The sequence below is a fragment of the Blautia sp. HA9023 genome (assembly GCF_056504095.1).
On record NZ_JBWLUR010000006.1, the window covers coordinates 62,672 to 293,357 of the forward strand.

Consider the following 230,686-nt stretch of genomic DNA (forward strand, 5'->3'; position numbering starts at 1 on the left):
TGGGACCGATCAGAGTCAGGATCTCTCCTTTGTTCAGCTGAATATTAATCTCTTTGATCAGCGGTTTTCCGTCATAGCCTACGGTCAGCTGATCCGTATAAAAAAAATATGATTTCATCGTTTATATCCTCTGCTGTCTGCGAATCATGATATAGATAACTACCGGTGCTCCGAAAACTGCCGTCACAGAACTGATGCTCAGCTCCGTCGGTGCAAATACGGTTCTTGCGATCAGGTCACAGAACAGGCAGAACACCGCACCACCCAGGAAGCAGGCCGGAATCACAAGCAGTGGCTTTGCAGTCTTTAAGAGACTTTTTGCAATGTGAGGTACGGCAATTCCCACGAAGGAGATCGGTCCGGCAAATGCAGTGACACAGGCAGAAAGAATACTGGAAAGCAGGATCAAAAGTATGCGGAATACTTTGATATTGACGCCCATATTCTGTGCGTAAGTCTCACCCAGCTGATAGGCACTGATGGGTTTTGACATAAAAAATACGATCACCATGGTAAGTAATACCACCACAGCCATAGTCCGCACATTCCCCCAGGTCATACCGGAGAAACTTCCCAGTGACCAGTTGTGAAGATTCACAATATTGGAATCATCTGCAAAAGTTACCACAAAGTCTGTGATGGCCGAACAGATATAGCCGATCATAACTCCACTGATGACCAGCATGGACATGTTGTGGACTTTTTTTGCCACAAGAAGCACAAAGCCCATGGAGATCATGGAACCGGCAAAAGCAGCCAGGATCATGGCTCCGGAACCGATGGATACCGATCTGCTCAAAAGAAAGATCATCAGAAAAGCCACAATCAGCTTGGCTCCGGAAGAAATTCCCAACACGAAAGGTCCCGCGATAGGGTTATTAAAAAAGGTCTGCAGCAGAAATCCGGAAACAGAAAGTGCTCCGCCGAGGATGATAACTGCCAGAATTCTTGGAAGACGGATCTCCCAGACAATATTATAAGAAGTTTCATCTCCCTGATGCCGGAATATGATATTCAGGATCTCCTGCACAGAGAGGTGGATACTTCCGGAATTTACATTCCATATAAATAAAAAGATCAAAAGTACCGCAAGGATCACAAAAGAGATCCCATATCGGACCGCGCGTTTTCTGTCATTCATTTTTTCTGGTACACTCCTCTTCTGTGGTGTAATTCGTGTAAAGTCGTATTTTCGTTTATTTCAGTTTGTGCATGTAAGTCAGGTTATCTAGGGAATCATCATCCGTGGTCAGCATGGTATGGATATCCTCGATCATGGTTCCAAGTCCTGTGGTCTCCTGGAAAAGGTTTTTGCCTGTGCACCAGACATTTCCGTTCTTCACTGCCTTGAAATCCGCAAGGAGCTCGCTTTTGGAAAGAAGTTCATCGATGGTCTGAAGCTCTCCGTCAATGGTACTGTTGTAGATGATATAATCCGCATCTTTTGCCTTGGCATAGAATTCTTCCATCTGCATGTTCATGGTGGAAAGGGCATTGTCACTCTCTCCCGTATCTTCCGGAACGTAATTTCCACCTGCAAGGGAGATCATCTCTGAAACATAGTCGCCGCTTTTTCTTACATTTACCGCGCCTACAGAGTTGATATAAAAGAACGCTACGGTCTTATCTGTTTTATCTACTGTAAGCACGTTATCCAGTTTGTCTGTCTGCTCTTTGAAAACTTTTTCTGCCACATCTTCTTTTCCAAGAAGGACTGCGTAAAGTTTCATCCACTCAGTTCTTCCAAGGGGATGGCTTTCATAGCTGGAACGTTCCACCATTACAGGGATCCCGAACTGTTCCAGTTTCTCCTGGACTTCCGGATTGTGATGGATCATGGTGGATTCAATGGCAAGGTCACAGCCTTCGTTCAGAATCAGCTCATAATCCGGCGCACTGTACTTGCCGGCATAGATCATCTTTTTCTGCTCCATGGCGTCTTTCGCTTCCTGGATATACCATCCGTCTTCTTTGGTTCCGGAAAGCTTGATACTGTCGATCCCGTCAATGGCCCGGAAAAGATCCATGGCTGAGGTTGCCACCAGATAAATATTGTTTAACGGCTGTTTTAAGACCGCAATATCAGAGTCCAGCCCTTCCGGAGCTTCTTTTCCCTCGGGGACTACAAGAAACTGTCCCTCCTGATCGATGGTGATCAGCGCATAGCCATCGTTGTAATAATCCACATTGAATTCCTTCGCATAGGATAGTTCCATGCTGTGGTCGAAAGTAAGGCCCGGAATATCCGCAGGCTTATGTTCTGTCTCCGCTGCCTGCACGGCAAACGCGCAGCCCAGAACAAGCGTCAATGTCAGAAATATGTATGAAATTATTTTTTTCATTTTTCTGCCTTTTTCATGCTTGAAGAATCAAAATTTAATGTGTAGTCGATCTCATGAGGTGTACTCATGGCTACGGTATCTGCAGTCACTTCCATCTCTGCGTCAAAAACTGTCACCGGGATCTCAAATGTGGAGTTTCCGTCTTTGTTCACCGGCTCGTATTTTTCGCCGTCCACGATCATGTAATCATAATTCGGACTGCTCCAGATGATGGTTGCAGTAGCTTTTTTGTCCTTGATCTCTACTTTTGCCGGGGATTCTACCGTTGCTCTTCCGGTTCCGCCTGTGAGGGTTACATCAAATTCGTAAGTTCCGTCTTCCAGTTTCAGATCTTCCAGCTTTTTTCCCTCATATTTCTTGTCATCGGAAGTTTTCTCATCTTTGGAAGCATCTGCTTTTTCTGCAGTCTCCTTGTCGGAGGAGTCTTCTTTTTTGTCTGTATCATCAGTTGTTTCTTCCACATCACCTGTCTTTACAGGATCTTTGACGCTGACTTTATGGTCATACCATTTACCTTTTTCTCCCAGAAGTGCCACATCAAATTCCTCATCAATGGCAGGTACCGGGATATCAAACCCGTAAACTTCCTCTGTATAACCGTCGCTGTATTTTACTGTATCTGTGGTAGGTTCAATGATCTCGGCGCCATCCTTCTGTGCATCTTCTGCAGTTCCTGCAAACAGATTTACGATCTTCTTGGAAACCAGGCTTACATGGATGGTCATCTTGCCATCTTTGACCGTAAGCTCTCCTTTTTCGTCATTGGCCTCATTTACATGGAACATACTGCTGTCTGTGTCAAACTCTGCTGTATAAACACCATCTTCCAGGGTATCTGTCTTGGCTGCATCTGCCTCTTTCTCATTGGAAGCTTCCGCATCCTCTTTGGAATCGTTTTTGGCAGATTCGGTTTTTGCGGAATCTGTTGCAGCCATCGCAGGCACAGAGCCAAGGGCCATAGCTGATGCACTTACCATTGCAAGGATTAAGTTTACATAACGTTTTTTCATAATAATCTTCTCCCTTCCATAGATACAGCAATCTGCCCGGAAGACAGTCTTCCTGATCTTTCCGGGCAGTTACATGGATTTCTTATAGGTATCTGAGCTCACTCAGATCGTTTCATATTTATTATTCTGCGGAATCCTCAGCGGAATCAGCCTCTGTATCTGCTGCTGCGTCAGAATCTGCGGACTCATCTGTGCTTCCGATGGAGTCGATAGCTGCTTTTGTATGATCTACATAAAGCTGCTCAACAGCCTCGATACGTCCAAGACCTGCGATCTGTGTATCAACATTCTCGAAGTTTCCGGATGCTACAAACTGGCTCTTCCAGGAATCCTCATCATCACCGGCCATATCGTTGTTTGCATGGTCTCCGGCAACAACCATCAGCGGACGAAGAACAACGTTCTTGTATCCTGCCTCTTTTACCTTCTCGATAACCTTGTCGCAGGCTGTATCTTCCGGTTTACCCTCTACAGTACCGATGAATGCGTTCTTGAATCCAAGGTTTTCCATCTGTGTCTGCATCTGATCGTATGTAATGTTAGCTGTATGAGATGTTCCATGTCCCATGAATACGAATGCTGTGCCAGCCTCAGCTGCTGCATCCATGCTGTCAAATCCGGCTTCTTTGCAAGCCTCATCTGTGATTGCCTGAGCAACGGCTTTCTTGTCATCGTTGATCACGGTTGCATCGTCTCCAACCTCACCGAGCATTGGCTCTGCGATAGCTACAGACTCGAATTTATCTTTATAGCCATTGATCGCTTCTGTCATCTCATCGTACTCAGCACCATGCATCAGATGAGTAGGCTGTACAACCAGATTCTTAACACCATTCTCTACTGCACGGTCAAGAGCCTGCTGCATGTTATCGATCACTTCATCATCTCTTGCCTCTACATGGTTGATGATGATCTGTGCTGTAAATGCTCTTCTTACAGACCAGTCCGGATAAGCTTCTGCAAGAGCATCCTCGATTCCTTTGACATCCTCTGCACGGCTGTCATTGAAGGAAGTACCAAAGCTTACTACCAGAAGCTCGTTCTCACCGATCTCATCCTGGTTACGTGGATCGTCTTTGGAAGCGTCTCCTGTGTCACGTCCGAAGTAATCCGGATCAGCGTTCTCGCCCTCTACCAGTTCTTTCTGAGCGTCTGTCAGAGCATCCCATGCTTCTTTAGCTGCCTTGCAGTCCTCATCTGTTGTGTCAGTTCTCTCCTGAACATAGATCTTGTCGATCAGAGCTGCTACATTGTCAGCTGCTTTCTGGTCTTCATCAGAAGCCTCTGTGGTATCAGCTGCCTCAGTACTCTCATCTGCGCTCTCTTCTGTAGCGGAATCATCTGCTGCCATTGCTGTTGTAGCTGCACCCATAGAGCATGTCATGGAAACTGCGAGCATCAGAGCTAACATTGTTTTTCTTTTCATTTCTTATCGTCCTCTTTTCATGTATTTCCAGAATACTGATATGTACAAAAAAACGGCTGCTTTCTGCGGCCGCCTGCTCACACACGATTCTCTCGCAATACACATAAAAAGAAGTTCTGTATTGTTATTGAGAATACAGATTCGTAGACCGCGAATCCTGGATCTCACAATAAGGCAGTTCTCCTGACTTGGTTCCACACTGCTTTCCCTTCCCGGTTTCCCAGTGGTATTTAAAAACAGCTCCCCGTTCACAGTGACGGTATCGTTCCGGATTCTCACCGGATTCTCTTTTGCACATCCGACTGGACGCAACCTTATTGCCATAACATTTGTACATATTCGATTTTACCTGGTTACTTATTCTTTTACCACAAAATCACAAAATTGTCAAGATTGCTGTCGGACGAATCATGGTGCTTCCCCTGCATCTGTCAGTTATTTTCAACATACTCCTTTCAATATTCATGCACATTATGCATGGTTTTATATGATTTATGTTTTTTATTTATGGTACAGTGATTTCCTACAACATAAAAGCAGCCCCTTTCCGCCATCACTGTGACAGCAGAAAAGGGCCGCTCATATTATTTACTGAAGTACTCCTGCTCAAGGTATCTGGCTACATAGATACCGCTGGCGGATGCATGGGAAAGAGAATGTGTCACACCGCTGCAGTCTCCGATAACAAAGAGACCTTTGTGGCAGGTTTCCAGATTCTCATCGATCTCAACTTCCATGTTGTAGAATTTAACCTCAACACCATAAAGCAGAGTATCGTCATCTGCTGTTCCAGGTGCGATCTTATCCAGAGCATAGATCATCTCGATGATTCCATCCAGGATACGCTTCGGCATAACAAGGCTTAAGTCTCCCGGTGTTGCGGAAAGAGTCGGTGTTACGAAGCTCTCCTCAATACGTGCTTTTGTGCTTCGTCTTCCACGGATCAGATCTCCGAAACGCTGTACCATAACACCACCGCCAAGCATGTTGGAAAGTCTTGCGATGCTCTCACCATATCCGTTGCTGTCATGGAACGGCTCTGAGAAATGTTTGGATACCAGAAGCGCAAAATTTGTATTGTTGGTGTGTTTTGCAGGATCTTCATAGCTGTGGCCGTTTACTGTGATGATTCCATTGGTGTTCTCATTAACCACAACACCTCTCGGGTTCATACAGAAAGTACGGACCATATCCTCAAACTTCTCGGTTCTGTAAACGATCTTGCTCTCGTAAAGCTCATCGGTCAGACGGCTGAACACCTCTGCCGGAAGCTCCACACGGACACCGATATCCACACGGTTGGAAAGTGTGGGGATCTTAAGATCTGTACATACAGTCTCCATCCATTTACTTCCGCTTCGTCCCGCGGAGATGATGCAGTAAGTTCCCTCGTAACGCTCATCACCTACAACAACTGCATAGCCGTCTTCTGTTTTCTCCACTTTGTCAACGGACGCGTCAAAATAGAAATCTACATGGGCTTTCATCTTGTCATAGAGATTCTGAAGTACTACATAGTTGATATCCGTTCCCAGGTGGCGGACAGATGCATCCAGAAGATGCAGGCCGTTCTGAAGACAAAGCTTACGGATCTCACTGTTTGTGGTGGAATAAAGCTTGGTTCCCTCTCCACCATGCATCAGATTCAGTTTATCTACATATTCCATCAGTTCTGTGGCTGTATCCTTGCCAATATGCTGATACAGCGTTCCGCCAAACTGATTGGTGATATTATATTTTCCATCGGAGAAAGCGCCTGCACCGCCAAATCCTTTCATGATCGCACATGTTTTACAGTGGATACAAGATTTTACTTTCTTTCCGTCAATAGGACATTTTCTTTTTTCCAGAGGATGGCCGGCTTCAAAAACCGCGATCTTTTTCTCCGGATCATTATTCATCAGCTCATAGGCTGCAAAGATTCCTCCAGGACCTGCTCCTACGATCAGTACGTCATATTTCATAAATAAAAACTCCTTATCTTGTGTTGCCTGTTTTCAATGTTTCGTTTTCGCACAAACCCTGTCTATTCTACAACAAGTGTTTGTAAAAGTCACCTGTTTTTTCGGTTTTGAAAAAAATTTTTCAGTCCTTCCGGAACCTGTGGATCTTAAGCTTTTTCCCATCTGTTTCCACAGTAATGGCACCGCTTTCCATGGTATATTCCACCTGGCTTCCGGCCGCTTCCAGACGCTCTACGGTTTCCGGCGACGGATGCCCGTAAGTGTTGGTGGAAGAACAGGAAATGATCGCCAGTTCCGGCTTTATTTTTTCAAGAAACGCTTCCGTGGTAGAATAACGGGAACCATGATGTCCCACTTTCAGACAGTCCACATCCTTTAATATCCCGGACGCCAGAAGCTTTTTCTCCGTGTCTGCTCCGATATCCCCGGTAAAAAGCATCTGAAATTCTCCAAACGAGAGTTCCATCACCATTGCCTCCTCATTCACATCTTTTCCTGTGGCGTTTTTCTCCGGCCACAAGATGGAAAAAGATACCAGACCACAATGCAGCTCATCTCCCTTTTTTCCTGTCACAATTTTTATTCCGGCTTTTTGTGCCGCATCCGAGAGTTCCTCCCAGGCCTCCGGCTTTTCCGCCCATGAAGGAAGCACCAGATATCCTGCCCGGATGGTCGTGAGTCCATTTCCCATATATTCCAGAAGTTCCTTCGCCCCGCTGATATGATCCTTGTCTGTATGGGAAATAAAAAGCCCGTCCAAATAAGAAATCCCCTGACTTTTCAGAGCCGGCAGAAGGCAGTATCTTCCAAGGTCCGACTGGCTGCTGCTTCCTCCGTCAATAAGAAAATGGTGATTATCCGGAGTCTCTACAAGGATGCCATCTCCCTGCCCCACATCCAGGCAGGTCACTTTCAGGTCTCCTGCCGGATGAAACCCGAGGATCAGAATTCCTGTTATCATCAATGCGCCGGCTGCTGCCCGGACTGTCCGGAGTTTCCTTTGGATCTTTCCCGGGATTCTTTTATCCCGGCTGGATAACTCTGATTTCATACCCGCTTCCTGTTCCCGCCTCATCGGTTCTTTTATATACTGTCCCATAAACAGGATTGTAATCAAAAAAACATAATATACCAGAATCTGCCAGATTTCCGGTTCCCCTCCGATCCAGGTGCTCCACCTTAATTTTCCTGCAAGGCTACATAGATATTCATAAAAAAGCAGCAATCCTCTTGCCGGCAAAATTACCAGTTTTGCAGCAGAAATACTGAAAATTCCAAGCAACAGTGCCGCCATTCCTCCCATCAGCACAAAGCCCACACTTGGAAGCACCAGAAGATTCAGAAAAAATCCGGCAAGGGATACTTCTCCAAAAAATTTCAGCATCACAGGCAGTGTCACCAGCTGAAGGGCCATGGAACTTACCAGTGCCTTCGTCCATTTTTTCTCCGCACCTGCAAGAGCACAGATTTTTTCCGCTGCAACACCGATCCCAAGAACACAGCCAAAGGACAGAAGAAAACCGCTGTCCAGAAGATACGCCGGGGATTCCAGAAGAATCATCATAGCTGTTACCGAAAGAGCAGTCATCATGTCATAAATCCGGCCGGTGATCCTGGCGCCCATGGCAATGAGAAACATGGTCACCGCCCGCATGGTGGAAATACTCCCTCCGGTCATGATCCCGTACTGCAGCATTACCCCCAGCGAAAAAATTCCCGCAGGCCAGATTCCAAGACCGATTTTTTTCAGAAGGTTATAAAGCCCCATTCCCAGAATGCTGATATGAAGCCCGCTGATGGCAAGGATATGGACAATCCCGGCCAGCTGATAACGCATCCTCATTTCCGGCTCCAGATCCTGTTTGTCCCCAAGCACCATAGCGCAGAAAAGTGGTGCGTCTTCTCCTGCCGATGCCGTAAGAATCTGCCTGCATTTTTCTTTTACCTTAAAAAGCTGCTGTCTGTATCCGGAATAAGATTCTGTTTTTTTCCGGACCACAGCTTTCTTCATAAAATAATAGATATGACGGCAGGCATAGTAATGCTGACTGTCAAAGCCACCGGGATTTGAGGGTTCCTCCACTCTTTTTAAGGTTCCTTTTACCAGAATTTTCATTCCCGGTTTCAGGTCTTCTTCTTTTTTCAAAAATACTCTTACATTTTCAATGGAAAATTTTTTTGACTGATAAATCAGATATGTTTTTTTCAGATAAACAGACTGGGAGAATTCTGTATTTTCATACTGCTCCACCTCCCCGCAGATCACAGAGCCAGGATGTGCTTCGATCCAGTCCTGTACGGTTACAGGAAGGGGATTCCCCCCAAGAAGAGGAATCCCCGCAAAATTCATAATACCTAAACCAAGCACCATGAGAAAACACAGAAAACATAATGGCCGTTTTGTCATACATGCTTCTCCCGTTTATGTAGATATTTTATTATGATTCAGTTTTGTTCTTTTTTGGCTTTTGTGCTGGCCAGCAGACTGTCATTCCATTCATAGAACTTATAAAGCTGCATATTCTGGCCAAAAGTGACTTCTTTGTTTCCCTCAATGGAAATCTCCACTTTATCCACATCCGTTGCCGCAATCAGTGTATTTACAACAGAATAAATCGGAATCTGTTCGGAAACATTTAACGCATAGTCCTGAAATACAGAGTTGTAATCCACATAGCAGATTCCGTTGGCTTTTGTCAGAGAAAGCACTTCGGAATTTTCCGGAATGGTCGGATAATGATCTTTTTCCAGAGGTCCCCTTGCCAGCTGTTCCAGTACTACGGTTGCCTTTGGAAGATTCCGCCTGTAACGGACACTTCTCTGTTCTTCTACCAGCTTGTCACCGTTCTTATTTGTAAAATACAGGGTAAAAGTGTCATAGCTGTAGACGTCCCCGTCAGATCCGGAAAACTCCACAAAAGTATCACTGTTCATGGCTCCGACTTCTTCTCCTTTGGAATTCGTGAGAGGCTTTTTTCCCACATAGATTTCCACAGAATCAATTCCCGGGATCTGGATGAAAATCTTCACCACGCCGGTACGGACCAGAAGTTCCCTGGTGCGGGACATCTTACTGTAGGCCTCGTTAAATTCCAGACGCAGAATTCCATCCTTTATAGAATAGGAAGAAATTTTTACGCCTTCCGGAAACAGTGAAATTCCATCTTCCCTTGTCTCGCAGTTGTTCAGGCTCTCCGAAAAATCCCGGAGCATCACCTCTGCAGTTTCTTTTTCCGGTGTATACTTCTCTTCTTTCAGTTTTGTTTCTTCACTGTTGATATAGTAAAAGCTGTACTGCTGTTCTGCATTTTTCTCTTTTCTTCCCGCAAAACCGATATAGGCAATCAGCCCAAGAAAGATACAGGCAGCAGTCACGCAGATAATCTTTATCGTTTTTTTCATGCTGTACCTCCTAGGACGGAATATAGGACAGAGGAATCTTCACGGTAAATGTGGTTCCCTCTCCTTCTTTGCTGGATACTTTGATAATTCCGTGATGCATGGCTATGGAACTTCTGGTAATGGCAAGTCCGAGACCGGTTCCTCCAATTTCCCTGGAATGAGATTTGTCCACACGGTAAAAACGCTCAAAAATCCTTTCTATGGATTCTTCAGGAATTCCAAGGCCGGAATCTTCAACAGTTACAAAGAAATCTTTATGATCCGCATCCAGTGTTACACGGACCCATCCTTCATCTACATTATATTTAATTCCATTCTCTACCAGATTACTGATGGCAAGCGTAAACTTCACTTCGTCCACATCTGCATTGACTGGACGGAAAGAATCCAGGATCAGGGAAATACTTCTCTGATCTGCAATCGGCCGCAGACGTTTCAGGATATTTTCCAGCAGTTCATTGATATTCATATTGGTAATATTCATATCTGCTGCCTTTTTGTCCATTTTCACAAGGGAGAGCAGATCTGTGATAATCTTGTTCTCTCTGTCAATCTCTTCTGTAATATCCGAAAGGAATTCCTGATACAGTTCCTCCGGAACCCCCTGCTGTCCTACAAGAGAGTCTGCCAGAACTTTCATGGAAGTCATTGGTGTTTTCAGCTCATGAGACACATTGGATACAAATTCCTGTCTGGATTCATCCAGGGTTTTCATTCTGGAAAGCATCTTATTAAATGCATCCGTAATCAGCGCTGTCTCTGTATAATCCGGTACGGAGATTTCTTCGTTCTGATATCCGTCTGTCAGATCTTCGATGGCTTTTGTTACCCTGGCAAAAGGTTTTACCAGTACTGTGGAAAGAATATATCCCAGGAATATGGCCAGAACTACAATAATTCCAATAATCAGGATTCCTTTCTGCTCCAGTTCCCGGATGGTTGACGTCACTTCACTGGAAGAAGCCATAATCATCATGGCACCCTGCACCTGATTTACTTCCGGGCTTTTTACCGGAACAGCCAGGATCAGCTTCTGGCTGTCGGAATCATAACGGTAGGCATCTTCCCCTTTAAAACAGTTTACTACTTTCTGGGATACCAGAGTTTTTCCCTCATCCACGCCATAGGTATCCTTAATAATCCTGAAATCCCTGTCTACAATGAGAATTCTTCCTCCATAGATATTAGACAACAACTCCAGCTTGCTGTTTACTGTCTGCGAGCTGGAGTCATTCAGATAATTCTCTTTGATAAGCAGGTCGCACATGATGTCACAGATATTTTCCATGCTCTGCACACGGTTGGCAATGGCACGGTCTTCATAGTTGGCAATGACCATTTCCGTTACAATGACACTTGGTACGATTCCCAGTATGATCAGGATGATCAGAATACGAAAGCGGAGACTTTTAAAAAACTTGCCGCTTTTTTTGATCTTCACAGCTTATGCCTGGAAATAGTAGCCCACACCCCATTTGGTGTGTACATATTTCGGCTCACTGGGATTGGCCTCAATTTTTTCTCTTAAACGACGGATATGTACGTCTACTGTACGGACATCTCCCGGATACTCATATCCCCATACGATATTCAGAAGATTTTCTCTGCTGTATACCTTGTTCGGATTGAATACCAGAAGTTCCAGCACATCAAATTCCTTGGCTGTAAGGTTAATCTCTTTTCCGGAAATAAATACACGGCGTCCTTCGCAGTCCAGCTTCAGTTCTCCGACTTCCACGGTCTTGGCTTTCTCCTGTTTGTTCTGGTTGCTGCCTGCACGGCGGATGATCGCCTTGATACGGGCCTTGACTTCCAGAATATTAAACGGTTTGGTCACATAATCGTCTGCTCCGTATTCCAGGCCCAGAATCTTATCCATATCCTCACCTTTTGCTGTAAGCATGATAATCGGGACATTGGAAAATTCACGGATCTGCTGGCATACCTCAAGACCATCCATCTTTGGAAGCATCAGGTCCAGAAGAATTATATCGTACTCTCCTGCCTTGGCTTTTTCCAGAGCTTCCTCTCCGTCATAGGCACAGTCCACTTCCATTCCATCCTGCTCCAGACTGAAACGAAGTCCCTTGACAATCAGTTTCTCATCATCTACTACCAATACTTTCCTGCTCATTTAACGCTCCTTACTTTATTGCTATTTTATCCTTTATCTTCTCATAGGTTCCTTCCTTGATACCAGGCACGCTCATAATGTCTTCTGTGGAAGTAAAAGGGCCGTTTTCTTCCCTGTAAGCGATGATCGCCAGGGCTTTGGACTCCCCTACACCTGTGAGAGTGGTAAGCTGGGATACATCAGCGGTGTTCAGATTGATTTTCTGGTCTGTACCGGTATTTTCTCCGGCAGATTCCTCTCCGTTGTTATTTCCGGGGACGGTTTCTGATGTGGCTTCCTGTCCATTCTCAGTAACCTGGATCATCTGGCTGTCCACTTCTGCCTGGGTGGGCACATAGATCTGCTGTCCGTCGGAAAGTCCCTTCGCACGGTTGAGATAACTTGCCGCAGCTTCCGGAAGATATCCGCCGGCTTTCTCAATAGCTTGGAAAACACGGCTGCCGGATGGAAGTTCATAGACTCCGGGGCTGGTTACTGCTCCGCAGATGTCTACGTAGATCGTTTCTGGAATCTCTGAGGTCTCCGGCTGCTGTTTCGCAGCTGCCGTTTCCTGTCCTGTATCCACTTGCATCTGTGCAGACTTCTTCTCAGATACTCCATTTTCCGTGTCCGTAGGATCTTCTTGTTCCGCATCCCTCCCGGATGTCTCCACACTTTCTTCCTGCACCAGTTCTTTTTCCAGAAACTCTGCTCCATCATCCTTACAACCTGTCAGTCCTGCAAAGATCAGAAACATAAATATGGAAAAAATAAGCTGAACACTTCTGATATGTGATTTTATTTTCATGGGTCAGGGGTTCACTCCTTTTTGCCGATGTGATGGCAGGTGCCCCGTTACTCATACAAAACCATACCTTATTTTAACGAAGTATTACAAATATTACAATACTTTTATTTCTATTTCCATTTGAAAATGACCACGCCTGCAATGCAGATCAGCATTCCAAACAGCTTTCTCCACTGAAAATCCGCTCTTTCCACTCCAAAAAGTCCCATCAGTTCTATGAGATAAGCCACTGCAAGCTGGGAGATCACAATGAGCATAACTGACCGCGCTGGCCCCAAACTGCCCATACTCTGGATCACGGTAATGGTAATGAACGCACCGATCACGCCTCCAAGCAGCGTATATTTATTCTCCACCTGCCACAGTGCACCGATACTTTCCCTACCTGTAAAAAGCCATGCAGCCACACAGACCAGAAATGCGGAAAACTGCACCCATCCGGTGGAAACCCACAGACTTGTCTGTTTTGTTACATTTGTGTTAAATACTCCCTGAATGCTCATCAGTGCGCCCGAGATCAGCGCCGACAGAAATCCCCACATAAAAATCCCTCCATATAAGATCCGTTCACCAGTTTTACCGTCATAAAAAGGCGCTGCTATTTCTGCAACGCCTTTCCGGTTTCTTATAGTTTATGTGGTTTTTCTGAAATTATACAAATTTTTGAGATAGATTCTTCCGGAGAATGCAATATGCGGCATCTCATAAAAAGTGGCACTTTCCGGGCAGATCGGGCGGTAGAGAGGATCTGCCACAATGATCCTGGCAGTTTTCAGTTTTTCTTCCATGGCTTCTTCCCCGCGGATGGCTTCATCTCCCCGGCGGAGGAGTCCTTCTGTGATCTCCAGCGGGCAGAGAAGCTGAACTTTTTTTCCACACTTCTGCTCTATGGCTGCTCCCAGGGAGCCCATGGTAACCGGTTCCCCGATGAGGGTGATGTCCGGAGTGGGGATAAATCCTGACAATGGGCTGTCTTTTTTTCTCAGATAGATCACCTGGTCCGGAGTTACTTTCCACAGCTCTTCCTGTCTGCCAGAAATCTGCGTTCCATTTTTCTCCGCAGGATTTTCTTTTTTATACTCAAACGCTTCATAAAAGCTCCCCGCTTCCTTCTCAAGTGCGTCCGAAATCTCATCTTCATAGCCTTCCACCGGCGTTCCCACCAGAAATGGTGTCCCGAATTTCTCTCTCAGAACATTGGCAGCCGGGATTCCCACGGAAGATACCACAAGGTTTACCTCCGCCTCACCGGCATGGGACAGATCTTCCAGCGTATCGCCCATAGCCCAGGTGGAAAGGATCTCCCACCCATATTTTTCCAGACGTCTTTTCATGGCATCTACCATCGGCTGGGGGCCAAAATCCAGGGGTGTTACTCCAAGAAGATTTAATTTCCGTTTTCTCTTCTCTGCAGCGCCGGTAAAATGTCTGGCAATCTCAGAGAGTGCCAGCCCTGCTCCATACACATAATCATGCATACCACTGGTTGGAACCGAAAACGCCGGAATCCCTGTCTCGGCCGTAAGTGCACGGGCAAGTCCCGGGAAATCCGTTCCGTTCATAAAGGGAATCGGGGAACTTGCAAGAGCAATAAATTTCGGTTTCAGTTCCTCCACTACATCTTCGATATCCCGGAGAAATTTCTCATCATTTCCCATGATCGCATCGATATCCGTAAGGCCTGAGATAAAGATCAGGCTGTCCTGGTCATACCAACGGATCTCATCGTGGGTATTATAGGTAGAATTACAGCCAGAAGGATCATGCATCACCGTCATTCCTCCAAGCTCATACAAAGCGGAACAGACACCGGACACGTCTGCCGTGTAGATCGGTATGATTCGATATGCCTGTCTCATATGCAGCTTTCGCACCCCCATCCTTTTCGAACGATCAGATCTTCCGGATCTTTTTCTTCATTGAATGCTTCCACCATCAGCTGCGCGGTATGTCTGATTCCGTCGAATCCCCAGAGCCCGCCGCCCTGTACCATATTGACAAAATTTCGGCTTCCGGTAAACCAGGCTGCTTTCTGGCCGATGGCAAGGATTTTTTCGGACTGCTGCCGTGTCCGCACCCTCATCTCCGGACGGACAGTGGAAATCAACTTCAGCTCCGGATAATTCTCCTTCAGCCAGAAAAATACCTCTTTTTCTTCCGGGCTGATACTGTCCAGAAAAACGGACTGTACCTGAAATCCATGGGTAAGGAGAAGTTTTGTAAGTCCCAGGGGCCTTGGATAAAAAAGATAATCCACTGCTATGGGAGTGTCACCGATGATCTGGTGTGCATGAGAAAGAGCCTCCTCACATTCCCGGATCTCTTTTTCGATATCCAGGCCGTTGATTTTTCCTGTTTTCCTGTTGTTTTGCTGTCCCAGCATTCCCAGCAGCTTCTCTTCCTGTTCCTGTATCTCCCCATAATCAAAACTTCCCGGCAGATACAAAAAAGGCCTTCCCAGTCTTTCGGCCTGTTTTTCTGCCCCGAATTTTCCGGCAGGGTAACAGTTCAGAATCAGACTTCCCTCTCCCAGGTTCTGATAATCCTCCCAGGTTTCACAGGTCGGTATCTCTCGGAGCAGGATTTCGTTTTTCTTCAGGATCCGGCAGATATCCGAACCTTCATCCAGCGCAAAATCACTGCCCAGAACCGTCACGCATTTTGGATCTGCCTTTCTCTCCTGCACGGCATCATACATGGCCAGGCGAAGCTTCTGATCCGGTGTGGGGCCTGTTTTCTGCATGATGGGATCCATGAAGCATCGCATAAAAAAAATCTCCGGAAATCTTTTTTCCAGCTCTCCATAGATCCGGTCCAGATCACTGCCCAGAAAATGATGGAGACATACGGTAAAAAGCAGCACTGCCTTTGGCTTCTTATCCAGACGCTTCAGGACATCTGTCACCCCTTCAATGGTCACATCCTCCAGATTTCCACCCAGAAGATCTTTTTCCTCCACGATCACAAAGGAAAAACGGTCTGCTGCATTCATTTCCGCCGCAGTCAGCACAACGCCTCGCATACAGTTGTCTGCACAGACGTAGATCTGCTGCGCTTCCGGAACCAGCATTCCCGTATGTACGATATTCCAGTTTCCGTGGGCCGGGGAATTAAATTCCAGCCCCGGCTGAAAGGGCACCGGAAAAGAAGCTTCTTTTATAAATACTTCTGTTTTTCCCGGAAACTCCCGATCGCCAACTCTTTTTAACATGTGCCATCCTCCCTGCATGCATTCAGGATCTGTTCTGCCAGCGTCCGGTATTCTCCTGCCATCTCGCTTTCCGGATAAGCTTCCAGAAGCGTTTTTCCCTGCTCCTCTGCCGCAAGAACCAGGTCACTTCTGGAAAGAGTTCCTACTACCTGGGTGTGAAAATCCTCTGCCAGCTCCCGGACTTTTTTTTCTTCTCTTGGCACATTCCGCCGGTTCAGGATCAGCCCTCCCAGAGATGCATAGCCTCTGTTTCTGAAATTTTCCACCGCCATGGCAATATTCGCCCCTGCATGGATGGCCATGTTTTCTCCGGAGGTGATGATAAATACTTTATCTGCATACCCTTTTCGCATGGGCATGGAAAAACCGCCGCAGACAACATCTCCCAGTACATCGTAGAGAACAATGTCCGGTTTATAGGTCTCATAGGCTCCGGTTTCTTTCAGTTTTTCCAGCGCAGTGATAATACCTCTTCCCGCACATCCAAGTCCAGGTGTAGGGCCGCCGGCTTCTACACAGACTACACCCCCGTATCCGATCTGCACCATATCTGCAAGTTTCAGGTCCTGGCGCTTTTCGTTGTAAAGATCCAGCACTGTGGGGACTTTTTTCCCATGCCGGAGAAGAATGGTGGAATCCGCCTTGGGATCACAGCCGATCTGCATCACTTTCATTCCTTTTTCCGCAAGGGCGGCTGCCACATTGGAAACTGTGGTGGATTTTCCGATGCCGCCCTTTCCATATACCGCAACTCTTATCATTTCCTGTCCTCCGCTTTTGTGATCACATTGGAATATGCCGTTTTTGCGGAAACTCCCCTGAGACGGCCAATCTTTCCGGATAAAGAGCTGATCACATCCTGTGGCGCATCAATGGCAATGCTGATGATGTTGATACCTTTTTCCCGGTAGGGGATTCCCATTCTCCCGATAATATATTTTCCCGCTTCGTGAAGAAAACGGTTGATGTCATCGATCACCTCATTGTTTTCCACAATGATCGAGATCAGTGCCACTCTTGTATCCATAAGATCCGCCTCTCCTTTCCAGTGTCTGTTTTACTGTCCGTTTTATCGGACTCTGTTTTGTTACTGATAATTTTCCAGGCTGAAATCGTTTTTTCTTTCCGCTCACCTTCTGTTTCCTATGCTGTCTGTATCTGTCAGCAGATCCTCGGCAGAAGTTCCCCGCCTGGCTGCGGAAGTAATGCCTGAGTTCCGATTTCCGTAGTCATGACAACTTTTCCAGGCTGGTCCTCGGTAACCTCACCAATAATGGCAGCGTCTTTGGAATACGGACATTTACGCAGTGCTTCCACGATCTTTTCCGCCTCTTCTTTTGGCGCCATGATCACCATACGTCCCTCACATGCCAGATAAAGTGGCTCCAGGCCCAGCATACCGCAGACACCTTTTACTTCCGGAGCTACCGGAACAGACGACGCATCCAGACGGATTCCCACGTTACTCTGGCCTGCAATCTCATAGAGAACGGTTCCCACGCCGCCTCTTGTGGCATCGCGGATCACATGAAGGTTATGGGTGGCATCCATCACTTCTTTTACAGTTCCCCAAAGCGGTGCACAGTCACTTGTCACATCCGCGTCGATGCCAAAATCCTCTCTTGCCAGAAGAATGGTGCATCCATGTCTTCCCACATCACCGGTCACAATGATGGCATCTCCCGGTTTTGCCAGCTCACCGCCTACCTTCACGCCATCCTGGATCTCACCCATTCCGGTTGTTGTGATAAACACACCGTCAACCTGTCCTTTTCCTGCCACCTTGGTATCTCCGGAAACAATACGCACGCCGGCTTCTTTCGCTGTTTTTTCCATGGCTGCGGCAATTTCTTCCAGCTTCTCCATGGGAAAACCTTCCTCGATCACAAAAGCACAGGTGAGATACATCGGTTTCGCTCCCATGCAGGCAAGGTCATTAACTGTTCCACAGATGGAAAGCTTGCCGATATTTCCTCCCGGGAAAAATGCCGGAGAAACAATAAATCCATCGGTGGATACGGCCATTTTTCCTGCCGGCGGGACCAGAACTGCCGCATCATCGGCTGTAAGATCCGGGTTTGCAAAATGTGCTTTAAATACTTCATCGATCAGTTCTGAGGTCTGACGGCCTCCGGCACCGTGTGCCATGGTTACTGTTTTATTATCCATAATTTTCATCTTCTTTCTACGATCGTTCAAACGGATATCAGATCTGTATCATATAGTCCGATCTTCCAGATGTGATCCTTCGTTTGTATGACATGTATTCCTGTATTATAGTCCATTAAACCGGACAGTTGATCAATCAGTTCCCATACATAAAATATGCGGAACAGGCTCCTTCATTGGATACCATACAGGCTCCTACCGGATGCTGCGGGGTACAGACTTTTCCAAATACCCTGCAGTCCGACGGTTTGCATTTTCCCTGAAGCACATCGCCACAGCGACAGGCCGGATTTGGTTTGCCTTTGATCGGCGGCACCGCATATTTTTTTCTGGCATCAAAAGCTTCCCATTCTTTCCGGAGCACCAGGCCGGATCCCGGGATCACACCCAGTCCACGCCATTCGGAATCGCAGGGTTCCATCAGTTCCTCGATCAGTGTCTGTGCCTCCGGGCTTCCTTCGCTTTTTACCACGCGCGGATAACAGTTTACAAAGAAAGGTTTTCCCTCCTGGAAACGGACCAGTGCAACTGCCAGCGCCGTAAGCAGCTCCTTCGCTGTAAATCCTGCCACTACACCACTGACGCCTTGCTCTGCCAGACGTTCGCAGAGTGCAGTCCCTGTAATGGCGTTGACATGTCCCGGGTAAAGGAACACATCCGCACTGCCTTTTAATGCCTGATAAGCCTGTGGCATGGTCTTGTTTGCCACAAGGAGAGAGTAGTTGGAAAGGCCATCTTCTCTGGCTTTTTTCACGGAAAGACAGCCTGCAGGTGTCGTCGTCTCAAAACCAACAGAAAGAAATACCACCTGCTCCTTTGGATGTTCTTTCGCATATTTTTCCGCATCTGCCGGTGAATAGACGATACGTATCCTGGCTCCTTCTGCCCTGGCATCTGCAAGGCTTTTCTTTGTCCCCGGTACACGGACAAGGTCACCGAAGGTACAGATGGTCGCCTGTTTTTCCAGAGCCAGATAAACCGCCTCGTCAATAAAGCCTACCGGTGTTACACAGACCGGGCAGCCCGGGCCTGAAATCAGCTCCACCTGCGGTGGCAGAAGCTTGCGGATCCCCAGACGGAAAATCTCGTGAGTATGGGTTCCGCAGACTTCCATGATCCGCACCGGCGGCCCCTGATATCCTTCTATGATCTCTCTTGCTGTTTTTTTCTTCTCTTCCATCACAGCAGTTCCTCCATCAGCTGGTCTGTCTCTTCCTCGTCATCGTCAGTGATCTTTGCAATGGCAACACCAGCATGTACCATCACATAATCTCCCGGCTCCAGATCTCCCAGAAGCTGGGCGGAAACTTCTCTCTTTGCGCCGCCAGCATCTACCACTGCGGTTCCGTCACTGATCTTTACTACTTTTGCTGATAATCCTACACACATATCTATGCCTCCATCCCGCATTTCTGCTGTATACTCCATACATCGTAAAATATTTCATCAGGCGGATATCTGCGATCCGCATCTGCATGATCTATCACCTTTATACTTGTCTGTGCCGCTGCACATAAGCCATTCCATATGCTGCCTGACCCAGCGCGATCCCTCCGTCATTTGGCGGGATCAGACTATGTTTCAGAACTTCAAAGCCTTTTTCTGCAAGCCCGTCATCTACCAGTTCCAGAAGAAGCCGGTTCTGGAATACACCGCCGCTTAATGCCACTTTCCGGATACCAGTTTCCTGCTCTGCTTCCTCACAGGCTGCAAGGATCTCATCCGCCAGCGCCCGGTGGAATTCGTAAGCCAGTTTCCCGGAATCTTCTCCTTCCAGCTTTTCCCGGACCAGATGTGCAACGATGTCACCTGTATTTAAAATAATCTTCCTGTTCCCGGTTTCCGGCTTTTCATCTGCACCGGTTGTTTCTACATTTCTTTTTATATCTGTTCTTTCTCCAGAAACAGTATCCACATTTTTCTTCTGTATCTCCTGCGCTCTCCACGCTTCCGCAGCAAACTCCAGCGCCGTGGAAGCTTCCCCTTCAAAAGTAGACGCCCTTCGGATTCCCAGGATCGCACTGACTCCGTCAAAAAGCCGTCCAGCACTGGTGGAAGTCACTGCATTGAGCTTTCTCTGAGCCATGGTCACCAGCACTTTTGCTTCCTGCTCTGTGCAAAGTCCCAGTTTTTGGACAGTATCAAGAGTTTTCTCCAAATCTCCTGTATTCTGCCAGATCAGGGAAACGGCGATCCGCCAGCCTTCTTTTGCGGAAACATCTCCTCCCACCTGTACAAAAGGTTGGATACTTCCAAGCCTTGTAAATCCCTGATAATCTGCGATCAGGATCTCACCGCCCCAGATCGTCCCGTCTGTTCCATATCCGGTTCCGTCAAAGGAAACACCGATCACTTTTTCCTCGCAGTCATTTTCTGCCATGCAGGATAAAATATGTGCGTAATGATGCTGCACTTTCAGAACGGGAAGCCCCAGTTCCTGGGCCACCACTGTGGAATTATATTTTGGATGAAGGTCACAGACCACCACTTCCGGCTGTACTTCCAGAAGTGTTTCCAGCCGGCCTATGGTTTCCTTCAGGGCTTTTACCGTTCGAAGATCCTCCAGATCACCCACATAAGGGGACGGATAAAAACGGTTATCCACACCAATGCAGAATGTATTCTTAAGCTCTCCACCTGCCGCGATCACCTGTCCCTTCCAGGGTGTGGAAACCATAAACGGAAGAGGTGCATATCCACGGGAGCGCCGGATCATATATGGCTCTCCCTTATAAAAATCCATCACCGAATCATCGGCCCGGATGCGGATCTTCCTGTCATGGGAAAGAATGCAGTCACATAAATAAGAAAGTTCTTCCACAGCTTCATGATCGTCTCTGCAGATCGGTGCGCCGGATGTGTTTCCACTGGTCATCACCAGAAGCTTCGGCATCTCAATTCCATCGTCATAATGAAAAAGAAGAAGCTGCACCGGTGCGTAGGGAAGCATCACACCGACTTTTGGATTCCCGGGAGCGATACTCTCACAGAGTTCCGCTGGTTTTCCGCATTCTGCCTCTGATCTGCCCTGGTCTTTCCCGATGTTCTTTCCATATTTTATGAGTTTCGCATCTGTTTTCTGTCCACAGGACATCTCAGTAAGCTTATCCAGCAGCAGGATCGGTTTCTGATGCCCGGTAAGGATCTTCTCCTGCTCCTCACTGACCTGACAGACTTCTTTCACGGTTTCCAGATCCTGTGCCATCACCGCAAAAGGCTTCACCGGACGCCGTTTCAGTTTCCGGAGCCGCTGTACGGCCTCCTCACTGGTGGCATTACAACAGAGATGAAAACCACCGATTCCCTTGATGGCCACTATCCCGCCGGAAACAATGGTCTTCCTCGTATAAGTGATCGCCTCCCGGCCACGTTCCTCTCTTCCAATGAGATAGACCTCCGGCCCGCAGTCATTGCAGCACACCGGCTGGGCGTCATAACGTCTGGTGTCCGGATTATGGTACTCATCCGCACAGGACGGACACATGGGAAATTCTTTCATGCTGGTACGCTCCCGGTCATAGGGAAGGGAATCGAGGATCGTCAGCCTCGGGCCACAACAGGTACAGTTGATAAACGGATGCAGATACCGCCTGTTTTTTGGATCAAACATCTCTTCCTTACATTCGTCGCAGATGGCAATATCCGGAGAAACAAAGATCTCACCCTTTGTCTTCTCGCTTTCAATGATATCAAACTGCGTAAATTCCTCCGGCTCCTCCACCGGTTCCACCAGAAGCTTCAGGATGGCCGCACGCTTCGGCGGCCTGTTCTCGATATCTCCGATAAAACCGTCCACATCCTGCTGCCTGCCCTGGGCAAAAATCTCCACATAGGGTCCTTTATTGGACACACTGCCACGGATTCCCCTTGCCATGGCATGACGGCTGACCGTAGGGCGGAACCCCACCCCCTGTACGATTCCGTAAACACGGATCATTTTTGTAATTTCGCACTCCATATGTTCTCCATTCCCTGTAACCAGCTCCCCTGATCCGGTTACAGTATGTATGTAACTTTATGCCCTGCTCTTAAGTCTACCTGCACTTTCCGGATACCGCAAAATGCACCGCATCCACAAACACACCGGAAAACGTCTTTGCCATCCGCTTCATACAGGGATCTGCAAAGATCACATCATATCTGCCTTTTTCCACCAGATCCATGTAATCTTCCTCATCTTTCAATGGCACATCCCCCTCTTCCCGGAGATCTTTTTCCATGAAAAACCAGCTTGCCACTGTGATCTCTCCATCTGCGCCACGTTTCTGAAGTTCCTCTCTTATGGAACCGGCCATTACCTGCTGCTGCACGATGAGAATTTTTTTCCCTGCATACTCCATATCCGGCACCAGTTCCTCCACCAGCGGATATCCCACCTCATAAGGCGTTCCGAAAGTTTTCTCAAGATATCTGGCACATTCCAGTGCCGCTGGAGAAACCACGATATTTTTTTCCACAGAGGAGGCTTTTTTTACTTCATCAAGCCCATCTCCCATTCCGTAGCAGACTGCCTGGTGCCCCTGAGACTTAAATTTTTCCCGGAGCTTATCTGCCGCCTTCAGGTCACTGACATCCTGTGGCGTCATTCCAAGGATGCCCACCCTGCCCGTCTCCACCGGCAGTTTTTCCCGGGCAAAAACTTTAAAAAGTTCCAGATAAGCCTTCCGTTCTCCCCCGTCATAAAGCTCCATTCCATCGGTATTTACCGCAAGTACCGGAAGGTCTGTTTTTTTCTCGCACATCCGCTTCAGTGCCTGATAATCCGTTCCGATCACGGCGGGCACCGGCGTTCCGATCACTGCCGCAAAGCCTGCCTCCACCTTTTCTGCCGCATCCACAAGTTTGGCAACCAGGCGGTCATCCCGTCCCAGGATGGCATCCATGTCCCGAAGTCCCGCACTGAACACGGCACTTTTGCGCTCAAACCATCTTGGCTCATCAAAGCCGCAGACATTTCCCGTACAGCCTCCGGCATCACAGATCACGATGATCCCGCCCAGCTCATACAGAACCGACACTGCTCCTGACTGATCCGGGGCAAAGGGTGTCAGATATTTCCGAAGTCCTCTCATGCTCTCTCCCCCTTCCCCTTATCCTGCTCCGCCGCAGTCTCAAGGAGTGCCTCAAATAATCTACGTACCCCTGCATACCCATAAGGCTGACGGTCCTGATTCCAGACTACATTAGGCTGATCCGGATGATAATATCCCGCATCCTTACCAATCGTAAGATTTACGCCACTCTCTACTGGATCATAATACAGCATGGTAGGTTCCATATTGGAAAAAATCTTCGTGCCCGGGCTCAACTTAGCCAAATGTCGTATGTATACAAAATTCTCAGCTGTAATAGTTCCATAGATCTCCGGCACCTGAAATCCATAGCGCACCAGCGCAAGTGCCAGCTCAAAAGGATCTCCGTTCATGCACTCCCCTACTGCAAAGGAGGCATCCGGACAGACTTTTCGGAACTGTTCCACCGCCCTGGAAGCCTCATCCTTATACTGCTCCTGGTCAAAAGCCACCCCAAGGACCTGTCCCAGAGCCCGATACTGATTTTCGATCTTATCCATCTGATAGAGCCTTCGAAGCTCAATAAACGGGATCTTCAGCCGGTTATGAAAATCCTCTGCCGCAAACCTTGCTTCCGGATGAAGCACCAGATTGAAATTAGCCTGGGACATGGTCCGGTATTCCTCATAATCCTTACATCTGGAAATCTCATGGATGGTTTTTACACCAGCCTGATGTAGCAGATCATAAAACTCACAGTCATCCACCAGCGGCGAAAAAAATCCCAGGAGATTGACTACATTTCCTTTTTTCTTCTGTGGTTCCAGAAGAGAATATAAGGACTGGCGCACATGGACCATAGGCGGCTTCCTGCCCTCACGTGTCAGCGCATACATGTAACAGGGACGCACCGGAATATCCACTTTTTCCTCTGCTTTCCGACAGACACGTTCCATATCCGTTCCCAGAAGCGCATCCACACAGGTGATGCAGATCATCACCACCGACGGCTTCTTCTCACAGCAGTCGCAGATCTCTTTTACCGCTTTGGGGATCTTTTTCAGATGACGGCCTGTGACAATATCTGTCTCGTCCATCATCAGGTAAAAAAAACGGTCATTATACTCCGGCATGGAACTGATAAGAGAAGTATTTCTTCCACAGCATCCGGGCGCCACGATCAGCATAATGGAATCCGGCACTGCAAGCCCCGCACGTTTTACCCCGAAGCCTTCCGCTCCCGGAGAATTAAATGCCAGCGTTGCCGGAGAACTGTAGATCAGATGTTTCCCGGAGATCATCTGCGGCGGGATCGCTTCCGGTCCAAGCCGTTCCAGTTCTTCTGCTGTTGCAAAATATGCTTTCTTTTTCATACGTCCTCCTTCTCCTGCACAGTCCCTTCACTCTCCAGCAGCTTCCGCGCCAGCGCAAAAAATTTCTCACTGATCTCAGAATTCTCATCACCCTCGATCACCGTTTTTCCCTGGTCTTCCCAGCGGATGATCTCATCACTCCTGGGAATCTCACCAACAATAGGAATATTACTTTTTTCTGCAAAAGCCTGCACCTTCTCGGTCTCATTCTCCACATTCCTGTGGTTCAGCACGATTCCAAAGATCCTCGCATAGCTGCGGTCCTCAAAATTCCGAACAGCACTGGAAATATTGTTGGCTGCATAGAGCGCCATCTTCTCCCCGGATGTGACAATGAGGACTTTTTCCGCATAGCCCTCCCGGATCGGCGCCGCAAAACCACCGCACACCACATCTCCAAGCACATCGTAAAGTACTACATCCGGCTTCCAGGTCTCAAAAAGCTTCAGATCCTCCAGAAGCTGAAACGTTGCGATGATCCCTCTTCCCGCACAGCCAAGTCCCGGTGTGGGACCTCCGGTCTCAATACAGAGAACGCCGCCAAAGCCCTCCTTCGATATATCTTCCAGTTTCTCCGGCTCCTCATCTTCTTCCCGCATATAATTCATCACCGGCCGGAGGGGTTCTCCTCCAAGGAGATTGATGGTGGAATCCGCCTTTGGATCGCACCCGATCTGGATCACTCTTTTTCCCATGGCCGCAAACGCCGCCGCCAGGTTGGAAGTCACTGTGGACTTTCCGATACCGCCCTTTCCATATACTGCTACCTTCAGCATAAAATCCTCCCTTACTGAATGCGCCTGCTCCTGCAGGCATTTTACATAAAAAAAGCTCCTTCACCACACAAGGTGAAAGAGTCCCGTATTCCGCTCACAAAGCAGCTAAAGCCACGCTAAATGAACAACAATTCCCGCTCGGATCATACCTTGCTGTCAAAGTCTGTTACCTCTCTATTTGGCTTTCATGACACATCATTCGGATAGAAAGAAAATTTGTAATAATATTTTTCATTCCGTCTGATTTTTCTGTTTTTATTATACAATAGCAGCTATTAGTGAGTCAATTGCAACTCTGACTTCTTACACAAAAAAAGACTTCTTATCGAAATATTTTTAAGCATTTCGACGAGAAGTCTTTTCTCTGCTCTGCCGGATGGGAAGCTCCGGCAAACGTATTATTCTGATGGATCCTTACTGAATAGAAACTACGTGATATCCACGATCTTCAACAACTTTTTTCAGTTCTTCGTTGGAAATCTCTCTGTCATAGGAAACCACTGCCTCACCTTTTTTCAGGCTGACTTTGGCTGCCGCTCCGTCAATACGGTTGATGGCTCTAGTGACGCTGGCTACACAGTTCTCACAGTGCATTCCTGTGATCTTCATAGTTTTCTCACCAAGCTTCGTTCCGTCCAGTTTCTTCTTCGGGATTTCCGGTTTGCTGCCGCCTCCACAGCAGGCACCCTCACCTTTCAGATGTTTATATGCGCCTTTTCCGGCAAACAACATAATGATGATAACAACGATGACAACGATTGCATTTGCCATAATGATCTACCTCCTGGTTACTTCTGCATTCCGCTGCAGCCTGAGCACCCGGAGCAATGACCGGAGCATCCGCCGCCACAGCCGTTGGTACGTGTATTACCGGCACAGCCAACACAGCTGAGCCCCTGTTTCTTTCTTGAATAAAGATAACTGATCACAAATATACCATATGCGATCACAAGCGCCAGTACAATAATATCCGCTATCATACTCATATCTGTCACCCTTTCTTTTGCTGTACAGCCTATGAGACGCTGCCAGCTATTGATAAATACTACCAGGTTCATTATAACACAGAAGACCAGGTATTTACATACCCGGCCTCCTTATGTTTCTTATCATTTCCGCTGTTTTCACAGCATCATTTCAAAGTTATCATATGTACCGGATCTTAACTGTATGACCGGTTTACGATTACTCTGCTGCCTGAACAGATCTCTTTGTAACATCGTTCTGGTTCTTGTACGGATCTGGTCTGAACAGAAGGAAGAGAATGATTGCCACAAGGATCAGAGCAACGATCGTTCCAATTCCGAAGGATCCGGCACCTGTAACAACAAGACCAATCTGGTATACACAAAGTGTTACAACATAAGCAAAGATGTTCTGGAAGAGAATTGCAAACCAGAACCATTTTCTGGACTGCATCTCATGTGCCATTGTAGAAATAGCTGCAAGACACGGAGAGTCAAGCAGGTTGAAGAGCAGGAAGGAAAATGCTGCTACTGCTGACGGGAACCATGCTTTGATCGCTGCACCAACGATCATGGTATCTTCTGCATCATCACCAGCTACGTTTGCAAGAACACCCATTGTACTAACGATGGACTCTTTTGCGGAGAATCCGGAGATGGATGCTGCAACCGGCTGCCATTTACCGAATCCAAGAGGAGCAAAGATCGGAGCAAGGATACCACCAAGTATAGCCATGATACTGTCGTTGCTGTCCTCAACAAATCCGATTCCGCTTCCTGTTGTACCAATGCTGGAAAGAACCCACATGATAACAGTTGCAAGGAAAAGAATTGTACCGGCTTTGATGATGAAGCCTTTCAGTCTCTCCCAAACGTGAAGCAGAACTGTCTTTGCAGACGGAATATGGTACTGTGGAAGCTCCATTACGAACGGAGCAGGTTTACCGGAGAACGGTTTTGTTTTCTTCAGGATGATGGCAGATACAAGAACTGCTACAACACCGATGAAGTACATCAGTGGTGTGATGAAACCAGCTGCTACATAGTCACCGGTTACATATGCTGTCATGATACCACCCATAAGAGCGATAACAGGAAGCTTCGCACCACAAGGAATAAATGTTGCTGTCATGATTGTTAATCGACGGTCGTTATCAGCCTCGATTGTTTTGGAAGCCATGATTCCAGGGATTCCGCAACCAGAGGAGATAAGGAGCGGGATAAAGCTCTTTCCGGAAAGTCCGAAATGACGGAATACACGGTCCATGACGAATGCGATACGAACCATGTAACCGCAGTCCTCAAGGATGGAAAGGAACAGGAACAGGATCGCCATCTGCGGAACGAATCCAAGTACTGCACCAAGACCACCGATGATACCATCAGATACAAGGCTTACCAGCCAGTCAGCAACGCCGACACCGCTGAGTCCATCAGCTACAACACCCTGGATGGTTCCGACGAAACTGTCGTTTGTCCAGTCTGTTACCATGGTACCAACTGTTGTTACAGATACATAATAAACGATGAACATGGTAAGGATAAAGATCGGAAGACCAAGGATACGGTTTGTTACGATACGGTCGATCTTATCGGAAACAGTCATCTTATTTCCGCTTCTCTTAACGTTTGCGGAAACAACTTTCTGGATGTACTGATATCTTCCATCTGTTACGATACTCTCTGTATCATCATCTTCTGCTTTCTCAAGGTTGGAAGCGATCTCTTCGATCTTGGACTGAGCAGAAGCCGGAAGGTTAAGACCTTCTTTTACCTTGCTGTCTCTCTCGAGAAGTTTTACTGCATACCATCTCTTGTTCTCCTCAGAGATGTTTGCAGGAACAAGGCTCTCGATCTCGTTTACAGCTTTCTCAACTGCCTTCGGGAACTCCATCTGTTTGGATGGTACTCTGTGCTGGTTTGCACATTTGATTGCCTCATCAACAACCTCTTTAAGTCCTGTTCCCTTAAGGGCGGATGTCTCAACGATCGGGCATCCAAGTGCGGAGCTTAAACCTTTTACATTGATGTGGATGTTGTTCTTCTTCAGAAGATCCACCATGTTAAGAGCGATAACAACCGGGATACCGATCTCAAGAAGCTGTGTTGCAAGATACAGGTTTCTCTCGATGTTTGTTGCATCCACAAGGTCGATAATCACATCCGGTTTTTCTTTCAGAAGGTAATCACGGCTGACAACCTCCTCAAGTGTATACGGGGAAAGTGAATAGATACCTGGAAGGTCTGTTACAGTTACATCCTTCTGGTTTTTCAGTTTACCCTCTTTTTTCTCTACAGTAACACCTGGCCAGTTACCAACGTACTGGTTAGCGCCTGTAAGAGCATTGAACATTGTAGTCTTACCACAGTTCGGGTTTCCGGCAAGAGCTATTGTTACAGACATTTTTCATCCTCCTTTTTTCAGATCAGAGCATGATGCTCTGTCATTTTTCGAAGTTTATTTCTGTTTTACTTCTACACATGCTGCGTCATGCTTACGCAGGGAAAGCTCATAACCTCTGATGGTGATCTCAACCGGATCTCCAAGAGGAGCTACCTTGCGGATATAAACCTCGCTGCCTTTTGTGATTCCCATGTCCATGATACGGCGCTTGTAAGCCGGGTCGCCGGTGATCTTGGAAACAACTACTGTAGAACCTACTGCTGCATCACGTAAAGTCATTTCTCTTTTCCTCCCTGTTTATATTCCAAATCCATATGATGATCTCCGTCTGCTTTCGCTTCCAGAGACCATAAAAACTGCTCATCTCCCGGAGCAGTTACAGTAAAACAGGCCCCTCTGGTCTGTCTGCTGTTCATTTTACGGAACGTGCCGCATTCTTCTTACAGCACTTCACATCCATAATCTATCCTCAACTGTACTTCATACAGTCTTGGGCAAATCTATTACCGGGCGCTGCCGCACACAGTCCGGTTACACCATTATGTGTCTGGCCATTTCCTTATTAACCGCAACTCTGGAATCCTTGATATTTACGATCAGATTGCCGTCAAACTGGGAAATAACTGTCACTTCCGCATTCTCAACAAAACCAAGGCCTGCAAGAAATCTTCTTGTGTCTTCTGCTCCGGAAATACGCTTAATTGTGCCAGTATCACCTGACTGCAAAAATAAAATCGGCTGCATAGAAGTTCCTCCGTTTCTTCCTATTAATTAGCTTCATCTAATTAGTTAATTCTAACTCATAGGTTAGTGTATACTAAGTTTTTTCGAATGTCAACCCCCAAAATGAAAAAAGTTAATCAAGATTAAATTTTTATAAAAAAGCATAAAAAGAATTCCTGTATTTTGAGATATTTCTACCTGCCGGACAGGCACTTCTCTTTTTACAGGAATTCTTTTATAATTTTCTGATATTATCTTTTAATGGATCTGATCATCCAGCAATTTCAGAATCAGATTTTCTGTCTCATTGATTCCATAACTTGCACTGTTGATGCACAGGTCATAGTTATCCGGCTTGCCCCAGTGGGCTCCACCATAGAAGTTATAATACTTTCTGTGCTGGCTGTCCATCTTCTTCAGGAAGCGGACCGCCTGCTTCATATTCATCTTTCTTACATCCATGACATGCTGGACACGGATGGCAAAAGGCGCCGTGATAAACAGGCTGATATGTGGAATGTGATTGTTCTTCAGGATCGCATCCGCACATCGTCCCATGATGATGCAGTCCTCTTTTGATGCTAGGTCACAGATCAGGTCACTCATGTTAAAAAATACTGCGTCCTGTTTCGGAAGTCCGTGATATCTGTTAAATTCCCGGAACCATTCCCGTGGATCAAACTTATGCTTCTTCTCATATTTATTGAAATCCGCAAAATATTCCGCATCATTGACCGCACCTTTTTCCGCCTCAAGACGTCTTAATACCTGGTCAAAGATCTCCACGTCATAATAGTTGATCCGAAGTTTATCTGCCAGACCGAAACCGATATCATTGCCGGCGCTTCCCTGTGTACGGCTGATACAGATGACCAGATGATCGTCCTCGGAAATTTTTTCCCTGCGCTTGATCATATGATTCAGCGCCACACGTTCCTTATCCATGATATCCGTAGCAACAAAGGTCTCCGGCAGCGTAAGGATCTCCTGAAAGATCTCATCATATTTCTTCATCAGACGGCTTTTTTCGTCTTTATCCTTGATGGTTCTGGCCATGTTACTGATCAGGGCCATCTCGCTTCGAAGAAGATGCCCGTCCGGTTTGGTATACATCAGGGCACTTAAGTTACGGATGGTACCTTCTCTGTCACCGGTAAAGGTACGTCCAAGGGAAGATCCTACGCTTTTATAAACCTCGCCATCCAGTTCATAAAGTCTGGTAGCAAGTTCTCTGCATTTCTCTCGAATGTTATTATCCTGCATATTGATCCTCCTCCCTTATAAAAAGAATACCAGCATATCGATGATGAACACCGGTACCAGGAAACAAATGGACCATCCCATGTATCCAAAGAAGGACGGCATGTTGATACCATTTTCGTCAGAAAGTGTCTTGACCATAAAGTTCGGAGCATTGCCGATATATGTATTGGCACCCATAAATACGGCACCACAGGAAATCGCGGAAAGAAGTTTTACAGGAACCGTTCCCAGTGTGGTTGCGATTCCACTTGTAAATCCAAGGGTTCCCGCTGTAGTCAGAAATACCAGATAGGTCGGTGTATTATCCAGGAAACTGGACAGTGCTCCTGTCGCCCAGAACATCTGGTACGGCTCGGTAATTCCAAGATTCGGTCCCACTGCTTTCAGAAGCATCAGGGCAGGCTGCATGGTGATAAAGATTCCGATAAAAAGTACCGCAACTTCTTTGATCGCACCCCAGGTAAAATGGTTTCGCACACGGATCTTTTTGTCCGTTGTCTTAAAGGACAGAAATGCTGCTGCCAGGATCAGGATGATCTCAATGATTGACGGGAAGCTTAATGTAACCTCACCGAAAATATGGATTCCTCTTACATTGCCTGCTGCATCCTGAAATGCCGGCATACTCGGAAGCATACCACTTAAGATAACGCCTACAACGATCATTACAAGGAAAATGATGTTGTGAAGTCCATCGATCTTGAACTCTGTTCCCGGTTTGCTGATGTCCGGTTTACGTCCCTCTGCGATATCTCTCTTGTAAGAGCGCATGTCCAGATGATAGAACACAAACAGAAGGATCACCATATTAAAGAGCAGTACCGGAAGAAGGTGCAGGCTCCAGAAGAAAGGAACTCCCCGCATGAATCCCATCAGAAGGGGCGGGTCACCGATCGGTGTCAGGCAGCCACCCATGTTTGACACCATAAAAATGAAAAAGATCATAATGTGGCCTTTTCTCTTTCTCCAGGAATTCATTTTGATCACCGGACGCACCATCAGCATACTGGCTCCGGTGGTTCCAATACAGCTGGAAAGCAGAGTTCCCAGTGCAAGAAGTCCTACATTTACTCTTGGCGAACCCGCAAAATCGCCCTCAACCGTAATGTTACCGGATACACAGAACAATCCGAATAACAGGATGATAAATGTAAGATAGTCATTAATTACGCACTCAAGTACTGTTTCCGCAGTTTTTCCGGCGCCGTATACAAATGCGAACGGAATGACCATAAGAACGATCCAGAACGCAACCACGATCGGCTGATGTGACTCCCACCACTCACCTTTTACCAGCGGCATCACTGCAACACACAGAAGAAGGCCCGCAAACGGAATACAAAGCCACACCGGCACGCTTGATACTGTCTCACCGTTTCCAGCCGCCCATACACCCACAGGGCATGACAGGATTACTGTCAGAAAAGTACACATGACGGTTAATAATTTCTTCAAAATATTCACCCCTCACATAAATTTTTTAACCAGTGAAATTATAACATATGGCGTTTTAAAATCAACTGTGTGGATGTGCAATTTATACTCAGATCTGCTCATTTTTTTGTGCATTTTGTTGGTGTGTTGTGACGACTTTTGTTTATTTTTTAACACACAACCAGATTTTTGAATACTGTTTGATATGTCTGTTATATATTTTATATATATTGATGCTGTGATGTGTTTACGTTTCGGCAGGCATGACTCCTCATATCCGAAATCCTGTTTTTACTGCAGGACACCATTTTCTGTGGAACAAAAAAACAGCAGTATCTTTCCCTGGCCGGTTATCTGCCAACCAAAAAATACTGCTGTCCTGTATCAGGATTTCCCTGAACTATGATCTTTCGTTTTTCTGCTCCTGAAGCCTGCTTTGGGCTTCCCTCGCCAGAAGATCTCTGTTATTTATTCCATGCACTCGTCAAGGATCTCGGCCATTTTGTCAATATCCTCTTTTGTGATCACAAGGGGAGGAACAAGACGGAGAACGTCGCTTCCTGCTGAGATCACAAGGAGACCTTTTGCAAGAGCTTTTTTCACTACATCTCCTACCGGGCGTCCTTTGATCACGATACCCTGCATGAAGCCTTTGCCTCTTCTTACTTCCGCACATTCATGTTTTGCAACCAGTTCGTCCAGTTTTTCCTCCAGATACGGGGTCAGGCCCTGTACATGAGAAAGGATCTGGTCTTTTTCGAAGATATCAAATACCTTGCTGACCGCCGCGCATACAAACGGATTTCCACCGTAAGTGGTTCCATGATCGCCTGGCTTCAAGGATGCTGCCGCTGCTTTCTTATTCAGAACAAAAGCACCTACCGGAACACCGCAGCCAAGAGCTTTGGCACAGGTCATGATATCCGGCTGTACGCCGTATGCCTGCCATGCGAAATAATGTCCTGTACGTCCCATACCACACTGGATCTCGTCCAGGATCAGGATGATATCTTTCTCATCACAGAGCTTACGCAAGCCTTCCAGGAACTCTTTGGTAGCCGGGTAAATACCTCCCTCGCCCTGTACAGTCTCGGCGATGATGGCACAGGTCTTGTCTGTAACCTGAGCTTTTACGCTCTCAAGGTCATTGAAATCCGCAAATTTTACGCCACCCATCAAAGGCTCAAAAGGCTCTCTGTAGTGTGCAGTACCTGTCACGGAAAGTGCACCGATGCTGCGGCCGTGGAAAGAATGGTTCATGGCAATGATCTCATGATCTGCATGGCCATCTCTCTCGTAGGCATATTTCTTGGCAGCTTTCAGAGCACCCTCGATAGCCTCTGTACCACTGTTTGTGAAGAATGCTTTTTCCATATGGCTTGCCTGTACAAGCTTGGCACCTGCATCAATGATCGGCTCATTGTAATACAGGTTGGAAATGTGCATCAGTTTGTCGATCTGGGCTTTCAGCGCTTCGTCATAGCCCGGATAATGATAACCCAGGGCATTTACAGCGATACCTGCCGCAAAATCCAGATATTCCTTTCCTTCGGAATCATAGAGGTGACAGCCCTGGCCTTTTTCAAAAACTACCGGAAAACGGTTATATGTATGAAGAATACTGGCCTCAGATTCTTCCATCAGTTCATTCATGCTCATTGTAATATTTCTCCCCATCATCTTTTAAAATTGCGGTACCAATACCTTTGTTTGTAAAGATCTCAAGCAGTAAGCTGTGCGGGATCCTTCCATCCAGGATATGGACTCTGTTTACACCATGCTCGATGGCATCGATGCAGTTTTTCAGTTTCGGAATCATTCCGCCGCCGACAGTACCATCGGAGATCAGGTTCTCAGCCTCATCTACACGAAGTTCGGAGATCAGAGTGGACGGATCGGAAGCGTCTCTGTATACACCTTCAATATCGGAAAGGAAGGCAAGTTTCTCTGCATTGACCGCCTCTGCAATAGCGCAGGCTGCATCATCTGCGTTAATGTTGTAGGAATCAAAATTCTCGTCAAAACCGATTGGGAATACGATCGGAAGGAAGTCTCTTTCCAGAAGGTCCTGGAGGATCTTTGGATTGACTTTTGTGACTTCACCTACGTAGCCGATGTCCTCGCCTTTGGAAAGTTTCTTTTTGCACTGGAGAAGACCACCGTCTTTACCGCTGACACCTACAGCCTGAACGCCGAGAGATTCTACTAAAGTAACAAGTTCTTTGTTGACTTTTGCGAGAACCATCTCTGCGATCTCCATGGTGTCTTTGTCTGTTACACGGAGACCGTTTACGAAACGAGGCTCCATGCCAACTTTGCCCACCCAGCGGCTGATTTCCTTGCCGCCGCCATGGACGATGATCGGTTTGAAGCCAACCAGCTTCAGGAGGACTGCGTCCTTGATGACGTTGCGTTTTAATTCTTCATCAAGCATAGCGCTTCCGCCGTATTTGATGACTACAATTTTGCGGTTAAACCGCTGAATGTATGGCAGGGCTTCTATGAGAACCTCTGCTTTGTCAAGATATTTCTGATTCACCATATGGGTATCTCCTTTTTTTGAAAAATGATATGGGTTGAAAAAGGTTTTTTTGTTGTATGTTGGACGTTTTTTCTTTATAAATTATAGTTTTGTCTCAGCTGATAGCTGTGGGATTTGCGAGGAGGGGAAGCACTCGGAGTTCCGAAGGCCGTTTCCCCTCCTCGCGCTCCTCCCCTCCGGCCACGGAGAACGGGCTGTTGCCCGCATCGCGGGCAAAGCGCCTACTGCGGATAGGCTGCCGCAGGCAGCCACCTCCGACGCGCTTTCGCCGAAGGCGAACAGCCCGTCAGTCTGCCTTTGGCGACTGACGGGCAAACTGTCACGATTTTCCAAGGCTCCCGCCCTGAAGTTCCTCACGTTCGTCACTCAGTCTTCGTCAACTAACGTTCAACACACCACAACCAAGCGTGCCCAACGGAGGGGGTTCTTAGGGGGAGCGTGCGGGCTTCGCAACTCCGAGCTCGCTCCCCCTAAGGGTTTTCTCAGCTTACAAACTGAAACAAAATTACATATAAAATCCACCATAAAAAACCATTCTACAGAGCTCTTACATCAAGAACGATAATCCGCATTGATTTTTACATAATCATAAGTAAGGTCGCATCCCCATGCGGTTGCACTGGCCTCGCCCATCTTCATATCAGCAATGGCTGTCACAGCGTCTTCAGAGAGGATCTTTGTAGCTTCCTCTTCACTGTATCCTGTAGAAACTCCATTTTCAATGATCTTGATTTTCCCTGCTTTGCTCTCAAAGTAGAGATCCACTTTTTCCGGGTCGAACTGGACTCCGGAGTAGCCGAGGGCGCAGAGGATTCTTCCCCAGTTTGCGTCGTGGCCGTAGATGGCTGCTTTTGTCAGGGAAGAGGTTACTACGGATTTACTTAAGGTTACGGCTTCTGCCTTGGTGGCTGCGCCGATGACTTTAACCTCGAAGAGTGCGGTTGCGCCTTCTCCGTCGCCTGCGATCTTTTTGGCGAGGGTTGTGTTTACGTAGTTGAGGGCTTTTTTGAACTCTTCATAATCTGCATTTTTCTCTGTGATCTTTGGATTGCCGGCCTGACCGTTTGCCAGGAGGAGGACGGTGTCGTTTGTGGAGGTGTCTCCGTCAACGGATACCATGTTGTAGGTGTCCTTGATGTCCTCGCTGAGTGCTTCCTGAAGAAGTTCCTTGGAGATGTCCACATCGCTGGTGATAAATCCAAGCATTGTGCACATGTTCGGGTGGATCATTCCAGAACCTTTGCACATACCGCCTACGGTTACGGTTTTTCCGCCGATCTCGATCTCTACAGCTGCCTCTTTCTTCTCGGTGTCGGTTGTCATGATGGCTTTTGCTGCCTCAAGACCTGCTTCGCGGCTTCCATCAAGTTTCGGAGCCATGGCTTTTACTCCGTTTGCGATACGGTCGATCGGAAGCTGCATTCCGATGACACCTGTGGATGCTACCAGCACACTGTCTTCCGGGATTCCCAGGCTTTCGGATGCTGCTTTGGCTGTTTCCTTACAGTAGCCAAAACCTTCCTCACCGGTACATGCGTTGGCGATTCCGCTGTTGCAGATCACGGCTCTTGCGCCCTGATGATTGTATACAATGTCCTGATCCCATCTTACAGGAGCTGCTTTTACCACATTGGTCGTGAATGTTCCTGCAGCCACACAGGGAACTTCACTGAATACCATGGCCATATCGGTACGGCCTTTATATTTGATCTCTGCTGCAGTTGACGCTGCCTCAAAACCTTTTGCGGCTGTTACGCCGCCGTCGATGATCTTCATATTCTATGTCTCCTCTCGTCTGAAATCCTCTGTGTTTTACGGGCACATCGGGATCTGTTTCAGTCCTTCGTTCTCGTCGAATCCAAACATCAGGTTCATGTTCTGAACGGCCTGTCCTGCGGCACCTTTTACCAGGTTGTCGATGGCACCCATCATGATCACTCTCTTAGTTCTCGGATCGATCTTGAAGTTTACATCTACAAAGTTGCTGCCTTCCACGTTTCTTGTCTGCGGGCATACATCTTTATTCAGCACACGTACAAAGAACTCATCTTTATAATATTTGTCATAGGCCGCTTTTACTTCCTCATAGGTAACATCCTTTGTCAGGGAAGCATATGCAGTTACCAGGATTCCTCTGTTCATCGGAACAAGATGCGGGGTAAAATTGATCAGCACTTCCTGTCCGCATGCGTATCCAAGCTGGTCCTCGATCTCCGGTGTATGTCTGTGTGTGGCAACGCCGTAAGCTTTAATACTCTCGTTTACCTCGCAGTAAAGATTCGGGACTTTAGCTCCTCTTCCGGCTCCGGATGTTCCGGACTTGGCATCAATGATAATAGTGTTCGGATCAATGAGGCCTTCTTTTAATAGCGGATAAATGGACAGTGTGGAGCATGTCGGATAGCATCCCGGGTTGGCGATCAGTCGTGCCTTTTTGATGTCCTCACGGTTGATCTCGCAGAGACCGTAAACAGCCTCGTCGATAAACTGTGGTGCCTTGTGCTCGATTCCGTACCATTTCTCATATTTCTTCACATCTTTAATACGGAAGTCCGCGCTTAAGTCGATCACCTTACATTTGGAAAGGATTTCTTCATTAATAAGGGATGCACAAAGACCCTGCGGAGTTGCGGTAAAGATCACATCCACCTCGTCTGCAAGTGCTGCCATGTTGTCATCCATACATTTGGCATCCACCAGTTTGAAAAAGTTCTGATAAATATCTGCATACTGCTGATCTATGTAGCTTCGGGAACCGAACCATTTGATCTCAACGTCCTTGTGTCCAAGAAGAAGTCTTACGATCTCATTTCCTGCGTATCCTGTCGCACCGATAATTCCTGCTTTAATCATCTTTCACATTCCTCCTCTGCCGTATCTCTTACGGCTTAAGTAAAAAGGCGTTCCTCATATGTCCGCCTTGTCAATGGATAGATTATACATCTTCTCTGCATATTATGCAATAGTCATTTTCTTTGATTTTTCACGGTCTTTTCTGTTTTCCCTGTATTTTCTTATAATATTACCCGTTTTTTGATGCATTTTTATGCAAAAATTTTTTTATATTTTTCAAATTATCTCTTGCATATTTATAAAATCTGGTGTATATTAAGCCATGTCGACAGGACATCCAAAAATTTTGTTTTGTCACATATGAATATTTATTCACTCTGGTAAAGTTATAAAACAGCATAATTTTTCCAGATAACGTAAAAAAATTCACCGTCCCGGAAATGTCCGGAGCGATACAAAATTTCAAAAAATCCCAGGAGGACATATATTATGAAAGAAAAAGTTGTTTTAGCGTATTCCGGTGGTCTTGATACCACAGCCCTGATCCCGTGGCTGAAAGAAACATTTGATTATGACGTTGTCTGCTGCTGTGTAAACTGCGGACAGGGAAACGAGCTGGACGGTCTTGAAGAGAGAGCAAAAATGTCCGGTGCTTCCAAATTATATATTGAAGATATTGTTGATGAGTTCTGCGATGATTTCATCATGCCATGTGTAGAGGCCGGTGCTGTATATGAGCATTCCTATCTTCTCGGAACTTCCATGGCTCGTCCGGTTATCGCCAAGAAACTGGTTGAGATCGCACGTAAAGAAGGCGCTGTTGCAATCTGCCACGGTGCTACAGGTAAAGGAAATGACCAGATCCGTTTCGAACTTGGTATCAAAGCTCTTGCTCCGGACATCAAAATCATCGCTCCATGGCGTATGACAGATCTGTGGACCATGCAGTCCCGTGAAGATGAGATCGAGTTCTGTAAAGCTCACGGCATCACTCTTCCGTTCGATGCAAGCCACAGCTACAGCCGTGACAGAAACCTCTGGCACATCAGCCACGAGGGACTGGAACTTGAGGATCCTTCCCAGGCTCCGAACTACGATGACATGCTTGTATTAAGCGTAACACCGGAGAAAGCTCCTGATAAAGAAACAGAAGTTACCATGACATTTGAGCAGGGTGTTCCGAAAACTCTCAACGGAAAGGCAATGAAAGTTTCCGAGATCATCACTGAGCTGAACAAACTTGGCGGCGAGAACGGTATCGGTATCGTTGACATCGTTGAGAACCGTGTTGTTGGTATGAAATCCCGTGGTGTTTATGAGACTCCTGGCGGAACAATCCTGATGGCAGCTCATGACCAGCTTGAGGAGCTGATCCTTGACCGTGAGACAATGGAAGCCAAGAAGAAACTGGGCAGCCAGTTTGCACAGGTTGTTTACGAGGGAAAATGGTACACACCACTCCGTGAGGCTATCCAGGCATTTGTTGAATCCACTCAGAAATATGTTACCGGTGAAGTTAAATTCAAACTTTACAAAGGAAACATCATCAAGAATGGTACAACTTCTCCATACAGCCTTTACAATGAGTCCCTTGCTTCCTTCACAACCGGTGATATGTATGACCACCACGACGCTGACGGATTCATCACTCTGTTCGGTCTGCCGCTGAAAGTTCGTGCTATGAAGCTTGCAGAAGTTAAGAACAACCAGAATCAGAACTAATTTTGCCGGACACGGTTCCGACAGATCATAAAAATGCCCCGGGAAGCTATCTGAAGTTCCCCGGGGTCTTTTCTTATATATCGCTTTGACCACATAATACGCGAAAGGATTCTTTTATCATGAACACACAGAAAATGCCTCTGAAAAATTCTCTCTGCCTGCTTCTGGCCGCTACCATCTGGGGAATCGCCTTTGTCGCCCAGAGTGTAGGCATGGAATATGTAGGTCCTTTTACTTTTAACGGCGTCCGTTCCCTGATCGGTGCTGCTGTTCTGGTGCCGGTGATCTTTCTCTTAAACCGCTCCAAAGATACAGCTTCTGCCGCGGCAGATCCCTCAACATCAACAACCACATCTTCTCCATACAAAACCCGCGATCTCTGGATCGGCGGTATCGCCTGCGGCATAGCACTTTTTGCAGCCAGCAACTTCCAGCAGTTCGGCATCAAATATACAACGGTAGGAAAAGCCGGCTTCATCACAGCCTGCTATATTGTCATTGTCCCGATTATCGGACTCTTTCTGAAAAAGAAATGCAGTCCCTTTATCTGGACAGCTGTTGTCATGGCACTGATCGGACTTTATCTTCTCTGCATCACGGACGGTTTTTCCATTGGTCTCGGAGACGTCCTGGTGCTGGTGTGTGCGTTCCTGTTTTCTCTGCACATTCTGGTCATTGACTATTTTTCCCCGAAAGCAGACGGAGTAAAACTTTCCTGTATCCAGTTCCTGGTCTGCGGGATCCTGTCCATGATCCCGGCTCTTGTCCTGGAACATCCGCAGATTTCTTCTATCCTCACTGCATGGCTCCCCATCCTGTATGCCGGCATTATGTCCTGCGGCGTTGCCTACACTTTGCAGATCGTAGGCCAGAAAAATGTCAATCCAACGGTAGCTTCTCTGATTCTTTCCCTGGAATCCTGTATCTCCGTACTTGCAGGCTGGGTCATCCTTGGACAGAAGCTTTCCGCAAAAGAGCTTCTTGGATGCGTCATCATGTTCGCGGCTATCATCCTGGCACAGCTGCCGGAGAAATCTTCTGCGAAATAGGCAGATAAACAATAAAGTGCATGAAAAGTTATCACGCTTCTCATGCACTTCTTTTTTATCTTTCATTGGCTTTCACTGCCGCCCCGTGTGGATACTGGCCGGTCACTTCATTTACTCCGCTGCTGCTTCGTCTCTCTTAATAAAGTTATTATAATGCGCCTTGATCTTCTCAAAGCTCTCCTGGCTGATATCGTGCTCCATCTTGCAGGCATCCTCCAGTGCGATCTCCGCAGGAACTCCAAGTCCCTCCAGCATCTTGGCAAGTACGGTGTGTCTCTCATAGATCTGGTTGGCGATCTCTGCGCCCTTCTCCAGAAGTGTCACAGTACCGTAACGGTCCATGGCAATATATCCGTCCTCACGGAGAAGCTTCATCGCATGGCTGACACTTGGCTTAGAAACGCCAAGTCTGGTAGCAATATCAATGGAACGAACCCCTCCGCCCTTCTTCGATAAAACCAGAATTGATTCCAGGTAATCCTCTGCTGACTGTCTGATTTCCATATAAAATCCTCCCTACAAAAATTTAACTCTATATAGACCCTCTAAAGGGATCTGAATTGCATTCTCGCCCCTATTTTACAGGTGAATATTAACTTTTAATATACCGCTTAAAGGATGTTATGTCAAGTATTTCACACATATTTGTCTTGACATTAAAAATATTTTCCCTGATAATACTATCTGAACAATACATCTGTTCTGTAGCAGCCCGGAACTTTTTTCCAGGGGTGCTATCTTTTTGAACAGTAAAAAGAAAGGAGTTTTTTTATGCTCAAAACCCTGCTGGCCCAGGTCAGGGAGTTTAAAAAGGCATCGTTTCTTACGCCTTTTTTCATGATCCTGGAAGTTCTCTTTGAGACTCTGATTCCCCTGGCCATGGCTTCCATTATTGATAAGGGTGTGGAAGCCGGAAATATTGGCCATATCTACCGGATGGGTGGAGTTATGGTAGTTCTTGCCCTGTGCGGACTCTGGTCCGGCGTCATGGGCGGAAAATACGGAGCACTGGCCTCCACAGGCTTTGCCAGAAACCTCCGAAAAGCCATGTACACCAACATCCAGACCTTTTCTTTTTCCAACATCGACAAATACAGCACTGCCGGCCTGATCACCCGTCTTACCACAGATGTGACCAACCTGCAGAATGCCTATCAGATGATCCTGCGTATGTGTACCCGTGCACCGGCCAGCCTGATCTGTGCCATGGTCATGGCATTTCTCATCAACGCCAAACTTGCAAGCATTTATCTGATCGCGGTGATCTTCCTCGGTGCCTGTCTGATCTTTATCATGCGGAAAGCAACGAAATATTTCCAGACTGTGTTCCGCAAATACGATGACCTGAACGCAAGTGTCCAGGAAAATATCGGTGCCGTCCGTGTTGTCAAAGCCTATGTCCGTGAAGACTACGAGATCAGCAAATTTCAGAAAGCCTGTAACAAAGTATACGAAATGTTCTTAAGTGCCGAGAAGATCGTTGTTATGAACATGCCTCTGATGCAGTTTACCGTTTACGCCTGCATCCTTGGAATCAGCTGGCTTGGCGCAAAAATGATCGTGGGCAGCACGCTTACTACCGGTGAGCTTATGAGCCTTCTCACTTACTGCATGAACATTCTCATGAGCCTGATGATGCTCTCCATGGTTTTTGTTATGGTGACCATGAGTATTGCCAGTGCCGAGCGTGTTACGGAAGTCATCAACGATACTGCTGATATCACTGACCCGGAGAACCCGGTAACAAAAGTTCCGGACGGAAGCATCGTCTTCGACCACGTAAACTTCAGTTATAAGAAAGACAGCAAAGAACCGGTCTTAAAAGACATCAACCTTTCCATCCGCTCCGGCGAGACCATCGGAATCATCGGCGGTACCGGAAGTGCCAAATCCAGTCTTGTCAACCTGATCAGCCGTCTTTATGACGTAACGGACGGTTCTGTTCTTGTGGGAGGCATCGATGTCCGCAAATACCACCTGGAATCTCTCAGGAACCAGGTTTCCGTTGTCCTTCAGAAGAATGTCCTCTTCTCAGGAACCATTCTGGAAAATCTCCGCTGGGGTGACAAAAACGCCACGGAAGAAGAATGCCGCCGTGCATGCCAGCTTGCCTGCGCTGATGATTTCATCGAAAAAATGCCGGATAAATACAATACTTTCATTGAACAGGGCGGTTCCAACGTTTCCGGAGGTCAGAAACAGCGTCTCTGTATCGCCCGTGCTCTTCTGAAGAAACCGAAGATACTGATCCTGGACGATTCCACCAGTGCGGTAGATACTGCCACAGACGCAAAAATCCGCCGTGCTTTTGCAGAAGAGATCCCGGATACCACCAAGCTGATCATCGCCCAGCGTGTTTCCAGTATCCAGAATGCAGACCGCATCATCGTTATGGACAACGGCGAGATCAACGGATTTGGTACCCATGAGGAACTTCTTAAGACCAACGCCATTTATCAGGATGTATTCAATTCACAGACCGGCGGTGCCGGTGATTTTGACGAGGGAGGTGATCCGGCTTGAAAAAACAGAACATGAAAGGTCCGGGTGGTCCTGGACCGAAAGGCATGGGAGCGCCGGAACAGCCAGGAAAACTTCTGGGACGCCTTTCCCGTTATATTTTTAAGAACTACAGTATCCATATCGTGATCGTGGTGATCTGCATTTTTGTCAGCGTTCTTGCCAATGTACAGGGAACCATGTTCATGAAAACCCTGATTGACCAGTATATCATGCCTCTTCTTAAGGCAGATACACCGGACTTCGGGCCTTTAACTGCTGCAATCGCACGTGTGGCATGTTTTTACGCCATCGGTGTTATTGCCACCTATACTTATAACCGTATCATGATCAATGTTTCCCAGGGAACTTTACGTAACCTCCGAAACGACATGTTTGCAAAAATGGAAACACTTCCCATCAAATATTTTGATACCCACGCACACGGTGATATCATGTCCATCTACACCAACGACATTGATACCCTGCGCCAGATGATCAGCCAGAGTTTCCCGCAGCTGCTTTCCAGCGTGATCACCATTGTCAGTGTTCTTGTAAGTATGCTGATCCTCAACGTTCCGCTTACTTTCGTGACTCTGCTTATGGTTGCCATTATGCTGACTGCCAGCCGGAAACTTGCGGGCCTGAGCGGAAAATATTTCCTGGAACAGCAGACAAACCTTGGTATTGTCAACGGCTATATCGAAGAGATGATGGAAGGACAGAAAGTTGTCAAAGTCTTCTGCCATGAGGACGAAAGCATCCAGAAATTCGATGAGCTGAACGACCAGCTTTTTGCCAGCGCAGACAACGCCAACCGTTTTGCCAACATCCTGATGCCTGTAGTTGGCCAGCTTGGAAACGTCAGCTACGTGATCTGTGCCATGGTTGGCGGTATCCTTGCCATCAATGGCATCGGAAACTTCACTCTTGGCGGACTTGCCAGCTTCCTGACTTTCAACAAGAGTTTTAACATGCCCATCAACCAGGTCAGCCAGCAGTTCAACAGTATTGTTATGGCCCTTGCAGGTGCCAAACGTATCTTTGATCTTCTGGATGAGAAATCCGAAGTGGACGAAGGCTACGTTACTCTTGTCAACGCAAAAGAGGAAAACGGCGTTCTCACCGAATCCGAGAAACGTACCGGCCGCTGGGCATGGAAACATTTCCATAAAGCTGAGGGTACCACGGATTATATCGAGCTGAAAGGTGACATGGTTCTGGAGGATGTGGATTTTGGTTATAACTCCAACAAGATCGTTCTTCATGACATCAACATGTATGCACAGCCGGGCCAGAAGATCGCTTTTGTAGGATCTACCGGCGCCGGAAAAACAACCATCACCAACCTTCTGAACCGTTTTTACGACATTCAGAAAGGTAAGATCCGTTACGACGGCATCAATATCACCAAGATCAAAAAAGACGATCTTCGCCGTTCCATGGGCATCGTTCTTCAGGATACCAACCTGTTCACGGCAACCGTTATGGAAAACATCCGCTACGGAAAACTGGATGCCACAGATGAAGAGGTCATCGCCGCAGCAAAACTTGCCAACGCTGACGGTTTTATCCGCAGGCTTCCACAGGGTTATAACACCCTTCTCCGTGGAAACGGTGCAAACTTGAGCCAGGGCCAGAGACAGCTTCTCTCCATCGCCCGTGCAGCTGTTGCAGATCCGCCTGTCCTGATCCTGGACGAAGCCACCAGTTCCATTGATACCCGTACCGAAAAACTGGTACAGGATGGTATGGATAAGCTGATGGAAGGCAGGACAACCTTCGTGATCGCCCACAGACTTTCCACAGTACGTAACAGTGACTGTATCATGGTCCTGGAGCAGGGACGTATTATCGAGCGTGGTTCCCACGAGGAGCTGCTTGCTCAGAAGGGCCGGTATTATCAGCTGTATAATGGCTGATCCTGGCCTCCCGGTTATTTCCGGGCAAAAATATTTCAAGGCAGAAAAAACATGCAGGGTACATCTTTGTGGGATGGCTCTGCATGTTTTATTTTTCCGTAATCTTTCTTCCATTTTATCTCTGCACTTCTTCTGATGATTCTTTTATGATATAATTTTTTCGTTGATTTTTTAGAAAGGGGTTTCTGCTGAATTCTGAATTACAACAAAATTTCAGAACTACGGCGGATTAAATTCAAATATATGAAACAGGCTGAAGAATATTATTACGGCAGAATGCCAAAAGATAAACAGAACGTGTACCGCGCAATGCTTCACGGACTTATGGAACTTTCCGATGAGTTTCTGATCCCACAGGTTCCCACTACCGACGGAAACTGGCTCTATGATGTGTTTTTCCAGCTGAGACTGGATCATCCGGAGATCTTCTGGGCCGTGGGGTTCAAATACCGCTATTACAAAGATTCTCCAAATCTGATCCTGATCCCTGAATATATCTTTGACAAGAATAAGATCCGGGAACACCAGAAAGCTCTGGGCGCCCGCGTAGACAAGCTTGTACGCCCTGCCATGAAGCTTTCCGAGTGGGATAAGGAAAAATATGTCCATGACTTTATCTGCGAAAACATCCGCTATGACAAGCTGAAAAAGCCATACTCCCACGAGATCATCGGGCCTCTTGGACACGGCGTAGGCGTCTGCGAGGGAATCGCCAAATCTGTAAAAGTGCTCTGCGATGCCCTCGGTGTCTGGTGTATCATCGCCATCTGCGGAAACAATCCGGAAAAAGGGATCAAATACCGCCACACCTGGAATATTGTCCGGATTAACGGACAGTACTATCACCTGGATGCCACCTTCGACAATACCCTTGGCAAAAACGAGGACGGTTCTGTCAGCATCCGCTACGATTATTTTAATCTGGATGACAAAAATATCTTCCGTGACCATGAGCCGCTGATCGCTCCTGCGCCCTCCTGCCCCGACGGAAGCCACTTCTACTACCGCGAGAAAAAGCTTTCCTTTACCAAGCTGGAAGACGTCTACAAACGCGCCCTCCAGGCCGCCAAAAAAGGCCGTGAATTCACGTTCCACTGGAGAGGCGGATATCTCACCCGTGAGATCCTCGCCGACCTCGTAGACCAGATCCAGACCGCTGGAAAGACCCGGGATAAAAAAGCCATCATCACCCTCAACTGGCCCCAGGCTGTGCTCCGGTTTCACTTTGTGGAGCAGCAGGCGGAAGGAAAGGTGTTTATTGAGGAAGTGAATGAGGGGGAGAAATTGTAATTTGATTTAAAAAATTTTATAGAGCCAAATGCCACAGATCATTACCGATACATCTGTGGCATTTTATTATGAGTATTATTCTGAAAATACAAAAGACCTTCTATAAACCAAATTTACAGAAGATCTCTTAATAAGTGCGGATAACAGGACTTGAACCTGCACGATTGCTCACTGGTACCTAAAACCAGCGCGTCTGCCAATTCCGCCATATCCGCATATTCAATTGTTGCCATCACTCTGTCTGATGGTAAAAAAATAACGGAAAGCAAATGCTTTCCGCTAATGAGGCATCGGGGATTCGAACCCCGGACAACTTGATTAAAAGTCAAGTGCTCTACCGACTGAGCTAATACCCCATAAAAAAGGACTGGGCTAGCTGGATTCGAACCAGCGAATGCAGCAGTCAAAGTGCTGTGCCTTACCGCTTGGCGATAGCCCAATGGGCGAAGGGTGGATACAGGGATTCGAACCCTGGGCCTCCAGAGCCACAATCTGGCGCGCTAACCAACTGCGCTATACCCACCACAACGTGCCTGAAGGGATTCGAACCCCCGACCCACGGCTTAGAAGGCCGTTGCTCTATCCAGCTGAGCTACAGACACATGCTCTCTTTTCAGAGAAGCGGGTGATGGGAATCGAACCCACGTATCCAGCTTGGAAGGCTGGTGTTCTACCATTGAACTACACCCGCATGCTTGCGGTAATAAGTTTACAGCAGTCGGGGTGACAGGATTCGAACCTGCGGCCTCCTGGTCCCAAACCAGGCGCTCTAGCCAAACTGAGCCACACCCCGATGTACCATTTACTTATGGTCTTTATTAAGTTTTTGTCGCTGTTGCTTTTCTCTTGCCTGACGACAAGTGATATTATATTATAGTTTTTTACAAATGTCAACACCTTTTTTGAATTTTTTTAAAAAAACTTTTTTTCACGTTTTTTCCGTCTATTCAAAGGTTTTCCTGTCATTTGCGACTTGCTTATGGTATCATAATCCTGATAATAAAGTCAAGAAGAAAATCTGGAAAATTAAGGAGATGTTTTTATGGATATAAAGTTATTTCAGCAGAAGCTCAATGAAATCTGCACCATCGCAGAGGAGAACGGCAAACAGCTCTCCCAGCAGCAGATCCGTGAGCATTTCGATGAATCTGATCTGAGCACTTCACAGCTTGTAAAGATCCTGCAGTATCTCAAATTAAAAGGTATCACTATCGAAGGTGCCGAGGAAGCAGCCAGCGCTGCGGCGGCAGCAAATACCTCCTCTGAATCCGGAAGCGAGGAAGAACTTCCAGGCACCCGTGCAGCCCTTACAGCTGAGGAACAGGCTTACCTCAGTGACTATATGGAAAGTTTTTCCCCGGAAGGGCTTGATTCCGACGATCTTGCTTCCCTCTTCCAGGCCTTTGCAAAGGGTGACACCGCTGCCGAAGGTGCTCTGACCCAGTTCTACATGGCCCAGGCAGCCCAGATGGCCGCTGAACTGAACTGTGAGGAGATTTACCTGACTGACCTCATTCAGGAGGCGAATCTGGCCCTTCTGGCGGCTCTTAAGGAAACAGAACCCCAGCAGAAGAACGACGCCTGGATGCGCGGCCGTATCCGCAGCGGAATCCTCCATGCCATCGAGGAACAGACCCAGCAGAAATTCCGTGATGACTATCTGGTATCCAAGGTAGAAAATCTTGAATCCGCGGTAAAAGAGCTCACAGACGATGACGACACCACCAAATTCACCATCGATGAACTCGCCGTAATCCTGGATATGAATGTGGACGAGATCCGGGATGTGCTTCGGCTTACCGGGGATGATAAATAAGATCTTATATTATAACGAAAAAGCCTCAGTACATGCATAGCACCAACAACTTACCTGCTGCCTGTGTTATACCTGTCCTGAGGCATTATCATTCTATAGCAATTCTGAAAATTATTTTTTCTCATACTGCTCGATCATACATTGATGTTCTTTTTTATCCTTATCATAATTAATCGCTACAAGTAAAATATCTCCTGTGTACTCCAAAACAGAATCTGGATACTTCCTGTCTTTAATCTGCTGCATTGCAGTCTGAGCGTTCTGATTCCACTTCAATTCAACTACAAGCGCCGGATAATCACTTTTATATTCCGGCTTCGGAATAAATACAAAATCTGCAAATCCACGTCCTGATGGCAGTTCCCGAACCGGCTTGAAATAATACTGCATAGCGCTTAAATATGCAATCGCCAGCACACTGCTTAATGAATTTTCGTTATGATACTGAATAACGGAAACATATTCATTATGGATTTTTTCTATCTGTGCAGCTACCACCGGACAATCCATTTCCAATGTTGCATCCAACAGCTTCTCCGATTCCTGCTGAAAAAGGATCATTTCATTCCAGGCTTTACTTTCTACCGCAGTTGTCAGCTCCTGCCTGATCTCTTCATTGGGCACAAATGCCGTTTTTCTGGTCTGGTCATAACCAAGATATCCCAAATGGATCATATAGGTCAGTACATCATCTCTGCTCTTTATATTCTCTGTATCATTTTTGAATGTCGCTGTATTGACTTTCACAGATGCACCGGACAACATTTCTATGATCGATGTTTTCAATCCATCATAATTCATATTAATAAGAGGCACGATCGCTTCATAGGACGCTGTTTCCGACCAGTAACTCTTAAATTCACCTTTAAGCATCACGCTGACTACTGCTCTCGGATTATAAACCTGACAGTCCTTCAAAAGATATCCATCATACCATCGCTTCACTTCATGAAAATCCTGTTGATATTCTTCCGAAAGATTCCGCACCTCATCTTCTGTAAATCCGATATACGGTGCAAGATTGCCCGCACTTAACATTGTAAATTCATCAAAATTATTAAGCGCTGACTGTGTTGTTTCTTTTTTTACCGGGAGAATACCTGTAAGATATGCAAGTTGGATATATCTGGTTGGTTCCGTCCCTTTGAACATTCCTCTGAGAAAATTAATATACTCTTTCTGCACTTTGGAATTCGCCGCTGCATCTCGGATCAGAACATCCCACTCATCAATGATCACAACGAATTTCTGCCCTGTTTTCTCCCGGATTCTTGAAAGCGCATCTGGCAAAGATATCTCTTCTGATGGTAACACACATGGATAAATCGTTCTCAGCTCATCCAGTATACTCTCTGTGATAAATGCAACAACGTCATCTGCCTTTGCACAATTTGCCAGAAACCACTGAACATCTATATGGATTAAATCATATTTATTGAGATGTTTTCGGAAATCTGCTGCCTTACTGATCTCCAGTCCTGAAAACATTTTTTCGGAATCCGCTCCCTTGCTGTAATACGCAGTAAGCATATTCGCCGTATAGGATTTCCCGAATCTGCGCGGACGACTGTTACAGATATAGGCATCCATAGTATCCAGAACAGTATTTGTGTACTCCAACAATCCTGTTTTATCCACATATATCCTGGAATTCAGTGCTACCTGAAATGCGCTGTTATCCGGATTTACAAATCTTCCCATTTATGTCCGCCCCTTTCTGAAACTATATACTATATCCCCGTACTTCTTGCTTTACAGTATATCGTAATCTATTCTGCATCGTCAATGGCTGTTGTCACAGAGTGTGACATCCTCTCCTTCTGCCTTATAAAAAAGAGGCTTCGATCCAATGTAAACATTCAAAGTATACATTGAACCTGGCCTCTTTTGTATGATATAAATTATCTGATTGTACTTACTGGACAATGAAATAATACGGAACTTCCATAACTGTTCGCTGATCTTTTGTTACGGTGATAACAAGCCGATAGCTGCCGGAGCCTGTAATTCCTCCGAGGGAAAATTTATTCCAATAATTTTAGTTCATATGACGCCTGTAAATATTGTACAGGCGTCTTTTTGTTTGTCGCAGAGTATACAACTCTGCGGCATTTCTTTTTTTCTATATAATACTTCTTATTTATAAGTACCGGATCTCCACATCCATCCCGCCGTTTCCGTCCGTTTCCAGAACTGCATAGCTGGGTCTTCTGCCCCGTTGCCTTGGGAAGGCCAGGCTTCCGGGGTTTACAAGAAGAATTCCGTCTTCTTTTTCCAGGACCGGCACGTGAATGTGTCCGAAAAATGCCGCATTGCAGCCACGCTGTTTTGCAGCATCTGCCAGCTGGTCAAAAGCCATGGACACGCCATAATAGTGACCATGTGTCACCAGTACCTTATTTCCTTCAATGTCGATCACATCTTCTCTTGGAAGATCGGAGAAAAAATCATTATTTCCGGATACAATGCTGCAGGGACAGTCTGCGAGGGCTTCGATATAAAATTCTCTGCCTTCCACGTCTCCACAATGCACCAGCATGTCAAAAGGAGCTTCCCGGTTTACTGCGATCTCCAGGTTTTCATCTCTTCCGTGGGTATCGCTCACGATCAGCACCTTCATACAAGTTCTTCCTTTATAAGGCGAAGGGCTTTTCCGCGATGGCTGATCCTGTTTTTTTCTTCCATGGAAAGTTCTGCGGAAGTGCAGCCATATTCCGGAAGATAAAAGATCGGGTCATAGCCAAAACCGTTCTCGCCTTTTTCCTCGTATCCAATGCGCCCCTCCATGGTGGCACGGACCATCTCTCTTCTGCCATCCGGGAAAGCCGCCGCAATGGCACAGACAAAACGTGCGGTACGTTTCTCATCCGGTACACCTTCCAGACGTTCGATCAGGTTCGCGTTTTTGATGTGGTAGGAAGTGTCCTCTCCCATGTAACGTGCGGAATAGATTCCCGGCTCTTTATTCAGATAGTCGATCTCAAGGCCGGAATCATCTGCCAGAACGATCTCACCGGTCATTTTGCAGATGGCCTCAGCTTTGATCATGGCATTTTCTTCGAAGCTTTTTCCATTTTCGTCGATATCCGCATGGATTCCGGCATCTTTCAGGGAAAGGATCTCAAGCTGGGGATCCGCAAGTATCCTTCGGATCTCCTTCATTTTCCCCTCGTTTCCAGTGGCAAAAATGATCTTTTTCATTCTTTTATACTTCCTTTCTTCGGCGGACGTGGTCCAAGGAACTGGTAATAGTAGGTTTTCATCATTCCGTTATAGATCTTACGGTTCTTGTCTGCTTTTCGGCCGATATCATTCTCTGCCTTGTCATAGGCGGTGATAAGATACATGGACCAGCGATCCAGGCGCTTATAGCTCTCGCCGATCTCACGGTACAGTGCCGGAAGATTCTCTTTTTCCTCGATTCGCTCACCATAGGGCGGATTGGTCACAATAAAACCAAACGGTTTGGAGTGGCGGAGTTCGCTGACCGGTCTCTGCTGAAAATGGATCAGTTTGTCCACTCCTGCCATCTTTGCATTGGCCCGTGCTGCCTTGATAGCTGCCGCATCGATGTCAAAGCCCTGGATATCCGTCTCAATATCAAGATTTACCCGCTCTCTGGCTTCTTCTCTTGCATCTTCCCAGCATTCCTTCGGGATGAGATGTTCCCAGCTCTCAGCCAGGAAGTGGCGGTTCATTCCAGGTGCCATATCCGCTGCCATCATTGCCGCCTCAATGGGAAAGGTACCACTTCCGCAGAAAGGATCCACGAGAATACGGTCTTTTTTCCACGGGGTCAGCATCAGAAGTGCGCTGGCAAGTGTCTCTGTGATGGGTGCTTTCACGGTCATCTGGCGGTATCCTCTCTTATGAAGAGATACGCCGGAAGTATCGATCCCGATCAGGGCCACATCTTTCATAAATGCCACACGGATTGGGAACTCCGGACCGTCTTCCGGGAACCAGGAAATTCCGTAGATGCCTTTGAGACGTTCTACGATGGCTTTTTTCATGATGGACTGGATATCGGATGGGCTGAAAAGTTTACTCTTGATGGAGTTTGCCTTGGCTACCCAGAATTTACCGTTCTTCGGTATGTAATTCTCCCATGGGAGAGCCTTGGTCTTCTCAAAAAGTTCGTCGAATGTCTCGGCTTTTACTTCGCCTACTTTCAGAAGGACGCGTTCTGTGGTGCGGAGGAACAGATTGGCGTCTGCCACACCCTGGGCGTCTGCCTCAAAAGTTACTCTTCCGTCTTCCACTTTGGTCACTTCATAACCAAGGTCCAGTATTTCACGTTTCAGTACCGCCTCTGTTCCGAAATGGCAGGGCGCTGTTAATTCCCACAGATTCATAAAGTGATCTCCCGTACTGTATTTCCTTCAAAGTCTTTGATTGTAAAAATTCCGTTCTCAAGGATTGCGTAGGTTGGCGGGTTGCCTTCCTTTGGAATGGATACGGAACCTGGGTTCAGAAGGATATAATTTCCCATGTTTTCTGCTTTCAGCACATGTGTATGGCCGTGGATCAGGATGTCGCCTTCCATCATTGGCGGAAGGTTATCTTTGTTGTAGATGTGACCGTGTGTGGCGTACAGAGTTTTTCCATCGATGGCGAGAATGCAGTAGTCTGCCATCACCGGGAAGTCAAGGACCATCTGGTCTACCTCTGCCTCACAGTTTCCGCGTACTGCGTAGATCTGATTTTTTCTTTCATTTAAAAGGCGGATGACTTCCTTCGGTGCGTATTCCTTCGGAAGGTCATTTCTCGGACCGTGATAAAGCAGATCTCCCAGAAGTACCAGTCTCTCCGCCTTCTCTTCGTCATATGCTTCCAGCATTTTCCGGCAGTAGTATGCCGAACCATGTACATCGGACGCGAACATATATTTCATAATCTTTTCTCCTTGTGGTTTGTGTCATTTTTATTCCTGTTCTTTACATTATCATGATTTCCTTTAAAATACAAGCACAAGCCATTGCCAGTCATGCATTCGTAATCCCCTTCAATGCTGGTCACGGAGCGAACAGTGATTCCGTTTCGATGCCGCCCTGCGATTTCCTGGTTCCTCTGATCTATTACTCTGTTTTATCCGCTTACAAGATTCCGGCCTCTGTAGGCTGCAAATCCGCCGATCACAGACCGGGTGCGGCAGCCCGCTCTTGCCAGGCTCCGGGCGGCCTGCATGCTGGCACCACCGCGGTCACAGTAAAGGATCAGGATCTTATCTCCTGAAAACTGGTACTTCTGCTCCTGTTGTTTCTCAAGATATTCTTCCAGCTCATGGTATGGAATGTTTACTGCGTTCCGGACATGTCCCTTTTTGTAGGAGACCGGATCCCGGAGATCTATGATAACGGCGTCACTGCGCTCCACATAATAATCCAGCATTTTGGCAGAGATAGTTTCGATCTGAAACATGGAAAAATCTCTCCTCTTTTTGCTATATTATATGGAAGCTTCTGTAGGAATGTTCCCTTATATGTATGGAAGCGGGAGAAAGCCAGCTCTGACTTTTTCCCGCTTTTTTTCCGATTTTTTCTGTATGATCCGGCCAACTGACTGATGGATCCTGTACCGCATAAAAATGGTGCTTCTGCTTATTGCGTATTGATCCTCTGCCTAGTATCTTCCGGATCACTTACCCTGAATATCTAGTATCTGTCGGACTCTCTGTCTTTCTCTGAATCGTACTCGTCGGATGTTTTGTTTCCGTAACTGTTGCCGTAGCTGTTTTTGGAACTGTTTTTAGAAGAATTTCTGGAGCTGTTTCTGGAACTGTTTTTTCCGCAGTTTCTGGAATCACTTTCCCCGTAATTTTTTCCCGCATAATTGGACTCATTTCTGTCTGTTTCGTAATTTTTCGCCATTTGAATTACCTCCTGATGAAGTTGATTTTTGCGGCTTTCTGAAGCTTTCTGCCGCTTTTTATTACAGGAAATAGTATCCCAAAAAGTTTGGAGATTATTCGCCAAAATGATATTGCTTTTTTTTCCAGTTTATATTATAATCATTCTTGTAAAAAGAATTTACCCTTCAAAAATTTTTTTTACATAACCCCTTATTTAATTATTTATACTCCCCTCGAAACACCCGGTAGCTCCCCTACCGGGTGTTTCTCTATGCAAAGAACAGGCCGCCGGAACGACCTTATCATTGTCGTTCCGGCGGCCTGTTTTTTATCCATTGATGGGGTTCACATGCACCATGCAGTGCTTTACGTCTTTGAATTTATCTTCGATGGTATGATGCACATTTTCCGCAATATCATGTGCATCGTTGAGGGATATTTCTCCTGCCGCCGCGATCTCGATATCCACGTACATTTTGGATCCGAAAAGGCGGGTTCGAAGAAGATCCACTCTTCTGACGCCCGGCACCTTGAGGATCTCACGGCGCATCGATTCTTCGGTTTTTGCATCACAGGAGTGATCTACCATCTTGTCAATAGCATCCCTGAAAATATCGATCGCAGCTTTGGCGATCATAAAGCAGATCACGATACTGGCAACAGGATCCAGGATGGGGTATCCCAGTCTTGCTCCGAAGATACCCACAAAGGCTCCGATAGAGGAAAGTGCATCAGAGCGGTGATGCCATGCATCTGCCATCAGTGCTCCGGAATTGATCTTCTTCGCAGCACCTCTTGTGTACCAGAACATCCACTCTTTTGTCACGATGGATACCACTGCCGCGATCAGCGCAAGGGTTCCAGGGATGGCGATCGTTCCGCCGGATGTACTTTTTACAATATCACGGACACCGGTAATGCCGATGCCAAGACCTGTTACAAGCAGCATCCCCGCAAGAACAATGGAAGAAACGCACTCCATTCTCTCATGTCCGTACTGATGCTCCTTGTCCGATTTTTTTGCAGAAAGACGGACACCGATGATAACAATAAAAGTACTTCCCACATCGGATGCAGAATGGATCGCATCAGAAATCATCGCTCCGGAATGCGCCGCAATACCGGCGATAAGTTTAAATATGGATAACAGCAGATTTACCAGGATACTGATCCCGGACACCTTCATCGCCGTCTGCTGTTCCCATGAGCTTTCTTTATCTGTGTCGTGTATAATCGTTTCGTTTTTTGTGTGTTCCATAAACAGGACCTCCTTTTGATTAGCATATGATTCTGGTCTTTCTTATGGCACAACATTTTCCGTGAAAAAACCGGCGGTTCTTTCACTACTCGCTGAACTGCGATTTCCGCCGGTGTTCTTTCTTATCTACATAGGGATCTCCCAGTTTCTACCTTCTGTTCCATCCATATTTTTGCAGTAAAAAAGACATACCTGCGAAACATACACTGTCCCGCAGATATGTCTGAAAGTAAAGCGGATACTCATCTTCCGCTTCACTACATATTCATGAATGCAATTGTTTCACAATTTGCGTTCAAATCCATATCCGCTGCCGCTTCCTGCGGCCCGGCCCCACGCCCTCAGATAAATACTCTGTTTCTGAATGGCGTCGCCTGCTCAGTTTGTACTGTTGATCTCGCATCCTGTTCGAATGTAATGCAGTGCAAAGAGAATTTTTACAGTCTTGCGGGTCTTCCGCTTGACTTCCCAGAAAGGATACACCTTGCACCATCTGTTAGTCAAGCCAAAGATTTTTTATATTTTATAGTAGGATTTTAAGGTATTACAGATATTATAAAACCGGGAGCGGATAAATCCACTCCCGGTCAAATCTACGATCTGTATTCAGTTGGAATGATCGATTATGCCTGCGGGCCAGCAGCAACGAGTGCTTTACCAGCAGCATTTCCTTCATATTTAACAAAGTTCTTAACGAATCTTGCAGCAAGATCTTTAGCCTTTGTCTCCCACTCTGCAGCGTCTGCATATGTGTCACGTGGGTCAAGGATTGCAGGATCTACGCCTGGAAGCTCTGTCGGAACCTCGAAGTTGAAGAATGGGATCTTCTTTGTCGGAGCTTTAAGAATAGATCCGTCAAGGATAGCATCGATGATACCACGAGTATCTTTGATGGAGATACGTTTTCCAGTTCCGTTCCATCCTGTGTTAACGAGGTATGCTTTCGCACCGCTCTTCTCCATTTTCTTAACGAGCTCCTCAGCATATTTTGTCGGGTGAAGCTCAAGGAATGCCTGTCCGAAGCAAGCGGAGAATGTAGGAGTAGGCTCTGTGATTCCACGCTCTGTACCAGCAAGTTTAGCTGTGAATCCGGAAAGGAAGTAGTACTGTGTCTGCTCCGGTGTCAGGATAGATACTGGAGGAAGTACGCCGAATGCATCTGCGGACAGGAAGATAACTTCTTTAGCTGCCGGTGCAGAAGATACCGGGCGAACGATGTTCTCGATGTGGTTGATCGGGTAGGAAACACGTGTGTTCTCTGTTACGCTCTTGTCAGCGAAGTCGATCTTTCCATCTTTATCAAGTGTTACATTCTCAAGAAGAGCGTTTCTCTTGATCGCATTGTAGATGTCCGGCTCAGACTCTTTGTCAAGGTTGATAACCTTAGCGTAGCATCCACCCTCGAAGTTGAATACTCCGTTGTCATCCCAGCCGTGCTCGTCATCACCGATCAGGAGACGCTTAGGATCTGTGGAAAGTGTTGTCTTACCTGTTCCGGAAAGACCGAAGAAGATTGCTGTGTTCTCTCCGTTAAGGTCTGTGTTTGCAGAGCAGTGCATGGAAGCGATGCCCTTAAGCGGCAGATAGTAGTTCATCATGGAGAACATACCTTTCTTCATCTCTCCGCCGTACCATGTGTTAACGATAACCTGCTCACGGCTTGTAATGTTGAACATTACAGCTGTCTCAGAGTTAAGACCCAGCTCTTTGTAGTTCTCAACTTTAGCCTTGGATGCGTTGTAAACAACGAAATCTGGCTCAAAGTTCTCAAGCTCCTCAGCTGTTGGCTGAATGAACATGTTTGTTACGAAGTGTGCCTGCCAAGCAACCTCAACGATGAAACGGATAGCCATACGTGTATCTTTGTTAGCTCCGCAGAATGCATCTACTACGAAAAGTCTCTTGTTGGAAAGCTCTTTCTGCGCAAGATCTTTAACTGCAGCCCAAGCTTCCTGAGTTGCAGGATGGTTGTCATTCTTGTACTCATCGGATGTCCACCAAACTGTGTCCTTGGAATTCTCATCCATAACGATATATTTGTCTTTAGGGGAACGTCCTGTGTAGATACCCGTCATTACATTGACAGCACCAAGCTCGCTGACCTGACCTTTCTCAAATCCCTCAAGCTCTGGTTTGGTCTCTTCCTCGAATAATGTCTCGTAAGAAGGATTGTACACGATCTCAGTTGTTCCGGTAATACCATACTTTGTTAAATCGATTTTTGCCATCTTAACATTTACCTCTCTTCTTTAATAGTAATTATGATAGCCACCTACTCTTGCAGGTTCTCGTCATCCTGCCATAGGAATTGGTCATTCCAACATCCCTATCCACAATTATACATAAATTGTACGTAAAAGCAACCAAAAAAATTCATTTTCCGCAAAAAAATGATAAATCTTTAACAGTGACGTTTTAGTACTGTCAGATTTTATTTCATCTACGCTTGACTTTTTCAGAATAATAGCTACAATATATCTGATTATAGTTATTATATATATTTATAATAATAACTATACTATTTTAATATATAGAAAGAAGTGATTTCTGTGTCAGATATTCCGGTTAAACGTAATCATATGAAAATCCCCTGGCACAACTACGTAAGCGCCAGGAACAGCCAGCCCATCACCGAGGCTTCTCTTTCCGAAAAAGCTTCCCTGATCGGCCGTACAGGCATGATGCTTCTCTCCTGTGGGACCGGTGCCTGGCGGGTACGGAGTTCCATGAATACATTGTCAGAAGCACTTGGCATCACCTGCTCCGCAGATATCGGACTAATGTCTATAAGCTACACCTGCTTTGACGGTGAGAGCAGTTTTTCCCATGCACTTAGCCTGACTACCACCGGCGTAAATACTTCCAGACTGAACAGGCTGGAACATTTTGTCAGTGATTTTCCTGCGGAGGGTATCCATATGAGCGGTGAAACACTGCACAGTCAGTTAGATGAGATCGAGCGGATCCACGGGCTTTATTCCCCTGCAGCCCTGGGAATGGCTTCTGCACTGGCCTGTGGTGCATTTACTTTTCTTCTGGGCGGTGGCCCGCTGGAAATGATCCTGGCTTTTGCAGGCGCAGGCATCGGAAACGCCATCCGCTGCAAGCTTGGCAAGCATCATTTTACTCTGTTTATGTGCATTGCAGTTTCTGTTTCCTCCGCCTGTCTTGTATATGCAGGCTTCCTGAAGCTGGCAGAGCTTCTGTTCCACATTTCCGTCCAGCATGAGGCCGGGTACATCTGTTCCATGCTGTTTATCATTCCGGGCTTTCCGTTTATCACAAGCGGGATCGACCTTGCCAAGCTGGATATGCGTTCCGGTCTGGAACGACTGGCCTACGCCATTATTGTTGTAATGGTGGCTGCTGTCTCTGCCTGGCTGATGGCACTGCTTCTTCATCTGAAGCCTGTGGATTTCCTGCCTCTGGAGCTTTCAGCAGCTCAGAGGATCCTGTTCCGGCTTCTGGCAAGCTTCTGCGGGGTATTCGGCTTTTCGTTCATGTTCAACAGCCCTGTCCGTCTAGCCGCAGCTGCCGCCTTCATCGGCGCACTGTCCAACACTTTACGTCTGGAGCTTGTTGATCTTGCCGGTTTCCCACCTGCTGCCGCGGCTTTTTTCGGAGCACTGACAGCCGGACTTCTGGCCTCCCTCATCAAAACCAAAGTGGGATATCCCAGGATTTCCATTACCGTACCATCCATTGTGATCATGGTTCCCGGACTTTATCTCTACCGGGCGATCTACAATCTGGGGATCATGTCCCTGAATGTTTCCGCCTCCTGGTTTGCAGCTGCGATCTTGATCATCGTTGCTCTTCCCCTGGGCCTTATTTTCGCCAGGATCCTTACGGACAAAATGTTCCGCTACTGCACCTGATGGGCATACAAAAAGGACTGCTTTCTGTAGCTTCCGGTCATCAGCTATCCTTCTGATAACCGGAGCAATACAAAAGCAGTCCTTTTTTATACACTCTATTTCATTACGATCTCATCCGCAATCCCGATCATTTTTTCCAGGCGGTCCGCAAATTTATGGATGGGGAGAAAAACGCCCAGTCCGTCATAACGTTTTCCACCATCCTCCACAGAATCCTGCCCATAATACACAAAAGCTCTTGGAAGCTTCTTCTGAATTGCCATCATGATATCCCATACAGCCGCATAGGCCTGTGCCTCCGTTTCCTTTTCCTTTACGCTGTCCGGAATCTCATACACCAGCAGCACACCGATATGTTCGCCCATTTTGTACTCTTCTACTTCCATGGTATCTTCATCATAGGCATGTCGCTTCCGGTAGCCATACGCCAGATACATCTTTACACCAGGCTTCTCCCTGTATATCCTGCGAAATCGGTCGTAATCCCTGTCACTTACATGGATTCCCTTTTCCCGCAGAAAATTTCCTTTTTCATCTGTGAGAAACACCGGATTCTCCTGTCCATCTGCATTGAACCTGAACGGTGCCAGAAAAGAATTTCGCAGAAGATCAAACATACTGTTCTGGCAGATCGCCATAAGGAGAGCAGTCAAATCACGGTTTTTATATGCGTCCAGCAATGCATAGGCGAATTTTTCCGGAGGAAGATATCCGCATTCTATGTCTGTATCCGCATCCATGGATTCATAGAAGGTCTCCGTCAGCCGTCTGCACGCCTCCGGATCCTTCAGGATCTTTTCAAATAAAAGCTCCGCCTTTTCCTCTCTTGGGAATAATGTGCTGTTTTCCACAATTCCTCACCCTTTCTAATCTCTATGTTTACTGGAAAACATCAGAATAAAGCTGATCAGAAGCAAAACATCCGATACCCAGATTGCCGGGATCCCCAGCCTCATGGACAGATTTCCTCCGCCACCGGCTCCAATGGCAAAAAAGAAAATTATCCCGAAATAATAAAGAGCCTGCTTCAGCTGTTCCGGACGTTTTTCACGACAATACACGGACAACGCCGCCGTGCCGCTTCGTAAATTTCCGATGCACATAGTGCTTGCATAGGAATAACCGCCCACCTTCCGGAAGGTCTGTACCTGCATGGCGCAGGAAAAGGATACCAGTACGGTTGCCAGCATATCCAATTCTCCCGGCATAAATCCCACCGCAAAAAGGATCAGGATCTCGATCAGCAGGATCATCTGCCTCCAGTGAAGTTTTTTTGCATATTTAAAGGTACTCTGGATCCGCTCTGCTGCCACAACACCGATGGCAAAAGCAAGAATCGGAAACAGATATCTTAATCCTTCTCCCCACTGTCCTGTCATAAAATTCTGGCTCATCAGCACCACGTTACCGGTCTGGGCGTTGGAAAACACCTCATCTCTTGTAAAATATGTGTAGGCATCCTGAAATCCGCCGGACATTGCCAGAAATATACTTGTAATGAAAGCTTCTGACATCTGTCGGTCTGCGTTCTGCAGCTTTCTGCCTCCTGAAACCACTCCAAATCACTCCCGTCATTGATTTTTTTCCTCGGGTGTATTATAGTTTGCTCAGAAGCAAATGTAAAAAGTATTATTAATATCGTAAACATATTAAAATCATATCACAGGATGGAGACAATACATGATCACTTATGACTACTACCGGATCTTTTATTTTGTAGCCCAGTATAAAAGTTTTACCAAGGCAGCACGGGCTCTTCATAACAACCAGCCAAATATCACCCGCTGTATGAACAACCTGGAGCAGGAGCTGAAATGTACGCTCTTTCTCCGCTCCAACAAGGGAATCGCACTTACACCGGAAGGCCGCCAGCTTTATGAACACGTTGCCCTGGCTTTTGAGCAGCTGTCCATCGGCGAGGAGGAAATCCGCCAGAACGGAGAGCTGGAGCATGGTCTGGTTTCCATCGGCGCCAGTGAAAATGCCCTGCGTCTGATCCTTCTGGAAAAGCTGGAGCTGTTCCGCGAGCAATATCCCCATGTTCGCCTGCGCCTTTTCAACCATTCTACTCCCCAGGCTGTACAGGCACTGAAAAATTATGCGGTGGATTTCGCTATTGTCACCACTCCGATCTCCATCCGCAAGCCTTTACAGAAAAAAAGTCTCCTGCGTTACCGGGAGATCCTTGTATGCGGAAGCAAATATAAGGATCTGACCACTGCCCCTATCAGCATCCATGAGCTTCAGGATCTGCCCTTTGTAGGTCTTGCGGAAGGGACCAGCACCAGAGAAATGTATATGAATTACTTTATGGAAAACCGTGTTTCTTTTCATCCTGACATTGAGGCAGCAACTACAGACCAGGTCCTTCCCATGATCGTCCACAATCTGGGAATCGGCTTTTACCCCGAGCCCCTTGCCCGGGAAGTGATCAATGACGGGAAGATTTTTGCCCTTCAGCTTAAGGAGCCACTTCCCCAGCGAGAAGTCTGCCTGGTCACAAACAGCAGTACTACCATGAGTACTGCTGTCAAAAAAGCTATTGAATTTATTGTGTGAATAATTTATTGTGTGAATACCTGCGGTGGATCACGAGTTTACGTTTACTGCTCCACGGTCCGCTCGATATGCATGGCAAGATATCCGATCTCGATGGGGTCCAGTTTTTTGCCAAGACTTTTCCCCAGGCTTTCGCAGACATCTTCTGCGATCCTGTAGGATTCCGGATATTTTTCTTCTATATAATCATTCATATCCAGCTTCAGTGTCTCCCCTGTGGAGACACGGGCTACCATATATTTGATGTGATTCATCATACGATTGTAGGACAGAGAGATAACATCAATCTTTTTTCCTGTAGCCATCTCGATCATGGCGATGCATTCCCGGACTGTTCTTGCTGTCTGCATGGCAACGGACACCTTCTCATCTCCAAGTGCGGAGTGAATGTGGAGGGCCACATATCCCACCTCATGATCATCGATCTCAATATCCATCCGCTCTTTCAGGATCTTCTTCAGAACTTCCGCCACCTTGAATTCGCTGTAAAAAAGCACCTTGATATCATCCGTCAGGGGATTGCTGATCTGCTCATGGTTCCGGATACGCCCCACTGCAAAAGAAATATGGTCTGCAAGCGGAAACAGGATTCCCTTATCTATGGTATCCCCGAAAGTTTTCTCCGCTTCTCTTAAGATCTCGTCTGCGATCTCAAGGAACTCCGGCGCCACACTTTTTGCCAGCTCTTTTGCCGAACCGCGTTCTGTCTCCTGAGCCAGTCTGTAAAGGGTGCAGCCGAAAGGCATCTCAAAACGCTGGCTGACCTTTTTTCCGAATCCCACACCTTTTCCCAGAAGCACATATTCCTGGTTTTCTTCCATATTTATGGCAATGACGCCGTTATTGTTCAATACCTTGCTCACTCTGTACATCTTTTTTCCCCACCATCTTTATATATCCTGCTGCTTTTCCACATTCTACCTTATTTTTTTCACCATCTGCCCCGGATATTCTGTCAGCATTTCTGTCTGCAGCTGTCGATTTTCTTTATCGTAACAGAATCTGTCTTTCGTGTAAAGCTCTTCTGATGACCACTGAACAGGAAAAACGCGCCCGGGCATTAGGCGCGCTTTCCATAAAATGATCATCTATATTATTGCTGAAAAATTTCTTATTCTTCCACAGTCTCCACTGCAAACAACGGCTCTCCTGCCTTGATCTCTCCGTTTGCCAGAAGGCGTACTCTCTGGTTGTCCTCGATCTCTGTGCAGAGGATCGGGGAACATAAGGACGGAGCATTTTCTGTGAGATACGGGATATCGATCTTCATCAGTGGTTCGCCTTTTTTCACATGCTGTCCCTGCTCTACCAGGATCTCGAAACCTTTTCCTTCCAGTTTCACGGTGTCGATTCCGATATGGAGAAGCATCGGAAGATCTGTATCTGTCTGGAATCCGATAGCATGTTTTGTGTCAAAAATAAACTCTACCTCGCCGTCTTCCGGAGCACAGATCACCGGATCCTTCGGTGTGACTACGGCACCTTCTCCCATCATTCCTTCCGCAAAGCCTTCATCCGGCGCTGTGGAAAGATCTGCAGCGATACCGGTTACCGGGCTGTAGATGATGGCTGTTCTCAGAACTTTTTTCTCTGACTGAGCTGCGCTGGCTGTGGATGTCTGGCCTGCGTTCTGAGCAGTCTCGCCTGTACTTCCTGCCTTCTGGCTGTCACCGACTGCTGACTGCTGCATATTCTGATCATTTGCTGTACGTGCTGCAGACTGACTCTGATCTCCCGTGCTGTCTGCATCCGCATTCTCTGCACTTTCAAAATACTCATTTGGCACAGTCTCCAGATAATCCTCCAGTTTGGATTTGATCACGGTTACCTGTGGTCCGTAGATGATCTGGACACCCTGGCCTTTTTTCACGATTCCTCTGGAACCTGTGGTTTTCAGAATGTCATCGTTGACTCTTGCTGCGTCATGAACCGTGATACGAAGTCGTGTTGCACAGCAGTCCACATCGCTGATGTTTTTCTTTCCGCCAAGACCGGCTGTGATGGCTTCACTTACCGGATCTGCGGATGTGCTTCCTGCTGCTTCACCGGCTTTTCCGGCTTCTTTTCTCGCGTTTACATCTGCTTTTGTATAAAGCTTTGTTTCTGTGTCGTCATCCTCACGTCCCGGAGTCTTGAAGTTGAACTTTTTGATCAGGAAGGTGAAGATCACATAATAGAGAATAAAGTAAATGATACCTACCGGGATAATCCTGAGCCAGCTTGTCTTTGCATTTCCCTGAAGGATCCCGAACAGGAACAGATCAAGGAAACCGCCGGAAAAGGTAAGTCCTACTGCAATATTCAGCATATGTGCGATCATATAAGCCGCGCCTGCAAGAACAACCTGTACCGCAAACAATGCAGGAGCTACAAACAGGAAAGAGAACTCCAGTGGCTCTGTGATTCCTGTAAGCATACATGCAAGGGCTGCGGAAAGAAGAAGTCCGCCTGCCGCTTTTTTCTTCTCAGGCTTTGCACAGCGGTACATGGCAAGTGCTGCTCCCGGAAGACCGAAGATCATGAAAATAAATTCTCCGGAGAAATATCTTGTTGCGTCTGCGCTGAAATGGGCTACATGTGCAGAATCCGCAAGCTGGGCGAAGAAAATATTCTGTCCGCCCTGTACCATCTGGCCTGCAACCTCCATGGTTCCGCCAACAGCTGTCTGCCAGAACGGCATATAAAATACGTGGTGAAGTCCGAACGGGATCAGCGCACGTTTGATAATACCAAAGATCAGGGTTCCGATATAACCGCTGCCTGTCACAAGGCCGCCCAGCGCATAAATACCGTTCTGGACTACCGGCCATATGAAATACATCAGAATTCCCACAAACATGTATACAATGGTAGAAATGATCGGCACGAATCTGGAACCGCCGAAGAAAGAAAGTGCGTTTGGAAGCACGATCTTATGAAAACGGTTGTGGAGTGTCGCGACACCAAGACCAACGATAATACCGCCGAACACACCCATCTGTAAGGACTGGATGCCGCAGACAGAAGTTACGGTACCTTCCAGAACGCTTTTTGCGATCTGTCCGTCTGCTGTGATCTTGTCATTTACTACCAGCATACCATTGATGGCTACGTTCATAACGAAGTAAGCGATCAGTGCGGAAAGAGCTGCTACCTCTTTCTCTTTTTTTGCCATACCGATGGCAACTCCTACTGCAAAGATCAGGGGCAGGTTATCAAATACCGCACTTCCGACTTTGTTCATGATGATCAGGAGTGCATTTAAGATGGTTCCGTCTCCCAGGATCTTCTCAAGTCCGTAAGTTGCAATGGTCGTCTCATTTGTGAAAGAACTGCCGAATCCAAGAAGCAGGCCTGCCACAGGAAGGATTGCGATGGGGAGCATAAAGGAACGTCCCACACGCTGCAAAACTCCGAAAATCTTGTCTTTCATGTTTTCTCTCTCCTTTTCTTTCGACGTTCTGGAGAGGGAATCTTTTAAGTGGGCAACAAAAAAAAGACACCAACCCCCATAAACGTCAAATAAAAAATAATAACATTTATGACTGGTTAATGCCTGCTTATCAGTTACACACCAAATCTGAAATACACTATACGGTTTTTGCATTGATATGTCAAGGAGTAATTTGATTTTTTCCCCAAAATATATCTCCTCATATCACTATCCGCTCCGTTGCCAGCAATCCCTCGCGGAATATTACCTGTGAACAGCAGCCATATAGCTACTATTCTCCGAAAGTATTCAGAAACGAAACAGACCTGAAATTCACTTATCTTGACTTTATTCTTACTTATGATAAGATGAACATAGAATGTCCGGCAGCAATGTTTTTTGCTCAGACAACACTATACATTTCATAAAAACGGAGGTACTTTTCCGATGAATACCATCAAGAAATTCATCCACTACTACGGCCCGTACAAAGCGGTCTTTTTTATTGACCTGATCTGTGCAGCCGTTATCAGTCTGGTAGATCTTGCTTATCCCCAGATTCTTCGTACTATGACAAAAACACTCTTTACACAGGACAAGGATATGATTCTTCATGCCCTCCCTGTGATCGCAGTCTCTCTTTTTGTTATGTACATTGTGCAGAGTCTCTGCAAATATTATGTAACCTGTCAGGGACATATGATGGGCGCAAATATGGAGCGTGATATGCGCCGGGAGCTTTTTGACCATTATCAGGAGCTTTCTTTTTCCTATTACAGCCGGAATAATTCCGGTCAGATGATGAGCAAACTGGTCAGTGACCTTTTTGATATTTCCGAGTTTGCACACCACGGACCTGAGAATCTTTTTATCTCCCTGGTAAAAATCGTCGGCGCTTTTATCTTCCTGTTCTTTATCAACAAGAAGCTGGCACTGCCGCTGATCATCCTGGTGATCGTGATGTTTGTTTTTTCTTTCCGCCAGAATGCAAAAATGCAGGAAACCTTCATGGAAAACCGGCGTAAGATCGGTGATGTAAATGCAAGTCTTCAGGATACACTTTCCGGTATCCGTGTGGTGCAGTCTTTTGCAAATGAGGACATTGAGCGGGAGAAATTTAAAAAAAGCAATGAAGCGTTCCTTGTTTCCAAAAGGGATAATTACCACTGCATGGGCGGTTTCATGAGTTCCAACCTGTTTTTCCAGGGTATGATGTATCTGGTGACTCTGGTTTACGGTGGTTATCTGATCGCTCAGGGTGAAATGCAGACCGGAGATCTTGCCATGTATGCCCTGTATATCGGAATCTTCATCAGTCCGATCCAGATCCTGGTGGAACTTGTGGAAATGATGCAGAAAGGACTTTCCGGTTTCCGCCGTTTTCTGGATGTGATGGAAACGGAATCGGAGATCAAAGATGCCGATGATGCTGTGGAGCTTAAGGATGTTAAAGGACATGTCCGTTATGACCATGTTTCTTTCCATTACAGCGATGATGAGACTCCTGTACTTTCCGATATTTCTATCGATATCCCGGCTGGAAGATCCATTGCCCTGGTGGGGCCTTCCGGAAGTGGTAAGACTACGATCTGCTCTCTTCTGCCCAGATTTTATGATGTGACCGGCGGTTCCATCACTGTAGATGGAAAAAATATCCGCGGGCTGACTCTCAAGAGTCTTCGAAGCCAGATCGGTATGGTGCAGCAGGATGTTTATCTTTTTGATGGAACCATTAAAGATAATATTGCCTATGGAAAACCAGGTGCTACTGACGATGAGATCATCAAAGCCGCCAAATGTGCAAGTATCCATGATTTTATCATGGAGCTTCCCGATGGATACGACACTTATGTAGGAGAACGTGGTACCAGACTTTCCGGCGGACAGAAGCAGAGGATTTCCATTGCACGTGTGTTCCTTAAAAATCCTCCGATCCTGATCCTGGATGAAGCTACCAGTGCGCTGGATAACGAAAGCGAGCGGTGGATCCAGAAGAGCCTGGAGGAGCTTTCGAAAAACCGTACCACGATTACGATCGCTCACAGACTCTCTACTATTCGCGATGCGGATGAGATCATTGTGATCACGGAGGATGGTATCGCTGAAAGGGGTACTCATGCTGAGCTGCTCGCTCAGAATGGGGTGTATGCTGCATATTACAATATGTAGAAAGGTACGAGGGAGGCGCTTCGCTGTCCCACTGAAATTATTATGGGATAAAAATAAAAACTGCTGTATATCTTATCAATAATGATGTAGATATATAGCAGTTTTTTATTTGTCACTTGTTTTTTTAATTCAATCAGCTATTACAGCAGATAAACCGGAAGTTCGTCCTTAATTCCTACTGGCTGGTTGTTGTCTGGCTGTTCTTTCTTCGGGGTGAGGAATTTGGCCTGGAGTTCGTCGGCGTTTCCTCCGCTGATCACGTTCTGGGCTACGGTTCCTGTTGTTTCTGCTGCAGCTGTTTTCTTTGCTGCGGTTTTACGTGTTGTTGTTTTTCTGGTAGTGGTTTTCTTTGCGGTTGTTTTTGTTGCGGCAGCTTTCTTTGCTGTGGTTTTCTTTGCAGGAGCTTTCGCTGCTGTTTTCTTGGCAGCTGGCTTTTCTGCAGCTTTTTCAGCTGTCTCTGCTTTTACCTCTGCCGGCTTCTCTGCTACTTTAACCTCAGCCTCTTTTACCTCTGCTTTTGTTTCTGTTTTGGATGCTTTTTCTGCATTTACTGCTCTTGCGATGCTTGCTTTACCTACTGACACGATTCATTACCTCCTCTGCCAATGCTATGTATTCTTTTGCGCTGCGGCTGCTTTTTTTGAATTCCACAACCGGTTCACTGCTGTCCTGAGACCATTCGATGGAGCTGTCCACACGGATAAAAGATTCGAAAAGGTAGATTCCTTCCATCTCTTTCAGAGTCTCCATGGTCTGCTTGAAATAATTCTTTCTGGCATCCGCCTTGGTCACCACGATTCCCAGAACCTGAAGCGCCGGAGCGATCTCACGGACTTCATTGAGGAAATCAAACATATTCGCAAGACCAAACATGCCCCATGGGCTTGCCTCCACCGGAACCAGAACGTAATCCGATGCACATAAGATGTTCATCACCCAGCCACCAAGAGTCGGCGGCGCATCGATGAGAATATAATCATAAACACCGGAATCCTTCACCTTCTGCAGACACTTCCGAAGGATAAACTCCCTCTGCCACTTTGTAAAAAGCTCATACTCCACAGAACTCATCAAAGTGGAAGACGGCACCAGATCCAGATTCTCATACTTCGTATGCACGATAAAATCACTGAGATCCGACTGATGCCCGATGGCATAGTAGAGATTCTTTTCCCCAGCTGCCATCTTCAGAACTTCCTCTTCATCAAAAAAAGAAAGGGAAAGATTCAGCTGCATATCACCGTCTACCATCAGTACCTTCTTACCCATGCCGGCCAGTGCCGCTCCCACATTGGAACAGCTGGTGGACTTTCCGCTGCCGCCCTTATTATTTGCAAAACAGATCGTTACTGTATTTCCCATTACAGCCTCCCGACAACATAATTTCGTATTTTCTGTCACTTGCCCTTATTATAATATAACGTTCTCCTAAAAACAAGCACATCCCCCATAAAACCACGAAAACCGACAAAATAACCTCACATAAAACAACAGTATATACACCCAAAAACAGCAGGTTCCGGATCACTCCGAAAACCTGCTGTCCTGATTCGCTGACTATTATTATTTTACGATAAAAGATTTTCTCTTGCTGACAACATCGAAGATAACCGCTGCCAGAAGAACCATACCTTTAACAACCTTCTGGATATTCTGGTCAATACCCATGATACTCATGCCAAGATTCAGAACACCCATCAGAAGTGCACCAATGATAACACCAGGAACTGTACCGGTACCACCATAAGCAGAAGCACCACCAATAAGTCAATCACAGTCCTTCTCCTGTATGTTTTCCTTACTGCTCGAATCTGCCCTTCATCTTCACTTCCTGCTCCCACACAGCGACCTTGCCGCGGGCAAACAGGCTGTTGATGTTGAGATTCTCATCCAGTACCAGAAGGTCTGCGTCTGCGCCTTCCGCTACACAGCCCTTGATTCCTTCTTTGCCAAGGAGTACGGCCGGAGTGCTGGTCAGAAGCTGTAAGGCATCCTCCAGCGGCATGCCCTCTCTTACCAGGATCTGGATGGTACGGTGCAGATACTTCGGGGACGCGTAGGTCAGGCCAATGCACTCGCCCTCTTCGTTGAAGCGCGGCTGGCTTCCGAACGCGTCACTGGACATGGTTACATGATCCAGGCTCACATCTTCGCGGTGCAACAGCTCATAGAGCTTCAGAGCATCGGATTCGACCTCCACATCATCGGCGCCGGCGGTGCAGTCAATGTAGCCGCCACGGCGCACCAGATCCGCGCCGGCATCAATCAGTCCAGGATTGCGTAAGATGTGGGTCGGCAGCAGGTTCTTGGCTGGAACGTCGGAATGATCCAGCACATAGAAAATCGGATCCAGTCTTCCCTCTCCGTCACCCATGTGCATGGTTACCAGGCCAGGGGTATTGCTGAGTAAGCCGGCTCTGCGCGCTGCAGTAGCCAGCGCGATCAGCTCTTCTCCGCCTGGGTTGGAGCTTCTGTGGTCCGATACCGCTACCTTCACACCGATCATCGGTGGAACCAGGATGATATCGCGCTCTACACTTCCGGTCAGGGTGGTCGGCGGGTAACCATAGGAACTGGTCAGAGTGTACACGGTCATGCCCTCTTCGGTCAGGGCGCGAGCTTTTGCGACCAGATTTTCCACACTGCGGGTTACGCCATCGGTTCCCAGAAGTCCGACTACCGTGGTAATACCATTTTTGAAGAATTCACTGAGCTGGGATTCCGGTACACGGGATGCCGGCCCCTGCTCTCCGCCGCCGCCTGTGATATGCACGTGCATGTCAATGTAAGCCGGAACAACGGTCTTTCCCTCCAGATCATAGGTTTCCACTCCCGGAAGTCCCTCATATCCCTCAATAGTATCCTGCATCAGAAGGATTTTTTCCCCCTCAATAAGGATATCTTTCTTTCCCAGTTTCTCCGGTGCGTACACATTCGCGTTTTTCAGTAACTTGATCATAATGTCAATTCTCCTGTCTCTTTCTTTTCCGCTTTTCTATTTCAAAGCTTCTGTCAGTCTGTCTCAAAGGTGCCTTTTACCAGTGCTTTTCCATACTCCACCATTTTCTGTCCACGGACAAATACCGTATCTACCAGAAATTCCTCATCCAGGATCACAAGATCCGCGTCGCTGCCCGGACGGATGCAGCCCTTTTTCGGGAATAATCCGTTGGCTCTGGCCGGGTTCTCCCCGCAGATGCGGATGGCTTTTTCCACCGGAACCCCTGCCTTTACAGCATCACGCACTTCCTCATGCAGGGAAGAAAGCCGTGTAACCAGAAGCTTTGCGCCGCCCCCGCCAATCACATGAACATGCTGGTCCACATAACCAGGAATTACCATTTTTCCATCTGCAGAAACAACTTCCACCGGAGCAGAAAGTTCCGGTGGATCGATGTGTTCTGCCACAGAAAATACTTTTTCATCTACGATCAGGATATCACGGATTCCTTTTGGATCCGGATCATACAGATTCGCGTTTTTAATCAAAAGCACTCTGGACATCGTATTTAGTTCTCCTTTTTCTTCTCATCATCGAGCTTGGCAATACCAAATCCGGTAAAGCCCCAGATGATTGCAAAAATCCAGCCGGTGTAGCACAGGATTGCCCATGGAAGGTAATCCAAAGTCTCTACGCCAAGGGTGGAAGCCATGTAAGCACCTGCTGCGGACCACGGGATCAGCGGTACAACTACGGTACCGGCATCCTCAAGGGTTCTGGACAGGTTCTTTGCCGCAAGCCCGCGCTCTTTGTAAGCGTCACGGAACATCTCGCCCGGAATCAGAATGGCAAGGTAAGAGTTACCGGTGGTCAGTGCCATGGTAATGCAGGCTGCAACGGTTGCGGTGATCAGCGCACCGGTACTCTTTGCCACGCTTAAGATCTTCTGGAGTACCACATCCAGACAGCCAGCCCGGCTCATGATACCTGCGAAGCAGAATGCGCAGAATACCAGAAGTGTGGTGCTCATAATGCCGTTCATACCGCCGCGGTTTAACAGCTTGGTTACGGCCTCGGAACAGGTCTCGGTGTCAAATCCTGCACGGTGGATCATGGATACATCAAAACCGTTTACGGTTGCCTTTAACACATCTCCTAACGCTACGTGCTGAATGAAGACACTCTCCAAGCCTGCTACAAAAGTAGAAAGAAGCATAACCGGAATGGTTGGCTTCTGAAGCAGGGAGCCGCCCAGCACGATCACTACCGGAATGATGATCAGCAGGTTCCAGCTGTACATGGAAGAAAGCTGGCTTAATAAAGTAGTAACGGTGTCAGAAGTAATATCTGCGCTTACATCTGCGTTCATACCAACAATGGCATATACCACCAGGGAAACGATGGTTGCTGGGACAGTGGTGTAGAACATATGTCCGATATGCTCATACAGTGTGCTGCCTGCCGCGATCGGAGCCAGGTTTGTGGTATCGGACAGCGGAGACATCTTGTCACCAAAGTAGGAACCTGCGATGCAGGCGCCTGCAGTAGCCGGAAGGGATACGCCAAGGGCGCTTGCGATTCCCATCAGGGCAACACCCATGGTTGCAACGGAACCCCAGGAGGTACCGGTAACAACCGAAACCACTGCCTCGATCAGGAACGCGGTAACCAGCATGAATTTCGGGTTTACGATCTGGACGCCGTAATAAATCATCATCGGAATGGTACCGGATGCCATCCAGGTACCAACCATAGCGCCAACACATACAAGAATCAGGATGGCAGGCATGCCCTTTGCGATCTTGGTGCAGATCTCATCCATCATCTCATCCCAGGTAATGCCTACACGGAACGCGATAAATGCTGCGATTGCAGCTACCATGATCAGAAGCGGCTCTGTGCTGTAGCCGAATACGCCTTTTCCGATGGTAAGGATCAGGAGCATTGCGACGATCGGTGTGATCGATTCCGCAAAAGTGGGCAGACGTTTGGCCCGTTCTTTCTTTTCTTTCATTTGTAGTTTCTCCTTTTAGCCTCCTTCGTGACAGTTTCACATTTTATCACGGCAGAGTATTAAGATTTGGACTTATTATATCAGAAAAGATAACGGGCAACAACTAAAACTTTATATTTTTTTATTTTCTTGTTACACGGGAGTTTGACACATTGAAATTCAAAAAAGTACCGCAAAGCCTTGAAACAGGCTTATTTTTTTGTCAAATTTTTATTTTTATTATATAGTAATATTTAGTGATATGTACTATAACAGTGGAAGCGGTAATTATTGTGCGTATAACAACATCAAAATCAAAAAATTCCGAGTCCTTTTATATCACTCAGTCCTATACAAATCCGGTTATTAAACCGCGCTTTGAAAGGAACTTATACTACAGAACAATTGCTCCATATTTTAAAAGACATAAAATTTGCAGATGTAGAAGAACAGGGTTTCATGCCGGTATATGAACGTCAGAAAATCACTGACGATCTCCACGAAACCTGTGGATTCAGAACAGACTATCAATTCATAACAAAACGGAAAATGAAAGGAATTCAGAAAAAAAGTAAGCGGAGATAAAACATTACTATGTTTCGTGTATGCAGATAAAAGTGCCACACCCCTTGTATTTGAAGGGCACTGAAAAACTTCCATTTCTTCTTAAGTGGAAGTTTTTCTTTTATATTATTTTCAAATCTTTACTTAGGAAAATCATAAAAAGCTATGGTTTACTCCATAGCCAGCTCATCTAATCTTACTATTCGTTTTACATTTGCTGTAAATGCCGTAAAATACATTTGCAGATGCATAGCAAATAAACCTCTCGAATCTGCTTTACGCAAACCGTGAGCTTCCTTTAGTTCTCCATTCTTTTCTTCTATCCTGTGCCGAATCTTCATTCGCTCCTGAAAATATTCGCTTTCTTCAAATTTAAGCCTTTCAAGATTTTTCTCGCTTGCTTGCGTGATACTGTAGCTTCTTGTTTTAGCGTTTGATCTTCCTACACGGCATTTTTCTCTTTGGGGACATTTCCGACACGTTACTTTGCTAAATATATATCTTAAATAAGTATTCCCATTTTTTGCCGTTCTTTTTTCTACACGCGTGGAAAGCTCTCCGGCAGGACACTGCAGCATCCCAGCATCTTTATTAAAGCAGAAACCTTCCTCAAGGTTCCCGTTTGCTGCAGCAGCTACTGCTGTATTGGTTCTGGCAATCAATGTAATCTCTTTTCCGCAGACTTCCAGATTGTCATCACTGACATATGCCATATCGCCTATAACTTCTGTAACTTTTATTCCATTTTCCTTCGCGTTTTCTATCAGTTTTGGTAATTCCTGCCCATCTGGTGCTCCTCCATCTGTTACAGTGATCCCCGCAATGAGACGTTCTTCAGTCATCGCAAGATGATTCTTATATCCATAGAACGTACTGGTTGCCGTTTTATGTCCAAACCGTGCATCTTTATCATCTTTGGATCGGATCTCTTTGAGCCGCTCATCTTCTAGTAGTTCTTTCATTTCATGAGAAAGTTTCTGTATCTTTTTATTTCCACAGGATTTTATTCCTTCCTCCAGAACCTGGAGTAGTTCCCTAGTATAGGCAATTTCTTCATCCAGTCCTGCTTCCAAAGAGGGTTTCTCAGGAAATCGCTCTGATAATTCAAAAGCTGTTTTATAAACCTCTTTCCGAAGTTGTTTGCTCATATCCCGCAGAATCTGCGTTGGAGATTTTGCCCAGACAGAAGCAATTGTATGGGTGGAATCAACGATAATGGTTCCCGATTTGATCAGATTTTTATCCAAAGCCTGTTGAATGGTTTCTTTTAACATTTCTTCCAGAATATCTTCTGTAATACGAGTTTTTCTGAATTTTGTGAGAAGACTGGGATCTATCATTTTTGCTTCTGGTTCCAGGTCAAGGAAAAATTTATATGCCATGTCCGTCTGGGCGCTGCTAATCAGGGCTTCGTCAGAAAGATCGTACAGTTTTTTCAGGAAAAGCAGTTTAAACATCATTTCTGGTTCCTTTGCCAGGCGACCGAAATTTTCACAAAAAAGCCCAATTCTTTTTTAGAATCAGACTTTTTCAGTGCCCTTTTAAATATGGTTTTGATTTGGTTTTGTAGCATAAAAAAATCTCCTTGTAGTTGTATTTGCATCGTGCAGATGCTTCTTTAACTACAAGGGCCGCTCTCACTACTTCTAAAAACCAATCAGTAGTGAGAGCGGCCGCACATTTGAGTTGAAGTGTCAACCCCTATTTAGGGAAAAACTAAAAAAGAGGTTAGACCTCATGTATAAGATCTAACCTTGAAAATTAACTAAATGACATTGACCAGTGAACAGTAACAAAATAACCTTACATAAAACAACAGTATATACACCCAAAAACAGCAGGTTCCGGATCACTCCGAAAACCTGCTGTCCTGATTCGCTGACTATTATTATTTTACGATAAAAGATTTTCTCTTGCTGACAACATCGAAGATAACCGCTGCCAGAAGAACCATACCTTTAACAACCTTCTGGATATTCTGGTCAATACCCATGATACTCATACCAAGATTCAGAACACCCATCAGAAGTGCACCAATGATAACACCAGGAACTGTACCGGTACCACCATAAGCAGAAGCACCACCAATAAAACAAGCACCGATCGCATCCATCTCAAAGTTTGTACCAGCCTGCGGGTTGGAAGAATTCAATCTGGCCATTGTCACCATACCTGCGATAGCTGCCAGAAGACCCATGTTCAGGTAAGCAAGGAAATAAACTTTGTTCGTATCAATACCGGAAAGCTTCGTAGCCTTCTCATTACCACCAACTGCGTAAAAATAACGACCGGTTGTAGTCTTGGAAGCAATGTATGTATAGATCGCGATGATCACTGCAACCCAGAGAAGAGAATTCGGAATACCTTTGTACTGAGCAAGTCTGAACATAAAAGCAAGAACAACTGCACAGATCAGGACCATCTTCACCGCAGTACCACCAAAAGCCTCAACACTGTAACCTTTCTTCGCACGATCCGCACGGTTCTTCATAACCAGCGCAACATAAACGATGCAGACAATAATACCAACTACAAAACAGGTTCTGTTAAAACCTTCACCTCCGCCAAGGAAATCCGGAATATAGTTATTAAAAAGACCAAGATAAGCATCCGGCATCGGAGCAAGAGTCTGACCTTCCAGAACAACATTGGAAAGACCACGGAAAGCAAGCATACCAGCCAAAGTAACGATAAACGGAGGAATCCGGACGTAAGCGATCCAGAATCCCTGCCATGCACCAATGGCAATACCTACCAGAAGCATCACGATCATGGTAAGATACGGATTCATGCTGTTGAGAACCATCATCTTACCACCGACAGCAGCAACAAAACATACAACTGAACCAACAGAAAGGTCGATGTTACCACCGGTTAAGATACAGAACAACATACCAGTTGCAAGAATAAATACATACGCATTCTGTGCTACCAGGTTATTTACATTCTGTGGAAGAAGCATAACACCCTTCGTGTTCACCGAAAACATGATCACTACAAAAACAAGCACAATGACCATGGTATATTTCTTTAACATTTCTGAAAAACTAATCTTTTTCTCCATCTTCTTACTCTCCTTTACCTGACTTCACGATCTTGGACATGATCAGTTCAGAAGTAGCTTCCTCACCACTTACCTCACCGACAAATCTGCCCTCGTTCATGATATAGATTCTGTCTGACATTCCAAGCACTTCCGGAAGTTCAGAAGAGATCATGATCACGGATTTACCTGCTGCCACCAGGTCGTTGATGATACAGTAAATTTCGTATTTGGCACCTACGTCGATACCTCTTGTAGGTTCATCCAGGATCAGAATATCCGGTTCCGCAAACATCCACTTTGCAAGAAGGACCTTCTGCTGGTTACCACCACTTAAGTTACCAACATTCTGTTCAACAGTAGGACATTTTGTTTTCAGCTTTTTCCTGTATTCCTCAGCAACCGCATACTCTTTGTCCGTATCAATTACTTTTCCGTTGCTGACACCAGCCATATTTGCAAGAGATGTATTCATCTTGATAGATTTGGAAAGGATCAGTCCGTTTCCTTTTCGGTCCTCAGTAACATAGGCAAGCTTGTTGTCAATAGCTTCCTTGACGGTATTAAGCTTCACTTCTTTTCCGTTCATGAAGATCTGCCCGGATATCTTTGTACCATAGCTCTTGCCAAAAATACTCATGGCGAGCTCTGTACGTCCGGCTCCCATCAGTCCTGAGATACCAACAACCTCACCTTTATGTATCTTAAACGACACATCATTTACCACCTTACGCTCTGTATACAGCGGATGATAAACATTCCAGTTTTTGACCTCCATGGAAACATCGCCAATCTTTACATTTGGACGTTTCGGGAACCGGTCTGTCATCTCACGTCCAACCATTCCCTGAATGATCCTCTGCTCAGAAAAATCGTCTTTCTTTTTATCCAGTGTTTCAATGGTAGATCCATCTCGGATAACTGTGATCTTATCCGCCACATAGGAGATCTCATTTAATTTATGGGAAATGATAATGGAAGTCATTCCCTGTTTCTTAAATTTCAGAAGAAGATCCAGAAGAGCTTTGGAATCGTCTTCGTTCAGTGATGCGGTAGGCTCATCCAGAATAAGAAGTTTTGCATTTTTTGCAAGTGCCTTTGCGATCTCAACCAGCTGCTGCTTACCTACACCAATATCCTTGATCAAAGTTCTGGAGGACTCCTCCAGTCCTACTATTTTCAAATATTTATCTGCTTCTCCATAAGTTTCATTCCAGTTGATGGAAAAGCTTTTGCCTCTTTCATTACCCAGGTACATGTTTTCACCGATCGTCATATACGGGATCAGGGCAAGTTCCTGGTGGATGATTACAATTCCTTTATGTTCACTGTCTTTGATGGTGTTAAATTTACAGATCTCACCATCATAAATAATATTTCCTTCATACGAGCCGTACGGATATATACCACTTAATACATTCATCAATGTAGATTTTCCGGCACCATTCTCACCTACGAGTGCATGGATCTCGCCTTCCTCGACCTGGAGATTAACATTGTCCAGTGCCTTTACACCTGGGAAAGTTTTGGTGATATTTTTCATTTCCAGAAGTATCTTAGCCAACTCAATTTCCCTCCCTTTCCACTGTTCATGCAGGCGGTTATGATCCCCGCCTGCATGTGATAAATTTCTGTCCTTAAAAATTCACTTATTTGATCTGATCCTCTGTGTAGTATCCGGAATCGATCAGGATCTCTTTGTAGTTATCTGTTGTAACAACAACCGGGTCGCAAAGGTATGTCGGGATGACACCTGTTCCGTTATCATAGGACTCTGTATCATTAACTTCCGGCTCCTCACCTTTCATGATGGAGTCAACCATTTTTACTACTGCGGAAGCAAGAGCTCTTGTGTCTTTGAATACGGACATTGCCTGTTTTCCGGCTACAAGGTTCTTAACGTTCGGTGTATCACAGTCCTGACCGGTGATGATCGGATATTCTCCTGTGTAGGAAGCTGCCAGTGCATTCTCAACACCAAGTGCTGTGGAATCATTGGAGCAGAGAACTGCGTCAAGGTTTGTTCCGTCAGAGTAGTTACCTGCGATGATGGTGTCCATTCTGTCCTGTGCTTTTGCACTGTCCCAGTTTGCAGTAGCAACCTGCTCAAACTCGGTCTGTCCGGATTTTACTACCAGTTTGCCGTCGTCGATGTATTTCTGGAGAACATCCATCGCACCACCGAAGAAGAAGTTACAGTTGTTATCACCAGGATCTCCGGTGAACAGCTCGATGTTAAACGGTCCATCCTGATTATCAAGATCCAGTGCATCTACCAGGTACTCGCCCTGTTTCTGTCCTACTTTGTAGTTATCGAATGTTGCATAATAGGAAACTGCATCGGAATTCATAAGAAGACGGTCATAGGAAATAACCGGAATTCCTTTTTCTTTGGCCTGCTTCAGCGGCTCGCCAAGGCTGCTTCCGTCGATGGATGCCACAACCAGAAGGTCGCATCCGTTTGCTACCTGGTTCTCAAGCTGGGAAACCTGTGTGCTTACGTCGTTGGATGCATACTGAAGGTCTACTTCATATCCTGCTGCCTCCAGCTCTTTCTTCATGTTCTCGCCATCCTGGTTCCATCTCTGGAGATCCTTGGTCGGCATGGTAACACCGATCACTTTTTTGTCTGCTGCCTGTGCTGTTGCTGCCGGAACTACCACCATACCAGCTACCATTGTCGCGCAAAGAAGTGCAGATACCATTTTTCTTTTCATTGTAAAATCCTCCGTTTCATTTTTGTTTTTGGAATCACGTTTCCTTTGATGATGTTACTATAGCACAGGACAATCTGGACATAGTTGGCAATGACAGAGACATTTTTTTGCAAAAGAAAAATGCCTTGCACGAAGCAAGACATTTTTGCGCCAAAAATCTGCTATTGATTTTTGTCATAATTGTATGTTATTGCACATATGGATTCCTGTTATTCTGTATCATAATCCGTATTGAGATACACCTCATCTCTTCTGTGGAACCCTCCGTCTATGATCACCTCATCAATATTATCCCTGGTAACTGCTACCGGCTCCAGCACCTTCGCCGGGACATCATAGCTTCCATCATTTACCGTATCTGTCACATCAGAAGAAACTTTTCCCTCTTCTGCCATCTTCACTGCATACCTCGCTGCCTGGCGGGCCAGATCCTCAATGGACTTAAATGCGGTCATATACTGGGTCCCCTCCACAATACGCTGACAGGCTGCCAGATCTCCGTCCTGTCCTACCACGATCACCTGCCCCGCAAGCTGGTTCTCCGCAAGAACCTGGATCACCTGGCTGGCAATATCATCATTTCCGCACATGATCCCTTTTACATTCGGATACTCCTCCAGCGCCTCTTCCACATAATCCACGGCCAGTTCCGCTGTCCATCCTTCACAGTTGGCTTCATATACTACCTGAAGATTGCTGCCTTGTAGTGTATCCTCAAACCCTTCTTTTACCATTGCGACATTGTTATCTGTGGCGGATCCCTGGATCATAAAGATCTTTCCGCCGTCCGGAATGGCTTCCTCCATAGACTGTGCCATGATCTCTCCCACCATACGGTTGTCAAAGGAGATGTACATATCCGTATTGGCGTCATTCACCATACGGTCATAGGAGATCACCCGGATCCCCGCGCTGTGTGCACGTTCCACAGCCTCCGAAAGCGCACCGCAGTCCCTTGCGATGATCACAATCACATCCATATGTTTCTTGATAAAGTAATCGATCTGACTGATCTGCTCCTGGGCGTCGGCTCCTGCATCCTGTACATTTACCTCTGCCCCAAGATCCCTTGCTGTTGCCACAAATACATCTCTGTCGCGGATCCACCGTTCAATAACAAAAGAATCCACGGTAAGCCCGATCTGGATCTTCTTTTCTCCGTTTTCTTCCTTTCCGTCTGTCTCCTGCTGTGCCGCTTCCTCCGTTTTTGCAGAAGTGCAGCCAGTCAGCATCAATGCTGCCAGACATAGAAAAATCAAAAATTTCCTGAATATTTTTCCCCCGCTCATGATGTCTTACCTCAACCTCTCCCTGAATTCACTTGGTGTCACACCTTCATATTTTTTGAATATCCTGCTGAAATAATTTGGATCACTGTATCCGGATTCCGCGCAGATCTCCTTGATGGAAAGCCCGGAATCCTTGAGAAGCTCCCTTGCATTCCGAAGCCGGATCTCTGTAAGGTACTCAATAAAGTTTCCTCCTGTCTCCTGCTTGAAGAGCTTGCTGAAATAATAGGGACTGATATCCACTTCCCGCGATACTTCATCCAGCGAGATATCTTTTTTGTAATTGTCCCGGATATAGGACTTTGCTTTTTCGATGATGGATACTGCCTCTTTTTCCCTTGCACTTTCCATGTTGCTGCAGATCTCCGAGGTTTTGTCCAAAAACCATTTTTTCATGCCTTCCATATCTGTACACGCCTGAAGTTCATGAATATAATTTCTGCGGTAGCTGATGGCATATTTCACGGTTCCGGCAAAAAAGGCCTTTTTTTCCACTCCCATCACAAGTTCCAGCACCTTGATCTGCATATCCTCCATACTGACTCCCGGCTGGTTCTCCATCCACCGGAAAAATTCTTCCGCGCAGTTTAAGGCTCCTGCCACATCCTTGTCGATCACTCGTTTTTCATAGCGGCGTTCCAGGTCTCTTGGATACTCCCCGTCGTATTTCTGCGCTGCCGGAACATCCTCGATATGGATCACATGGCTGGTACTTTCCCGAAGTGCGATCATCGCCTCCTTGAAAGATTCTTTCATGGTGCTTCCCAGTTCCTTCACCCGGCCGATACCACAGCGGAATTTGCTGTCGATCCTGCTTTCCAGCTTATGTACCATGTTTCTGGTCCTTGTTACCACTTCCACGCGCTCCTCATAAGACTCCTTGGGATTTCGGTACGGAACAAGGATCACAATACGGTTTCCCATGATGGGGCCCACCAGACATTCAAAAAATCCCTGAGCGATCTCCCGGAATGTAGAATAAAATTTATTGGCCTTTACACTGGCTCCCACTGCATTGGTAAGCACTCCGTTTTCTGTGGAATCCCCGAATTCTGCCACGATCATATATCCGTATTCTTCCTGGATATCCAGAAGTTCCTTGTAATTATCCTGATATGTCTGAAAATCATCCTGCAGAAGGATATTATTGATATATCCGCTTTCAATCATGGGCACAACGGTTTCCAGTTTTTCACGGATCTTCAGATCATCGCTTCGTTTCTGTCTTGTGGAATCCACCTGATCCATAGCTTTTGAACAGGTTTCCAGGATTACTTTTTTGTTGACCGGCTTGGTCAGAAATTCCATAACTCCCAGGTTTACGGCTTCTTTTGCATAATTGAATTTATCGTAGGCAGTGATGATCACAAACACTACAGATCTGTTGAATTTCTGGATCTCCCGGATGGCCTGGATTCCGCTCAACCCCGGCATCTGGATATCCATAAAACAGATGTCCGGCGGATATTTTTCCGCTTCTTCCACAACTGCACGGCCGGTTTTTGCAGTATGGATCTCACATTCATTTCCATAATTGGAACTTATGATACTTTTCAGGGATTCCAGCATGATCCCTTCATCATCAGCAAGCAGGATTCTGTACATTATTTTCGCTCCTCTCCACAGGAATGTTGATCACAACCTCTGTTCCCATTCCTTCCCCTTCACTGTAAATTTCCATCAGTCCGTCCTGTTCATAGTACAGTTCCAGACGGCTGATCACGTTATTCATACCAATTCCCGTGGAATCCCCCTCACTGGAACTGTTGTGGATCTTTTTGGAAAGAACTTTCTCAATCTGTTCTTTCGTCATTCCCTGTCCGTTATCCCGGACACTGATCTCAATATGATCTTTCCAGCGTTCCACACTCAGTTCAATATGGCCTTCCCAGTCAATATTGCGGATTCCATGATTGACCGCGTTTTCCACAACCGGCTGCAGGATCATGCTGGGAACACGCACATTTTCCACATCACATTCCACCTTTTTGGAAAAATGGATATCTCCTGCAAAACGCACATTCAGTATGTAAATATAATTGTCTACTGCTTCCAGCTCTTCCTCCAGTGTAGCATCTTCCTCACCCTTCTTTACATTATAACGGAAAAAATCTGCCATCTTTTCCACAAAAATACTGGTTTTTTCCGCATCCTCCATCATGGCGAGCTGTGCTCCTGCATTCAGGGAATTAAAAAGAAAATGCGGGTTGATCTGGGACTGGAGATATTTCAGCTGTGCTTCCTTCAGATGTGTCTCCATCAGAAGTTCCCGTTCCATCATCTGCTGCTCTTTTTCCATACCTGCCTTTGTCCTTGCGATGTAAAGGCCGAGATTCTCCACCATGGTATTAAAAGCCCTTGTCACCACCCCCAGTTCATCTTTGGCATCGGTTGGCGGCATCTTCACATTAAAGTTTCCCTGACCTACCAGCTGTGCGGTTTCCGCCATGTTTGTCAGCGGCCGGAACATCCCTCTTGTAGCCATGATCAGAAGGATCATTCCGCAGACTACCCCCAGAAGCATGATCACCGTATTGCTGATCTCCAGATATTTCATAACTGCCCGGAGAGCCCCGTAGGTCTGGGAATTTTCTTTAAAAAGCTGCTTGTTCAGTTCATCCATGGAGCTTTGGATATAGCTGTAAAGTTCCAGGCTCTCGTCGTATTTCAGCTTGTACTTTTCCACATTTCTGCCTCGCTTGGCAGCTACGGTTCCTGCTGTGCAGGACAGATAGGATTCGGACATTTTCCGGATCTTTTTCTCCAGAAGTTTTACAGAATCCTCTATATTCTGATCATTGAGCTTTTCCAGTTCCTGCCTGTATTTGGCTTCGTTCTGGTAATAATCCATCAGTGCCTGGGAACTTTTTACCTTCAGATACTGATACATGCTGTCCTGTACATCCTCAAAAACCTGCCCCAGTTCTGTGATCTGGGCATTGCTGGCGTATACATCATCCATCTCCTGCATGGAATTGTTGATCCGGACATAAAACAGCATGTTGATCGTAAACATCAGCGCCGCAAGGACGCCTACCTCGATCACGATCTTGCTGACAAGAGAAAGGTCACTCCACCGAAGCTTTTTCATCTGTGTCTGCCTCCCTTCTCATTTTTTCCACCGCTGCCCGGTCAAGAAAATTAATGTCTACATTATAATAAGAATTCGTTCTTCCATCTTTGATATAATTGGTAAGCGCTTCCACACTGTACTGTCCCAGCTGTGTGGTATCCACGTCGCAGGTCACGGAAATGACACCTTTTTCCACTGCTGCCAGGATATCCTCCGATGTGTAATAACCGATAATCTTAACTTTTCCTGCAAGGTTGAAGTCCAGCACTGCCTGTCTGGCACATTCCGTGGTCTCCTCATCCATGCACACCAGAATATCCGGAATGTTCCGTTTCTGCTGAAAAATATCCGTAACTGCTTCCTCGGTTTCAAAGGTTCCTGTAGACAGAAGATTTCTTCCCCTGATCTGGATATCATTATTTCCGGCTGCCTTTTGCACAGAATTGCTGATCTGGGTATAAATCTGGCTTTCGTTCATATCATCAATGTCTCTTTTCTGAAGGATCAGGATCTTTTCCGTATCTTCGTCCACATAACTGGAAACAAATTCCCCGTAAGCCATGCCCAGCTGATAATCGCTGACACCCACAAAACTCTGCCGCCTGCTGTGCACCGCGTCACTCATGACTGTGACCACTGGTATGCCATTTTCTACTGCAGTATCAATGGCTTTCTCCAGACCGGATTCCCCGTTGTACTGCAAAATGATCCCGTCTGCCTTGGCCGCAATACTCATGTTCATGTAGTCCAGTTTATCATAGGAGGTTCCCCGATCCGGTCCCATGATTTCCAGAAGGACGTCGTTCTGTGCCGCAGTTTTCCGTGCACTTGCATATACAGCCTGCCAGAACTGGGAATCCGGACTGTCCACGATCAGGTCATACTGATACTGATATACTTTTTCTTCTTTTTTCTCAAGACCTGCTTTTTTTGTAATGCCGCTGTAATAGGATTCTCCTGTCATATAGATCAGAACTGCGATCGCTACAAATATACACAGGATATATACTGGTTTCCTCTTCATGTCATACTCTTCTCCATTTGTAATGCCGGTTTATGATAATATTTTTGCAACATTATAAATTTTTTATATAGTTTATCATCTTTTCACAGAAAAGTCACCGCCATCCATAGAATTTCTGTGCATTTTCATGTTATATTAATAACCATAAACTTGCCAAAGGAGGCCAGCAATTATGACAAACGCAACCAAACTTGCTCTGGAAGAATCCCTGAAACGTCTGCTTCTTAAGAAGCCTTTAGATAAGATCACCATCAACGACCTGACTACAGACTGCGGGATCAGCCGCATGACTTTTTATTATCATTTCAAAGATATCTACGATCTTGTGGAGTGGAGTTGTCTGGAGGATGCCAGGATCGCCCTCCAGGGCAAAAAAACTTCTTCTACCTGGCATGAGGGACTTCTTCAGATCTTTGATGCCGTAATGGAAAACAAACCGTTCATCTTAAATGTATACCGCAGCGTTGGACGGGAACAGATCGAGAATTATCTGTTTGCGCTCACCTGTGATCTGCTGATGGGTGTGGTAACTGAGAAATCAAAAGACATCCTCATTACAGAAGAGCAGAAAATTTTTATCGCAGATCTCTATAAATACAGCTTTGTAGGCATTATGCTGGACTGGATCAAAAATGGCATGCGCGAAGATTACCACGGAATCGTGGATGACACCGCAACTGCACTGTATGGATGTATCGACAATGCCATCCACAATTTTGCCGCAAAAAACAAAACTGCCGGTGTGCGTACAGAATAAAAACTTATCAAAACAGGCATAATGATAAAAAACTGAACATTTCCGGTGTTTTGTAAATAGAATCTTTTTTCCGGATGGGCTATCATAGCCTCAACAGCAACAAAGAACAGTTAATCCGATACAAACAGGTATCTCATTTACGAAAGGTGGATGTCATATGTCAGATAAAAAAGGATTCATAGGACTTGCAGCACTTGCGGCAGCCGGAGCCGGCGCAGCCATGCTGATGAAAAAAACAAAAGAGATCAATGAAGAGGAAACTTTCCATGTAAAGGAAACTACCGAGAACTACCGCAATACCGAACGTGGAAAATATGACAAAAACAGCAAGGGGATCTATTATTCCAACGGCAACTACGAAGCCTTTGCCCGCCCGGAGAAGCCGGAGGGTGTGGATGACAAGCATGCTTACATCGTAGGAAGCGGCCTTGCTTCCCTGGCAGCTGCCTGCTTCCTGGTCAGAGATGCACAGATGCCCGGGGACCATATCCACATCCTGGAAGCCATGGACATTGCCGGCGGTGCCTGCGATGGAATTTTTGATCCGTCCAGAGGTTATATCATGCGTGGCGGCCGTGAGATGGAAAATCATTTCGAATGTCTCTGGGATCTTTTCCACAGCATTCCTTCCCTCGAAAAACCAGGCGCTTCTGTTCTGGATGAATTTTACTGGCTGAATAAACATGACCCCAATTATTCTCTGTGCCGTGCAACCGTTAACCGTGGGCAGGACGCTCATACCGACGGAAAATTTAACTTAAGCCAGAAGGGCTGCATGGAGATCATGAAGCTGTTTATGACAAAGGATGAGGATCTTTACGACAAAACCATCGAGGATGTTTTCGATGATGAAGTGTTTGATTCCACCTTCTGGCTGTACTGGAGGACCATGTTCGCATTTGAGAACTGGCACAGTGCTCTGGAGATGAAGCTTTACTTCCAGCGTTTCATCCATCACATTGCAGGCCTTCCGGATTTCAGTGCCCTGAAGTTCACCAAGTACAATCAGTATGAATCCCTGATCCTTCCTATGAAAAAATATCTGGAGGATGCAGGTGTTGACTTCCAGTTTAATACCGAGGTCACAAACGTGATCTTTGATTTCAAGGATGGCAAAAAGATCGCCTCCGCCATTGAATGTAAGGTAAAAGGTGTGGAACAGGGCATTCTTCTTACTGAAAATGATTATGTTTTTGTCACAAACGGAAGCTGTACAGAAGGCACCATCTATGGCGACCAGAATCATGCTCCAAACGGTGACGCAGAAGTCCGCACCAGCGGCGTATGGTCCCTGTGGAAAAATATCGCAGCCCAGGACCCGTCCTTCGGACATCCGGAAAAATTCTGCTCTGATATTTCCAAAACAAACTGGGAATCTGCTACCATCACGACTCTGGATGACCGCATCATCCCGTATATCACCAATATCTGCCAGCGTGACCCGCGTTCCGGCAAGGTTGTTACCGGCGGTATCGTAAGCTGCCAGGATTCCAAATGGCTCTTAAGCTGGACCATCAACCGTCAGGGACAGTTCAAGGAGCAGGATCCGAAGAAAGTCTGCGTATGGGTATACGGACTGTTCACCGATGTTCCTGGTGACTATATCAAAAAACCGATGAAAGAATGTACCGGTAAGGAAATTACCGCTGAGTGGCTGTACCACCTGGGTGTTCCGGTAGATCAGATCGACGACATGGCTGAAAACAGTGCTGTCTGCGTTCCGACTATGATGCCGTATATCACTGCATTCTTTATGCCCCGCGCCAAAGGTGACCGCCCGGATGTTATCCCGGATGGATGCGTAAACTTCGCATTCCTGGGTCAGTTTGCAGAGACTCCACGTGATACCATATTCACAACAGAATATTCCGTACGTACCGCAATGGAAGCTGTATATGGACTTTTTGGTGTAGACCGTGGTGTTCCGGAAGTATGGGGAAGCGTTTATGATATCCGTGAGCTTCTTGACAGCAGCGTGAAGCTGATGGATGGAAAATCTCCTCTTGAGATCCAGCTGCCCGGACCTCTGAATGCACTGAAAAAACCACTTCTCAATGTTGTAAAGGGTACTGTGGTTGAGAAGGTACTGCGGGATCATGATGTGCTGAAGGATTATATGTAAGATATACAGCCTGCCAGACAAATATTCTCAATCCGAAAATTGAGATTTGAACACAGTAACGGAGCCTCCGGTTCTATTCGTGCAGCAATCCCCCCGAAATACTTCTCGCGCGGTATTTCCGGGGGATTATTTTATTTTCTGATACTTATTTTCCCAGTATTTCGTTCATGCTTCCGGAGCGGAATCCCTGAAGATCCAGGGTCACGTAGGAAAATCCCAAGGTGCGGAATTTCTCTGTGATCTTTGTTCTTGTTTCATTATCTGCAATTTTCAGGATATCTTCTTCCGGAACCTCGATCCTTGCCATGGTACCGTGGATACGGACACGGAACTGATGGAATCCCAGATCCATGAGAAACTGCTCGGCCTGGTCTACCATGTGAAGTTTTTCCTCGGTGATGGTCTCACCGTATACAAATCTGGAAGCAAGGCAGGCAAAGGATGGCTTGTTCCAGGTTGGAAGGTTCATGCCCTTTGACAGCTTGCGAATCTCTTCTTTATAGAGGCCGGCCTCCTGGAGAGGACTTCGGACCCCAAGCTCCTGAATGGCTCTTTTTCCAGGACGGTAATCTCCCAGGTCATCCATATTGGAGCCTTCCACGATCATGTTCATATGGTGGGATTTTGCTGCTTCCCAGAGTTTGGTGAAGATGGCTTTTTTGCAGATGTAGCAACGGTCCGGCGGGTTCTGGCGGAAGCCTGGAATGTCGAATTCGTTGATCTTACAGATCTCCTGTCGGATATGATTTTCCTGGCAAAAATCCTCTGTTTCTTTCAGCTCTCTGTCAGTAAAGGAGCAGGGACATGCGGTAATGGCCATGGCCTTGTCGCCAAGTGTTTCCTGGGCAGCTTTCAGAAGAAACGTGGAGTCTACACCGCCGGAAAAGGCTACGGCTACGCTTCCAAGGGAACGAAGGATCTCCTGGAGTTTTCTGTATTTTTCTTCAAGTGTGATATTGTCTGTTGCTGGCATATGTTCTGTCACCTCGTAATTTGTAAAATATTATTTGTGTATTATTGTAAACGATACCTTTTTGTCCTACAAGCATTTTCTTTCTGATGGATACACTATGAAATTTGTAAGTATATCCGGACGATCTATCCGGCTCATAAGCTTTTCGTAAAATTATCTTCCACAAAATTTTTATAGAACAGGAAAGACTTCTTCCTGGAGGACTCTTTTATGTCATTGGAGCATTACGAAATAATTTTCCATGATATAAAATAGGACCGGAAACGCAGCATATGCCACGCTTCCGATCCTTCCTTTTTTACAATTATCACATTTCGATCACATCAAGATCATCCGGAATAAACAGATTTCCGTGATAATACTCTCTGCCTTCTGCGCCGTAGAGTTCTTTACGTTTCTTAATGTTCTTATCCTCTGTATGATACAGTACAAGGTTTTTCACGCCAAGATTTTCAGCAAGCTCGCTGGCATCCTTGACTGTGGAGTGATGTTTCTCATAAGGATTGAAGATATCACGCTGTCCGTACAGGCAGAATGCTTCGTGGAACATCCAGTCACTGCCTTTGGCGTATTTCTCCTCGCACTCGTTGTATGGCTCATCGCCACAGCAGGTAAGTACCTTTCCACCATCGTAGATCATCTGGAATCCGAACTGTTTTGCCTTGGTGGAACCGATGTCAAAGAAGGTCACTTTCTTATTGAGGATCGTTCTCTCCTCACCGTCTTTTACTTCGATCAGGTGAAGTCTGTCACCAATGTACTGTGTCTCCTTTTTATTCAGAAGCTTAAAGGCCATGTCTTTCAGAAGTCCGATCACCTCATCATGGGCATAGATATTCGCCTCGCCCTGGTAAGTACCTTTTTTCATATTCTGGCAGATGATGCGGATCACCCAGACGATTCCCATGATATGGTCTACGTGCTTATGTGTAACAAAGATCTCATGGACATCCATCAGGTCAATACCTGCCTTCTTCAGCTGGGAAAGTACAGTATTTCCGCCGCCTCCGTCAACCAGAAAATGGCCGTACTCATCGCTGAGCACGAAACATGTATTGTAGCACTCTGTTACCAGTGCGTTACCTGTTCCAAGCATGGTTAATTTCATTGTTTTTCTCCTCCTGTATAGCCCTGGTCATCAAACATTCTGCCACCCATTGCTTTTGTTTTCTGACACTCTCACCGGCTGCTTCAGACCATATTGCAGATACCTGCATAACAGCCTTATGTTTTCTCGTTTTTTCTGTGTTTTTCGTGTCCAATGATAACATTATGGAGAAATATTTTCAATAAATTTCTATAAAAAGAGCCTCTTTCCTCCCTGCACTCTGCACATTGGACATAGAAAAGCTTTCTTTGCGCTCCATTATTTTTATGTTACAATGGTCCCATATCAATAATTATAACTGGAGGGATTTCTAATGAAGATCACAATCTTAAACGGCAGTCCGCGCCACAACGGCAACACACAGATCATGGCCGATACCTTTGCAAAAGCTGCTCAGGAAAACGGTCATACAGCAACTGTTCTGAACATTGCAAATTTACATATCCGCGGATGCATGGACTGCAAATACTGCTACTCCCATGAGGGCAAATGTGTACAGGATGATGATATGAAGAAGGTTTTTGCGGAGCTTTCTGATACCGACCTTCTGGTATTTGCATCACCAGTTTACTGGTTTGATATCACCGCACAGCTGAAAACCGTAATTGACCGTATGTATGCATGGGGAAGTATCGGATTTCCGTTCCACAAAACAGCTCTGCTCCTGGATGCAGGCGCAGATCATGTCTTTGATGCAGCCATCGCTCAGTACAAGGCCATGACCTCTTATCTGAAATGGGAAGATATGGGTATTGTCACAGTTCCCAATATGCTGGAAAAAGGCAGCATGAAAGTCTGTCCGCAGCTGGAAGAGGTTAAGAAACTGGCAGCCAGCCTGTAATTTTTGTATCACAAAGGGGAGCAGTCATATGGTTGACCATGGCTGCTCCCCCTTTTACATTTTTCTTATTACAGCATTTCTATCTCCGTCTCAAAATACTGCTCCTGAAACCGGACCTGTTCCATGATCTCCTCTGCTGTCATGGTCTTATCCTCCGGAACTGCCACCCACTTGTCTTCCACATCATTGAGGCGGTGGATGATGGCGATCACTTTTCCTGTAAATTCTTTTACCGGGTGATCGATACCCAGAACATAGACGTCCTGTTCCTCGCCGTCCGGAGCGATGATTCCTTCAATGTAGCCGTAATTTACCGGATAAAAAAGATCTTTGTGTTCCGGATGGTAACTGTTCATGGGCCGGTCGATCATGATATGTACAAGCTCACCCGGAGATGGTTTCTTCTTTTCCTGATCTGTCCGTTTCATTTTTCTTCCTTTGTCAAACGGATATTCGCAATCCGCATTTGTTACGTAGCTCATGACCAATCTCTCATTCTTTTACATTCCGTCAGAAAAACTGACCTTCTCATTTCAATCCGTTCTTCTCTTTACCAGATCTTCGCCTCTACTGCTGCACGCTCAATTCCAAGACCCTTCATATATCGGTCCATAAATGCGTTGAATCCTTTTACGCCTTCGGCTTCCGGTGCAAGTGTGCTGCCTTCGTTTCCTTTGAAGACATTTTCATCCAGGAAATCCGCAAGGTCTTCGCCGTCTTTTTTGTTGATCATATAAGAAGCCAGAAGCGCAATTCCCCAGGCTCCGCCTTCTCCTGCTGTGGACATTACGGATACCGGCGCATTTACCGCATCTGCAAGGATCTGCTGGCCAACACCCTTTGTCTTAAAGAGGCCGCCGTGTCCCAGAAGCTTATCAATCTTTACATGCTCCTGATTGAGAAGGATATCCAGACCTACACGCATGGCACCAAGGCAGGTGTAAAGATTGTTTCTCATAAAGTTTGCCAGTGTAAATTTACTCTCAGGAGAACGTACAAACAGTGGACGTCCCTCTTCAAAACCGGTCATATGCTCGCCGGAGAAATAACAGTAGGAAAGAAGTCCACCACAGTCCGGATCCCCTTCCAGGGCTTTGTTATAAAGAGTTCCGAACAGTTTGTTCATATCCACTTTCATACCCATGGCTTCCGCAAATTCCTTAAACACATTTACCCATGCGTTCAGATCCGAAGTACAGTTGTTGGAATGGGCCATGGCAACTGGATCTCCTGCCGGGGTAGTAACCATATCGATCTCCTTGTACGGTCTGGAAAGTGCTTTTTCCAGGACGATCATGGCAAATACGGAGGTTCCCGCGGAAACATTTCCTGTACGCTGACGGACACTGTTTGTGGCAACCATACCGGTTCCTGCGTCTCCCTCAGGCGGACACATCGGAATTCCGGCTTTCAGCTTTCCGCTTACATCCAGAAGTTTTGCGCCTTCCTCAGTAAGAACTCCGGCATCCTGACCTGCAACCATGACTTCCGGCATAATGTTACGGAGTTTCCATGGGAATCCATAAGATGCAACCAGCTCATCAAACTTCTGCACCATCTCTTCGTTATAGTCCTTTGTCTCGCTGTCGATCGGGAACATACCTGCCGCATCGCCGATACCAAGAACTCTTTTTCCGGTAAGTTTCCAGTGTACATAGGCTTCCAAAGTAGTAATGTAATCGATGTCTTTTACATGCTCCTCACCATTAAGGATTGCCTGATACAGGTGGGCAATGCTCCATCTCTGAGGGATATTGTAATGGAAAAGCTCTGCCAGCTTTTCAGAAGCTTCCCCTGTGATGTTGTTTCTCCAGGTACGGAACGGAACCATCAGCTCTCCCGCTTTGTTAAACGGCATATATCCATGCATCATGGCACTGACACCAAAAGCACCTACACTTGTAAGCTCCATCCCATATTTTTTCTGAACATCTTCTGCCATATCCTGGTAGCTGCCCTGGAGACCTTTCCAGATCTCCTCCAGGCTGTATGTCCAGATACCATCTACATACTGGTTTTCCCATTCATAGGCACCGGATGCGATGGGCTGATTTTTATCGTCTACCAGAACTGCCTTGATCCTTGTGGAACCAAACTCAATACCAAGAGCTGTACGGTTCTCAAGAATGGCTGTTTTTGCCTCATTAACTCCCATTGTAAAAAACCTCCCGTATTATTTGCTGAAATACATGCTGTTCCATCTCAGCTCATTCTGCAGATTCCGGATCGTTGTATCGCCATCAATATAAACCGCTTCGATACCCATAGCTGCTGCCCAGTCGCCCATCTGCTCTGCAGTAAGGTCATAGGTAAATGCAGTATGATGTGCGCCGCCTGCAAGGATCCATGCCTCTGCCGCTGTGGAAAGATCCGGCTTCGGAGTCCAGAATGCAGTACCTACCGGAAGTGCAGGCATCGGTTTCTCTGTTTTCTTACACTCAACCTCATTGATCAGCAGACGGAAACGATCTCCTAGGTCAACCAGGGATGTAGCGATTCCAGGACCTGTCTTAGAAGTAAATACCAGTCTTGCAGGATCTTCACGATCTCCCATGGAAAGCGGGCATACACGCATGCTGACCTTGCCATCAGCAACAGATGGGCAAACCTCCAGCATATGTGCCTCAAGGATTCCCTCTTTACCAGGTACCAGATTATAAGTGTAATCCTCCATAAAGGAAGTACCCTTGACGTCCTTTTTGCCTGCTGCCATGATTTTCATCAGGCGGACCATAGCTGCTGTTTTCCAGTCACCCTCGCCACCGAAGCCATAGCCTTTTTCCATCAGTCGCTGGATCGCAAGTCCCGGAAGCTGCTTCAGGGATCCCAGATCACCGAAGTGTGTTACGATAGCCTGATAGTTTTTCTCCTCAAGGAAACGCTCAAAACCGATCTCGATCCCTGCCTGGACTGCTACATGCTTCTTAAATTCCTCAGGGTCACGTCCATCCAGAATCATGTCATATTTATTATAATATTCTTCTACCAGAACATCAATATCTCCCTGGCTTACGTCCTGTACATATTCTGCGATCTCGTTAACCGGATAAGCATCGATCTCCCATCCGAATTTCATCTGAGCCTCAACCTTATCGCCCTCTGTTACAGCTACGTTTCTCATATTGTCGGCTACACGGCATACACGGATATGGCTGCTCTCCATGATACCAACTGCAGTACGCATCCAGGATGCCAGACGCTCCTGGACCTTTTTGTCTGCCCAGTGTCCTGCAATGACTTTTCTCTCGATTCCCATGCGGGTTACCATATGGCCAAACTCACGGCCGCCATGTGCGGACTGGTTCTCATTCATAAAGTCCATATCAATGGTGTCATAGGGGATTTCCACATTGAACTGTGTATGAAGATGGCACAGCGGTTTGCGATACTCTTTAAGGCCAAGGATCCAGGATTTTGCCGGGGAAAATGTGTGCATCCACGCGATCACGCCGGCACAGTTTTCATCTGCATTGGCATCATTAAAGGTTTTACGGATCAGCTCATTTGTGATCAGCGTTGGTTTCCATACAACCTCAAACGGAAGTACACCGGATTTATTCAGTTCCTCTACGATGATCTTTGAATGCTCGGCTACCTTGCGGAGACATTCATCTCCGTAAAGATCCTGTGAACCTGTGCAAAACCAGAATTTGTAATCTCTTCCTGTTTTCATGTGAAAATTCCTCCTTGAAATATAAAATTATATAATATGCATAACATTCCTGAAAATCTGTAACACATTTCTGTTTCCAACATGTGTCCAGCCTTCTGAAATGTTATAAAGTTCTCTGTAAAATATGTCATGTTTCATTATCTGATAAGTGATTATCTCTCTGCCCTCATGCATTTGTGTTCATATTCCTGTCTTCACACTGCTGCCCCGTACGATCAGCTCCGGCCGGATCAGCCGTTCCACCTTACTCTCTTCGTCCGGCACGCCACTTAATTTTTCCAGGAGAAGCTTTGCTGCCATCTCACCCAGTTTTTCCTGGGGATGGGTGATAGTAGTGATTCCCTGCCCCTGTCTTGCGTACAGCGAATTGTCATAACCGGTCACCGCAACATCCTCCGGGATCTTTTTGCCCTGACGTTCCAGTTCTTCCATGACCTGGACAGCGATCTGGTCGTTGTAGCATACGATTCCGTCCGGAAGGCAATTCTGCCGGATCATGTTCCGGACCATAAGCGCCGGTTTCCTGCGCCGGTCCTCAGTATGAAACCAGATCACTTTGTCCGGATCATAGGCAATTCCATGCTCCTGCAAAGCCTTCACATAGCCCTTATGCCGTTCGATTCCCTGACGGTCATCTGCCTTGAAAAATCCCGCGATGTTGCGCCTGCCGGAGTCCAGGAGATGTTTTGTCACAAGATAACCGCCTCCTGCGTCATCCATGAGGATGTGGGGCTTTTCCTGCATCTCCGTATACAGTCCCTGGATAAAAATATAGGGGATCCGATACTTGTCCAGTGTTTCGTACAGACTCACATGTCTGCACAACAGCTCACTTTTGCTGGGTTCGATGATCAGTCCGTCAATTCCCTTGCTGATCAGCTCTTCCAGGAATCTTGCCTCCTTCTGGCGGCTGTTTCCTGTATTTTTCAGGATGATACTGTACCCGTTATCGGACAGCACCTCATCGATTCCCTGGATCAGCCTTGGAAAAATATAATCCGAGATATATGTAGTCACCACTGCGATGTTTCCGGTCCCGTGAATCTGACGGAGCACATCCGCACAGAAGGTTCCTTTTCCCTGAAAGGATTCTATGTATCCATCTCCTGCCAGGATCCCCAGAGCCTTTCGCACCGTATGCCTGCTCAGCCCGTAGCGGACACTGAGCTGGTTTTCAGAAGGAAGCTTCTCACCCGGACGGATCTTTCCGGAAAGAATGTCTGTTTTCATTTCTTCCATCAGTGCATAATATTTTGCTTTTCCGTTTTCTGCCATAAGCTCCTCCCTTCGTTTGTATTATTCTTCCTTCAAACATCGGATGTAAAACGGACATTTATATTTTCATCTGTAATCATTTTATAACTTGTATATACATACGAACAAGTTGTTTTTTATTATTTAACAAAAGTTCCATATAAAAAAGGCCGGAACACCTTCCCCAATTTGGTGTTCCGGCCTGTATATACTGCTTTTTTATCTCAACGTTTCTGCCTTATCGTAAAGCGGGCCTTTTGCTCCGCCTTGCTGTCTTTGTTCAGAAAAAACGCCTTCTCCATATTTGTTAAAACTATTCTCCAGTCCCCTGATGTACCTTATATTTAGCGGTACATCTTCATATAATCCCCATGTGCCTCGATCAGCTCATCACACATTGCCTGGATATCTTTGATGTTCAGCTCTGCACCTGTGTGCGGGTCCATCATGGCTGCCTGATAGATTTTCTGGCGGTCTTTGGTCACTGCTGCCTCAATAGCAAGGAGCTGCGGGCTGACATTGGATGAGTTCATAGCTGCCAGCTGTGTAGGAAGCTTGCCGACTTTTACCGGATGTACACCAGTTCCGTCGATATAGCATGGAACCTCTACGCAGGCATCCGGCGGAAGGTTGTCAATGTAACCGTTGTTAAGAACGTTTCCACCGATCTTGTATGGTGTGTTTGTAACAACAGCCTCCATGATGTAGGACGCATACTCTTTGCTTCTCTCATGTCCTATCTTGCCATCTTTCAGGATATCCTCGCGCTCTTTTTCCCATCCTTCGATCTGTTTGATACATCTTCTCGGATATTCGTCAAGCGGAATATTGAACTCCTCGATCATCTCCGGATATTTGGATTTAATGAAGAACGGATTATACTCTGCATTGTGCTCACTGGACTCTGTGCAGTAGTATCCAAGATGACGGATGTACTCGTAACGTACCATATCCTCATGCTTCTCGCCGGAGGTATTCTTCTCCTCGGCGATTCTGCGGATCTCCGGGTACAGGTCGTTTCCGTCTTTGTCATGGATCTCAAGAAGCCATGCCATGTGGTTGATACCTGCGATCAGCTCGGTACGTCCCTCAAGCTTGTCTTCCATTCCCATTCCCTCAAGAAGTTTCTGGGAGCAGACCTGAACGCTGTGACAGAGGCCTACAGTACGGATCTTTGTAAAACGCTGCATATAGCCGGTAAGCATTGCCATAGGGTTGGAGTAGTTCAGGAACAGAGTGTTCGGGCAGACTTCTTCCATATCCCGGGCAAACTCTTCCAGGACCGGAATGGTACGAAGTGCACGCATGATTCCGCCGATTCCCAGGGTATCTGCGATAGTCTGTTTGATGCCGTATTTCTTCGGGATCTCAAAGTCTGTTACTGTACATGGCTCATAGCCGCCTACCTGAATGGCATTGACTACGAAGTCTGCATCACGAAGTGCATCTTTACGGTTCTCAGCACCGAGATATGTTTTGATCACTGCGCGATCCTCATTTACGTTGTGGTTGATGGCACTTAAGATAATTCTGGAATCCTCCAGCCTCTTCTCATCGATATCATAAAGTGCGATCTCGCTCTCGCGAAGTGCCGGTGTGCACATACAGTCGCCAAGTACATTTCTTGCGAAAACCGTGCTTCCAGCTCCCATGAATGTAATTTTGATCATGTTCGTTTCCTCCTGCTTTCTTTGTTGGATCTCTTATCCGGAATTGTTATATTTTTCTTTAAAATTCCTGATTTTCTGCTATTTTTGCGGTGCAGTCCCGCTTCGTTTTCTTTGTGATCTTATCATACTACCGGAAACTTGTTTAAAATATGTACTTTGATGTTAATAATTGTTGTTTTGTTGCATGAGATACCTGGAAGTAATTTTCTATAACATTTCTTATGACATAAAAAGCTCTCTGCCCGATACCAGAATTTTATATATTCCGGACCAGACAGAGAGTTCTTTTTCTTCGTGAAATATATCACAGGATCAGGCCTCAGATTCCGTATAATCGCCCTTCTTTCCATTCACTACAAGTCTTCTCTTTTCTTCCTTGTATTCTCTCGGACTTCTTCCTGTTCTTGCCTTGAATACCTTGGAAAAAGCCAGCGGATCTCCATACCCTACTCTTGCAGCTACTTCACTGACCTGAATATCTCCGTTTTTCAGAAGAGTTTTCGCCTTCTCAATGCGAAGATTCATAAGATATTCCTGCGGCGAGCATCCAAGGCTTTTTTTAAATGAACTGGTAAGATAGCTCCGGTTGACGCCAATGCGGTCTGCCAGCTCATTGATCTTCAGCCTCTTGTCAAAGTTGGCTGCAATGTAATTCACTGCATGCTCCACATAAACGGAATTTGGATATCTGTGGGATGGAAGAAGCTTGCCTTCTCTCAAACATGCATCCCGGTTATCTGTGATCAGGTCAGAAAAAAGAAGCATCAGAAGTCCGTTTCGCTTCAGCTCATTTTCAAAAACGAGCTTGTTGGTCTGGACCATTGCATCAATATATTTTGCAGCATTTTCCATGCAGTGGATCCTTCGGACCGGATTTTCCCGGCTAAAACCACTTACATGGATCACTTCCTCGGCAATCATTCCCTCAAATCCTACCCAGCGATATGTCCAGGGATTGTCCATGTCTGCCTCATACCAGGCCTCCACACTGGGTGGGATCAGAAATGCTTCTCCACCGGTCAGATGATACTGATGGCCATCCATCTCAAAAACTCCTCTTCCGGATTCCACGATATGAAGTACATGAGAGATCCTTTTATTTGGTCCAAATCGATGTCCCGGATCGCATTTTTCCCACCCACAGTAAGTAAGACAGAGATCCACCGCACCTTTCTTTAAATTCTCCAGACATTTATAGCTGTCTGAGTTTGTAAAACCAACTGTATGAAGCAACTTGTCACCTCCCTGATGTCATATATTGTGTTTCCGCCCGTGAGCTACTTCGCCACCCAATAACAGACCGCCATATCCGGCGGCCTGTTATTTTTTCTGGTCAGGCGGATGTTTTTTCGCTGACAGCTTTTATTCCATCATTTACAGAAATCAGTCCTCTGCTTCAATTGTATACAATACAGAATGGAAATCACCGTTTGTCTTATTGCAGTAGTCACGATCAACCGGGATTCCTGCATACATCAGCTCATTTCCGTAAGCTTTCAGGCACTTATCTTCCCATTTTACTCTGTAAAGCTGATCCTCGTCAAGACCTTTGAAGCGCAGACGCATCCAGGAAGCATTGACCTTGTTCAGTCTCTCATAGTATCCGGCAACTGCCTGTTTTTTGTCTCTGGAAACAACCATCCATGCAGTATCATTTCCTTCGAACGGGCTTAAGATACGGTAGAAATCACCCTCCACCTGGATCAGGTCACGATGTTCCTTCATGAATTCCACCTGTGCCTTTACCTCTTCGATCTCTTCATCACTTAAAAGGTTCAGATCCAGCTCATAGCCAAAGGTTCCGAAATATGCCACATTTGCTCTTGTGGAAAGCGGTGTGGTACGGTGCAGCTGATGATTCGGTACTGCTGATACATGAGATCCCATGCTGACGATCGGATAGACAAAGGAGGTACCGTACTGGATCTTTTCTCTCTCAGCTGCATCGGTATCATCGCTGGTCCATGTCTGCGGTGCAAAATACAGCATTCCCGGATCAAATCTTGCTCCGCCGCTTGCGCAGGATTCAAAGAGAATGTCAGGGAATCTCTCTGTCAGTCTTGTATACAGCTCATAAACACCAAGGATATATTTATGCATAGTCTTGCCCTGATCTGCTGCGGATGCGCCGCGGCTGAAAGGCTCGGACATGTAACGGTTCATATCCCATTTAATGTAGGAAATGGAAGATTCCTCGATAACCTTGGAGATGGAATCATAAATGAAATCCACAACCTCAGGTCTGGAAAAATCAAGAACGTGCTGATGTCTTGAGTGAGACTCAAAACGGTCCGGTGCTCCGATGAGCCAGTCCGGATGTGCTCTGTAGCAGTCACTGTTCTTGTTTACCATCTCAAGCTCTACCCAGAGACCGAATTTCAGGCCCATCTCCTCGATCTTATGGGAAAGTCCGGAAATTCCGTTCGGAAGCTTATTCTTATTTACGAACCAGTCGCCAAGCCCCTGGTAATCATCGTTTCTGGTTCCGAACCATCCGTCATCCAGAACGAAAAGCTCTACCCCAACCTCTTTGGCTTTTTTTGCAATATTGAGGATTTTTTCCTCATCAAAATCAAAATAGGTTGCTTCCCAGTTATTGAGGAGGATCGGGCGTGCATGATTTCTCCATTTTCCACGCATCAGACGGTCACGGTACAGTCTGTGGTAAGCCTGGCTCATTCCGTTTAAGCCCTTATCACTGTATACCATAACAACCTCCGGAGTCTGGAATTCCTCATCTCTGGAAAGCTCCCAGGAAAATCCCTGTGGATTGATTCCCATCATAACTCGTGTCATCTCGTAGGTGGAAACCTCGACCTGTGCAAGGAAGTTGCCGCTGTACACAAAGCTGAAGCCGAAAACCTCGCCTGTGTCTTCTGTTGTATGAGGACGCTTCAGTGCGATAAACGGATTCTGCTCAGAGCTGGAACCGGTTCCTGCAAGACTCTGTACAGCCTGTGTACCCATCTCAAGTTTACGTGTTTTTACATAGCGCTCACGTGCCCACGCACCGGAAAGATGGATCATCTCATAATCCATATCCGGGAACTCCACTGCTGCACTCATCACGTTCTCAAGGCGGATCTTCTGATTCCCTTTCTGAACAAGGCGTGCGCTTCTGGTGATCACCGGGTAATCCTCATATACGGAATATGTAAGAACAAGGTCTGTGTCCATCACAGGATCATGAAGTGTAATGTCCAGAGATGTCGCCTCTTCCTCGTTCTCTGTGTAGGTTGCCGGAAGTCCGGCAAGCTTCTTCTTGCCGCCATAGATCTCATGAGAAACATATTTGAAATCTACGATCTCGCTTCCGTTCTCCTGACGAACAGTAAGGGCAGGGTTTCTGTAATCACCGGTTCCGTAAACAGGATACTCCTGTTTGGTATACTGCATGGAAAGAAGTCCCGGTTCCGGAACGCATACAGCCATCAGGGAACGCATGATCTCTTCATGAAGATAACTGAAATCCTCTTTATCGCGGATAGCTTTTCCATAGTACAGATTCTCCATCTGACCATTTTCCATGATACAGGTGATGTAGCTTAAATGTTTGTTATAAATGTGGAATGTCTTTGATCCCTCGTGAAATTTGATCGGCATAATTTTCTCCTTTTTTCGTTTACTGCGGATAAAAATATCCGCCTCTTTCCTTAAGAATCATCAAATAACTGTGCATTTTGGCATTTGCTTCGATAAAAATACCGCTGACAACCTCAATAACCAAATCCTCAGTTATATACATTGTCAGCGGTCTTGTATTACCTTATGTAATATTTCTGATTACAGTTTTCCACCGCTGGTAGCAATACCTTCGATAAACTGTTTCTGGAAGATCATGTAGATCACGATCATCGGAATGCAGGCGATCAGAGATGCAGCCATCAGTTCCGGGAATTTGGATACGTACTGGCCCTGCATCTTTGCAAGTGCGGAAGAAAGTACCAGCATATCCTTATCTGTATTAACGATCATCGGCCACATCAGGTCTTTGAATGCGAATACAGCTGTGAAAATTCCAAGTGCGACCATACTGGATCTTGTAAGTGGTGCCATGATGTAAAGGAAGGTCTGACCGATGTTACATCCGTCAAGTCTGGCAGCCTCCTCCAGATCCTTCGGCAGTCCCATATATCCCTGTCTCAGAAGGAAAGTACCGAATGCAGTAACAATACCTGGGAATACAAGGGCAAAGATTGTATTCAGCATACCCATCTTGCTGACCATCAGGTACTGCGGGATGATGAAGATCTGTACCGGAACCATCATCTGGAACAGTACAAGACTGAAGCAGAGATCACGGCCCTTGAAGTTCAGTCGTCCAAATGCATAGCCTGCCATAGTTGCTGTAAGAACCGCACACACTACTCGGAAGAAGATCAGAAGCAGTGTATTCTTGTACAGAAGCAGGAAGTTCATGTTATTGATAACAGAAATAAATGCGTCTTTTCTCCATATTTTCGGGAAAATGGTGAAAGGATCTACAGATGTTGCTTCAGTTACAGATTTAAAAGCTGTCAGGATCATCCAGATAAATGGCACAAGCATCGTAATGGACACAATGATCAGTATGACATGTATTAAAATAGTGGTTAATTTCTTTTTTGTTTCCATACTATCCATGGTTAATCCCCCTTTTTAGTTGTAGAATACCCATTTCTTCTGACCGATCATCTGGAATACTGTCAGGATCATGGTGATGATAAGAAGTACTACTACGATCGTAGCGCCGTATCCCATGTTCTTATTGATAAATGCATATTTATAGAACAGGTAAACCAGTGACTGAGTCTTGGTAAGTGCCGGGTTTGACTTGTCAATAACCATATAGATCAGGTCGAATACCTGAAGGGATCCGATCACACGGGTAACAAGTACGAAGAAAATGGTTGGTGAAAGAAGCGGGACCGTGATGTTAAAGAATGCATTCACGCCTGTTGCACCGTCAATGGATGCTGCTTCATAATAATCTCTCGGGATCTCCTGAAGTCCTGACAGGAAAAGAACCATATTGTAACCGATGATAGACCATACACCGATGATCGCAACTGCAAATACTGCAATTTTCGGATTAGAAACCCAGTTTACATGAACATGGAAAACGTTATTGATAAGACCATAATCAGAGTTGAACAGCCATCTCCATACCATGGCTACCGCTGCCGGAGCTGCTACCATCGGAAGGAAGATGATGGTTCTGTAAATAGAACGGCCCTTCATCTTTCTGTTAAGAAGTACTGCAAGAACAAGTGCGATGACAATGGAAAAAGGAACCTCCACGATCGCATATTTGAATGTGTTGATCAGTGCCTGCCAGATCTCTTTATCTGCAAAAACCTTCTGATAGTTCTGTAAACCGATAAAGATATTTCCTTTACCAAAATCTCCTGTTTTGAAAAAGCTCTGGTAAATAGTCTGGAAGATCGGAATGATGTTCAATACGATCAGTCCGATGGTTGTTGGGAGAATAAACAGCCAGCCCCAGAGGAACTCACTGCGCTCTCTCTTTGTCCGTGCCTGTGACTTGGTAGTTTTAGCCATAAGAATCACTCCTTCTATTCCTTCTATGTATGAGGCCGCTGCACCTGAGTGCGGCGGCCCCTCTCATTACTGCACTTAATTATCGGTGTTTCTTAATGCTTACTCCTCAGCCAGCTTCTCGTTCATCTGATCAGCCATCTGCTTGCAAGCCTCTTCCATTGTGATGTCGCCTGTGTATACGCCCTTAAGGATCTCGTTGTCCTCGTTCTCCCATGTTACAGTAGATTTGGAGTATGGACGGATCTCCATGTCATCCATCATGTTCAGATAAGCCTGAAGGTTGAAGTCTGCGGATTTAGCCCATGCATCAGATGTTCCTGTGTATGCACTCATTGTAACACCAAGCTCAGCCTGTTTCTCCTGAGCCTCTTTGGATCCGAGGTACTCGATCAGCTGCCAAGCTTCCTCTGTGTGCTCACCGGAAGCAGATGCTGCCCATCCAAGTCCGTTATATGAGGAAGCTCTTCTGCCTGTCTCAGCGTTTTTAGGAAGCTCTACACAATCACAGTTAGCTGCTGTGTACTCGTTCTCTTTAAATGCTGCAAGCATCCAGGAGCCCTGGCATGTCATAGCGATCTTGCCAGCCTCGAAAAGTACGTCCTCGTTGTTCTCGGACATTGTCTCAAGAGACGGGATCACGCCATCCTTGATCCATCCTTCCAGTGTCTGCATAGCTGCGATCGTCTTCTCATCATCCCAGCCGGATTTTGTCTTATCATCGCTGATGACGTATCCGCCGTTATCATAGATCAGGTTGTAGTATCCGGCCTGGTTGTTATCATTTCTCATTGCGAGACCGTACTGGGAACCATCATCCTTAGTAAGCTTCTTAGCTGCCTCTGTAACATCATCCCATGTCCAGTCAGCTGTCGGATAATCAAGTCCTGCCTCGTCAAATAATGTCTTGTTGTACCAGAGAGCGATTGTATCTATATCCTTCGGTACTGCATAATATTTATCATCGTATGTATACAGTCCCCAGATATCCTCCGGATAGTTCTCCGGATCGATCAGATCGCTGTCTTTGATCTTATCGGTCAGATCAAGAAGCATATCGTTGGACATGTATCTCTCACTCTCATTGGAGTGCATCCAGAATACGTCCGGAAGGGAACCACCCTGTGCACCGGCCTCGAGCATTGTCCAGTACTCATCCCATTTAACAACGGAAATCTCTGTCTTGATTCCTGTCTTCTCTGTGAAGTCTGCAAGAATTTCTTTGATTCCCGGCTCCTGGTTGGTGTCCCAGATGGATACGGAAAGTGTAACATCGTCACCTTTTGCATATACAGGAACTGCTGTCATTACCATGGCACCTGCTAACAATAATGCTGCTACTCTTTTAAAATTCATAACTTCTTCCTCCTTTTAAATCTTTCTTATTTTCCCTCTTTCTTTGGTCAGTTTTTATATTTTTCCACGTCTCTGACCGTTGATATTATTATAATTGCACATGGAAAAATGATAAATGGATTATTGTCATTTCAATATGGAAAAATGTTATTTTTTATTTATTTTGTCCATTTTCTATTCATAGTTTGTTAAATATCCGTCATTTTTCCCTATGTGCTTTTATTTTTTTGATATATTTTCATATTTATCACTATTTTCGAGCATGTTTTGATACGTTTTTCTTTCTTTGTAGCAAAACCAACATTTTTACATGTTTGTTTTTATATATTTTCAACAACCAAAATGGTCGAAAATGCCTTTTTTTTGCAAAAATGAACTTTTTGTTAACACACATTTTTCTATGCGTGCACCGATTTTTACATGTGCACGCAAAATTCCATGTTTTTTCATACGATCCTGTGAGAGGATATCCGCAAGCCCCATTCGTCATACAGCTCTGAACCTGCTGCCCATTGCTTTTCCCCTTCACCGCAGTGGACTTCCCTGATTTGGTTAAAGCCTTCTGTACCTGACGATTCCTTCTCTTTACACACCGCAAGTGTCTGTGCTAAGATTATCTGTATCGGACATTTTTCGTATAGTCTGTTTTCTGTTTCTATTTCTAAATTAAGGAGGATATTTCATTATGAATCTTTTAAATGAAGATAATGTTGTCCATGTATTCCTCAACAAGCTGGGTGACATCGTAATCGCCAATCTTCTCTTTATTTTATGCAGCATACCGGTGATCACCATCGGGCCGGCGCTGACTGCCCTGTATCACTGCATGATGCGTACAGTAAAAGGAAATAACAATGGCACCACCAGAACCTTTTTCCGGGCCTTTAAAGAAAACTTCAAACAGTCACTGATCGTATGGCTGCTGATCCTTGCTGCCGGAATCGTACTTGTCCTGAATATACGTTTTCTTCTCCATTCAGGCAGTGGTACAGCACAGATACTCTTTTATCTGTCCGTAGGAGTCCTGACACTCCTGGTTATTTTTTCCTTATACATATTCCCGGTAATCGCAACCTTTGCCAATACCTTAGGGGCACTTTGCAGGAATGCGTTCCTGCTGGCGTTTATGCATTTTCCTACTACGATCGCCATGGCTGTGATCAGTATCTTTCCGCTTTATATGACTTATATTGATGTAAAAATGCAGCCGCTTTACGCATGCTGCTGGTTTTTCTTTGGGTTTGGACTTGTAGCTTTTATCAATTCGATGCTGTTGTATCGATTTTTTAAGAAGCTGCTTCCTCCGGATGAGGATATTTCGCTTTTGTGATAAAAGCGTAGGGAAAATTGTTTTTAATTTTTGATAATAAAGTTTTTCGCTTTTCAAAGCGGAGGAAATGCGAGGGGGAAAGCACTCGGAGTTAGCAAAGCCCGCTTTTCCCCCTCGCGCTCCCCCTTTCCGGGCATGCAGTTGTTGTGCGTTGTGGGGATGTGTATATGTATGTCGTTGGCGGGGTGATGGATTCTGCGGTGTTGGATGTGGGAGGCTGTGCCGATTTTTTTATAGTGCAACGGGATGGACAGTGGCATTGTATTTCCAGGGGACTTACTTGATTTGGTTAAAAAGGAGCTTCGAATCTGTATACGAAAGATTCGGAACTCCTTTTTTCATAAACATATACCAGAAAATGCTCGGTCAGCTATTCATAACCCACCTTGCTACAAAATATAACACACATTCCAAAGTCGAAAGCGAAGCACCTCGACTCGACATCTCCCGTCAGGCCACAGGGAAACTCAGCCTTTCGTCCCGGTCATCCAGCGCAGCGCTGATGACTCATCCAACTCTCGGGAAACCACTCCACATCCCACCTAGAACTAAATTTTCACTCCAGCCACTCATACCTGACCATTTGATCACCCTACCGGTCATCCATTCGCACCATCCTACCTGATTCCCCTTCCGTCCAGACACCTATTTCTACCGCCTGGAAATACCAGCCAGCAAGACGTGTGCTGGCTGGCGCGGCTCTGCAGGAGGGGTGCTGCTTCTTGGCTGGCGGGAATCTGCGTTGTTTTTCAAAAGTTCGCTGTCTGAGCGTAAGCGAGTTCGGACTTTTGGAAAACGCTTTTAGCAGATTTTCGGCGGCCTAGAAGACAGCCCCCGACGAAGCCCCGCGCCGGACAGCACACGCCTTGATGGCGTCCGTATATCCATCCACTCCCTCCATCTCACCTTTCCGTCCTGAAAAAACAGCCCGCGAGGCGTCCCTTTTCACCTACTCTCTTCTCAAAACAACCAGTCCCTCATTCTCACCAAGAACCACATCCTGTCCACCATTCAGCACATCACCCTCAGTCTCCCCAAGGCCGACACACCTCCACTGCCCCTCAGGCAGTTTCACACATCTGGAAACCTCCCCCTGCTTCCACACAGGAGCCACCAAAAGCTCCTCACCGATCATAAACTGATCCATCACCCTCTCCATACCCTGTCCAGGGAAAACAAACTCCATAGAACGGGCAATCGGCTCACCGGTACTCTTTGCACACTCTACAGCAGCCAGGATATCCGGCAGACACTTTTCTCTAAGAGCCAGCGCATCCTTCACCCTCTGAAGATCCGCCTCAGGCAGTACCCTCCAGGGAGACGCGGAAAACTGCATCACCGGCATCAGAGCCGCAATCTGTGCATACCGCACAAACATCTCCGGCGTACATGCATTCTCATTTCCATTCAGAAAACAGGTATACTCACCCCCGCCGATCATATCCGGACTGCCAAAAGGATGCCCCGTCAGTCCCTGGATCAATGTATCCGGGATCAGCCCCGCAATACCAGTCTCGTCCCACTTCGTCTGCTTATCGCAAAGCCTCTGCATCAGCGAATAACCCCCTGCACGGAAACACACACGCAGCTCATTAAACGCAAACTGCTCTCCAAATTCCGCCCAAAGCCTGGACAACTCATCCCCGGAAACATCCCGGAACATCTTATCCCCGGCATGATAATAACAGGGATCACCCGCATCCAGCTTAAAACCATCCACGCCCATATCCATAAGCACATCCAGCTGATCCTTCAGCCACTTCATAGCATCCGGATTCGTCAGATCCAGCGCAGCAGAATAACCATTCCACCACTCCAGTATCCTCGGTTTCCCCTCAGGAGTCTCGATCAGAAAATGCTTATCCCTTGCTTCCCGGAACTCCACAGTATCCGGAGTAATAAAAGGACAGATCCACAACATCACAGAAAAACCCATCTCATGCAGTTCCCGGATCATTCCCTTCGGATCACGGAAATTATCCCCACGGAACTGCCACCTTCCATAATAAGGAGACCAGCCATCATCGATCATCAAAACCCCTGCCGGAAAACCATTTTCCAGAATACCTTTTGCGTATTTCAGGATATTATCCTGGGTCTGATAATAAGTCAGTTCGATCCAGGAATTGTATACCGGAGTCTGGAAAAACCTGTCTGAAAGTTTGATCTCATGAAATGGAAAATGCGCTTTCATAGCTGCCAGGTATGCACCTCGCAGATCATGGAAGCCATCTTCCAGAACGATAATTTCCGGACCCTCCGCCAGGATCTCACCTTTTCTAAAAGAAATGCGGAAACCTGCATTGCTCCAGATGTAACGTCCTTTCGAGGAAAGGAATAAAGGCATGATCTGATTGTGAGTTGGGTTCTCGCGGAAATCCCAGTCCACAATGTCGTCTGCGCTTACGGGCTGGCGATAGCCTTCATAGACTGCGCCACCGTACCAGAATTCGTTTTTTAACATGGTTGTTTTCATGTTGAAGCTCCTTTCTACATGTGAATTTATAGTTCTTATTTATATGTTGAGATTTTTTAGTCAAGCGGATATTCGCAATCCGCTTCGCTACTTGCTCATAACCAAATAACTGCTCCGCAGTTTTGGTTAAATGTTGATGTTATTTTTTCTTTATTAATTTATTTTTTTCGCTTTTCAAAGCTGAGGAAATGCGAGGGGGAAAGCACTCAGAGTTAGCGAAGCCCGCTTTTCCCCCTCGCGCTCCCCCTTTCCGGGCACGCAGTTGTTGTATGTTGTGGAAATGTGAATATGTACTGGTGGGGCGATGGATTCTACGGTGCTGGCAATGTAACGTTACGCCGATTTACACCCAAGTCGAAAGCGCAGCACCTCGACCCAACATCTCCCGTCCGGTTGGAAATACCAGCCCGTATATCCGTCCTCCCCATCCTTGCCCTTCTCACCCCAATATTGTATAATCACCTTATACAACATCCCACCCCATTTTGTGACCCAAAATTGCGTTTTTGTTGCATACCCCAAGAAACCAGGAGGCCCACCCAAATGAAAAACACACACCAAGAACCCCAAACCCAGCACACCCTCTCCGTCTACTTCTGCGGCCAGGAAGACTGCGGCCCCGGCCACTCCTTTGGTCCGGCCATGCGCCCCCACTACCTTCTCCACGTGATCTTCCACGGCAAAGGCATCTACCAGTGCGGCGGACACACCTACCATCTGAAAGCAGGTGACGCCTTCCTCATCCGCCCCATGGACTCCATCTACTACCGCGCCGACACCTCCGACCCCTGGAGCTACGCCTGGGCAGGCTTTGACGGCTCCGCCTGCAAAGAAATCCTGGAGCAGACCATATTTTCCGACACCCTCATCTTCACCCCGGAAACACCAGCCCGGCAAAACAACCTCCTCACCCACATGACAAACCTCCTTAACACCTTCTCCGAAAACAACGGAAACGACCTCGCCACCGCCGGAAACCTCCTCCTGATGCTATCCGCCATGCAAAAAAAGCCCTCCGAAAGCAGAACCGACATCGCAACCCTCTACTTTCAGAAAGCTTCTGAATACATCCGAAACAATTACGCCTACCCCATCCAGATCTCAGACGTGGCACGCTACGTAGGAATCGACCGCTCCTATCTTTACCGGATCTTTATGGAACACGAAAACATCTCGCCAAAACAATACCTCCTGAAACACCGCCTCCAGATGGCAACCCAGCTCCTCTGTTCCTCAACCTGCACCATCACGGAAGCAGCCCTCTCCTGCGGCTTCCGGGACGCCCCATCCTTCTGTAACTATTTCCGCCAGGGCACCGGCTACACCCCAAAAGAATTCCGCAAAATGTTCAACGGAACCATACAAACATAACCAGGCAATACTCCGGCATCCACTGCCCTACGTAAAAAGTCCACCTCAGACAGCTGAACCTCCAAACATCCGGATCATCTCTTCCGGAAACAAAAAAAGACGGCCGATCAACCTGCATCCATACCAAATGCAAATGATCTCCGTCTTTCACTTTCTGGAAAAGAAATGCTTAAGAAATACATACAAAACAATAATAAACGCAAACACATAACCAAAAGCTCCCAGGGCCGGGATCCCCCACAGCTTCGGTTTCATATCCGTAGTACAGATAATACTGGAACTGATCAGAAGCGCCATCACCCACAGTCCCATCACAATATTACGTACCAGCCGCCGCAAAAGCCATGCAAGATCATCTGAAGCATGAAGATCCAGATTGATCTTCGTCTGTCCCTTCATACAGCCCTGAAGAAAATCCGCTGCCAGAGAAGGAATATCAACAGCCCTCTTCAATGACCAGGCGAGATTTTTACCACCTTTTTTGAGCCCATGCTTCCAGTTCCCATTGCTGAAAAGCTGCTCCTTGATCCGGGCTGCGGCGATCTGTGTCATATTGATATCCGGACAGATCTCAGCCAGGACCCCCTCCACATGAGTCAGTCCTCTTGCAAGCATGGTCAGTCCGTGAGGCATCATGATCTTGTTTTCCTTCATGACCTCCATCAGATCCACCATCACTTCCGCCACATCAATATTTCCCATATCCGCAGTGCCATATTTCTCCATCAGCCCACGGATATCTTCATATAGTTTGCTGGAATCCGGTTTGCCCTTAAACTCTCCAAGAGCCAGAACTGCATCCTGGATCTTGCCGATATTGTTCATGGCAACTCCCTCAATGGCTTCCCCGATCAGATGACGGTCATGCTCTGTGAGCCGTCCCATCATTCCCATATCGATCCAGACGATCTTCCCCTCCTGGATACGCACATTCCCGGGATGGGGATCTGCATGGAAAAATCCATCCTCCATGACCTGTTTGATGAAATTATCTACATATTTCGTTCCGATTTCATTGAGATCATAACCATTGGCCAGAAGATCAGCCTTATCATTGATGGCAAAACCGTCAATATACTCCATTACCAGTACATGGGGCGAAATATATTCCCGGTAAAGGATCGGCACTTTTACAAAAGCCACATCTTTATTCTTTTTGGCAAACTCCGCCATATTGGAAGCTTCCGTCAGAAAGTTCATCTCCTCCTGAGTCACAGTCCACAGTTCGCTCAAAACCATGTTCAGATCTACCATGCCCTTGATACTTACCGGCGGCATCAGACGTACGGCTTTGTGCATCAGGCCGATATCCCTTGCCATGGTTTCATAGATTCCCTTGCGCTGAACCTTGATCACAACCTCTTCTCCGGTTTTCAGCGTAGCTCTGTGAACCTGGGCAATGGATGCGGCACCCAGAGGCTTCTGCTCAATATTCTGAAATTCCTCCTGCCAGGGGCAACCCATGGATTCCTCCAGAACCTCGATCACCTGTGAAAAAGGCATAGGCGGCACATCTGAGCAGAGCTTCATAAGCTCATCACAGTACCTCTTTGGAAGAATATCGGAACGCAGGGACATAATCTGACCCAACTTAATATAAGTTGGGCCCAGATCTTCCAGTATGAGCCGGAGTTTTTCAGGAGAAACACCCCGGGTAATGGCATGCTTTTTCAGAACGGCTGTGATCTCTCTCAGCCGTTCTCCATATCCGTTGTTCTCTTTCTTCTCCTTTTTTTCTCTGCCCATAAGCTTCTCCATTTACAACAATATCGTCAGATGAACTTATTTACCAGGATTTCCTGACGTTCATCTGTTGGCTCTTACGCCACCTGGCTGTACTGCCGGAATTCTTCCAGAATAATCTGCTGCTTTTTCTCGATGCTCAGTCTGCAGCCGCTTCCTCATTCCCGTCAGCTTCTACTTCCGGCTCTGCTGCTTCCGGTGCAGCTTCCTCAACCGGTTCTTCTGCTGTCTCAGCAGCCTCTTCTTTCTCCCTGGCAGCCTCAGCCTGCATGCTCTCGATCTGAGCCTTCACAGCTGCCAGCTGCTCCGGTGTGAGTTTGGAGATTGTTGCCTTCAGTTCTTCCTGTTCATTCTTTCTTGCCGCGTTTTCTTTAACAGAATCCGCTGCAGTTTTAACTGTTGACTTGATGTTGTGCTTCAGTTCCTGATTGAGAACCTTTCCCTGCTCAACGGTAAGCTCGCCTTTTCTGACCAGTTCATCCAGGATCTCCTTGGATTTCTCTGCTGTTACTGCTGCTGTACCAATTCCTACTAATAAGATTTTTTTCAGTCCTTCACCTAATTCCATAATAATTCTCCTTTCCTGAAACCGGCCGCGGCAAAGCCATTATACTATATACCCCGCGGCACACCTTATCCCAAAACAACCATTTACTTCTCTTACCATATTCCCAGAAAAGCAAGCCCTTTCGGAACAAAAATGATCAGCCCTGTGATCGCCGCCATGATCGCTGCGATCAGTACTGCTCCGGCTGCTGTGTCCTTGGCAATCTTTGCCAGAGGGTGACGTTCCTCTGTTACAAGATCTACCACAGCTTCCACTGCCGTATTTACCAGTTCCAGCGCCATCACCATTCCAAACAGCCCCAGGCAGATGCACCACTCTGTCACGGAAATTCCAAGGATCAGCCCTGCGATCACAACGAGAACTGCCACCGTACAGTGGATCTTCATATTTCTTTCCTCGCGGATACAGGTAAAAATTCCCTGAAACGCATATCCGAAACTTTTATACAGCGGGTCCTTCTTTCTGCCTGCCATGTTCCTCACCTGATTTCCTGTGTGAATTATCCCTACCATAGGGAATTATGGAATTATTATAACAAGTTTGTAGTAATATTTCCAGTATTTCGGAAAATTTATGAATATTTAAGGAGTATATGCGGTTATTCACAGATAACTGGTCAAGCGGATATCCGGCATTGCTTTTTCCACATATGTATCCGGATGTCTCATATTATTCCACATTTTTCAGTGCTTCATCCATAGGCACGTGACGGATCCTTCGAAATTCCAGAACTGCTACTACTGCGTAGGCTGCGATTCCGATCGCCATCATTTTTACATAGATCATCGGGTCCACCCACATGGTGATCCATCCTGAAATACTGGAAAGCATCATCTCACGGAACAGCACCTCCATCACCTGACGCTCAACGGGAAGACTTAAGAGCAGGCAGATCACCACCACAAGAGATGTGGATAGTATATAGAGCCGGCTGATCTCCCCATCTGTATAGCCCAGGATCTTGGTCATGGAAATGGCCTGGGCATTTTTTTCGATAATGACCTTGGAAAGCAGATAGATCACCACCAGAAAAATGATCACAGAAAATCCGTACATCATTCCCATCATATCTCCCATGGAGACATCCAGCTGCCTGGATATTTTTGTAAGAGATTCCAGATCGATGACAGATCCGATATATTTTGAATCAATATCTTTGATCTCTGTATTGGAAAAATATCCCCCAAAATAATCATCGCCCAGATCAAACACCTCATTCAGTTTATCCCGCTCCATAAATACACAAAGACTTGCCGTATAATCATAAATCCCATCTACTTTAAAGGAATACTCATCCTTCTCGTATTTTTCCTTCAAGGTTATGGTATCTCCCTTTTTGATCCGGAATTTATCCGCATAGGCACTGGAAATATAGACACCGTCCCCCGAAAGATCTGCATGGATATACTGGCTGTCCGGCTCCACACCGTAGAGCACGATCTCCTCGCTTTTATATTTGCCAGGCATGGTATTCAAAGAATACGCAGAAAATTTTTCCGCATCTTTATTGTCCGTTCTGGTATCCATATAATATTCCAGAAGAGAGAGCATGCCATCCAGCTTGTTTCCTGAAGAAACACTTGCCGGAACGCTGAGCATATACTGATATTTTGCCAGCATGTGCCCCTGGATCTCCAGCTGATAATGATCCAGGGCAGATGGCAGGAGCATTCCAAAAAACAACAGCAGATTGGCAAAAATAACGCCCACAAACAGCACCAGATAATTACTCACATTCTGAAAGATCACACGGAGGCGGAACCTGGAAAAGATTCCGATCTTCGGGCTTAAATACACCGCACGCTTCTGTTTTTTTCCGGAAAAATCCCTTCGCAGGAATTTAAGAGGTGAAAGCTGCAGACGATACCTGAGCACCGCATAATTGATCAGTATCATAATGATGACCGGAACTACCGTTGTCAGAAGAAATGCCTCTGCATTCCATACAGTCACATACGTCGGCAGACTGTAACTTCCGTAATACATACCTGCGCACACGCCTTTAAAGATGGTATACCCAAGAATATTTCCGACCAGGGCACCGGCCAATGTTACCAGCACAGGAAGCGTCATATAGTGAAGGATCAGCTCCCGCCTGGTATAACCGGATGCACGAAGGGTACCGATCACGCCCGCTTCCTTACGGATAGTATTGCTGATGGTGATCCCAAACACAAAAGCCATGATCACGATCACGATATAAAGAAGCATGACAACCATAGCCTTATCTCCACCCATATCATCGCCGGTAAAAATAATCGCCTGATTAAGATAACGTGGTACAAAGGCCTCCAGTGTCACAACATTTCCAATATCCTCCATGAGGTCCTCGGAAACCTTTTTCTCCTCTTTTTCGTTCTCCGGCTGTTTATTATAGATCCAGGCATAATTATACTGGAGCTTTTCCTGACTGAGCGTTTCAAATTCCTCCGGTGTCACGACTCCAACACCAAATTTTACAGAATCAAACATGGAATCATTGTTGTTCTGAAACAGAGCACTGTAATCAGAAAGCGCCACCAGGCCTGTGATCTTCCAGGATTTTTTGCCCCCGGTCAGAGTATCCCCCACCTGAAGGCTGTTATTATCCGCATACATTCGGTCAATGGCGATCTCGCCCTGTTCGGATGGCATTTCTCCTTTCATCAGGCAGACCTTGTTCACCTGCTCCCGGTTTTTAAAGAAACGCATGGTACTTCCGTTATCCAGAGCTTCTTCTATATAATAATTCTCGTAAAGTGTAACACCTGCTGCCTCAATGTCTTTCCACTGAGATCTGTAAACTTTTTCCGCAGTACGGAAATTTCCGTTTTCAATATTATATTTGTCAAAACTTTCGTCATAGGCTTTCAGCATGCTTCCGTCAGCCACCAGGAAGCCGGACACAAACCCGATTGTCAGGACCATCAGCAGAAAAACCACCAGATATTTTACAAATTCCCCCTTCAGTTCCCTGGGGATCCGTTTACGCAAAGGACTCTTCATGCCTGCCTCCTTACCATTCCAAGTCTGCAGCCGGAATCTTCTGCTCATTCTGATAGTTTCTGCGGATCATACCGTCACGAAGTTTCACCACACGGTCTGCCATATCCTTGATGGCGTCGTTGTGGGTAACCATAACTATGGTGTTTCCGTATTTATGATTGACGGTTTCGATCAGTTTCAGGATTTCCTTGGAGGTATTATAATCCAGCGCACCGGTAGGCTCGTCACAGAGCAGGATATCCGGATTTTTTACAATGGCCCGTCCAATAGCTGTTCGCTGCTGCTGACCTCCGGAAAGCTGATTGGGAAGCTTTCTCTGATGCTCATAAAGTCCCAGGGTATGAAGCAATTCATCCACATCCAGAGGTCTGTCACTTAAGTAGGCTCCCACTTCAATATTTTCCCGTACCGTCAGATTAGGAATCAGATTATACATCTGGAAAATGTATCCCAGATGTTTTCTGCGGTAAAGCGAAAGTTTCTTTTCTTTCATATCTTCCAGGCGCTCCCCCTGAATGGTGATACTGCCTGCATCTGCTCCGTCAATGCCGCCGATGATATTTAACAGTGTGGATTTTCCGGAACCGGAGGGCCCCAGCAACACACAGAATTCTCCTTTTTCTATTTCCAGATCGATCCCTTTCAGAACATCCACACGGCTTTCTCCTGCCCCGAAGGATTTTTTGATCCCTTTTATCTCCAGAAACATATCGTTCTCCTTCCATTTCAACCTATTTTTCCGGCATCATATTTCCGCAGCCACCGGAAAATACTGATAAATATATGTTAGTTTAGACTCACTATTTTGTCAAGAAGCTGTCGTATTTTCGTACATTTTTCGGAGGATTTCTGTCTCCTTACACCACTTGCCAAAAGGCCAAAAAACGTATATAATGTGGGAGTATCTATATATTTTTAAGCAAATAAATCTTATTTTTTAAAGGAGTGAATATTAAAAGTGGACCCCAGCGACACTTACCAGATAATCATATTACTTATTCTGCTGGCATTGTCAGCCTTTTTCTCATCTAACGAAACCGCGCTGATGTCGGTAAACAAGATCCGTCTCCGCTCTCTTGCAGACGAGGGAAACAAGCGTGCAGCCATGGCTCTCGATATTCTTGAGAACCAGACGCCCAAGCTTCTCAGTGCGATTCTCATCGGAAACAACATTGTGAACATTTCGGCTTCTTCCCTTGCAACCACACTTGCATACAGCTTTGGCGGATATATGGTCAGCATCGTAACGGTGATCCTGACGGTTCTGATCTTAATCTTCGGCGAGATCACCCCCAAGAACTACGCAACCATTAACTCTGAAAAGATCACCCTCCGCTATATCCCGGTCTTTAAATTTCTTATGACCATCATGACACCGGTGATCTTTATCATCAATCTCTTTTCAAGAGGTGTGATGCGCCTGATGCGTGTGGATCCGGATGCAGCCAGCAAGGCCATGACCGAGGAGGAGCTTCGTACTATCGTGGACGTCAGCCATGAGGACGGTGTCATTGAATCCGACGAAAAAGAAATGATCTACAATGTATTTGATCTTGGAGATGCCACAGCCAAGGATATCATGGTTCCAAGAGTACATGTTACCTTTGCGGATGTGGAATCCACCTATGATGAACTGATCGATATTTTCCGCGAGGATAAGTTCACGCGTCTGCCGGTTTATAAGGACAGCCAGAACAACATTGTGGGAATCATCAACATGAAGGATCTTCTTCTTTACGACAAAAATGAGGAATTTGTTATCGATCATTTCCTCCGAAAGCCGCATTTCACTTACGAAACAAAAAGCATTTCCGATCTTCTTGTGGAAATGAAGGACTCCACCTTCAACATTGCCATTGTACTGGATGAATACGGTGATATGGCCGGACTGATCACACTGGAGGATATCCTAGAGGAGATCGTGGGTGAGATCCATGACGAGTACGACGAGAAAGAGGACGAACTTGTCCAGAAAATTTCCGACCGTGAATATATCATCGAGGGTTCCATGCACCTGGACGATGTGAACGATCACCTGAATACAGAACTGGATTCTGAGGATTACGATTCCCTTGGCGGATTTATCATCGAACACCTGGACCGCCTGCCTGTTGCCGGTGATGAGGTGATCACAGAGGAAGGCATCCGTCTGATCGTGGAAAAACTGGATAAGAACCGCATTGAGAAAGTGCATGTTTATCTTCCGGAAACGCTTCATGTAAGCGATCATGAATCCGAATAGAACCATTATCGGAACTGTCTATTTCTGATTGACAGTTCCGATATTTTATATTATAATAATCTAAAATTTTTATTCACATTTACTAAATGCAATGACAGGGAGTAGTACATAGTTTCCGGATGCACAGAGAGAAGATGGCCGGTGAGAATCTTCGTGACAGTACTATGGAAGTAGCCCTCGAGCAGTGGACTGAACCATGGATCTTCATGCAGTAGGCTTCATCGTCATTCCCACGTTACAGGGAGGCAGTATAATTTTGTACTGGCAGAGAGCAGAGTTTTACCTCTGAAAACAGGTGGTACCGCGGAATTATCCGTCCTGAGCATATTTTATCCGATATGCCGGGACTTTTTTATTGGAAAAATTTCTCGCGGCAGCCCTTATCTGCTTAACTTTTCACATCATCAAAGGAGGGAACCAATTCATGAAACAGATTTCCGGAAACAAATTGCTTGTAAAAGCCTTAAAAGAAGAAGGCGTTGATGTTCTGTTCGGCTATCCTGGTGCCTGCACCATCGATATCAGCGATGAATTATATAAACAGAGCGGCATTGACATCATCCTGCCACGTCACGAACAGGCCCTTGTACACGAAGCAGATGCCTATGCCAGAACTACCGGAAAGGTTGGCGTATGTCTCGTTACCAGCGGTCCCGGAGCTACCAACCTTGTTACAGGTCTTGCAACTGCCAACTATGACAGTGTTCCGCTTGTATGCTTTACCGGACAGGTTGCCCGTCACCTCATCGGAAACGATGCGTTCCAGGAGGTTGATATTGTCGGGATCACCAGAAGCATCACAAAATACGGTGTTACCGTCCGCAACCGTGAGGATCTTGGACGTATCATCAAGGAAGCTTTCTATATCGCACGCACCGGACGCCCAGGCCCGGTTCTCATCGACCTTCCAAAGGATGTAATGGCCGAGCTGGGAAGTGCTGAGTATCCGAAGACTGTCAATATCCGCGGCTACAAGCCCAACACCAGCGTGCATATCGGACAGCTGAAGCGTGCCCTCAAAATGCTGCAGAAGGCCAAAAAACCTCTGTTTCTTGCTGGCGGCGGTGTGATCATTTCCCGCGCGCAGGAGATTTTTACCCAGGTTGTTGAGAAAACTCAGATCCCGGTTGTCACAACCGTTATGGGACGTGGCGCCATTTCCACAAAGAACCCTCTGTTTATCGGAAATCTTGGTATGCACGGCGCTTATGCCGCAAATATGGCAGTAAATGAATGCGATCTTCTGTTTTCCATCGGAACCCGTTTTAACGACCGTATCACAGGCAAGCTCCATGAATTTGCCCCACATGCACAGATCGTCCACATCGATATTGACACCGCTTCCATTTCCAGAAATATCCATGTAGACATCCCCATCGTTGCCGATGCAAAAGAGGCAATAACAAAAATGAATGAATATGTACAGGACTGTAATACCGGCAAATGGCTGAAGCAGATCCAGGAATGGAAGGAAGAGCATCCTCTTACCATGAAAGATCGTGGTATTATGGGACCGCTGGATATCATCGGCGAGATCAACCTCCAGTTTGACAAGGCCATTCTTGTTACCGATGTAGGTCAGCATCAGATGCTAGTGAGCCAGTATGCAGACATCACCGAGAACCGTCAGCTGATCATGTCAGGTGGACTTGGAACCATGGGTTATGGCCTTCCAGGTGCTATCGGTGCCAAGATCGGCAATCCGGACACACCGGTCATCTCCGTTTCCGGTGACGGCGGCATGCAGATGAACATTCAGGAGCTGGCTACCGCAGTTCTGGAGGAACTTCCGATCATCTGCTGTATCTTTAATAATGAATATCTTGGAATGGTCCGCCAGTGGCAGAAGCTTTTCTACGGAAAACGCTACGCCATGACAAACTTAAAAGCCGGTGCACTCTCCCGCCGTACAGACGGACAGGAATATCCGGAATACACACCGGATTTCATCCGTCTCGCAGAGAGCTATGGGGCAAAAGGTATCCGCGTAACTGAAAAGGATCAGATCGCGGCTGCTTTCGAAGAGGCTAAGAAGAATACAAAAACTCCTACGATCATCGAATTTATCATTGATCCGGAGGAAATGGTTTACCCGATGGTTAAGCCGGGCGGTACTCTGGCTGATCTGATCATGGATTGTTAGGAGGAATGAATGATGGATAAAGGAATGAAAAAAAGATGGATCTCTCTCTACGTTGAAAACCAGGTCGGTGTTCTTTCCAAGATTTCCGGTCTTTTCTCCGGAAAGTCCTATAACCTGGACAGTCTTACTGTTGGAACCACCGAGGACCCCACAGTTTCCAGAATGACCATCGCCACAGTCAGCGATGATGAGACTTTTGAGCAGATCAAAAAACAGCTGAACCGTATGATCGAAGTTATCAAGGTCATTGATTTTACAGATGTATTTGTTCGAATGAAGGAGATCCTTTACATCAAGGTAAAAGGCTGCTCCCCGGAAGACAAAGTGGAACTTTTCCAGATCGCTGAGACCTTCAAAGCCCGTGTCATCGACTACGGAAAAGACAGCCTTCTCCTGGAATTTGTCCAGACCGCAACCAAAAACGACGCAGTTATCAAACTGGTCAAAGAAGAGTTCAAACACATCGAAGTTGTCCGCGGCGGAAGTGTTGGAATTGAATCGATCAGTATGATGGAAAGATAAAAGCGGAATAATACTCCGACAGAAAAACACGGGGCTGATGCTTTAACGATTAATAAATCGTGATTTTTACAGCCCCGAGTTTGTTCATATACATTCATTATTTCTGCATAAATTCAAGCACTGCCTCTTTCGTCGGAATCGCAGGGATTCCGCCTCTCTTTTGCACACACAATCCAGCAACTGCATTTCCCAAAACAGCACACTTTTTGATTTCTTCCCATTCCATTTTTCCAACATTCTTATTCATAGAAAGGATACTGCATAATACGCCTCCCCAGAATGAATCACCTGCCCCAGTCGTGTCGACCGCATGTGTCTGAAATGCTTTGATGATTTCTTTTCTGCTTTTTGTTGCCATAAGAACGCCCTGTTCTCCCAATGTAATGGCAACCAGCTTTGGTCCCATGGCAAGGAGTTGATCTGCAGCCTGCTCATAACTTTTCGCCTCTGTCAACAGAATACTCTCTTCATCCGATACCTTCATGACATCTACCAATTCTATGACAGATCTCATTTTTTTCACTGCATACTCTTTGCTCTTCCAAAGAGACGGACGGTAATTTGGATCATATGAAATAAGTACACCCGCTGCTTTTGCCATTTTTACCGCTTCGATCGTTGTACTTTCTGCCGGTTCATCTGTCAGTGATAATGATCCAAAATGAAAAACTCTACAACCTGAAATTAATGTCTGATCCAGTTCTTCTTTTTTTAACTGTGTATCTGCACCCGGTTTTCTTGCAAAAGAAAAATTCCGTTCTCCATTTTCACCAATTTCCACAAATGCCAACGTTGTAAAATAACCCGGATCTTCAACAATAGCATCTGTATTGATTCCTTCCTTTTGCAGTGTCTTCTTTAAAAATTTACCATGCATATCGTTTCCAACTTTTCCAATAAAAGATGTGCGATACCCAAAGTGGCTTGCAACGGTTAGAAGATTTGCCGGAGCACCGCCGGGATTCTGTTCGAACAATTTCCTCCCATCCTGATTATATCCTGCTTCCGTAAAATCAATCAGCAATTCTCCCAATGCCACGATATCAACTTTTTTTTCCATTTTTTAGTTCCTCTACAATCTCGTTATAACGTTTTTTATTTAACCGGTAGAAAAATAATACAACCGCAGTCACAATCCACAGTACACCCGGAATCGTCGTAAATGCATGCTTCATAATTGAAAGTACAATTGCATTTTGTGTCTGATTTGCAATATAACCATATTTTCCAAGTAATCCTGCTAAAAGTGCTGTTCCAACTGCCATTCCGATTTTATTTCCAAGTGAAATAAATGCATACTGAAAACCATCATTTCTAAGTCCGGTTTTCCACTCCCCATATTCCACACAGTCTGGAATAATTGCATAGATTGCGGTATTAAATCCAGAGAAGAAAAACTGTGTGAGACCAGATAATGCATAAAAAATAGCTGGTGATTCTTTGGCATTGAAGAAAAACATAGACAACATGGAAATTCCTGTAAATAAAGCAAAGAGAGATGCTGTTCTTCCTTTGTTATTCAACTTGCGGAATAATGGTTGAAAACAGGCTGCCCCGATGATAGAAGGAATAATAATGCACATCGAATAAGTTGTGTAGTAGGAGGCATTCCCTTCCACATATGTAAAATAATACAGAATATCTGCGTTTCTACCATATAACGTAAATCCAAATAATATCTGCCCTGCCAATGCAAGAAGATATGGTCTGTTCTGCATGACTGCTTTCAACTGTATCTTTACAGAAATTTTTTCTTTTTCCGGAGTAATCACTGCCTCTTTCGTCTTCGCAAAGCAGAAGAAATGACAGGCTGTAAAAATACATCCATATATGACCGCCACCGTCAGATATCCTGTCTTTGCACTGTGACTGCCGAATTTGCTGAGCAGCGGAACTGTGATAATATTTAACACACCAATTGCAATCATCGCTGCAACCGAACGGGATGTATTTATTTTTGCACGTTCATCAATATCCTGTGTCATAGCACCACACAAGGTTCCATATGGAATATTCACACAGGTATACCCCAAAACCAGCAGACAATATGTAATTACCATATAAATGATCTTTCCATTCTGCGGCCAGTCAGGTCTTGCCCAGAATGTCATAACAAGAAGAATCGCTGTAATTGGTGCCGCTACTAACAGCCATGGACGGTACCGTCCCCATCTCGATTTTGTTTTATCCGTAAGTCCCCCGACGATTGGATCATTGATCGCATCCCAGAATCTTGAAAAAAGCATAAGTGCTGACACAGCCGCCATACTGATTCCGAACACGTCTGTATAAAATATCATCAGAAAATTACTGACGAACATCCAGCTGAAATTACATCCGACATCACCAAAACCATATGCAATCTTACTGATCAGCGGTACTTTTCCATTTTTGTTTTCGCTTCCCATATGCCCCTCCTATTTTTATCAGAGTTTCTGACAGAACTCTATTCTTTCCTCATTTGGGCCCTTGATCATAAAAAACTTCACACCATTTTCCCAAAATGGCAGTTCTTCGATTCCGTCTGTAATAATTGTGTATTTTTCATTGCAGATTTTCTGATACATACTTTCAATGTCTTCCACATCAAGTGCAACATGTTGGTATGCACCGTCTGACATTGCCGCCTGCCCATTTTCAAAAGTCTCTATACAGTAATTTTTTATCTGTAAAAATGCCACTTTTTCCCCTGCTTTTTCATTATAAGACTGCATAATTACTTCAAATCCAAGACTCTTATAAAACTCAACTGTTTTCTGCAAATCGTTTGTCGGAAGCCCGATATGAGCAACTCCGACAATTCCATATTTATTTTCCATACGAACTCCTTACTTTTCACTGACGTTGATAATTACTTTCATCGTTGTCTCGCGGTTATCATCAATATACTGGTACGCCTTCAGATAATCTTTAAAAGCAAATGTCTTTGAGATGAGCGGTTTCAAATGAACTTTGCCCTCATTTACCAGTCTGATTCCATCTATGTAATCATCATGGCGGTACATCATCGTGCTCTTAATGTCAAGTTCGTGGTCATTTGCCACTGCAAGATCTACTTCTGCCATTCCTGCAAAAACAGCCACCAGTACGATCGTGCTTCCTTTTCTTGCATATTTAATTGCCTGTCCCATTGTAATATTGTTTCCGGCACAGTCGTAGATCACATCCGCCTTATCCGGTCCAAATGCTTCGATCATTGCCTCACCGAAGTCTTTATTTTTGGTATTCACACACACATCAATTCCACATTCTTTTGCCTTTGCCAGTCTAAGATCACTGATATCTGTGATCATCACTTTCGCTGCCCCCATTCCTTTTGCTGCCTGTGCCACGAGATTTCCGATCGGTCCTGCGCCAAGGACTACAATATTCATGCCAGCCACATCGCCCATTTGTTTTACACCATGAACTGCCACCGCAAGAGGTTCGATCATAGCTCCTTCTTCATAGGACATATCTTCTGGAATAGGTGTTACTTTAGATGCATCCACTGCAAAATACTCAGATGCTGTTCCTGTCGTCTGAAATCCCATTACTTTTAATTCCTCACAGAGATTATACTTTCCATGACGACATGGATAGCAATGTCCACAATATACCTGAGGCTCTATCGTCACCTTCTGTCCCACATGAAACTCTGTGACATTTTTTCCAAGTTCTGTAATCTCACCAGAAACCTCATGTCCCTGTGTTACCGGATATTTTGTAAACGGATGTTTTCCATGATAAACATGAATATCTGATCCACAAACACCAATATTCATAATCTTTACCAACACCTGATTTTCCTTTACCTCCGGAACCGGAACCTCTCTGAAAATAATTTCTCCTGGATTTGTCATTACCTGCTGTAACATAATTGTTTCCTCCTTATTTATATTGTTTTATTTGATCTTTTATAAATTGTTTTATTAAAGCAATTACATTATTATCCTGTAAACACGATTTGTCAATATGTTTTTCATAATTTTATATATTTCATAATTTTAAAATACATTTTTTGTGTATTTTTCACAATCAACACGAAAAAAACGGAAAGGAAACCGTAGTTACTGTTTTCTTTCCGTTTTTTACTATAATATCTTTTTCTAATTTTACACAACTTCTCGTTTTTCACACATATAAAGCGGACATCTGCATTCACTTTGCAACCTGTCAGTGGGAGCTTTTAACTCCAACAGAGTGAACATCCCCTTACCCAACGCTTGATGCCCTGCGCACCAGATGCGGTGTACTGCTTATCTGCGTTCAAAAAATTTACAATTCTGCCATATGTTTTGTAAAAAAGTATTTCGCAGCTCCAACAGCCGACGCTTCTTTCTTATACGAACAATTTTTTAAGTATGAAACATCATGCTCAAAGCCATTATATGCCATCACTTTTTCTCCCAGTGGTATCATATAATCTGACAATACACCTCCCACATCACCTCCTAGTATGATATCCATATCATATGCCATCCGCAGATTTGATATCAAAACAGCAAGATGATCCAGATACTCATTCCATGTCTGCAAAATTTTTTCATCACCACTTTCAATTTTTTCCATAAATGCATCCAGTGACTGCCTGTTATCTTGTGTCAGTACACTTGCAGCACAATATGCATCTGCACATCCTGCTTTACCACAATAACACTTTCTTCCACCGGGAACGAGTATCATGTGACCAAACTCACCTGCTTTCTGGTTCTGCCCTCGAAACAGCTTTCCATCTATGCAGAATGCGCCTCCTAAGGTGTGGTTCAAAGACAGATATATCGCATTTGGATACTTTTGCTTTTTTTCTGCAAGCATTGCAGCATTAGCATCGTTTTCAAAATATACTGGAATTTCCAAAGCCTGCTCTAAAAAGCGCAGACTATAATTCTCTATACCTAAAGCATGGGATTTTAAAACGATCCGTTCTTTCTGATCAATAATTCCTGGAATCGCCACTCCAATCCCAAGTAGCGTATCCTTCGCTAATTCGCCTTCAAGAAAAGTTTTGACCTTTTGTGCCACTTCTGTACAATAGGATAATTCTGCCGTAAATTTTAAACGGATGCGATCTTTTTTTATAATCTCATCTCCAAGATTTACTAATACCATTTCTATATGATTCGCTGTAATCAAAATTCCCATTGCATGACAGTATGACTTATTAATCCCTATACTTTTTGCCTTTCTTCCACCGGTCGAAGCATATTCCCCAGTTTCTTCCAACACCATTTTTTCTAACAAGTCATTCACATTTGCTAACACAGTCGGCATACTCAAATTTAAATCTTTTGCGATTCCCGCCTTGGATGTAACATGATTGTTCAGCACATAATTAATTATTCTTTTTCTTGTTATATTTTTTTTATCTTTATTTTCCGTTTTCTTACCCTCTTTTATTAAATATATTATAAAAGAATTATATGCTTTTTTATTCTTCTTGTAAAGCAATGTTTTATAATAAATCTCCGACAGAATTTATCTTATAAACAGCAAAAAGCTCCCGAAGGAGCTTTCCACGCTTTAGAACACCAATTCTTTTAACACAATCTCTTCTGCCATATTACGAATACCATTTACCAATCTGACACATTCCCTCTAATCACGAGCTTTCAACTCAGCACTGGTTGCATCCAGCTCATCTAAGTCGCTCTCTATCGTGTCATCTGGTTTTTGCGCGAGCAACGAGGCAAGCCGAGATGCTTGCATCTCGATTTGCCGACTGCCGCGTTCATCGAGACAAGTACTCTTGGGTCGATGTTGGGACAAAAGAACAATCGTCTCCACATGAACGCCCTGGCAGAACTGATCCACTGCACAGGCGTGGGTCATCTCATATCCTGCCTCATAAAATGCCGGGAGGTCTCTTACAAGACTTGTAACCTTGCAGGAAATGTATACGATCTGGTCTACGCCGTAAGCCAGGATCTTTGGAAGGGCTTTGGGGTGAACGCCATCTCTGGGCGGATCAAGGATGATCATATCCGGTTTCTCCGGCACCTCGTCCAGAACCTTCAGCACGTCTCCGGCAATAAAACGGCAGTTATCAATGCCGTTAAGTGCAGCGTTTTCTCTGGCGGCTTTTACCGCGTCTTCCACGATCTCCACGCCGATCACCTCACTGGCAACAGATGCCGCAAGCTGGGCTATGGTGCCGGTGCCGCTGTAAAGGTCAAACACTACTTTATCTCTGGTATCCCCCACATATTCACGGACTTTTGAATACAGGATCTCCGCCGCCAGGGAGTTTGGCTGGAAGAAGGAAAACGTGCTGATCTTAAACTTCAGCCCAAGAAGTTCTTCGTAGAAATAATCCTTTCCATAAAGGATCTTCGTCTCATCACTCTGTACCACATCGGACAGAGAATCATTTAAAATGTGCATGATCCCCACGATCTTACCTTCCAGGGGAAGTGCAAGGAGCTGTTCTTTCAGTGGTTCCAGATCATACTCTTCCTGGGTGGTAGTTACCACATGGACCAGGATCTCGCCGCTTGTGACGCCTCTTCGAAGAAGAAGGTGACGGAGATATCCCACATGCTGAAGCTTCTTATAAAAACTGGCATTTCGTTCCAGGAAAAACTCCCGCACACAGGCAAGGATTTTCGTCATATCCGGATGCACCAGCTTACAGTCATCTGTATTCAAGATATCGTAAGTGCTGCCCTTCTTATGAAGTCCAAGGGACAGCGGACCATCCTTATACTCATCGCCAAAGGAAAACTCCATCTTGTTGCGGTATCCAAACTCGATAGGACTTCCGTAGATCCCATCCCAGTGATACAACTTGTCTGTATCCTCAGTTTCTTCTGTCTCATCACTGTTCTTCCCGATCTTATCCATACTTTCTCTGACTGCCCCATCCAGAAGTTCCCTTACCTGGCGCTCCTTCATCTCTTTCTGCGCCTCATAACTCATGGTCTGGTACATACAGCCGCCACAGGCCGGGAATTCCTGACAGGCCGGTTCTCTTGTCTCCAGCGGAGATTTCTCCAGAACTTCTAAGAGGCGTCCCTCCGCCCGTCCGGAACGCTTCTTGTTGATCATAAAACGTACTTTCTGTCCCGGAATTCCGTTCTTTACAATGACTTTCTGGTCATCCACCCATACAAAGCCTTTGTTTGGAAATTCCACTTTTTCTATAACACCTTCGTAAATTTCACCTTTTTTCATAAATCCTCTTTCTGTCTTATAAGCAGCAGGCAGTAAATCGAATATTCCAAGTTTGCTTTACGGTCTGCTCGCAAACACAATCGCTTCACTGCCTGCATTCAAAAATCAAGCCCCGGTATCGCGCCGGGGCTTCAATCATCCGCTTCTCATATTCATACACTGCAGACAACCATTCTGATCTGTTCAAAACAGCTGTTCCGGTGAAAGATCTTACTCTTCCTCGTCCTCAAAATAATCATCGAAGTCATCATCAAAATCTTCTTCGAAATCCTCCAGATAATCCGGAGCGAAGAAACGGTATACTGCAAATGCGATTCCTGCAACAGCTGCAACCGCACCGATGATCGCCAGTACCCAAAGGACTGTATTCTTATCTTTCTCTTCTTCTTTTTTCTTCAGTGTCGCAAGCAGTTCTTCAAGCTTTGTTGTATTTAAATTCATAACACTGCACCATCCTTTCTTTCTGTTCGGCTGTACTTTCTGTCAGTAAATCTGCAGCGCAGCGTTTTTTGAGGTCGCTGCACCCGAGCCTTTTTTTAATGTTCTTATTATACCACCATATGTCTGGTTTTACCAGAACTTACACAAATTTTCGCAGAAACATTCTGTAAAAAAATCGCCGTATTTCCGGCATTTCCGGAAAGATACGGCGGTTTTCTCTTATTCTTTATGGGTTCCTCGGATCACTTTGATCCCGCGTTCTTCTATCAGACCGCAGATCTGTGTTATCCGCGGACATTCCTTTTTTTCCTCATTCAGACGGCATACCCCGACATGGATGACGCTGATCTTTTCACTGACCAGCCGATCTGCCTTTTCCAAAATCCCCTCATCTTCAGCAGGTTCTTTTGCATTGGTGTCTTTGCATCCGTTGCATGTCATCACAGCTGCCAGAATCGTATCTTCCGGATAGCCGGAAAAAAAATCTCTTCTTTCCCGAAATGCAGACAGACATCCTGCCCTGGTACACACATCATTGGAATTAAGGCATGTCAAAATCCCGATCTTTTTCATCTTTTTCCCTCTATGCATCCCGCCTCACAGCCAGAATCATAAAAACAAAATATGCATCTTTCCGCGGCTGTCGTAAACGATCTCCGCTTCTACTTTATAGATCCTGCGGATCAGCTCCGGGGTCAGGACTTCTTCCGGCGTTCCGTAACCTTCCAGAACTCCGTCCTTCAGTACATAGATCTTATCACAGTATGCTGCTGCAATATTCAGATCGTGAATAGCGGAGATCACGGTTACATTAAGTTTTTTCACCAGCTCCATCAGCATGATCTGGTGGGTAATGTCCAGATGATTGGTAGGCTCATCCAGAATCAGTGCAGAGGTCTGCTGGGCAAGTGCTCTTGCCAGGATCACCCTCTGCTGCTCTCCTCCGGAAAGAGTGGAAAAGGTACGGTCTGCAAACGCCTCCATCTGTACGGTTTTCAGCGCTTCATCCACGATCTGGTAATCTTTTGCATTGTCCCGTTCCAGAGTCTTTTTATGAGGCGCACGCCCCATAAGAACCACCTCGCGGACCGTAAAATCAAAATTATAATAATTGTGCTGTGCCACCACGGCCATTTTTTTCGCAGAGCTTCGAACACTCATGGAATGAAGCTCCTCGCCGTCCAGATACACGGCTCCTGCGTCTGGTTTCAGAATACGGTAAATGCATTTCAGCAAAGTGGATTTTCCGCTTCCGTTTGGTCCGATGATTCCTACCAGTTCCTTATCCTGGGATTCCATGGAGATTCCCTTCAGGATCTGTCTGGCGTGAAAGCCAACCTGAATATTTTCTGTGGTGATCTTCATTACCGGGCACCTCCGAATCCATAGGATTTCCGCACAAGCAGATAAATAAAGCAGGGAGCACCGATAATGGATACCAGCACACCGATGGGCATCTCGGAATTTTTAAGGATCACACGACATGCCACATCGCACCAGATCAGAAACGATGCACCAAGAAGCGCACTTAAGGGGAGCAGTTTTCTGTGATCTGTTCCAAAAAGGATCCGGACCACATGAGGGATCACCAGTCCCACAAATCCGATTACACCGGCACAGTACACGGCAAATCCGATCATAACAGAAGCAACGATCAGATAAAAAGTCCGCAGTCTGTGCAGATCTGTTCCAAGGGTAATGGATACGTCATCTCCCAGAAGCATCAGATTCAGGTTCCGGTACTGCGTCCAGAAAACAGCCACGCACACCAGCGTGACCGGAAGCATTACACCCACTCTGGTCCAGCTTGCTCCGGCAAGACTTCCCATGCTCCACTTCATAACTTCTGTTGCCGCATTTTTGTCATTGGTAATATAAATGACAAAATTGGAAAAAGCAGAACAGACTGCGCTGACCGCCATTCCCGCAAGGATCAGTTTTGCGGAAGTTGCCTTTCCACCCATGTTTGCAATGGCGATCACCGCAAAAGAAGTGATCATCGCGCCAATGAAAGCTGTGATTCCCACAGAGTTTCCACCAAGAAAGCTTCCGATTCCAAGCATGATGGCCAGTGTGGCACCCAGAGATGCACCAGATGAGATACCCAGCACATACGGGTCTGCCAGCGGGTTCTGCACGATAGCCTGCATCACCACGCCGCACACGGAAAGAGCCATTCCAACTGCCAGAGCCAGAAGGACTCTAGGCAGCCGGATCAGCCACACAACATCATGAACTGCGCCTTCCGCATAGGCGGACAGACTTTTTATATGAAACAATTTATAAGCGATAACGCTGTATACATCCTTCAGTGACAGATCCGCATTTCCAAAAGTGATGGCTGCAAGTATGGAAAAAATAAGGAATCCTGCAAGTCCGATGAGAACTGCCACATACATGGATGTTCTGAGCACCTTATCTTTTTTTCTCTGTGAAGCTGTTTCTTTCACTGCATTTTCTCCGATCAGTCAAGATTTACGTCCGGATATAATCCCTTTGCAAAAGTTTCGATTCCGTCCTGGGTACGTGTTGCACTTGCATACATCTCACTGAGCATGATCGGGTAAACACGTCCGTTCTTTACTGCGTCAAGGCTCTTCAGGGACTCATCATCCTGGATCACTGCAAGCTGGCTGTTCTTAACAGTTTCCGGATCATCTCCTGCATATGGCATGTAAACCACAAAGATCACGTCAGGGTTGGCTGCGATGATATCCTCTTTTCCAACGGTGGAAGCATCCGGGTTTGCAAGAGTTGCGCCTAACTGTGTTACCATATCTCCGCCAAGGCTCTTTACGCCATAGTTTGTGATGTCATCTCCAAGAGGCTCCAATACCATTACGCTTGGTTTGTCTTTTACATCTGCAGTTGCAGTAAGAGTTTTGTCGATCACTGCTTTTGCATCATCAACGATAGCCTGTGCTTTGTCCTGTACATCGAAGATCTTTCCGATATTTAAGATATCTGTGAATTCATTTTCCAGTGTTCTGTCGCCGTCCGGACGAGTATTGGTGTTGTAGTAGGTGTTGCAGCCTTTGTCGATCCAGTCTGTTACATTTCCCAGATTCTTATCAGAGAAAAGAGAGCTCCAGGATAAGATCATGTCCGGCTCCAGCATTGTTACAGTTTCAAGGGATGGGGTAAATTCGTCAAGATAATTTGTTTTTGAGAATGCTTCTTTGAGATCTTCCGGAACTTCATTATCAAGACCTGCGGTAGCTACCAGGTGGTCTTCCAGACCAAGTGCGAGCATAGTCTCAATGCTTCCCTGATATACAGCAAGGACTTTTTCCGGTGCTTTTTCATAAGTGGTTTCGATTTCGTTTCCATCGTAATCATAGGTTGTGATGGTCAGAGGATATTCTGTCTTGGTTGCCTCTGCGGAAGAATCTTCGGTGTCTGCAGACTCTGTACTGTCTTCTGCTGCCGGCTGGTTGTCTTCCTTGATGGTCTCGGAGTCTGCTCTCTCTGCGGCATAAACAGCCGGAGTTGCTGATACGGTCATTGCCGCTGCCATTACCATTGCCATGATTCTTGTGGATACATACTTGTTTTTCATTTCATTTCCTCTCTTTTCGCCTGTTTTATCTCCTGTTGCCTATGGGTAACCGAAAAGATGGGGCTTCATAAAATCTGCACGGAACACTTTGTACGGAAGCTCCCACTTACATACTGTCAAGCAGGTTTCCTGACTTACAGACTCAGAAAAAACTCCGCAAAATAAAAACTGATACACCATTCATCTTTTAGCCGATCATGAATGATATATCAGAATTTTCTCCAGAATCTCTCTGACATCGGGATTTCGCCTTCTCACATGAGTTTCTGCAATGGCATGTGAAATCCCTTCTTCTGTATACAGTGGCCGCAACCGCTCAGGCTTTTTACCCGATTCCCTCTCACAGTATCCGGCAGCATATGTGCCGGTGATACTGTTCACTTCACAGCAATTCAATTACGCTGATACTGATTCTAACATACCGGTTTTCCAATTACAACCTTGAGGCCGGATTTTTACAGTTTTTTGCAGAAATAGTCTGCCCGGAGAGATCCCTCTCAGATCTTTTTCAGCTTGGCAAAACCGGCGAACATTTTTTTCACGCCGACTTTGTCAAAGTCTACCGTCACTTCGTAGTCTCTGCCGCCGTCTGCGATATTTTTTACGATACCGACTCCGAATTTCACATGACGGACCGTGTCTCCCTCACCATAGTCCAGGCTGTCCGCCTTCTTCACTGTGAAATCTTTTTTCTGCAGGGTGCTCTTTGCCTGGAAATTCATTTTCATCTGGGCATAGGCGCTTTTCGGAGATACGATATCATCTACTCTGGGCTTTTTCTCCTGAATCGTATGTCCAAGATCCACCAATTCTCTTGGAATTTCCCTTACAAAGCGTGATACACGGTTGTACTGGGTCTCTCCACGGATCATACGCTGTTTTGCACAGGTTAATGTCAGTTCCTTCATGGCACGTGTGATCCCCACATAACAGAGTCTTCGCTCTTCTTCAATATCCGACGGGTCTCCGGACCAGATGGACGCATATCCCGGAAATACTCCGTCCTCCATACCTGCCATAAATACATTGGGGAATTCCAGTCCCTTGGCACTGTGAAGGGTCATAAGAAGCACATAATCCTGATCCGGATCAACGGAATCAATATCTGCCACCAGTGCGATCTCTTCCAGAAATGCGGAAAGTGTTGCCGGCTGTCCTGCCTCTTCCATGGCTTCCTGGAAAGATTCGGTCTTGGAGATCAGCTCATCGATATTCTCGATCCTTGCCTGAGCTTCTTCTGTTTTTTCTGCTTCCAGCTCTTTCACATAACCGGTCAGTTCGATCACTTCTTCCAGCGTTTCACGGACTGTATAAGCCTCTGCCTTACTCTTAAGTCCCTGGATAAAAGATACAAAATCATTGATCTTTCCTGCTGCCCGGCCAATGGACGGTACTTCCTCCACCACACGGAGGGCATCATAAAAGCTCAGGTTCATCATATCCGCATAATCCTGGACCCGGCCGATGCTGGTAGCTCCGATTCCTCTCTTCGGTACATTTAAGATCCTGCGCACAGCCAGATCATCACTGGCATTGTCAATCGTCTTCAGATAGCTTAACAGATCCTTGATCTCTTTGCGGGCATAAAAGTTTACACCGCCCACAATCTTATACGGCACATTTGCCAGGAGAAATTTTTCTTCAAAGAGACGTGACTGGGCATTGGTCCGGTAAAGTACCGCACAGTCCTTATACTGGAATTTCCCGTTACGCCGTCCCTGAATGATCTCTCCCGCAACATACTCCGCTTCCTCAAATCCGTTGTTGAACTGCCGGAAATGAACTTTATCACCCTCTTCGTTCTCTGTCCAGAGTCGTTTTTCTTTACGTTCTGTATTGTTGGCAATTACCTCGTTGGCTGCGTTCAGGATATTCTGTGTAGAACGGTAATTCTGCTCCAGCCGTACCACATTCGCCTCAGTGAAAACCTTCTCAAAGCCCAGGATGTTCCCGATATTTGCTCCACGGAAACGATAAATAGACTGGTCATCATCGCCAACTACGCAGAGATTCTTGTATTTTTCCGCAAGAAGACTTACGAATTTAAACTGTGCGGTGTTAGTATCCTGATACTCATCCACCATAATATACCGGAAACGTTCCTGATAATAATCCAGGATATCCGGATTGTGTTGGAAAAGCTCCACGGTTTTCACGATCAGGTCATCAAAATCCAGGGCGTTGTTTCCCCGGAGGATGGACTGGTATTCCTTATACATGCCTGCAATCTTCCGTGCATCCGGATCACTTCCCGCATTCAGCTCCATCTCTTCCGGCGTGATCAGCTCATCCTTGGCATGGGAAATCTCCGCAAGAACAGCGCGTTCTTTATAAATTTTTGTATTGATACTGAATTTCCGGAAGATTTCCCTCATGACTGTCTTCTGGTCGTCGGTATCATAGATGGTAAAATTACTGCTAAATCCCAGCACTTCAATATGTCTGCGTAAAATCCTCACGCATGCGGAATGAAAGGTAGAAACCCATACGCTCTCTGCGCCCATTCCCGCAATTTTATTTACACGTTCCCGCATCTCACTGGCAGCCTTGTTGGTAAAGGTGATCGCCAGGATATTCCAGGGATTGACGCCCTTTTCCTCCATTAAATAGGCAATCCTGTGAGTCAGCACTCTTGTTTTTCCGGAACCGGCTCCTGCAAGAATCAGAAGCGGCCCCTCTGTATGTACAGCAGCTTCCCGCTGCATGGGATTCAATGTGTCCAAAGCATCCTGTATACTCATTTTGATCTCCATTTCTTTTTCCATATCAACAGTATCTTTATATACTACCATGTCTTTTCTTTCCGGTAAAGCCACAACCTTACTTTCTCATTTTCCCGGAAAAAAGTTTCTTTACAAGTAGTATTTAAAACTATATAATAGGGAGCAGAGGTGATAATGTGATGACAAGAAACGAAAAAGAGATGATGAGCAGCATTTTTGCGAAAATTGCTGAGCTTGATTATATAAAACCAGATGAAATCCCAAACATCGATCTTTACATGGATCAGGTCACTACTTTCATGGAAGAAAATCTCGCTTCCACCAAACGTCACGAGGATGACAAGATCCTGACCAAGACCATGATCAACAACTACGCCAAGAATAAGCTTCTCCCCCCGCCGGAGAAGAAACGCTACTCCCGGGAACATCTGCTGATGCTGATCTTTATTTACTATTTTAAGAATATTCTCTCCATCAGTGACATCCAGACTCTTCTCGGGCCGATCACGGATAAATATTTCAAATCCATGACTGAGAAAGATATGACTTATATCTATCAGGAAGTTTTCAGTATGGAACAGACTCAGATCCGTTACCTGGAAAAAGATCTCATGCGCCGGTTCAAAAGCGCCGGAGAAATATTCGAAGATGCTGATCCGGAAGATAAGGAATTCCTTCATCAGTTTTCTTTTATCTGCCTGCTGAGCTTCGACGTATACATGAAAAAAATGATCATCGAAAATATGATCGACCACATGAATTCTCCAAAAGATACCGATTCCTCAAAAAAAGGCAAATAATATCCGGCTCTTACATCCGGTCGGAAACGTGTGCCGCCAGGCGCATGAAGAAAAGAGACAGACGCATGATCGCCTGTCTCTTTTTACGTTATAGCATTATCCGTTATCATTCACGGCATGGGCATAAGTCCTATTCTGCTTCGCCACCCTGCTCTTCGTTATTCTTCTTCATACGTGCAAATACCATCTCATAACCGTCATTTCCATAGTTCAGGGAACGGTTTACACGGCTGATCGTAGCTGTGGAAGCTCCTGTCTTCTCGGAAATATCAAGGTATGTACGCTTATCGGTAAGCATCTTGGCTACCTCGAAGCGCTGAGATAAAGAAAGCAGCTCATTGATGGTGCAAACATCCTCAAAAAATGTATAACACTCTTCCTTGTCCCTCAGGCATAGGATCGCTTCAAACAGATGATCCACAGCCTCCGTCCTGATTTTTTTGCTCATTGTTACGCTCCTTTAAAATACATAATTTTCGTCTGATACAATACTGATATTTTAACACTCTAAATCGTGATAGGCAAGCATTTTAGGGAAATTTAATAAACTATTTCGCTTTTTTGTCTTTCTATGACGGACACCTGCGTTTTCCATTTCCACTGCCCCGGAAAACATTTGGGATTTGCTTTTTCTGCTGTGATTGGGTATACTTAAAATAATATCCAAAAGAAAAGGAGACTTATCAAATGAATCGTTTTTTCAACATGGACAACAAATTCTTCGTGTTCATGGGACGCGTAGCAGACCTGCTTCTTCTGAATTTTCTGTGCATCCTCTGCTGTATTCCGATTGTCACCGCAGGCGCCTCCATAACAGCTCTCTACTATGTCACACTGAAGATGGCAAGAGACGAAGAATCTTATATTGCCCGCAGCTTTTTCCGCTCATTCAAACAGAACTTCAAACAGGCGACCATCATCAATATCATCATGCTCCTCACCGCTGCTGTTCTGTTTATCGATCTTCGGATCGCCAGAGCCGGAAGCGGAGCTATGTACAAAGGACTTTTCAGTCTGTTCATTGCATTTGCACTGATCTATGCGATGATCCTTCTGTACATTTATCCGATCCTTTCCAAATTTTTTAATTCCGTCAAGAATACCTTTGTAAATGCATTCCTGATGTCCGTCCGCCATCTTCCGCTGACACTTTTGATGCTTGTGATCTCTGCATCTCCGCTCCTTCTGATGTGGCTTTTTGCTTATGTGAGCTACGCACAGTTTACATCCATCCTGATCATGCTTTTTATTCTGATGGGATTTTCCACGCTGGCCTACTGGAAATCAAAGATCTTTGTAAAGATCTTCGATAACTATATACCGAAAGATGAAAACGACGAAAACGACGAAGAGAAAAACGAACTGAAAGAGGCATAATGAAACGCTGGAACGACAAGCCTTACCACTCTCTGGACTATATGCTCCGGGAGCGATACGGCGAAAAGGTCTACCGGGTTGCATTAAACGGCGGCATGTCCTGTCCCAACCGTGACGGCACCCTGGGCAAAAAAGGCTGCATCTTCTGCAGCCAGGGCGGAAGCGGAGATTTTGCAGCAAACGCCGCTCTTTCCATTACAGAGCAGATCAACACACAGATCAAAAGTCTCTCTTCCAAACGCCCGATTCATAAATATATCGCCTATTTTCAGGCATATACAAACACATACGCTCCTGTGGAACACCTGCGTAAGATCTTCACAGAAGCCATCTCCCATCCGGATATCGTGGCACTGTCCATTGGTACCAGACCGGACTGTCTGGGAGATGATGTACTGGAGCTTCTTGATTCCCTGAACCAGATCAAACCGGTGTGGGTGGAGCTGGGACTCCAGACTATCCATGAAGATACCGCCAGATATATACGGCGCGGCTATCCACTGTCCTGTTTTGATACCGCAGTAAAAAATCTCCGCGCAGGCGGCATCGAAGTGATCGTCCACACCATCCTGGGGCTTCCCGGCGAAAGCAGGAAGGATATCCTGGAAACAATGGCTTATCTGAACGCCATGGATATCCAGGGGATCAAGCTGCAGCTTCTTCATGTACTGCGTGGTACAGATCTTGCCGCTGATCATGAAGCCGGTCTTTTCCGCACTTATGAACGGGACGAGTATCTGAACCTTGTCATTGACTGTCTGGAACATCTCAGACCGGATATCGTGATCCACCGTGTAACAGGGGACGGCCCGAAAGATCTGCTGATCGCACCTTTATGGGCCAGCCGCAAACGTGAAGTTTTAAATCTTCTTCATCACCGGATGAAAGAAAAAGAAAGTTTTCAGGGAAAAGCCCTTGAGGTTCTTTCAAAAAGCCAGTAAAAAGGAGGATTCTTATGGCATCACCTTTTACAACCTACAAACTTATCATTTTATACATGCTTCAGAATTCCGAAGGGGATCTCACTAACTCACAGATCACAGATTTTATCCTGGACCGGAAATATACCAATTATTTTCAGCTTCAGCAGGCTGTTTCCGAACTGGTGGAGGCAGATCTTGTGGAAATGTCTTCCCAGTCCAACCGCACGTATTACCGACTGACTGAAGAAGGAAAAAATACGCTGAAATATTTTTCCAGAGAACTCTCTTCTGACATTAAGAAAGAAGTCGAGGAATATCTCAATTCCCTGCACTGCAAAATTGAGGAACATCTTCTCACTCCTGCGGATTATTACCCCACCAAGGAGGGCAGTTACTCTGTCCGCCTGCGGATTATCGAAGGCGGTGTCAGTATTGTTGATCTCAGCATCAAAGTTCCCAATCTTGCTGCGGCCCAGTCCGTATGTGAAAGCTGGCCTTATAAATATCAGAACGTCTACGACAAAATAATGGAGGAGCTTCTCTGAAAAGCTCCTCCATTTTCATTCTCACATAGATTCTCTTATTCCGCTTCTTCGTGGATCTTCTTCATATGCTCTTTCAGTTTCTTTTCATATCCCATATCACTGAGCTCGTAAAAATGTTCTCCTTCGATTTCTGATGGCAGATACTGCTGTTTTACATAGTGATTCGGATAATCATGGGCATATTTATATCCGATACCATGACCCAGGCTTTCGTGGCCACCATAATGAGCATCCTGCAGATGTACCGGCACAGTTGTCTTCTTCGCCTTCACGCAGCGCATGGCCTCCTGTATGGCATTCACCGCGGAATTGCTCTTGGGCGCACAGGCCATGTATGTTACTGCCTGCGAAAGAATGATCTGGGATTCCGGCATTCCCACACGTTCCACTGCCTGCGCTGCTGCCGTTGCCACACAGAGTGCCTGAGGATCCGCATTTCCGATATCTTCAGAGGCCAGGATCATGATCCTTCTTGCAATAAATTTCACATCTTCTCCTGCATAAAGCATTTTTGCCAGATAATAAACTGCCGCATCCGGGTCTGAGCCCCGCATACTCTTAATAAAGGCAGAAATAATATCGTAATGGTTATCTCCATTCTTGTCATAACGTACAACACGCTTCTGAATGCACTCAGAAGCCACCTCAAGGGTCAGATGGATCTTACCGTCCGAATCACGGGGTGTGGTGAGAATTCCCAGTTCTACGGCGTTTAAGGCGCTTCTGGCGTCTCCTCCTGCCATATCTGCCAGAAATTCCAGGGCATCCTTCTCGATCACCGCACCGTAGCTTCCCATTCCACGTTCCGGATCATTAACTGCACGCAGGATCAGTTCTTTTATTTCCGGTATTTCCAGTGCCTTCAGCTCAAAAATGATGGATCTTGAAAGAAGCGCTCCGTTTACCTCAAAATATGGATTCTCCGTTGTAGCTCCGATCAGAATGATCGTTCCATCCTCCACAAAAGGAAGAAGATAATCCTGCTGTCCCTTGTTGAAACGGTGGATCTCATCAATGAACAGAATGGTCTTTTTTCCATACATGCCGAGATCGTCCTGTGCCTGCTTTACAACTGCTTCCATATCTTTCTTCCCTGCTACGGTTGCATTGATCTGGGTAAAGCTGGCGCTTGTGGTATTGGCGATGACTTTTGCCAGGGTGGTCTTTCCGGTTCCCGGAGGGCCGTAAAAGATAACAGATGTCAGCTTATCCGCCTTTATGGCACGATACAGCAATTTATCTTTTCCTACGATGTGCTGCTGTCCCACCACCTCATCCAGTGTTCGCGGACGCAGCCTGGATGCGAGGGGAGACTCCTGGTCCAGCGTTTTTGACTTTGCATATTCAAATAAGTCCATGGTTTTCACTCCTGTAATTTCTGTAAAAAACTGCCGCCGGTTCTGCTCCGGCAGCTGATCGATTCTTATTTTTATAATTTTACCTGTTTGCACACAAAAAAGCAATTGTTTCTGCTCTGCGGCAAAGAGGATGTTCCGTTACTGTTTACGTCACCAGCAGCTGATCCACTGTCACCAGGTCATACCCCGCTTCCGTAAGCATATCCGCGATCTCCAGAGCTGCCTCCACAGAAGTGGGAAAACTGTCATGCATCAGAATAATCGAGCCATCCTTCACTTCTCTTTTTACAATTTCTTCCACAGACTGAACGTTTTTTGATTTCCAGTCCAGGGTATCCACATCCCAGAATACCGGAAGCATGGTCACACAGAGTTCCAGATTTTTGGGCCAGGCTCCATAGGGCGGACGAAGATACAAAGGATATTCTCCTGTGATCTCATAGATCTCATTATTTGTCTTTAAGATCTGCTGGCAGGCCTGGTCACCGGGAAGCTTATCAAGCTGTACATGGTCGTAAGTGTGATTGCCGATGAGATGGCCGTCTTTTTGCATCTGTTTTACGATTTCTTCTTTTCCCTCGATATTTTTTCCCATAAGAAAAATGTGGCATGAATTCCACGCTTATGCAGGCCATCCAGAAGCAAGGGTGTATATGTTGCATGGGGGCCATCGTCAAAGGTGAGTGCTGCCCTGGGACGGTCCTCATTGTCCTTCCTGTCAGACAAAGTTTCCGCCACCGGGTCTGCTGCTTTTTGTCCATATTTTTTCTGAACACTGCCAATATTTCCTGCTTTTTGTTCTGCCTCCTCATAACTCCTGTTTTCCCGCCCACTGCTTTTTCCCACATACTGCGCCTCCACCAGCCGGATCATCCCCTCACCGGCGATCATCCTGACCACCTGCATCCGAAACGCACGGTCTGAAATTTTTCCATATCCACTGAACGCGATCAGCAGCAGCGCCACTGTCACTGCCCGGAAATATTTTTTTCGCTTATCCATATCTCCCGCCGGATCAAACATACTTTTCCACAATATATGAAAAAATCCCCGGGAAAAGACTTCTTACTGTTCTCTTCCCGGGGATATCCGCGCAGTCTGTTCTTTTATTTCTTCAGGATCTCAAGCGCGCTCTCGATCTCCTCAATGCATTTCTCATAGCCAAGGGTACCGTTGTCCAGACACAGATTGTACTTTGTCATATCTGCCCAGTCAACGCCCATAAAGCGTTTCGACAGGTCTTCCTTGCGCTTGTCATCCTTATGCATGAACTTCTCAATATCCTTTGTGCTGCCGCTGAGCTTTTTGCTTGCCTCGCAGATACGGAAATCCCAGTCTCCGTAAACAAACACCCGAAGGACATTTGGATAATCCTTGAGGATCATGTTTGCACAGCGTCCGATGATCACACAGGATTCTGTCTCTGCCAGATGGCGGATCACCTTCGCCTGATAATTAAACAGGTTCTCATCAGACGTGAAGTCTTTGCTCTGGGGCGGAATCAGCTCTCCTTTATAGATGCCGGTCTTTGCAAAAAGCTTCTGTTTTGCGCTGACATTTTCATCTACGCGTCCGAAAAGCTCCTCATGAATGCCGCTCTCCTCAGATGCCATGCGGATGATATCCTTGTCATAGTAAGAAATCCCTAATTTCTTTGCAAGCTCCTCTCCGATGGTACGTCCGCCGCTTCCATACTGTCTTGCAATGGTAATTACGAAATTATCCATGTCTTTCCTCCTACTCTCCAAGATATGCCTTCTGAACAGCCTCATCGTTCAGAAGATCCTCGGCCTTTCCATCCATGGTGATGCTTCCTGTCTCAAGAACATACGCACGGTCCGCAATGGAAAGTGCTTTCTTTGCGTTCTGCTCAACAAGAAGTACGGTTGTGCCGCTCTCGCTTACCTCACGGATGATATCAAAGATCTCATTTACAAAGATCGGTGACAGACCCATGGACGGCTCATCCATCAGAATGATCCTTGGCTTACTCATCAGCGCACGACCCATGGCAAGCATTCGCTGCTCGCCACCGGAAAGTGTTCCGGCACGCTGTCCTTTACGTTCTTCCAGACGCGGGAATCTCTTGTATACACTGGCAAGGCTCTCTGCGATCTCCGCCTTGTCCTTTCTTGTATAAGCTCCAAGAAGAAGATTCTCGTAAACGGACATATCCGCAAATACACGTCTTCCCTCCGGAACGTGTGCCATACCCATCTCTACGATCTTATGGGCCGGTGTTCTTGTGAGGTCTTTTCCCTCAAACACAATGCTTCCGGACTTCGGAGAAAGAATTCCGGTAAGTGTCTGAAGTGTGGTTGTCTTTCCGGCACCGTTGGCACCGATCAGCGCAATAACCTCTCCCTGATTTACATGAAAAGAAATTCCCTTCAGGGCCTGGATCACACCATAGTAGACCTGGAGGTCCTTTACTTCCAACATTGCCATTATCTCGTTCCTCCTTATTCTCCCAGATATGCAGTAATAACTGTCGGGTCTTTCAGCACTGCGGATGTCTCACCCTGGATCAGCACCTGACCGAAGTTCAGAACTGTCAGTTCCTCACAGATACCACCGACCAGTTTCATGTCATGCTCGATCAGAAGGACTGTCATATCAAAATGCTCCCGCACAAAACGGATGGTATCCATCAGCTCCTGCGTCTCATTTGGGTTCATGCCGGCTGCCGGCTCATCCAGAAGAAGAAGCTTCGGATCTGTGGCAAGGGCTCTGGCGATCTCCAGCTTACGCTGTTTACCATAAGGCAGGTTGCCTGCCAGAGTGTCTGCTTCCTTATCCAGGTCAAAGACCTTCAGGATCTCCATGGCACGTTCGTTCATCTCTTTTTCTACCTTATAATATTTCGGCAGTCTTAAGATTCCGGTCAGTGTGGAGTATGGATGATGATTGTGAAGTCCTACTTTTACATTGTCAAGAACCGGCATATCCTTGAAAAGACGGATATTCTGGAAAGTTCTTGCGATTCCGGCCTTGTTGATCTCGATGGTGCTTTTTCCTGTAATGTCCTGGCCGTCCAGTTTAATGATTCCCTCTGTTGGCTTGTATACGCCTGTGAGAAGGTTGAACACCGTTGTCTTACCGGCACCGTTCGGTCCGATCAGTCCATAGAGCTGTCCTTTCTCAATGGTCATGTTAAAGCCGTCAACAGCACGAAGACCGCCGAACTGGATAGACAGATTATTTACTTCCAGCATTGCCATGATCAGGCCACCTCCTTTTTCGCTTTTTTGCCTTTAAATTTCTCTACCATGCGCGCTCTCCAGTCTCTTGCTGCAGGTGCCCAGTTAAAGAGCATCATGATGATCAGCACGATGGCGTAGATCAGCATACGGTAGTTTGCGAATCCACGGAGAAGCTCAGGCAGTGCATAGAGGATAATGGTCGCGATGATGGATCCTCTGATGTTTCCGATCCCGCCAAGTACCACATATACCAGTACCAGGATGGACATGTTGTAATCAAATACAGATACCTTCAGAAGAGAAAGGTTATGTGCATACAGCACGCCTGCCACTCCTGCAAGGGCTGCGGAAATCGTAAATGCAAGCAGTTTGTATCTGGTGATATTGATTCCCACGGATTCTGCTGCGATACGGTTATCTCTGGTTGACATGATCGCACGTCCGCTTCTGGAGTTAACCAGGTTCTGCACGATAAACAGAGTCAGAAGAAGAAGGATCACACCGATCAGGAAAAAGTAATTCTTGATATCTTTATAAAGAGTTGCTGTTCCTGAAATACCAAGGGCACCTTTGAGGATCTGTTTTCCGCCCGGATCCATATGAAGACCTGCCGCACTGGTTGCAACGTGAAGTCCTTTGTCATCCACGCCAATGTAAAGTACATTGATCAGGTTCTTGATGATCTCACCAAAAGCCAGTGTAACAATAGCCAGGTAGTCACCGCGGAGACGAAGTACCGGAATACCGATGATCACACCGAACAGTGCTGCAACTGCCGCACCTACAAGGATTGCAAGGATAAAGCGAGGAACCTGCGGAATGGAGTCTGCAGCAACCTGTGAAAACAGGGCACTGGAAAAAGCTCCCACGCACATGAAGCCCGCATGTCCAAGGCTCAACTCACCGGAAAAACCGACTACCAGGTTCAGGGAAACTGATGCAATGGTATAAACACAAAGGGGAACAAGAAGTCCCATAAGAAGTCTGGAAAGATTTCCAGTTGAGGAAAGTGCCTGTACGATCACAAAGAGTACAATGACGATTCCATAGTTGATCATGTTATTTTTTGTTGTTTTGTTTTTCATATTCTTCATATCGGCCACCTTACACTTTCTCCTGGATGTTCTTGCCGAACAGTCCGGTAGGTTTTACAAGAAGCACGACGATCAGGACTGCAAATACGATCGCATCTGCAACCTGGGAAGAAATATAAGCTTTTCCGAAGATCTCGATGATTCCCAGAAGGATGCCGCCGACCATAGCTCCCGGAATCGAACCGATTCCACCGAATACAGCAGCTACGAAAGCTTTGATACCAGGCATGGCTCCTGTGTACGGAGTCAGTGTCGGATAAGTCTGACAGAGCAGAAGGCCTGCGATCGCTGCAAGTCCGGAACCGATGGCAAATGTGAGGGAAATTGTCGCATTGACGTTAACTCCCATCAGCTGTGCCGCATCTCTGTCCTCGGAAACCGCCTGCATGGCACGGCCAGGTTTTGTCTTTTTTACAAAGAGGGAAAGTCCCACCATGATGATGATACATGCAAGGATGGTTACGATGGTGATTCCCTTGATGGTAAGCTCACCGTCAAACAGTGTGATGGACGGAAATTTGATAACAGCTACGAAACTCTTGGCATCTGCGCCGAAGATCAGAAGTGCCAGGTTCTGAAGCAGATAACTGACACCGATAGCCGTGATAAGAACGGCCAGGTTTGAGGAAGCTTTTCTAAGTGGACTGTAAGCTACCTTCTCAATGACAACACCAAGCAGTGTACAGATCACAACGGAAAGGATCACAGCAAGGATCGGTGACATGCCGCCTCTTGTGATACAGGTAAGAATGATATAAGCTCCTACCATAATAACATCTCCGTGTGCGAAGTTCAGCATCTTGGCAATACCATAAACCATGGTATATCCAAGTGCAATGATCGCATAGATACTGCCAAGACTGATGCCGTCTTTTAAATAAGATATAAAACTCATAACGCACCTCTTTTAATTGTTTATTGATAAGGGAAAAAGGGGACGATTTCCACTAAAGGCAACCGTCCCCTGACCCCTAACGTTAACAGAAATTACTTATTTCATCTCTACATAAGCACCGTCTTTGATCTCGAATGCTTTCGGCTCTTTATCACACTCGCCATCCTCGGTCCATTTTGCTTTTCCGGTAAGTCCGTCAAGCTCGATGTTTGCCATGGATGCGCTCATTGCTGCACTGATGTCTGCATTTTCCATATCTGGTGTGATCTTTGCATCGTCAGCTGCAAGCTGCATTGCGTAAAGTACATCATATGTATCTGCCGCAAACTGGTTCGGGATCTCACCGTTGTGAGCATCGCCGTATGCTTTTACGAAGTTCTGGCTCTTCTCATCTGTAGCTGTTGCGGAGAATGGTGTCAGAAGCATAACACCCTCTGCAAGGGATTTATCGAAGTTCTCTACATTGAGGATACCATCCATGCCATCTACACCAAAGAATTTAATGTCAAGCCCTGCCTCAGATGCCTGCTGAAGGATCAGCGCATTGTCGGAATAGTAGTTCGGAAGGAAAAGAAGCTCAGCGCCGCTCTTCTTGATCTTTGCAAGCTGTACAGAATAGTCTGTGTTGCTGTCTGTTGTGTAAGCCTCATCTGCAACTACTTCAAGTCCGTCATCAGCAGCTGCTGCAACGAATGCGTCATGTACACCGGAGTTGTAGTCAGCAGCGGAATCATAAAGTACTGCTACTTTCGTTGCAAGTTTGTGCTCGGAAATGTACTGAGCAGATTTGGTTCCCTGTGCCGGGTCTGTGAAGCACATACGGAACTCGTTTGTTCCTGCTGTGATACAGTCAAGTGCTGTTGCGGATGGTGTGAAGAGGAATGTATCCTCAGCTGCCTCAGCTCCTACTGCGATACAGGAACCGGATGTTACAGTTCCACAGAGCATCTGCATTCCTTTATCGATCAGGTCATTGTATGCGTTAACAGCCTTCTCCGGATCTCCCTGGTCATCACCTGCGTCAAGAATCTCTACTTTATATCCGTTGAATCCGCCGTTCTCGTTGATCTCATCTGCTGCGATCTTGGCTGCGTTGTATACGTTGGTACCGTACTGTGCGTAATCACCTGTCATCGGTCCGATCACACCGATCTTAAATGTCTCATCATCTGCCGCAAAAACTGATGTAGGCATCATCATAGCTGCTGTCATAGCTGCTGCTGATGCAACGCCGATTACTTTCTTCCAATTCTTCATAATAATCTCTCCTCCTGCGCTTTGTCGCGTTACTAATGTTTAATGGTAAAATTATAGCATTGCATATTTTTTATTTCAAGGGTGAATTTGCCGATCCCCTGTTTTTCGTATGATTGCACAAGACGGACACTTGTCCGTTTCACAGCTTGTGTGTTTTTTCGGCAAATTGTATAAATTTTCTGTACAAAAGAAAAATCCAGGGAAAAACTCCCTGGACTTCTTCGTCTCTTTATCTCTTACTTATGCGATTGCTTTCTTAGCGATCTCAGCAAGTGCTGTGAAGCCTGCTGCATCGTTAACTGCCATCTCTGCAAGCATCTTTCTGTTGATGTCGATGTTTGCAACTTTAAGGCCGTGCATCATTTTGCTGTAGGAAAGTCCGTTCATTCTTGCAGCTGCATTGATACGTGCGATCCAGAGCTGTCTGAACTGACGTTTCTTCTGTTTTCTTCCTGCATAGGAGCTTGTAAGAGCTCTCATTACAGACTGTTTTGCTACTCTATACTGTTTGGAACGGGCTCCTCTGTAGCCTTTTGCCAGTTTTAATGTACGGTTATGTCTTTTCTTTGCGTTTAATCCGCCTTTAATTCTTGCCATTTCTTAATTCTCCTCCTGTTCGTCTTCTCTATCTTATAAATATGGTAATGCTTTCTTCATGCTCTTTACGTTAGTAGAATCAACAACAGTAGATTTTCTCAGATTTCTCTTTCTCTTCTGAGATTTCTTTGTAAGGATATGGCTCTTGTAGGCTTTATTTCTTACTAATTTTCCTGTACCTGTTTTTTTAAAGCGCTTTGCTGCTGCTCTGCAAGTTTTAATTTTTGGCATTATGAATTCCTCCTTGATTTGGTACTTCTAAATTTTATATAACATCCCGTTCTGCCCGGCTGTTGCCGTGAAGACTGAGATATCTACCGTTTCTCAGTCAGAAACATTGTCATGCTTCTGCCTTCTACCTTCGGAGCCTTCTCTACAGTCGCTATATCGGACAGAAGATCTGCGAAGTCGTCAAGCACATGTTTGCTGCTGGACATATGTGCCATCTCTCTTCCGCGGAAACGAAGTGTAACCTTAACTCTGTCGCCCTTGCTAAGGAACTTTCTTGCTGCATTTACCTTCGTCTTTAAATCATTCGTATCAATGTTCGGGGAAAGACGCACTTCTTTGACATCGATGGTTTTCTGCTTTTTTCTGGCCTCTTTTTCTTTTCTTGCAAGTTCGTAACGGTATTTACCGTAATCAATGATCTTACATACTGGCGGCTTCGCCTGTGGGGCAATCTTTACAAGGTCAAGTCCTGCCTCCTGTGCTTTCGCCATCGCTTCTCTGGCGGACACGATTCCAAGCTGAGCTCCGTCCGGACCAATTAAGCGTACCTCTCTGTCTCTGATCTGTTCGTTAATCATTAAACCGCTAATTGTTGTACACCTCCATGAACATGATAGAATTAATTTTTTCTTTCTCAATACTGTGCCGGGATTTCTTCCTGCACAAAAAAAGCGTAGACAGATGTCCACACTTCAAAATTACACCTGCGGACTGATAGTCTCTCCGTTCGCAGTACTGTGCAATATTGACCTGAGTCGCTTATCTTCAGCGCTGAGGTGAGAGTGAACTCTGCTTTCTTTTCGCTACGTACTTTAAGAGAATACCATGGTATCTTCTGTTTGTCAACTGTTTTTTTATATTATTATGTATTTATTTGTGCGTATGAGTTTTTCTTTTTCCGGGCATACTATCCAACATCGGAATCCGATAAGACAGACTGTAACATGGACCATTGATCAGAGGTTCAAAGTCCGACAGCTGACGGTTTCCGGTAAAATCATATTTATCAGGAGGACACTTTTATGACAATCCTTAAATGTTCCGCACACAACTGCTACTATAACAAAGATTCTCTCTGTTCCAAAGGTGCCATTAATGTGGAAGGCGCAGATGCACGTTATGCAGATGATACCGCCTGTGAAAGTTTCCGCGATCAGAAAGAAGATTCTGCAACAAATGCTGCTGATTCCGGTTGTGGATGTGAAACCATTAACATCGACTGCAAAGCACACAACTGTACCTACAATGAGCACTGCAAATGTACCGCAGCTTCCATCAATGTATCCGGTGATAATGCACATCGCTGCTGTGATACAAAATGTGATACTTTCAGCTGTAAATGCTGATATTCTGAACTGAAAGCCAAAAAATCCGGCAGGATTCCAGATGGATCCTCTGCCGGATTTTATTATGTTCATTTATTATCTGTTCTTAAGAAAATCCGGAATCTGGATGTCCTTTTTCTGAACAGTGCTTGTCGGTGCCTTAGTACCAAACTGTGTGGAATTCATAGTTGGCAGACTGAAGCTCGGCATATTAAGATTCATGCTGCTTGCCGGTGACGGGCTTGTCTTCTTGGCTGCTCCGAATACAGAATTGGAAGCTCTGTTTCCAAATGGTGTATTCTGAAGGTTATTGTCTGTAAGACCTGTTGCAATAACTGTAATCCTTGCATAATCTGCAACAGAATCATCATACATGGCACCAAAGATAATATTCGCATCCTCACCTGTAAGTTCCTGAACATAACTTGCCGCATCGTTGGCATCCATAAGAGAAATATCTCCGGAAATATTGATGATCACATGCGTAGCGCCCTTAATGGTTGTCTCAAGAAGCGGAGAAGATACCGCCTGCTGTACAGCCTCCATAGCCTTGTCATCACCTCTTGCCTCACCGATACCGATGTGAGCGATTCCCTTGTCTGTCATAACAGTCTGTACGTCTGCAAAGTCAAGGTTGATCAGTGCCGGCAGATTGATCAGGTCTGTGATACCCTGTACTGCCTGCTGAAGAACCTCATCAGCCTTACGCAGTGCTTCCGGCATGGTTGTTCTTCTGTCAACGATCTCAAGTAACTTGTCATTCGGGATGACAATTAAAGTGTCAACTGCTTTCTTCAGATTCTCGATTCCCGCAAGTGCATTATTCATACGAGTCTTAGCTTCAAAACGGAAAGGCTTGGTAACAACACCGACAGTCAGGATACCCATTTCTTTCGCCGCACCGGCGATTACAGGAGCAGCTCCGGTTCCGGTTCCGCCACCCATACCACAGGTAACGAAAACCATGTCAGCTCCCTCAATGATCTTCTTAACTTCTTCAATGCTCTCCTCAGCTGCCTTCTGTCCAACTTCCGGCTGTGCACCGGCGCCAAGACCTTTCGTAATTTTCTCACCAATCTGAAGTACAGTCGGAGCTTTACACAGTGTCAGAGCCTGTTTATCGGTATTGACACCTACAAACTCAACTCCTCCAATGGCCTCTTCCACCATTCTGTTTACTGCATTATTACCTGCGCCGCCTACTCCAATTACAATAATCTTCGCAGAAGACTCAGCCTCATTCGTCATTATCTCTAACAATGTACTTCCTCCTTTATTTCTACCTGATATCCGATTCAGTGTAATAATCTATTCCAAGCTACATATACACATAGTTATATCATATATTTTTTTCGGTAATTAATCAACCACTAATTTTGTTTTTTTATACTTTTTTCACTAAATTTCGGCACTGTTTCTATTAACAGAAACATTTGCAAAACAATCTCTGGCAAAATGCCCAAATACTGGTATTTATATAAGAAAGGATTTTTTTATCTTCACTGGTAATCGGACGCATCACTGTAATCTCCGTCCTGATTTTCGTCATAATTATCAGATCCATCACCATAATCACTATTGTAATCCGTTTCTGTATCAGTATCCTCATCCATATTATCCGTACTTCCATCCGAAGTGTAATCTCCGTTTTCGGAATCCTCTGAATTCGTATTCTGAGAATCGGAACTTCCGGTATCTGCGCTTTCGGAATCCGCATTTCCAGAGTCTGCATTCGCAGAATCTGTCCCGTCTCCGTTACCTTCTTCTGATGCCAGATAATCCTCAAGTGTTCCTACATAATTACCGTCACGGTCATATTCGCTGGTTCCATCATAACCGCCATCCTCACGGTATCCACCTTTCCAGTTTCCCTTGGCAGCCATACTCTCTTCCGTAGGTGCTTCTCCGACATAATTACCGTTGGCGTCATACTCACCGCTTCCTGTGTAGTCACCTTCTTCGTCATATCCGCCGATCCATTTTTCCTTTGCATATTCCAGATCACTCTGAGGCTTCGGCCCTACATAATTGCCATTTTCGTCGTATTCGCCCTCGCCTGTGTAATTTCCTTCCTCATCATAACCGCCTGTCCAGGTTTCTTCGGAATTCTGATTCTCATCCTGTTCCTGCTCCAGTGTTATGGTCTTGGAATTATCATTTACATTTTCAGCGTGGAGAATTCCTTTTTTTCCGGAAATCAGCGGAAGAATGGCAAGTACCCTGGTCATTTTGTCTTCCAGATACTCGTCCTTTCCAAGCTTGACCGTAATATCTCCGTAAACCAGGCTGATCTGCCCGTCATCTCCGAATTCAATATGATCCGGAACCTTGTCATTTTTTGAAAAAATAGTAGACAGAGCCACCGCTGTGTTCATCACAGTCTCATCCTTAATAGGAAGCTTCTCATTGAGAATTACTTTTTTTACTTTAATTCCGTCAAAAAACGGAATCTTCTCATTGCGTTCTGTGGAACCTTCCACAAAAACTCCATTTCTGTCAAAGTAAATGTAACTGTCCAGATAAGGAATACAGCCGACAATATCCTTCTCCTTCACACTGACACAAATGGTGTGACGGTTAAGTCTGGTCACTGTATAACCATCCACAAAAGGAACATCTTTTGTATTCTGTTTGGTGTAAAGAAGGGGTGCCAGAACAGAATTGGATGCCAGCGGCCCCCGAAGGACCATCTTCTTGATCTGTTTCTCAGAATAATGGCTACTTCCCATCACCTGTACTTCATCAACCTGATAATAAGTAAAAAAGAAAATAACACCTGCCAGCAGCAGAACCAGAATCATTCCGGCTGCTGCCAGCGAATTTTTTTTGGATTTTTTCATAAAGTTCCTCTGTCCTTTATCAGCAGACCGCCAAGCGCAGTCAAATCTTCACAGATATGTTCATAACCTCTTTCAATAAAGGAGCAGCCTCTGATCCTGGTAACCCCTTCTGCTGCAAGCGCCGCGATCACAAGTGCCGCACCTCCGCGGAGTTCCTCTGCTTCCACGATGCATCCCCGAAGTGGATAACCTCCGTGTACCACAGCCATTCCATCCCGGATCTCAATCTTCGCTCCCATATAACAGAGCCATGACGCCAGTTTATATCTGTCCTCAAAAATCTTCTCACGGATCCTGCTCACTCCCGGGATCGTGGCCAGCACAGCCATCGCCGGAGACTGCAGATCTGTAGGAAATCCCGGGTAAACATCTGTCTCCAGAAGTTCAAGGGGAAAACCTGCATTTTTTCCGTTGACTATTAGTTTACCACCTATCCGGTGACATTGTCCACCCATTTTCCGATATACTTCCAGGATTGCATGCATTTCATCGATCGGCGGATTTTCCAGAATGATCTCTCCTCTGGTGGCCGCCGCTGCCATAAGATAGGTTCCGGCAACAATACGGTCCGGGGGAATCGTCCCGCTGCCGGGATGCAGTTTCTTTACACCTTCGATACAGATACTTCCATTTTCCAGAATTTCAATCTTTGCCCCCATCCCTGTCAGATACTGACACAGCCAGGTAATTTCCGGTTCGCGGGCACATCCCGTAAAAACGGTTTTTCCCTCTGCAAGAACGGCTGCCAGAATTCCCTGTTCTGTGGCTCCCACGCTGCTTTTGGGAAAAATCACTTCCGCTCCTTTCAGTTTTCCACAGGTTGCCTGAATCTCATTCCCGTTTTCCACGATTCTGGCACCAAGCTTCTGTAAAACCTGTATATGAAGATCCACCGGACGTTTGCCAATGACACATCCGCCCGGATAACCGGTCCGTGCTTTCCCATTCCGTCCAAGCATTGCCCCCAGCAGAATCACAGAAGAACGCATTTTTCCGGAAAAATATTCCGGTATCACGGTACCGTCCGCATGACTGCAGTCCAGATAAAGGTCATGATCCTCCCACCAGGTTTCCGCGCCCAGCTCCCGGAGGATTTTTTCCATCAAAAATACATCTGTGATCTTCGGACACTCCCGCAGTACACTGGTCCCGGAGCTTAAAAGGGCCGCCGCCATAACCGGAAGTGCCGTATTTTTTGACCCCTGGATCCGCACAGTCCCATGCAGCGGCCTGCCTCCGGTTACGACGATCTCATCGATCTCATTCAAGTCTTCCACTCCTAAAAGGGCCTCTTACTTTTTATTCTATGTGATTCTTCCATGTCTGTGACTGCTGACACTTAAAGCCAGCCCCATCTCCCCCAGAAGAAAAACAACGGAAGTTCCGCCATAACTTACAAAGGGCAGCGTGATCCCGGTATTGGGAATCGTATTTGTTACAACCGCAACATTCAGGACTACCTGGATCGACATATGTGCCATGATTCCGGCGCATAGAAGTGTCCCCTTAAGATCCCGGCAGTTCAGTGCCAGCATACAAAGCCTCCAGATCAGAAGCCCAAACAGAAAAAGTACCAGAAAAGCCCCCAGAATTCCCGTCTCTTCACACACAATGGAAAAAATCATATCATTCTGGGCTTCCGGTACAAATCCCAGCTTCTGCAGACTGTTCCCGAAACCTTTGCCAAAAATCCCTCCGCTTCCTATGGCATACAGACCCTGTATGGTCTGAAATCCTTTTTCATATTTTTCCGGATCCCTCCAAATCGCCAGACGCTCCAGGCGGTAACTTTCCGCAGCAAGAAAAACCGCAATAAATCCAACTCCTGCACTTCCCAGAGCCAGAAACTGCAGATATCTGGGATTGGCCACAAAGATCAGCATCACACCGATTCCTAGAATGATCACCGCCGTACTTAAATTATTGGAACCTACCAGGCCAACTACCGGGAGCAGGGTCATCATCGTCCTGCACATAAACCAGAACCCCGTTGTCTTGCTTTTTGTCCGGCTGATCTGCCATACGAGAAAAAGGATTACCGCAACCTTGGAATACTCCGATGGCTGAAATGACAGCGGCCCAAGGTTCAGCCACCGCTTCGACCCGTTAATCTCCTGTCCGAAAAGCAGCACTGCCGTAGAGAGAAAAAGTGAAAGAATATATGCGCCCGGTGCCAGCTTCACAGGAATGCGGTAATCCACCCTTGATGCCAGATACATAACAAGCAGCCCCAGTGCCGTGGCAAAGAGCTGCTTCTTAAAATAATAGGCAGAGTCGTGAAAACGCACTCTGCCATTATATTCGCTTGCCGAAAAAAGCGCCCCCAGGCCAAACACAACAAGGATCAGAACCAGAACCCAGAGAACGGTATCAGTCTTTCCGGTCTGTTTCTGTTCTGCCTTCATGCTGTGGCCTCCACAGTGGTCTTTATTTCAGCTTATGTATGTATTTTTCGGATTATTACAGTGCTTTCACATATTCCTTGAACATGTCGCCACGCTGTTCGTAGTTATCAAACTGTCCCCAGCTTGCACAGGCCGGTGAAAGAAGAACCGCATCTCCTGGATTTGCTTTTTCCGCACAAATCTGAACTGCTTCTTTCAGATCCTCACAGAGGATGATGTCTGTAAATCCAAGACGTTCTGCCGCTGCTTTGATCTTTTCTTTTGTCTGGCCAATGAGAACAAGATAACGGACTTTTCCGTCGAAGGATTCTATCCACTCGTCATAGCTGGATTCCTTGTCATAGCCACCGCCGATCAGAAGAGTCGGACGGTTCATAGCCTGAATTCCCTTGATGGCTGCATCCGGGTTGGTTCCCTTGGAATCGTTGTAATAGGCAACGCCGTTCTTCTCTGTTACATACTCGATTCTGTGAGGAACTGCCACAAACTCGCATACGCTCTTGTGGATGCTTTCCACAGAAACTCCCGCATAATATGCCATGGCTGCTGCAGCCATTACATTCTCGTGATTATGACGGCCAAGGATCTTAAGTTCTCCTGTCTTTACGATCGGGATCTCTTCTTTTTCTGTTTTCAGAATGATCTGATCTCCGTCCAGATAGATACCCTGATCCAGTTTACGCAGGCTTGAAAAATATACCACCTTCGGAACGATGTTCTCACCGAATTTACGGAGGACTTCATCCTCATAATTCAGGACACATACATCTTCTGGTCCCTGATTCTTGGTAATCAGCTCTTTTACACGGATGTATTCTTCCATGGTATGATGACGGTTCAGATGATCTTCTGTAATGTTGAGGATCGCACTGACCTTCGGGCGGAACTGCTCGATAGTCTCCAGCTGGAAGCTGCTGATCTCCGCAACGGTTACAGAATCCTCACGCATCTCCAGTGATTTTGATGTATATGCAGTTCCGATATTTCCTACAACAAATACAGATTCACGGGCATCTCCCATAATCTTTCCAAGGAGAGCTGTTGTTGTTGTCTTGCCGTTGGTTCCTGTAATTGCAAGAACCTCGCCTTTTCCTGTACGGTAGGCAAGTTCTACCTCACTCCATACCGGAAGGCCTTTTTCGTAGAAGCTCTTTACCAGTGGAAGATCTGTTGGAACTCCCGGGCTTAACACTACGAGATCAAGACTTTCCATCTCTCCTTCCGGAAAAGCACCGGCCCAGATCTCCGGGGTGTATGTTCCGTTTGTTTTATGTAAAACCGCTTCTTTATCAAGGTTTTCATTTCCGTCATAGATTATCGGCTGTGCTCCTACACTTCCAAGCAGGTCAGCGGCACCAATGCCACTTTTTCCGGCTCCGAAAACGAGAACTTTTTTTCCTTTTAAATCCATTTTTCTGTTCCTCCTTATAATGCCAGGAGAGCGATCAGGCACATAATGGCAGTTACAACAGAGAACACTGCAACGACCCGTGTCTCGGACCACCCGCAAAGCTCAAAATGATGGTGGATAGGCGCCATCTTGAAAATTCTTTTTCCGTGTGTTGCCTTGAAATAGGATACCTGGATCATAACGGACAGTACCTCAATAAGGTAGATCAGTCCCACCAGGATAATAAACAGCGGCATCTGCATGGCATAAGCCACACCAGCCACAAAACCGCCCAGTGCCAGAGAACCGGTGTCTCCCATAAATACCTTGGCCGGATATACATTAAACAGAAGGAAGCCCATAAGGCTGCCTACAACCGCACAGGTAATCGGCTCCACACCACTGTTCATTCCAAGGGAAACAACAGTAAAAAATACTGCAACAATCAGGGTAACACTGGAAGCCAGTCCGTCAAGTCCGTCGGTAAAGTTTACTCCGTTTACTGTACCGATAACCGCAAAAAACAGTACCGGAACCGCAAACCATCCCAGATTCAGATAATGTCCGCTCCAGAACGGGATCTTCATAGTCAGGGATACGTTGGAATAATTTACAAGATAAAAAGCAAATACAGCTGTCACAACAATCTGCAGTGCCATTTTCTGCCATGGCAGAAGACCATCTGAACGTTTCAGGACTACTTTCAGATAATCATCCAGAAATCCGATCAGTCCAAATCCCAGGGTCAGGAAAAGTACCGGGATGATCATCGGATAATCTCTGATATAAAACAGTGATGTCACAGTTGTCGCAATGAGAAAGATCACTCCGCCCATGGTCGGGGTACCGTTCTTTTTCAGGTGGGACTGCACGCCCAGCTCTCTCTCTGTCTGTCCCATTTTAAGTCTTCTTAAAAAAGGGATAACAATCGGTCCTAATACAAGGCTGATCGCAAATGAGATCAGCACAGGGATCACAACATGAAACTCCATCCTCACACCTCTAATTCTTTCGTTTTTTTATACTTCTTCAACAGTATAAGGCTTTTCCTTTCATTAATCAACCCCATCTGCCCGGTTTTCCCCGGATGGAGTCTGCGTGACGGTCTTCGCAATTCCAAGATAGGGCAACACATTTTCAAAAATACTTCTTACTACCGGTGCGGCAATGATTCCGCCATAATACATGCCCTGAGGATTATGGATAATGCACAGGGCCAGAACTTTCGGGTCTTCTGCCGGTGCAAATCCCAGGAATGAAGAAATGTATCTGCCGGAACCTCTGGGCAGAGTCTGAGAGGTAGCTGTTTTTCCCCCGATGGAGAAACCTTCGATCCCGGCGTTTTTCCCGGAACCTTCTGAAACTACCGTTTCCAGAATCGTCCGTACTGTCCGTGAAGTTCCTTTGGACACGATCCCCGTTTCCACCGGATATTCCAGTGTCTGCACTTCTGTTCCGTCTGCGCTTTCCACACTGATCCCAAAATGAGGAGTGATCCGGTTTCCGCCATTGATGATCGCACTGACCGTTGTTGCCAGCTGGATCGGCGTGATCTGAAACGACTGGCCAAAGGATACGGTGGCAAGTTCCACCTCTCCCATATTTTTCGGGTTATGCATGATCGTTCCAGCTTCTCCCGGAAGATCAATTCCTGTTTTTTTCAAAAGTCCGAACTGTTTAAAGTATTTATAATAATTATCTACTCCCAGCCGCAGTCCCACCTCAATAAACACCGGGTTGCAGGAGTTCTGTGCACCCTCTACAAAGTTCTGTGCACCATGTCCGGTTCTTTTTGCACAGTGAATCCTCCGGTCCTCCACCACTTTATACCCCGGGCAGAAAAAACGATCTTCGGTTGACACAACCCCTTCTTCCAGTCCCGCTGCCATGGTAATGATCTTGAAAGTAGATCCTGGTTCATAAGTATCATTCAGACAGGGATTTCTCCACATCTGGTTCAGAAGATCCTGCTTCTTTTTTCCATCTGCTGCTGTTTCTTCTGTATTCAAAGTAAACGGATCATTCAGGTCAAATTCCGGAACATTGACACAGGCATAGATTTCCCCATTCCGAGGATTCATAAGAAGAATGGAGACCCGCTCCGCCTGTTTTTCCTCCATCACTTTCAGAGCCGCCTGCTGTACATATTTCTGGATGTTAACATCCAGACTGGTCCGCAGTGTATTTCCCGCCACTGGCTCCTTCCGCCGTTCTCCTGTCCCGTCGATCTCCACTCCACGTGCATCGGTAACTGTGAGAATTTTCCCGGACTCACCTTTCAGGATCTCATCATATTTCACCTCAAGGCCAATGATCCCCTGGTTGTCACCCCCTGTAAATCCCAGCACTTTGGAAGCAAGGGAACCACAGGGATAATATCTTTTGTAATCTTCGTCCACTTTTACACCTGCAAGGGCATATTCACGAATCGCATCTCCGGTTGTTTTTTCCACATTTGTTCGAATTCTTTCAATAGAAGAAATTTTTTCTACTTTTTTCCGGATGATTTCTTCATCCATGGATAACTCTCTGGCAAGTACCTGAATCACTTTTTCCGGATCTTTAATCTGGCTGTGTATCACGGATACTGTACAGACTGTCCGGTTATCTGCCAGAATAGTTCCATTGATATCCAGAATTTTCCCCCTGGCCGCTTTGATATCACGTTCCCGTTCATGAAGATCATTCTGCTTTTTTTGAATAATATTCAGACTGCGCTCCCATAAGGTACAGAAGCCTCCCCACAAGTCCCAGTAGAAGCACCGCACAGATCATAAAAACCACCCAGATTTTTTTCCTGTGGTAAACCATGGTCCGGATCATAAAAAAATCCCCCTCAGAGATTGTCATTGTAATATATGACGTTTCCCTGAGAGGGTATTCGAAATCTTATTCCAGGCCTGCCTCTTCATTTGTAAGGCCATCACTTTGCATATCATTGTTATCTTCTGTATCTTCGTCCTCAGAATCATCTTCCGGCGGGCTTGGAACGTTCTCATCGGAGATTGCTTCTTTCTGTCCGTCTGCGGCAGATCCTGTTGCGGAATCGCTGATTCCTTTAAAGATGTCCCACAGTTCTGTCGTCGGAACTTCACCGTCCTCAGCCTCATCCGGCTGTACATTCAGATATGGAAGCGCTTCGGAAAGAATTCCCTGAGCAATATACTGTGCATAGGTACTGCTTGCCTGATCCTCTACATTCGGCTCATCTACAACTACGTAAATTACAAGAGCCGGATCATCCACCGGCGCGAAGCCGATAAAAGATACCAGATATTTGCCATTGCCTCGCGGAAGCTTCTCGGCTGTACCGGTTTTACCACCGGAACTGTAGCCCTGAACCTTGGAAGTACGGCTGGTACCGTGATCTACACTGGCTGCCATATAAGACCGGATATCCGCAGATATCTTCTCGGAAATGGTCTGTTTCATCAGGATCGGAGAAATCGTCTTCACAATTCCGCCGCTGCTGTCTTTGATCCTGGTTACCAGATGTGGCTGATAATAATATCCGCCGTTGATGACTGAACACATGGCGTTGATCTCCTGGATCATGGTCAGTGTATATCCCTGTCCAAAGGCGGAACATGCAAGCTCTGTCTCTCCCATGGTCTCGCTGGTATGGATTACACCGCTTCCCTCATTCGGAAGATCAATACCGGTTCTTGTTCCGAAATTAAAAGTACTCTGCGTTTTGAGGAAATTATCTTTTCCCATTTTCGCCGCGATCTGCATCATACCATCGTTGCAGGAATTGGCAATAACATCGGAAAGTGCTTCTGTTCCATGGGCATCGGGCCATACCGCGCATTTAATAAATGTCGTAGCTCCTTCCGCACCAAAGGACTGTCCTCCGTCACAGACAAAATTATCTGTCTCGGAAATGGCTCCCATCTCAAGAGCAGAACTCATAACAATGGGCTTTACTACTGATCCCGGTTCGTATGCGTCTGTCACACAGAAATTACTCCACATTCCGTTCAGAGCATCTACGGTTTCCTCATCGTTCATGGCCGCAATCTCACTCTCGGAATAAACGTTGGAAAGGTCTCTCGGATTATTCAGATCGTAACGGTCACCACCATCCATGGCCAGAATTTCTCCTGTTTTTGGATCTTCGATAATGACACCGACATTCTTGGCTCCCATTTTTTCTTCAAAAGTATTTACATACTTCTCCACAATCTGCTGAAGCCCCAGGTCAAGGGAAGTTTCTATGCTTTTTCCGTCGGTGGGCTCTATGATCGTCTGCTCCACATCAGAATTATTGTTGATGTATCCATACTGTCTTCCGTCAACACCGGTAAGCGTTGCATTGTAATAACCCTCCAGACCTGCATCTGCCACATCTCTGGAAAGTGTAAAACCAATGGTGTCACAGGCTGTTTCGTTGAACGGATAAGATCTTAAGTAATCCTCCTCAAACCATACTCCTGTGACCTTGGAACGCTCTTTCTTCTGAGCGGCGCTCAGCTCAATGTCATCCCCCGGATTCTCATAGCTCTCAAAGGCTTTCTTATCATCCATGGAGATCTGTTTCTTGACAATCTGATACTGACTGCTCTTTGTGCTGTCATCGTTGAGAAGCTTACGCATCTCCTCCTCATCCAGGCCAAGTACTTCCACAAGAGCCTTGATGGTCGGCTCCACAGAGTCCTCATCCTTGTTGACTTCCAGACAGTCAAGAATTACATTATAGACCTTGTTGCTTGTTGCCAGAATATTTCCATTCCGGTCATAAATATCTCCCCTTTTGGCGGGGAGTGTCTGATTTTCATATTTCTGCTGTGCCTGACTCAGCACCTGTTTTCTGTATTTGCTTCCGCTTGTGGCATTAATATAGGTAATTCTTGCCACCAAACCAACTAAAGCCAACACCACTAAAGAAAATAGTACTGCCAGCTTTTTTTTCATATTCTTATTAATTTTTTTTACCGGCCTGCGCCTTCTTGTACTCAATCGATCACCTGCTCAAAAAACTGTACATCTGTTACTTGTGCGAATCTACATCCTGATACTGTCTCACATAGCTGTTACCCTCGGTAACATATGTCTGTATCTGATCCTCAGAAGGATATTTCATCCCAAGCTCACCGATTGCCTTTTTCTTGATCTCGCTGATATCAACATCAGAAGTAACCTGACTGTAATATGCATCGTTATCTTCCTTCAGCTGGGCAAGCTCAGATTCCAGATTTGCAACATTTTTCATACTCGCCGTGATTTCTGATTTTACCTGTAGATAATTGATGCAGGTAAATAATACCGCAATGGAAACCGCAGTGAGAAACAGAACGAAGCCTTTATTCATAGCCATCGCTTTTTCTCTGTTCCGCTGTATCTTCCTGTTCGCCGCCTGCTTCGCAGGTGTTACCGGAACTGCGGATTTCTGATTTCTCTCCCGGGCCAGCCGACGCCTTTCCTGTACATCGGGCAGATCAGTTCTGCGAGGAACTTCCTGTAACCTTTTTACCGCATTTCCCTGAACATACATTTCTCTGCTGTTCCTGACGGTATTCCGATTTCTTCTGGCTGTAGTCCCTCTTCCTGTCTTCGCCATTTGCCTACCTTCCATCTTTAAAAACTCATTTACAGCTTTCGTTCAAAAATACGAAGCTTCGCACTTTTTGATCTCGGATTCTCCTCCATCTCCTGTTCACTAGGAAGGATCGGTTTCCTTGTGATCACTTTACCTTTTGATTTCTTTCCGCATACACAAACCGGAAAATCCGGCGGACAGGTACATGGATTTTCATTTTTGCGGAAAATCGTTTTTACGATCCTGTCTTCCAGAGAATGGAATGTGATGATACAGATCCTTCCTCCGTCATCCAGAAGATCGATCATTCCGTCCAGAGAATCACGGAGCACATCAAGCTCTCTGTTCAGCTCAATGCGTATCGCCTGAAAAGTCCTCTTGGCCGGATGTCCTCCTGTAGCCTGTACTTTCATGGGGATGGCTCCCCTTATGATTTCTGTCAGTTCCCCGGTTGTCTGAATCGGTGCCTGCGCTCTGGCAGCCACGATATGTTTCGCTATATTCTTGGCGAATTTATCTTCGCCGTAATCGCGGATAATACGATAAAGTTCCCGTTCTTCATAGCCGTTGACAATATCTCCGGCTGTACGGCTCTGCCTTCTGTCCATTCGCATGTCCAGAGGAGAATCATACCGATAGGAAAAACCTCTCTCTTCGTTATCCAGCTGATAAGATGACACTCCTAAATCCAGCAGGATCCCGTCCACTTTCTCAATGCCACGGGATCTTAACTCATCTGCCATGTAACAATAATTGCTGCGAATGATTGTCACCTGATTAAAGGCTGACAGCCGTTCACTCGCAGCAATTATCGCATCCTGGTCTTGATCTATGCCAATAAATCTCCCCTTGGCAGAAAGTTTCTTACACACCTCTGTGGCGTGTCCCGCTCCTCCTAAAGTGCCATCCACATAGATTCCATCCGGCTTTACCCTTAAGCCTTCAATGGTCTCATCGAGTAATACAGATTTATGCTTAAATTCCATATCCGTCTCCTGTGGGATTTCTACCTGCGCTATGCTCAAATGACGATTCCAATGTTCTGCATGCTCTCCGCAATGCTGTCCATGTCATCATAATTGCAATTCTCGCTCCACTTCTCCTTGCTCCATACCTCAATCCGGTTCAGATTACCCGTAAGCACCACATCCTTCTCCAGACCAGCGAATTGGCGCAGCGTCTGCGGCACCAGAATTCTCCCCTGCTTATCCAGTTGGCATGTCGTAGCTCCGGCTACAAAGAAACGTGAAAAGGTTCTTGCGTCTTTATTTGTAAGTGGTAATGCTCGGAGTTTCTCTTCAAAGGCAGCCCATTCATCCATCGGATAAATGGAAAGGCAACCATCGAGCCCTCTGGTCAGTACGAACTCTTCCCCTAAGAGTTCCCTGAACCTGGATGGGATGATCAGACGCCCCTTCGCATCGATCGTATGATTATACTCGCCCATGAACATGAAACCCACCTACTCTCGTGAAACACGATTCTCCCCTTCGTGTTTCCAGGGTGCAAATGGTGTGTTCTGCCACTCAGCCCCATTCGCTACCACTATTCACCACTTTCTACCACTTATGTAATCATTCTAAACTATTTACCATGAAAAAACAAGTGCATATCCAAGTTTTTTTTCTTTTCATGAAATATCCACAGGTTTTTTTTCAGCATGTATATTTTCTGTGCATTATTATGAAATAAAAAAGCTTCCGGATGGTTTCCGGAAGCTTTTTTTCAGCCTTTATGTTCTGTTTTTTTATGACATTTAAAGTCCTTTGAATACAAAAGAAAATTCCATTTTTTTATCGGTGTCAAGAAGATATTCCGGGTGGGTATAGGAACCCCAGCTGTCATCTCCTCCCACACCCATCTGTGCCTTTGCGGCACGGACAACAGTATAATGGATTTCCGGAAGTTCATATGGATGCATGGCATTTTCCATTTCATGAGGGGTATATGGAAGTGCGGAGAACATCATCGGGCCGTTTTTCTCATCCATCTCAAAGAGCATTCCCCTGCCCTTTCTGTCTGTGATCTTTGCCCAGCGTACGCCTTCTTTGCTGCCACATTCCTGCGGTACCAGATAACGTGCCAGATTGTCTGTCACCATATTCTCATAGATGCCAAGTTTTGCGCCATGTTTGCGGTCTGCATAAGTTTCCGCAGGTCCAAGTCCATACCACTTGACATGGTCATAATCTGCATTGAATTTAAAGAGTACACCAAACTCCGGCATATCCCCCAGTTCTTTTACCGGATCATAGGTCAGGGTAGTTTTTACCCTTCCATCTCCGAATACTTCGTAGGCAAGGCGGCACTCGCTGACCGGTGTCGTCGGCATGATGTAAGTAAAGGCAACCTCCACACTGTTATCATGGACAGTTGTCTCCGGGGCGTTGGACGGACCATACATTCCCCTGCAGAACTCTTTGTGGCTTGCGTACATGCTGGCAATCTTCCACTGTGCGTAACGCATCGGCATCTGATTTCCACAGTCATTATCTGTAGGTGCTCTCCAGAAATTCGGCTTCGGAATTGCCTCGATCATTTCTCTTCCTGCATATTTATACGAAACCAGCCCACCATTGAGAACGGAGAACATCACCTCAAAATTCTCTCCGCGAACGCCGATGTTGTGAAGGCTTCTCACGATCTCCACACCGGAAACCGGAGCTTTCTCCTCTCCTTCTACCTTGTAAACATACTGTCCAAATGCAACCTCATGTCCTGCCTCTGCCCAGAGTGTTTTTTCTCTGAGAAGGAAGGATACGGTCACTGTATATTCGCCCGCTCTCTGCTGTTTTCCAAAAGGAAGGGCGTATGTTTTTTCGCTTAACGGCTCTACGGATGTCTCCAGTGTCTCTGTACAAAGGACATGTCCATTCTTTGCAAGAGTCACTTCACAGCGGAACGTATCGGTATTTACAAACAGGTTTTTGTTGATAACTTTTACAGCATTTTCTGTTACCTCCGCAGTGATATTCTGGTAATTGAATTTGACCTCCTGCATCTTCGGAGACGGGGTTCTGTCACCGCCATATGCAATACCGTTTCCACTGAAATTATAATCCGTCGGGCGCTCGCCGAAGTCGCCGCCGTATGCCTGGAATTCTTTTCCGTAGCGGTCTTTTTTATAAATGGACTGGTCAATGTAATCCCAGATGAAACCACCCTGATATTTCGGTTCTGTGTCAGTAAGATCTGTATATTTATGCATTGCGCCACAGGAATTTCCCATTGCATGAGTGTACTCGCAGCAGATAAACGGCTTGCTGTCATCTTTTGCTAGGAATTCCTTAATTGCTTCTACAGACGGATACATCTGGCTTTCCATATCGCTGGTTGCATTATAGCTTCTGTCATGGAAAAGGCCTTCATAATGCACAAGTCTTGTAGGATCATTCTTACGATAAAATTCGGACATCTCAAAGATATCTTTTCCACCAAAGGACTCATTTCCACATGACCAGATCAGGATTGCCGGGTGATTTTTGTCACGCTGGTACATGGAATTTACACGATCCAGCATCATACCAAGCCATTCCGGTTTGTTATGAGGAACAATATCTGTGTAGTCTCCTGTAAGTTCTGCCACATCCCAGGAACCATGAGATTCCAGATTGTTTTCCGCGATCATATAAAGGCCGTACTCATCACAGAGGCGGTAGATCGGAGAAGCATCCGGATAATGGCAGGTACGGATGGCATTGATGTTGTTCTGCTTCATAGTCACAATATCCTGGATCAGTTCCTCCCGGGATACGTGTCTTCCCGTGACGGAGCTGAATTCATGACGGTTTACTCCCTTAAACACAATACGTTTGCCGTTGAGGGTCATAATACCGTCTTTCATCTCAAAGCGGCGGAAACCGACTTTTTCAGGAATGATCTCCTGGAGCATTCCGTTCTCATCATACACTTCCATGTCAAGATCATAGAGATTCGGTTCTTCCGCACTCCAGAGCAGAGGGTTTAAAATTTCCCATGTACAGGTATCTTCACCGTCCAGAGCTTTTTCATCCTGCAAAAGGATCTCGCCTTTTCTGGAAAGTATAAGTTTCAGTTTTCCTTTTCCCCAGGTTTTTGTCACGATCTCAAGACTTGCTTTTTTAAGGGTCTCATCCGGAATCGCACGGATCTTAAGATCATAGACATGAACCTCCGGCACGGTATAAAGATAAACATCTCTGTAAATTCCGGAAAAGCGGAAAAAGTCCTGGTCTTCGCACCAGCTGCTGGCTGTCCATTTGAATACCTGGGCTGCCAGTTTGTTCTCGCCCTCTTTCAGATACTCTGTAAGCTCAAATTCTGAAGGGGTAAAAGAATCTTCACTGTATCCCACAAAAGTTCCGTTGAGCCACAAAGCCAGTCCGCTTTCTGCTCCCTGGAAAGAGATAAATACTCTTTTTCCTTTCATGTTTTCCGGCACATGGAAATATTTCACATAGCTTCCCACCGGGTTAAAACGCTCCGGGATCTGTCCCGGGTGAAGTTCCTCGTGACCTTCCCATGGATACTGGACATTGGCATACTGTGGTACATCATATCCTTCCATCTGGATATGCGCCGGTACATAAATATCTTCCCAGTCCTTGCAGGAATATGCGTCCTCCTCAAATCCTGCAACTGTACTTGCATAATTTCTTGCATAGTGGAATTTCCAGAGTCCGTTGAGGCTGTGGCGATAGGAAGTTTCCTCATCTTCCCGTTCTTCCTCACTGCGATAATACATGTGGTCCGAATGCGCTTCCATTCTTCCGTCACAGAAATACTGTGGATCTTTCACCAGAGAATAATCAAATTTTTTCATGTTTTCCTCCTGTCCGGCTTTTGTATTCCGGTAAATATTGACTGAATTTCCTGAAATACTGTGTTTTACAGTTGTATTTTCGTTACTTCATTTCTGTCTGTACATTATTATAGTATAAACTTAAAGATTATGGTATAATATGTTTCACCAAAATATATAACATTTAGAAACAGGTGAAAAATATGTCTATTTATTTCAGAAACACTCCCGTCAGTGCTCCGTTTATGTTTGAATCTCTTGGGAATCACTGGAACCAGGATAACATATCACGCCCGGATGGCTATCCCTACTACCATTATCTCCAGACGGAAAAAGGTACCGGACGTATCGAAGTCCGCGGGAAACAATATACCCTGGGTGCAAACGAGGGGATTCTCATCGCACCATCAGTTCCCCACTCCTATCACCGGGAATCCACCTCATGGATTACCATGTTTGCCACATTTACCGGGACTCTCGCAGGCAGTATCCCTTCTATGACAGACAATCAGGAAGTGATCCTCACCCCGAAAGAGCAGGGCTTAAATATCCGTAAACTGATCTCCTATTCCCTTCGAAAATACCACCAGCCGACACTGAATATGAAATCGCTTTCCTCGGACTGTTACAATCTTCTTATGAATTTCATGGACTGCGCTGCCTCTCCCAAAATCCAGGATAATCCGCTTTATCAGAGATATGTGCTCCCTGTAATAAAAGAAATCGAAACCAGTTACCAGAATGACATCACAGCCGCCGAGCTGAGCCAGAGTGTTTTTGTTTCTCCTCAGTATCTCTCCCGTCTGTTTCAGCGCTTCCTTGGCTGCTCTGTTTATGAGTATGTTACAATGTACCGTATCAGCCGCGCCAGAGAGCTCCTTCTGTCCAAACCGGATATGAAGATCCAGGATGTTGCCGGTGCTTCCGGTTTCTCCGATGCCAGTCATTTTATTGCCATGTTCCGTAAGATCACCGGGACCACCCCTCTGGATTTTCGTAAAATGTACTGATATTGCCATGGCACACACCTGCCCGGAAGTTCTTTTGTATTATATAAAAAAGCACTGTCCTGCAGGATATGTCTTTCTGACTTTTCCTGCCGGACAGTGCTTTCTTATGTTCTGAAATCGTTTCAGTTCTGATAGTATAATTCCAGAATGCGGTCAACTCTCTGACTGGCTTCCAGATTCTTCAGAAGGTCGCTCCGGGACTGGATCTGGTTGTCCAGTTTCTTCCGTTCCTCCTGCAGCTGCTGAAGAAGTGCTGCTCTGCGGAGGTTCTTCTCCTTCTGACGTATTTTCTCCTGACTCATATTTTTCTCCCTGTACAGTTTCTGTTTCCAGATTCTCCATTGCCTGTTCTCTTTGTTCTGCGGCTTCTTTTTCTGCCTGGTAATCTTTTTCGATTCTTCTCTTTCGTACCCGGGCACGCTTCCTCGCCATTACAAGCTTCACCGTAACGATCACTGTACATAAGACAAAAAGCACACCTGAAATCACTAAGGAAACATCAATTTCTGTTCCCGGAAAATATACCTTATCTGTGCGGAACCACTGGATCACAGCTCTCCCCAGACCATATCCCGCCAGATATCTCAAAAAAATCTCTCCCTGAAATACCCTTTTTCGAAGATGCATCATAAGCATCAGAAATACAAGCAGACACCAGAGACTCTCATATAAAAACAGTGGCTGCGCTATGATCCAGGATAATCCGTCTGCGGTCTGAAGATTTTCGCGCATCGCGGTAGTTACCTCTCCTGCTCTTACCACAGTCAGCGGAATCTGCATGGAAAAAATATTATCTGCATATTCTCCGAACGATTCTCTGTTAAAGAAACTTCCCCACTTTCCTATTATCTGCCCGATAAGGATTCCCATACAGGCAAGATCTGCCATTTTCCAGAATGGCTTTTTGCGGAGCCGGCAGTAAACCGCGCCGCTCAGGACTCCGCCCAGAAGGCCACCATAAAAAAGCATTCCACCGGATCGTACATTCAGGATCTGCCCCGGATCATTTTTGTACAGACTCCACGAAAAAGCCGCATACAAAAGCCTTGCACCGATCACGCCTGCGATCAGCGTTATGATAGTCAGATCCAGATATCCATCCGGATCCTCATGATTTCTTCTGGCTTCCAGCACCACAAAAAAGATTCCGAGGAGCATTCCGACTGCGATCAGAACACCATAGATCGTAATCTCAAATCCAAAAATCTCAAATGATTTCGGAACATAGTCCAAAACCAGTTTCAGGCCGGGAAAACGAATTGACATATCCATAAAATCACCTGTTATATATTCTTGATACCGATTTTTCTCTGCCCGTTAATTACTGACTGCTGATGATCAAACATTAAATCGGAATAAGATCACATCTCCATCCTGTACAACGTAATCTTTTCCTTCCATACGGACAAGGCCTTTCTCTCTGGCACCTGCATAGGAACCACAGTCCAGAAGATCCTGGTAATTTACAACCTCTGCCTTGATAAATCCGCGTTCGAAATCTGTATGGATCTTACCTGCTGCCTGAGGTGCCTTGGTTCCGATCTTGATCGTCCATGCTCTTGTCTCATCTTCTCCTGCTGTCAGGAAACTCATAAGTCCGAGAAGATGATAGCTTGCACGTACCAGTTTCTCAAGTCCTGACTCAGTAAGTCCCAGATCCTCAAGGAACATCTTTCTCTCATCCTCGTCCAGCTCGGAAATCTCTTCCTCGATCTGTGCGCAGATCACAAATACCTCGCTGTTCTGTTTGGATGCATACTCACGCACAGCCTGTACATGTGCATTATTTGCTCCATCATCCGCAATATCATCTTCTGCAACGTTGGCTGCATAGATCACCGGTTTCGCTGTAAGAAGGTTATAGGTTGCAAGCCATGCATCCTCATCTTCATTCTCTGTCTCAAGAGTGATGGCAAGCTGTCCGTCCTCCAGATGAGCCTTTACTTTTTCGAGGAATGTAAGCTCTTTGGCAGCCTCTTTGTCCATACGTGCTGTCTTGGTAACCTTGGCAATTCTTCTCTCAAGGATCTCAAGATCTGAGAAAACGAGCTCCAGATTGATCGTTTCAATGTCACGGAGCGGATCAATATTTCCATCTACATGGACAACATTGGAATCTTCAAAGCAGCGTACTACATGAACAATAGCATCTACCTCACGGATGTTTGCAAGGAACTGGTTTCCGAGTCCCTCTCCCTTGGATGCACCTTTTACAAGTCCCGCGATGTCAACGAATTCGATCACTGCAGGTGTTACTTTCTTTGATTTGTAAAAATCTCCCAGAAGATTCAGTCTTTCATCCGGTACCGTTACAACACCCACATTCGGGTCAATAGTACAGAACGGATAGTTGGCTGACTCTGCTCCGGCCTTGGTCAGTGAATTAAAAAGTGTACTTTTTCCTACATTCGGAAGTCCCACGATTCCCAGTTTCATTTCTCTATATTCCTCCTATGAATAACTTGATCTTACAGTATTTCACACGTAAAAAGAGCCTCAATACGGATGAATTATACCACACCGAAGCTCTTTTGTACACCTTATCTGTATCTTTGATATACCAGTGGATCCCACATAATATCACTGTTTACAAAGTGACCGACAGTCACATGATCACATAAATCTGACACCTATATTTCCGCTTGCTGTTTCTACGATCGTCTTTTCCAGAGTCGTGATCATCATTCCAAACAGCAGCGTCATCAGAAGACGTGCAAAAAATTCGTTCAGGATCAGGCTCAGGCCTACTTCCATGATCAGAGCTCCCAACACGATCCCGATCAGTGACGAGATCAGGATCATTCCCAGGTTCGCTGTATTGTCCACTGCCAAAAGCTTGATCCCCAGGAAACCGGCACCAAGAATGATCAGGAAAACAATACGCATCAGCGCATATGCCCAGTTATAATTCGTTCTCGCACGGGCAGAAAGAAGGTTTCTGCTGGTATCTGTTACACGCACCGCAGATGCCATTGCCGTTGCAAGCTCGTCTACATTATCTGTTCTCACACTGATTCCGCCTGTTTTTCCGGAAATATCATTCAGCATATTCTCATCAACGCTTCCCAGTCCAACTGTGCTGACGCTTACTTTTTTGCTGTTATATTTCTTCAGGATCTTATTTAACCGGAAGTCAAAGAAACCATTATCCGTTGCATATCCATCTGTCAGAAGGATCACCTGTGTTCCCTCATCGTAGGGCAATGCTCCGGATTCCATGTCATCCATGATCTTCCCCAGCACACCTACAATAGGGGTTCCTCCATTTGGTTCTGTGGTAAAGTCTTCGATTCCTGCGGAAACCGGCATCATTTCACGAATGCAGCGGATATCCTCTGAAAATGTATATACCGCAAATTCCACATCCTCATCACGGTTACTTAAAAGCTGTTTGATCGCGGCCACTCGTTCCTGATTGGGATCATTGTCCTGCATGGAACCGGAATTATCGATCGCAAAAACATAATTATCCGCTACTGTCCTCACAGAACTGAAATCCAGCTCATAAATAAATTCAAACAGGATTCCAAGTATTAACAGCAAAAGGACACAGCCACCGACAAGCAGGATCTTATTCGATGTGATCTCCAGATCAGAAATCTTCGCCACAACAAAAAGTCCAATGGACAAAAGCAGTCCGAACAAAGCAAAGTAAACTCCCATAAATACCACAGAATTCACTCCTGTGATCAGCGTTCTGTAAATAACCTCTCCAAGCAGGAAAAAGATCACAGAAACAATAAGTGAGACGATCAGAAACAATTTCGAAAAGCGTGTACGTTTCCTGGTATTCATCGGTGACATTCCATTGTATCCAAACTGTCCATTGTATTTCCCGGAGCCACCGCCAAATGGTGTTCCTCCGGCATTTCCCATTCCGCCTCCGAATGAGCCGCCTCCAAAACCTCCGGAGCCACCGCCGAACGGTGCTCCCCCGGCATTTCCCATTCCGCCTCCAAACGGTGTTCCTCCGGCATTTCCATAAGGACCTCCCTGTCCGGATGACTGTGGATTAAAGGGGTTCTGATTTCCCGTCTGTCTGTTCTTTCCAGTTTTCATACTCTTCCTTCTTCCCTGACAGTTTTTTTACATCTTACCACCCACAAACTCTGTCTGCAACCAGTTACTGTCAACTTTTCCGGATCTTTGGTGGTTTTTCTGACAAGTCCTTTTTTGTGGATGAATTCCCGGTCTGTGTTAATCTCTGGACATGATCATAAGCAGTGATCCTCTGTCATATGTAACTTCCGCTGTTTCCGCAGCAATCTCATTGCTGACGGTAAGGCCGCTGTCAGCAACAGTCAGATCATATCCATCCAGAGGATATTTGAAACCTTTCAGAGTCAGCCCGGATACATCCCCTCCAACTGTAAAGAAAGAAACATATTTTCCAAACTGTTCTTCTTTTTTCAAAACTGTTCCACTGTCGACCAGGGTAATGTAATTCCACTGATCTGCAAGTGCGATATGAACTCCTTTTTCTCTTCCCATAGAAAGCAGTCCGAGATTGGCGAGCACATGATCCAGCCTTGTTCCGGTTGCCCCAAAGATCAGTATTTCTCTGCTTCCTTCACTGATCATGTGATTGACTGCTGACTGTGTATCTGAATCATCTTTTTCCGGTTTCAGCCTGATGATCTTAAGTCCATTCAGACTTTCCATGTATTTTTTTCCTTCTTCTGAAAGGCTGTCAAAATCCCCTACTGCAAGATCCGGAATAAATTCCCGGTTCCTCATGAACCATTCCATTCCACTGTCTGCCGCAACAAGGGCAAGGCTTTCTCTTCCGCCTTCTTTTATTCTTTTTTTTAAAAAATCGAGGGCAAAACCATTCTGGATATTGCCCCCGCTGATTATTACTGTATCGATCATTTTCAGTCCAGCTTTTCTTTAATATCGTGGATCCTGTCTGTGATATGTCGCACATTTGCGGCTACATCGCCTTTAAATACCCAGGATCCTGCAACCATGAAGTTGGCACCGGCACGCATAACTGTCTCCAGTGTATCATCATTGATGCCGCCGTCTACCTGAATATCAACATCAAGATCTTCCTCATCAATAAGCTCACGAAGCTCCTGGATCTTCTCTGTGCACTCATCCATGTACTTCTGTCCGCCAAATCCAGGCTGAACAGTCATCACCAGAACCATATCCACGTCTTCGAGAAGATGACTGATGTCATTGACCGGTGTGGATGGTTTAATAGAAACAGCCGCTTTTACACCGGCAGCTTTGATCTGCTCCAGTGTGCGCTCCAGATCCTCACATGCCTCTGCATGTACGGTAATGGAATCTGCTCCACACTCCACAAAATCGCGAATATATCTTTCCGGTTCTGTTACCATCAAATGTACGTCGAAAAACATGTTGGATTCTTTCCGGATCGACTTGATCACCGGCATTCCAAAAGAAATGCTCGGGACAAAATCTCCATCCATAACATCAATATGCAGATATTCTACGCCTTCTTTTTCCAGAATTTTAATCTGTTCTCCCAGTCGGTTAAAATCTGCGGATAAAATCGACGGGCACAATCGGTATTCCATGACTCAGTATCTCCTTTTCTCTTTTAATTCCTGATGCAGCTCCAGATAATCCTCATACCGGAGTCTGCTGATCTCATTGTTCTCAAGGGCTTCCTTAACGGCACAGCCCGGTTCGTGTATATGACGACAGCCCTGGAAACGGCACTGTCCTTCATATTTTCGGAACTCAGGAAAATAATCCTTCAGTTCCTGTTCCTCCATATTTTCAATATATAAGGAGGAAAATCCCGGTGTATCCACAAGAAAAGTATCCTGTGAAACCGGTATGATCTGTGCGTGGCGTGTGGTATGTTTTCCGCGTTTCAGTTTGCGGCTGATCTCGCCGGTCTCCATCTCCACTTCTTCCTGAAGAGAATTGGTAAGAGAAGACTTTCCAACTCCCGAAGGGCCTGCTACAACTGTCGTCTTGCCTTTCAGCACGGCTTCTATCTCGCCAAGTCCCTCTCCCTTCAGTGCGCTCGATAATATTACCTGATAGCCACAGCTCTGATAGGTCTCATACAGAAACTCCAGTTCTTCCGCTGTTGCCAGATCTTTTTTATTAAAGCAGATGACTGCCGGAACATCTTCCCGCTCCATCATGATAAGAAAACGATCCAGAAGCATGAAATTGGGTTTCGGGTTATCCATGGCAAAGATCACAAGTGCCTGATCCACATTGGCTACCGCCGGGCGGATCAGGGAATTTCTGCGTTTATGGATCCCGGTCACGCTTCCCTCCAGTTCTTTTTCATCCAGGACTGTAATGTCCACATTGTCACCTACCAGGGGCTTACGCTTATCTTTTCGAAAAATGCCTTTCGCCCTGCATTCGTATGTATTGCCGTCTTCTGCATATACATAGTAGAATCCGGCAATACCTTTGATTATTTTTCCCTGCATGATCAGTCAGCTTTCTTGAAAGTAACGGTGTAGGTTCCAAGCTGCTGATAATTTCCATCTGTCTCCTCGTAGAGATAGATCGTACCGGTTGAGACTCCGTCTGCTCCGGTCACATCCAGCTGATACGGGAAGCTTACTTTCTGTCCGTCAATGATCTTGGTTGCTGTCGGCTCTCCATTGACATCCTGGATCAGTTCCAGACGGATCGCTCCTCCATTATAACCGGACGGTGTATCCAGAACCTGTGTACATTTCCAGCCGGAACCGGAGGCTGCACTTCCTGTGGAGGCAGTATTGTCTGCAGATGCTGTACTGTCTGTGGAAGCTGTATTATCTGTAGCTGCCGTACTGTCTGTAGCTGCGGTACTATCTGTAGTTGTTGTACTGTCTGTCGTCGCCGTGCTGTCTGCAGATGCTGTACTGTCTGCAGACGGTACCTGATCTCCGGAACTGATCGTCAGATAGACTGGCTGATCCGGATCTGCTGCCGCGTAAGCTTCCGGCTCCTGTGCAATCACAGTTCCGGCTGCTTCTGAGCTCTGCTGCTCTGTAATCTGAATATCGATAAACTTACCTAAAGTTGTAAGTGCATCATCCTTGCTCATTCCAACAACGCTTGACATTTCCGCATTAGAACCAAAATCTAATCCACGACTAACTGTAAGTGTCACAGATGATCCACTTTGAACAGATGTACCTGCTGCTGGCTCTATACTGTAAACATATCCTGGATCTACAACTGCCCTTTCAACACCCTGCTCATCTTCATACGATTCACTGTACTCCTTCTGAACAGTTACCTTAAGGCCCAGATCTTCCAGTGTCTGCTGGGCATCAATTCCTGTACGTCCATCCAGATCCGGAATCGTGATCTGCTGTGTTCCGGTACTTACCCAGTATTTCACTGTTGTATATTCCGCAACCTGAGTTCCTGCTGCTGTTTCCTGACGGGAAATCTTGCCTTTCTCCTGATCAGATGCCTCTTCTCCTGCCATCTGTACACCGAGATGTGCATCATTTGCAAGAGCCTTGGCCTCATCCTCTGTCTTTCCTACAAGATCCGGAACTGTTGCCATGCTGTCTGATGCGCTTTCTGCTTTCTGTTCTGCCTTGTTACTCTTCGAACTTCCTGTTCCAAAAAGCCCGGCTGCACGTCCGAGAACGACCACCAGAACAACCAGCAGAACTGTACCGCCAAGTAATGCAGCGATCGTCAGTCCTCTTCCAGCTCCATGTTTCTTTTTCTTTCCGGATCTTTTCCCGGATTCGTAGTCATCTTCCGCGTCATCATAGTCATTATCATCATACTCTTCTTTCTCAAGAGCAGCTGTTTCCGCCTTGGTGATCTGCTTCGGAGTGTGTTTGATCTCTCCAAGCTCTTCCTCTGAGATCACAACTGTCTTCGCATCTGTATCCACAGTTGTCAGCTTCACAAAATCCCCCTGCGGATCGATCAGTGAATGTTTCAGATCTGCGATCACATCTTCCATTCGGGTATAACGGCGATCCACGCTCTTCTGTGTACATTTCAGTATGATCTGTTCCAGACTGTACGGAAGATCCGGTGTATACACACTTGGCGGAACCATTTCTTCCTGAAGATGCTTGATCGCAATGGCAACGGTCGTATCTCCGTCAAAAGGTACTCTTCCTGTTACCATCTCATACAGTGTGATTCCCAGAGAATAAATATCACTCTTCTCATCGCTGTATCCGCCTCTCACCTGCTCAGGAGAGCTGTAATGTACAGATCCCATCACATTGGAACTGATGGTGTTGGATGACGCAGCTCTGGCAATTCCAAAATCCGTCACCTTCACTTTACCATCTGTGGAAATAATGATATTCTGCGGTTTCACATCTCTGTGCACGATTCCATGGCTGTGTGCAGCCTCCAGTCCCATTGAGACCTGGATAGCAATACTTGTAGCTTCTTTGATAGAGAGCTTGCCTTTTTTGGAAATATATTCCTTCAGGGTGATTCCCTCGATCAGTTCCATGACAATGTAATAAACACCACCGTCATCTCCTACGTCAAATACATTGACAATATTCGGATGGGTAAGACCGGCTGCAGCCTGAGCCTCACTTCTGAATTTCTTGATGAACGTGGTGTCCTCCCGAAATTCCGGTTTCAGGACCTTCACTGCCACAAAGCGGTTCAGCTTATGATCCATAGCCTTATAGACATCTGCCATTCCGCCAGTTCCGATTTTTCCTACGATCTCATAGCGCTCGGCTATGATCATTCCCGTCTTCAACATGTTTCCACCTCATTCGTGAATGGTTCTACCAGTACGATTGCAATATTATCCTTACCACCATTCTGATTTGCTTCCCGAAGGAGCGCACTGCCCTTCTGATCAATATCTGCTTCCGGATCGGATATGATCTCTTCAATCTTCTCATCTGCAACCATATTGCTGAGACCATCTGAACACATAAGGATCGTACATCCCTCCTCAAGTTTCAGGTCAAAAAAGTCCACATCCACCGTTTTCTCTGCGCCAAGTGCCCGTGTAATAATGTTCTTATCCGGATGGTTCCGTGCTTCCTCTTCACTGATCTCACCCATTTTCACCATTTCCTGAACCAGTGAATGGTCTCTGGTGATCTGGTGGATTCCGTCCTGGATCACGTACAAACGGCTGTCACCTACATTGGCCACATAGGCATACTGATCTACAATAGTCGCCACTACCATAGTGGTTCCCATGCCCCGGAGGTTCTCGTCTTCCTGCGCACGGTTTCTGATCTCCGTATTTGCAGTTTCTATCGCATGACGAATAACCTTCACCGGATTGTAATCCGCATCTTCACGGATTTCATCCACAAGGATCCGTACTGCATGTGAGGATGCATAGTCACCGGCGTTATGGCCACCCATCCCGTCCGCGACTGTGAATAGATTAGGCAGATTTCCTACCGGACCTTCAGACACAAACACGTAATCCTGATTCATCTTCCGCTTCTGCCCTACATCAGTAGCTGAGTATATCCTCATGTCACTTCTCGCTTTCTGTTTTTTCCATGTAACTTTTTCTTAGCTGTCCACAGGCACCGTCAATGTCACTGCCCATTTCCCTTCTAATAGTAACATTAATTCCGTATTTTTCAAGTTTTATTTTGAAATTCTCCACAGCCTGTCGAGTAGACCTCACATAGGAACGCTCCTTGATCGGATTAACCGGAATCAGATTCACATGACAGTTAATCCCCTTAATACGGCCGGCCAGCTGTTTTGCATCTTCCTCACTGTCATTCACACCAGCCACAAGGCTGTACTCAAAAGTGATCCTTCTGCCTGTTTTGTCGAAGTAGTTTCTGCAGGCATCCAGAACCTCATCCATGGAATATTTATTGGCGATCGGCATCAGTTCCTGACGTTTCTCATCATTAGGCGCATGAAGAGAAAGCGCCAGCGTGATCTGCAGTTTCTCTTCTGCCAGATCATACATTTTCGGAACAATGCCACAGGTAGAAACCGTTACATTCCTCTGACTGATGCCAAGTCCGTTTTCGTCGGTAAGTATCCGGATAAAACGGACAAGATTATCATAATTGTCCATCGGCTCACCGGTTCCCATCACTACCACGTTTGCCACCCGTTCTCCGGTATCTGCCTGTATCCGGTAGATCTGGTCCAGCATCTCGGAAGGTTTCAGGCATCTGGTCAGGCCTCCGATGGTAGAAGCACAGAACCGGCAGCCCATACGGCACCCTACCTGTGAGGAAATACATACAGAGTTTCCGTGATGATATCTCATAAGAACACTCTCGATCACATTTCCGTCTTCCAACTGGAACAGGTATTTCCTGGTTCCGTCGATTTTTGAAATCCTCACATCTGCCTGGCTGAGTGCTGTGATCGGATAAACCGACAGTTTCTCGCGGAGGCTTTTGGAAAGATTTGTCATTTCATCCCAGGAGGTAACCAGTTGCTGATGAAGCCATGCATAGATCTGCTTTGCGCGGAAAGGCTTTTCGCCAATCTCTGTCATCAGATTTTTCAGTTCCTCCATTGTCATGGATTTTATATCTGTCATTTTTATTATTTCCTTCTGAATCTGGCAATAAAGAATCCGTCTGTCTTATGTATCCCCGGCAGAAGCTGCAGATACCCGAGTTTTGTGGATTTGCAGTGAAGTTCTTCCGGAATATACGGGTCCAGACTTTCCAGTCGAAACGGATAGTTCTTTAAAAACCATAATACATTTTCTTCGTTTTCCTCACGGGCAATGGTACAGGTGCTGAAGATCAGTGTTCCATCCGGCTTCACATATTTCGCCGCCTTATCCAGGATCATTCTCTGGAGCATTACAATTTCTTCCTGTTTCTGTGGTGTTGCCCGATATTTGATCTCCGGCTTCTTACCGATAACTCCATATCCGGAGCAGGGTACATCTGCGATAACGATATCCGCTGCCTGCTCGGAATCCGGATCATATACGGTCGCATCCTGAACCTTCGCATCTACATTGATCACACCGGTTCTGTGGATATTCTCCTTGATAAGGTCTGCCTTATACTGGCTTACATCCCTTGCATCCACATTTCCATAATCACCCATTTTATCGGCAGCATGAATACTTTTTCCACCCGGCGCCGCACACATATCGATAATGTAATCGCCCTTTTTCGGACTGGCTGCCTCTGCCACCAGCATGGAGCTGATATCCTGCACAAGGATCTTTCCCTGGAGGAATGCATCCAGTGTCAGGATATGATTGTAATCCGAAATCTTCAGGGCATACGGAAGGTATGGTGCCTGCTGTACTGTCACTCCCTGTGCTTTCAGGCTTGTAACAATCTCCTTAAGAGAAGCCTTATGCGTCCGGCACCGCACAGTGATCGGTCTTTCTGTCAGAAAATCTTCCAGGATCTTCTCGGTTGTCTTCACACCGTAGGCAGCTTTCCATTTTTCTACAAGATATTCCGGCATGGAATATTTCACAGAGAGATAACGTACCTCGTCTTCCTCTCTGGATGGAAGTTCCAGTTTTCCTATTTCCCTGGCAATCGTGCGAAGTACACCGTTAACAAAAGGTTTCAGATTATAAAAGCCTTTTCTCTGTGCCAGCTTTACAGCCTCATTGCACACAGCACTGTCCGGAACACTGTCCATAAATTTCAGCTGATATACCGCACTTCTTAAAATCTCACGGATCTGTGGTTTCATCTTATTTACAGGAACCTTGGAAAAAGAATCGATCACATAATCAATGTAGATCCTGTATTCCAGGGTTCCCTCACATACTCTCGTTATAAAACTACGTTCCTGTTTTGGAAGGAACTGATATTTGGAAAGGGCATTGCGGATCGCAATGTGGCTGTGCTCGCCTTCCTCCTCAATCTCCAGCAGGATCTCAAGAATCAGTTCTCTTGTATTTACTCCGCTGTTAATCACGATCTCTACCTCCTGCAAGGATAATCAGTCTCAGAAGCTGTAAAATCGATGCTGCCAGAGCTGCCACATAAGTAAGCGCTGCCGCTGTCAGTACTTTTCTTGCTCCTTTTTTTTCATCTGTACCCAAAATCCCGGTACTTTCCAGCATTTTCAGCGCTCTGGAAGACGCATTGACCTCAACCGGCAAAGTTACCAGCTGAAAAAGTACTGCCAGTGAAAACAGAACAATTCCCAAAGTCACCAGAGGACGGATGGAAAAGATCAGTCCCGCAATAAACAGCGGCCAGGAAAGCTGTGAGCCGATATTGGCTGCCGGTACAATGGCAGATCGGATGTTCAGAGGCGCATAATTGATGGCATCCTGGATCGCATGTCCGCATTCATGGGCTGCCACGCCTACTGCTGCCAGTGAATTTCTTCCATAAATATCCTCAGAAAGGGAAACTGTTTTTGTTCTTGGATCATAGTGATCGGTCAGGCTTCCCCTGATCGGAACCACCTGCACATCCGTAATACCTGCTGCCCTTAAGATCCTCTGTGCAGCTTCCGCGCCAGTGATCCCGGAATGATTCCGAATCTTTTTATAAACAGCAAACGTACTGTGCAGTTTCGCGGATGCAACCAGAGAAAGCAGCATTCCGATCACAAGCAGCAGAACCGTGGGGTCCATCCCCCAGCCATAATAACCATATCCGTACATCGCTTATCACTCCCTGGAATCTTTAAACATTGTCTCCTGGTTTCAACTGATAGCCCCGCAGAAAAGCATCTACTTCCATCCGTTTCTTGCCTTCCAGCTGTACTTCATGAAGTACCAGCACATTCTGTCCGCAGGCTACCTGAATTCCTTCTTTATCTGCGGCAAGTACAGTTCCCGGTACTTTCCCGGCCTGCGTTTTCAGTACAGAAGCCTTCCAGACCTTCAGCGTTTTTCCATTGATAAAGGTAAAAGCACTCGGCCACGGGTTGAGGCCTCTTACCAGCCGCTCCAGTTCTTCTGCACTTTTTCCAAAATCCAGAAGTCCCATTTTTTTGGAGATCATGGCTGCATATGGTGTCGGGCTTTCTTCCGGCTGTTTTTCGCGGGTGGCAGTTCCGTCAAAAATAGACGGCAGTGTCTGTACCAGAAGCTCTGCTCCTGCCACAGCAAGCTTATCAAACAGGCTTCCTCCTGTCTCATCCTCTGAAAGTGGCACTACGATCCTGGAAATCATATCCCCGGTATCCAGGCCGGTTCCCATCTGCATGATAGTAACGCCGGATTCTTTTTCTCCGTCGATCACAGCCTGTTGGATCGGCGCTGCTCCACGGTACTTCGGAAGAAGGGATGCATGGATATTGATACATCCGAATTTCGGCATATCAAGGATACTCTTTGGAATGATCTGTCCAAATGCCGCTACAACGATAATATCCGGTGCAAGACTTTTAAGCTTCTCCACAAACTCCTGATCTCTTACTTTTACCGGCTGCAGTACCGGAATCTCATGTTTCAGTGCTTCTTCTTTTACAGGGGTAGGCATCATGGTCTTACCTCTGCCCTTAGGTTTGTCCGGCTGTGTGATCACTGCCTCGACCTCATATCCGTTCTCTACCAGCGCCGCAAGTGGTGCCACCGCAAAGTCCGGAGTTCCCATATAAACAATTTTCATATTATCCCGCCTTTAGTCTTCTTCATCATAAGTTACCTTGTGAAGTTCTCCCTCCACAAGCTCTGTATACATTTTTCCATCAAGATGATCGATCTCGTGGCAGAACGCTCTTGCGAGAAGTCCCTCTCCCTCATAGATCTGCTCTTCCATATTTACATCAAGAGCTTTTACTTTCACATAGTTCGGACGTGTTACCTGTCCTGCCATTCCAGGAACACTTAAGCATCCCTCATCACCGGTCTGCTCACCGCTGGTCTCAAGGATCTCCGGATTGATCAGGACAATCGGGCCTTCCCCTACATCAATTACAACAATACGTTTCAGGATTCCCACCTGTGGTGCCGCAAGGCCTACGCCCATTGCATCATACATGGTATCCAGCATATCTGTAATCAGTTCTCCGATCCTTGGTGTCATTTTGTCCACTGTGCGGGATTTTTTTGTCAGTACAGAATCACCCTGTACACGAATTGTTCTAAGTGCCATTTTTTCTTCTCCTTTAACTCATCTGCAGCGATTTCCTTTCTTTATGAAATCGTTACATCATATCATATTGTATATATATCTTCCGGAATCCGGAATTTATCTCTATATATTTCTCCAGCTTTTCTCTGACTGCCGTGAGAAAACGTATATCTGTGTGCTTCAGATGGAGCACCTGGCGGTAAACATCTTTTACTTTTCCTACCGATGCAGACGCAGGGCCGATCATGTGAAGCTCCTCTTTCGGACTTACCCTGCGGATAAAAACTTCTATATAATACATGGCTTTTTTGAGAAGTTCCTCATCCTGGCAGGCGCCAAAAACTGTCATCATATGAGCTGCCGGCGGATAATCCAGAAGCATCCGGTACATCATCTCTTCTTTATAAAATTTCTCATAGTCCTGAATGGCTGCTGCCTGAATACTGTAGTGCTCCGGCTGATACGTCTGTATCACCGCATGCCCCGCCTTATTTCCTCTGCCGGAACGCCCAACCGCCTGGGTAAGGAGCTGAAATGTCCGTTCCCCGCAGTGATAATCATCCATGTTCAGTGAAAGATCTGCAGCGATCACACCTACCAGCGTCACATCCGGGAAATCATGTCCTTTAACGATCATCTGCGTTCCCACCAGAATGTCCGCCTCATGTCTGGCAAAAGCTGCCAGGATCTTCTCATAACTGTCTTTTGTCCTTGTGGTATCAAAATCCATTCGAAGGACACGGGCTTCGGGAAATTCTTTTTCCAGGACTTTCTCGATCTGCTGGGTTCCGGCTTTAAATCCACCGATATGCGGAGAACCACAGGAAGGACAGGATTCTGGTTTCGCAATTTCATATCCGCAGTAATGGCAGACCAGACGGTTGCCATTATGTTCACTTAAAGACACATCACAGTGCGGACATTTCATCACGTGCCCACATGCCCTGCAGGAAACAAAACCTGCATAACCCCGCCGGTTCAGAAACAGCATAACCTGTTCCCTGTTCTTAAGTGCATGATCCATCTGCTGTTTCAATTCCATACTCAGCACGGAACGGTTACCTTTTTTTAATTCTTCCCGCAAATCAACAATTGATACCTGGGGAAGCGGCCGTTCTTCATAACGGGCGTTTAATCGTACCAGAAGATATTCTCCGTCACAGGCATGACTGTAAGCCTCCAGTGACGGTGTTGCAGATCCCAGAACAATACGGGCATGTTCCATGCCTGCTCTCTGAATGGCTGTTTCCCTGGCATGATACCTTGGTGTATTTTCACTTTTATAGGTGGGTTCATGTTCTTCATCGATAACGATCAGTCCTAGATTGGAAAACGGGGTGAACAGCGCAGATCTGGGTCCCACCATCACCTGCACCTCGCCACGTTTCGCTCTTTTGAACTGGTCATAACGTTCTCCCTGGGAAAGTCTGGAATTCAGGACAGAAACTTTATCTCCAAACATGGCATAAAAACGCCGGACTGTCTGATAGGTAAGTGCAATTTCCGGAATCAGCACAATGGCCTGTTTTCCCTCTTCCAGTACTTCCTGGATCAGCCTCATGTAAACCTGCGTCTTTCCGCTTCCGGTCACTCCAAAAAGAAGTGCAGGTCTCGGTTCCGGTTTCTGCCATTCCTGAAAAATCTCTGCAACGGCTTCCTGCTGTTCCTGATTCAGAGAAAGTTCCCCGTCCTCTTTTACCAGTCCACTGTTTTTCGGAATGCGGTACATTTCCTGGCTTTCAATCTTTATAAGGCCCTTTTTTTCAAAAAAATCCAGGACAGAAATACTGGCTCCAAGCTCTTTTGACGCATAGGTATAATCCAAACTTCCTGCCTCCAGAATTGCCCTCAGAAATCTTTCACGAGCTTTAAAGCGACTGCCTTCCAGTTCTTCCAGAAGCTTCTGTGCACGCGCTTTCTCCCCGGTAAAAAAGATCAGCTTTTTTTCTTTGGCTCTTACTTTATCTTTTACAGGAAGTACTGTTTTCAGTGCCTGGATCATGGTAGAACCATACGTTTCTTTCATCCATGCCGCAAGTGCGATCAGTCTGGATTCCGTTGTTTCACTGTCCGTGGACACTCCCTGGATTTCCTTCGTCTTCGAGGCATCATATTTGGCTTCTGTAGAAGTTCCGATCACATAACCCTTTCGGAGTGTATTTCCCTTCCCGAACGGTACAGTAACCACAACGCCTGGTTTTATGGCCGGTTCCAGTTCTTCCGGAATGCGGTACTGAAAATCCCGGTCAACTTTCTCATGAGAAATGTCAATGATCACATCTGCATAGACCATCCGATTACGCTTTCCGATCTTCTTCCAGGATTTCCCGGATCAGAACTCTCTCATCCATCGGATATTTCTTACCCTTGATCTCCTGGTAATCCTCATGTCCTTTTCCTGCGAGGACAATGATATCTCCCGGTTCTCCATGATGGATCGCATAGGCAATAGCCTCCTTACGGTCAGGGATCTCTACATATTTACCATCGGTTTTCGCCATTCCGATCTTGATATCATCGATGATGGCCTGAGGATCTTCATCACGTGGATTATCAGAAGTGATGATCGTGAGATCTGCCATCTTGCCGGAAACCTCACCCATCTCATAGCGGCGGAGCTTGGAGCGGTTTCCCCCACATCCAAACAGGCATACCAGTCTGTGCGGGTTATATTCCTTCAATGTTCCAAGAAGGCTCTCAAGCGCCATGGCATTGTGCGCATAATCGATCATCAGCGTAAATTCGTCGGATACCTTGATCATCTCAATACGACCTTTCACCTTGGCTACTTTCAGCGCTTTGATGATATTCTCTTCAGATACTTTGAAATGACGGCAGATGGCGATGGCTGTCAGGGAATTGTAAATACTAAATTTGCCAGGAATATCGATCTCCACCGGAAAATCAAGAAGTCCCTTTACATGGTAGGAAATTCCAAGATATCCTTTTCTTCCCACCAGTTTCGCATCTTCTGCACGGAGATCCGCTTTTTCAGAAAATCCGTATGTCTCAAGCTCACAGGTATGGCCATCGATAATACGTTCAAAATGTTCATCATCACGGTTTACGATACCAACCTTACATTGTTTCAGAAGCATGGATTTACAGTGAAGATAATCATCGAAATCTTTATGTTCATTCGGTCCGATATGATCTGGCTCAATATTTGTGAAAATTCCAAAATCAAAGACAAATCCCTGGGTTCTGTGGAGCATCAGTCCCTGTGAAGAAACCTCCATAACTACCGCGTCGCAGCCCGCTTCAACCATATCATGGAAATATTTCTGAACCATATACGATTCCGGTGTTGTATTGGCTGCCGGGATATGTTTCTCTCCAATAATGGCTTCGATCGTTCCGATCAGGCCAACCTTATATCCTGCATTTTCAAGGATAGACTTCACCATGTAAGTGGTGGTTGTCTTACCCTTGGTTCCCGTGATTCCGATCGTTTTCAGTTTCTTCGCCGGATGTCCGAACCATGCTGCGGAAATAAACGCCATGGCATAACGGGTATCCTCCACCTGGATCACAGTTACATCTGCCGGAGCTTCCACCGGTTCTTCTACGATGAGAGTTTTTGCACCTTTTGCCACAACATCCGGCACGAATTTATGGCCATCCACAACTGCGCCTCTGATGCAAATAAAAAGACTTCCCTCTTCTACTTTACGGGAATCATACACAACAGAAGAAACTTCCTGGTCTGTATTTCCCTGAAGGCATTTGTATTCAAGATGTTCTAATAAGGATAAAAGTTTCATTTTTTCTCCTCCATTTTCCCTTTTTCCGGCTGCCAGATGACAGTCAGGATACGGGAAGGCATACTGTTCTTATTTTGTGTACATACCATATAGAATAGCACACCTGCCCCCTGTTTTCAACGTTTCTTTACGCCAGGACACTCCCTGTAAAAAGCCCGTTTATTATTGTTTTCACCAGAACACGCAATGTCATTTTCCGCCATAGATCCGGGCATATTTTCTTCGCAGCCAGAGAACTCCCATCCCCGTCACCCCAGCACTCACTGCCAGCAGTACAAACAGCGACGGCTCCGTATTGTCGCCCGTCTGTGGATGAGAAGATGCTGCCCTTGCCATTTCTTCCTGTCCGGAAGAAGGATCTCCTCCTGTCTTTTCCTCAGGGCTTTCTTCTGGTGTCGGTGTCTCGTTTCCTTCTACTGTGATCTCGTCGGATGCCTCCATCTGTTTCTCACCGGTTTCCTGGCTTGTGACGGTTACCTTGTTAAAAAGCTTCTGATTTACCGTTTTTTCCGGGATCTTCACCTCTGCCTGAAGGGATACTGCTTCCCCTGGCGCTATTTTTTCGATCAGAGCTTTGGTTTTCGTACTGTTTAATGTAATCCCTTCCTGTTCCACAAAACGAGCCTCAATCCCCTCTGCCTGAAAACGTTCTGTCCCCACAACAGAATGAAGTGTTTTTTCCCCGGTATTGATGATGCAGATCTGATAAGTGACTGTTTCTCCTAGCATTGCAGTCTCTCTGTCCGCTGTTTTCTTTACAGAAAAATCTGCTTTCAGCGGCTGCAGCGGACTGACCATCTGCGCTTTCCGAAAAATCATCTCCTCCGGCCGTCCCTTTACTTTCGCACCTGCTTCTACTTTATGTTCCAGATCTTTTTCCTGTTCATTTAAAAGCGGTGCCAGAATATAAAAACTCCGCTTCTCACCGGCTTTCAGCTCTGCCACCTCTGCATCTGCACCTTCTCCGTCAAGTCCCTCAGCCTCCTCCCACTGCTGTGTGATCTTCGGGCAGGAAAAGCTGCTGGTCATTTGTATATCGATCAGATCCACATCGCCGGTATTAGCAAGGTCCACACGGTAGCGGATGGTCTTCCCTGCTTTCATTTCTTCCGTCTCTGAAGTCAGAGAAAGTGTCATATCTGCTTGTTCTGTGTCTGCATCCGCAGAAGGCGAAATTTCCTCCGGTTCTTCTTCCGGCATTTCCTCAGGTTCTTCCGCGTCTTCCGTATCTTCGGACATATCTTCCTCCATATCCATATCTTCCTCTTCAACACCTTCCAAAGGCAGTGCAGCACTTTCTACATTTTCTCCTCCGGTCTCCGTTCTCTCCTGTGTGCTCTCACTCTCTTCCTCCGGCGCTTCATTCTCTTTGCATACTGTTTCCCCGGATGCCAGCTCCTCCATGTGCTCATATCCATCCTCCTTTTCCCGGTCATCTGACAATTCCTGTCCCGACTGAAGTTCAGAATCCGCAGCCATTCCCGGTTGAACACTTCCAAACAGCACAGTTCCGGCCACTGCAGCCGCAACTGTGATCTGCTTTATCTGTTTCCATATTCTGTTTTTCATTTCAATTCTCCATTTCTGCCTGTTATGGCATTATCTTTTACACATTCACTTTTAACAGAAGCTTACTTTTCCACAGACAAAGGCATCCCTCCCCGGAAAAACGGTGCATAACCGTCGGCAAAACAATATTTATCAGTAAAAATAGGATTTCTGCATCGAACTGATGCGTGAATATATTCCGCAGAACACGGACTTAAGACTCTTCCAATGTAGCACATTCCTCAATCAGGTGCAACCAGATATAAAAATTATAAAGTTTGTTTAAACTTTCTTTATAAATTTTCGATTTCTTTTAGATTACCGACATAATTTAAACATATTTCCTCTATATAATAGGTCTTGGATAGATGAAAAACCACTCTCTATCTCCCCCCTCAAAAAATAGTAGGAAATGAACCGCCTGACCGAATCAGGCGGTTTTTCCTTGTCTGAAAATTCACGGCCTGACAACTATCTGTAAACCGTATTCATCTAAAATTCTATTGCATTTCCAACATAGGTCTTTTATAATAAAATATAATACTCGTTACTATTGAACAGTAACCAATTTTAAAGAGAAATGAGGTATTTCCTATGAGCGAAAAAACTGTAGTAGTTGCATTAGGCCACCGAGCACTTGGTACCACACTTCCTGAGCAGAAAACAGCCGCCCGACTTGCAGCCAAGGCAATCGCAGACCTGGTTGAAGAGGGAACCCGCGTGGTAATCTCCCACAGCAACGGTCCGCAGGTAGGGATGATCCACACCGCAATGAATGAATTCGGCAAGGCACATCCTGATTATACATTTGCACCAATGTCCGTATGTTCTGCCATGAGCCAGGGTTATATCGGCTATGACCTTCAGAACGCCATTCGTGCGGAACTTATTTCCAGAGGAATCTATAAACCTGTCAGCACCATTCTCACACAGGTTGTCATTGATCCATATGATGAAGCATTTTCCGAACCGGAGAAGATCATCGGTCGTGTCCTGAATGCAGAAGAAGCAGAAGCCGAGGAAGAAAAAGGAAACTTCGTCACAAAAGTAGGGGAAGGACAGTACAGAAGAATCCTTGCAGCACCGAAGCCACAGAAGATCGTGGAGATCGAGACCGTGAAGGTTCTTTCCCAGGCAGAGCAGATCGTTATCGCAGCAGGCGGTGGCGGAATCCCGGTTCTTGAGCAGGGTACCCAGCTGAACGGTGCCAGTGCTATCATCGAGAAGGACCGTGCAGCAGGACTTCTTGCAGAGGAACTGAACGCAGATACTCTGATGATCCTTACAAGTGTTGAGAAGGTAAGCCTTAACCACAACACCGATCAGGAATCTTATCTGGATACCATCTCCACAGAAGATGCGAAGAAATACATTGCAGACGATCAGTTCGCTGCAGGCTCCATGCTTCCGAAGATAGAAGCAGGTGTTTCCTTCGTTGAAAAAGGCACCGGACGCCGTACCATCATCACCGATATGGCTCACGCCAAAGACGGATACTGTGAGAAAACAGGAACCATCATTAAATAATTATCTATAAACACAGAATATAAAGTGAAATATAAATATCCACTTTGCCATGACAATATCCCGCAGAGAACTGCTGATCCTGCCAGCAGCTCTGCGGGATATTTTTTATACCGGAAAACTGGCGCAAAAAAACACAGATACAGCGCATAATGCCATATCTGTGTATTTTTATAATCTATGTCTTAATCTGTATCCGTTCAGACAGGCATCAAAAATCCATACTTTACTGCCTGGCTCCGCATCAGAGAACGGTTCCTCTGCCAATCTGTCCGGCCATTTTACATGGATTTTCGCTCAGCGATCTCCGCCATCTTCGCCTCATTCAGACGGGTATCTCCATGAACACGGCTGTAGGAAAGATATCCGTTCATACGGTCGATCTTCGTCAGGTTTCTGGAACCGCAGACCGGACACACATCCATCTCCAGCTCCTCGTGACCACAATCATCACAGTATGCGAGAGAAAGGTTCACGCCCTCATAATACCCCAGATCCATGGCTCTGCGGATCAATGTACGGATGGCTTCTTTATTGTAGCCGATCGGATAACGTACATACTGGATCTTACCGCCATTGCAAAGCTCCCAGAAACGACCCTCCAGATCCTGTTTCTCGATCGGGGTTACATCCTCGGTTACATGGCAGTGGAAACTGTTGCTCACATATGGTCTGTCAGAAACACCCTCAATGATTCCGTACATCTTACGGAACTGTTCTACCTGAAGGCCGCAGAGACTCTCTGCCGGTGTTCCGTAGATTGCGTAAAGATAGCCATCTTCCTTCTTGTACTGATTTACCTTGTCATTGATATATTTCAGGACTTCCAGAGCAAAGGCACCATCCTCTGCAATGGATTTGCCATTGTAAAGCTCCTGCAGCTCGTTGAGTGCTGTGATACCAAAAGAAGCCGTCATCGGTTTCAGGATCTTGCCGATTTTTTCATTCGGTTTCAGATGTCCGCCGTAGAAACCACCCTCACAGTACGCAAGAGGATTGGTAGACGCACGCATCTGTCCCAGATACTCATACGTACGGATATGCAGATTACGGATCATTTCCAGATAGAAATCCAGAACTTCATAGAAATCTCTGCTCTCCGCCCTGGCCTTGGCAAGGATCATCGGAAGATGAAGACTTACCGCACCAATGTTAAAACGGCCCACAAAAACAGGCGTATCATTCTCATCTGCCGGTTCCATGCCGCCACGCTCATACCACGGACTTAAAAAAGCACGGCATCCCATCGGGCTGATGACTTTTTTGTATTTCTTGTACATGCTGGAAATATAGCCTGCTCCGGACATGGACAGCCAGTCCGGATACATGGTCTTGGAGGAGCACTCCACACCAGCCTCAAAAATATCCTCACAGCACTTTCCAGGACCGTGGATCTCTTTGTCATAGAGGAATACGATCTTCGGAAACAGTACCGGTTTCTTATGTCCGGCTTTTCCCTGGCCTCCCTGATGAACTTCAAGGAGAGAAACCGTACACATCTTCTCAAACTGCTCAGTTCCAAGACCAAGTGTTACTGTAACAAACGGATAATCGCCTCTGGAAGAACCAACCGTATTCAGCTTATACTCAATTCCCTGCCATCCCTGGTCATAATCCCTGCGGACTTTGTCAAGGGCATACTCGATCGCACGTTCCTCGCGGCCGCTCCAGCTCTCATCGGAGTATTTCAGAAATTCGGAAATATATTTATCATAGCTCTTCTTCGCATACGGTGCCAGGATCTTATCAACTTCCGGAACGGTAAAACCACCGTACTGCTGCGCCGCTGTGCTGAGGATGATATCGCCCATAACATCAAAGGCTGTGTCCAGAGTCTTCGGCTCATTATACCAGACATTACCCATCTCAAAACCGCCGCTTAAAACAGCTGCCACATCAAACAGACAGCAGTTCATAGTATCCAGACGTGCAGACTGATCATGAATATAAATATAACCGTCCTTACATGCCTGAAGCTCATTACGGTTCATAAAGAACTTCCGGTAAAGCTCCTTGTTCAGCTCATTAAAGATCAGGCTTCTCTTGGTTGCAACAAGCGCACTGTCTGTATTGGCATTGCTCTTATCACCGATGTAGCGGATGGCCTGGCTCTTGGTGTAAACGTCATCCATCATGTGGATGAAATCCAGCTTGTAATTCCGGTAATCGCGGTAGCTCTTGGCAACTGCAGGATTCACCCGCTCCAGTGCACCCTCCACGATGTTGTGCATCTCCTGGATCTCGATCTCATTTTTCCCAAGGGAATCCGCATGCTCCTGAGCAAAACGGCAGATAAAATCCTTCTCCTCATCGGAAAAAGTATAAAGGATACGCTCTGCTGATTTATTTACGGCAGCCACGATTTTCTGAGGATTAAACTCCTCTCTTGTTCCGTCTTTCTTAATCACATATAACATGACTCATCTCTCCCGAATACTATATATAGTATTGTTATTCTCTATATCTTGGTTTTTTTCTATATATTGTGCTAGGCATGAGTATACCACAGCTGGGAGGAAAAGAAAAGGGGTATTTCTGTATACAAGAAAATACAGACTCTTAGCACCGCATGATCTCACTGCAGAAATATTCTTACAAATTCATTCTGATCCATTCTACGATAAAATCCCATAACTGGGGAAACAAAGCAACCAGTGCCACTATAAGCCATATGATCCAGCTTATACTGTTTCTTTTCCGTCCTTCGTTCTGCTGCTTTTTCCCCTGGTTTGAAACTTCTGTACGGTTCCTGTCTGCCGTTGTTTTATTCATGGTGTTACCTGCCGGTACGGTCTTCCTTACAGTTGCAGCTGCATTTCCTGTATTTCGATTTCCATTTGGATTCCGGTTCGCACCTGCATTCCGGCCTGTATTCATATTCCGGCCCGTATTCATATTCTGGCCTGCATTCGTATTCCGGCCCATATTTGTACTCCGGTTCACTCTGCCGCCGCGCTGTGCTGTTTTGTCCACAGTTTGTCCATACTGTCGCATCATATCCCGCACTTTTGCGGAAGCATGCCTGTAATGTACATCCCGGGGTTCATTAAGATGGTAGAGTATTTCATCATTTCTGTAAGGCATCCCGCACAGCGAACACCTGCCATTTACAACCCTGCCGCCACAAACCTGACACTTCTCACCTGCCATAAACTCCCTCCATTCTGTCCGTTAAAACGGACATTCACATTTCTTTTTATCAATCGGACATTCGCATTCTTTCCTGCTGTATGTCCCTGAATGCGATCGCTTCACAATTTACATTCAGTATATCATATCACGCTCTCAATACCCAGTATTTTTCCCTGGTCCGGGACCGGACTTCACATCTCCTTATATTGCCACCCTGGCCATTTTCTGCTATAATACCCCACAGAGCAATAAGCCCAAAAATCATCAGGAGGAGCCGATAATGAACACAATCACAATCCCCGCAACCTATCATGCAGACCTCAACCTCCATGACACACAGATTGCGATCAAAACAGTAAAAGATTTCTTCCAGCAGACACTCTCCCAGAAGCTTAATCTTCTCCGAGTATCCGCTCCAACATTTGTAGCACCGGAATCCGGCCTTAATGACAACCTTAACGGTGTAGAACGCCCGGTAAGCTTTGATATCAAGGCTATCGAAGGCAGCAACGCCGAGATCGTACACTCCCTTGCGAAATGGAAACGCTACGCTCTGAAAAAATATGGTTTTTCTCACGGTGAAGGCCTCTACACAGATATGGTAGCGATCCGCCGCGATGAAGATCTGGACAATATCCACTCTGTTTACGTAGACCAGTGGGACTGGGAAAAGATCATCTCCAAGGAAGAGCGCACTATGGAAACTCTCAAGGAGACCGTACGCACCATCTACAGTGTCCTTCGTAAAACTGAGAAATACATGGCTGTACAGTACGACTACATCGAAGAAATCCTTCCGAAAGACATCTTCTTCATCACAACACAGGAGCTTCTTGACATGTATCCGGACTGCACACCAAAGGAACGTGAATACAAGATCGTCCGTGAAAAAGGTGCCGTATTCCTTATGAAAGTCGGAAAAACCCTCACAAACGGAGAGCGCCACGACGGACGTGCCCCGGACTACGATGACTGGGAACTGAACGGTGATATCCTTGTATACTATCCGGTACTTGACATTGCACTTGAGCTTTCCTCCATGGGAATCCGTGTTGACGAGGTTGCGCTTGACCGCCAGCTTACAGAAGCAGGCTGCGATGACAGAAGAGAACTTCCTTTCCAGAAAGCCATCCTGAACAAAGAGCTTCCGTACACCATCGGTGGTGGTATCGGACAGTCCAGAATCTGTATGTTCTTCCTGCGTAAAGCGCACATCGGAGAAGTACATGTATCTCTCTGGCCAAAAGAAATCACAGATGCTGCAGAGGCACACGGACTTCAGCTTCTCTAAAACATCTTGCAGATTTATTTATAATTTTTGCGGAAATGAGGTAATAACGTGAACATTCTGTTTTTTCTGATTCCCAAAAGCGAAGTCGCCTACATCTTCGAAGATGAGACCCTTCGCCAGACCCTTGAAAAAATGGAGCACCGCAAGTACTCCTGTATTCCCATTCTCACCATGGACGGCAAATATCTCGGCACCATCTCAGAGGGCGACCTTCTCTGGGGCATGCGCCGGGCAGACATTCACGACATCAGGGAAACAGAGGGCGTTCCCATCATGGCAATCCCACGCCGTGCCACCTATAAACCGGTCCACGCAGATTCCAATATGGAAGATCTCCTGGACCGCGCCATCAATCAGAACTTTGTGCCGGTTGTGGACGACCAGGGAGCCTTTATCGGAATCATAACCAGAAAATCTATCATCAAATACTGTTACAACGAAATGAAAGCCGCACAGGGCGCTGCTGAGGAATAAACTCAGCCACCAGCGCCAAACAACAAAAACAAGGCTCCGGTTCCCGGCATAAAGCGAACATTCTCATTCCGCTTTCCGGGAACCGGAGCCATATTTTATTCAGACAGACATTTTCACTTCCGGCAACAGTTTTGCAGTTTCTGTGCCGTTCTTTATCTGATTCACTCAGACCTTCATCAGATCACTCTCACGATATTCAGCTTCTCATCTGCAAGTACCATATCCGCACGTTTTCCAGGCACAAGAGAACCCACCTCTCCATAGATGCCAATGCTCTTTGCAGGATTTCTGGTAGCTGCAAAAATCGCTGTATGTTCCGGCACGCCCATTGCGATCACGCACTGCATACATTCATAGAGGTTGGTTGCGGAACCGGCAATGGTGCCATCCTCAAGAACTGCTTTACGGTTGTTCATGATAACCTTCTGGCCGCCCAGCTCATAAACACCGTTTTCCATTCCTGCTGCCATCATGGAATCGCTGATCAGTACGATCCGTTCTTCCCCGAACATCCGGAATGTATTTCTTACTACAGCCGGATGAATATGAATCCCGTCTCCGATCATTTCTGCCATACACAGCGGATCATCTGCCGCTGCTGCGATCACACCAGGCGCACGGTGTCCAAGCGGATTCATGGCATTGTACAGATGGGTTACATGATGGGCACCCTTTTCCATGGCTTTTGCCGCACAGTCATAATCCGCGCCTGTATGGCCGATGGAAATCACCACATCATCTTTAAGTGCTTCAATAAACGCCTCTGCGCCTTCCATATTCGGAGCCACAGTCACAACCTTTATCATTCCGCCGGAAGCTTCCTGACATTCCCGGAAAAATCTGATGTCCGGTTTGCGGATATATTCCTCTACATGTGCCCCCTTTTTCGCAGGATCCAAAAACGGTCCCTCCATGTTCAGGCCCACGATCCTGGCACAGCTGTCATTCTGCTCCACTTCTGTCGCGGAAGCAAAAATCCGGATCAGCTGTTCCATCGGAAGTGTCATTGATGTAGGACAATAGGAAGTAATTCCATGTGCTTTCTCATACTTGAGGATTTTTTTAAGGCCGGTGGCATCTGCATCTGAAAAATCATGTCCCACAGCACCATGGCTGTGAATATCCACAAGTCCCGGCAGAACCTTCAGGCCCGAAGCGTCAATTTCTTCTTTATCAGATACTTCCTCCTCACTGGAAACAATTCTGCCATTTTCCACATAAAGATCCATCTTCCGGTAACTGCCGTCTTCCTGAAAAACATTTCCATTTCGAATAATCATAGTTTTTTCCCTCTCCATTGTTTTTTATAAAAGTCCTTTTCACTGATCAGACTCCATATTTCCCCTTTTATCACTTTTCTTTCTGATTGTTCATTATAGCACATTTTTATCTTAAAATCTGTCATACAGAAAAAAACTGATATTTTCCTCCGGCAATTTCGTACCAGATATGGAAAATATCAGTTTTCAGTAATTGAAATTTATAAGGTTTTTGAAAGGAACTCACGAAGTCTCTTGTTCTTTGGATTGGCAAAAAATTCCTTCGGGGAATTCTCCTCCTGGATCTTTCCCTCATCAATGAAAAGAACTCTGGTTGCAACCTCGCGGGCAAATCCCATCTCATGAGTTACCACAACCATGGTCATACCGGATTTTGCAAGCTCCTTCATCAGTTCCAGAACCTCTCCGACCATCTCCGGATCAAGTGCGGATGTAGGCTCATCAAACAGCATCACATCCGGGTTCATGGCAAGGGATCTTGCAATGGCGATACGCTGCTTCTGTCCACCGGAAAGCATGTCCGGATAAGAATCTGCCTTGTCCGGAAGTCCGACACGCTTGAGAAGCTCCAGAGCTTTTTTCTCTGCTTCTTCTTTGCTCATCAGCTTCAAAGTTACCGGTGCCAGCATGATATTCTCTTTTACGGTTTTATGCGGAAAGAGATTAAACTGCTGGAATACCATTCCGATCTTCTGTCGGTGACGGTTGATATCTACCTTCGGATCTGTGATATCAGTTCCCTCAAAAAGGATTTTTCCCCCGGTTGGCTCCTCAAGAAGATTCAGCGAACGGAGAAATGTGGATTTACCACAGCCGGACGGTCCGATGATGGCTACTACTTCACCGCGACGGATCTGTGTGGTGATCCCGTTAAGGACCTGATTGCTGCCGTAGGCCTTCTGAAGTCCCTGCACGTCAAGAAGTACCTCATTACTTACGCTCATTGTTTCTCAGCCTCCTCTCAAGTCTTCCTACAAGGTATGTAAGGAAACAAACGATCACAAGATAAATTGCCGCTACTGCAAGCAGCGGGAACAGGGCACTGTAGGTCTGGCTTCGGATGATATCTCCGCCACGGGTCAGATCTGTAAGACCGATGTAACCACTGATGGAGGTCTCCTTCAGAAGTACGATCATCTCATTTCCAAGTGCCGGAAGGATATTCTTTACGGCCTGTGGAAGAATGATCTTGGTCATAGTCTGTGTATAGTTAAGTCCAAGGCTTCGTCCTGCCTCAAACTGTCCCTGATCAATGGACATGATACCGGAACGGACGATCTCTGCCACATATGCTGCGGAGTTCATTCCAAACGCAATGATGGCAACGATCACTTTACCCGGATCTACGGTAGCAAAAATAACATAGTAAACGATCAGCAGCTGTACCATGGTTGGTGTTCCACGGATCACAGTCAGGTAAACTCTGCAGATCACATTAAGGATCTTAAGTTTCCCCGTCTTATCATGTGTGGAACGGACAATGGCAATCAGAAATCCCAGAAAAACGCCAAGCAGCACCGCAAAGAATGTAATAATGATGGTGTTTTTCAGACCGGATACAATAAACTGCCAGCGGCTGTCGTCCAGAAAATTAAACTGAAACTGTTCAATAAGACTCAAAATTTCCACCCTTTCCAAAACTACAGGTTCCGAAATCCGGAAAAGTCCCCCGGATATCCGGAACCTGCGTGTAATTTTTGTAATTTTTCGTCAAGCGGATATTCGCGATCCGCATTCGCTACTTGCTCATAACTCAGTAAACTGCCAAGCAATTTATTGAGTTAATTTATTTCTGTACGATGATAACCTGCTCTGCGGTTGTATATGGATCTGTGAAATCAATGCTCTTCTTACGATCCTCTGTTACAGTCATTCCTGCTGCGCCAAAGTCAGCTTTTCCGGATTTTACTGCATTTACGATGGCATCAAATTCCATATCCTCAACCTTCAGATCGTATCCAAGCTTATCACAGATTGCCTGTGCGATATCAACGTCGATACCTACGATATTATCTCCGTCATAATATTCATATGGCTGGAATGTTGCGTTCGTTGCCATGGTCAAAGTTCCCTTGGAATGATCTGCATCCTTCGGAGTCTCATATGGAGTCTTGCCTGCATCATCACCGATGTAGTTGTCTCTGATGGAATCCAGTGTTCCGTCATCCTTAAGCTCTTTCAGTGCGTCGTTGAATTCTTTGGTAAGATCTGTGTTGTCCTTGGAAATACAGATCGCATACTCCTCTTTATCAAATACGTTATCGATAAGCTTAAGGTCATCATTCTTATCAACGAACTTCTTGGCCGGCTCGCTGTCGATAACCACGCAGTCGATCTTGCCCTGTTTCAGAGCCATTACTGCATCGTTACCTTTATTATATCTCTCTACTGTTGCATCTTTGATATCTGTAGCGATGGTGTCACCGGTAGTTCCAAGCTGAACACCGATCTTCTTTCCGGTAAGATCATCTGCGCTCTTGATCTCATCTGCTGCAAAAACAGCGGATGTCATGGATACTGTCATAGCTGCCGCAAGTGCAAGTGCCATAAATTTTCTCTTCATTTTTTCTTCCTCCTGAATTCTCTTGTACATCGCGAAAGGGGCTGCTTCTTTCTCTTAATGCAGCAGCGCATTTCGCGATGTACAGCATAATTATGCATCTCCGTGCATATTGCTTTGTTTTATGATACCATGTTTCTGACAAAATGCAAGCACATAAAATCCATAAATCCGAAATTCCCCTTCTATTTTATGGGAATTCCATGGGGAAAATTCACTTTTCGATAACAATTATCCAGTATACTATACTATCAGAGACAGCAACTGGAAAAAACTGGCGTGTTTTTTCCATGCGGGTCTTGTGCTCCAACAGAAAAACCAAGTATAATATTCAGAAACAAGAGGAGGTTATCATTATGAAATTCACGAAAATGCACGGCATTGGAAACGATTATGTATATGTAAACTGTTTTGAGGAGACTGTCAAAGATCCTGCCGCAGTGGCGAAATTTGTCAGCGACCGCCACTTTGGCATCGGTTCCGACGGTCTGATCCTGATCCGCCCGTCTGAGATCGCAGACTGTGAGATGGATATGTACAACCTGGACGGATCCCAGGGCGCCATGTGCGGAAATGGTATCCGCTGCGTTGCCAAATATGTCTACGACCACGGCATTGTGGACAAAACATCTTTAAGCATTGCCACAAGAAGCGGTATTAAATATGTAGATCTTACGATCCACGATGGCAAGGCTTCCATGGTAAAAGTCAACATGGGCTCCCCGATCCTCACTGCAAAAGAGATCCCGGTGGTTGCCGAAACCGAGCAGGTGATCAACGCTCCCATTACCGTTGACGGAAAAGAGTATCATATGACTGCAGTTTCCATGGGCAATCCTCATGCCATCATCTACGTAGATGATGTGGACAGCCTTGACCTGGAAAAAATCGGCCCGTCCTTTGAGAATCACGTTTGCTTCCCTGACAGGGTCAACACCGAGTTTGTTCAGGTGATCGACCGCCACACCGTTAAGATGCGTGTCTGGGAGCGCGGCTCCGGAGAGACTCTCGCCTGCGGCACCGGCGCCTGTGCAGTCACAGTCGCTTCCATCCTCAACGATAAAGTTGACGGCAGCAAACCGGTAACCGTACAGCTCCTTGGCGGAGACTTAAATATCTCCTGGGAAAGAGACGAAAATCTCATCTACATGACCGGTCCGGCAACTACGGTGTTTGATGGGGAGATTGATCTTGGGTTTTTAGGTGAATAAATGGAAATGGAGGGAGCTTTTTGTAGCTCCCTCCTGACATATTATACCTCTGTTATATTTCTGTATCTCCCCCTGCAAAGCGTCTCAGTTCTCCGGACATTTTGCGGTAGATATCTTTGTAGTGTGACTTGGGGGATACCTGTTTAATATTTAATTCGCTGCTTTTCTCATTGAATATCGCCCCCAGACGGTACCGGTTCCTGTACATGAGCAATCCATTTGCTTCTTCCAGAATCTGTTTTGCAAGCAATGAATCTGTTCTTCTGCAGAAAATCACAAATGTAAAGTATATTGGCTGTTTTTTCTCTTCTTTTCCAATATTTTCCTTCCAGAATTCCCCGAAAAAATCATTCAGCTGTTTTGTATGCTCGTCTTTCAAGGTTTCTGTTTCGATCACGGACAATATATGGACTTCTGAGGCCTCCGCTTTTTTATAAAAAACAGCATTTCCCTGATCTGAAAAATCGAATTCCCGCTCTTTTTCATAGCCATCCGCTACACAGGATTTCTTTATATTTTCTTTTACATGGTCATCTTCTTCATATGGATATATACTTGCACAGGTCCGTGGTAAAACCTTCAGCTCATTCGGCCAGACATAATAATGATCCTGACCCACAAAACTGAATGGCTTCCAGACTTTATCCCTGCCTGCGTAATATCGGAAACTTCGGTGATAGGTCATCATATAATAACTCCATGTAACTACATAGCCAATCAAAATCACCAAAAAAGAGACACAGGAAATACGTAAAAAGCTGCACATATACACAGCTACAATTTCAAAATCGCTGAACACAAACCGCTGTGACAATATAAATGCAATTTTGGACATAATTGCAAGTACCAGCGTAACCGCCTGCCAGAAAAAAATTCCTCTCTGATATGCGGCCCATTTGGATTTCTGAGATTTTTCCCGCATAAATCCCATTGCATACAAAGGATTCTCTTCCCCAAAACGGTTTGCAAATGGTTCAAATCTGAGATATCCAAACTTTCGAACAGCAATTATATACCCTACTACAGTTGCCATAAGCTGTTTTGTAGTATCATTGCCCAATTTCATAAAAAGAAATACATCATCCATAAGATATGCAATAACGAGTATTGCTATTAATGTTGGAATATTTATGTACTCAATAGAAAACATAGTAATCCCCCACGATATTTCTGATCAGGCAAACGGTAGTAATCTACATTCACTGCTTGCCATCACCCGTTTCGTTTTCAATTTCTTCTTCCTTTTCCTCCACCACCTCAACTATATCCAACAACTCCCTACGCATCCGAACATATTTAGATTTCTGTTTGGAATGTAGAAATGGCGGCATGAGCTTTACCTTCTGCTCTTCCATGCCCCAGCTTATATCTTTCACATCAAACCAGAAGACACCGTATATTTCTTTCATTCCAGGATCTTGTTCCTGCTTGCTTCGCCTGAACTTTCGAAGTGTTTTTCTTATTTGATAGATATCTTTATTCGTTATCATCGAAGTTTCTGCAAAAGCAAGGATGTTCAGATTTTTTCCTTCTGGCTTTTCATAAAAATCCCAGAACCTCCGGTCTTCTTTATTCCAGTACATTTTTTGGAATGTTGGTGCAGCATTTCTTCCAAAGTCAGATAATATGGCTTGTCTTACTTTTTCTGGTTTGTATATATCTCGGTAGCTTCTTTTATAGATTCTTGCATACCTTGCATATTTTGTATAGATCACGCTATAATAAATATCCACCGATACCCATCCTATGATAATCATAATAAAAAAGGGAAAACCCCCTCTGTAAGAAATACTGCCATTTCCTCAGAAAAGATTTTCCCGGTTATAGTTCATCTGTCTTAATTGTTGTGTCCCGGATACTTATCCCATATCTGTGTAATTGTTTTCCTGAAGCAGGATATTGTATCTATATTTTTTATTATACACATAATTATTTCCGAACACAATGTTTATTTATTTTATTTTTCAGATAAATACCAGAACCCTCTCCACAATAAACACCGCAGCACATGCCAGCAGCGCTACTGTGATCAGACTTTTCTCTTTATATGCCGCAATAAGCGCTACAAAAAATCCAGCGGCGCCGGAGATGATGCTGTCTGTGGCTTTCAGGATGGCCGGGAAGGTCATGGCTGCGAGACAGGCGTATGGCACGTAGTACAGAAAGGACTTGATAAAAGGGCTTTTGATCTCGTTTTTTGCAAGAGCGAGGGGCAGCATACGGATGAGATAGGTGACTGCTGCCATCACCAGGATATAGAGATATACATTATGACTCATGAGATGCTTCCTCCTTCTCTTCCACCGGACAGAAATAAGCTGCCAGGCCTGCTACCAGAAGTGTTGTGATAATGATCATAAATCCGGATGATACCTGTTTTAATACCGGTGTCACCGCAAAAATGGTGCTGACTGCCATGGATGCCACAACCACTCCAAGAACCGGTCTGCTCTTTTTGGACGGCGGGATGATGATGGCCAGGAACATTCCGTAAATGGCAACACTTAAGGCACTGAGCATAAAATCCGGAAGAAGGCTTCCGGAAATACCGCCTACCAGAGTTCCCAGAGTCCATCCGGGGATTGCCACACACATGGCTCCATAATTGTAAAATACGCTGACTTTTCCCTCCTGGGCCGCACTGATCCCGAAGATCTCATCGGTGATACCAAAGGCGGCGATATACTTCAGGATGCCGGATTCCTCACGCCGGAATTTCTGGGACAGGGAAAAAGACATCAGGCAGTATCTTAAGTTGATGATCAGCTGAGTCATTGCCATCTCCCACATGGAACCTCCCGCAAAAATAATGTCCAGTCCCGCAAACTGACCGGCCGATGTCAGGTTAGTCAGTGAGATCAGGACTGCCTGCCAGATACTTAAGCCTCCGGCAACGGCCATCATGCCAAAGGTGAACGACACCGCGAAATATCCCAGTCCAATGGGCACGCCATCCTTCATACCTTTTCTGAAACTTTCTCTTTTCATCGATTTCCTCCATTGTATGTATGTTAGCCAGGCACATAAGATCATCCGCGTTTACGGCCTGATCCTGTACTGTCACGAACCCGGTTGCACACGTAAATAGCGTGCCCGGAAACCCTTTACACGTCTCCTGACACGCTCTTTTATTGTAGCATTGCCATATCAAAACTTCAATACTTCGCAGCAAACACAGCTGTGCTTTTTCCCCGATTTTATGCTTTTTCTACGATTTTATAGTAAGATCTGGCTGTCATGGAGTAAATCAGTCCATAGACCAGCGCAAAAGCCAGAACCGTTCCTGCTGTACAACCCACGTACAGTTTTGTATTGGCCATTCCAAACAGCAGCAGGAGCCGGCGGATCAGCGGAAATGCCATGGAAATATGCACCATCGCCATCACAAGCGGGATAAAAAATACCAGAAGGATCTGTCTGCGGATGGCACCTTTTACCTCTCTGCGGCTCATGCCCACTTTCTGCATAATCTGGAACCTTCCCTGATCTTCGTAGCCTTCGGAGATCTGTTTATAATAAATGATCATCGCCGTTCCCATAAGGAACAGTGCTCCCAGAAAGATTCCAATAAACAGGATACTTCCATTATCCACATAATAAGTTTCATACTCACTCTGGCGGACACCACCGATCACGATGGTATTCTCAGAAAAACCACTACTGTGGCAGTAATCTTTCAGTGCCTGATAAACAGCCTGGCCATACCGGATCTTTTCCTCACTGCTGCCACGGATATCTACACCGAGATGAACCGTGAGATCTTTTCCCGCCTCGTAGGCATCAAGTCCTTCGTACATCTTTGTCCGGAGCCCGTCAATATACTCAAAGTCCGAATCCGTTACAACAATTGCCGCCATATTGGAAACCAGATTGGTCATCGCACTTAAAGGTGCTTTTTCCAGCCATTTCTTTACTGCAAAATCCCGGTCATCAATTTTTAATATGTCGTTTTCCTTTTCAGACGGATACCAGGCAAAGATCTCGCCATCGTGGAGATCTGTTTTTTCCCCGGTAAGTTTCTCATACTCAGACTGGCGGATTGTATACAGGTCTACGGAATTCCCATCTTCCGAGTAACTGTAGGCCTGTCCGATCATAATGCCGTTTTTTCCATGCTTGCAGCCAATCTCAAGATACATTTCAGTCACTGTTTTTTCTGCAGGCACCTGATAATCTTCGATTGCCTGTGCAAAAACCTTCTGAAACTGTTCACTCTGTTCCTGGCTGATACCGGAGATTTGGGCATCCGTATCAAAAGGATACCGGTTCACCATAATGTCCCCCATTCCAAAATACAAAGACACCGTCATGGAAAGGAGCAGGAGTACACCGGTACTTAAGATACAGATACTTGCCAGGCCTGCCGCATTCTGTTTCATACGGTAGATCATGCCGGAAACACTGATAAAGTTGCTGGTTTTATAGTAGAACTTTTTGTTCTTCCGAAGCAGTTTCAGGATCACAATACTTCCTGCTGTAAAAAGAAGATACGTTCCTGCCATGACCAGAATTACCGCCAGAAGAAAAATGAAAATTGCCTGGATCGGGGATTCCGTGGTTACTGCCAGATAATATCCCACGCCAAGACAGATCATACCCAGAAGTGCCATGAGCCATTTTGCCCGGGGCTCCCTCTCTCCTGTGTTTCCGCCTTTCAGAAGTTCTACCGGATTATTCATCTGCACTCTCGCAAGGTTCAGTGCAAGGATAATAAGAAAAACAGCTCCAAATCCTGCCACACAGAACAGAATTCCCGTGATGGATATATAAAATCCCAGAACTGCCGGAACATGGAGAAAACGAAAAAGCAGAAGCAGCGAAAGTTTACTGCCAAGGATTCCAAGCCCGATTCCTGCTATCATGGAGATCAGTGAAGTCATAATTGTTTCCAGAAACATCACTTTTCCGATATGGCCTTTTTCCAGGCCCAGAATATTATAAAGTCCAATTTCTTTCTGGCGCCGTTTCATAAGAAAACTGTTGCTGTAGATCAGAAAGATGACACAGAAAATTCCAACAACCACTTCACCGGTTCCCACGATCAGCCGCACTTCTGATGCCTGGGGCACTGCTTTCTCCAATGTGGGACAGTCCCGGAGAAATTCCATCATATACATCATAGCAATACAGAAAATACAGGTAAGCATATAGGGAATGTAGGTGCTCCGGTTGTTGCGGATGTTCTGTACTGCCAGTTTTCCAAACAATCCTCTACGCATGGCTCTCACCGCCTGTCGTAAGGATCGTCAGGGTATCTGCGATCATCTGATACATTTCCTGTCTGGTTTTTGTGCCACGGTAGATCTGGTGGAACACCTGTCCGTCCTTGATAAAAAGGACTCTGGATGCATGGCTGGCTGCCTGTGCACTGTGGGTTACCATGAGAATGGTCTGGCCTTCCTGATTCACTTCATTGAACATGGAAAGAAGATCGGACGCCGCACGGGAGTCCAGCGCTCCGGTTGGTTCGTCCGCAAGGATCAGCCTGGGATCTGTGATCAGCGCTCTTGCAACTGCCGCCCTCTGTTTCTGTCCGCCGGAAACCTCGTAGGGAAATTTTTCCAGAAGCTGGTCAATGTGAAGGGCTTTTGCAATGGGGCGGATCTTCTGTTCCATCTCCTGATAATCTTCGCCTGCCAGCACAAGGGGAAGATAGATGTTATCCCGGAGACTGAAGGTGTCCAGAAGGTTAAAATCCTGGAATACGAAGCCTAAGTTTTTCCGACGAAATGCGGAAATCTCTTTTTCTGTCAGGTGGGTGATGCTTTTTCCTTCCAGAAGTACTTCACCGGATGTTGGGCGATCCAGGGCTGCCAGAATGTTCAGAAGCGTTGTTTTTCCGGAACCGGACTCTCCCATGATCGCCACATATTCTCCCTCTTCCACTGAAAAAGTCACATTGGAAAGTGCCTGTACTTTGTTTCCGCCGAAGCGGGTGCTGTATATCTTTTTTACATTTGTTACTTCCAGTAATGCCATATGCCAATTCCTTTCTTATCTGTGTTTGCAGCGTTCCAGGGAATTCGTGCATCACATTCTATAGCAGTCCCAGGAATCAATGCATCAAAAGAAAGTTGTTCAGAGCATGACGTGCTGAACTTGATGCAGGAATTTATGGAAATACTATAAGTGACTGAATCCGATGCAGGAATTACCTGTGTCGCTATATTATGTTTTCAGTATAAGAAAATTCTCCGGCGGCTGCCATCGAAGTGGCTTACATTTTGCGGGGGAAGCTTACATTTATGTAAGGTTGGCTTCTGCAAAAAAATTTCAATACATATCCAGCTCTTTTTTCCACAGGCTCAACCGGACTTCCGTGCCTTTATCCACCTGGGAATCCACAGTGATCTCATGGCCCAGCTTTTTCAGGATCTTCCGGCTTAAATACAGTCCGATCCCGGTGGCGCGGTTGTCCTCCCGGCCGTTGACTCCTGTGTAGCCTTTTTCGAAGATCCGTGGAAGGTCTTCTGCCTGGATTCCGATGCCGGTGTCTGCGATGACAAGGATTGCCGGTGCTGTATTCGATGTCCGGTTTCCACGCTCATCCTCCAGCCAGATTTCAATGCCGCCCGTTCTTGTATATTTCAGCGCATTGGAAAGTATCTGTCCGATAACAAAACCGAGCCATTTTTCATCGGTGAGAACGGTCGCATCTGTTCCCTCATAGGACAATGAGAGCTTTTTTGCCACAAAGATCCCTGCATATTTATGGATCTGTTCCCGGATGATCCGATCCAGAGAAGACCGGGCAAGCTTCAGGTCTGCGGACATGCCTTCTGTTCGAAGGTAGCCCAGCACCATCTCTACATACTGTTCAATGCGAAAAAGCTGTGCCAGGGATTCCCGGTTCCGCTCCGGTTCCTCCTGAAGCAGCAGACGCAGGGCAAAGATCGGCGTCTTAATCTGATGTGCCCACATGGTATAGTAATCCGTCATCTCTTCCAGGGAACGCTGCCGGTCTGTCTCCACCTCCATCCGCATGCCGTCCAGCTTGCGGATGATCTCCCGGTAAAGAAGTTCCACCTCATCGGTGGTCTCGTCCAGACGATCCAGATTGATCTCCGGAGCTTTTTCCACCAGGCAGAGCGTCTGAGCCTTCTGCCGGTAGCGGACATACCCATATAAAAAAGCGGCAGCTCCTGCTCCAAGCCACAGAACTGCCATATAGATCACTGCCTCAGCGGGAAGCTGGTACAGGCAGACCACTGCTGCCGATGCAGCCACCGCAAAAACAAAGGCAATGAGAAAAATTTTTGTCTGTTTCAAATATGCGCGTAATAATTCCATAAAAACCTCACACCATGTAGCCCAAACCTTTTCGCGTGATAATAAAATCCACAAGGCCTGCTGCCTCCAGTTTTTTACGAAGGCGTGTAATGTTTACGGTCAGGGTGTTGTCGTCCACAAAACTGTCACTTTCCCACAGTTTCGTCATAATGGCATCTCTGGATACCGGTCTGCCTGCCTGGGAAAAAAGCAGCTCCAGGATACGCAGTTCATTTCTGGTCAGTTCCAGCTCCACCCCGTTCCAGGTCAGCGTAGCCCCGGAAAGGTTGAGCACTGCTCCCTTATGTTCCAGTACATTGCCTGGATTTCCAAAGGAATAGGTCCTGCGGAGGATTGCCTGGATCTTGGCTACCAGTACATCCATGTCAAAAGGCTTGGCGATAAAATCATCTGCTCCACGGCTCATGGCCATGACCATGTTCATATTGTCGGCTGCGGAGGAGATAAAGATCACCGGCACCTGGGAAACTTTTCGGATTTCCTCACACCAGTGGAAGCCGTTATAAAAGGGAAGTTTCAGATCCAGAAGAACAAGCTGAGGATCTTTCCCCGCAAATTCCTGCAGTACATTGGAAAAATCCTCAGCCAGAAAAACTTTATATCCCCAGGAACTGAGATGTTTTTTCAGAAGATTCGCGATTGTTTCGTCATCTTCTACAATAAAAATACGATACTTCATTCCTGTTCGTCCTTTTTATGTTTACGCTTCTTCCGCTCCATCCGGATCTACCAGGCGGTTCAGAACCTTGAAGCCATTGTTACGGAGAACACTCTCTGCAACAAGAAGATCCTCACAGTGCATGATCGCTACCGGGACTTTCAGGCCTCTGTGGAAGAAGGTGTAGATGTAGTGAAGGTTTACGTTGCTGTCGCCCATGACACTTAAAAGTTTGTCCAGGCCGCCGATCTCATCCTGAAGATCCACCAGGATGGCCTGAGTGATACGGGTCATGTATCCGTTTTCAGCCATGATCTGATCTGCTTTTTCCGGATCATCGCATACCATACGGAAGTTTGCGAATTCCGGTGCGTCGAAGCAGCCGAAGCCGTAGATGTCGATCTGATTCTCTGCAAGAATCTTTGTAACTTTCTGAAGACTCCCTGGGGTGTTTTCTACGAAGACGATGTTCTGTTTTACCATGATGTGTTTCCTCTTTTCTTTTTATTCTTTTCTTATTTTTTTATTTTAGCATGAAATTTGCGGGAAGTGAATCCCTTCCCAGGGTGGAGCATTTCGCATGTGGCGGATTCCCTTCCGGGATGGAGCATTTCCACATACGGTGGATTCCCTTTCCAGCGGGAGTATTTTGCATGCGGCAGGTATATCTCCTTCCGGCGGGAGCATTTCGCATGCGGCAGGTATATCTCCTTCCGGCGGGAGCATTTCGCATGCGGCAGGTATATCTCCTTCCGGCGGGAGCATTTCGCATGCGGCAGGTATATCTCCTTCCGGCGGGAGCATTTTGCATGCGGCAGGTATATCTCCTTCCGGCGGGAGCATTTTGCATGCGGCAGTTGCGAGGAGGGGAAGCATTCATAGTTGCGAAGGCCATGCTCCCCTCCTCGCGCTCCACCCCTCCCGGCCACGCCGCTGTTCTGCGCTGTGGAATGTGTTGCTTTGCTGGTGAGGTGATGTATTCTACGGTGTTGGTTGTTGTAGGTTGTGCCGATATGAGTGGATGTTCTACTGTTATCTCATTACTGACAAATACTAATACAATATCCCATAATTTAAGCATCCATATTACATCATATCCCCCATTATAATGACACACTTAATCATATTCACAAACACTCTTCTACCAAAAACACAGGGAACAGGCCCGCTACGCGGGCCGCTTTCCCGTCCGCCCTCATCCATCGGCTCAGCCTGGCGTCCTCGATACTGTCGAATCCATCGCCCCACCAAAAACGTCACACACACCACAACGTACGCTCTAAAAAAGCGTGCCCAGAAAGGGGGAGCGCGAGGGGGAAATACGCGGGCTTCGCAACTCCGAGCGCTTTCCCCCTCGCAAATTTCCGCCGGGAAACAATTCCCGGATTTCCCCCGCTGTATCACAGCGATACGTTTGCATTCATACATTAAAGCGTAACGCTTTTAATCACTAAATTTTGAATATAAGTATACCATCCTGATAAGAAATGTCAACCACCTTTTCCAAAACAAAAATCCCCAACATAAAAAACAAAAATAATATATAAAAAAGCCGGACACACATCCAACAGACATGCGTCCAGCTATACATTTTTTACTTGCAGTTATTTTGAAAGAGCTCAATCCAGTTCTTCATCCACATACTTCTGTATATTAGAAGCATTCACATACTTCTTAACCTGCGCTCCGTCAGTGATCACAAGTGTAGGCGCCTGACGGATCCCGTACTGCTTAACAAGTTCGGGATTCTGCTCGGCATCGATGATCTCCAGTTCCTCACCTTCCAGCATTTTCTTTGCCATACGGCAGTTTGGACAGGTGCTGGTCGTGAAGAGATATTTGTGCGATGCCACCGGCTGGATCTCAACCTCGTCGCCTTTCATGGTCATCATGCTGGTGTGTACCTTTTTCAACTGGGAGTGGGTAATATCATAGAGGGTACGGTTCTTGTACTCCTGTGTCTTACCATCATTCCAGTTCTGTACCGGACGGTAGTAGCCGGTGATACGGCTGTAAACTTCAGCCTTCTTTCCACATTTCGGACAGGTGAAATGCTCTCCGCTGATGTAGCCATGCTCCTGACATACGGAATAGGTCGGAGAAATGGTGTAATACGGCAGGCGATAATTCTCTGCGATCTTACGTACCAGAGACGCTGCTGCCTTCCAGTCCGGAAGTTTCTCTCCCAGGAATGCGTGGAATACAGTTCCGGATGTATACAAAGTCTGCAGATCATCCTGAATATCCAGTGCGTCAAAAATATCAGCGGTATAATCAACCGGCAGATGGGAGCTGTTTGTGTAATACGGAGTATCGCCCTCTTTTCCTGCTGTCTTGATATCCGGATAACGGCTTCTGTCGTGTTTGGCAAGGCGGTATGCGGTGGATTCCGCCGGTGTTGCCTCCAGATTGAAAAGCTCTCCCGGATACTGCTCCTGATAGTCAGAAAGACGGTTTCTCATATGCTCCAGAACCTCTTTCGTAAACTTCTGGGTCTCCGGATCTGTCATGTCTTTTTTCAGCCAGCATGCATTTAAGCCCGCTTCGTTCATTCCCACAAGACCGATGGTGGAAAAATGATTCTCAAAACTTCCAAGATATCTCTTGGTATACGGATACAGTCCCTCATCCAGAAGTCTGCTGATCACATCTCTCTTGATGTGAAGAGATCTTGCGGAGATATCCATCATGCGATCCAGACGCTGATAAAATTCCTTCGGTGTTCTGGAAAGATATGCAATACGTGGCATATTGATAGTTACAACACCTACAGAACCTGTACTCTCACCGGAACCGAAGAAACCGCCGCTCTTTTTGCGGAGCTCACGGAGATCCAGGCGGAGACGGCAGCACATGCTGCGGATGTCGCTCGGTTTCATATCACTGTTGATGTAGTTGGAAAAATACGGAGTACCGTACTTGGAAGTCATCTCAAAGAGAAGTCTGTTATTCTCGGTATCGGACCAGTCAAATTCCTTTGTGATGGAATAAGTCGGGATCGGATACTGGAATCCACGTCCGTTGGCATCTCCCTCGATCATGGTCTCGATAAATGCCTTATTGACCATATCCATCTCTTTCTTGCAGTCTTTATACTTGAAGTCCATATCCTTGCCGCCTACGATGGCAGGAAGTTCTGCAAGGTCATCCGGAACAGTCCAGTCCAGTGTAATATTGGAAAACGGTGCCTGGGTTCCCCAGCGGCTCGGTGTGTTCACCCCATATACAAAAGACTCAATGCATTTCTTCACTTCCGGATAAGAAAGGTTGTCCACCTTTACAAAAGGAGCCAGATAGGTATCAAAGGATGAAAATGCCTGTGCGCCTGCCCACTCATTCTGCATGATACCCAGGAAATTTACCATCTGGTTACAGAGCACGCTTAAATGCTTGGCCGGTGCGGAAGTGATCTTACCCTCGATTCCGCCAAGGCCCTCACGGATCAGCTGTTTCAGGGACCATCCTGCACAGTATCCGGTCAGCATGGACAGATCGTGGATATGGATATCCGCATTTCTGTGTGCCTCCGCGATCTCATTGTCATAGATCTCAGACAGCCAGTAATTGGCAGTAACAGCTCCGGAGTTGCTTAAGATCAGTCCTCCTACAGAATAGGTTACTGTTGAGTTCTCTTTTACACGCCAGTCCTCAACCTTTACATAGCTGTTTACGATTTCTTTATAGTCAAGGATGGTAGATTTCATATTGCGGATCTTCTCACGCTGCTTGCGATAAAGGATATACGCCTTGGCAACATCGGAATATCCTGCCTGGATCAGTACGTTCTCCACACTGTCCTGGATATCCTCCACAGAGATCCGGTTGTTCTCGATCTTATTCTGAAAATCCGCAGTAACACGAAGTCCCAGAAGGTCGATCATATCCGGACTGTAATTCTTGCCCTTGGCATCAAACGCCTTATCAATGGCTGCGGTGATCTTCCCCATTTTAAATTCGTCTAATTCACCGTCTCTTTTTACTACCTGAAACATAAGAAAATGCCTCCCTCATGCATATATTTATAAAGCGGACTCTCTTATTCCGCCTCACTTACCTGCCCATGAACATACCCCGTTTCACGATCTATGTTCAAAGCGCTGTAGGCTTATTGTATCAGACACACTCCTTTGCGTCAACACAAAAAGCACCATATATAGTGTCCATTTTGTTCACGGTACTATATATGGTACTGAGTAGTTTTTTTAACATTATGTAACTTTCGGATAGATTTCCCGCGGAACCCTTGCTTTTACAGCAATTCCGCCTTCTGTATACTCTTCCGAAAGAAGCTGTCCATACTCACGGATCAGCTGGATCTGACCGGCCTCCGAATACGGAAAAAGCCGCTCCATATAAATCTGGCCTTCTGCAAGGATCTCAGAGAGCAGTTCCTTAAATTCTTCAAGTCCTTCTCCTGTCCGTGCGGAAATCTTCAGCGTATGATCTGCACGGAGATCCCGGAGACTTTCCCCGGAAACACGGTCCTGCTTGTTAAAAAGTGTGATCGTCTTTTTCCCAAGGGCGCCCAGCTCTTTCAGGGTCTCATATACGATATGCATCTGCATCTCCGCCTGGGGATTGGACTCATCTACCACATGAATGATGTAGTCCGCATATTTGGCTTCTTCCAGGGTACTCTTGAAGGCTTCTACCAGATTGTGGGGAAGCTTCCGGATAAATCCTACAGTATCCGTAAGAAGAAGCTGCTGTCCGTCATCCAGTGTCAGAAGACGTGTGGTCGGGTCCAGCGTGGCAAAAAGCTTATCCTCCGAAAGCACCGACGCACCGGTCAGTGTATTCAGAAGCGTGGATTTTCCCGCATTGGTGTAGCCGACAATAGCCGCAGTCTTCAGATTTCCTGCCGCTCTTCTGGAACGGAGCAGTTCCCTGTGCTTTTCCACCTGGGAAAGTTCCTGCTTCAGTGCGGAGATCCGGTTTCGGATCAGACGGCGGTCTGTCTCCAGTTTCTTCTCACCGGGACCTCTGGTACCGATTCCTCCTCCAAGCCTTGAGAGAGAAGAACGAAGTCCCACAAGACGTGCAGAACGGTAACGGAGCTGTGCAAGCTCTACCTGGATCTTACCTTCGCTTGTCACGGCACGCTTCGCAAAAATGTCAAGAATCAGCAAGGTACGGTCCATAACCTTGCATTCCAGTTCCCGCTCCAGATTGTTCATCTGAGCAGGAGAAAGCTCATCGTCACAGATCACACCGTTGGCATTCAGGGCATAGAGAAGGCCTTTTACCTCCTCGATCTTGCCTTTTCCGATATAGGTGCCAGGATGTATTGCCTCGCGGTTCTGGATGATCCTGCCAGCAACGTATGCACCTGCTGTAGCCGCAAGCTCTCCAAGCTCATCCAGGGATTCTTCCATGTCATCCCCCAGATTTGCCTGAACCCCGATCAGGATGACCCGGTCCTGTATTTCCTCAAAATATTCCATATCAGCCCTCCGAAGACGTTCTGGTTTTCAGGAAAGCCAGCTCTTTTTTGGCAGCGGAATCTTCCGGGAACATATCAACATATTCCTGTGCCTTGGTCAGTGCGGTGGCAAAATCCAGTTTTTTCTCATAGGCTACGATCTCGTTGAACAGAAGGCTCTGCATCTCGTCTGTGGTAGCAGTCGGGAGACCTTTTGTAATGTTATCAAGAGCAGAATCATAATCCCCATTCCGGATATCACACAGTGCCAGGCCGTTATATCCCTTGGCGGAATCTCCCACTGCGGAAATATACTGTTTATACATTGCCTGGGCATTTTCCACATCATCCTGAGCCAGATATACCATTCCCAGGAGAAGAAGAGCTTCCGTATTATCCTTCTTGGTTGCTTCCAGGAGCTCTTTTTTTGCATTGCTGTAATCTTCCATATAATAGTAAACGCGGCCTCTGTCACAGTGATCCTGCGCGTCCTTGGCCTCAGAAGAAAGGGCAGCCTCCAGATATCTGGTTCCGTCTGCTTCCATATCTTTATCCAGATACGCTTCATAGATCTGGATCGCCATATCATAGGTGGAGTCCTCTCCATAGGCCTGCTTAAAGTTCGATGCCGCTTCCTCGTAGGAATCCATGGCAAGGGCAACTTTTCCGGTAAGGAAATAACTGCTGGCATCCATGGAAAAATCTTCTCCTAATGTCTGGCAGTCTGCCATGGCGTCCTCATAATTTCCAGCTTTCAGCTCTGCGGTGGCACGGTAAGACAAAATATCCCTGCGCAGGCTTTTACTTACCCGGTCACAGCCCAATGCCTCTGTAAAATTATTCACCGCATCCTCATATTTGCCAAGACGCAGGCTTGCAATCCCCGCCCCACGGTAGGACTGTGCCAGTTTTACCCCGTTCTGGATAGAACTCTGGTACTCCTCCAGGGCATACTTGTAGCTTCCCTGAGAAAGATCTTTACCCGCCTGCTCGTATGTTTTTGTTTTTTCACTGCCGCAGCCGCCCAGAAGCAAAGCTCCTGTAACGGCTGCAAGAATCAATACGGTCTTTGTATTTTTCATGGAATTCCTTATTCTACAACAAGCCCTTCGGCTTCCATTACATCAACAACACTGTCTACATATTTATGGCAGAGTTCATCGGTTCCTGCTTCTACCATAACACGGATCAGCGGCTCTGTACCGCTCTCACGTACCAGGATACGGCCATCATCGCCAAGTGCCTCTGCCGCAGCCTCGATGGATGCTTTTACCTTCTCATTCTCCAGTGCTGTTTTCTTGTCGGAAACGCGCACATTGCGGAGAAGCTGCGGGTAAACCTTCATCTCCTTGGCAAGGTCGCAGAGTGTGGCTTTCTGGTCCACACATGCTTCCATGATCATCAGGGATGTGAGGATTCCGTCACCGGTAGCAGAATAACGGCTGAAAATAATATGTCCGGACTGCTCACCGCCGATACTGTAATTGTTTTCCATCATATTCTCGGCAACGTATTTGTCACCGACTGCAGTCTGCTCGTAGTCGATGCCTTCCCGCTCAAGGGATTTGTAAAGGCCAAGGTTTGACATAACAGTTGTTACAACTGTATTTCCGTTCAGCTGTCCTTTTTCTCTTAAGTATTTACCGCAGACATACATAATCTTGTCACCGTCAATGATGTTTCCACGGTGGTCTACGGCGATACAGCGGTCTGCATCACCATCGTATGCAAAACCGATATCCAGACCTTTATCTACCACAAATTGTCTCAGAACTTCAATGTGTGTGGAACCGCACCCACGGTTGATGTTGGTTCCGTTCGGCTCATTATTGATTACGTAAGTTTTTGCACGGAGTGCGTCAAAAACACTCTTGGCAATGGCGGATGAACTTCCGTTGGAGCAGTCCAGTCCCACCTTGATATTCTTGAAATCGTGGCATGGGATAGAGATCAGATGTCCGATATAACGGTTTCTTCCAGATGCAAAATCAACCGTACAGCCGATATCTTCTCCGGTTGCCAGCGGAAGTTCTTCGATCTCTCCATCCAGATAAGCCTCGATACGTGCTTCAATATCTGCGGAAATCTTCTGTCCGTTCTCATTGAGGACTTTGATTCCATTATCGTTAAACGAATTATGGCTTGCGGAAATCATGATACCGCAGTCAAAATCTTCTGTACGTACCACATAGGATACACTTGGAGTTGTGGTTACATGAAGCAGATAGGCGTCTGCTCCGGATGCGGTAAGTCCTGCCGCAAGGGCATACTCAAACATGTAACTGCTTCTTCTTGTATCCTTGCCGATCACGATCTTCGCCTTGTGATCTCTGCCGTAATACCAGCCAAGATAACGTCCCACACGAAATGCATGATCTGCTGTAAGTTTTACATTTGCTTCACCACGAAAACCATCTGTTCCGAAATATTTACCCATAATGCTCTCCTTTATTACTGATACAGTCCTTCCGGATAAACGCCGTCATCTGTAAGTTTTTTGAATGCAGCCTGTACAGATGCCTTATCTTCCTGATAAGTAACACCAAACCACTCGTCCTTTGTCTCAAGAACGTCAACTGCTGCTTTCCCGGAATGGATCAGCTGGTCGATAAGCTCTGGAAGAAGATACTCTTTCTTGATGTCTCCCTCTTTGATCCCACCAAGGAACTCAATGAAACCTTTCTCAAGGATTTCCATAAATTCCGGTGTCAGTCCCCACATATTCATGGAAACAAGGCTCTTGGTATCCAGCGCTTCTGCTGTACCATCGTCATTTCTTGTCTCTGCGCCGTCTGCTGTCTTGAAGATGTTATGTGTCTCTGTAACGCCGACAAGCTTGCCGTCCTCAATATGGCACACACCTCTTGTAACGCTTCCGTTGTCGCTTAATGTATTTCCAAGGCGGAAACCTGCCATGCAGATGTGCATCGGGCCATCCTGCGGATGATCCTGTACCAGATAGTCGTGAACTTTTACGTAGGCCTCTTTTCCATAGTAGTCATCTGCATTGATAACAGCGAATGGCTCGGAAAGGACTTTCTTTGCTGCCAGTACGGCATGTCCGGTTCCCCATGGCTTGGTACGGTCTGCCGGTTTCCGGAAATCTCCCGGAAGATCATCGATCTCCTGGAATGCATAAGCAACCTCTGTAATCTTGGAGATACGGTCTCCGATCACTCTTTTGAACTCATCCTCAAGGTCTTTACGGATAATAAATACAACCTTGTTGAATCCTGCCTCCAGTGCATCATGAATGGAATAGTCCATAATGATCTCACCCTTCGGTCCTACCGGTGCAAGCTGCTTGATTCCTTTTCCAAAACGGCTGCCAATTCCGGCTGCCATGATTACCAGTGCTGTCTTTTTCATGTTTCGTTTCCTCCTGATTTATTATAGTTTTTTGAACTCTATCTCTGTAATTAACGATTACTCCTGTTCATTGAGCTTGGTCAGCTTCACTGCCTGGTCTGCCGCGATCAGGCTGTCGATGATCTCATCCAGATCTCCGTTAAGGATATTCTCAAGGCGATGAAGGGTCAGTTTGATCCTGTGGTCCGTCACACGTCCCTGCGGGAAGTTGTAGGTACGGATCTTCTCGGAACGGTCACCGGTACCGATCTGGCTTCTTCTTGCCTCTGCCTCAGCGTCATGCTGCTTGGCAAGTTCCATCTCATACAGACGGGAACGGAGCACGCGAAGTGCCTTGTCCTTGTTTTTGAGCTGAGATTTCTCATCCTGGCAGGAAATTACGATTCCTGTAGGGATATGGGTAAGACGTACCGCGGAGTCTGTAGTATTGACACACTGACCACCGTTTCCGGAAGCACGGAACACATCGAATTTACATTCATTGAGATCCAGATGGAAATCAATCTCTTCTGCTTCAGGCATGATGGCCACAGTACAGGTGGAAGTATGGATTCTTCCGCCGGATTCTGTCTCCGGTACTCGCTGTACACGGTGTACACCACTTTCGTATTTCAGTCTGGAATACGCACCCTCACCTTTGATCATGAAAGTAACTTCCTTGAAGCCGCCGATACCGTTCTCATTAAGGCTGAGCATCTCGGTTTTCCAGCGACGGGACTCTGCATATTTCACATACATACGATAGATCTCTGCCGCAAAGAGAGCCGCCTCATCACCGCCTGCACCTCCACGGATCTCAACGATAACGTTCTTGCTGTCATTAGGGTCTTTCGGAAGAAGAAGGATCTTCAGCTCATGCTCCAGCTCCTCCACTCTCTTTCTTGCGTCGGAAAGCTCCTCTTTCAGCATCTCACGCATCTCTTCGTCCTTCTCGCTCTCCAGCATGGAAAGACTGTCCTCGATGGTCTCTTTGTTTTTCTTGTATTCTTTATATGCGTCAACGATCGGCTGCAGGTCGCTCTGCTCTTTCATCAGCTTCTGAAAATGCGCCGGATCATCGGTTACTCCCGGTTCTCCCAGCTCATTGAGAAGCTCTTCAAAACGTACCAGCAGATCATCCAGTTTATCAAACATGTATTTCCTCCTGTTTCTGATACCTGTGAATCACAATTTTTACAAAGGCTTCTGCCCCATCACTACACGGTCAAGGCCCGGAAGATCTTTTACCACCTGAACCTTTTCAAAACCGGCATTTCTCAGCATTTCACTGACTGCCTCCCCCTGAGTGCAGCCAATCTCATACAGAAGCCATCCACCCGGCTTCAGGTATTTCCCTGCCTCTTTGGTGATCTTTCTGTAAAAATAAAGCCCATCCTCCATTCCGTCAAGAGCCTTTCTGGGGTCATGAAGACGGACTTCTTCCATTAATGTTTCAATTTCTTCTGTCGCGATATAAGGCGGGTTTGAAATAAGAATATCATATTTCCCACCCTCTTTTCCACCTTTTTCGCAAAAATACGGTGCCGAGAACAGATCACTTTCCAAAAAATCCGCCCGGTTCTCCACTTTCAGAAGGCTGGCGTTCTCTTTCGCCACCTCCAGTGCTTCCGGAGAAACGTCCACACCCGCACCACGGGCATCCTGCCGTTCCAGAAGAAGGCTTATGAGAATGCAGCCGGAGCCCGTACACATATCCAGGATCTCCGGTTTCTCCACATCCTCAAGGCATTTCAGACCTTCCTCCACCAGTGTCTCGGTGTCCTGTCTCGGGATGAGCACATTTTCGTTTACATAAAACTCATAGCCCATAAAAAAAGCCTGATGAGTCAGCTGCTGTACAGGAATATGTCCTGCCCGCCTGCCGATCAGCTCAAGATACTCTGCTGCGGTCTCATCAGACACCGGTTCATCACCATGTGCAAAATAGTATGCCCGGTTCTTTCCGGTCTTATATTCCAGAAGGAGCCAGGCATCCAGCCCGGCTTCTTCCAATCCGTTATCTTTCAGTATCGTTGTTCCTTTTTTGAGAAGTGACTCAAGAGTCTGCATGGCTTGTCTCCTTTGTCTCATAAGGGATATCCAGGTCAAATTCCTCTTTCAGATAGGCTCTCCAGTCAAAAACCGCCTCAACAGCCTTGATGGCTACTTCTGCCATATCTGCGGTTGGTTCCTTGGTGGTGAATTTCTGCATGGCAAGACCTGGTTTACTCATAATGTCCGCAAATTTACTGTCTGTTCTTCCTGCCCACTGGATGATCTCAAAAGAGATTCCCGCAACTACCGGCACCATGAGAAGTCTTCCAAACAGTCTTACCCAGTAAACCGGAACCAGCACAAACACAAAGTGCAGCACAATACTTACCAGCATGACCAGGAACAGAAAACTGGTTCCACAGCGCTTATGGAGCCTGGAACTCTTCAGCACGTTCTCCACAGTCAATGGCAGTCCGTGTTCCACACAGTTGATACATTTATGTTCCGCACCGTGATACATAAATGTTCTCTGGATATCCTTCATTCTGGAGATCAGGAACATATATCCCATAAACAGTGCCAGCTTTACAAAAGCTTCTACTACAGTAACCAGGAATTCCGAAGCCCCTACCTTGCGGATCAGACTGGCCAGTATATACGGAAGAAACATAAAAGCAGCCACAGATACTACCATAGAAACAGCTACCGTAATGTAAAGAAGCCACTTGAACTGCTTATCTTCTTTGGCTTTCTTTGCGGAACGCTCCTCTTCTGTAAGCTGCTCATTCTTCTTCGCGGTTTCTTCATCTTCCTCATCACCTGCGATCTCCGCAGAGTACATCAGGCATTTCGTACCTACCACAAGAGAATCCACAAAACTTACCACACCACGGATGATGGGCTTCTTCAGAAACGCATGGTTTCCGAAGGTACATTTATAGTCTTCTACTTTCAGCTCGATCTCCTGGTCCGGACGGCGCACTGCGATAGAATATTTGTCCTTGTGGCGCATCATGATGCCTTCCATCACGGCCTGTCCGCCAATATTCGATGATTTCATTCATTCTCTCCTGTGCAAACTGAAAAAATTTTTCAGTTAAAGAAAGGTTGAGATTTCCCAACCTCAACCTTCTCATTTCCTGTATTCGCAATAATTACTTATTCAGGCCGTATTTCTTGTTGAACTTATCGATACGTCCACGAGCCTGTGTAGCCTTCTGCTGTCCTGTGTAGAACGGATGGCATTTGGAGCAGATCTCAACGTGGATGTCCTCTTTAGTAGAACCTGTTACGAAAGTGTTTCCGCAGTTGCAGGTTACAGTTGCCTGATAGTAGTTCGGATGGATTCCTTCTCTCATGATTTTCACCTCTCTATATAATTTAATATTATTCGTATACAATTGACGAATTCCATTTTAAACAGCTTGCTAAGTATAACACAGCTTTCCTGAAAATGCAAGGACTTTATAAAAATTTCTGTTTCTTTACAGTCTGTACCAGCTCCGCATTGGTCCTGGTTCTGGCAAAGGTATTCAGAATCTGTTCTACCGCCTCATCGGACTTCATTCCGTTGAGTGCTTTTCGCATAATATAAACAGCTTCCTGCTCATCCTTGCTGAGAAGAAGATCCTCTCTTCTGGTTCCGGATTTCTGGATATCGATGGCCGGGAATACACGTTTTTCCTGTAATTTACGGTCAAGGACAAGCTCCATATTACCGGTTCCCTTGAACTCCTCGTAGATGACATCGTCCATCTTGCTTCCGGTATCCACAAGTGCCGTTGCCAGAATCGTCAGGCTTCCGCCCTCACGCATATTACGGGCTGCGCCAAAAAATCTCTTAGGCATATGAAGGGCCGCCGGATCAAGACCACCGGATAAAGTCCTTCCACTTGGCGGGATAATCAGGTTATAGGCTCTGGCAAGTCGTGTAATGGAATCCAGAAGGATGATCACATCCTGTTTATGTTCTACCAGACGACGGGCACGCTCCACAACCATCTCGGAAACTCTCTTATGATGCTCCGGAAGTTCATCAAACGTGGAATAGATCACTTCCACATTAGGTCCCTGGATTGCTTCCTTGATATCGGTAACCTCCTCCGGACGCTCATCGATCAGAAGGATAATGAGATGCATATCTTTATTATTCTTAAGGATGGACTTTGCAACGTCCTTCAGAAGGGTTGTCTTACCGGCTTTCGGCGGAGATACGATCATTCCTCTCTGTCCCTTTCCGATAGGGCTGATCAGGTCTACAATGCGCATGGCAGTTGTACCGCCTGCACGCTCCATAACCAGTCTCTCATTAGGAAAGATCGGTGTCATATCTTCAAAATTATATCTTCTCTGGCCTTCACTCGGATGGAATCCATTGATGGAGGACACGTAAAGAAGTGCACTGAATTTCTCTCCCTGGGTCTTGATCCGGATATTTCCCTGGATGATATCACCGGTCTTTAAATTAAAGCGGCGGATCTGGGAAGGCGAAACATAAATATCGTTTTCACCAGGAAGATAGTTGGCACAGCGGATAAATCCATATCCATCCGGAAGTACCTCCAGGATCCCATTGGCTTTTTCACCACTGTCCAGCTGTGTGGATTCTGAAGGAACATTGCCATTCTCCGGACGCGCTTCTGCCTCGTGGCTGCCATCACGTGTATAAGCACGTTCTTCCTGTGCCGGCCTTCTGTAATTCTCCCTGTTATATGCACTGCGGTTGTAGCTTTCTCTGTTGTTCTCTCTGCGTCCGTTTATATTTCTGTGTTCCTGATCATTCCGCTCCGTACGATACTCTTTCCGTTCCTGCTGATTTTCAGATGCTGGACGGGTTCGATATTCATTTTTTTCATTTTCCTGTACTTTCTCTTTCAGAGAATTCTCACCCGCTGTATTTCCCGGTGTTTCTTCCGTCTTCTCCTTCACCGCTTCCTTTGCGTCTTCTTCCAGCATTCTCTCGATCAGTGCCGGTTTTCTCAAAGTAGAGATTCCCTTCATCCCTCTTGCCTTTGCCAGATCTTTCAGCACTGCCAGAGACAATGATTCATATTTTTCTCTCATAAATAAATCCTCTATTCTTGCTTAATTATGATAAATTGTAATTTTATAATGGAAATCTGATGCAGTCTGACATGACCGCACTGGTATCTGAACCGTTATGAAATATGATTATGATAATAATATACACTATTTTTGAAGCAATGCAAGAAATTTTTGTCGACAATGAATCTTCCGTTACCGGAAGGAGGGGCTGGATATCTCAAGTAACGAGAATGCGATGCGCAGTTATTCAAAAAATCCCCGGGATAAACTCCCGGGGATTCGGCTGTATAACTTATTATTTCCAGATTACCTTATAAACATTCATGATCTTGTTTACCTGTGCGTCTGTAACCTTTGACAGTGCATTGGTGATTGCTTCGTATGTCTGAGGACGCTGTGCCTTCAGTACAGAAGGATTCTCTGTATACTCCAGAACGGATTCTGCGAAGTACTCAGACGCATTCTGTGTTGCATAAGCCTTTCTGACACCTGTGAATTTAGATTTCTCACTGTTATAAACAGATGCGAAAGCTGCATTCTTATCTACATTACCAGCGATAAATGCAAGATAATGGCCAAGCTCATGGTAGATCGTATCATCCTCCACTTTAAGAGTGATCGTTCTTGATCTTCCATCAAAATATCCGGCGTAGGAAACGCTTGGATCAACAATGACGGTAAATCCCATCTTTGTAAATGCATTTAATACTCTGCTGTCCATCTGAGGTGCAATAGATGCTACATTGCTGACTGTGTATTTCTCTTTTTTAGCAGTTGTACTTCCTGCAGTAGTAGCATTCACAGTTGTAGATGCCGCTGCAACAACTGTTGTAGTTGTCTGCACTGTAGTGGTAACCTTCTGTGTCTGTACTACATTTTTAGATTTTTTGGTGTATTTCCGGCTTGTATCTGTCTGTACGGTTGTTGTTGTCTTTATGGTTGTAGTCTGATTTTTCTTGGTTGTCTTGTTTGTAGTTTTCTTGGTTGTCGGAAGTTTCTTGGTATAAGTCTTCGTAGCTGCTGCTTTTAACTTGATGTTCTTCTTGGTTGTCTTGCTGCTCTTGGTTGTCTTGGTTGTAACCTTCGGCTGTGAAGCAAGCGGTGTATCATCATCTTCAATCGTCTGCTCGACTACCGGATCTGTGTAATTCGGCAGTTCCGGCACCTGTGAGTCCTGCCATACCATTGCAAAGCTTCCTGCTGTGATCAGTGCAGCAGCTGCAATACATCCAGCTGCGATCTTCTTTTTCATAAAGAAATTTTTAAGGTTCATTTTTTTCATACTTTTCACACCTTTCTGAAAACGGACGTTCCGACCGTCATCCATATTCGGTGGCCGCAGAATTTACTGCATCAAAAAAACCGCTTATTTTAAATAAACGGCCGCGTCAACACATAAATCCTTTTCACCTGGATGCTGTCTGATTACGTCACTAAATCGGAATTTAATGCGGCAACCGGCTGTCATAGTCTTTCAATTGTGACCTTAGACCCTTGGCTTTGCGTCCCTGCTTTTCAACAGGTTTGCCTTTTATATGTATAGTATATGTTTTTTCTTTCGAAATGTCAACATTTTACTCCCTGTTCTCTCTGCTTGTTCTGTCTTTTTTTTTCATAATCTGCTATACTGTTATCTGTAAAAAAAGAAAAAAACATTATATGACAGGAGAACGGCAAATATGTCAAAAACTTTATCTGCCCGTCTCTTTTTTGTACTGCTGCTTTTCGGAACTGTGTTTTTTCTGACTGGCTGCGGGAATTCCGGAAGTTCCGGTGACAAGCCTCCGTCTTACTCACCAGCCCGTGTTCTCACTCCGGAGGCACCCGGTAAACAGACACTGGGAAGTTCCCCTCTGATCCTGGATATTTCCAATCAGGACCAGGGTTATATGACTGCCAGCTCCGACTCAGGAGATTCCCGTATGAATATACAGCTTACTTCCCCGTCCGGTGTCCTTTACTCCTATTTTCTGGAGCCGGAGGAACAGGCTGTTATTCCCTTTTCGGAAGGCTCCGGAGATTATTCCATTACCTGTTACCAGCAGGTAGACGGAAGCCAGTATGCCGCACTTTATGCAGAAACTCTTACTGTAAAACTTCAAAATGAGTTTCTTCCATTTCTGTATCCCAACCAGTATGTGGATTTTTCCGTCAAAAGTGAAGCCTGTACTCTGGCACAGTCACTGGTCAAAGATGGTATGAACGATGTGGAAATCCTGAAAGCTTTTTATACATATGTCACAGAACATATCACCTACGATTACGATAAGGCAGATTCTGTAGAGGCCGGATATCTTCCTGATGTAGACGAAACCCTTCAGTCAGGCACCGGCATCTGCTTTGATTATGCAGCACTGACTGCGGCAATGCTTCGAAGTCAGGATATTCCCTGCAAACTTGAGATTGGCTATTCCGGCGACATCAAGCATGCCTGGATCGATGTCTACATCCAGAACAAAGGCTGGGTAACAAAAGCAATCTCCTTTGACGGAGATACATGGAAACTTATGGACCCAACCTTTGATGCCAACAGCAACGGCAATGAAGCGATCCAGGAATATATCGGAGACGAAAGCAACTACACGGTACAGTATACACACTGACCAACCACCCGCAAAAAAGGAGACTTTATTATGAAATCTAAACTGACAGCCCGGGAATTATCCAATTTCTGCGGGCAGATGGGAATACTGCTGCATTCCGGCATATCAACAACAGAAGGACTCCATATCCTCTGTGAAGAAAGCAAAACCGACACAGATCGTGAGATTCTGAAGCCACTTATCAATTCCATGGAAAAAAACGGTTCTCTTTCCCAGGCTCTTGAGGATTCCGGCTGTTTTCCAAAAGCTATGACCGCCTATATAAAAACAGGCGAAGAAACCGGTTGTCTGGATGAGATCATGACAAGCCTCTCCCGGCATTATGATCAGGAGCAGGAAATTTCCCAGCAGATACGAAGTGCAGTCACCTATCCGCTGATCATGCTTGGAATGATGGCAGTAGTAATCCTGGTTCTTCTTGTAAAAGTTCTCCCCGTGTTCCAGCAGGTCTTTCATCAGATGGGTCTGGAAATGAACGGAATCTCACAGGGACTTTTAAATGCCGGCAATATGATCAGTCGCTATTCTGCTGTTTTTCTGATTCTTGCAGTACTTCTCATTGGCTGCATTCTTTTTTTCAGTCTCACAGAAAAAGGTCATGCCAAACTTCGAAAATTGGTCACACATCTTCCTGTTTTTTGTGAGATTCCTGTTGCCATGGATTACAGCCGTCTGGCGCAGGGACTGTCTCTGGGGCTTCGAAGCGGTCTTTCTCCGGAAACCAGTCTTGAGCTTACAGAAGCAATGCTCACACAACCGGAAATTCTTGAGAAGCTCCGAAAAACTTCCGAACTTCTGAACAACGGGGAAGCTTTTTCAAAGGCTCTGACAGAGTCCGAACTGTTCAGTGGCATGGAGGGACGTCTGATCAGTATTTCCTTCTACTCCGGAACCAGTGACGAAACTTTTCGCAGGCTGTCTCAGCAGTACACAGAAAAATCCATAGATCTGATCTCTCAGGCAGTATCTGTTGTGGAACCAACTATTGTGATCCTGCTTTCCCTGCTTGTAGGACTTGTCCTGCTTTCCGTAATGATGCCGCTTCTGGGAATCCTTTCAGATTTTGCGATATAAGGTGGTGACAACATGGAACTTTTTGAAAGTCGACGAAAAAAAATTTTCCGGGGGCTTCTGCTTCTTTTTCCTGTATTTCTTCTGATATTTGCCTGTATTCTGTTTGTAGCGGGCGTCAGTCATACATCCGGCCAGGCTCTCGTGAAAGAACAGGATGCTCTGGAACAGGCATTAAAGAACAGTGCTGTCCGCAGCTACGCCATGACCGGTGAATATCCTGAAGATCTTGCACAGCTCCTTAATGATTACCATATCACCTATGACAAAAACCGATTTATCGTAGAATATATCCCCAACGGTTCCAATCTCCTGCCTTCTATCAGCGTTATTGCGCGTCCTGGCAGTTCGAAAGGAGGCGCTTCTTCATGAAACTGAAAAAAAATACCGGCCATTCCATATCCTCTCTTTTTTCACTCCTTCTGTTCGGTGTTTTTGCGCTGTTTCTTATGCTGATGCTGTTGTTCTCCGCAAGAGTTTACCAGCAGACTGTAAAACAGACGGATTCCGATTCCGGGCTTGGGACTGCCATCACCTATCTGACGACCAAATTCCGGCAGCATGACAAGGCCGACGGGATTTTCTCAGGTTCCCTGGATGATATCCCTGCACTTTGTTTTCGGGACACACTGAAGGGAAAAGATTATATTACCTATATTTATCTGAAAGATGGAAATCTTACAGAACTTTTCACCGTTGCGGATTCTCAGGCAAGCGCATCAGCCGGTACTTCCATTTCTCAGCTTTCGGATTTTCAGGCAGAAAACCTGGATAATGGTTTTTACCGCATTTCCCTGAAAAGTGCAACCGGAATCTCTGCACACTTTCTGCTGCACAGCACAGCCGAATCTTCCGTTACCGGTACAGATGCAGGCAAAAAGGAGGCATCATGAAGAAATCACAGCATAATTCCAGTACCAGTCTTTTTCTTATGGAAATGATCCTGGCGCTTTTATTTCTTTCTCTCTGCTCGGCTGCCTGCATTCAGATTTTTGCGGCAGCCCGTAAAAACCGTATACAGGCAGAACAGTGGAATCAGATTCAGGCACTCACCACTTCTGTGGGAGAAGCACTGGAAGGCAGCAATGGATCTCCCAAACAGCTTCTTGCTCTTCTTCCGGATGGCACACAGACCGACAACAGCCTGATCTGGTATTACGACCATTCCTGGCAGAACTGTTCCAGAGATGAGGCAGATTACGAAATGGTTTTCGTTTTGTCCACAACCTCCTCTGAAAAATCCGGAGAGCTTTCCTTCCGCAATATCCCGGAAAATACTTTGCTTTATCAGATCACCTTAAATTTTCCTGACTGTGGCAACGGAAAGGAGGAAATCCATTGAAACAAAAACATACTTTTTTCGTAACAATAGGAATTCCTTCGCTGTTTCTGATCTTTTCCGTACTTTGCCTCTGTGTACTGGCTTTGCTTACTCTTTCCAGTTCACGGACCAGTTTAACAACAGCCAGACATTCCATGGAACAGACAGAGAAATATTATTCAGCCTGCAGTGAGGCTACCGAGCGTGTAGCCGATATCCGCAGTACACTGGCCGGATATTTGGCATCCGCAGAAGATAAAGCGGAATATTTTTCCCAGGTGAAGACTTTTGCAGATACGCAACAGGATCTTGTCTGGAATTCCTCTGATCACACCCTGTCTTTTTCCACGAAATTTGCCGACAGTCAGCAGCTTTCGGTGATACTTGAGATTTTTTATCCAGGAAAGACCGAAACCTCCGTATTGAAGATCCTTCAGTGGAGCACAGAATCTAATGGCACCTGGAATCCTGACAATCATCAAAATCTATTTAAAGGAGAGTGAACAAATGGATACTCCAATTCCTGAATTTCTTGCAGAAGCTGCCAATAAACGGGTCTCCGATATTTTTATCATCGCAGGCCGTCCTCTGGCCGAAAAAATTGATGGCCACCTTTTCAGCAGTGGTGACCGATTGATGCCAGCCGAAACGGAAGCACTTCTGCGCACCATCTATACACTTGCGGAAAACCGTGATATATCCCGGCTTCTGGAAACCGGTGACGATGACTTTTCGTTTTCCATTCCCGGCGTCTCCCGTTTCCGTGTCAACGCTTATAAACAGCGTGGTTCCCTGGCTGCCGTGATCCGTGTGATCGCCTTCCGGCTGCCGGATCCTGCAGAGCTTTCCATTCCGGAAGATGTGATGAGTGTTTCTGATTATACACGCGGCATGGTCCTTGTCACCGGTTCTGCCGGAAGCGGTAAATCTACCACTATGGCCTGCCTCATTGACCGGATTAACCACACCCGGGAAGGCCACATTATTACCCTGGAAGATCCTCTGGAATATCTTCACCGCCATGACCGCTGCATTGTCAGCCAGCGAGAGATCTGCACCGACACCGAGAGTTACTTGACTTCTCTTCGTGCCACCCTCCGCCAGAGCCCCGATGTAATCCTTCTGGGTGAGATGCGTGATTATGAAACCATACAGACCGCCATGACTGCCGCAGAAACCGGCCATCTGGTTCTTTCCAGTCTGCATACTCTGGGCGCTGCCAACACCATCGAGCGTATCATGGATGTCTTTGAACCTTCCCAGCAGCGTCAGATCGCTATCCAGCTTTCCATGGTCCTTCAGGCGGTTATTTCCCAGCAGCTGATCCCGGATGTGGACGGCCGCAACATTCCTGTTTTTGAGATCATGCGCCTGACACCTGCCATCCGAAATATGATCCGTGACAACAAAGTCCACCAGATCGAAGGCGTAATCTCCACTTCCAGCCAGGATCAGATGCGTTCCATGGACCAGAGTCTTCTGGAATTATACAAAAAAGGCCGTATCACTAAGGATACCGCCATGAGCTATGCAATGAATCCGGATATGCTGAAACGCCGGCTTATGTAATAATACCTGAAAATACAAAATCCCTCATCACCGCCAGACTTCATGACAGTGATGAGGGATCTTATTTTGCTTAATCAGTGCACTACATTTCCTACAATTCCATAAGAAACAATATACATGATCACACTTGCCATAAAAAGTCCGCACAGGATCGCAATGGAGGATTTTTTGATATCCACCTCAAGAAGAGAGGCGATCAGTGCACCTGTCCAGGCGCCGGTGCCAGGAAGGGGGATTCCCACAAACAGCAGAAGTCCCAGAAATTCATAGCGTTTGATCTGATCACTTTTTCCCATGGCTCTGTTTTCCATTTTTATGATCAGACCTCTGAACAGTTTTGTTTTTTTCATCCATTTAAAGATCTGCCGGATAAAAAGCAGGATAAACGGAATCGGGATAATGTTTCCCACGATACAGATCGGCAGTGCTTTTGCCGCTGAGATCTTCAGCAGAGAGGCTGCCAGAAGACCGCCTCGAAGCTCCAGGATCGGGATCATGGAAATGATGAACACAGCTCCCTCAGGAGAGATAAACTGTGAGAGATGGTTTGAAAACCACTGTACCAGTACTTCCATAGTACCTCCTTAATATTTATTTCTGCAGATATTCCTTCAGGAATTCCACCAGTTTTTTCATCTCCTTATCGGTACCGATGGTGATGCGGAGATGATTGTCGATTCTGTCCTTCGGGAAATATCTCACATAGATATGTTTCTCCCTGAGTGCTCCGAAGAGCTTTTTTGCCGGACAGCTCTCATGTGTGGCAAAGATGAAGTTCGCCTTGGAATCCTGGAAAGAAAATCCCAGTTTCTTAAGCTCTGTCTTTGTCCACTCTCTTGTTGTAATGATCTTATTACAACACTCTTCAAAATATGCCTGATCTTTCATAGATGCCACACCGGCCGCAATGGTGGTACGGTCCATGGTGTAGGAGTTGAAGGAATATTTCACATCATTGAGATATTTGATCAGTTCCGGATTTCCGAAGGCATAACCGATACGCATGCCCGCCAGAGATCTGGATTTGGAAAAGGTCTGCACAACAAGAAGATTGTCATATTTCTCGATCAGCGGCAGTGCGGAAGTGGCTCCGAAATCCACATAAGCCTCATCTACGATCACAATGCTCTCCGGATTTTTTGCTACGATCTCCTCGATCTCGGAAAGAGGCATTTCCACACCGGTAGGTGCATTGGGGTTCGGGAATACGATTCCGCCGTTTTCGCGGAAATAATCTTCTTTCCGGATATGGAACTCTTCATCCAGTGCCGGACGCTCATAAGGGATCCGGAAAAGATCGGCCCATACATCATAGAAAGAATAGGTGATATCCGGGAACAGGATGGGTTTCTCTGAATTAAAAAATGTCAGGAAACACATTGCCAGTACATCATCAGATCCAACGCCTGTAAATACCTGCTCGTCCTTCAGCCCGTAAAACGCAGCAATGCTGTGTACCAGGTCTCCGGCTGTCGGGTCCGGATAAAGTCTCAGAGTGTCGGTATCAAGGGCTTTCAGTGCCTTCTCCACACCCGGGGCCGGTGAATATGGATTCTCGTTTGTATTCAGTTTGATCATACCGCTCTCGTTTGGCTGCTCGCCAGGAGTATACGGCACTACTTTTCGTATATTAGCTTCCCATGGTTTCATGCTGTGCTTGACCTCCTATCATATTCTTTTGCTATTGTACTCACTGGAAGGACATTTGTCAAAGGGTAATACCACCTGTCAGATGCAAAAAGACACCCGTACCGGGTTACAGGGTACGGGTGTCTGATTTATTTTCTTAACTTATGAAGGGCTGTTCTGGTCTGTATCGGACGGATATCCGTGCTGTATCTGTAATCAGATACGTGCTACGCCTGTTGCTTTTGCTGCCTCTGCTACTGCTTTGGCTACAGCCGGTCCGACTCTCTTGTCGAATGCCTTCGGAATGATATACTCCGGAGAAAGCTCCTCGTCTGTGATCAGATCTGCAAGAGCCTTGGAAGCTGCGATCTTCATCTCATCGTTGATATCGCTTGCTCTTACGTCAAATGCACCACGGAAGATTCCAGGGAATGCAAGAACGTTGTTGATCTGGTTCGGGAAGTCACTTCTTCCTGTGGAGATAACCTTAGCTCCGCCTGCTTTTGCGTCATCCGGGAAGATCTCCGGTGTCGGGTTCGCGCATGCGAAGATGATGGCATCTTTGTTCATGGTCTTAACCATCTCTGTTGTAACTGCTCCAGGAGCGGAAACACCGATAAATACATCAGCGCCAACCAGCATCTCTGCAAGAGATCCCTGTTTCTTCTGAAGGTTTGTGAGCTTGCTCATCTCTTCCTTAACCGGGTTCATTCCTTCTGTACGTCCCTCATAGATGGCACCCTTTCTATCGCAGAGTGTAACATCCTTGAAGCCTGCTTTCAGAAGAAGTCTGCAGATAGAGATAGCAGCTGCACCTGCACCGTTCATAACGATACGAACATCCTCTTTCTTCTTTCCGACAACCTTCAGAGCGTTTGTCAGACCTGCAAGTGTGATAACTGCAGTTCCGTGCTGATCATCGTGGAAGATCGGAATATCACATTTCTCTTTCAGTTTTTTCTCGATCTCAAAGCATCTCGGAGCGGAGATATCCTCAAGGTTAACACCACCGAAGGATCCGGAGATCATGTAAATAGTATTTACGATCTCGTCTACATCATGGCTCTTAATGCAAAGCGGGAATGCGTCTACATCGCCGAATGCCTTGAACAGTACACATTTACCTTCCATTACAGGCATACCTGCTTCCGGTCCGATGTCACCAAGACCAAGAACTGCGGAACCGTCTGTTACAACAAGACACATATTCCATCTTCTTGTAAGCTCGTAGGATTTATTGATATCTTTCTGGATCTCAAGGCAAGGCTGAGCTACACCTGGTGTATATGCAAGAGAAAGGTCGTCTTTATTCTCAACCGGCACTCTTGTAACAACCTCGATCTTACCTTTCCAATCTCCGTGCAGTCTTAATGACTCTTTTGCATAATCCATTTTCTTTTCCTCCTTGGATAATTATGATATATTTCATTTCAAAAGGATTACCTGAATTAATAATTACCATTGAAGAATTTACTGTCCTTCGGAAGCTCATAGCCTTCAAAATAAGAGCCAAAATCAAGCTTCAGATAACTACAGAGATCAGCAAGCTCTACCATGGTATTGTCGTTGACCGGAATGCCATTCTCTTTTCTGTCTTTTTCAGCAGCTACCTCTTTCTCGCCGTGTGTATAGATCCTGTCCTGACCGTCTGCCTTCGGGCTCTCCCGAAGTGCCTCAAGGTATTCTGAAAAATGCTTGCGGATCGCATCCGGATCTCCGAATGCCGCCGGGTTGATCGCCATAAATCCATGGCAGATACCGGTCTTATCCGGGAATGTACAGCACTTGTCGGAGGTAACGCCCATGGAAAGAATAGAGCTGAACAGCTCACAGAGCATTCCATAGCCATATCCCTTATGGCTTCCGCTGACTTCCTCGTTTCCGCCGAGAGGCATGATCCCGCCGCCCTTCTTGGCTACGATGTTTGCAAGTACATCCGGTGCATTATTGCTGGCATGACCGTTTTTGTCAAGTGCCCAGCCATCCGGAAGAGGCTTGCCCATCTTATTATACATTTCCAGTTTACCTCTGGTTACAACTGTCGTAGAACAGTCAAAGAAAAACGGATACGGATCTGCAGGCATAGAAACTGCGATCGGGTTGGAGCCCAGCATAGCCTTTCTTCCGAAGGTCGGTACCATGATCGCCTCGGAGTTGGTGCATGCCATTCCAAGAAGTCCTTCATGGCAGGCCATGTTCGCATAATATCCTGCAATACCGAAATGGTTGGAATTTCGTACACTTACGATTCCCACACCAGTTGTCTTCGCCTTCTCAATTGCCTTTTCCATGGCAAAATGGCTGATCAGCTGGCCCATTCCATTATGTCCGTCTATCACAGCTGAAATCGGTGTCTCAAAAACAACTTCCGGTTTCGCCTGGGGATGGATCGTCCCCTTCTCGATTCCTTTATGGTAACGAACCATTCTCTGCATTCCGTGGCTCTCGATTCCATATAAATCAGCAGTCAGAAGAACATCTTTAATAATGTTTCCCTCTTCCTCAGAAAAGCCAAACGCTTTGAAAACGTCTCCGCAGAAACGGTTCAGTGTGTCATAACTCCATTTTACATATCCCATAATCGTAAGTCCTTTCTCCTGATATTTCCGGCAGGTTACTGCCATAATACCAAACTTTTTTGGTATTACCAATACAGTCCCTATTATAGCACTTGGTCTTACCAAAATCAATAGTGGTCTTACCAGATCAACGGGATTTTTACTGAAATTTTATTTAATTTTTGTCAGGTGGATCAGCGATGAAATACAAGGCTGTTCTCACCTTGCTGCTGTGCAATCTCAATTATATATTTCTCAATGGTTTCCATATGTTCGCGCATCAGCTTCTCCGCCTGGTTCCGGTCTCCGGAAATAATGGCTTCCACCAGTCTTCTGTGCTGGTCATCCACCTCAAGAGCGGAATTATGTTTCTGCATAATATAGGCTCGAGTACCGGAAATGATCTCCTCTGTCAGCTGTGCTGCCGCATCCAGAACATTATAGATCATAGGATTTCCTGCGATCCTGCCGATCTTCGTATGAAGCTTCTTATCAAGACCTGCACGAGCTTTCTCATCCTCTGCGCTCTCCAGCTGTGCCAGAATGGAACGCAGATCTAATGCGTCCTTCTCCGTACAATTCCCGGCTGCAAGAAGAGCAGCCTCCTGCTCCAGCGCAGAACGAAGCTCCTGCACCTGCTGTACATGGCTGTTATTCAGCTGAAAAAGAAGGGCCAGTGGGGCAGAAAGCCACTGATCCATATTCTCGGTGATATAGTTGGCTCCGCCGCGGACCGTTGTGACAATTCCCATCAGCTCCAGTGCCCGCAGGACTTCACGGACAGCAGGTCTGGAAACTCCCAGTGATTCTGCCATAACACGTTCCGCAGGTAAAGTGTCCCCCGGCTTCAGTTCTCCCCGCCGGATATTTTCTATGATCTGCGCTAATATTCCGTCAAATGCTCGTTCTTCTGTAATCTTTGTAAACATGCTCGTCCGTTTCGGCCGCCTTCCTTTATTATTGTGTTGTCTTTAAAAGTCCCGGAATGTATTAATATCTGTGCAATTTGACTATCTACGCACCTTCTTTTGGGACTTTTATGGTAAATATTATACTGTAATTTACCAATTTAATCAATAGTAAATAAGCAATTGGTCAGACAAACTATCACTTTATCCCATTATTGAGAATATTTTCCACTTCCTCCATCTGACCCAGAAGCATTTTCTGGCGGTCGTCAAAAAGAAGACCTTTATTATGCCTGTAATACTGGTCAGAACCGTTCTCCCGAATGAACCAGAGACTATAATAGTTGGCATTCAGTTCTGTGATAAATGCCACCATTTCCTGACTGTCCCCAAAGGCAGCTTCCATAAAGTCGAAAACGTTCTGAAGAGTAAAGGATATTTCGTCGGTTCGGTTTTCGTAGGCTTCGGTTTCGGATTCAAAGAGGGCTTTCACAAACTCATAGTTCCTGTTTGACGATAGAACTTCCGATTCTGCTGCAGCACTTCTGCCTCCTGCCGGCTCTGAACCTGATCCGGTTTTATCTGATCCGGTTGATTCCGAAGCTGATTCCAATCCGGACGCATTTTCAAAGAATGACACAACACGTTTCTGTATACGCTCCTGCTGTTTTGTAAGAAGCTCACTCTTTTTGTCCTTTTCAAGATCCGCCTCTGCTTTTTCCATGAGATTTTTTGCTGTGAGGCTGTCCTGAGCTTCTCTGAAGTACACCATATAATCATACAGTTTCGTGAGGTAGGCATCGGTAAGATAGCATTCTGTAAAAAGCTCGCTGAGCTTTCCGTTGAGAAGGCTTACAATGCTCAAATGCTCGTCCAGAGAGGCTGTGCGGATTTTACCCAGAGTAATGGGATCCCACTTTCCTTTCAGGATGTCCTCCACTTTATAATCCGTTCTGTACTTATAATAAAGAGCCAGATAGCTGGCGAAATCCTTCGCGATCATCCTGTGCTGGATGTACTGGCTGACCACCTCACGGTCTACGGTTTTTCCAAGGATCTCATAAACCTGGATCAGACGGGAAAGATCCTCCCAACCTCTGGCTGTGGCAAAGATCTTTCCGTCTACGGTATTCTCCACCCTGTAGAAATTTTTTCTGCGAAGCTCCAGATAGGAGATCACCGCCGGATGAATTCCCTGCTGGTAGGCGTATTCCTTCCATACATCAAAGTCTGCCTCCACATCAATCTTCTTGATACGATCCAGAGTGACCACATCGAATTCCCGGACGGATTTGTTATATTCCGGCGGGTTGCCTGCTGTGACGATTACCCAGCCTTCCGGCACCTTCTGGTTTCCGAAGGTTTTTCCCTGAAGGAACTGCAGCATCATCGGTGCCAGTGTTTCAGATACGCAGTTGATCTCATCAATGAACAGGATGCCTTCTTTCAGACCTGTTTTTTCCATTTTGTCGTAAACGGACGAAATGATCTCACTCATGGTATATTCCGTGACAGAAAATTCTTCCTCACCATAATTCTTTTTTACAATAAAAGGAAGTCCCACAGCACTCTGCCTGGTGTGGTGGGTAATGGTATAGGAAACAAGAGCAATCCCGCATTCCCTTGCTATCTGTTCCATAATCTGTGTCTTTCCGATTCCCGGAGGGCCCATAAGAAGGATCGGTCTCTGTCGGATCGCCGGGATCCGGTACTCACCGAATTCGTCCTTTGAAAGATATGCTTCTATGGAATCTCTGATCTCCTGCTTTGCTCGTTTTATGTTCATGGTTTTTCTTCTCCTTGTAATTCTTCCTCCGTGATCACCAGCTTCATGGCCCAGGCCGGGATATCCACATCCTCAGGCTCCTGCTCCATAAATACAAATGCTGTCCGGTATGGCGGCATCTTTGCCGGAAAAATACCGTAACCGTCTGTAAAATACACCAGTCCCTTCAGATTTTCAAACTCACGTTTTTCCATTAGCTCTTCCACATAAGCAAAAGCCGGACGGAAATCTGTACCTCCATCACCGTAAAGTTCCAGACTGTCCATGTAATCCTGCAGTTCTTCTCTGCTGGTGATCTTCACATCCGAATGCACCTTCTCATCACACTGGATAATGTGTATATCTACCTTCTGGAAAAAATTCCCGCTGTCGCTTAAGATCCCATAGGTTTCCTCCAGAAATCTCTGTACCAGTTCTCCTGAACAGGACATGGAGGTATCGATCACAATGACAAATTCCGAAACTTTTTTCACTTCTCTGGTTTCCAGGGGTTCGATCAGCGGCATATTCCCGTAAAGGGAAAGCCCGTAGGTATAAAAATTATAATCAAAGCTGTCCGGATCTACAGTCAGTTCTTCCCGAAATACTGCAAACTTCCGCAGAAATTCCCGATAATCATATCGTTCCCGGTTCTCCACTTTCAGCTGATCCAGAAAATCTCCGTCCTGCGCTCCTGCCTCTCTGGAAAAGGTCTCCAGATCTGTCTCGATTCCTTCGCTGATATCTCCCCATTTTTTGCTCATCAGGGGATTGGGTTTCCGGTCGGGCTGCTGGTTTGCCCAGTATTTATGGTCGTCCACGTAGAACTCTTTTTCAAGCTGTGCCAGTT

The 230,686-nt window shown here is 46.1% G+C and carries 196 protein-coding genes, 7 tRNA genes, 5 pseudogenes, 4 riboswitches and 1 other annotated feature (2 of these 213 cut by a window edge); of the genes and pseudogenes, 35 read left to right on the forward strand and 173 right to left on the reverse strand.

The features are described 5' to 3' along the window. The 35 genes from AC04Q6_RS04445 to argC all read right to left on the reverse strand — a co-directional run. Positions 1-118: the beginning of an ABC transporter ATP-binding protein gene (locus tag AC04Q6_RS04445; protein WP_178745988.1), read on the reverse strand. The gene continues 983 nt to the left of window position 1, outside the view; the window shows 118 of its 1,101 coding nt (coding positions 1-118); its start codon is at positions 116-118; its stop codon lies off the left edge, out of view. A gap of 3 nt (positions 119-121) precedes the next feature. After that, positions 122-1,141: a FecCD family ABC transporter permease gene (locus tag AC04Q6_RS04450; protein ID WP_173762632.1), complete on the reverse strand. Its 1,020-nt coding sequence runs from the start codon at positions 1,139-1,141 to the stop codon at positions 122-124. Between the two features lie 55 nt (positions 1,142-1,196). Continuing rightward, the gene (locus AC04Q6_RS04455; protein ID WP_244832627.1) at positions 1,197-2,342 is read right to left on the reverse strand and encodes an ABC transporter substrate-binding protein; all 1,146 of its coding nucleotides are present in this window, start codon (positions 2,340-2,342) and stop codon (positions 1,197-1,199) included. After that, a complete protein-coding gene (locus AC04Q6_RS04460; protein ID WP_178745991.1) occupies positions 2,339-3,352 on the reverse strand; it encodes a hypothetical protein in 1,014 nt (337 codons plus the stop codon). Before AC04Q6_RS04460 ends, AC04Q6_RS04455 begins: the two co-directional genes overlap by 4 nt. Positions 3,353-3,473: 121 nt before the next feature. Further along, complete coding sequence (locus AC04Q6_RS04465) at positions 3,474-4,778, reverse strand: sirohydrochlorin cobaltochelatase (protein ID WP_021977503.1); 1,305 nt, start codon at positions 4,776-4,778, stop codon at positions 3,474-3,476. 156 nt (positions 4,779-4,934) lie between these two features. Continuing rightward, positions 4,935-5,110: riboswitch (cobalamin riboswitch) on the reverse strand. 252 nt (positions 5,111-5,362) lie between these two features. After that, the gene (locus tag AC04Q6_RS04470; RefSeq protein WP_021977504.1) at positions 5,363-6,742 is read right to left on the reverse strand and encodes an NAD(P)/FAD-dependent oxidoreductase; all 1,380 of its coding nucleotides are present in this window, start codon (positions 6,740-6,742) and stop codon (positions 5,363-5,365) included. 121 nt (positions 6,743-6,863) lie between these two features. Next, entirely contained in the window at positions 6,864-9,149 is a 2,286-nt protein-coding gene (locus AC04Q6_RS04475) for a DNA internalization-related competence protein ComEC/Rec2 (protein ID WP_215706383.1), read from the reverse strand. A gap of 38 nt (positions 9,150-9,187) precedes the next feature. Next, the gene (locus tag AC04Q6_RS04480) at positions 9,188-10,144 is read right to left on the reverse strand and encodes a GerMN domain-containing protein (protein WP_174088129.1); all 957 of its coding nucleotides are present in this window, start codon (positions 10,142-10,144) and stop codon (positions 9,188-9,190) included. A 10-nt stretch (positions 10,145-10,154) separates the two neighbouring features. Further along, a complete protein-coding gene (locus tag AC04Q6_RS04485; RefSeq protein WP_021977507.1) occupies positions 10,155-11,585 on the reverse strand; it encodes a sensor histidine kinase in 1,431 nt (476 codons plus the stop codon). A 3-nt stretch (positions 11,586-11,588) separates the two neighbouring features. Then, on the reverse strand, positions 11,589-12,278 hold the full coding sequence (locus AC04Q6_RS04490; RefSeq protein WP_021977508.1) for a response regulator transcription factor: 690 nt from the start codon (positions 12,276-12,278) through the stop codon (positions 11,589-11,591). A 10-nt stretch (positions 12,279-12,288) separates the two neighbouring features. Next, positions 12,289-13,065 carry a ComEA family DNA-binding protein gene (locus AC04Q6_RS04495; protein ID WP_244096080.1) on the reverse strand — a complete coding sequence of 259 codons (777 nt, stop codon included), beginning with the start codon at positions 13,063-13,065 and terminating at the stop codon, positions 12,289-12,291. A 110-nt stretch (positions 13,066-13,175) separates the two neighbouring features. Next, positions 13,176-13,607 carry a DMT family transporter gene (locus AC04Q6_RS04500; RefSeq protein WP_021977510.1) on the reverse strand — a complete coding sequence of 144 codons (432 nt, stop codon included), beginning with the start codon at positions 13,605-13,607 and terminating at the stop codon, positions 13,176-13,178. A 90-nt stretch (positions 13,608-13,697) separates the two neighbouring features. Continuing rightward, complete coding sequence (locus AC04Q6_RS04505; protein ID WP_476389551.1) at positions 13,698-14,924, reverse strand: nitrogenase component 1; 1,227 nt, start codon at positions 14,922-14,924, stop codon at positions 13,698-13,700. Then, entirely contained in the window at positions 14,921-16,276 is a 1,356-nt protein-coding gene (locus AC04Q6_RS04510) for a nitrogenase component 1 (RefSeq protein ID WP_476389552.1), read from the reverse strand. The genes AC04Q6_RS04505 and AC04Q6_RS04510 overlap by 4 nt, the downstream gene beginning before the upstream one ends. Continuing rightward, on the reverse strand, positions 16,270-17,037 hold the full coding sequence (locus AC04Q6_RS04515) for a nucleotide-binding protein (protein WP_476389553.1): 768 nt from the start codon (positions 17,035-17,037) through the stop codon (positions 16,270-16,272). The genes AC04Q6_RS04510 and AC04Q6_RS04515 overlap by 7 nt, the downstream gene beginning before the upstream one ends. Beyond that, the gene (locus AC04Q6_RS04520) at positions 17,034-17,303 is read right to left on the reverse strand and encodes a TM1266 family iron-only hydrogenase system putative regulator (protein ID WP_118070726.1); all 270 of its coding nucleotides are present in this window, start codon (positions 17,301-17,303) and stop codon (positions 17,034-17,036) included. Before AC04Q6_RS04520 ends, AC04Q6_RS04515 begins: the two co-directional genes overlap by 4 nt. A 134-nt stretch (positions 17,304-17,437) precedes the next feature. Then, positions 17,438-18,445 (reverse strand): hydrogenase expression/formation protein HypE, encoded by a 1,008-nt coding sequence (hypE, locus tag AC04Q6_RS04525; protein ID WP_174088132.1) that lies wholly within the window; start codon positions 18,443-18,445, stop codon positions 17,438-17,440. Between the two features lie 136 nt (positions 18,446-18,581). After that, positions 18,582-19,625 (reverse strand): hydrogenase formation protein HypD, encoded by a 1,044-nt coding sequence (gene hypD / locus AC04Q6_RS04530; RefSeq protein WP_119247808.1) that lies wholly within the window; start codon positions 19,623-19,625, stop codon positions 18,582-18,584. After that, entirely contained in the window at positions 19,625-19,834 is a 210-nt protein-coding gene (locus AC04Q6_RS04535; protein ID WP_022426401.1) for a HypC/HybG/HupF family hydrogenase formation chaperone, read from the reverse strand. The genes hypD and AC04Q6_RS04535 overlap by 1 nt, the downstream gene beginning before the upstream one ends. A gap of 100 nt (positions 19,835-19,934) precedes the next feature. After that, a complete protein-coding gene (locus tag AC04Q6_RS04540) occupies positions 19,935-22,403 on the reverse strand; it encodes a carbamoyltransferase HypF (protein WP_119247807.1) in 2,469 nt (822 codons plus the stop codon). A gap of 76 nt (positions 22,404-22,479) precedes the next feature. After that, a complete protein-coding gene (locus AC04Q6_RS04545) occupies positions 22,480-23,517 on the reverse strand; it encodes a nitrogenase component 1 (RefSeq protein ID WP_244832630.1) in 1,038 nt (345 codons plus the stop codon). Then, positions 23,514-24,830 (reverse strand): nitrogenase component 1, encoded by a 1,317-nt coding sequence (locus AC04Q6_RS04550; protein ID WP_119247806.1) that lies wholly within the window; start codon positions 24,828-24,830, stop codon positions 23,514-23,516. The genes AC04Q6_RS04545 and AC04Q6_RS04550 overlap by 4 nt, the downstream gene beginning before the upstream one ends. Beyond that, a complete protein-coding gene (locus tag AC04Q6_RS04555) occupies positions 24,827-25,606 on the reverse strand; it encodes a nucleotide-binding protein (RefSeq protein WP_118062705.1) in 780 nt (259 codons plus the stop codon). Before AC04Q6_RS04555 ends, AC04Q6_RS04550 begins: the two co-directional genes overlap by 4 nt. A 414-nt stretch (positions 25,607-26,020) precedes the next feature. After that, positions 26,021-26,377 carry a heavy-metal-associated domain-containing protein gene (locus tag AC04Q6_RS04560; protein WP_021651583.1) on the reverse strand — a complete coding sequence of 119 codons (357 nt, stop codon included), beginning with the start codon at positions 26,375-26,377 and terminating at the stop codon, positions 26,021-26,023. 17 nt (positions 26,378-26,394) lie between these two features. After that, complete coding sequence (locus AC04Q6_RS04565; protein ID WP_119247825.1) at positions 26,395-26,592, reverse strand: FeoB-associated Cys-rich membrane protein; 198 nt, start codon at positions 26,590-26,592, stop codon at positions 26,395-26,397. Between the two features lie 199 nt (positions 26,593-26,791). After that, positions 26,792-28,975 carry a ferrous iron transport protein B gene (feoB, locus tag AC04Q6_RS04570; protein ID WP_119247805.1) on the reverse strand — a complete coding sequence of 728 codons (2,184 nt, stop codon included), beginning with the start codon at positions 28,973-28,975 and terminating at the stop codon, positions 26,792-26,794. A gap of 54 nt (positions 28,976-29,029) precedes the next feature. Beyond that, positions 29,030-29,254, reverse strand: a complete 225-nt coding sequence (locus tag AC04Q6_RS04575) for a FeoA family protein (RefSeq protein WP_118062707.1) — start codon at positions 29,252-29,254, stop codon at positions 29,030-29,032. Next, positions 29,251-29,391: a hypothetical protein gene (locus AC04Q6_RS04580; RefSeq protein ID WP_178087477.1), complete on the reverse strand. Its 141-nt coding sequence runs from the start codon at positions 29,389-29,391 to the stop codon at positions 29,251-29,253. The genes AC04Q6_RS04575 and AC04Q6_RS04580 overlap by 4 nt, the downstream gene beginning before the upstream one ends. 115 nt (positions 29,392-29,506) lie before the next feature. Continuing rightward, the gene (locus tag AC04Q6_RS04585) at positions 29,507-29,719 is read right to left on the reverse strand and encodes a FeoA family protein (protein ID WP_118169814.1); all 213 of its coding nucleotides are present in this window, start codon (positions 29,717-29,719) and stop codon (positions 29,507-29,509) included. A 237-nt stretch (positions 29,720-29,956) separates the two neighbouring features. Beyond that, positions 29,957-30,961 (reverse strand): cytidylate kinase-like family protein, encoded by a 1,005-nt coding sequence (locus tag AC04Q6_RS04590; RefSeq protein WP_118062709.1) that lies wholly within the window; start codon positions 30,959-30,961, stop codon positions 29,957-29,959. Positions 30,962-30,976: 15 nt separating this feature from the next. Further along, positions 30,977-32,416, reverse strand: coding sequence for a sodium:proton antiporter (locus AC04Q6_RS04595; RefSeq protein ID WP_119247804.1), 1,440 nt, complete (start codon positions 32,414-32,416; stop codon positions 30,977-30,979). 447 nt (positions 32,417-32,863) lie between these two features. Then, positions 32,864-34,054: an aspartate aminotransferase family protein gene (locus tag AC04Q6_RS04600; protein ID WP_118062711.1), complete on the reverse strand. Its 1,191-nt coding sequence runs from the start codon at positions 34,052-34,054 to the stop codon at positions 32,864-32,866. Continuing rightward, positions 34,041-34,937, reverse strand: a complete 897-nt coding sequence (gene argB / locus AC04Q6_RS04605; protein ID WP_118062712.1) for an acetylglutamate kinase — start codon at positions 34,935-34,937, stop codon at positions 34,041-34,043. Before argB ends, AC04Q6_RS04600 begins: the two co-directional genes overlap by 14 nt. 552 nt (positions 34,938-35,489) lie before the next feature. Then, a complete protein-coding gene (gene argJ, locus AC04Q6_RS04610; protein ID WP_118169808.1) occupies positions 35,490-36,713 on the reverse strand; it encodes a bifunctional glutamate N-acetyltransferase/amino-acid acetyltransferase ArgJ in 1,224 nt (407 codons plus the stop codon). Positions 36,714-36,749: 36 nt separating this feature from the next. After that, positions 36,750-37,790 carry an N-acetyl-gamma-glutamyl-phosphate reductase gene (gene argC / locus AC04Q6_RS04615; RefSeq protein WP_021976394.1) on the reverse strand — a complete coding sequence of 347 codons (1,041 nt, stop codon included), beginning with the start codon at positions 37,788-37,790 and terminating at the stop codon, positions 36,750-36,752. A gap of 429 nt (positions 37,791-38,219) precedes the next feature. Here argC and AC04Q6_RS04620 point away from each other — a divergent pair, with 429 nt between their 5' ends. Both AC04Q6_RS04620 and AC04Q6_RS04625 read left to right on the forward strand, forming a co-directional pair. Next, a complete protein-coding gene (locus AC04Q6_RS04620; protein ID WP_021976393.1) occupies positions 38,220-39,452 on the forward strand; it encodes an argininosuccinate synthase in 1,233 nt (410 codons plus the stop codon). Between the two features lie 119 nt (positions 39,453-39,571). Continuing rightward, a complete protein-coding gene (locus AC04Q6_RS04625) occupies positions 39,572-40,501 on the forward strand; it encodes a DMT family transporter (protein ID WP_118169806.1) in 930 nt (309 codons plus the stop codon). A gap of 111 nt (positions 40,502-40,612) precedes the next feature. Here the strand turns inward: AC04Q6_RS04625 and AC04Q6_RS04630 are convergent, their stop codons facing one another. Beyond that, positions 40,613-41,005, reverse strand: coding sequence for a metal-dependent transcriptional regulator (locus AC04Q6_RS04630; RefSeq protein WP_021976391.1), 393 nt, complete (start codon positions 41,003-41,005; stop codon positions 40,613-40,615). Positions 41,006-41,272: 267 nt separating this feature from the next. Between AC04Q6_RS04630 and AC04Q6_RS04635 the strand changes: the two genes are divergently transcribed. The 3 genes from AC04Q6_RS04635 (at position 41,273) to AC04Q6_RS04645 (ending at position 46,212) form a co-directional block, all read left to right on the forward strand. Next, a complete protein-coding gene (locus tag AC04Q6_RS04635; RefSeq protein WP_021976390.1) occupies positions 41,273-43,024 on the forward strand; it encodes an ABC transporter ATP-binding protein in 1,752 nt (583 codons plus the stop codon). Between the two features lie 11 nt (positions 43,025-43,035). Beyond that, on the forward strand, positions 43,036-44,922 hold the full coding sequence (locus tag AC04Q6_RS04640) for an ABC transporter transmembrane domain-containing protein (RefSeq protein ID WP_476389657.1): 1,887 nt from the start codon (positions 43,036-43,038) through the stop codon (positions 44,920-44,922). Positions 44,923-45,165: 243 nt separating this feature from the next. Then, a complete protein-coding gene (locus AC04Q6_RS04645; protein ID WP_118062716.1) occupies positions 45,166-46,212 on the forward strand; it encodes a transglutaminase domain-containing protein in 1,047 nt (348 codons plus the stop codon). Between the two features lie 135 nt (positions 46,213-46,347). Here AC04Q6_RS04645 and AC04Q6_RS04650 read toward each other — a convergent pair. The 7 genes from AC04Q6_RS04650 to AC04Q6_RS04680 form a co-directional block, all read right to left on the reverse strand. Then, positions 46,348-46,427 (reverse strand) — tRNA-Leu (locus AC04Q6_RS04650). 68 nt (positions 46,428-46,495) lie between these two features. After that, positions 46,496-46,568 (reverse strand) — tRNA-Lys (locus AC04Q6_RS04655). Positions 46,569-46,579: 11 nt separating this feature from the next. Continuing rightward, positions 46,580-46,651, reverse strand: a tRNA-Gln gene (locus AC04Q6_RS04660). Between the two features lie 10 nt (positions 46,652-46,661). Beyond that, positions 46,662-46,735: transfer RNA gene (locus tag AC04Q6_RS04665), tRNA-His, on the reverse strand. A 5-nt stretch (positions 46,736-46,740) separates the two neighbouring features. Beyond that, positions 46,741-46,814, reverse strand: a tRNA-Arg gene (locus AC04Q6_RS04670). A gap of 18 nt (positions 46,815-46,832) precedes the next feature. Then, positions 46,833-46,903 (reverse strand) — tRNA-Gly (locus AC04Q6_RS04675). Between the two features lie 27 nt (positions 46,904-46,930). Then, positions 46,931-47,005: transfer RNA gene (locus AC04Q6_RS04680), tRNA-Pro, on the reverse strand. A 249-nt stretch (positions 47,006-47,254) separates the two neighbouring features. On the opposite strand from AC04Q6_RS04680, the gene AC04Q6_RS04685 reads away from it, so the two are divergent. Beyond that, complete coding sequence (locus AC04Q6_RS04685; protein ID WP_119247802.1) at positions 47,255-48,028, forward strand: RNA polymerase sigma factor region1.1 domain-containing protein; 774 nt, start codon at positions 47,255-47,257, stop codon at positions 48,026-48,028. Positions 48,029-48,139: 111 nt separating this feature from the next. Here the strand turns inward: AC04Q6_RS04685 and AC04Q6_RS04690 are convergent, their stop codons facing one another. The 9 genes from AC04Q6_RS04690 to pckA all read right to left on the reverse strand — a co-directional run bounded on the left by AC04Q6_RS04690 (position 48,140) and on the right by pckA (position 57,365). Beyond that, the gene (locus tag AC04Q6_RS04690) at positions 48,140-49,729 is read right to left on the reverse strand and encodes an AAA family ATPase (protein WP_118062718.1); all 1,590 of its coding nucleotides are present in this window, start codon (positions 49,727-49,729) and stop codon (positions 48,140-48,142) included. A 439-nt stretch (positions 49,730-50,168) separates the two neighbouring features. Then, entirely contained in the window at positions 50,169-50,648 is a 480-nt protein-coding gene (locus AC04Q6_RS04695) for a metallophosphoesterase family protein (protein WP_021976243.1), read from the reverse strand. Beyond that, positions 50,645-51,229 (reverse strand): XTP/dITP diphosphatase, encoded by a 585-nt coding sequence (locus tag AC04Q6_RS04700; protein WP_476389554.1) that lies wholly within the window; start codon positions 51,227-51,229, stop codon positions 50,645-50,647. The genes AC04Q6_RS04695 and AC04Q6_RS04700 overlap by 4 nt, the downstream gene beginning before the upstream one ends. Continuing rightward, positions 51,226-52,383, reverse strand: coding sequence for a THUMP domain-containing class I SAM-dependent RNA methyltransferase (locus AC04Q6_RS04705; RefSeq protein WP_021976241.1), 1,158 nt, complete (start codon positions 52,381-52,383; stop codon positions 51,226-51,228). The genes AC04Q6_RS04700 and AC04Q6_RS04705 overlap by 4 nt, the downstream gene beginning before the upstream one ends. Next, entirely contained in the window at positions 52,380-52,922 is a 543-nt protein-coding gene (gene yfcE, locus AC04Q6_RS04710; RefSeq protein WP_118169800.1) for a phosphodiesterase, read from the reverse strand. Before yfcE ends, AC04Q6_RS04705 begins: the two co-directional genes overlap by 4 nt. Positions 52,923-53,116: 194 nt before the next feature. After that, a complete protein-coding gene (locus AC04Q6_RS04715; protein WP_021976239.1) occupies positions 53,117-53,449 on the reverse strand; it encodes a rhodanese-like domain-containing protein in 333 nt (110 codons plus the stop codon). A 233-nt stretch (positions 53,450-53,682) separates the two neighbouring features. After that, the gene (locus tag AC04Q6_RS04720; protein ID WP_021976238.1) at positions 53,683-53,898 is read right to left on the reverse strand and encodes a hypothetical protein; all 216 of its coding nucleotides are present in this window, start codon (positions 53,896-53,898) and stop codon (positions 53,683-53,685) included. Between the two features lie 309 nt (positions 53,899-54,207). Continuing rightward, complete coding sequence (locus AC04Q6_RS04725) at positions 54,208-55,137, reverse strand: cation diffusion facilitator family transporter (protein ID WP_021976237.1); 930 nt, start codon at positions 55,135-55,137, stop codon at positions 54,208-54,210. 204 nt (positions 55,138-55,341) lie between these two features. Next, a riboswitch (NiCo riboswitch) is annotated at positions 55,342-55,529 on the reverse strand. A 231-nt stretch (positions 55,530-55,760) separates the two neighbouring features. Beyond that, positions 55,761-57,365, reverse strand: a complete 1,605-nt coding sequence (gene pckA / locus AC04Q6_RS04730; RefSeq protein ID WP_118169798.1) for a phosphoenolpyruvate carboxykinase (ATP) — start codon at positions 57,363-57,365, stop codon at positions 55,761-55,763. A 351-nt stretch (positions 57,366-57,716) separates the two neighbouring features. On the opposite strand from pckA, the gene AC04Q6_RS04735 reads away from it, so the two are divergent. Next, on the forward strand, positions 57,717-59,015 hold the full coding sequence (locus AC04Q6_RS04735; RefSeq protein WP_476389658.1) for a threonine/serine exporter family protein: 1,299 nt from the start codon (positions 57,717-57,719) through the stop codon (positions 59,013-59,015). 95 nt (positions 59,016-59,110) lie between these two features. Here AC04Q6_RS04735 and AC04Q6_RS04740 read toward each other — a convergent pair whose 3' ends face one another. Both AC04Q6_RS04740 and AC04Q6_RS04745 read right to left on the reverse strand, forming a co-directional pair. Beyond that, a complete protein-coding gene (locus AC04Q6_RS04740; RefSeq protein ID WP_181988205.1) occupies positions 59,111-59,866 on the reverse strand; it encodes a DUF4866 domain-containing protein in 756 nt (251 codons plus the stop codon). Between the two features lie 15 nt (positions 59,867-59,881). Beyond that, positions 59,882-60,529, reverse strand: coding sequence for a YoaK family protein (locus tag AC04Q6_RS04745; protein ID WP_118062746.1), 648 nt, complete (start codon positions 60,527-60,529; stop codon positions 59,882-59,884). Positions 60,530-60,695: 166 nt separating this feature from the next. Here AC04Q6_RS04745 and AC04Q6_RS04750 point away from each other — a divergent pair, with 166 nt between their 5' ends. Next, positions 60,696-61,574: a LysR family transcriptional regulator gene (locus AC04Q6_RS04750; protein ID WP_118062725.1), complete on the forward strand. Its 879-nt coding sequence runs from the start codon at positions 60,696-60,698 to the stop codon at positions 61,572-61,574. Positions 61,575-61,618: 44 nt separating this feature from the next. Here the strand turns inward: AC04Q6_RS04750 and AC04Q6_RS04755 are convergent, their stop codons facing one another. After that, positions 61,619-62,446 carry a PRD domain-containing protein gene (locus AC04Q6_RS04755; protein WP_118169793.1) on the reverse strand — a complete coding sequence of 276 codons (828 nt, stop codon included), beginning with the start codon at positions 62,444-62,446 and terminating at the stop codon, positions 61,619-61,621. A gap of 239 nt (positions 62,447-62,685) precedes the next feature. Further along, the gene (locus AC04Q6_RS04760; RefSeq protein ID WP_119247798.1) at positions 62,686-64,986 is read right to left on the reverse strand and encodes a PTS sugar transporter subunit IIABC; all 2,301 of its coding nucleotides are present in this window, start codon (positions 64,984-64,986) and stop codon (positions 62,686-62,688) included. 447 nt (positions 64,987-65,433) lie between these two features. On the opposite strand from AC04Q6_RS04760, the gene AC04Q6_RS04765 reads away from it, so the two are divergent. Beyond that, the gene (locus tag AC04Q6_RS04765; protein WP_118070687.1) at positions 65,434-67,155 is read left to right on the forward strand and encodes an ABC transporter ATP-binding protein; all 1,722 of its coding nucleotides are present in this window, start codon (positions 65,434-65,436) and stop codon (positions 67,153-67,155) included. A gap of 140 nt (positions 67,156-67,295) precedes the next feature. On the opposite strand, the gene AC04Q6_RS04770 is transcribed toward AC04Q6_RS04765, so the two are convergent. The 6 genes and pseudogenes from AC04Q6_RS04770 to nhaC form a co-directional block, all read right to left on the reverse strand. After that, positions 67,296-67,739, reverse strand: a complete 444-nt coding sequence (locus AC04Q6_RS04770) for a hypothetical protein (RefSeq protein ID WP_178087476.1) — start codon at positions 67,737-67,739, stop codon at positions 67,296-67,298. Continuing rightward, positions 67,726-68,517 (reverse strand): ParA family protein, encoded by a 792-nt coding sequence (locus tag AC04Q6_RS04775; protein ID WP_118070685.1) that lies wholly within the window; start codon positions 68,515-68,517, stop codon positions 67,726-67,728. Before AC04Q6_RS04775 ends, AC04Q6_RS04770 begins: the two co-directional genes overlap by 14 nt. 201 nt (positions 68,518-68,718) lie before the next feature. Further along, positions 68,719-68,919: pseudogene (locus AC04Q6_RS04780) on the reverse strand (sugar ABC transporter permease); the annotation flags it as partial. A 34-nt stretch (positions 68,920-68,953) separates the two neighbouring features. Continuing rightward, positions 68,954-70,114, reverse strand: coding sequence for a beta-aspartyl-peptidase (gene iadA / locus AC04Q6_RS04785; protein WP_015526031.1), 1,161 nt, complete (start codon positions 70,112-70,114; stop codon positions 68,954-68,956). A gap of 53 nt (positions 70,115-70,167) precedes the next feature. Beyond that, positions 70,168-70,659, reverse strand: coding sequence for an amidohydrolase family protein (locus AC04Q6_RS04790; RefSeq protein ID WP_015526032.1), 492 nt, complete (start codon positions 70,657-70,659; stop codon positions 70,168-70,170). A 5-nt stretch (positions 70,660-70,664) separates the two neighbouring features. Further along, complete coding sequence (gene nhaC / locus AC04Q6_RS04795) at positions 70,665-72,110, reverse strand: Na+/H+ antiporter NhaC (protein ID WP_015526033.1); 1,446 nt, start codon at positions 72,108-72,110, stop codon at positions 70,665-70,667. Positions 72,111-72,446: 336 nt separating this feature from the next. On the opposite strand from nhaC, the pseudogene AC04Q6_RS04800 reads away from it, so the two are divergent. Then, a pseudogene (locus AC04Q6_RS04800) lies at positions 72,447-72,674 on the forward strand (IS1634 family transposase); the annotation flags it as partial. A gap of 149 nt (positions 72,675-72,823) precedes the next feature. Here AC04Q6_RS04800 and AC04Q6_RS04805 read toward each other — a convergent pair. The 8 genes and pseudogenes from AC04Q6_RS04805 to AC04Q6_RS04840 all read right to left on the reverse strand — a co-directional run. Further along, a pseudogene (locus tag AC04Q6_RS04805) lies at positions 72,824-74,152 on the reverse strand (IS1182 family transposase); the annotation flags it as partial. 389 nt (positions 74,153-74,541) lie between these two features. Then, positions 74,542-75,717 carry a multiple monosaccharide ABC transporter permease gene (gene mmsB / locus AC04Q6_RS04810; protein ID WP_119247797.1) on the reverse strand — a complete coding sequence of 392 codons (1,176 nt, stop codon included), beginning with the start codon at positions 75,715-75,717 and terminating at the stop codon, positions 74,542-74,544. Positions 75,718-75,721: 4 nt separating this feature from the next. Continuing rightward, positions 75,722-77,260: a multiple monosaccharide ABC transporter ATP-binding protein gene (mmsA, locus tag AC04Q6_RS04815; RefSeq protein ID WP_215707172.1), complete on the reverse strand. Its 1,539-nt coding sequence runs from the start codon at positions 77,258-77,260 to the stop codon at positions 75,722-75,724. Positions 77,261-77,345: 85 nt separating this feature from the next. Then, positions 77,346-78,374: a multiple monosaccharide ABC transporter substrate-binding protein gene (gene chvE, locus AC04Q6_RS04820; protein WP_242996933.1), complete on the reverse strand. Its 1,029-nt coding sequence runs from the start codon at positions 78,372-78,374 to the stop codon at positions 77,346-77,348. Positions 78,375-78,622: 248 nt separating this feature from the next. Continuing rightward, positions 78,623-79,702, reverse strand: coding sequence for a sugar ABC transporter substrate-binding protein (locus tag AC04Q6_RS04825; RefSeq protein WP_118169785.1), 1,080 nt, complete (start codon positions 79,700-79,702; stop codon positions 78,623-78,625). Positions 79,703-79,708: 6 nt separating this feature from the next. Continuing rightward, on the reverse strand, positions 79,709-81,307 hold the full coding sequence (locus tag AC04Q6_RS04830; RefSeq protein WP_118169783.1) for a response regulator transcription factor: 1,599 nt from the start codon (positions 81,305-81,307) through the stop codon (positions 79,709-79,711). Further along, on the reverse strand, positions 81,285-82,793 hold the full coding sequence (locus AC04Q6_RS04835; protein ID WP_021976664.1) for a sensor histidine kinase: 1,509 nt from the start codon (positions 82,791-82,793) through the stop codon (positions 81,285-81,287). The genes AC04Q6_RS04830 and AC04Q6_RS04835 overlap by 23 nt, the downstream gene beginning before the upstream one ends. Next, entirely contained in the window at positions 82,771-83,799 is a 1,029-nt protein-coding gene (locus AC04Q6_RS04840; protein WP_118070676.1) for a sugar ABC transporter substrate-binding protein, read from the reverse strand. Before AC04Q6_RS04840 ends, AC04Q6_RS04835 begins: the two co-directional genes overlap by 23 nt. A gap of 172 nt (positions 83,800-83,971) precedes the next feature. Between AC04Q6_RS04840 and AC04Q6_RS04845 the strand changes: the two genes are divergently transcribed. Then, positions 83,972-84,556 carry a TetR/AcrR family transcriptional regulator gene (locus tag AC04Q6_RS04845; protein ID WP_021976662.1) on the forward strand — a complete coding sequence of 195 codons (585 nt, stop codon included), beginning with the start codon at positions 83,972-83,974 and terminating at the stop codon, positions 84,554-84,556. 157 nt (positions 84,557-84,713) lie between these two features. Continuing rightward, positions 84,714-86,678, forward strand: a complete 1,965-nt coding sequence (locus AC04Q6_RS04850) for an oleate hydratase (protein ID WP_118169781.1) — start codon at positions 84,714-84,716, stop codon at positions 86,676-86,678. A 145-nt stretch (positions 86,679-86,823) separates the two neighbouring features. Here the strand turns inward: AC04Q6_RS04850 and larE are convergent, their stop codons facing one another. Further along, positions 86,824-87,651, reverse strand: a complete 828-nt coding sequence (gene larE, locus AC04Q6_RS04855) for an ATP-dependent sacrificial sulfur transferase LarE (protein ID WP_118169780.1) — start codon at positions 87,649-87,651, stop codon at positions 86,824-86,826. A gap of 307 nt (positions 87,652-87,958) precedes the next feature. Beyond that, positions 87,959-88,759 (reverse strand): MBL fold metallo-hydrolase, encoded by an 801-nt coding sequence (locus AC04Q6_RS04860; protein ID WP_021976659.1) that lies wholly within the window; start codon positions 88,757-88,759, stop codon positions 87,959-87,961. Between the two features lie 313 nt (positions 88,760-89,072). Here AC04Q6_RS04860 and AC04Q6_RS04865 point away from each other — a divergent pair, with 313 nt between their 5' ends. Continuing rightward, entirely contained in the window at positions 89,073-89,600 is a 528-nt protein-coding gene (locus AC04Q6_RS04865) for a flavodoxin family protein (protein ID WP_118062736.1), read from the forward strand. A gap of 68 nt (positions 89,601-89,668) precedes the next feature. On the opposite strand, the gene AC04Q6_RS04870 is transcribed toward AC04Q6_RS04865, so the two are convergent. From AC04Q6_RS04870 to AC04Q6_RS04915, 10 genes are all read right to left on the reverse strand, one after another. Further along, positions 89,669-90,082: an inorganic diphosphatase gene (locus AC04Q6_RS04870; RefSeq protein WP_476389556.1), complete on the reverse strand. Its 414-nt coding sequence runs from the start codon at positions 90,080-90,082 to the stop codon at positions 89,669-89,671. Between the two features lie 68 nt (positions 90,083-90,150). Further along, the gene (locus AC04Q6_RS04875) at positions 90,151-91,755 is read right to left on the reverse strand and encodes a xylulokinase (RefSeq protein ID WP_118070665.1); all 1,605 of its coding nucleotides are present in this window, start codon (positions 91,753-91,755) and stop codon (positions 90,151-90,153) included. 18 nt (positions 91,756-91,773) lie between these two features. Further along, complete coding sequence (gene araA / locus AC04Q6_RS04880; RefSeq protein WP_118062738.1) at positions 91,774-93,273, reverse strand: L-arabinose isomerase; 1,500 nt, start codon at positions 93,271-93,273, stop codon at positions 91,774-91,776. Between the two features lie 180 nt (positions 93,274-93,453). After that, the gene (locus tag AC04Q6_RS04885; protein WP_476389557.1) at positions 93,454-94,548 is read right to left on the reverse strand and encodes a substrate-binding domain-containing protein; all 1,095 of its coding nucleotides are present in this window, start codon (positions 94,546-94,548) and stop codon (positions 93,454-93,456) included. A 323-nt stretch (positions 94,549-94,871) separates the two neighbouring features. Continuing rightward, complete coding sequence (gene melA / locus AC04Q6_RS04890) at positions 94,872-96,197, reverse strand: alpha-glucosidase/alpha-galactosidase (protein ID WP_118062740.1); 1,326 nt, start codon at positions 96,195-96,197, stop codon at positions 94,872-94,874. A gap of 312 nt (positions 96,198-96,509) precedes the next feature. Continuing rightward, positions 96,510-97,430: a helix-turn-helix domain-containing protein gene (locus tag AC04Q6_RS04895; RefSeq protein WP_476389558.1), complete on the reverse strand. Its 921-nt coding sequence runs from the start codon at positions 97,428-97,430 to the stop codon at positions 96,510-96,512. Between the two features lie 150 nt (positions 97,431-97,580). Further along, entirely contained in the window at positions 97,581-99,800 is a 2,220-nt protein-coding gene (locus AC04Q6_RS04900; protein WP_476389559.1) for an alpha-galactosidase, read from the reverse strand. A gap of 180 nt (positions 99,801-99,980) precedes the next feature. Then, positions 99,981-100,820 (reverse strand): carbohydrate ABC transporter permease, encoded by an 840-nt coding sequence (locus AC04Q6_RS04905; RefSeq protein WP_092070262.1) that lies wholly within the window; start codon positions 100,818-100,820, stop codon positions 99,981-99,983. A gap of 15 nt (positions 100,821-100,835) precedes the next feature. Then, entirely contained in the window at positions 100,836-101,738 is a 903-nt protein-coding gene (locus tag AC04Q6_RS04910) for a carbohydrate ABC transporter permease (protein ID WP_021650445.1), read from the reverse strand. A gap of 99 nt (positions 101,739-101,837) precedes the next feature. Next, the gene (locus tag AC04Q6_RS04915) at positions 101,838-103,091 is read right to left on the reverse strand and encodes an ABC transporter substrate-binding protein (RefSeq protein WP_118169775.1); all 1,254 of its coding nucleotides are present in this window, start codon (positions 103,089-103,091) and stop codon (positions 101,838-101,840) included. 685 nt (positions 103,092-103,776) lie between these two features. Between AC04Q6_RS04915 and AC04Q6_RS04920 the strand changes: the two genes are divergently transcribed. After that, positions 103,777-104,421 (forward strand): YesL family protein, encoded by a 645-nt coding sequence (locus AC04Q6_RS04920; RefSeq protein WP_294676405.1) that lies wholly within the window; start codon positions 103,777-103,779, stop codon positions 104,419-104,421. Positions 104,422-105,370: 949 nt separating this feature from the next. On the opposite strand, the gene AC04Q6_RS04925 is transcribed toward AC04Q6_RS04920, so the two are convergent. After that, on the reverse strand, positions 105,371-106,897 hold the full coding sequence (locus AC04Q6_RS04925; protein WP_118169771.1) for a glycoside hydrolase family 31 protein: 1,527 nt from the start codon (positions 106,895-106,897) through the stop codon (positions 105,371-105,373). Between the two features lie 543 nt (positions 106,898-107,440). Here AC04Q6_RS04925 and AC04Q6_RS04930 point away from each other — a divergent pair. Further along, positions 107,441-108,268 carry an AraC family transcriptional regulator gene (locus AC04Q6_RS04930; RefSeq protein WP_118063721.1) on the forward strand — a complete coding sequence of 276 codons (828 nt, stop codon included), beginning with the start codon at positions 107,441-107,443 and terminating at the stop codon, positions 108,266-108,268. Between the two features lie 147 nt (positions 108,269-108,415). Here the strand turns inward: AC04Q6_RS04930 and AC04Q6_RS04935 are convergent, their stop codons facing one another. From AC04Q6_RS04935 to AC04Q6_RS04955, 5 genes are all read right to left on the reverse strand, one after another. Continuing rightward, positions 108,416-110,014, reverse strand: a complete 1,599-nt coding sequence (locus AC04Q6_RS04935) for an AarF/UbiB family protein (RefSeq protein WP_476389560.1) — start codon at positions 110,012-110,014, stop codon at positions 108,416-108,418. A 136-nt stretch (positions 110,015-110,150) separates the two neighbouring features. Further along, on the reverse strand, positions 110,151-110,582 hold the full coding sequence (locus AC04Q6_RS04940; protein WP_118070646.1) for a phasin family protein: 432 nt from the start codon (positions 110,580-110,582) through the stop codon (positions 110,151-110,153). A gap of 89 nt (positions 110,583-110,671) precedes the next feature. Then, the gene (locus AC04Q6_RS04945; RefSeq protein ID WP_118063726.1) at positions 110,672-111,052 is read right to left on the reverse strand and encodes a diacylglycerol kinase family protein; all 381 of its coding nucleotides are present in this window, start codon (positions 111,050-111,052) and stop codon (positions 110,672-110,674) included. Positions 111,053-111,248: 196 nt separating this feature from the next. Next, positions 111,249-113,564 (reverse strand): FtsX-like permease family protein, encoded by a 2,316-nt coding sequence (locus AC04Q6_RS04950; protein ID WP_476389561.1) that lies wholly within the window; start codon positions 113,562-113,564, stop codon positions 111,249-111,251. Between the two features lie 10 nt (positions 113,565-113,574). After that, positions 113,575-114,273 (reverse strand): ABC transporter ATP-binding protein, encoded by a 699-nt coding sequence (locus AC04Q6_RS04955; protein WP_118063730.1) that lies wholly within the window; start codon positions 114,271-114,273, stop codon positions 113,575-113,577. Between the two features lie 249 nt (positions 114,274-114,522). On the opposite strand from AC04Q6_RS04955, the gene AC04Q6_RS04960 reads away from it, so the two are divergent. The 3 genes from AC04Q6_RS04960 to ilvN all read left to right on the forward strand — a co-directional run bounded on the left by AC04Q6_RS04960 (position 114,523) and on the right by ilvN (position 118,471). Beyond that, the gene (locus AC04Q6_RS04960; protein ID WP_476389562.1) at positions 114,523-115,806 is read left to right on the forward strand and encodes a CNNM domain-containing protein; all 1,284 of its coding nucleotides are present in this window, start codon (positions 114,523-114,525) and stop codon (positions 115,804-115,806) included. A gap of 82 nt (positions 115,807-115,888) precedes the next feature. Next, positions 115,889-116,130: a binding site (T-box leader), on the forward strand. Positions 116,131-116,230: 100 nt separating this feature from the next. After that, positions 116,231-117,949, forward strand: a complete 1,719-nt coding sequence (gene ilvB, locus AC04Q6_RS04965) for a biosynthetic-type acetolactate synthase large subunit (protein ID WP_119248329.1) — start codon at positions 116,231-116,233, stop codon at positions 117,947-117,949. 12 nt (positions 117,950-117,961) lie between these two features. Further along, complete coding sequence (gene ilvN / locus AC04Q6_RS04970; RefSeq protein ID WP_119248333.1) at positions 117,962-118,471, forward strand: acetolactate synthase small subunit; 510 nt, start codon at positions 117,962-117,964, stop codon at positions 118,469-118,471. A 97-nt stretch (positions 118,472-118,568) separates the two neighbouring features. On the opposite strand, the gene AC04Q6_RS04975 is transcribed toward ilvN, so the two are convergent. From AC04Q6_RS04975 to pcrA, 12 genes are all read right to left on the reverse strand, one after another. Next, complete coding sequence (locus AC04Q6_RS04975) at positions 118,569-119,531, reverse strand: carbohydrate kinase family protein (RefSeq protein ID WP_119248330.1); 963 nt, start codon at positions 119,529-119,531, stop codon at positions 118,569-118,571. Then, complete coding sequence (locus tag AC04Q6_RS04980; RefSeq protein ID WP_119248331.1) at positions 119,515-120,879, reverse strand: MFS transporter; 1,365 nt, start codon at positions 120,877-120,879, stop codon at positions 119,515-119,517. The genes AC04Q6_RS04975 and AC04Q6_RS04980 overlap by 17 nt, the downstream gene beginning before the upstream one ends. A gap of 18 nt (positions 120,880-120,897) precedes the next feature. After that, complete coding sequence (locus AC04Q6_RS04985) at positions 120,898-121,290, reverse strand: VOC family protein (RefSeq protein WP_021652508.1); 393 nt, start codon at positions 121,288-121,290, stop codon at positions 120,898-120,900. Positions 121,291-121,299: 9 nt separating this feature from the next. Then, positions 121,300-122,328 (reverse strand): zinc-dependent alcohol dehydrogenase, encoded by a 1,029-nt coding sequence (locus AC04Q6_RS04990; protein ID WP_059086986.1) that lies wholly within the window; start codon positions 122,326-122,328, stop codon positions 121,300-121,302. A gap of 400 nt (positions 122,329-122,728) precedes the next feature. Further along, entirely contained in the window at positions 122,729-123,901 is a 1,173-nt protein-coding gene (locus tag AC04Q6_RS04995; protein WP_021652511.1) for an ROK family protein, read from the reverse strand. A gap of 147 nt (positions 123,902-124,048) precedes the next feature. Next, entirely contained in the window at positions 124,049-125,623 is a 1,575-nt protein-coding gene (gene rlmD / locus AC04Q6_RS05000) for a 23S rRNA (uracil(1939)-C(5))-methyltransferase RlmD (protein ID WP_118070637.1), read from the reverse strand. A gap of 210 nt (positions 125,624-125,833) precedes the next feature. Continuing rightward, the gene (locus AC04Q6_RS05005) at positions 125,834-126,064 is read right to left on the reverse strand and encodes a hypothetical protein (protein WP_015526073.1); all 231 of its coding nucleotides are present in this window, start codon (positions 126,062-126,064) and stop codon (positions 125,834-125,836) included. 219 nt (positions 126,065-126,283) lie between these two features. Continuing rightward, positions 126,284-126,637, reverse strand: coding sequence for a CGGC domain-containing protein (locus AC04Q6_RS05010; RefSeq protein ID WP_118070635.1), 354 nt, complete (start codon positions 126,635-126,637; stop codon positions 126,284-126,286). A gap of 36 nt (positions 126,638-126,673) precedes the next feature. Then, on the reverse strand, positions 126,674-127,429 hold the full coding sequence (locus tag AC04Q6_RS05015; protein WP_021651662.1) for an ABC transporter ATP-binding protein: 756 nt from the start codon (positions 127,427-127,429) through the stop codon (positions 126,674-126,676). Beyond that, positions 127,429-128,514, reverse strand: coding sequence for a FecCD family ABC transporter permease (locus AC04Q6_RS05020; RefSeq protein WP_227574163.1), 1,086 nt, complete (start codon positions 128,512-128,514; stop codon positions 127,429-127,431). Before AC04Q6_RS05020 ends, AC04Q6_RS05015 begins: the two co-directional genes overlap by 1 nt. A 14-nt stretch (positions 128,515-128,528) precedes the next feature. After that, on the reverse strand, positions 128,529-129,623 hold the full coding sequence (locus AC04Q6_RS05025; RefSeq protein WP_118070633.1) for an ABC transporter substrate-binding protein: 1,095 nt from the start codon (positions 129,621-129,623) through the stop codon (positions 128,529-128,531). Between the two features lie 106 nt (positions 129,624-129,729). After that, positions 129,730-130,019: riboswitch (cobalamin riboswitch) on the reverse strand. Between the two features lie 101 nt (positions 130,020-130,120). Beyond that, positions 130,121-132,364, reverse strand: a complete 2,244-nt coding sequence (gene pcrA, locus AC04Q6_RS05030) for a DNA helicase PcrA (protein ID WP_118070793.1) — start codon at positions 132,362-132,364, stop codon at positions 130,121-130,123. A gap of 161 nt (positions 132,365-132,525) precedes the next feature. Between pcrA and AC04Q6_RS05035 the strand changes: the two genes are divergently transcribed. Then, positions 132,526-133,146 carry a DUF1836 domain-containing protein gene (locus AC04Q6_RS05035; RefSeq protein WP_118063742.1) on the forward strand — a complete coding sequence of 207 codons (621 nt, stop codon included), beginning with the start codon at positions 132,526-132,528 and terminating at the stop codon, positions 133,144-133,146. Positions 133,147-133,276: 130 nt separating this feature from the next. Here AC04Q6_RS05035 and AC04Q6_RS05040 read toward each other — a convergent pair whose 3' ends face one another. After that, on the reverse strand, positions 133,277-133,594 hold the full coding sequence (locus AC04Q6_RS05040; RefSeq protein WP_118070631.1) for a YerC/YecD family TrpR-related protein: 318 nt from the start codon (positions 133,592-133,594) through the stop codon (positions 133,277-133,279). A gap of 239 nt (positions 133,595-133,833) precedes the next feature. Between AC04Q6_RS05040 and AC04Q6_RS05045 the strand changes: the two genes are divergently transcribed. Genes AC04Q6_RS05045 through AC04Q6_RS05055 form a run of 3 tightly spaced genes read left to right on the forward strand, consistent with a single transcriptional unit; the run spans position 133,834 to position 135,991 of the window. Continuing rightward, a complete protein-coding gene (locus AC04Q6_RS05045; protein ID WP_021977865.1) occupies positions 133,834-134,523 on the forward strand; it encodes a YesL family protein in 690 nt (229 codons plus the stop codon). Next, a complete protein-coding gene (gene mnmL, locus AC04Q6_RS05050) occupies positions 134,523-135,464 on the forward strand; it encodes a tRNA modification radical SAM protein MnmL/YtqA (RefSeq protein ID WP_118070629.1) in 942 nt (313 codons plus the stop codon). The genes AC04Q6_RS05045 and mnmL overlap by 1 nt, the downstream gene beginning before the upstream one ends. 14 nt (positions 135,465-135,478) lie before the next feature. Next, positions 135,479-135,991, forward strand: a complete 513-nt coding sequence (locus AC04Q6_RS05055) for a DUF4364 family protein (RefSeq protein WP_021977867.1) — start codon at positions 135,479-135,481, stop codon at positions 135,989-135,991. 35 nt (positions 135,992-136,026) lie between these two features. On the opposite strand, the gene AC04Q6_RS05060 is transcribed toward AC04Q6_RS05055, so the two are convergent. The 11 genes and pseudogenes from AC04Q6_RS05060 to infC form a co-directional block, all read right to left on the reverse strand. After that, complete coding sequence (locus tag AC04Q6_RS05060) at positions 136,027-137,349, reverse strand: replication-associated recombination protein A (RefSeq protein ID WP_021977868.1); 1,323 nt, start codon at positions 137,347-137,349, stop codon at positions 136,027-136,029. A 145-nt stretch (positions 137,350-137,494) separates the two neighbouring features. After that, positions 137,495-138,372, reverse strand: a pseudogene (locus tag AC04Q6_RS05065) (polysaccharide deacetylase family protein). A gap of 83 nt (positions 138,373-138,455) precedes the next feature. Next, positions 138,456-139,076 carry a cytidylate kinase-like family protein gene (locus AC04Q6_RS05070; protein WP_118070627.1) on the reverse strand — a complete coding sequence of 207 codons (621 nt, stop codon included), beginning with the start codon at positions 139,074-139,076 and terminating at the stop codon, positions 138,456-138,458. A gap of 10 nt (positions 139,077-139,086) precedes the next feature. Next, the gene (locus tag AC04Q6_RS05075; protein ID WP_476389563.1) at positions 139,087-139,797 is read right to left on the reverse strand and encodes an ATP-binding cassette domain-containing protein; all 711 of its coding nucleotides are present in this window, start codon (positions 139,795-139,797) and stop codon (positions 139,087-139,089) included. 14 nt (positions 139,798-139,811) lie between these two features. Continuing rightward, positions 139,812-140,570, reverse strand: a complete 759-nt coding sequence (locus AC04Q6_RS05080; protein ID WP_015526087.1) for an ABC transporter ATP-binding protein — start codon at positions 140,568-140,570, stop codon at positions 139,812-139,814. Between the two features lie 2 nt (positions 140,571-140,572). Continuing rightward, positions 140,573-141,646 carry a branched-chain amino acid ABC transporter permease gene (locus AC04Q6_RS05085; RefSeq protein WP_021977872.1) on the reverse strand — a complete coding sequence of 358 codons (1,074 nt, stop codon included), beginning with the start codon at positions 141,644-141,646 and terminating at the stop codon, positions 140,573-140,575. A 10-nt stretch (positions 141,647-141,656) separates the two neighbouring features. Beyond that, positions 141,657-142,541 (reverse strand): branched-chain amino acid ABC transporter permease, encoded by an 885-nt coding sequence (locus tag AC04Q6_RS05090; protein WP_118070621.1) that lies wholly within the window; start codon positions 142,539-142,541, stop codon positions 141,657-141,659. A gap of 96 nt (positions 142,542-142,637) precedes the next feature. After that, positions 142,638-143,798 carry an ABC transporter substrate-binding protein gene (locus AC04Q6_RS05095; RefSeq protein ID WP_118070619.1) on the reverse strand — a complete coding sequence of 387 codons (1,161 nt, stop codon included), beginning with the start codon at positions 143,796-143,798 and terminating at the stop codon, positions 142,638-142,640. A gap of 240 nt (positions 143,799-144,038) precedes the next feature. Continuing rightward, complete coding sequence (gene rplT / locus AC04Q6_RS05100) at positions 144,039-144,395, reverse strand: 50S ribosomal protein L20 (RefSeq protein WP_015526090.1); 357 nt, start codon at positions 144,393-144,395, stop codon at positions 144,039-144,041. A gap of 33 nt (positions 144,396-144,428) precedes the next feature. Beyond that, on the reverse strand, positions 144,429-144,626 hold the full coding sequence (gene rpmI, locus AC04Q6_RS05105; protein ID WP_019162770.1) for a 50S ribosomal protein L35: 198 nt from the start codon (positions 144,624-144,626) through the stop codon (positions 144,429-144,431). 83 nt (positions 144,627-144,709) lie between these two features. Next, positions 144,710-145,204, reverse strand: coding sequence for a translation initiation factor IF-3 (infC, locus tag AC04Q6_RS05110; RefSeq protein ID WP_021977873.1), 495 nt, complete (start codon positions 145,202-145,204; stop codon positions 144,710-144,712). Positions 145,205-145,648: 444 nt separating this feature from the next. On the opposite strand from infC, the gene AC04Q6_RS05115 reads away from it, so the two are divergent. Further along, a complete protein-coding gene (locus tag AC04Q6_RS05115) occupies positions 145,649-145,972 on the forward strand; it encodes a DUF1540 domain-containing protein (RefSeq protein ID WP_021977874.1) in 324 nt (107 codons plus the stop codon). Positions 145,973-146,047: 75 nt separating this feature from the next. On the opposite strand, the gene ftsZ is transcribed toward AC04Q6_RS05115, so the two are convergent. The 12 genes and pseudogenes from ftsZ to lacZ all read right to left on the reverse strand — a co-directional run bounded on the left by ftsZ (position 146,048) and on the right by lacZ (position 162,926). Further along, positions 146,048-147,199: a cell division protein FtsZ gene (gene ftsZ, locus AC04Q6_RS05120; protein WP_118070617.1), complete on the reverse strand. Its 1,152-nt coding sequence runs from the start codon at positions 147,197-147,199 to the stop codon at positions 146,048-146,050. Between the two features lie 251 nt (positions 147,200-147,450). Further along, positions 147,451-148,791, reverse strand: coding sequence for a cell division protein FtsQ/DivIB (locus tag AC04Q6_RS05125; protein ID WP_021977876.1), 1,341 nt, complete (start codon positions 148,789-148,791; stop codon positions 147,451-147,453). Continuing rightward, entirely contained in the window at positions 148,788-150,068 is a 1,281-nt protein-coding gene (murA, locus tag AC04Q6_RS05130) for a UDP-N-acetylglucosamine 1-carboxyvinyltransferase (RefSeq protein ID WP_330384678.1), read from the reverse strand. The genes AC04Q6_RS05125 and murA overlap by 4 nt, the downstream gene beginning before the upstream one ends. 27 nt (positions 150,069-150,095) lie before the next feature. Beyond that, complete coding sequence (locus tag AC04Q6_RS05135; protein ID WP_021977878.1) at positions 150,096-151,196, reverse strand: FtsW/RodA/SpoVE family cell cycle protein; 1,101 nt, start codon at positions 151,194-151,196, stop codon at positions 150,096-150,098. Positions 151,197-151,251: 55 nt separating this feature from the next. Continuing rightward, positions 151,252-152,607 carry a UDP-N-acetylmuramoyl-L-alanine--D-glutamate ligase gene (gene murD, locus AC04Q6_RS05140; protein WP_021977879.1) on the reverse strand — a complete coding sequence of 452 codons (1,356 nt, stop codon included), beginning with the start codon at positions 152,605-152,607 and terminating at the stop codon, positions 151,252-151,254. A 14-nt stretch (positions 152,608-152,621) separates the two neighbouring features. Next, entirely contained in the window at positions 152,622-153,578 is a 957-nt protein-coding gene (gene mraY, locus AC04Q6_RS05145) for a phospho-N-acetylmuramoyl-pentapeptide-transferase (RefSeq protein ID WP_021977880.1), read from the reverse strand. A gap of 63 nt (positions 153,579-153,641) precedes the next feature. After that, a pseudogene (locus AC04Q6_RS05150) lies at positions 153,642-155,409 on the reverse strand (peptidoglycan D,D-transpeptidase FtsI family protein). Positions 155,410-155,475: 66 nt separating this feature from the next. After that, the gene (locus AC04Q6_RS05155) at positions 155,476-157,545 is read right to left on the reverse strand and encodes a penicillin-binding transpeptidase domain-containing protein (RefSeq protein WP_242996968.1); all 2,070 of its coding nucleotides are present in this window, start codon (positions 157,543-157,545) and stop codon (positions 155,476-155,478) included. A 31-nt stretch (positions 157,546-157,576) separates the two neighbouring features. Continuing rightward, entirely contained in the window at positions 157,577-158,146 is a 570-nt protein-coding gene (locus tag AC04Q6_RS05160) for a hypothetical protein (RefSeq protein WP_118070615.1), read from the reverse strand. Positions 158,147-158,175: 29 nt separating this feature from the next. Further along, the gene (gene rsmH, locus AC04Q6_RS05165; protein ID WP_021977884.1) at positions 158,176-159,111 is read right to left on the reverse strand and encodes a 16S rRNA (cytosine(1402)-N(4))-methyltransferase RsmH; all 936 of its coding nucleotides are present in this window, start codon (positions 159,109-159,111) and stop codon (positions 158,176-158,178) included. 35 nt (positions 159,112-159,146) lie between these two features. Further along, the gene (gene mraZ, locus AC04Q6_RS05170) at positions 159,147-159,578 is read right to left on the reverse strand and encodes a division/cell wall cluster transcriptional repressor MraZ (RefSeq protein ID WP_021977885.1); all 432 of its coding nucleotides are present in this window, start codon (positions 159,576-159,578) and stop codon (positions 159,147-159,149) included. Between the two features lie 303 nt (positions 159,579-159,881). Beyond that, positions 159,882-162,926: a beta-galactosidase, LacZ type gene (lacZ, locus tag AC04Q6_RS05175; RefSeq protein WP_118070613.1), complete on the reverse strand. Its 3,045-nt coding sequence runs from the start codon at positions 162,924-162,926 to the stop codon at positions 159,882-159,884. A 182-nt stretch (positions 162,927-163,108) separates the two neighbouring features. Here lacZ and AC04Q6_RS05180 point away from each other — a divergent pair, with 182 nt between their 5' ends. Continuing rightward, on the forward strand, positions 163,109-163,915 hold the full coding sequence (locus tag AC04Q6_RS05180; RefSeq protein WP_118070611.1) for a helix-turn-helix domain-containing protein: 807 nt from the start codon (positions 163,109-163,111) through the stop codon (positions 163,913-163,915). A gap of 153 nt (positions 163,916-164,068) precedes the next feature. Here AC04Q6_RS05180 and lgt read toward each other — a convergent pair whose 3' ends face one another. The 16 genes from lgt to AC04Q6_RS05260 all read right to left on the reverse strand — a co-directional run bounded on the left by lgt (position 164,069) and on the right by AC04Q6_RS05260 (position 183,203). Then, on the reverse strand, positions 164,069-165,187 hold the full coding sequence (gene lgt, locus AC04Q6_RS05185; RefSeq protein ID WP_118070609.1) for a prolipoprotein diacylglyceryl transferase: 1,119 nt from the start codon (positions 165,185-165,187) through the stop codon (positions 164,069-164,071). A gap of 66 nt (positions 165,188-165,253) precedes the next feature. Further along, a complete protein-coding gene (gene ychF, locus AC04Q6_RS05190) occupies positions 165,254-166,351 on the reverse strand; it encodes a redox-regulated ATPase YchF (protein WP_021977889.1) in 1,098 nt (365 codons plus the stop codon). A gap of 177 nt (positions 166,352-166,528) precedes the next feature. Continuing rightward, positions 166,529-167,974 (reverse strand): VWA domain-containing protein, encoded by a 1,446-nt coding sequence (locus AC04Q6_RS05195; protein ID WP_119247890.1) that lies wholly within the window; start codon positions 167,972-167,974, stop codon positions 166,529-166,531. Between the two features lie 138 nt (positions 167,975-168,112). After that, complete coding sequence (locus AC04Q6_RS05200) at positions 168,113-168,787, reverse strand: thiamine diphosphokinase (RefSeq protein WP_021977891.1); 675 nt, start codon at positions 168,785-168,787, stop codon at positions 168,113-168,115. Positions 168,788-168,789: 2 nt separating this feature from the next. After that, the gene (gene rpe, locus AC04Q6_RS05205; protein WP_021977892.1) at positions 168,790-169,464 is read right to left on the reverse strand and encodes a ribulose-phosphate 3-epimerase; all 675 of its coding nucleotides are present in this window, start codon (positions 169,462-169,464) and stop codon (positions 168,790-168,792) included. Between the two features lie 3 nt (positions 169,465-169,467). Then, complete coding sequence (rsgA, locus tag AC04Q6_RS05210; protein ID WP_118063771.1) at positions 169,468-170,346, reverse strand: ribosome small subunit-dependent GTPase A; 879 nt, start codon at positions 170,344-170,346, stop codon at positions 169,468-169,470. A 2-nt stretch (positions 170,347-170,348) separates the two neighbouring features. Next, positions 170,349-172,610, reverse strand: a complete 2,262-nt coding sequence (pknB, locus tag AC04Q6_RS05215) for a Stk1 family PASTA domain-containing Ser/Thr kinase (protein WP_119247892.1) — start codon at positions 172,608-172,610, stop codon at positions 170,349-170,351. Further along, positions 172,604-173,350, reverse strand: a complete 747-nt coding sequence (locus AC04Q6_RS05220; RefSeq protein ID WP_021977895.1) for a Stp1/IreP family PP2C-type Ser/Thr phosphatase — start codon at positions 173,348-173,350, stop codon at positions 172,604-172,606. Before AC04Q6_RS05220 ends, pknB begins: the two co-directional genes overlap by 7 nt. Before the next feature lies 1 nt (position 173,351). Next, positions 173,352-174,392, reverse strand: coding sequence for a dual-specificity RNA methyltransferase RlmN (gene rlmN, locus AC04Q6_RS05225; protein WP_021977896.1), 1,041 nt, complete (start codon positions 174,390-174,392; stop codon positions 173,352-173,354). A gap of 5 nt (positions 174,393-174,397) precedes the next feature. After that, positions 174,398-175,750 (reverse strand): 16S rRNA (cytosine(967)-C(5))-methyltransferase RsmB, encoded by a 1,353-nt coding sequence (rsmB, locus tag AC04Q6_RS05230; protein WP_118063805.1) that lies wholly within the window; start codon positions 175,748-175,750, stop codon positions 174,398-174,400. Then, positions 175,746-176,453, reverse strand: coding sequence for a zinc metallopeptidase (locus AC04Q6_RS05235; protein ID WP_118063775.1), 708 nt, complete (start codon positions 176,451-176,453; stop codon positions 175,746-175,748). The genes rsmB and AC04Q6_RS05235 overlap by 5 nt, the downstream gene beginning before the upstream one ends. A 22-nt stretch (positions 176,454-176,475) precedes the next feature. After that, entirely contained in the window at positions 176,476-177,405 is a 930-nt protein-coding gene (gene fmt, locus AC04Q6_RS05240; RefSeq protein ID WP_476389564.1) for a methionyl-tRNA formyltransferase, read from the reverse strand. Positions 177,406-177,417: 12 nt separating this feature from the next. Beyond that, positions 177,418-177,891 carry a peptide deformylase gene (gene def / locus AC04Q6_RS05245; RefSeq protein WP_021977900.1) on the reverse strand — a complete coding sequence of 158 codons (474 nt, stop codon included), beginning with the start codon at positions 177,889-177,891 and terminating at the stop codon, positions 177,418-177,420. A gap of 52 nt (positions 177,892-177,943) precedes the next feature. Then, positions 177,944-180,163 (reverse strand): replication restart helicase PriA, encoded by a 2,220-nt coding sequence (priA, locus tag AC04Q6_RS05250; RefSeq protein ID WP_118063777.1) that lies wholly within the window; start codon positions 180,161-180,163, stop codon positions 177,944-177,946. Between the two features lie 4 nt (positions 180,164-180,167). After that, positions 180,168-181,634 carry a UDP-N-acetylmuramoyl-L-alanyl-D-glutamate--2,6-diaminopimelate ligase gene (locus AC04Q6_RS05255; RefSeq protein WP_021977902.1) on the reverse strand — a complete coding sequence of 489 codons (1,467 nt, stop codon included), beginning with the start codon at positions 181,632-181,634 and terminating at the stop codon, positions 180,168-180,170. Positions 181,635-181,823: 189 nt separating this feature from the next. After that, complete coding sequence (locus AC04Q6_RS05260; protein ID WP_476389565.1) at positions 181,824-183,203, reverse strand: DUF7507 domain-containing protein; 1,380 nt, start codon at positions 183,201-183,203, stop codon at positions 181,824-181,826. 573 nt (positions 183,204-183,776) lie between these two features. Between AC04Q6_RS05260 and arcC the strand changes: the two genes are divergently transcribed. Further along, on the forward strand, positions 183,777-184,709 hold the full coding sequence (gene arcC / locus AC04Q6_RS05265) for a carbamate kinase (protein WP_021977904.1): 933 nt from the start codon (positions 183,777-183,779) through the stop codon (positions 184,707-184,709). Between the two features lie 278 nt (positions 184,710-184,987). Here the strand turns inward: arcC and nrdD are convergent, their stop codons facing one another. Then, complete coding sequence (nrdD, locus tag AC04Q6_RS05270) at positions 184,988-187,123, reverse strand: anaerobic ribonucleoside-triphosphate reductase (protein WP_021977905.1); 2,136 nt, start codon at positions 187,121-187,123, stop codon at positions 184,988-184,990. Between the two features lie 175 nt (positions 187,124-187,298). Continuing rightward, on the reverse strand, positions 187,299-187,856 hold the full coding sequence (locus tag AC04Q6_RS05275) for a hypothetical protein (RefSeq protein WP_118070595.1): 558 nt from the start codon (positions 187,854-187,856) through the stop codon (positions 187,299-187,301). A 262-nt stretch (positions 187,857-188,118) separates the two neighbouring features. Here AC04Q6_RS05275 and asnA point away from each other — a divergent pair, with 262 nt between their 5' ends. Beyond that, positions 188,119-189,129 (forward strand): aspartate--ammonia ligase, encoded by a 1,011-nt coding sequence (gene asnA, locus AC04Q6_RS05280; protein ID WP_021977907.1) that lies wholly within the window; start codon positions 188,119-188,121, stop codon positions 189,127-189,129. Positions 189,130-189,177: 48 nt separating this feature from the next. Further along, positions 189,178-189,603: a CBS domain-containing protein gene (locus tag AC04Q6_RS05285; protein ID WP_178704990.1), complete on the forward strand. Its 426-nt coding sequence runs from the start codon at positions 189,178-189,180 to the stop codon at positions 189,601-189,603. A 176-nt stretch (positions 189,604-189,779) separates the two neighbouring features. Here the strand turns inward: AC04Q6_RS05285 and nagA are convergent, their stop codons facing one another. The 4 genes from nagA to AC04Q6_RS05305 form a co-directional block, all read right to left on the reverse strand. Next, positions 189,780-190,883, reverse strand: a complete 1,104-nt coding sequence (nagA, locus tag AC04Q6_RS05290) for an N-acetylglucosamine-6-phosphate deacetylase (protein ID WP_118063781.1) — start codon at positions 190,881-190,883, stop codon at positions 189,780-189,782. A 200-nt stretch (positions 190,884-191,083) separates the two neighbouring features. Beyond that, complete coding sequence (locus AC04Q6_RS05295; protein WP_021977910.1) at positions 191,084-191,827, reverse strand: amino acid ABC transporter ATP-binding protein; 744 nt, start codon at positions 191,825-191,827, stop codon at positions 191,084-191,086. Further along, positions 191,814-192,503, reverse strand: coding sequence for an amino acid ABC transporter permease (locus AC04Q6_RS05300; protein WP_021977911.1), 690 nt, complete (start codon positions 192,501-192,503; stop codon positions 191,814-191,816). The genes AC04Q6_RS05295 and AC04Q6_RS05300 overlap by 14 nt, the downstream gene beginning before the upstream one ends. 166 nt (positions 192,504-192,669) lie before the next feature. Beyond that, on the reverse strand, positions 192,670-193,446 hold the full coding sequence (locus tag AC04Q6_RS05305) for a transporter substrate-binding domain-containing protein (protein ID WP_021977912.1): 777 nt from the start codon (positions 193,444-193,446) through the stop codon (positions 192,670-192,672). 353 nt (positions 193,447-193,799) lie between these two features. Between AC04Q6_RS05305 and dapF the strand changes: the two genes are divergently transcribed. Next, complete coding sequence (gene dapF, locus AC04Q6_RS05310) at positions 193,800-194,654, forward strand: diaminopimelate epimerase (RefSeq protein ID WP_118070591.1); 855 nt, start codon at positions 193,800-193,802, stop codon at positions 194,652-194,654. Positions 194,655-194,706: 52 nt separating this feature from the next. On the opposite strand, the gene AC04Q6_RS05315 is transcribed toward dapF, so the two are convergent. The 20 genes from AC04Q6_RS05315 to AC04Q6_RS05410 form a co-directional block, all read right to left on the reverse strand. After that, the gene (locus AC04Q6_RS05315; RefSeq protein WP_476389566.1) at positions 194,707-195,804 is read right to left on the reverse strand and encodes a hypothetical protein; all 1,098 of its coding nucleotides are present in this window, start codon (positions 195,802-195,804) and stop codon (positions 194,707-194,709) included. Positions 195,805-195,853: 49 nt separating this feature from the next. Continuing rightward, positions 195,854-196,387 carry a hypothetical protein gene (locus tag AC04Q6_RS05320; RefSeq protein WP_147343495.1) on the reverse strand — a complete coding sequence of 178 codons (534 nt, stop codon included), beginning with the start codon at positions 196,385-196,387 and terminating at the stop codon, positions 195,854-195,856. A 231-nt stretch (positions 196,388-196,618) separates the two neighbouring features. Continuing rightward, positions 196,619-196,933, reverse strand: coding sequence for an AzlD domain-containing protein (locus tag AC04Q6_RS05325; protein ID WP_021976910.1), 315 nt, complete (start codon positions 196,931-196,933; stop codon positions 196,619-196,621). Next, on the reverse strand, positions 196,923-197,642 hold the full coding sequence (locus AC04Q6_RS05330; protein WP_021976911.1) for an AzlC family ABC transporter permease: 720 nt from the start codon (positions 197,640-197,642) through the stop codon (positions 196,923-196,925). Before AC04Q6_RS05330 ends, AC04Q6_RS05325 begins: the two co-directional genes overlap by 11 nt. Positions 197,643-197,851: 209 nt before the next feature. Further along, complete coding sequence (locus AC04Q6_RS05335) at positions 197,852-199,873, reverse strand: FtsX-like permease family protein (RefSeq protein ID WP_476389567.1); 2,022 nt, start codon at positions 199,871-199,873, stop codon at positions 197,852-197,854. After that, positions 199,866-200,633, reverse strand: coding sequence for an ABC transporter ATP-binding protein (locus tag AC04Q6_RS05340; protein WP_021976913.1), 768 nt, complete (start codon positions 200,631-200,633; stop codon positions 199,866-199,868). The genes AC04Q6_RS05335 and AC04Q6_RS05340 overlap by 8 nt, the downstream gene beginning before the upstream one ends. Before the next feature lie 294 nt (positions 200,634-200,927). Further along, complete coding sequence (locus tag AC04Q6_RS05345) at positions 200,928-201,944, reverse strand: ATP-binding protein (RefSeq protein ID WP_476389568.1); 1,017 nt, start codon at positions 201,942-201,944, stop codon at positions 200,928-200,930. Positions 201,945-201,951: 7 nt separating this feature from the next. Continuing rightward, complete coding sequence (locus AC04Q6_RS05350) at positions 201,952-202,623, reverse strand: response regulator transcription factor (protein ID WP_021976915.1); 672 nt, start codon at positions 202,621-202,623, stop codon at positions 201,952-201,954. Between the two features lie 21 nt (positions 202,624-202,644). Beyond that, positions 202,645-203,085, reverse strand: coding sequence for an ACT domain-containing protein (locus AC04Q6_RS05355; RefSeq protein ID WP_021976916.1), 441 nt, complete (start codon positions 203,083-203,085; stop codon positions 202,645-202,647). A gap of 1,136 nt (positions 203,086-204,221) precedes the next feature. Continuing rightward, positions 204,222-206,594, reverse strand: coding sequence for a ribonucleoside triphosphate reductase (locus tag AC04Q6_RS05360; protein WP_118168799.1), 2,373 nt, complete (start codon positions 206,592-206,594; stop codon positions 204,222-204,224). A 216-nt stretch (positions 206,595-206,810) separates the two neighbouring features. Then, a complete protein-coding gene (hflX, locus tag AC04Q6_RS05365; RefSeq protein ID WP_021976372.1) occupies positions 206,811-208,046 on the reverse strand; it encodes a GTPase HflX in 1,236 nt (411 codons plus the stop codon). 1 nt (position 208,047) lies between these two features. Further along, positions 208,048-209,106 carry a tetratricopeptide repeat protein gene (locus AC04Q6_RS05370; RefSeq protein WP_021976371.1) on the reverse strand — a complete coding sequence of 353 codons (1,059 nt, stop codon included), beginning with the start codon at positions 209,104-209,106 and terminating at the stop codon, positions 208,048-208,050. Between the two features lie 8 nt (positions 209,107-209,114). Beyond that, complete coding sequence (gene glmM, locus AC04Q6_RS05375) at positions 209,115-210,461, reverse strand: phosphoglucosamine mutase (protein WP_476389569.1); 1,347 nt, start codon at positions 210,459-210,461, stop codon at positions 209,115-209,117. A gap of 14 nt (positions 210,462-210,475) precedes the next feature. After that, entirely contained in the window at positions 210,476-211,393 is a 918-nt protein-coding gene (locus AC04Q6_RS05380) for a nucleotidyltransferase family protein (protein ID WP_118061878.1), read from the reverse strand. A gap of 57 nt (positions 211,394-211,450) precedes the next feature. After that, positions 211,451-212,527 (reverse strand): peptide chain release factor 1, encoded by a 1,077-nt coding sequence (prfA, locus tag AC04Q6_RS05385; RefSeq protein WP_021976368.1) that lies wholly within the window; start codon positions 212,525-212,527, stop codon positions 211,451-211,453. Between the two features lie 39 nt (positions 212,528-212,566). Next, positions 212,567-213,442 carry a peptide chain release factor N(5)-glutamine methyltransferase gene (prmC, locus tag AC04Q6_RS05390; protein ID WP_021976367.1) on the reverse strand — a complete coding sequence of 292 codons (876 nt, stop codon included), beginning with the start codon at positions 213,440-213,442 and terminating at the stop codon, positions 212,567-212,569. Next, the gene (locus AC04Q6_RS05395) at positions 213,429-214,427 is read right to left on the reverse strand and encodes a DUF1385 domain-containing protein (protein ID WP_178745842.1); all 999 of its coding nucleotides are present in this window, start codon (positions 214,425-214,427) and stop codon (positions 213,429-213,431) included. Before AC04Q6_RS05395 ends, prmC begins: the two co-directional genes overlap by 14 nt. 94 nt (positions 214,428-214,521) lie before the next feature. Beyond that, on the reverse strand, positions 214,522-214,725 hold the full coding sequence (gene rpmE / locus AC04Q6_RS05400) for a 50S ribosomal protein L31 (protein ID WP_015526151.1): 204 nt from the start codon (positions 214,723-214,725) through the stop codon (positions 214,522-214,524). A gap of 106 nt (positions 214,726-214,831) precedes the next feature. Beyond that, positions 214,832-216,430, reverse strand: a complete 1,599-nt coding sequence (rho, locus tag AC04Q6_RS05405) for a transcription termination factor Rho (RefSeq protein WP_021976365.1) — start codon at positions 216,428-216,430, stop codon at positions 214,832-214,834. A 277-nt stretch (positions 216,431-216,707) separates the two neighbouring features. Continuing rightward, positions 216,708-217,694, reverse strand: coding sequence for an anthrax toxin lethal factor-related metalloendopeptidase (locus tag AC04Q6_RS05410; RefSeq protein ID WP_244096068.1), 987 nt, complete (start codon positions 217,692-217,694; stop codon positions 216,708-216,710). Positions 217,695-217,861: 167 nt separating this feature from the next. After that, positions 217,862-217,951, reverse strand: a riboswitch (cyclic di-GMP riboswitch). Positions 217,952-218,091: 140 nt separating this feature from the next. Between AC04Q6_RS05410 and AC04Q6_RS05415 the strand changes: the two genes are divergently transcribed. The 7 genes from AC04Q6_RS05415 to AC04Q6_RS05445 are packed head-to-tail and all read left to right on the forward strand — an operon-like array spanning position 218,092 to position 222,976. After that, entirely contained in the window at positions 218,092-219,015 is a 924-nt protein-coding gene (locus tag AC04Q6_RS05415) for a transglutaminase-like domain-containing protein (protein WP_021976363.1), read from the forward strand. A gap of 30 nt (positions 219,016-219,045) precedes the next feature. Beyond that, complete coding sequence (locus AC04Q6_RS05420; RefSeq protein WP_021976362.1) at positions 219,046-220,089, forward strand: type II secretion system F family protein; 1,044 nt, start codon at positions 219,046-219,048, stop codon at positions 220,087-220,089. 12 nt (positions 220,090-220,101) lie between these two features. Beyond that, positions 220,102-220,458, forward strand: a complete 357-nt coding sequence (locus AC04Q6_RS05425) for a hypothetical protein (RefSeq protein ID WP_118061877.1) — start codon at positions 220,102-220,104, stop codon at positions 220,456-220,458. Further along, positions 220,455-220,979, forward strand: a complete 525-nt coding sequence (locus AC04Q6_RS05430; RefSeq protein ID WP_476389570.1) for a DUF4860 domain-containing protein — start codon at positions 220,455-220,457, stop codon at positions 220,977-220,979. Before AC04Q6_RS05425 ends, AC04Q6_RS05430 begins: the two co-directional genes overlap by 4 nt. After that, complete coding sequence (locus tag AC04Q6_RS05435) at positions 220,976-221,428, forward strand: hypothetical protein (RefSeq protein ID WP_021976359.1); 453 nt, start codon at positions 220,976-220,978, stop codon at positions 221,426-221,428. Before AC04Q6_RS05430 ends, AC04Q6_RS05435 begins: the two co-directional genes overlap by 4 nt. Beyond that, entirely contained in the window at positions 221,425-221,910 is a 486-nt protein-coding gene (locus AC04Q6_RS05440) for a hypothetical protein (protein WP_417028659.1), read from the forward strand. The genes AC04Q6_RS05435 and AC04Q6_RS05440 overlap by 4 nt, the downstream gene beginning before the upstream one ends. Before the next feature lie 4 nt (positions 221,911-221,914). Beyond that, positions 221,915-222,976, forward strand: a complete 1,062-nt coding sequence (locus tag AC04Q6_RS05445) for a type IV pilus twitching motility protein PilT (RefSeq protein WP_118168793.1) — start codon at positions 221,915-221,917, stop codon at positions 222,974-222,976. 74 nt (positions 222,977-223,050) lie between these two features. Here the strand turns inward: AC04Q6_RS05445 and AC04Q6_RS05450 are convergent, their stop codons facing one another. From AC04Q6_RS05450 to AC04Q6_RS05480, 7 genes are all read right to left on the reverse strand, one after another. After that, entirely contained in the window at positions 223,051-223,551 is a 501-nt protein-coding gene (locus AC04Q6_RS05450; RefSeq protein ID WP_177290384.1) for a small multi-drug export protein, read from the reverse strand. A 16-nt stretch (positions 223,552-223,567) separates the two neighbouring features. Beyond that, positions 223,568-224,626, reverse strand: a complete 1,059-nt coding sequence (gene hisC / locus AC04Q6_RS05455; RefSeq protein ID WP_021976355.1) for a histidinol-phosphate transaminase — start codon at positions 224,624-224,626, stop codon at positions 223,568-223,570. A 195-nt stretch (positions 224,627-224,821) separates the two neighbouring features. Continuing rightward, entirely contained in the window at positions 224,822-225,997 is a 1,176-nt protein-coding gene (locus AC04Q6_RS05460) for an NAD(P)-dependent malic enzyme (RefSeq protein WP_015526165.1), read from the reverse strand. A 56-nt stretch (positions 225,998-226,053) separates the two neighbouring features. Next, positions 226,054-227,229, reverse strand: coding sequence for an Ldh family oxidoreductase (locus AC04Q6_RS05465; protein WP_417028662.1), 1,176 nt, complete (start codon positions 227,227-227,229; stop codon positions 226,054-226,056). A 128-nt stretch (positions 227,230-227,357) separates the two neighbouring features. Further along, complete coding sequence (locus tag AC04Q6_RS05470) at positions 227,358-228,092, reverse strand: FadR/GntR family transcriptional regulator (protein ID WP_118070577.1); 735 nt, start codon at positions 228,090-228,092, stop codon at positions 227,358-227,360. A 178-nt stretch (positions 228,093-228,270) separates the two neighbouring features. After that, complete coding sequence (locus tag AC04Q6_RS05475; RefSeq protein ID WP_476389571.1) at positions 228,271-229,857, reverse strand: AAA family ATPase; 1,587 nt, start codon at positions 229,855-229,857, stop codon at positions 228,271-228,273. After that, positions 229,854-230,686, reverse strand: partial view of a VWA-like domain-containing protein gene (locus AC04Q6_RS05480; RefSeq protein ID WP_476389572.1) — the 3' portion only. The gene runs 538 nt beyond the window's last position; the window shows 833 of its 1,371 coding nt (coding positions 539-1,371); the start codon falls outside the window, past its right edge; it ends in the stop codon at positions 229,854-229,856. Before AC04Q6_RS05480 ends, AC04Q6_RS05475 begins: the two co-directional genes overlap by 4 nt.

Excerpts from the sequence above, each read along its gene's own strand:
- AC04Q6_RS04720 (WP_021976238.1), bottom strand. The coding sequence starts at position 53,898 with ATGGCGAAAAATTACGAAACAGACAGAAATGAGTCCAATTATGCGGGA.
- ilvN (WP_119248333.1), top strand. The coding sequence starts at position 117,962 with ATGGATAAAGGAATGAAAAAAAGATGGATCTCTCTCTACGTTGAAAAC.
- AC04Q6_RS04865 (WP_118062736.1), top strand. The coding sequence starts at position 89,073 with ATGAAGATCACAATCTTAAACGGCAGTCCGCGCCACAACGGCAACACA.
- AC04Q6_RS04515 (WP_476389553.1), bottom strand. The coding sequence starts at position 17,037 with ATGATAAGAGTTGCGGTATATGGAAAGGGCGGCATCGGAAAATCCACC.
- rpmE (WP_015526151.1), bottom strand. The coding sequence starts at position 214,725 with ATGAGAGAAGGAATCCATCCGAACTACTATCAGGCAACTGTAACCTGC.
- AC04Q6_RS05325 (WP_021976910.1), bottom strand. The coding sequence starts at position 196,933 with ATGAGTCATAATGTATATCTCTATATCCTGGTGATGGCAGCAGTCACC.
- AC04Q6_RS04560 (WP_021651583.1), bottom strand. The coding sequence starts at position 26,377 with ATGGCAAATGCAATCGTTGTCATCGTTGTTATCATCATTATGTTGTTT.
- AC04Q6_RS05315 (WP_476389566.1), bottom strand. The coding sequence starts at position 195,804 with ATGTTTTCTATTGAGTACATAAATATTCCAACATTAATAGCAATACTC.
- rsgA (WP_118063771.1), bottom strand. The coding sequence starts at position 170,346 with ATGCAGGGAAAAATAATCAAAGGTATTGCCGGATTCTACTATGTATAT.
- AC04Q6_RS05040 (WP_118070631.1), bottom strand. The coding sequence starts at position 133,594 with ATGAGCAAAAAAATCAGGACGGAGGCTGTGGATCATCTGTTTGAAGCG.
- AC04Q6_RS04520 (WP_118070726.1), bottom strand. The coding sequence starts at position 17,303 with ATGGATACAAGAGTGGCACTGATCTCGATCATTGTGGAAAACAATGAG.
- AC04Q6_RS04715 (WP_021976239.1), bottom strand. The coding sequence starts at position 53,449 with ATGTTTCAGATCGAAACTATCTCTGCCAAAATGCTGGATTATTATGTG.
- AC04Q6_RS04860 (WP_021976659.1), bottom strand. The coding sequence starts at position 88,759 with ATGAAATTAACCATGCTTGGAACAGGTAACGCACTGGTAACAGAGTGC.
- AC04Q6_RS04505 (WP_476389551.1), bottom strand. The coding sequence starts at position 14,924 with ATGAGACAGGCATATCGAATCATACCGATCTACACGGCAGACGTGTCC.
- fmt (WP_476389564.1), bottom strand. The coding sequence starts at position 177,405 with ATGAAAATTGTTTATATGGGAACTCCGGACTTTGCGGTGGCACCACTT.
- AC04Q6_RS04450 (WP_173762632.1), bottom strand. The coding sequence starts at position 1,141 with ATGAATGACAGAAAACGCGCGGTCCGATATGGGATCTCTTTTGTGATC.
- lgt (WP_118070609.1), bottom strand. The coding sequence starts at position 165,187 with ATGGATATGTCAATTCGTTTTCCCGGCCTGAAACTGGTTTTGGACTAT.
- AC04Q6_RS04975 (WP_119248330.1), bottom strand. The coding sequence starts at position 119,531 with ATGGAAAAAAAAGTTGATATCGTGGCATTGGGAGAATTGCTGATTGAT.
- AC04Q6_RS04590 (WP_118062709.1), bottom strand. The coding sequence starts at position 30,961 with ATGCAGGATAATAACATTCGAGAGAAATGCAGAGAACTTGCTACCAGA.
- AC04Q6_RS05335 (WP_476389567.1), bottom strand. The coding sequence starts at position 199,873 with ATGCGTAGAGGATTGTTTGGAAAACTGGCAGTACAGAACATCCGCAAC.
- glmM (WP_476389569.1), bottom strand. The coding sequence starts at position 210,461 with ATGGGTAAATATTTCGGAACAGATGGTTTTCGTGGTGAAGCAAATGTA.
- AC04Q6_RS05305 (WP_021977912.1), bottom strand. The coding sequence starts at position 193,446 with ATGAAGAGAAAATTTATGGCACTTGCACTTGCGGCAGCTATGACAGTA.
- AC04Q6_RS04925 (WP_118169771.1), bottom strand. The coding sequence starts at position 106,897 with ATGAAAACAACCATGTTAAAAAACGAATTCTGGTACGGTGGCGCAGTC.
- larE (WP_118169780.1), bottom strand. The coding sequence starts at position 87,651 with ATGCCAGCAACAGACAATATCACACTTGAAGAAAAATACAGAAAACTC.
- AC04Q6_RS04700 (WP_476389554.1), bottom strand. The coding sequence starts at position 51,229 with ATGAAAAAGATCATTTTTGCCACTGGAAACGAGGGGAAAATGAAGGAG.
- infC (WP_021977873.1), bottom strand. The coding sequence starts at position 145,204 with ATGATTAACGAACAGATCAGAGACAGAGAGGTACGCTTAATTGGTCCG.
- AC04Q6_RS05435 (WP_021976359.1), top strand. The coding sequence starts at position 220,976 with ATGAAGAAATCACAGCATAATTCCAGTACCAGTCTTTTTCTTATGGAA.
- melA (WP_118062740.1), bottom strand. The coding sequence starts at position 96,197 with ATGATCAAAATTACATTCATGGGAGCTGGAAGCACGGTTTTCGCAAGA.
- AC04Q6_RS04930 (WP_118063721.1), top strand. The coding sequence starts at position 107,441 with ATGAAAAACACACACCAAGAACCCCAAACCCAGCACACCCTCTCCGTC.
- AC04Q6_RS04705 (WP_021976241.1), bottom strand. The coding sequence starts at position 52,383 with ATGAATCTGTGGGAATTAACAGCGCCCTGCCATTTCGGAACAGAGGCG.
- AC04Q6_RS04835 (WP_021976664.1), bottom strand. The coding sequence starts at position 82,793 with ATGAAAAAGCTTCGGTGGAGTGACCTTTCTCTTGTCAGCAAGATCGTG.
- yfcE (WP_118169800.1), bottom strand. The coding sequence starts at position 52,922 with ATGAAATATATGTTCGCGTCCGATGTACATGGTTCGGCATACTACTGC.
- AC04Q6_RS04510 (WP_476389552.1), bottom strand. The coding sequence starts at position 16,276 with ATGTTAAAAAGAGTTGGCGATCGGGAGTTTCCGGGAAAAACAGAAGTA.
- araA (WP_118062738.1), bottom strand. The coding sequence starts at position 93,273 with ATGAAAACAGGAAGAGATTACAAATTCTGGTTTTGCACAGGTTCACAG.
- argJ (WP_118169808.1), bottom strand. The coding sequence starts at position 36,713 with ATGAAGATCATCGACGGCGGCGTAACAGCCGCAAAAGGTTTTGAGGCA.
- hypE (WP_174088132.1), bottom strand. The coding sequence starts at position 18,445 with ATGGATAATAAAACAGTAACCATGGCACACGGTGCCGGAGGCCGTCAG.
- pknB (WP_119247892.1), bottom strand. The coding sequence starts at position 172,610 with ATGTTGAAGACGGGAATGATCATAGCCGAGCGCTATGAGATCGTAGGA.
- AC04Q6_RS04760 (WP_119247798.1), bottom strand. The coding sequence starts at position 64,986 with ATGAAAGACAAGATTTTCGGAGTTTTGCAGCGTGTGGGACGTTCCTTT.
- AC04Q6_RS05425 (WP_118061877.1), top strand. The coding sequence starts at position 220,102 with ATGGAACTTTTTGAAAGTCGACGAAAAAAAATTTTCCGGGGGCTTCTG.
- AC04Q6_RS05260 (WP_476389565.1), bottom strand. The coding sequence starts at position 183,203 with ATGAAAAACAGAATATGGAAACAGATAAAGCAGATCACAGTTGCGGCT.
- AC04Q6_RS04765 (WP_118070687.1), top strand. The coding sequence starts at position 65,434 with ATGAATACCATCAAGAAATTCATCCACTACTACGGCCCGTACAAAGCG.
- AC04Q6_RS05085 (WP_021977872.1), bottom strand. The coding sequence starts at position 141,646 with ATGAAGAATATGAAAAACAAAACAACAAAAAATAACATGATCAACTAT.
- AC04Q6_RS04695 (WP_021976243.1), bottom strand. The coding sequence starts at position 50,648 with ATGAAGGTGCTGATCGTGAGCGATACCCACGGAAGAGATGAAAACCTG.
- def (WP_021977900.1), bottom strand. The coding sequence starts at position 177,891 with ATGGCACTTAGAACAATTCGTGTACAGGGTGATTCTGTACTGACAAAA.
- AC04Q6_RS04870 (WP_476389556.1), bottom strand. The coding sequence starts at position 90,082 with ATGAGCTACGTAACAAATGCGGATTGCGAATATCCGTTTGACAAAGGA.
- feoB (WP_119247805.1), bottom strand. The coding sequence starts at position 28,975 with ATGTCTGTAACAATAGCTCTTGCCGGAAACCCGAACTGTGGTAAGACT.
- hisC (WP_021976355.1), bottom strand. The coding sequence starts at position 224,626 with ATGAAACCATGGGAAGCTAATATACGAAAAGTAGTGCCGTATACTCCT.
- AC04Q6_RS05430 (WP_476389570.1), top strand. The coding sequence starts at position 220,455 with ATGAAACTGAAAAAAAATACCGGCCATTCCATATCCTCTCTTTTTTCA.
- mraZ (WP_021977885.1), bottom strand. The coding sequence starts at position 159,578 with ATGTTCATGGGCGAGTATAATCATACGATCGATGCGAAGGGGCGTCTG.
- AC04Q6_RS04635 (WP_021976390.1), top strand. The coding sequence starts at position 41,273 with ATGCTCAAAACCCTGCTGGCCCAGGTCAGGGAGTTTAAAAAGGCATCG.
- rlmD (WP_118070637.1), bottom strand. The coding sequence starts at position 125,623 with ATGAAAAAAGGTGAAATTTACGAAGGTGTTATAGAAAAAGTGGAATTT.
- AC04Q6_RS04725 (WP_021976237.1), bottom strand. The coding sequence starts at position 55,137 with ATGGAACACACAAAAAACGAAACGATTATACACGACACAGATAAAGAA.
- AC04Q6_RS04575 (WP_118062707.1), bottom strand. The coding sequence starts at position 29,254 with ATGACTTTACGTGATGCAGCAGTAGGTTCTACAGTAGTTGTTTCCAAG.
- AC04Q6_RS04745 (WP_118062746.1), bottom strand. The coding sequence starts at position 60,529 with ATGTCAGAAGCTTTCATTACAAGTATATTTCTGGCAATGTCCGGCGGA.
- AC04Q6_RS04875 (WP_118070665.1), bottom strand. The coding sequence starts at position 91,755 with ATGGGAGTTAATGAGGCAAAAACAGCCATTCTTGAGAACCGTACAGCT.
- AC04Q6_RS05465 (WP_417028662.1), bottom strand. The coding sequence starts at position 227,229 with ATGGCAGTAACCTGCCGGAAATATCAGGAGAAAGGACTTACGATTATG.
- AC04Q6_RS05180 (WP_118070611.1), top strand. The coding sequence starts at position 163,109 with ATGTCTATTTATTTCAGAAACACTCCCGTCAGTGCTCCGTTTATGTTT.
- AC04Q6_RS05475 (WP_476389571.1), bottom strand. The coding sequence starts at position 229,857 with ATGAACATAAAACGAGCAAAGCAGGAGATCAGAGATTCCATAGAAGCA.
- AC04Q6_RS04950 (WP_476389561.1), bottom strand. The coding sequence starts at position 113,564 with ATGAAGAGTCCTTTGCGTAAACGGATCCCCAGGGAACTGAAGGGGGAA.
- AC04Q6_RS05295 (WP_021977910.1), bottom strand. The coding sequence starts at position 191,827 with ATGAGCGTAAGTAATGAGGTACTTCTTGACGTGCAGGGACTTCAGAAG.
- mraY (WP_021977880.1), bottom strand. The coding sequence starts at position 153,578 with ATGGAGTTTCATGTTGTGATCCCTGTGCTGATCTCATTTGCGATCAGC.
- nhaC (WP_015526033.1), bottom strand. The coding sequence starts at position 72,110 with ATGAAAGAAAAGAAAGAACGGGCCAAACGTCTGCCCACTTTTGCGGAA.
- AC04Q6_RS05360 (WP_118168799.1), bottom strand. The coding sequence starts at position 206,594 with ATGTTTCAGGTAGTAAAAAGAGACGGTGAATTAGACGAATTTAAAATG.
- AC04Q6_RS05395 (WP_178745842.1), bottom strand. The coding sequence starts at position 214,427 with ATGAAATCATCGAATATTGGCGGACAGGCCGTGATGGAAGGCATCATG.
- AC04Q6_RS04775 (WP_118070685.1), bottom strand. The coding sequence starts at position 68,517 with ATGGGAAATACAGTAACGATCTGTTTTGCAAATAATAAGGGCGGCAGC.
- AC04Q6_RS05195 (WP_119247890.1), bottom strand. The coding sequence starts at position 167,974 with ATGAAAACTGGAAAGAACAGACAGACGGGAAATCAGAACCCCTTTAAT.
- AC04Q6_RS05420 (WP_021976362.1), top strand. The coding sequence starts at position 219,046 with ATGAAATCTAAACTGACAGCCCGGGAATTATCCAATTTCTGCGGGCAG.
- AC04Q6_RS04585 (WP_118169814.1), bottom strand. The coding sequence starts at position 29,719 with ATGCAGCCGATTTTATTTTTGCAGTCAGGTGATACTGGCACAATTAAG.
- AC04Q6_RS04920 (WP_294676405.1), top strand. The coding sequence starts at position 103,777 with ATGAATCTTTTAAATGAAGATAATGTTGTCCATGTATTCCTCAACAAG.
- rlmN (WP_021977896.1), bottom strand. The coding sequence starts at position 174,392 with ATGACAGATATAAAATCCATGACAATGGAGGAACTGAAAAATCTGATG.
- AC04Q6_RS05055 (WP_021977867.1), top strand. The coding sequence starts at position 135,479 with ATGGCATCACCTTTTACAACCTACAAACTTATCATTTTATACATGCTT.
- AC04Q6_RS05355 (WP_021976916.1), bottom strand. The coding sequence starts at position 203,085 with ATGGTAAAACAGAACATCGTCTTCGTAGAAAACACCCCAGGGAGTCTT.
- asnA (WP_021977907.1), top strand. The coding sequence starts at position 188,119 with ATGAACACAATCACAATCCCCGCAACCTATCATGCAGACCTCAACCTC.
- AC04Q6_RS04690 (WP_118062718.1), bottom strand. The coding sequence starts at position 49,729 with ATGGGAAGATTTGTAAATCCGGATAACAGCGCATTTCAGGTAGCACTG.
- AC04Q6_RS04500 (WP_021977510.1), bottom strand. The coding sequence starts at position 13,607 with ATGTGGGGATTTCTGTCGGCGCTGATCTCGGGCGCACTGATGAGCATT.
- AC04Q6_RS05255 (WP_021977902.1), bottom strand. The coding sequence starts at position 181,634 with ATGAAACTTTTATCCTTATTAGAACATCTTGAATACAAATGCCTTCAG.
- AC04Q6_RS04830 (WP_118169783.1), bottom strand. The coding sequence starts at position 81,307 with ATGTACAGAATCCTGCTTGCTGATGATGAAGGGATCATGCTGGAATCC.
- AC04Q6_RS04490 (WP_021977508.1), bottom strand. The coding sequence starts at position 12,278 with ATGAGCAGGAAAGTATTGGTAGTAGATGATGAGAAACTGATTGTCAAG.
- AC04Q6_RS05025 (WP_118070633.1), bottom strand. The coding sequence starts at position 129,623 with ATGAAAAACAAGTATGTATCCACAAGAATCATGGCAATGGTAATGGCA.
- AC04Q6_RS05345 (WP_476389568.1), bottom strand. The coding sequence starts at position 201,944 with ATGGAATTATTACGCGCATATTTGAAACAGACAAAAATTTTTCTCATT.
- AC04Q6_RS05080 (WP_015526087.1), bottom strand. The coding sequence starts at position 140,570 with ATGGCAATGCTGGAAGTAAATAATCTGTCTATCCAGTTCGGCGGTCTT.
- AC04Q6_RS04480 (WP_174088129.1), bottom strand. The coding sequence starts at position 10,144 with ATGAAAAAAACGATAAAGATTATCTGCGTGACTGCTGCCTGTATCTTT.
- AC04Q6_RS05275 (WP_118070595.1), bottom strand. The coding sequence starts at position 187,856 with ATGGCAGGTGAGAAGTGTCAGGTTTGTGGCGGCAGGGTTGTAAATGGC.
- pckA (WP_118169798.1), bottom strand. The coding sequence starts at position 57,365 with ATGGCAAAAATCGATTTAACAAAGTATGGTATTACCGGAACAACTGAG.
- AC04Q6_RS04540 (WP_119247807.1), bottom strand. The coding sequence starts at position 22,403 with ATGGAGTGCGAAATTACAAAAATGATCCGTGTTTACGGAATCGTACAG.
- AC04Q6_RS04495 (WP_244096080.1), bottom strand. The coding sequence starts at position 13,065 with ATGAAAATAAAATCACATATCAGAAGTGTTCAGCTTATTTTTTCCATA.
- AC04Q6_RS05010 (WP_118070635.1), bottom strand. The coding sequence starts at position 126,637 with ATGAAAAAGATCGGGATTTTGACATGCCTTAATTCCAATGATGTGTGT.
- prmC (WP_021976367.1), bottom strand. The coding sequence starts at position 213,442 with ATGCAGACTCTTGAGTCACTTCTCAAAAAAGGAACAACGATACTGAAA.
- AC04Q6_RS05160 (WP_118070615.1), bottom strand. The coding sequence starts at position 158,146 with ATGGCGAAGACAGGAAGAGGGACTACAGCCAGAAGAAATCGGAATACC.
- AC04Q6_RS05460 (WP_015526165.1), bottom strand. The coding sequence starts at position 225,997 with ATGGATTATGCAAAAGAGTCATTAAGACTGCACGGAGATTGGAAAGGT.
- AC04Q6_RS04565 (WP_119247825.1), bottom strand. The coding sequence starts at position 26,592 with ATGAGTATGATAGCGGATATTATTGTACTGGCGCTTGTGATCGCATAT.
- AC04Q6_RS05045 (WP_021977865.1), top strand. The coding sequence starts at position 133,834 with ATGAATCGTTTTTTCAACATGGACAACAAATTCTTCGTGTTCATGGGA.
- AC04Q6_RS04945 (WP_118063726.1), bottom strand. The coding sequence starts at position 111,052 with ATGGCAGGCAGAAAGAAGGACCCGCTGTATAAAAGTTTCGGATATGCG.
- AC04Q6_RS04625 (WP_118169806.1), top strand. The coding sequence starts at position 39,572 with ATGAACACACAGAAAATGCCTCTGAAAAATTCTCTCTGCCTGCTTCTG.
- nrdD (WP_021977905.1), bottom strand. The coding sequence starts at position 187,123 with ATGTTATATGTGATTAAGAAAGACGGAACAAGAGAGGAGTTTAATCCT.
- AC04Q6_RS05035 (WP_118063742.1), top strand. The coding sequence starts at position 132,526 with ATGACAAGAAACGAAAAAGAGATGATGAGCAGCATTTTTGCGAAAATT.
- AC04Q6_RS04475 (WP_215706383.1), bottom strand. The coding sequence starts at position 9,149 with ATGACAAAACGGCCATTATGTTTTCTGTGTTTTCTCATGGTGCTTGGT.
- ilvB (WP_119248329.1), top strand. The coding sequence starts at position 116,231 with ATGAAACAGATTTCCGGAAACAAATTGCTTGTAAAAGCCTTAAAAGAA.
- dapF (WP_118070591.1), top strand. The coding sequence starts at position 193,800 with ATGAAATTCACGAAAATGCACGGCATTGGAAACGATTATGTATATGTA.
- AC04Q6_RS04620 (WP_021976393.1), top strand. The coding sequence starts at position 38,220 with ATGAAAGAAAAAGTTGTTTTAGCGTATTCCGGTGGTCTTGATACCACA.
- AC04Q6_RS04905 (WP_092070262.1), bottom strand. The coding sequence starts at position 100,820 with ATGGATAGTATGGAAACAAAAAAGAAATTAACCACTATTTTAATACAT.
- AC04Q6_RS04545 (WP_244832630.1), bottom strand. The coding sequence starts at position 23,517 with ATGAGAGGACTTCGGAAATATCTGACACCCTTTGCCCCGGATCAGTCA.
- AC04Q6_RS04580 (WP_178087477.1), bottom strand. The coding sequence starts at position 29,391 with ATGAACAGCAGACAGACCAGAGGGGCCTGTTTTACTGTAACTGCTCCG.
- AC04Q6_RS04535 (WP_022426401.1), bottom strand. The coding sequence starts at position 19,834 with ATGTGTGTAGGATTATCAGCAAAAGTAGTAAAGATCAGTGACGGAACC.
- rpmI (WP_019162770.1), bottom strand. The coding sequence starts at position 144,626 with ATGCCAAAAATTAAAACTTGCAGAGCAGCAGCAAAGCGCTTTAAAAAA.
- AC04Q6_RS04885 (WP_476389557.1), bottom strand. The coding sequence starts at position 94,548 with ATGGCAGAAAACGGAAAAGCAAAATATTATGCACTGATGGAAGAAATG.
- AC04Q6_RS04750 (WP_118062725.1), top strand. The coding sequence starts at position 60,696 with ATGATCACTTATGACTACTACCGGATCTTTTATTTTGTAGCCCAGTAT.
- AC04Q6_RS05340 (WP_021976913.1), bottom strand. The coding sequence starts at position 200,633 with ATGGCATTACTGGAAGTAACAAATGTAAAAAAGATATACAGCACCCGC.
- AC04Q6_RS04600 (WP_118062711.1), bottom strand. The coding sequence starts at position 34,054 with ATGAGCATGAATGAACTGATGGAAGAATCTGAGGCCAGTATTCTTCAT.
- AC04Q6_RS04900 (WP_476389559.1), bottom strand. The coding sequence starts at position 99,800 with ATGCCGATCAAATTTCACGAGGGATCAAAGACATTCCACATTTATAAC.
- chvE (WP_242996933.1), bottom strand. The coding sequence starts at position 78,374 with ATGGTAGCTGGTATGGTGGTAGTTCCGGCAGCAACAGCACAGGCAGCA.
- AC04Q6_RS04465 (WP_021977503.1), bottom strand. The coding sequence starts at position 4,778 with ATGAAAAGAAAAACAATGTTAGCTCTGATGCTCGCAGTTTCCATGACA.
- lacZ (WP_118070613.1), bottom strand. The coding sequence starts at position 162,926 with ATGAAAAAATTTGATTATTCTCTGGTGAAAGATCCACAGTATTTCTGT.
- AC04Q6_RS04630 (WP_021976391.1), bottom strand. The coding sequence starts at position 41,005 with ATGGAAATCAGACAGTCAGCAGAGGATTACCTGGAATCAATTCTGGTT.
- AC04Q6_RS04755 (WP_118169793.1), bottom strand. The coding sequence starts at position 62,446 with ATGTACAGAGTGAGCAAGGTATTGAACAATAACGGCGTCATTGCCATA.
- AC04Q6_RS04645 (WP_118062716.1), top strand. The coding sequence starts at position 45,166 with ATGAAACAGGCTGAAGAATATTATTACGGCAGAATGCCAAAAGATAAA.
- AC04Q6_RS04455 (WP_244832627.1), bottom strand. The coding sequence starts at position 2,342 with ATGAAAAAAATAATTTCATACATATTTCTGACATTGACGCTTGTTCTG.
- AC04Q6_RS05005 (WP_015526073.1), bottom strand. The coding sequence starts at position 126,064 with ATGAATTTAAATACAACAAAGCTTGAAGAACTGCTTGCGACACTGAAG.
- pcrA (WP_118070793.1), bottom strand. The coding sequence starts at position 132,364 with ATGAGTATACAGGATGCTTTGGACACATTGAATCCCATGCAGCGGGAA.
- AC04Q6_RS05135 (WP_021977878.1), bottom strand. The coding sequence starts at position 151,196 with ATGAAGGCAGAACAGAAACAGACCGGAAAGACTGATACCGTTCTCTGG.
- AC04Q6_RS05075 (WP_476389563.1), bottom strand. The coding sequence starts at position 139,797 with ATGGCAATGTTGGAAGTAAAGGACCTCCAGGTCTACTATGGTGTGATC.
- AC04Q6_RS04550 (WP_119247806.1), bottom strand. The coding sequence starts at position 24,830 with ATGAAAAAGAAAGCATATTTTGCAACAGCAGAAGAACTGGAACGGCTT.
- AC04Q6_RS05095 (WP_118070619.1), bottom strand. The coding sequence starts at position 143,798 with ATGAAGAATTGGAAGAAAGTAATCGGCGTTGCATCAGCAGCAGCTATG.
- priA (WP_118063777.1), bottom strand. The coding sequence starts at position 180,163 with ATGGTCTATGCAGATGTGATCATTGACATTTCTCATGAGAAAGTTGAC.
- AC04Q6_RS05200 (WP_021977891.1), bottom strand. The coding sequence starts at position 168,787 with ATGATCGATACAGTAATAATCAGCGGGGGCAATATCCAGAATGGTTTT.
- AC04Q6_RS04735 (WP_476389658.1), top strand. The coding sequence starts at position 57,717 with ATGAAAATCCCCTGGCACAACTACGTAAGCGCCAGGAACAGCCAGCCC.
- AC04Q6_RS04685 (WP_119247802.1), top strand. The coding sequence starts at position 47,255 with ATGGATATAAAGTTATTTCAGCAGAAGCTCAATGAAATCTGCACCATC.
- iadA (WP_015526031.1), bottom strand. The coding sequence starts at position 70,114 with ATGATCAAGTTACTGAAAAACGCGAATGTGTACGCACCGGAGAAACTG.
- AC04Q6_RS04985 (WP_021652508.1), bottom strand. The coding sequence starts at position 121,290 with ATGGAAAATAAATATGGAATTGTCGGAGTTGCTCATATCGGGCTTCCG.
- AC04Q6_RS05090 (WP_118070621.1), bottom strand. The coding sequence starts at position 142,541 with ATGAGTTTTATATCTTATTTAAAAGACGGCATCAGTCTTGGCAGTATC.
- AC04Q6_RS04825 (WP_118169785.1), bottom strand. The coding sequence starts at position 79,702 with ATGAGCGGGGGAAAAATATTCAGGAAATTTTTGATTTTTCTATGTCTG.
- AC04Q6_RS05350 (WP_021976915.1), bottom strand. The coding sequence starts at position 202,623 with ATGAAGTATCGTATTTTTATTGTAGAAGATGACGAAACAATCGCGAAT.
- arcC (WP_021977904.1), top strand. The coding sequence starts at position 183,777 with ATGAGCGAAAAAACTGTAGTAGTTGCATTAGGCCACCGAGCACTTGGT.
- mnmL (WP_118070629.1), top strand. The coding sequence starts at position 134,523 with ATGAAACGCTGGAACGACAAGCCTTACCACTCTCTGGACTATATGCTC.
- AC04Q6_RS04640 (WP_476389657.1), top strand. The coding sequence starts at position 43,036 with ATGAAAGGTCCGGGTGGTCCTGGACCGAAAGGCATGGGAGCGCCGGAA.
- AC04Q6_RS05450 (WP_177290384.1), bottom strand. The coding sequence starts at position 223,551 with ATGGAAGTACTGGTACAGTGGTTTTCAAACCATCTCTCACAGTTTATC.
- AC04Q6_RS05220 (WP_021977895.1), bottom strand. The coding sequence starts at position 173,350 with ATGAGGATATACTCAGCTACTGATGTAGGGCAGAAGCGGAAGATGAAT.
- AC04Q6_RS05235 (WP_118063775.1), bottom strand. The coding sequence starts at position 176,453 with ATGTACGGATATGGTTATTATGGCTGGGGGATGGACCCCACGGTTCTG.
- AC04Q6_RS05415 (WP_021976363.1), top strand. The coding sequence starts at position 218,092 with ATGTCAAAAACTTTATCTGCCCGTCTCTTTTTTGTACTGCTGCTTTTC.
- AC04Q6_RS05470 (WP_118070577.1), bottom strand. The coding sequence starts at position 228,092 with ATGTTTACAAAGATTACAGAAGAACGAGCATTTGACGGAATATTAGCG.
- rplT (WP_015526090.1), bottom strand. The coding sequence starts at position 144,395 with ATGGCAAGAATTAAAGGCGGATTAAACGCAAAGAAAAGACATAACCGT.
- AC04Q6_RS04980 (WP_119248331.1), bottom strand. The coding sequence starts at position 120,879 with ATGGGAAGCGAAAACAAAAATGGAAAAGTACCGCTGATCAGTAAGATT.
- argC (WP_021976394.1), bottom strand. The coding sequence starts at position 37,790 with ATGATTAAAGCAGGAATTATCGGTGCGACAGGATACGCAGGAAATGAG.
- AC04Q6_RS05445 (WP_118168793.1), top strand. The coding sequence starts at position 221,915 with ATGGATACTCCAATTCCTGAATTTCTTGCAGAAGCTGCCAATAAACGG.
- AC04Q6_RS04990 (WP_059086986.1), bottom strand. The coding sequence starts at position 122,328 with ATGTTACAGCAGGTAATGACAAATCCAGGAGAAATTATTTTCAGAGAG.
- AC04Q6_RS05410 (WP_244096068.1), bottom strand. The coding sequence starts at position 217,694 with ATGAAAAAAATGAACCTTAAAAATTTCTTTATGAAAAAGAAGATCGCA.
- murD (WP_021977879.1), bottom strand. The coding sequence starts at position 152,607 with ATGGATTTAAAAGGAAAAAAAGTTCTCGTTTTCGGAGCCGGAAAAAGT.
- AC04Q6_RS04460 (WP_178745991.1), bottom strand. The coding sequence starts at position 3,352 with ATGAAAAAACGTTATGTAAACTTAATCCTTGCAATGGTAAGTGCATCA.
- AC04Q6_RS04790 (WP_015526032.1), bottom strand. The coding sequence starts at position 70,659 with ATGTCCAGAGTGCTTTTGATTAAAAACGCGAATCTGTATGATCCGGAT.
- AC04Q6_RS05125 (WP_021977876.1), bottom strand. The coding sequence starts at position 148,791 with ATGAAAAAATCCAAAAAAAATTCGCTGGCAGCAGCCGGAATGATTCTG.
- AC04Q6_RS05330 (WP_021976911.1), bottom strand. The coding sequence starts at position 197,642 with ATGAAAAGAGAAAGTTTCAGAAAAGGTATGAAGGATGGCGTGCCCATT.
- AC04Q6_RS04840 (WP_118070676.1), bottom strand. The coding sequence starts at position 83,799 with ATGAAGAGGAAACCAGTATATATCCTGTGTATATTTGTAGCGATCGCA.
- AC04Q6_RS04915 (WP_118169775.1), bottom strand. The coding sequence starts at position 103,091 with ATGAATTTTAAAAGAGTAGCAGCATTATTGTTAGCAGGTGCCATGGTA.
- AC04Q6_RS05070 (WP_118070627.1), bottom strand. The coding sequence starts at position 139,076 with ATGGATAATTTCGTAATTACCATTGCAAGACAGTATGGAAGCGGCGGA.
- prfA (WP_021976368.1), bottom strand. The coding sequence starts at position 212,527 with ATGTTTGATAAACTGGATGATCTGCTGGTACGTTTTGAAGAGCTTCTC.
- AC04Q6_RS04955 (WP_118063730.1), bottom strand. The coding sequence starts at position 114,273 with ATGTTTCTGGAGATAAAAGGGATCAAAAAATCCTTCGGGGCAGGAGAA.
- AC04Q6_RS05015 (WP_021651662.1), bottom strand. The coding sequence starts at position 127,429 with ATGAAGATCACCACAGAAAATATTCAGGTTGGCTTTCACGCCAGACAG.
- AC04Q6_RS04850 (WP_118169781.1), top strand. The coding sequence starts at position 84,714 with ATGTCAGATAAAAAAGGATTCATAGGACTTGCAGCACTTGCGGCAGCC.
- AC04Q6_RS04935 (WP_476389560.1), bottom strand. The coding sequence starts at position 110,014 with ATGGGCAGAGAAAAAAAGGAGAAGAAAGAGAACAACGGATATGGAGAA.
- AC04Q6_RS04470 (WP_021977504.1), bottom strand. The coding sequence starts at position 6,742 with ATGAAATATGACGTACTGATCGTAGGAGCAGGTCCTGGAGGAATCTTT.
- hypD (WP_119247808.1), bottom strand. The coding sequence starts at position 19,625 with ATGGAAGAGAAGAAAAAAACAGCAAGAGAGATCATAGAAGGATATCAG.
- AC04Q6_RS04910 (WP_021650445.1), bottom strand. The coding sequence starts at position 101,738 with ATGGCTAAAACTACCAAGTCACAGGCACGGACAAAGAGAGAGCGCAGT.
- AC04Q6_RS05115 (WP_021977874.1), top strand. The coding sequence starts at position 145,649 with ATGACAATCCTTAAATGTTCCGCACACAACTGCTACTATAACAAAGAT.
- rho (WP_021976365.1), bottom strand. The coding sequence starts at position 216,430 with ATGAGAGAAAAATATGAATCATTGTCTCTGGCAGTGCTGAAAGATCTG.
- mmsB (WP_119247797.1), bottom strand. The coding sequence starts at position 75,717 with ATGGAGAAAAAGATTAGTTTTTCAGAAATGTTAAAGAAATATACCATG.
- rpe (WP_021977892.1), bottom strand. The coding sequence starts at position 169,464 with ATGGAATACCGATTGTGCCCGTCGATTTTATCCGCAGATTTTAACCGA.
- AC04Q6_RS05370 (WP_021976371.1), bottom strand. The coding sequence starts at position 209,106 with ATGAAAAATACAAAGACCGTATTGATTCTTGCAGCCGTTACAGGAGCT.
- ftsZ (WP_118070617.1), bottom strand. The coding sequence starts at position 147,199 with ATGACGAATGAGGCTGAGTCTTCTGCGAAGATTATTGTAATTGGAGTA.
- ychF (WP_021977889.1), bottom strand. The coding sequence starts at position 166,351 with ATGAAACTGGGAATCGTGGGACTTCCGAATGTAGGAAAAAGTACACTT.
- nagA (WP_118063781.1), bottom strand. The coding sequence starts at position 190,883 with ATGATTATTCGAAATGGAAATGTTTTTCAGGAAGACGGCAGTTACCGG.
- hflX (WP_021976372.1), bottom strand. The coding sequence starts at position 208,046 with ATGGAATATTTTGAGGAAATACAGGACCGGGTCATCCTGATCGGGGTT.
- AC04Q6_RS05380 (WP_118061878.1), bottom strand. The coding sequence starts at position 211,393 with ATGAAAAAGACAGCACTGGTAATCATGGCAGCCGGAATTGGCAGCCGT.
- AC04Q6_RS05060 (WP_021977868.1), bottom strand. The coding sequence starts at position 137,349 with ATGGACTTATTTGAATATGCAAAGTCAAAAACGCTGGACCAGGAGTCT.
- AC04Q6_RS04845 (WP_021976662.1), top strand. The coding sequence starts at position 83,972 with ATGACAAACGCAACCAAACTTGCTCTGGAAGAATCCCTGAAACGTCTG.
- rsmH (WP_021977884.1), bottom strand. The coding sequence starts at position 159,111 with ATGGAATTTAAGCATAAATCTGTATTACTCGATGAGACCATTGAAGGC.
- AC04Q6_RS04555 (WP_118062705.1), bottom strand. The coding sequence starts at position 25,606 with ATGCTGAAGGTAGCAGTATATGGAAAGGGCGGTATCGGAAAGTCCACA.
- argB (WP_118062712.1), bottom strand. The coding sequence starts at position 34,937 with ATGGTGAATCAGAAATATCTTGACAAAGCAGAGGTTCTCATAGAAGCC.